The sequence below is a fragment of the Bradyrhizobium sp. USDA 4532 genome (genome assembly GCF_024171315.1).
GTDB classification, from domain to species: domain Bacteria; phylum Pseudomonadota; class Alphaproteobacteria; order Rhizobiales; family Xanthobacteraceae; genus Bradyrhizobium; species Bradyrhizobium australafricanum.
Window position 1 is genome coordinate 2022048 of record NZ_JALJZN010000001.1, and the last position, 228717, is coordinate 2250764.

The 228717-nt window shown below is 63.3% G+C and carries 208 protein-coding genes, 1 tRNA gene and 5 pseudogenes (2 of these 214 running past the window's edge); 77 read left to right on the forward strand and 137 right to left on the reverse strand.

What is annotated here, in order from left to right; translation table 11 throughout:
* Positions 1-816, forward strand: partial view of an ATP-binding protein gene (locus J2R76_RS09845; RefSeq protein WP_076831815.1) — the 3' portion only. 525 nt of this gene lie to the left of the window's left edge; only the last 816 of its 1341 coding nucleotides appear in the window; its start codon lies beyond the left edge, outside the window; its stop codon occupies positions 814-816.
* Positions 817-848: 32 nt separating this feature from the next.
* Here J2R76_RS09845 and J2R76_RS09850 read toward each other — a convergent pair whose 3' ends face one another.
* The gene (locus tag J2R76_RS09850; RefSeq protein WP_371852172.1) at positions 849-1346 is read right to left on the reverse strand and encodes a MarR family winged helix-turn-helix transcriptional regulator; all 498 of its coding nucleotides are present in this window, start codon (positions 1344-1346) and stop codon (positions 849-851) included.
* Positions 1347-1464: 118 nt separating this feature from the next.
* Between J2R76_RS09850 and J2R76_RS09855 the strand changes: the two genes are divergently transcribed.
* Positions 1465-1866 (forward strand): Ohr family peroxiredoxin, encoded by a 402-nt coding sequence (locus J2R76_RS09855; protein WP_076831813.1) that lies wholly within the window; start codon positions 1465-1467, stop codon positions 1864-1866.
* A gap of 97 nt (positions 1867-1963) precedes the next feature.
* Positions 1964-2368: a cupin domain-containing protein gene (locus J2R76_RS09860; protein ID WP_076832193.1), complete on the forward strand. Its 405-nt coding sequence runs from the start codon at positions 1964-1966 to the stop codon at positions 2366-2368.
* A 51-nt stretch (positions 2369-2419) separates the two neighbouring features.
* Here J2R76_RS09860 and J2R76_RS09865 read toward each other — a convergent pair whose 3' ends face one another.
* The gene (locus J2R76_RS09865; protein WP_253623935.1) at positions 2420-3937 is read right to left on the reverse strand and encodes an MFS transporter; all 1518 of its coding nucleotides are present in this window, start codon (positions 3935-3937) and stop codon (positions 2420-2422) included.
* Positions 3938-4151: 214 nt separating this feature from the next.
* Here J2R76_RS09865 and J2R76_RS09870 point away from each other — a divergent pair, with 214 nt between their 5' ends.
* The gene (locus J2R76_RS09870) at positions 4152-5060 is read left to right on the forward strand and encodes a LysR family transcriptional regulator (protein ID WP_375166487.1); all 909 of its coding nucleotides are present in this window, start codon (positions 4152-4154) and stop codon (positions 5058-5060) included.
* 181 nt (positions 5061-5241) lie between these two features.
* On the opposite strand, the gene J2R76_RS09875 is transcribed toward J2R76_RS09870, so the two are convergent.
* Entirely contained in the window at positions 5242-6153 is a 912-nt protein-coding gene (locus tag J2R76_RS09875; RefSeq protein WP_076831805.1) for a LysR family transcriptional regulator, read from the reverse strand.
* A gap of 125 nt (positions 6154-6278) precedes the next feature.
* On the opposite strand from J2R76_RS09875, the gene J2R76_RS09880 reads away from it, so the two are divergent.
* The gene (locus J2R76_RS09880; RefSeq protein ID WP_083715156.1) at positions 6279-7718 is read left to right on the forward strand and encodes an MFS transporter; all 1440 of its coding nucleotides are present in this window, start codon (positions 6279-6281) and stop codon (positions 7716-7718) included.
* Between the two features lie 20 nt (positions 7719-7738).
* Here the strand turns inward: J2R76_RS09880 and J2R76_RS09885 are convergent, their stop codons facing one another.
* The 3 genes and pseudogenes from J2R76_RS09885 to J2R76_RS09895 form a co-directional block, all read right to left on the reverse strand.
* The gene (locus J2R76_RS09885) at positions 7739-8932 is read right to left on the reverse strand and encodes an MFS transporter (protein ID WP_076831802.1); all 1194 of its coding nucleotides are present in this window, start codon (positions 8930-8932) and stop codon (positions 7739-7741) included.
* A complete protein-coding gene (locus J2R76_RS09890; protein WP_244558940.1) occupies positions 8929-9483 on the reverse strand; it encodes a GNAT family N-acetyltransferase in 555 nt (184 codons plus the stop codon). The genes J2R76_RS09885 and J2R76_RS09890 overlap by 4 nt, the downstream gene beginning before the upstream one ends.
* A gap of 120 nt (positions 9484-9603) precedes the next feature.
* Positions 9604-9684 (reverse strand): annotated as a pseudogene (locus J2R76_RS09895) (hypothetical protein); the annotation flags it as partial.
* Positions 9685-9812: 128 nt separating this feature from the next.
* On the opposite strand from J2R76_RS09895, the gene J2R76_RS40790 reads away from it, so the two are divergent.
* Positions 9813-10076 (forward strand): LysR family transcriptional regulator, encoded by a 264-nt coding sequence (locus J2R76_RS40790; RefSeq protein ID WP_307720403.1) that lies wholly within the window; start codon positions 9813-9815, stop codon positions 10074-10076.
* Between the two features lie 18 nt (positions 10077-10094).
* Positions 10095-10712: pseudogene (locus J2R76_RS09900) on the forward strand (LysR family transcriptional regulator substrate-binding protein); the annotation flags it as partial.
* A 129-nt stretch (positions 10713-10841) separates the two neighbouring features.
* On the opposite strand, the gene J2R76_RS09905 reads toward J2R76_RS09900, so the two are convergent.
* Entirely contained in the window at positions 10842-11639 is a 798-nt protein-coding gene (locus tag J2R76_RS09905) for a DUF899 domain-containing protein (RefSeq protein ID WP_076831799.1), read from the reverse strand.
* A 181-nt stretch (positions 11640-11820) separates the two neighbouring features.
* Between J2R76_RS09905 and J2R76_RS09910 the strand changes: the two genes are divergently transcribed.
* The 7 genes from J2R76_RS09910 to J2R76_RS09940 all read left to right on the forward strand — a co-directional run bounded on the left by J2R76_RS09910 (position 11821) and on the right by J2R76_RS09940 (position 18411).
* On the forward strand, positions 11821-12366 hold the full coding sequence (locus J2R76_RS09910; protein ID WP_244558934.1) for a MarR family winged helix-turn-helix transcriptional regulator: 546 nt from the start codon (positions 11821-11823) through the stop codon (positions 12364-12366).
* The gene (locus tag J2R76_RS09915; RefSeq protein ID WP_076831794.1) at positions 12363-13223 is read left to right on the forward strand and encodes a DMT family transporter; all 861 of its coding nucleotides are present in this window, start codon (positions 12363-12365) and stop codon (positions 13221-13223) included. Before J2R76_RS09910 ends, J2R76_RS09915 begins: the two co-directional genes overlap by 4 nt.
* Positions 13224-13385: 162 nt before the next feature.
* On the forward strand, positions 13386-15485 hold the full coding sequence (locus tag J2R76_RS09920) for a YncE family protein (RefSeq protein WP_076831791.1): 2100 nt from the start codon (positions 13386-13388) through the stop codon (positions 15483-15485).
* 91 nt (positions 15486-15576) lie between these two features.
* Positions 15577-16044 (forward strand): carboxymuconolactone decarboxylase family protein, encoded by a 468-nt coding sequence (locus J2R76_RS09925; RefSeq protein WP_057019801.1) that lies wholly within the window; start codon positions 15577-15579, stop codon positions 16042-16044.
* Positions 16045-16103: 59 nt separating this feature from the next.
* On the forward strand, positions 16104-16898 hold the full coding sequence (locus J2R76_RS09930) for a sigma-70 family RNA polymerase sigma factor (RefSeq protein ID WP_143271150.1): 795 nt from the start codon (positions 16104-16106) through the stop codon (positions 16896-16898).
* Positions 16899-16970: 72 nt separating this feature from the next.
* Positions 16971-17843 (forward strand): helix-turn-helix domain-containing GNAT family N-acetyltransferase, encoded by an 873-nt coding sequence (locus J2R76_RS09935; protein ID WP_076831785.1) that lies wholly within the window; start codon positions 16971-16973, stop codon positions 17841-17843.
* A gap of 70 nt (positions 17844-17913) precedes the next feature.
* The gene (locus tag J2R76_RS09940; protein WP_076831783.1) at positions 17914-18411 is read left to right on the forward strand and encodes a peptide deformylase; all 498 of its coding nucleotides are present in this window, start codon (positions 17914-17916) and stop codon (positions 18409-18411) included.
* 125 nt (positions 18412-18536) lie between these two features.
* Here the strand turns inward: J2R76_RS09940 and J2R76_RS09945 are convergent, their stop codons facing one another.
* The 5 genes from J2R76_RS09945 to J2R76_RS09965 form a co-directional block, all read right to left on the reverse strand.
* The gene (locus tag J2R76_RS09945) at positions 18537-19799 is read right to left on the reverse strand and encodes a serine hydrolase (RefSeq protein ID WP_076832188.1); all 1263 of its coding nucleotides are present in this window, start codon (positions 19797-19799) and stop codon (positions 18537-18539) included.
* A 188-nt stretch (positions 19800-19987) separates the two neighbouring features.
* Complete coding sequence (locus J2R76_RS09950; protein WP_057019799.1) at positions 19988-20461, reverse strand: VOC family protein; 474 nt, start codon at positions 20459-20461, stop codon at positions 19988-19990.
* Between the two features lie 114 nt (positions 20462-20575).
* Positions 20576-21700 carry an MFS transporter gene (locus tag J2R76_RS09955; protein ID WP_244558933.1) on the reverse strand — a complete coding sequence of 375 codons (1125 nt, stop codon included), beginning with the start codon at positions 21698-21700 and terminating at the stop codon, positions 20576-20578.
* A gap of 47 nt (positions 21701-21747) precedes the next feature.
* A complete protein-coding gene (locus tag J2R76_RS09960; RefSeq protein ID WP_083715148.1) occupies positions 21748-22776 on the reverse strand; it encodes an adenosine deaminase in 1029 nt (342 codons plus the stop codon).
* 175 nt (positions 22777-22951) lie between these two features.
* On the reverse strand, positions 22952-23488 hold the full coding sequence (locus J2R76_RS09965) for a helix-turn-helix transcriptional regulator (protein ID WP_076831778.1): 537 nt from the start codon (positions 23486-23488) through the stop codon (positions 22952-22954).
* A 424-nt stretch (positions 23489-23912) separates the two neighbouring features.
* Between J2R76_RS09965 and J2R76_RS09970 the strand changes: the two genes are divergently transcribed.
* The gene (locus tag J2R76_RS09970; protein ID WP_076831775.1) at positions 23913-24566 is read left to right on the forward strand and encodes a glutathione S-transferase family protein; all 654 of its coding nucleotides are present in this window, start codon (positions 23913-23915) and stop codon (positions 24564-24566) included.
* An 80-nt stretch (positions 24567-24646) separates the two neighbouring features.
* On the opposite strand, the gene J2R76_RS09975 is transcribed toward J2R76_RS09970, so the two are convergent.
* Together J2R76_RS09975 and J2R76_RS09980 are read right to left on the reverse strand one after the other, a co-directional pair.
* Positions 24647-25834, reverse strand: a complete 1188-nt coding sequence (locus J2R76_RS09975; protein WP_158074227.1) for a serine hydrolase — start codon at positions 25832-25834, stop codon at positions 24647-24649.
* 295 nt (positions 25835-26129) lie between these two features.
* A complete protein-coding gene (locus J2R76_RS09980) occupies positions 26130-26345 on the reverse strand; it encodes a hypothetical protein (RefSeq protein ID WP_206601536.1) in 216 nt (71 codons plus the stop codon).
* Here J2R76_RS09980 and J2R76_RS40940 point away from each other — a divergent pair.
* The 3 genes and pseudogenes from J2R76_RS40940 to J2R76_RS09990 form a co-directional block, all read left to right on the forward strand.
* Positions 26289-26485: pseudogene (locus tag J2R76_RS40940) on the forward strand (FAD-dependent oxidoreductase); the annotation flags it as partial. The gene J2R76_RS09980 and the pseudogene J2R76_RS40940 overlap by 57 nt on opposite strands.
* Before the next feature lie 108 nt (positions 26486-26593).
* Entirely contained in the window at positions 26594-27259 is a 666-nt protein-coding gene (locus tag J2R76_RS40945) for a hypothetical protein (RefSeq protein WP_375162664.1), read from the forward strand.
* A 327-nt stretch (positions 27260-27586) separates the two neighbouring features.
* A complete protein-coding gene (locus J2R76_RS09990; RefSeq protein ID WP_076831769.1) occupies positions 27587-27823 on the forward strand; it encodes a hypothetical protein in 237 nt (78 codons plus the stop codon).
* A gap of 277 nt (positions 27824-28100) precedes the next feature.
* Here the strand turns inward: J2R76_RS09990 and J2R76_RS09995 are convergent, their stop codons facing one another.
* Entirely contained in the window at positions 28101-28997 is an 897-nt protein-coding gene (locus J2R76_RS09995) for a LysR family transcriptional regulator (protein WP_076831767.1), read from the reverse strand.
* A 316-nt stretch (positions 28998-29313) separates the two neighbouring features.
* Between J2R76_RS09995 and J2R76_RS10000 the strand changes: the two genes are divergently transcribed.
* Positions 29314-30048, forward strand: coding sequence for an SDR family NAD(P)-dependent oxidoreductase (locus J2R76_RS10000; protein WP_076831764.1), 735 nt, complete (start codon positions 29314-29316; stop codon positions 30046-30048).
* Between the two features lie 36 nt (positions 30049-30084).
* Complete coding sequence (locus tag J2R76_RS10005) at positions 30085-30684, forward strand: NADPH-dependent F420 reductase (protein ID WP_076831762.1); 600 nt, start codon at positions 30085-30087, stop codon at positions 30682-30684.
* Positions 30685-30855: 171 nt separating this feature from the next.
* Here the strand turns inward: J2R76_RS10005 and J2R76_RS10010 are convergent, their stop codons facing one another.
* Positions 30856-31509 carry a glutathione S-transferase gene (locus J2R76_RS10010; protein ID WP_076831759.1) on the reverse strand — a complete coding sequence of 218 codons (654 nt, stop codon included), beginning with the start codon at positions 31507-31509 and terminating at the stop codon, positions 30856-30858.
* A 109-nt stretch (positions 31510-31618) separates the two neighbouring features.
* Here J2R76_RS10010 and J2R76_RS10015 point away from each other — a divergent pair, with 109 nt between their 5' ends.
* Both J2R76_RS10015 and J2R76_RS10020 read left to right on the forward strand, forming a co-directional pair.
* Positions 31619-32182 carry a TetR/AcrR family transcriptional regulator gene (locus tag J2R76_RS10015; protein ID WP_076831756.1) on the forward strand — a complete coding sequence of 188 codons (564 nt, stop codon included), beginning with the start codon at positions 31619-31621 and terminating at the stop codon, positions 32180-32182.
* 202 nt (positions 32183-32384) lie between these two features.
* A pseudogene (locus J2R76_RS10020) lies at positions 32385-32453 on the forward strand (NADP oxidoreductase coenzyme); the annotation flags it as partial.
* Positions 32454-32544: 91 nt separating this feature from the next.
* Here J2R76_RS10020 and J2R76_RS10025 read toward each other — a convergent pair.
* From J2R76_RS10025 to istA, 4 genes are all read right to left on the reverse strand, one after another.
* Positions 32545-32931 carry a Fic family protein gene (locus J2R76_RS10025; protein WP_141342128.1) on the reverse strand — a complete coding sequence of 129 codons (387 nt, stop codon included), beginning with the start codon at positions 32929-32931 and terminating at the stop codon, positions 32545-32547.
* Positions 32901-33812, reverse strand: a complete 912-nt coding sequence (locus J2R76_RS10030; protein WP_143271136.1) for a hypothetical protein — start codon at positions 33810-33812, stop codon at positions 32901-32903. Before J2R76_RS10030 ends, J2R76_RS10025 begins: the two co-directional genes overlap by 31 nt.
* 422 nt (positions 33813-34234) lie before the next feature.
* The gene (istB, locus tag J2R76_RS10035) at positions 34235-35095 is read right to left on the reverse strand and encodes an IS21-like element helper ATPase IstB (protein WP_141343233.1); all 861 of its coding nucleotides are present in this window, start codon (positions 35093-35095) and stop codon (positions 34235-34237) included.
* Positions 35095-36402, reverse strand: a complete 1308-nt coding sequence (gene istA, locus J2R76_RS10040; RefSeq protein ID WP_253623937.1) for an IS21 family transposase — start codon at positions 36400-36402, stop codon at positions 35095-35097. Before istA ends, istB begins: the two co-directional genes overlap by 1 nt.
* A 1245-nt stretch (positions 36403-37647) precedes the next feature.
* Here istA and J2R76_RS10045 point away from each other — a divergent pair.
* The gene (locus J2R76_RS10045; RefSeq protein WP_141343231.1) at positions 37648-38058 is read left to right on the forward strand and encodes a cupin domain-containing protein; all 411 of its coding nucleotides are present in this window, start codon (positions 37648-37650) and stop codon (positions 38056-38058) included.
* Positions 38059-38132: 74 nt separating this feature from the next.
* The gene (locus tag J2R76_RS10050) at positions 38133-38555 is read left to right on the forward strand and encodes a GFA family protein (RefSeq protein ID WP_141343230.1); all 423 of its coding nucleotides are present in this window, start codon (positions 38133-38135) and stop codon (positions 38553-38555) included.
* Between the two features lie 218 nt (positions 38556-38773).
* Here J2R76_RS10050 and J2R76_RS10055 read toward each other — a convergent pair whose 3' ends face one another.
* The 8 genes from J2R76_RS10055 to J2R76_RS10090 form a co-directional block, all read right to left on the reverse strand.
* Positions 38774-39886, reverse strand: coding sequence for an adenylate/guanylate cyclase domain-containing protein (locus tag J2R76_RS10055; protein ID WP_141343229.1), 1113 nt, complete (start codon positions 39884-39886; stop codon positions 38774-38776).
* Positions 39887-40087: 201 nt separating this feature from the next.
* The gene (locus J2R76_RS10060) at positions 40088-40408 is read right to left on the reverse strand and encodes an SMR family transporter (protein WP_141343228.1); all 321 of its coding nucleotides are present in this window, start codon (positions 40406-40408) and stop codon (positions 40088-40090) included.
* 207 nt (positions 40409-40615) lie between these two features.
* Positions 40616-42037, reverse strand: coding sequence for a PLP-dependent aminotransferase family protein (locus J2R76_RS10065; RefSeq protein ID WP_141343227.1), 1422 nt, complete (start codon positions 42035-42037; stop codon positions 40616-40618).
* A 417-nt stretch (positions 42038-42454) separates the two neighbouring features.
* On the reverse strand, positions 42455-42781 hold the full coding sequence (locus J2R76_RS10070; RefSeq protein ID WP_141343226.1) for a hypothetical protein: 327 nt from the start codon (positions 42779-42781) through the stop codon (positions 42455-42457).
* 61 nt (positions 42782-42842) lie between these two features.
* Positions 42843-43499 carry an FMN-dependent NADH-azoreductase gene (locus J2R76_RS10075; protein ID WP_200844562.1) on the reverse strand — a complete coding sequence of 219 codons (657 nt, stop codon included), beginning with the start codon at positions 43497-43499 and terminating at the stop codon, positions 42843-42845.
* A 976-nt stretch (positions 43500-44475) separates the two neighbouring features.
* A complete protein-coding gene (locus J2R76_RS10080) occupies positions 44476-44967 on the reverse strand; it encodes a carboxymuconolactone decarboxylase family protein (RefSeq protein WP_141342853.1) in 492 nt (163 codons plus the stop codon).
* 63 nt (positions 44968-45030) lie between these two features.
* Positions 45031-45744 carry a sensor histidine kinase gene (locus tag J2R76_RS10085; RefSeq protein WP_141342854.1) on the reverse strand — a complete coding sequence of 238 codons (714 nt, stop codon included), beginning with the start codon at positions 45742-45744 and terminating at the stop codon, positions 45031-45033.
* Between the two features lie 28 nt (positions 45745-45772).
* Positions 45773-47377 carry a GMC family oxidoreductase gene (locus J2R76_RS10090; RefSeq protein WP_253623938.1) on the reverse strand — a complete coding sequence of 535 codons (1605 nt, stop codon included), beginning with the start codon at positions 47375-47377 and terminating at the stop codon, positions 45773-45775.
* Positions 47378-47743: 366 nt separating this feature from the next.
* On the opposite strand from J2R76_RS10090, the gene J2R76_RS10095 reads away from it, so the two are divergent.
* The 3 genes from J2R76_RS10095 to J2R76_RS10105 are packed head-to-tail and all read left to right on the forward strand — an operon-like array spanning position 47744 to position 51613.
* On the forward strand, positions 47744-50542 hold the full coding sequence (locus J2R76_RS10095) for a PAS domain S-box protein (protein ID WP_076832911.1): 2799 nt from the start codon (positions 47744-47746) through the stop codon (positions 50540-50542).
* A complete protein-coding gene (locus J2R76_RS10100) occupies positions 50542-50952 on the forward strand; it encodes a response regulator (RefSeq protein ID WP_076832908.1) in 411 nt (136 codons plus the stop codon). Before J2R76_RS10095 ends, J2R76_RS10100 begins: the two co-directional genes overlap by 1 nt.
* 31 nt (positions 50953-50983) lie before the next feature.
* The gene (locus J2R76_RS10105; protein WP_076832914.1) at positions 50984-51613 is read left to right on the forward strand and encodes a response regulator transcription factor; all 630 of its coding nucleotides are present in this window, start codon (positions 50984-50986) and stop codon (positions 51611-51613) included.
* Positions 51614-51965: 352 nt separating this feature from the next.
* Here J2R76_RS10105 and J2R76_RS10110 read toward each other — a convergent pair whose 3' ends face one another.
* Together J2R76_RS10110 and J2R76_RS10115 are read right to left on the reverse strand one after the other, a co-directional pair.
* Positions 51966-52634: a cysteine hydrolase family protein gene (locus tag J2R76_RS10110; protein WP_141342856.1), complete on the reverse strand. Its 669-nt coding sequence runs from the start codon at positions 52632-52634 to the stop codon at positions 51966-51968.
* A 97-nt stretch (positions 52635-52731) separates the two neighbouring features.
* Positions 52732-53718, reverse strand: coding sequence for a nitrilase-related carbon-nitrogen hydrolase (locus J2R76_RS10115; protein ID WP_141342857.1), 987 nt, complete (start codon positions 53716-53718; stop codon positions 52732-52734).
* Between the two features lie 415 nt (positions 53719-54133).
* Between J2R76_RS10115 and J2R76_RS10120 the strand changes: the two genes are divergently transcribed.
* Positions 54134-55537 carry an aldehyde dehydrogenase family protein gene (locus J2R76_RS10120; protein WP_141342858.1) on the forward strand — a complete coding sequence of 468 codons (1404 nt, stop codon included), beginning with the start codon at positions 54134-54136 and terminating at the stop codon, positions 55535-55537.
* 208 nt (positions 55538-55745) lie between these two features.
* Complete coding sequence (locus J2R76_RS10125; protein WP_253623939.1) at positions 55746-56522, forward strand: NAD(P)-dependent oxidoreductase; 777 nt, start codon at positions 55746-55748, stop codon at positions 56520-56522.
* A gap of 706 nt (positions 56523-57228) precedes the next feature.
* On the opposite strand, the gene J2R76_RS10130 is transcribed toward J2R76_RS10125, so the two are convergent.
* The 9 genes from J2R76_RS10130 to J2R76_RS10170 form a co-directional block, all read right to left on the reverse strand.
* Positions 57229-57720: a heme-binding protein gene (locus J2R76_RS10130; RefSeq protein WP_141342859.1), complete on the reverse strand. Its 492-nt coding sequence runs from the start codon at positions 57718-57720 to the stop codon at positions 57229-57231.
* Complete coding sequence (locus J2R76_RS10135; protein WP_253623940.1) at positions 57717-58916, reverse strand: amidase; 1200 nt, start codon at positions 58914-58916, stop codon at positions 57717-57719. Before J2R76_RS10135 ends, J2R76_RS10130 begins: the two co-directional genes overlap by 4 nt.
* A gap of 55 nt (positions 58917-58971) precedes the next feature.
* On the reverse strand, positions 58972-60585 hold the full coding sequence (locus J2R76_RS10140) for an ABC transporter substrate-binding protein (RefSeq protein WP_141342861.1): 1614 nt from the start codon (positions 60583-60585) through the stop codon (positions 58972-58974).
* Positions 60586-60630: 45 nt separating this feature from the next.
* The gene (locus J2R76_RS10145; RefSeq protein WP_141342862.1) at positions 60631-62085 is read right to left on the reverse strand and encodes an amidase; all 1455 of its coding nucleotides are present in this window, start codon (positions 62083-62085) and stop codon (positions 60631-60633) included.
* The gene (locus J2R76_RS10150; protein WP_375166567.1) at positions 62075-63064 is read right to left on the reverse strand and encodes an ABC transporter ATP-binding protein; all 990 of its coding nucleotides are present in this window, start codon (positions 63062-63064) and stop codon (positions 62075-62077) included. The genes J2R76_RS10145 and J2R76_RS10150 overlap by 11 nt, the downstream gene beginning before the upstream one ends.
* Positions 63064-64026 carry an ABC transporter ATP-binding protein gene (locus J2R76_RS10155; protein ID WP_141342864.1) on the reverse strand — a complete coding sequence of 321 codons (963 nt, stop codon included), beginning with the start codon at positions 64024-64026 and terminating at the stop codon, positions 63064-63066. Before J2R76_RS10155 ends, J2R76_RS10150 begins: the two co-directional genes overlap by 1 nt.
* Complete coding sequence (locus tag J2R76_RS10160) at positions 64026-64877, reverse strand: ABC transporter permease (protein ID WP_141342865.1); 852 nt, start codon at positions 64875-64877, stop codon at positions 64026-64028. Before J2R76_RS10160 ends, J2R76_RS10155 begins: the two co-directional genes overlap by 1 nt.
* Before the next feature lie 3 nt (positions 64878-64880).
* Positions 64881-65897, reverse strand: a complete 1017-nt coding sequence (locus tag J2R76_RS10165) for an ABC transporter permease (RefSeq protein ID WP_253625997.1) — start codon at positions 65895-65897, stop codon at positions 64881-64883.
* Positions 65898-66195: 298 nt separating this feature from the next.
* Positions 66196-66771 carry a cupin domain-containing protein gene (locus tag J2R76_RS10170; protein WP_143270795.1) on the reverse strand — a complete coding sequence of 192 codons (576 nt, stop codon included), beginning with the start codon at positions 66769-66771 and terminating at the stop codon, positions 66196-66198.
* A gap of 676 nt (positions 66772-67447) precedes the next feature.
* Between J2R76_RS10170 and J2R76_RS10175 the strand changes: the two genes are divergently transcribed.
* Entirely contained in the window at positions 67448-68161 is a 714-nt protein-coding gene (locus J2R76_RS10175; protein WP_158074176.1) for a Crp/Fnr family transcriptional regulator, read from the forward strand.
* Positions 68162-68213: 52 nt separating this feature from the next.
* Here J2R76_RS10175 and J2R76_RS10180 read toward each other — a convergent pair whose 3' ends face one another.
* The 6 genes from J2R76_RS10180 to J2R76_RS10205 are packed head-to-tail and all read right to left on the reverse strand — an operon-like array spanning position 68214 to position 74243.
* Positions 68214-68915: an ABC transporter ATP-binding protein gene (locus tag J2R76_RS10180; RefSeq protein ID WP_076826673.1), complete on the reverse strand. Its 702-nt coding sequence runs from the start codon at positions 68913-68915 to the stop codon at positions 68214-68216.
* The gene (locus tag J2R76_RS10185; protein ID WP_253623941.1) at positions 68908-69642 is read right to left on the reverse strand and encodes an ABC transporter ATP-binding protein; all 735 of its coding nucleotides are present in this window, start codon (positions 69640-69642) and stop codon (positions 68908-68910) included. Before J2R76_RS10185 ends, J2R76_RS10180 begins: the two co-directional genes overlap by 8 nt.
* The gene (locus J2R76_RS10190) at positions 69629-70723 is read right to left on the reverse strand and encodes a branched-chain amino acid ABC transporter permease (RefSeq protein WP_244558755.1); all 1095 of its coding nucleotides are present in this window, start codon (positions 70721-70723) and stop codon (positions 69629-69631) included. Before J2R76_RS10190 ends, J2R76_RS10185 begins: the two co-directional genes overlap by 14 nt.
* A gap of 7 nt (positions 70724-70730) precedes the next feature.
* A complete protein-coding gene (locus tag J2R76_RS10195; protein WP_076826670.1) occupies positions 70731-71951 on the reverse strand; it encodes a substrate-binding protein in 1221 nt (406 codons plus the stop codon).
* 5 nt (positions 71952-71956) lie between these two features.
* Positions 71957-72814 carry a branched-chain amino acid ABC transporter permease gene (locus J2R76_RS10200; protein WP_076826668.1) on the reverse strand — a complete coding sequence of 286 codons (858 nt, stop codon included), beginning with the start codon at positions 72812-72814 and terminating at the stop codon, positions 71957-71959.
* A 40-nt stretch (positions 72815-72854) separates the two neighbouring features.
* Positions 72855-74243 (reverse strand): amidase, encoded by a 1389-nt coding sequence (locus J2R76_RS10205; protein ID WP_076826666.1) that lies wholly within the window; start codon positions 74241-74243, stop codon positions 72855-72857.
* A 414-nt stretch (positions 74244-74657) separates the two neighbouring features.
* Between J2R76_RS10205 and J2R76_RS10210 the strand changes: the two genes are divergently transcribed.
* The gene (locus J2R76_RS10210; RefSeq protein WP_076826756.1) at positions 74658-75383 is read left to right on the forward strand and encodes a helix-turn-helix transcriptional regulator; all 726 of its coding nucleotides are present in this window, start codon (positions 74658-74660) and stop codon (positions 75381-75383) included.
* A 63-nt stretch (positions 75384-75446) separates the two neighbouring features.
* Here J2R76_RS10210 and J2R76_RS10215 read toward each other — a convergent pair whose 3' ends face one another.
* On the reverse strand, positions 75447-76622 hold the full coding sequence (locus J2R76_RS10215; protein WP_076826664.1) for an alpha/beta hydrolase: 1176 nt from the start codon (positions 76620-76622) through the stop codon (positions 75447-75449).
* A 380-nt stretch (positions 76623-77002) separates the two neighbouring features.
* Here J2R76_RS10215 and J2R76_RS10220 point away from each other — a divergent pair, with 380 nt between their 5' ends.
* Positions 77003-78574 (forward strand): UxaA family hydrolase, encoded by a 1572-nt coding sequence (locus J2R76_RS10220; protein WP_083714954.1) that lies wholly within the window; start codon positions 77003-77005, stop codon positions 78572-78574.
* Positions 78575-78922: 348 nt separating this feature from the next.
* Here the strand turns inward: J2R76_RS10220 and J2R76_RS10225 are convergent, their stop codons facing one another.
* The 4 genes from J2R76_RS10225 to J2R76_RS10240 form a co-directional block, all read right to left on the reverse strand.
* The gene (locus J2R76_RS10225) at positions 78923-79510 is read right to left on the reverse strand and encodes a DUF6946 family protein (protein WP_141339940.1); all 588 of its coding nucleotides are present in this window, start codon (positions 79508-79510) and stop codon (positions 78923-78925) included.
* Positions 79511-79770: 260 nt separating this feature from the next.
* Complete coding sequence (locus J2R76_RS10230; RefSeq protein WP_076826660.1) at positions 79771-81135, reverse strand: amidase; 1365 nt, start codon at positions 81133-81135, stop codon at positions 79771-79773.
* Positions 81122-81514 (reverse strand): tautomerase family protein, encoded by a 393-nt coding sequence (locus J2R76_RS10235; protein WP_076826658.1) that lies wholly within the window; start codon positions 81512-81514, stop codon positions 81122-81124. Before J2R76_RS10235 ends, J2R76_RS10230 begins: the two co-directional genes overlap by 14 nt.
* Positions 81515-81607: 93 nt before the next feature.
* Positions 81608-82519 (reverse strand): nitrilase family protein, encoded by a 912-nt coding sequence (locus tag J2R76_RS10240; RefSeq protein ID WP_076826657.1) that lies wholly within the window; start codon positions 82517-82519, stop codon positions 81608-81610.
* A 103-nt stretch (positions 82520-82622) separates the two neighbouring features.
* Between J2R76_RS10240 and J2R76_RS10245 the strand changes: the two genes are divergently transcribed.
* Positions 82623-83114, forward strand: coding sequence for a helix-turn-helix domain-containing protein (locus J2R76_RS10245; RefSeq protein WP_083714952.1), 492 nt, complete (start codon positions 82623-82625; stop codon positions 83112-83114).
* 45 nt (positions 83115-83159) lie between these two features.
* Here the strand turns inward: J2R76_RS10245 and J2R76_RS10250 are convergent, their stop codons facing one another.
* The 17 genes and pseudogenes from J2R76_RS10250 to J2R76_RS10330 all read right to left on the reverse strand — a co-directional run bounded on the left by J2R76_RS10250 (position 83160) and on the right by J2R76_RS10330 (position 101628).
* Positions 83160-83759: an ANTAR domain-containing response regulator gene (locus J2R76_RS10250; RefSeq protein ID WP_076826653.1), complete on the reverse strand. Its 600-nt coding sequence runs from the start codon at positions 83757-83759 to the stop codon at positions 83160-83162.
* A 9-nt stretch (positions 83760-83768) separates the two neighbouring features.
* Positions 83769-84890, reverse strand: coding sequence for a transporter substrate-binding domain-containing protein (locus J2R76_RS10255; protein WP_076826753.1), 1122 nt, complete (start codon positions 84888-84890; stop codon positions 83769-83771).
* A gap of 2 nt (positions 84891-84892) precedes the next feature.
* On the reverse strand, positions 84893-86242 hold the full coding sequence (locus tag J2R76_RS10260) for an amidase (protein WP_253623942.1): 1350 nt from the start codon (positions 86240-86242) through the stop codon (positions 84893-84895).
* Complete coding sequence (locus tag J2R76_RS10265; RefSeq protein ID WP_158074175.1) at positions 86239-86403, reverse strand: hypothetical protein; 165 nt, start codon at positions 86401-86403, stop codon at positions 86239-86241. Before J2R76_RS10265 ends, J2R76_RS10260 begins: the two co-directional genes overlap by 4 nt.
* 2 nt (positions 86404-86405) lie before the next feature.
* Entirely contained in the window at positions 86406-87104 is a 699-nt protein-coding gene (locus tag J2R76_RS10270) for an ABC transporter ATP-binding protein (protein WP_076826649.1), read from the reverse strand.
* A complete protein-coding gene (locus J2R76_RS10275; RefSeq protein WP_206601507.1) occupies positions 87097-88938 on the reverse strand; it encodes an ATP-binding cassette domain-containing protein in 1842 nt (613 codons plus the stop codon). The genes J2R76_RS10270 and J2R76_RS10275 overlap by 8 nt, the downstream gene beginning before the upstream one ends.
* Positions 88939-89012: 74 nt before the next feature.
* Entirely contained in the window at positions 89013-89882 is an 870-nt protein-coding gene (locus J2R76_RS10280) for a branched-chain amino acid ABC transporter permease (RefSeq protein ID WP_200844638.1), read from the reverse strand.
* Positions 89883-89937: 55 nt separating this feature from the next.
* The gene (locus tag J2R76_RS10285; RefSeq protein WP_253623943.1) at positions 89938-91092 is read right to left on the reverse strand and encodes an ABC transporter substrate-binding protein; all 1155 of its coding nucleotides are present in this window, start codon (positions 91090-91092) and stop codon (positions 89938-89940) included.
* Positions 91093-91381: 289 nt separating this feature from the next.
* A complete protein-coding gene (locus J2R76_RS10290) occupies positions 91382-92578 on the reverse strand; it encodes an ABC transporter substrate-binding protein (RefSeq protein ID WP_200844640.1) in 1197 nt (398 codons plus the stop codon).
* 756 nt (positions 92579-93334) lie between these two features.
* Complete coding sequence (locus J2R76_RS10295; RefSeq protein ID WP_076826643.1) at positions 93335-95038, reverse strand: amidohydrolase; 1704 nt, start codon at positions 95036-95038, stop codon at positions 93335-93337.
* A gap of 479 nt (positions 95039-95517) precedes the next feature.
* Complete coding sequence (locus J2R76_RS10300) at positions 95518-96486, reverse strand: AraC family transcriptional regulator (RefSeq protein ID WP_076826641.1); 969 nt, start codon at positions 96484-96486, stop codon at positions 95518-95520.
* Between the two features lie 92 nt (positions 96487-96578).
* Positions 96579-97124: a carboxymuconolactone decarboxylase family protein gene (locus tag J2R76_RS10305; protein WP_076826639.1), complete on the reverse strand. Its 546-nt coding sequence runs from the start codon at positions 97122-97124 to the stop codon at positions 96579-96581.
* Positions 97125-97162: 38 nt separating this feature from the next.
* Positions 97163-97837 carry a nitroreductase family protein gene (locus J2R76_RS10310; protein ID WP_076826637.1) on the reverse strand — a complete coding sequence of 225 codons (675 nt, stop codon included), beginning with the start codon at positions 97835-97837 and terminating at the stop codon, positions 97163-97165.
* 285 nt (positions 97838-98122) lie between these two features.
* A pseudogene (locus J2R76_RS10315) lies at positions 98123-98771 on the reverse strand (nitroreductase family protein).
* Between the two features lie 127 nt (positions 98772-98898).
* A complete protein-coding gene (locus J2R76_RS10320; protein WP_076826635.1) occupies positions 98899-99438 on the reverse strand; it encodes a carboxymuconolactone decarboxylase family protein in 540 nt (179 codons plus the stop codon).
* 184 nt (positions 99439-99622) lie between these two features.
* Positions 99623-100609 (reverse strand): AraC family transcriptional regulator, encoded by a 987-nt coding sequence (locus J2R76_RS10325; RefSeq protein WP_076826633.1) that lies wholly within the window; start codon positions 100607-100609, stop codon positions 99623-99625.
* A gap of 74 nt (positions 100610-100683) precedes the next feature.
* A complete protein-coding gene (locus J2R76_RS10330; protein WP_076826631.1) occupies positions 100684-101628 on the reverse strand; it encodes an NADP-dependent oxidoreductase in 945 nt (314 codons plus the stop codon).
* A gap of 260 nt (positions 101629-101888) precedes the next feature.
* On the opposite strand from J2R76_RS10330, the gene J2R76_RS10335 reads away from it, so the two are divergent.
* Entirely contained in the window at positions 101889-102782 is an 894-nt protein-coding gene (locus J2R76_RS10335) for a LysR substrate-binding domain-containing protein (RefSeq protein WP_141339943.1), read from the forward strand.
* A 93-nt stretch (positions 102783-102875) separates the two neighbouring features.
* Here J2R76_RS10335 and J2R76_RS10340 read toward each other — a convergent pair whose 3' ends face one another.
* Entirely contained in the window at positions 102876-103628 is a 753-nt protein-coding gene (locus tag J2R76_RS10340) for a sulfite exporter TauE/SafE family protein (RefSeq protein ID WP_076826628.1), read from the reverse strand.
* A gap of 434 nt (positions 103629-104062) precedes the next feature.
* Here J2R76_RS10340 and J2R76_RS10345 point away from each other — a divergent pair, with 434 nt between their 5' ends.
* Positions 104063-104323, forward strand: coding sequence for an alpha/beta fold hydrolase (locus J2R76_RS10345; RefSeq protein WP_194295337.1), 261 nt, complete (start codon positions 104063-104065; stop codon positions 104321-104323).
* 346 nt (positions 104324-104669) lie between these two features.
* Here the strand turns inward: J2R76_RS10345 and guaA are convergent, their stop codons facing one another.
* Positions 104670-106280, reverse strand: a complete 1611-nt coding sequence (gene guaA, locus J2R76_RS10350; protein ID WP_076826747.1) for a glutamine-hydrolyzing GMP synthase — start codon at positions 106278-106280, stop codon at positions 104670-104672.
* A gap of 137 nt (positions 106281-106417) precedes the next feature.
* Between guaA and J2R76_RS10355 the strand changes: the two genes are divergently transcribed.
* A complete protein-coding gene (locus tag J2R76_RS10355; protein ID WP_076826626.1) occupies positions 106418-106789 on the forward strand; it encodes a nuclear transport factor 2 family protein in 372 nt (123 codons plus the stop codon).
* Positions 106790-106933: 144 nt separating this feature from the next.
* Positions 106934-107266: a DHCW motif cupin fold protein gene (locus J2R76_RS10360; protein WP_076826624.1), complete on the forward strand. Its 333-nt coding sequence runs from the start codon at positions 106934-106936 to the stop codon at positions 107264-107266.
* Between the two features lie 200 nt (positions 107267-107466).
* Here J2R76_RS10360 and J2R76_RS10365 read toward each other — a convergent pair whose 3' ends face one another.
* Positions 107467-107919 (reverse strand): helix-turn-helix domain-containing protein, encoded by a 453-nt coding sequence (locus tag J2R76_RS10365; RefSeq protein WP_076826623.1) that lies wholly within the window; start codon positions 107917-107919, stop codon positions 107467-107469.
* Between the two features lie 114 nt (positions 107920-108033).
* On the opposite strand from J2R76_RS10365, the gene J2R76_RS10370 reads away from it, so the two are divergent.
* Positions 108034-109308 carry an MFS transporter gene (locus J2R76_RS10370; protein WP_076826621.1) on the forward strand — a complete coding sequence of 425 codons (1275 nt, stop codon included), beginning with the start codon at positions 108034-108036 and terminating at the stop codon, positions 109306-109308.
* Between the two features lie 132 nt (positions 109309-109440).
* On the opposite strand, the gene J2R76_RS10375 is transcribed toward J2R76_RS10370, so the two are convergent.
* On the reverse strand, positions 109441-110739 hold the full coding sequence (locus J2R76_RS10375; RefSeq protein WP_076826620.1) for an RsmB/NOP family class I SAM-dependent RNA methyltransferase: 1299 nt from the start codon (positions 110737-110739) through the stop codon (positions 109441-109443).
* A gap of 22 nt (positions 110740-110761) precedes the next feature.
* Positions 110762-111184, reverse strand: coding sequence for an MAPEG family protein (locus J2R76_RS10380; RefSeq protein ID WP_076826618.1), 423 nt, complete (start codon positions 111182-111184; stop codon positions 110762-110764).
* Positions 111185-111575: 391 nt separating this feature from the next.
* On the opposite strand from J2R76_RS10380, the gene J2R76_RS10385 reads away from it, so the two are divergent.
* Positions 111576-112412, forward strand: a complete 837-nt coding sequence (locus J2R76_RS10385; RefSeq protein WP_076826616.1) for a metallophosphoesterase — start codon at positions 111576-111578, stop codon at positions 112410-112412.
* A 6-nt stretch (positions 112413-112418) separates the two neighbouring features.
* On the opposite strand, the gene J2R76_RS10390 is transcribed toward J2R76_RS10385, so the two are convergent.
* Both J2R76_RS10390 and J2R76_RS10395 read right to left on the reverse strand, forming a co-directional pair.
* Entirely contained in the window at positions 112419-112766 is a 348-nt protein-coding gene (locus J2R76_RS10390) for a hypothetical protein (RefSeq protein ID WP_307720386.1), read from the reverse strand.
* 54 nt (positions 112767-112820) lie between these two features.
* On the reverse strand, positions 112821-113843 hold the full coding sequence (locus tag J2R76_RS10395) for an NADP-dependent oxidoreductase (protein ID WP_076826615.1): 1023 nt from the start codon (positions 113841-113843) through the stop codon (positions 112821-112823).
* 703 nt (positions 113844-114546) lie between these two features.
* Here J2R76_RS10395 and J2R76_RS10400 point away from each other — a divergent pair.
* The 6 genes from J2R76_RS10400 to J2R76_RS10425 all read left to right on the forward strand — a co-directional run bounded on the left by J2R76_RS10400 (position 114547) and on the right by J2R76_RS10425 (position 121706).
* A complete protein-coding gene (locus tag J2R76_RS10400) occupies positions 114547-116517 on the forward strand; it encodes an AMP-binding protein (RefSeq protein WP_076826613.1) in 1971 nt (656 codons plus the stop codon).
* The gene (locus J2R76_RS10405; RefSeq protein ID WP_050386723.1) at positions 116514-117299 is read left to right on the forward strand and encodes an ABC transporter ATP-binding protein; all 786 of its coding nucleotides are present in this window, start codon (positions 116514-116516) and stop codon (positions 117297-117299) included. The genes J2R76_RS10400 and J2R76_RS10405 overlap by 4 nt, the downstream gene beginning before the upstream one ends.
* Positions 117300-117308: 9 nt before the next feature.
* Complete coding sequence (locus J2R76_RS10410) at positions 117309-118238, forward strand: branched-chain amino acid ABC transporter permease (RefSeq protein ID WP_080667122.1); 930 nt, start codon at positions 117309-117311, stop codon at positions 118236-118238.
* A gap of 15 nt (positions 118239-118253) precedes the next feature.
* Positions 118254-119381: a branched-chain amino acid ABC transporter permease gene (locus tag J2R76_RS10415; RefSeq protein ID WP_076826611.1), complete on the forward strand. Its 1128-nt coding sequence runs from the start codon at positions 118254-118256 to the stop codon at positions 119379-119381.
* 82 nt (positions 119382-119463) lie between these two features.
* Positions 119464-120789: an ABC transporter substrate-binding protein gene (locus J2R76_RS10420; RefSeq protein ID WP_076826610.1), complete on the forward strand. Its 1326-nt coding sequence runs from the start codon at positions 119464-119466 to the stop codon at positions 120787-120789.
* A 74-nt stretch (positions 120790-120863) separates the two neighbouring features.
* Positions 120864-121706 carry an ABC transporter ATP-binding protein gene (locus J2R76_RS10425; protein ID WP_057019776.1) on the forward strand — a complete coding sequence of 281 codons (843 nt, stop codon included), beginning with the start codon at positions 120864-120866 and terminating at the stop codon, positions 121704-121706.
* A gap of 75 nt (positions 121707-121781) precedes the next feature.
* Here the strand turns inward: J2R76_RS10425 and guaB are convergent, their stop codons facing one another.
* Both guaB and J2R76_RS10435 read right to left on the reverse strand, forming a co-directional pair.
* Entirely contained in the window at positions 121782-123272 is a 1491-nt protein-coding gene (guaB, locus tag J2R76_RS10430; RefSeq protein WP_028344677.1) for an IMP dehydrogenase, read from the reverse strand.
* 183 nt (positions 123273-123455) lie between these two features.
* Entirely contained in the window at positions 123456-123707 is a 252-nt protein-coding gene (locus J2R76_RS10435; RefSeq protein WP_076826608.1) for a hypothetical protein, read from the reverse strand.
* A 139-nt stretch (positions 123708-123846) separates the two neighbouring features.
* Here J2R76_RS10435 and J2R76_RS10440 point away from each other — a divergent pair, with 139 nt between their 5' ends.
* Positions 123847-125334 carry a DHA2 family efflux MFS transporter permease subunit gene (locus J2R76_RS10440; protein WP_028344675.1) on the forward strand — a complete coding sequence of 496 codons (1488 nt, stop codon included), beginning with the start codon at positions 123847-123849 and terminating at the stop codon, positions 125332-125334.
* A 93-nt stretch (positions 125335-125427) separates the two neighbouring features.
* On the opposite strand, the gene J2R76_RS10445 is transcribed toward J2R76_RS10440, so the two are convergent.
* Complete coding sequence (locus J2R76_RS10445) at positions 125428-125694, reverse strand: hypothetical protein (protein WP_253623944.1); 267 nt, start codon at positions 125692-125694, stop codon at positions 125428-125430.
* 423 nt (positions 125695-126117) lie between these two features.
* On the opposite strand from J2R76_RS10445, the gene J2R76_RS10450 reads away from it, so the two are divergent.
* Positions 126118-126609, forward strand: a complete 492-nt coding sequence (locus J2R76_RS10450; RefSeq protein WP_253623945.1) for a phasin — start codon at positions 126118-126120, stop codon at positions 126607-126609.
* 363 nt (positions 126610-126972) lie between these two features.
* On the opposite strand, the gene J2R76_RS10460 is transcribed toward J2R76_RS10450, so the two are convergent.
* The 3 genes from J2R76_RS10460 to J2R76_RS10470 form a co-directional block, all read right to left on the reverse strand.
* Positions 126973-127809, reverse strand: coding sequence for a Crp/Fnr family transcriptional regulator (locus J2R76_RS10460; RefSeq protein ID WP_083714948.1), 837 nt, complete (start codon positions 127807-127809; stop codon positions 126973-126975).
* Between the two features lie 233 nt (positions 127810-128042).
* Positions 128043-128744 (reverse strand): RlmE family RNA methyltransferase, encoded by a 702-nt coding sequence (locus J2R76_RS10465; protein WP_076826602.1) that lies wholly within the window; start codon positions 128742-128744, stop codon positions 128043-128045.
* Between the two features lie 166 nt (positions 128745-128910).
* A complete protein-coding gene (locus tag J2R76_RS10470; protein WP_083714947.1) occupies positions 128911-129954 on the reverse strand; it encodes a Ppx/GppA phosphatase family protein in 1044 nt (347 codons plus the stop codon).
* Positions 129955-130171: 217 nt separating this feature from the next.
* On the opposite strand from J2R76_RS10470, the gene J2R76_RS10475 reads away from it, so the two are divergent.
* Positions 130172-132544, forward strand: coding sequence for a xanthine dehydrogenase family protein molybdopterin-binding subunit (locus J2R76_RS10475; protein ID WP_076826598.1), 2373 nt, complete (start codon positions 130172-130174; stop codon positions 132542-132544).
* Between the two features lie 167 nt (positions 132545-132711).
* Here the strand turns inward: J2R76_RS10475 and J2R76_RS10480 are convergent, their stop codons facing one another.
* A complete protein-coding gene (locus J2R76_RS10480; protein WP_076826597.1) occupies positions 132712-133515 on the reverse strand; it encodes a hypothetical protein in 804 nt (267 codons plus the stop codon).
* Positions 133516-133650: 135 nt separating this feature from the next.
* On the opposite strand from J2R76_RS10480, the gene J2R76_RS10485 reads away from it, so the two are divergent.
* The 3 genes from J2R76_RS10485 (at position 133651) to J2R76_RS10495 (ending at position 137180) form a co-directional block, all read left to right on the forward strand.
* On the forward strand, positions 133651-134151 hold the full coding sequence (locus J2R76_RS10485; protein WP_076826595.1) for a YaiI/YqxD family protein: 501 nt from the start codon (positions 133651-133653) through the stop codon (positions 134149-134151).
* 4 nt (positions 134152-134155) lie between these two features.
* Positions 134156-135973: an ABC-F family ATP-binding cassette domain-containing protein gene (locus J2R76_RS10490; protein ID WP_076826593.1), complete on the forward strand. Its 1818-nt coding sequence runs from the start codon at positions 134156-134158 to the stop codon at positions 135971-135973.
* A 127-nt stretch (positions 135974-136100) separates the two neighbouring features.
* Entirely contained in the window at positions 136101-137180 is a 1080-nt protein-coding gene (locus tag J2R76_RS10495; RefSeq protein ID WP_076826591.1) for a D-TA family PLP-dependent enzyme, read from the forward strand.
* A gap of 111 nt (positions 137181-137291) precedes the next feature.
* On the opposite strand, the gene J2R76_RS10500 is transcribed toward J2R76_RS10495, so the two are convergent.
* Complete coding sequence (locus J2R76_RS10500) at positions 137292-138194, reverse strand: LysR family transcriptional regulator (RefSeq protein WP_076826589.1); 903 nt, start codon at positions 138192-138194, stop codon at positions 137292-137294.
* Between the two features lie 93 nt (positions 138195-138287).
* Here J2R76_RS10500 and J2R76_RS10505 point away from each other — a divergent pair, with 93 nt between their 5' ends.
* Complete coding sequence (locus J2R76_RS10505; protein ID WP_076826587.1) at positions 138288-139505, forward strand: MFS transporter; 1218 nt, start codon at positions 138288-138290, stop codon at positions 139503-139505.
* A gap of 98 nt (positions 139506-139603) precedes the next feature.
* Here the strand turns inward: J2R76_RS10505 and J2R76_RS10510 are convergent, their stop codons facing one another.
* From J2R76_RS10510 to J2R76_RS10550, 9 genes are all read right to left on the reverse strand, one after another.
* A complete protein-coding gene (locus J2R76_RS10510) occupies positions 139604-140824 on the reverse strand; it encodes a TIGR03862 family flavoprotein (protein ID WP_076826585.1) in 1221 nt (406 codons plus the stop codon).
* 2 nt (positions 140825-140826) lie between these two features.
* Positions 140827-141744: an SDR family NAD(P)-dependent oxidoreductase gene (locus J2R76_RS10515; protein WP_076826583.1), complete on the reverse strand. Its 918-nt coding sequence runs from the start codon at positions 141742-141744 to the stop codon at positions 140827-140829.
* A gap of 242 nt (positions 141745-141986) precedes the next feature.
* The gene (locus tag J2R76_RS10520) at positions 141987-142133 is read right to left on the reverse strand and encodes a hypothetical protein (protein WP_225159189.1); all 147 of its coding nucleotides are present in this window, start codon (positions 142131-142133) and stop codon (positions 141987-141989) included.
* A gap of 192 nt (positions 142134-142325) precedes the next feature.
* Positions 142326-142805 carry a MaoC family dehydratase gene (locus J2R76_RS10525; RefSeq protein WP_016846543.1) on the reverse strand — a complete coding sequence of 160 codons (480 nt, stop codon included), beginning with the start codon at positions 142803-142805 and terminating at the stop codon, positions 142326-142328.
* A 13-nt stretch (positions 142806-142818) separates the two neighbouring features.
* A complete protein-coding gene (locus J2R76_RS10530) occupies positions 142819-144543 on the reverse strand; it encodes an AMP-binding protein (protein WP_076826582.1) in 1725 nt (574 codons plus the stop codon).
* Between the two features lie 130 nt (positions 144544-144673).
* Positions 144674-145561, reverse strand: a complete 888-nt coding sequence (gene mmsB, locus J2R76_RS10535) for a 3-hydroxyisobutyrate dehydrogenase (protein WP_076826580.1) — start codon at positions 145559-145561, stop codon at positions 144674-144676.
* Between the two features lie 25 nt (positions 145562-145586).
* On the reverse strand, positions 145587-146669 hold the full coding sequence (locus J2R76_RS10540; RefSeq protein ID WP_057019763.1) for an enoyl-CoA hydratase/isomerase family protein: 1083 nt from the start codon (positions 146667-146669) through the stop codon (positions 145587-145589).
* Complete coding sequence (locus J2R76_RS10545; RefSeq protein ID WP_076826578.1) at positions 146666-147811, reverse strand: isobutyryl-CoA dehydrogenase; 1146 nt, start codon at positions 147809-147811, stop codon at positions 146666-146668. The genes J2R76_RS10540 and J2R76_RS10545 overlap by 4 nt, the downstream gene beginning before the upstream one ends.
* Before the next feature lie 125 nt (positions 147812-147936).
* Positions 147937-149433 (reverse strand): CoA-acylating methylmalonate-semialdehyde dehydrogenase, encoded by a 1497-nt coding sequence (locus J2R76_RS10550; protein WP_057020030.1) that lies wholly within the window; start codon positions 149431-149433, stop codon positions 147937-147939.
* 121 nt (positions 149434-149554) lie between these two features.
* Between J2R76_RS10550 and J2R76_RS10555 the strand changes: the two genes are divergently transcribed.
* Positions 149555-150469 carry a LysR family transcriptional regulator gene (locus J2R76_RS10555; RefSeq protein WP_076826576.1) on the forward strand — a complete coding sequence of 305 codons (915 nt, stop codon included), beginning with the start codon at positions 149555-149557 and terminating at the stop codon, positions 150467-150469.
* 182 nt (positions 150470-150651) lie between these two features.
* Here J2R76_RS10555 and J2R76_RS10560 read toward each other — a convergent pair whose 3' ends face one another.
* Together J2R76_RS10560 and J2R76_RS10565 are read right to left on the reverse strand one after the other, a co-directional pair.
* Entirely contained in the window at positions 150652-151263 is a 612-nt protein-coding gene (locus tag J2R76_RS10560; RefSeq protein ID WP_076826575.1) for a TetR/AcrR family transcriptional regulator, read from the reverse strand.
* A 60-nt stretch (positions 151264-151323) separates the two neighbouring features.
* Positions 151324-151875, reverse strand: a complete 552-nt coding sequence (locus J2R76_RS10565; RefSeq protein ID WP_076826573.1) for a PaaI family thioesterase — start codon at positions 151873-151875, stop codon at positions 151324-151326.
* Positions 151876-152096: 221 nt separating this feature from the next.
* On the opposite strand from J2R76_RS10565, the gene J2R76_RS10570 reads away from it, so the two are divergent.
* Positions 152097-152867, forward strand: a complete 771-nt coding sequence (locus J2R76_RS10570; protein WP_076826571.1) for an enoyl-CoA hydratase — start codon at positions 152097-152099, stop codon at positions 152865-152867.
* A gap of 182 nt (positions 152868-153049) precedes the next feature.
* On the opposite strand, the gene J2R76_RS10575 is transcribed toward J2R76_RS10570, so the two are convergent.
* The 3 genes from J2R76_RS10575 to J2R76_RS10585 form a co-directional block, all read right to left on the reverse strand.
* Positions 153050-154462, reverse strand: coding sequence for a sensor histidine kinase (locus J2R76_RS10575; RefSeq protein ID WP_076826569.1), 1413 nt, complete (start codon positions 154460-154462; stop codon positions 153050-153052).
* 141 nt (positions 154463-154603) lie between these two features.
* Positions 154604-155860 (reverse strand): MFS transporter, encoded by a 1257-nt coding sequence (locus tag J2R76_RS10580; protein ID WP_076826567.1) that lies wholly within the window; start codon positions 155858-155860, stop codon positions 154604-154606.
* Positions 155861-156088: 228 nt separating this feature from the next.
* On the reverse strand, positions 156089-156751 hold the full coding sequence (locus J2R76_RS10585) for a hypothetical protein (RefSeq protein ID WP_233475336.1): 663 nt from the start codon (positions 156749-156751) through the stop codon (positions 156089-156091).
* Positions 156752-156928: 177 nt separating this feature from the next.
* On the opposite strand from J2R76_RS10585, the gene J2R76_RS10590 reads away from it, so the two are divergent.
* The 3 genes from J2R76_RS10590 to J2R76_RS10600 all read left to right on the forward strand — a co-directional run bounded on the left by J2R76_RS10590 (position 156929) and on the right by J2R76_RS10600 (position 160293).
* Entirely contained in the window at positions 156929-157096 is a 168-nt protein-coding gene (locus J2R76_RS10590; protein WP_168855689.1) for a hypothetical protein, read from the forward strand.
* Positions 157097-157550: 454 nt separating this feature from the next.
* Positions 157551-158747, forward strand: a complete 1197-nt coding sequence (locus J2R76_RS10595) for an acetyl-CoA C-acyltransferase (protein WP_076826563.1) — start codon at positions 157551-157553, stop codon at positions 158745-158747.
* Between the two features lie 241 nt (positions 158748-158988).
* Positions 158989-160293 carry an MFS transporter gene (locus J2R76_RS10600; protein WP_076826561.1) on the forward strand — a complete coding sequence of 435 codons (1305 nt, stop codon included), beginning with the start codon at positions 158989-158991 and terminating at the stop codon, positions 160291-160293.
* A 27-nt stretch (positions 160294-160320) separates the two neighbouring features.
* Here J2R76_RS10600 and J2R76_RS10605 read toward each other — a convergent pair whose 3' ends face one another.
* From J2R76_RS10605 to J2R76_RS10615, 3 genes are all read right to left on the reverse strand, one after another.
* On the reverse strand, positions 160321-161661 hold the full coding sequence (locus J2R76_RS10605) for a carbohydrate porin (RefSeq protein WP_253623946.1): 1341 nt from the start codon (positions 161659-161661) through the stop codon (positions 160321-160323).
* A gap of 24 nt (positions 161662-161685) precedes the next feature.
* Positions 161686-162705, reverse strand: coding sequence for a transporter (locus tag J2R76_RS10610; protein WP_092085466.1), 1020 nt, complete (start codon positions 162703-162705; stop codon positions 161686-161688).
* A gap of 142 nt (positions 162706-162847) precedes the next feature.
* Positions 162848-163633, reverse strand: coding sequence for an acetoacetate decarboxylase (locus J2R76_RS10615; RefSeq protein ID WP_076826556.1), 786 nt, complete (start codon positions 163631-163633; stop codon positions 162848-162850).
* 240 nt (positions 163634-163873) lie between these two features.
* Here J2R76_RS10615 and J2R76_RS10620 point away from each other — a divergent pair, with 240 nt between their 5' ends.
* Positions 163874-165037, forward strand: coding sequence for a patatin-like phospholipase family protein (locus tag J2R76_RS10620; protein WP_083714945.1), 1164 nt, complete (start codon positions 163874-163876; stop codon positions 165035-165037).
* Between the two features lie 109 nt (positions 165038-165146).
* Here the strand turns inward: J2R76_RS10620 and J2R76_RS10625 are convergent, their stop codons facing one another.
* Entirely contained in the window at positions 165147-166706 is a 1560-nt protein-coding gene (locus J2R76_RS10625) for an acyl-CoA carboxylase subunit beta (RefSeq protein ID WP_076826554.1), read from the reverse strand.
* Positions 166636-167610 carry an IclR family transcriptional regulator gene (locus J2R76_RS10630; protein ID WP_057019748.1) on the reverse strand — a complete coding sequence of 325 codons (975 nt, stop codon included), beginning with the start codon at positions 167608-167610 and terminating at the stop codon, positions 166636-166638. The genes J2R76_RS10625 and J2R76_RS10630 overlap by 71 nt, the downstream gene beginning before the upstream one ends.
* A gap of 129 nt (positions 167611-167739) precedes the next feature.
* Between J2R76_RS10630 and J2R76_RS10635 the strand changes: the two genes are divergently transcribed.
* The 4 genes from J2R76_RS10635 to glsA all read left to right on the forward strand — a co-directional run bounded on the left by J2R76_RS10635 (position 167740) and on the right by glsA (position 173365).
* A complete protein-coding gene (locus J2R76_RS10635; protein ID WP_076826552.1) occupies positions 167740-167961 on the forward strand; it encodes an acetyl-CoA carboxylase biotin carboxyl carrier protein subunit in 222 nt (73 codons plus the stop codon).
* Between the two features lie 153 nt (positions 167962-168114).
* On the forward strand, positions 168115-169278 hold the full coding sequence (locus J2R76_RS10640) for a TAXI family TRAP transporter solute-binding subunit (RefSeq protein ID WP_076826550.1): 1164 nt from the start codon (positions 168115-168117) through the stop codon (positions 169276-169278).
* A 141-nt stretch (positions 169279-169419) separates the two neighbouring features.
* Complete coding sequence (locus J2R76_RS10645) at positions 169420-171483, forward strand: TRAP transporter permease (protein ID WP_076826548.1); 2064 nt, start codon at positions 169420-169422, stop codon at positions 171481-171483.
* 22 nt (positions 171484-171505) lie between these two features.
* Positions 171506-173365, forward strand: a complete 1860-nt coding sequence (gene glsA / locus J2R76_RS10650) for a glutaminase A (RefSeq protein ID WP_076826546.1) — start codon at positions 171506-171508, stop codon at positions 173363-173365.
* Between the two features lie 189 nt (positions 173366-173554).
* Here glsA and J2R76_RS10655 read toward each other — a convergent pair whose 3' ends face one another.
* From J2R76_RS10655 to J2R76_RS10725, 15 genes are all read right to left on the reverse strand, one after another.
* Positions 173555-174082, reverse strand: coding sequence for a carboxymuconolactone decarboxylase family protein (locus J2R76_RS10655; RefSeq protein ID WP_076826544.1), 528 nt, complete (start codon positions 174080-174082; stop codon positions 173555-173557).
* A 577-nt stretch (positions 174083-174659) separates the two neighbouring features.
* Complete coding sequence (locus J2R76_RS10660; RefSeq protein ID WP_076826541.1) at positions 174660-175019, reverse strand: Zn-ribbon domain-containing OB-fold protein; 360 nt, start codon at positions 175017-175019, stop codon at positions 174660-174662.
* Complete coding sequence (locus J2R76_RS10665; protein ID WP_076826540.1) at positions 175016-176152, reverse strand: thiolase family protein; 1137 nt, start codon at positions 176150-176152, stop codon at positions 175016-175018. The genes J2R76_RS10660 and J2R76_RS10665 overlap by 4 nt, the downstream gene beginning before the upstream one ends.
* Before the next feature lie 125 nt (positions 176153-176277).
* Positions 176278-177444, reverse strand: coding sequence for an acyl-CoA dehydrogenase family protein (locus J2R76_RS10670; RefSeq protein WP_028344637.1), 1167 nt, complete (start codon positions 177442-177444; stop codon positions 176278-176280).
* Positions 177445-177455: 11 nt separating this feature from the next.
* Positions 177456-178655, reverse strand: coding sequence for a CaiB/BaiF CoA-transferase family protein (locus J2R76_RS10675; RefSeq protein WP_057019740.1), 1200 nt, complete (start codon positions 178653-178655; stop codon positions 177456-177458).
* Between the two features lie 163 nt (positions 178656-178818).
* A complete protein-coding gene (locus tag J2R76_RS10680) occupies positions 178819-179028 on the reverse strand; it encodes a hypothetical protein (RefSeq protein ID WP_057019739.1) in 210 nt (69 codons plus the stop codon).
* Between the two features lie 143 nt (positions 179029-179171).
* Positions 179172-180710: a class I adenylate-forming enzyme family protein gene (locus J2R76_RS10685; protein ID WP_141339952.1), complete on the reverse strand. Its 1539-nt coding sequence runs from the start codon at positions 180708-180710 to the stop codon at positions 179172-179174.
* 1 nt (position 180711) lies between these two features.
* Positions 180712-181881, reverse strand: a complete 1170-nt coding sequence (locus tag J2R76_RS10690; RefSeq protein ID WP_028344634.1) for an acetyl-CoA acetyltransferase — start codon at positions 181879-181881, stop codon at positions 180712-180714.
* A 45-nt stretch (positions 181882-181926) separates the two neighbouring features.
* Entirely contained in the window at positions 181927-182577 is a 651-nt protein-coding gene (gene eda, locus J2R76_RS10695) for a bifunctional 4-hydroxy-2-oxoglutarate aldolase/2-dehydro-3-deoxy-phosphogluconate aldolase (RefSeq protein WP_076826536.1), read from the reverse strand.
* Entirely contained in the window at positions 182574-183530 is a 957-nt protein-coding gene (locus tag J2R76_RS10700; protein ID WP_057019736.1) for a sugar kinase, read from the reverse strand. Before J2R76_RS10700 ends, eda begins: the two co-directional genes overlap by 4 nt.
* 156 nt (positions 183531-183686) lie before the next feature.
* Positions 183687-184673 carry a D-erythronate dehydrogenase gene (gene denD / locus J2R76_RS10705; RefSeq protein ID WP_028344631.1) on the reverse strand — a complete coding sequence of 329 codons (987 nt, stop codon included), beginning with the start codon at positions 184671-184673 and terminating at the stop codon, positions 183687-183689.
* 52 nt (positions 184674-184725) lie between these two features.
* Positions 184726-185649 (reverse strand): carbohydrate ABC transporter permease, encoded by a 924-nt coding sequence (locus J2R76_RS10710; protein WP_076826534.1) that lies wholly within the window; start codon positions 185647-185649, stop codon positions 184726-184728.
* The gene (locus J2R76_RS10715; protein WP_057019734.1) at positions 185642-186601 is read right to left on the reverse strand and encodes a carbohydrate ABC transporter permease; all 960 of its coding nucleotides are present in this window, start codon (positions 186599-186601) and stop codon (positions 185642-185644) included. Before J2R76_RS10715 ends, J2R76_RS10710 begins: the two co-directional genes overlap by 8 nt.
* A gap of 109 nt (positions 186602-186710) precedes the next feature.
* On the reverse strand, positions 186711-188030 hold the full coding sequence (locus J2R76_RS10720) for an ABC transporter substrate-binding protein (RefSeq protein WP_057019733.1): 1320 nt from the start codon (positions 188028-188030) through the stop codon (positions 186711-186713).
* A gap of 76 nt (positions 188031-188106) precedes the next feature.
* Positions 188107-189174, reverse strand: coding sequence for an ABC transporter ATP-binding protein (locus J2R76_RS10725; protein ID WP_028334988.1), 1068 nt, complete (start codon positions 189172-189174; stop codon positions 188107-188109).
* A 206-nt stretch (positions 189175-189380) separates the two neighbouring features.
* Here J2R76_RS10725 and J2R76_RS10730 point away from each other — a divergent pair, with 206 nt between their 5' ends.
* The 4 genes from J2R76_RS10730 to J2R76_RS10745 all read left to right on the forward strand — a co-directional run bounded on the left by J2R76_RS10730 (position 189381) and on the right by J2R76_RS10745 (position 194062).
* Entirely contained in the window at positions 189381-190409 is a 1029-nt protein-coding gene (locus J2R76_RS10730; protein WP_076826532.1) for a LacI family DNA-binding transcriptional regulator, read from the forward strand.
* Between the two features lie 209 nt (positions 190410-190618).
* Complete coding sequence (locus J2R76_RS10735; protein WP_076826530.1) at positions 190619-192457, forward strand: IlvD/Edd family dehydratase; 1839 nt, start codon at positions 190619-190621, stop codon at positions 192455-192457.
* 111 nt (positions 192458-192568) lie between these two features.
* A complete protein-coding gene (locus tag J2R76_RS10740; RefSeq protein WP_076826529.1) occupies positions 192569-193303 on the forward strand; it encodes an SDR family oxidoreductase in 735 nt (244 codons plus the stop codon).
* Between the two features lie 12 nt (positions 193304-193315).
* Positions 193316-194062, forward strand: coding sequence for an SDR family NAD(P)-dependent oxidoreductase (locus J2R76_RS10745; RefSeq protein WP_076826527.1), 747 nt, complete (start codon positions 193316-193318; stop codon positions 194060-194062).
* Here the strand turns inward: J2R76_RS10745 and J2R76_RS10750 are convergent.
* Positions 194059-194931 (reverse strand): LysR substrate-binding domain-containing protein, encoded by an 873-nt coding sequence (locus J2R76_RS10750; protein WP_076826525.1) that lies wholly within the window; start codon positions 194929-194931, stop codon positions 194059-194061. The genes J2R76_RS10745 and J2R76_RS10750 overlap by 4 nt on opposite strands.
* A 92-nt stretch (positions 194932-195023) precedes the next feature.
* Here J2R76_RS10750 and J2R76_RS10755 point away from each other — a divergent pair, with 92 nt between their 5' ends.
* The 4 genes from J2R76_RS10755 to J2R76_RS10770 all read left to right on the forward strand — a co-directional run bounded on the left by J2R76_RS10755 (position 195024) and on the right by J2R76_RS10770 (position 198632).
* Positions 195024-195926, forward strand: coding sequence for a DMT family transporter (locus J2R76_RS10755; protein ID WP_076826523.1), 903 nt, complete (start codon positions 195024-195026; stop codon positions 195924-195926).
* Positions 195927-196011: 85 nt separating this feature from the next.
* Positions 196012-196692 (forward strand): site-2 protease family protein, encoded by a 681-nt coding sequence (locus tag J2R76_RS10760; protein WP_038384092.1) that lies wholly within the window; start codon positions 196012-196014, stop codon positions 196690-196692.
* A 102-nt stretch (positions 196693-196794) separates the two neighbouring features.
* Positions 196795-197202 (forward strand): hypothetical protein, encoded by a 408-nt coding sequence (locus J2R76_RS10765; RefSeq protein WP_057020029.1) that lies wholly within the window; start codon positions 196795-196797, stop codon positions 197200-197202.
* 236 nt (positions 197203-197438) lie between these two features.
* Complete coding sequence (locus J2R76_RS10770; RefSeq protein WP_371852120.1) at positions 197439-198632, forward strand: ABC transporter substrate-binding protein; 1194 nt, start codon at positions 197439-197441, stop codon at positions 198630-198632.
* A 139-nt stretch (positions 198633-198771) separates the two neighbouring features.
* On the opposite strand, the gene J2R76_RS10775 is transcribed toward J2R76_RS10770, so the two are convergent.
* The 7 genes from J2R76_RS10775 to J2R76_RS10805 form a co-directional block, all read right to left on the reverse strand.
* Positions 198772-199566 carry a TonB family protein gene (locus tag J2R76_RS10775; RefSeq protein ID WP_076826520.1) on the reverse strand — a complete coding sequence of 265 codons (795 nt, stop codon included), beginning with the start codon at positions 199564-199566 and terminating at the stop codon, positions 198772-198774.
* 11 nt (positions 199567-199577) lie between these two features.
* A complete protein-coding gene (gene exbD, locus J2R76_RS10780) occupies positions 199578-200042 on the reverse strand; it encodes a TonB system transport protein ExbD (RefSeq protein WP_076826519.1) in 465 nt (154 codons plus the stop codon).
* 3 nt (positions 200043-200045) lie between these two features.
* On the reverse strand, positions 200046-201089 hold the full coding sequence (gene exbB, locus J2R76_RS10785) for a tonB-system energizer ExbB (RefSeq protein WP_143270793.1): 1044 nt from the start codon (positions 201087-201089) through the stop codon (positions 200046-200048).
* A 3-nt stretch (positions 201090-201092) separates the two neighbouring features.
* The gene (locus J2R76_RS10790; protein WP_076826517.1) at positions 201093-201782 is read right to left on the reverse strand and encodes a Fe2+-dependent dioxygenase; all 690 of its coding nucleotides are present in this window, start codon (positions 201780-201782) and stop codon (positions 201093-201095) included.
* Between the two features lie 20 nt (positions 201783-201802).
* Positions 201803-204370: a TonB-dependent siderophore receptor gene (locus J2R76_RS10795; protein ID WP_253623947.1), complete on the reverse strand. Its 2568-nt coding sequence runs from the start codon at positions 204368-204370 to the stop codon at positions 201803-201805.
* A 259-nt stretch (positions 204371-204629) separates the two neighbouring features.
* Positions 204630-204869 carry a hypothetical protein gene (locus J2R76_RS10800; protein WP_028344615.1) on the reverse strand — a complete coding sequence of 80 codons (240 nt, stop codon included), beginning with the start codon at positions 204867-204869 and terminating at the stop codon, positions 204630-204632.
* Positions 204870-204996: 127 nt separating this feature from the next.
* Positions 204997-205458: a MarR family winged helix-turn-helix transcriptional regulator gene (locus tag J2R76_RS10805; protein ID WP_016841339.1), complete on the reverse strand. Its 462-nt coding sequence runs from the start codon at positions 205456-205458 to the stop codon at positions 204997-204999.
* A 182-nt stretch (positions 205459-205640) separates the two neighbouring features.
* On the opposite strand from J2R76_RS10805, the gene J2R76_RS10810 reads away from it, so the two are divergent.
* The 3 genes from J2R76_RS10810 to J2R76_RS10820 all read left to right on the forward strand — a co-directional run bounded on the left by J2R76_RS10810 (position 205641) and on the right by J2R76_RS10820 (position 210571).
* Positions 205641-206810 carry an efflux RND transporter periplasmic adaptor subunit gene (locus J2R76_RS10810; RefSeq protein ID WP_076826513.1) on the forward strand — a complete coding sequence of 390 codons (1170 nt, stop codon included), beginning with the start codon at positions 205641-205643 and terminating at the stop codon, positions 206808-206810.
* Positions 206807-209959: an efflux RND transporter permease subunit gene (locus J2R76_RS10815; RefSeq protein ID WP_076826511.1), complete on the forward strand. Its 3153-nt coding sequence runs from the start codon at positions 206807-206809 to the stop codon at positions 209957-209959. Before J2R76_RS10810 ends, J2R76_RS10815 begins: the two co-directional genes overlap by 4 nt.
* A gap of 105 nt (positions 209960-210064) precedes the next feature.
* Positions 210065-210571, forward strand: coding sequence for an invasion associated locus B family protein (locus J2R76_RS10820; protein ID WP_076826741.1), 507 nt, complete (start codon positions 210065-210067; stop codon positions 210569-210571).
* Positions 210572-210593: 22 nt separating this feature from the next.
* Here J2R76_RS10820 and J2R76_RS10825 read toward each other — a convergent pair whose 3' ends face one another.
* From J2R76_RS10825 to J2R76_RS10840, 4 genes are all read right to left on the reverse strand, one after another.
* Entirely contained in the window at positions 210594-211001 is a 408-nt protein-coding gene (locus J2R76_RS10825; RefSeq protein ID WP_018271115.1) for a GNAT family N-acetyltransferase, read from the reverse strand.
* A gap of 171 nt (positions 211002-211172) precedes the next feature.
* Positions 211173-211246, reverse strand: a tRNA-Gln gene (locus J2R76_RS10830).
* Between the two features lie 232 nt (positions 211247-211478).
* Positions 211479-211640: a hypothetical protein gene (locus J2R76_RS10835; RefSeq protein WP_158074173.1), complete on the reverse strand. Its 162-nt coding sequence runs from the start codon at positions 211638-211640 to the stop codon at positions 211479-211481.
* A 300-nt stretch (positions 211641-211940) separates the two neighbouring features.
* Positions 211941-214421, reverse strand: a complete 2481-nt coding sequence (locus J2R76_RS10840) for a penicillin-binding protein 1A (RefSeq protein WP_076826508.1) — start codon at positions 214419-214421, stop codon at positions 211941-211943.
* 464 nt (positions 214422-214885) lie between these two features.
* Between J2R76_RS10840 and J2R76_RS10845 the strand changes: the two genes are divergently transcribed.
* Complete coding sequence (locus J2R76_RS10845; RefSeq protein ID WP_253623948.1) at positions 214886-215314, forward strand: hypothetical protein; 429 nt, start codon at positions 214886-214888, stop codon at positions 215312-215314.
* Between the two features lie 117 nt (positions 215315-215431).
* Here the strand turns inward: J2R76_RS10845 and ggt are convergent, their stop codons facing one another.
* The 8 genes from ggt to J2R76_RS10885 all read right to left on the reverse strand — a co-directional run bounded on the left by ggt (position 215432) and on the right by J2R76_RS10885 (position 225033).
* Positions 215432-217168: a gamma-glutamyltransferase gene (gene ggt / locus J2R76_RS10850; protein ID WP_076826505.1), complete on the reverse strand. Its 1737-nt coding sequence runs from the start codon at positions 217166-217168 to the stop codon at positions 215432-215434.
* A gap of 84 nt (positions 217169-217252) precedes the next feature.
* Positions 217253-218752, reverse strand: coding sequence for an amino acid permease (locus J2R76_RS10855; protein WP_076826739.1), 1500 nt, complete (start codon positions 218750-218752; stop codon positions 217253-217255).
* A gap of 146 nt (positions 218753-218898) precedes the next feature.
* The gene (locus tag J2R76_RS10860; RefSeq protein ID WP_083714943.1) at positions 218899-219207 is read right to left on the reverse strand and encodes a BA14K family protein; all 309 of its coding nucleotides are present in this window, start codon (positions 219205-219207) and stop codon (positions 218899-218901) included.
* 137 nt (positions 219208-219344) lie between these two features.
* On the reverse strand, positions 219345-219842 hold the full coding sequence (locus J2R76_RS10865; RefSeq protein ID WP_076826737.1) for a c-type cytochrome: 498 nt from the start codon (positions 219840-219842) through the stop codon (positions 219345-219347).
* Between the two features lie 34 nt (positions 219843-219876).
* Positions 219877-221154 (reverse strand): sulfite dehydrogenase, encoded by a 1278-nt coding sequence (soxC, locus tag J2R76_RS10870; protein WP_076826503.1) that lies wholly within the window; start codon positions 221152-221154, stop codon positions 219877-219879.
* A gap of 221 nt (positions 221155-221375) precedes the next feature.
* The gene (locus J2R76_RS10875) at positions 221376-221846 is read right to left on the reverse strand and encodes a DUF1801 domain-containing protein (RefSeq protein ID WP_076826501.1); all 471 of its coding nucleotides are present in this window, start codon (positions 221844-221846) and stop codon (positions 221376-221378) included.
* Positions 221847-222003: 157 nt separating this feature from the next.
* A complete protein-coding gene (locus tag J2R76_RS10880; protein WP_076826499.1) occupies positions 222004-222960 on the reverse strand; it encodes a catechol 2,3-dioxygenase in 957 nt (318 codons plus the stop codon).
* 180 nt (positions 222961-223140) lie between these two features.
* On the reverse strand, positions 223141-225033 hold the full coding sequence (locus J2R76_RS10885; protein WP_076826498.1) for a bifunctional diguanylate cyclase/phosphodiesterase: 1893 nt from the start codon (positions 225031-225033) through the stop codon (positions 223141-223143).
* 398 nt (positions 225034-225431) lie between these two features.
* Here J2R76_RS10885 and J2R76_RS10890 point away from each other — a divergent pair, with 398 nt between their 5' ends.
* The 3 genes from J2R76_RS10890 to J2R76_RS10900 all read left to right on the forward strand — a co-directional run bounded on the left by J2R76_RS10890 (position 225432) and on the right by J2R76_RS10900 (position 228378).
* A complete protein-coding gene (locus J2R76_RS10890; RefSeq protein WP_137479616.1) occupies positions 225432-227180 on the forward strand; it encodes an ATP-binding protein in 1749 nt (582 codons plus the stop codon).
* 98 nt (positions 227181-227278) lie between these two features.
* On the forward strand, positions 227279-227857 hold the full coding sequence (locus tag J2R76_RS10895; RefSeq protein ID WP_076826497.1) for a peroxidase-related enzyme: 579 nt from the start codon (positions 227279-227281) through the stop codon (positions 227855-227857).
* Positions 227858-227865: 8 nt separating this feature from the next.
* A complete protein-coding gene (locus J2R76_RS10900; RefSeq protein ID WP_057019712.1) occupies positions 227866-228378 on the forward strand; it encodes an MgtC/SapB family protein in 513 nt (170 codons plus the stop codon).
* Here the strand turns inward: J2R76_RS10900 and J2R76_RS10905 are convergent.
* Positions 228339-228717 carry the 3' portion of a ParB-like protein gene (locus J2R76_RS10905; RefSeq protein ID WP_057019711.1) on the reverse strand. Its footprint extends 248 nt past the window's final position, so only the last 379 of its 627 coding nucleotides appear in the window; its start codon lies beyond the right edge, outside the window — the gene reads right to left on this strand; its stop codon occupies positions 228339-228341. The two genes, J2R76_RS10900 and J2R76_RS10905, sit on opposite strands and share 40 nt — an antisense overlap.

Sequence of the window (228717 nt, forward strand, 5' to 3'; positions counted from 1 at the left end):
GCCCGCGCCGCCGAGAATTTCAGCATCAGCCAGGCGGCCGCGCCGCTGCCGGAGACCGGCCCGGAGGAAATCCGCGCCGCAGCAGTCGCGCTCAATCGCATGCGCGAACGCATCACCACGTTGATGAATGACCGCACGCGCATGCTCGCCGCCATCAGTCACGACCTGCGCACGCCGATCACCCGGTTGCGGCTCAGGTCCGAATATATCGAAAACGATGCCCAGCGCGCGGAGACCCTGCACGACCTCGATCAGATGCAGGCGATGCTGGAATCCGTGCTGTCATTCCTGAGCGGCGGCAGCGCGGCGAAGCCGACGCTTGTGAACGTCGCTGCGCTGCTGCAGACGATCTGCGAGCAATTCTCCGATTGCGGTCACGTCGTGCGCTACCAGGGCCCGAACAGGGCTTCGCTCCTGATCCGCCCGAGCGAGATCAGCCGCACCGTGACCAACCTGGTGGAGAACGCCCTGAGGTTCGGTAGCGAAGTCGATATCCGGCTGACCGCGTCAGCCGATCAGGCCACCATCGATGTCTCGGACGACGGTCCGGGGATTCCAGAGCACCGCCGGGCCGAAATGCTGAAGCCGTTCGTCCGCGGAGACGAGGCCCGCACCATGGACGAGACAAGCGGCTTCGGACTTGGCCTTTCGATCGCGCAGGCCATGGTGTGCGGGCATGGCGGCCAGCTGTCGCTGCACGACAACACGCGGCACGGCCTTCTTGTTCGCATCAAATTGCCGGGGCCCGTGCACCCTGGATCGGATCGAAGTGGGACGAGCGCGTCGCGACCCGCAGTTCCTGAGCTCGTTGGCTAGAGCAAATTCAGGATCGGGTTTGGCCCGCAGGATCATCCCTTCCTCGGATCGGCGCGTGTGTTGCGCAGCAGATTGTCGCGCAGCCTCGCGACGGTCTTCTGCACGACGGGAAATTCGTCTCCGAGCCCGGTGGCTTCGACCAGGGACACATTGATGTCCTTGTCGAGCAGGCGCCGGCCCGCCGCCGTCAGGCTCACGCGAACCTGCCGCTCATCGGCGGGATCTCTGACGCGGCTGATATAGCCGCTCTGCTCCAGCTTCTTGAGGATCGGCGTCAGCGTGTTGGATTCCAGAAACAGCTTTTCGCCGAGCGCGCTGACGGTCTGCTCGTCCGCCTCCGACAGCGCCACCATGGCGATGTATTGGGTGTAGGTCAGGCCGACCGCATCCAGGATCGGCTTGTAGGCGCGGCCGAAGGCCAGATTGGCCGAATAGACCGCAAAGCACAGAAAATTCGAGAGTTTTCGGCCCTTGGTCTCGGCCTTGGAGGTGCGGGTCACGGGCGGCTCCGGAGTTTGTGATGTCGCGATCCATATAAATCGTATCCGATTAAATCGGAAGTGCTTGACACGATCAAGCCTGAAGCCTATTTCGACGCGCACACGATTAGATCGGACACGATCTATATTCATCCCAAAGGAGCTCGCCATGACCGCCAATGCAAAGGTTCTCGTCACTGGAAAGACCCACGTCACCGCCGGCCCGAACGGCGCCGCCCGCTCGCGCGACGGCTTCCTCGACGTCAAGCTGCCGCAGCCGCACCCCGCCGCGGAAAACCTGTTCGCGGCCGCCTGGTCGGCCTGCTACATCGGCGCGATCCAGCTCGCCGCCGGTCAGCGCAAGGTCAAGCTCGCGAGCGAGCCCGAGGTCGACGCCGAGATCGATCTGAACCAGGCCGGCAGCGCCTTCTTCCTGAGCGCCCGCCTCAACGTCCACTTCCCCGGCGTCGAGCGCGAGGTCGCGCAGGAGCTGATCGAAGCCGCGCACGGCATCTGTCCCTACTCCAAGGCGGTCCACGGCAACATCGATGTCACGACCACCCTCGTCTGAAACGAGCACATAGACGATCTCCGACGCGGGCCGGCCGCTTGCCGGCTCGCGGTCGGGCAAGTCCAGAAGACTGGAGTTCAAGATGACCAGCAAGCTGATGAAGGCAACGCGCCTGCTCGCAAGGACGGCCTTGTTCACCGCGAGCCTCCTGACCATACCGAGCGCACACGCGCAGCAACCGGCCGGTTTCACGCGAACCGACCTGCAGCGCCACGACCTCAGCGTCGGCGGACGTGAAGCCGTGCAGGTGCGGGTCGACATCGCGCCGGGCAAGGCCTTCGGCCGCCACACGCATCCGGGCGAAGAAATCATCTACGTGCTCGCCGGCCCCCTCGAATACGACGTCGACGGCAGGCCGCCGGCGAGCCTGAAGGCCGGCGACGTGCTGTTCATTCCCGCCGGCACGGTCCATGCGGCGAGGAATGTCGGCGACGTCACCGCCAGCGAGCTTGCGACTTACATCGTCGAGAAGGACAAGCCGCTGCTGACCCTCGTGAAGTGACCGGTACCGTCTGCCCGCCCCGGCGCCTGGGCAGGCACGGCGACATCGTGTTCACTTCGTGCCGTGAGCCTCGGCCTGCCGCACCGGCCGCGCATTGAAGATCAGGAAGCTGAGCGCGGCCATGATCCACACCCCGATGCCGCCATAGAGCATCACCCAGCCGAAGCCGCTCGCGAGTGCCTGATGCACGACCGGGCCGGTCAGCTCCGGCGCGGCTGCGACGTCGCCGGCCGCGATCCGCTCGCCGATCGCGCGAAGTTGCGCGCCGTCCAGCGCCGGTAGCACCGCCTTCAGATACGCCAACACGCCGCTTGCCAGGATGAAGCCCATCAGCGCGATGTTGACCGAAAGCGAAACCATCCGCGCGCTCATGTCGATGCCCGAGGCCATGCCGGCGCGGTCGCTCGAGACCGAGCCGGTCGTCGTGTTGGTGACCGGCGTGTTGGTGATGCCGAGGCCAATTCCGGCGAGCAGGCAGCCGGGCAGCATCGTCAGCCAGTCCGGCTGCGCGGCGGCGCTGGCGAATTTCATCAGCATGAATCCGGCGCCGATCGTGAACAGCCCCACCGGAATGATCAGTCCGGGCTGATAGCGCAGCGACAGTCGTTCGGCGAACGGTGGCATCACCAGCGTCGGCAGCGTGTAGGCAAGCAAGGCAAGTCCCGCGGACACGCTGTCATAGCCGAGGCCTGCATGAAACCAGATCGGCAGATAGATCATGAAGGGCCAGTAGCTGAGGTTCATCGCCGCCGAGCCGACGATCGAACCGGAGAAAGCCGGGATCCGAAAGACAGAGAAGTCGAACATCGGCCGCCGGCTGATTCTCTCGGCAACCAGGAACGCGGCGAAGCTCGCCGCGGAGACGCCGAGGATCGCAAGCCCCTTCAAGCTGACGAAGCCGAGATCCGGCCCCTGCGTGATGTAGAAGGCGAGGCAGAACACCGCGACCGACATCGTCACGATACCGGCGACGTCGAGGCTGCTGGCCTTTGGGTCCCTCGATTCATGCACACCGCCGATCGTGAGCACGAACGCCGCGGCCGCGAACAGCACGTGGACGAGGAACACCCACTCCCAGCTCAGCACCGCGACAACGGCGCCGCCGATGATCGGGCCGAAGCCGAGGCCGATGCCGAAGATGACGCCCCACCAGCCCCAGGCGACGGCGCGCACCCGGCCGCCCTGGAATTCGTGCGAGAGCACGGCGATCTGGCAGATCAAGAGCGCGCCGCCGCTGAGGCCCTGCAGGAACCGGGCGAAGATCAGCATTTCGACGCTCGAGGCAATGCCGCAGATCAGCGAGGTGATGCCGAACGCCGCGATCGCGACCAGGAAGATGCGCTTGCGTCCATAGCGGTCCGCGACCGTCCCGATCGCCATCAGCACCGTGGTGACCGCGATCGTGTAGGCGTTCATGATCCATTGCAGCGCCTTGAAGTCGGCATGCAGCACTCGCTCCAGCGTCGGCAGGATCGCGGGGATGCTGGAAATCTCCAATCCGAACATCAGGCAGGCAAGGCATACGGCAGACAGCACGACAGCGCCGCGGCGGCTCAGTTCAGTAGACATGATCAGGCCTTTTGTTGTGGCAAGCCAACGGCATACCGCACGCTGTTGCCAGGGTGCTGGCAGCAGCGTCGATCGATCGACTCACGATGTATTGACGCAGCAGCGGCAGGAATCGGGTGGCCACGGCGCTTCACAGCGCAAAGCTAGTCACGCCTTGAGCATTGGTGAATTGGATGACTAGATATTTCAGAGACAACAAATCCGGATGACTGACATGACCACGCTCGACGTCGACGCCGTGAAGACATTCGTGACCATCGCCGATCTCAAGAGCTTTACGCGCGCCGCCGAAACACTCGGCACCACGCAGGGCGCGATCAGCGTCAAGTTGAAGCGGCTGGAAAGCCAGCTCGGCCACAGGCTGATCGAACGGACACCGCGCCTGGTGCGCCTGTCGGCGCAGGGCGCAGCTTTCCTCGCCCCCGCGCAGGAATTGCTCGCCGCGCATGATCGCGCCGTCGCGGCGTTGTCGCCCGTGCGCCCGCGTCGCTTCTCGCTCGGCATTGCCACCCATGTCGGAGGCGCGGAGGTCCCGACCTTGCTGGCGCGACTGCACGCGCACGACCCGGCGCTTACCATCGAAGTCCGGCTCGAGGATTCCCGCGACCTGCTCGACGCCTTCGATCGCGGCGAGATCGATGCCGCCATCATCCGCCGCGAGGACGACCGCCGCGACGGCGAGATGCTGGTGACGGATCACTATGGCTGGTTCGCCACGCCGGACTTCGTCCATCGCGCCGGCGAGCCGCTGCGGCTCGCCGCTTCCTCGCCGTCCTGCGGCGTGCTCAACATCGCGACGCGCGCGCTGGCGGCCGCGAACATCCCGTGGACGGAAAGCTTCCTGGGCTGTGGGTCCTTTGCTGTCGCCGATGCGGTCGCCGCAGGCCTCGCTACGTCGGTGTTCTCCCGCCGGCTCGCCCCGGCCGGGACGATCGAGGTCAGCGGGCGGCTCGGCCTGCCTGCCCTGCCGCCGTCCGAGATCACGCTGCTGTCGGCGCTGTCAGATGCAAAATCACGCGCGGTGCTGAAGACGATCGTTGGTGCCTTTCGCGAGCATCATCGGATGCCTGCCAATCGCGCGGCAGAGGAAATCCATACCGTCACGGAAGTTGTCGGCTCCTGAACGATCTGTGCGCCGGCCGGCTATTGTGCTGAATGCGAACTTCGTGCGATTTCGCGGCAGCCACTTTCACGAACTTCGCATTCACAAAGCACACTAGAATCATAAGTTTGCTAGTGTCCTTATCGAATCCGAAGTTCGCTCCGAAGGTGCGGCAAATGATGCGAACTTCGGATTCGGGACACTAGCGGCGCGCGCTTCCGGCGCGCTTTCCCTCGAACAGCGCACGCTCCGAGGCGAGCGCCCTGGCGAGAAAATCGAGCGTCGCGCGGATGCGCGCGGTGCGCTTGAGATCGTCATGGGTCAATAGCCACAGCGCCGAGCGCGGCTCCGCCAGTGCTTTCGGCGTCAGGCGGCGCAGCGTGGGCACGAGGTCGCCGACATAGCAGGGCAGCAGGGCAAGCCCCAGTCCCGCCGCCGCGGCATCGCGCAGCGCCGGAAGCGCATCGACCCGGCAGACGGTCCGCGCCGAACGCAGGTTCTCGCGCATCCAGCCGGCGATGACGGTCCCCGCCAGCGCATCGTCGAGCCCGATCCAGTCGTGCACCGACAAATCCCCGTCGGCGCGGCGGGCGAGATAGGCGCGCGATCCGTAGACCGCATGGGCAATATCGGCAATGCGCCGTCCGACCAGCAGTTCGGATGGCGCCGGCGTCGGCCGGATCGCGATCTCGGCCTCGCGGCGCGTCAGGTTCGCCATCGCATTCGAGATGATGATTTCCGGCTGGATCTCCGGATGCGCGGCGCGCATCGCCGGCAGATGCCGCATCAGCACCGCGCCGAGCGTGTCCGTCGTCGTGATCCGCACCGGCCCCGACGGCCTGAGGTCCTGCCCCGCCAGCTTGCGCTCGAGCGCAAGCACTTCGTCCTCGAGCCGGGCTGCCGACACCGCCGCGATCTCGCCGGCCGGTGTCGGCGCGTAGCCGTCGCGGAAGCGCTCGAACATGCGCGTTCCGCTCGCATCCTCGATCGTGCCGAGGCGGCGAAACACGGTGGAATGCGTGACGCCGAGTCGGCGCGCCGCCCCCGAGAGGCTGCCTTCCCGCGCGACCGCGAGGACAAGCCGAAGGTCGTTCCAGTCGATGACGCTGTGCATTTTTGCAAACTCACTTCGCAGTGCTGGATAATATCTTATCACAAACGGACAGGCCATCATCCCGGACGTTCAACCGACGGACACCCCTCGTGAGGGCGCCGTCGATTGCCGAGAGGAGCTGGCAGGTGACGAGCGAGACCACCGAGACGTTGCAATTGCACGGCGCGCGGCCGGCGACGATCGACCCGCGGCGATGGCTGGCGCTGCCGGTGCTGCTCACCGGCGCCTTCCTGCCGATCCTCGATTTCAATGTCGTCAACCTCGCACTGCCAGCCATTCGCGACAATCTCGGCGCCAGCTCGAGCGACGTGCAGTTCGTGATCTCGGCCTATGCCGCGACCTACGCCGTGTTCCTGATCACCGGCGGCCGGCTCGGCGATCTCCTGGGGCGGCGGCAGATGTTTTTGATCGGCGTCGCCGGCTTCACGATCGCATCCGTGCTGTGCGGCATCGCGTGGTCACCGGCCATGCTGGTCGCCGGACGGATCTTGCAGGGCCTCACCGCCACCGTGATGGCGCCGCAGGTGCTCGCCTCGATCCGCGTGCTGTTTCCGGCGGCCGAACAGGGCCGCGCGCTCGGCTTCTATGGCGCGACCTTCGGCCTTGCCAATATCTGCGGCCAGCTGCTGGGCGGCGTCCTCGTCTCGGCGCAACCGTTCGGACTGGCCTGGCAGGCGATCTTCCTGATCAACGTGCCGATCGGCCTCGCCGCCTTCGTCGGCGGCCTGCTGTACCTCGCCGACTCGCGCGCCGCGCACGCGCAGCGGCTCGACGTCGGCGGCGTCATCCTGCTGTCGCTCACGCTCGGCCTTCTGGTCTATCCGCTGATCGAGGGCCGGGAATCCGGCTGGCCTATCTGGATCGTCGCGATGCTGCTGGCATCTCCGCTGATGCTCGCCGCCTTCGTCCGCTTCGAGGCGCGGCTCGAAGCCCGTGGCGGCGATCCGCTGGTCGCGCCGCATCTGCTGCGCAACAGCGATTTCGTGATCGGGCTGGTGATGGCGCTCGCCTTCTACATGCTGTCGTCGTTCTATTTGACCTTCGCGGTCTACCTGCAAAATGGCCTGCACCAATCTCCGCTGGAAGCCGGCCTTGCCACCCTGCCCTTTGCCGCCGGCTTCTTCGTCAGCTCGCTGGTATCATCGCTGGTGATGCAATGGCTCGGTGCCCGCACGCTGACGCTGGGCTTTGCGCTCCAGGTTGTCGGCTTCGGTGTCGTGATGCTGTCGGTCGGCGGCGCGCTTCCGCAAAGCCTCGAATTCGGCCTGATCTGCGGCGGGCTCGGCTTCGGCACCGTGATGCCCTCGGTGATCAAGGCCGTGATCGGCAGCATCGATCCGCGCCATGCCGGGCTGGCGTCGGGCATGATGATCTCGACCTTCCAGATCGGCGCGGCACTCGGCGTCGCGATTATCGGCGGCGTCTTCTACAGCCTGCTCGGGCCGCATCCGCTGGCCGATGACTACGCGCACGCCTTCACGATCGCGCTCGGCTGCAATGTCGCGCTGCTGGCGCTCGGCGGCTGGCTGTCGCTGTGGCTGCCGCGCGAGCCGGCGGCGGGTTGAGATCGACACCGCCGACGCGGCTATTGCTTCGCGGCCGCGAGCGGCGGCGGAAACAGCAGCTTGAGCAGGATGGCGGCAAGCAGCGTCACCAGGGCGAGACCGGTGGAGAGATAGAGCGCGCTCGCATCGCCGAACCGGTCGATCACGATTGCATAGATCAGCGGCGCCGCCGCCGGCAGGATGAAGCTCGGGACAATGAGCCGGCCGACCAGCGTGCCATAGCTGCGATGATCGAACAGGATGAGCGGCAGCGTTCCCCTGGTGATGGTCAGAATGCCGTTGCAGGCGCCGTAGAGCAGCGCAAACGCGATCCCCATCTCCCGCGCTGATCCGCTGAACAGGCCGGCGATGAAGGAGAGCGGCATGATCAGGCAGGCCATCAGGTTGAGCGCGAGCGGATCGAGCCGGACGCCGAACAGGACTTCGCAGAGACGCGCGGCGGATTGCCCGATCCCCCGCAGCGTTGCGATCCAGACCGCAACGGTGACGGTGAGCCCGAGGCCGGTGAGCACCGCGATCATGTGCGCGGACATGCCCGCGTTCAGGAAGTTCGCGCCGGTCATGATTACGGCATAGAGCCCGCTCGCCGCTGCAAGCTGCCGCCGCCCCACCGCGCGCGGTTGCCTCGATGCCACCGCAGCAGCGCCCGGCACGCCGGCAAATCGCTGGTTCGGAATCAGCAGATGCAGCGGGATCGTCAATAGCGCAATGCCGGCATAGGCCAGCACCGCGCTGCGCCAGCCGAAATGGTCCGATAGCGTATGGCCGAGCGGCCAGAACACGGTGGCGGCCAAGCCACCAAGCAAGGTGATCCCGGACATCGCACGGCGCGCTTCCGGCCCGCCGATCCGGGCCAGCGCCGCGAAGGCCGCATCGTACAGCGTCAGCCGCATGCCGAGGCCAAGAACGATCCAGGATGCGAAATAGCTGCCGATCTGGTCCGAGAGCGCGAGACCCGCGCAGCCGAGCGCGTTGATCACCGCCCCCGCGACCATGACCTGCCGGCCGCCGCTTTTGTCCACCCACCTGCCCGCAAGGGGCGACGTCACGCCCATCACCAAGAGCGCCGCGGCAAATCCGCCGTAGACGATGTCGCGGCTCCAGCCGAGATCCGCGGCGATCTGCTCGCCGAACCCGCCGATCAGATAGTAGGTCGCGCCCCACGAGATCAGTTGAGCCAGCCCGAGGGCAATCACGACCCGGCGTGCGATCACCGGGCCGTTTCCCTGTCTGACGGAAGCGTGGAAGCGCCGGGCCCCAGCGGCCGCTGCATCAGCACGGTGTCGACCCATTGCCCGAGCTTGAAGCCCACCGACCTCAACGTTCCGACCATCTCGAAGCCCATGCGACGGTGCAGCGCGATCGATCCGGCGTTGCCGCTGTTGCCGATCACGGCGATCATTTGCCGCCAGGGTCCCTCCTCCGATCGTTCGATCAGCGCCCGCAGTAGCGCCGCGCCGACGTGGCGGCCACGCAGGGCTTCCGACACGTAGACCGAGTCTTCAATGGTGTTGCGATAGGCCGGCCGCGGCCGGTACGCTGTCGCGTAGGAGTAGCCGGCCACCCGTCCGTCGATATCGGCCACGAGATACGGCAGCCCCGCGGCCAGCACGGCGGCACGGCGCCCGAGCATCTCGTCGAGTGTCGGCGGCACTTCCTCGAAGGTCGCCAGCCCGTTGAGCACGTGGTGCGCGTAGATGCGCTGCACCTCCGCCATGTCGACCTCTGTGGCGTCGCGGATCACGGTGTCTTCGTTGTCTCTCATCCTTGCCTCGTCTAGCGGCATCATGCCTGTGCTTCGACGGCGCGTTGGTGCACGCTGCGGGCACCACGGGCTCATCTCGACATCGCTGCGCGACAGTCCGACATCCGCCAGCAGGCGATCATCGAGCTCGCGCAGCCTGCCGGCGGCGGATGCGCGAATGCGGCGAGACCGCAAGATAGCGCCCCAGCTCGACGATGACACCGCCAATGGACTTGAGGGCGGACAATGCCTGCTCCCGGTCTGCCGAAGCCGTCGCTTGCCGGACTATGCGCCCCGGCGTTATATAAGTGAAGCTTTGACAGCTTATGCGCGGCATAAGAGATACTTTGATGAAGAACCTCAACCTCGATTATCTCGAAAGCTTCGCAGTCGTGATCGACTGCGGCAGCTTCTCGGCGGCGGCCGAGCGGTTGCAACTCACGCAGCCCGCGGTGAGTCTGCAGGTGCGCCAGCTCGAGCGCAGCCTGAATGCGACCTTGATCGAGCGGGTCGGACGCAAGGCCAGACCGACCGCCGCCGGCGTCGCGCTGCTCTCCCATGCGCATCAGATCAATGCGGCGGTGGCGTCGGCGGTCGACGCCGTTGCACAGTAGACGACGGGAACGGCAGGCCGCGTGCGGCTCGGCACCGGTGCGACCGCCTGCATCTTCCTGCTGCCGCCGATCCTGAAGGAGCTGCGCGCCGCGCTGCCCTCGCTGGAGATCACGGTCACGACCGGCAACACCGCGGAGATCGCAAGGGCGGTCGAGGAAAACACCATCGACATCGCGCTCGTCACGCTGCCGGTGTCGGGACGCAGCTTCGAGATCACGCCGGTCATGAACGACGAGTTCGTGCTGATCGCGCCCCGCGACTTGCAACTGCCGGCGCGGATCACGCCGGAGGTGCTGGCGACCAGGCCGGTGCTGCTGTTCGAGCCGGGCGGCAACACCAGGCGCACCGCGGACGAGTGGCTGGCCCGCGGCGGCGTGTCCTTGAAGCCGTTGATGTCGCTCGGCAGCGTCGAGGCGATCAAGGAGATGGTGCGCGCCGGGCTGGGCTGTGCGGTGCTGCCCGGCATGGCCGTCCCCGCCAGGACCAAGCAGCGCGACCTGGTCGTCCGGTCGCTGTCACCAAAGCTCTACCGCCGGCTCGCGGTGGTGATCCGCCGCGACAAGCGTCTCGATCGCGGGCTGCGGCAGACCTTGTCGGCGCTGAAGGCACTCTCGGCCAAGGACAATGGCCGCTAGAGCGTCGAGCGAGGCGGACGCCGGTCCGCGTCAAGAAAGCAGGCAAGACAAGAAGCGGGAGCTTCGGTTCTGATCCAATCAAAACCGAAGCCCTCGGAAGCACGCCGCGCGTTCTCCCCGTTCTACCCCTTACGTCGCCTTGCGCTCCTGCTCCGCGATCTTGCGGAACGCGGCCTCGCCGGCATCGGTCACCGCCGCCCATTTTGCGTTCGGCGTGGCCTCGGCTTCGTAATTGTCGTGCCAGTTCCACCATTTGTAGGTCGGGCCCTGCGGATAACCCTTCGGCGAGTCCTCCCAGAGTTCCTGGCGGCCGAGCGGCGTGATGTCGAGATAGCTCCACACCGTACCCATCGCCTCGTCGCCGCGGCTGTTGACGAAATAGGTGCGGAAGATCCGCTCGCCGTCGCGGATGAAGACGTTGTGGCCGTGCCACTCGGCAACGCCGAAGTCGGTGTCAAAACTGTCGGTGATCGTGTACCATGGCATGTCCCACTCCATCCGCGCCTTCAGCCGCGCGATGTCCGCCTGCGGCGCGCGCGAGGCGTAAGCCAGCGTGGTGTCGCGCTGGTTCAGATGGGAGAGATGACTGACCTGATCGGCGCCGAGCGAACAGCCGCGGCAGCCATGGTCCGGCCAGCCGAACACGCCGGGCTCGAAGAAGGCGCGGTAGATGATGAGCTGCCGGCGGCCCTCGAACAGGTCTAGCAGGCTCGCCTTGCCGTTCGGTCCTTCGAAGACATACGGCTTCTCGACGGCCATCCAGGGCATCCGCCGCCGCTCCGCCGCAAGCGCGTCGCGTGCCCGCACCTGGGCCTTTTCCTTCACCAGCATCTCCAGGCGCGCCGCCTCCCACGCCTCCCGTGACACCACCGGCGGCGTCTGCATCGCTGCCAGTCCGCCACGATCGTTTTCAGCTGATTTATTCATGATGGTCTCTCCATCTCCGATTTGGACGAACTCCGCTCCCCGAGCGCGGTTCCAGCGCCGGCGACCGTTCGTCATTGGCCATGCCGCAATCTGGCTCGGCAGCGCTAGCGAGCGGGAGTGACAAGTGTGTCGGGATTTTTCGCGCAGGTGGTCAGACCGCATCACCATATTTGTGATATGCTTGCACTTTGCAACTAACTATGCGAACCTCGCCGGCATGAAGCAAAGCGCTGCCCCTGCGTCCGATGATGGCCTCAAGCTAAGCGCCTGGCTGCCTTACCGCCTGTTCCTGGTCACAGCGCAGGTCGCCCGCCCGCTCGAGCGCTTCTACGGCGAGACGTTCGGATTGAGCCAGGCGGGCTGGCGCATCCTCGCCGTCATCGCCGAGCGCGACGCGGCCAACGCCTCCGAGATCGGTCGCGCCTGCGCGCTCGATCCGTTCGCGGTCAGCCGCGGCATCGGCCAGCTCACAGAGCTCGGCTTCGCGGTGCGACGCTCCGGCAAGTCCGACCGGCGCTTCGCCGCCGTCAGCATCACCCGCAGCGGCCGGGCCGCATTCAACCGGATCGCCGCACTCGGCAACGCCATCGAAGCGCGGCTGCTGGCGCGGCTGTCGGAGAGCGAACGCGCCACGCTCGATTCCGCCCTCACCCGGCTTGAGGGAGAAAGCGCGCGGATCGACGCCGACGGCTGGCGCGCACTGCGCGATGGCGCCGGCGCGCCATGACGGCCCTGCTGTTCGCAGTGACCGCGCTGCTCTGGGGCGGCGGCGCGCTGGCAACGGCAATGCAGGCCGGCGTGACGCCCGCGCCGTGGTCGGTCGCGCTGCGCATGGTGCTCGCGGGCGTCATCCTGCTCGGCTACGGCCGGATGCGCGGCGTGACGCTCTCGATCCCGCGCAAGGATCGGCCGGCGGTCGCGTTGCAGGGCCTGCTGTTCTTCGCCATTGCCTTCATCGCCTTCTATGAGGCGACCGCACGCATGCCGAGCGGGCTTGCGGCACTCGTGCTGTCGACATCGTCGCTGTTCGCGGCCGTGATCGCGCGTGCCGTGCTCGGTGTGCCGATCTCTTCCGGATTCGTGTGGGGCGCGCTGTGCGGCATTCTTGGACTGGCGATCATCTTCCTGCCCGGTGCCGCCGCGCAGGGAGTCGCACCGCTTGCGGGATTCGCCTGGGCGCTCACCGCGGCCATCGCAACCGGCGCCGGGACAACGGTCAGCGTGCGCAACCAGCGCGCCGGACTGCCTGTCGCCTCCGTGCTCGGCTGGGGCGCGTTCGTCGGCGCGGCGGCGAGCGCGCTGTGGGCCGTCGCGACGGGCACGCCGTTTGTAGCCGACATTTCGCCCTCCTACGTGACGAGCTTCCTCTATCTCGCGATCGCCGCGTCCTGCATCACCTTCACGCTCTATTTCGAGCTGGTGCGCCGGCTCGGTCCCGGCCGCGCGGCCTATACGCTCGCGCTGGTGCCGCTCGTCGCGCTCGTGCTGTCCGCGCTGTTCGAGCACCTTGCGCTGGGCTGGCCGGTGCTCGCCGGCGCCGCCGCGATCCTTGCCGGCAACGTGCTGGTGCTGGCGCGCGCTTGACCGGCTCGTCGGCGCACAGCAAGAGGCATGCGGCAAGTTGTCCCGCGCCGGCGATCGCCGGCCAGTCAACCTCTTATTTCCCGATCGCATTAATCGGACGTTGTCCGGCTCGCATATAAAGAAGCAACCCGGGACGACGAGGCGGCTTCGCAGGGTTACCCGATGGTGAATTCCATCCGCAGAATCGGCAACACCGAGTACTCCGCAATCCAGGTCGACGGCCAGGATGACTGGATCATGCGTCCTGCCCTCGGCCAGCGGCCCGCGCGGAATGCCGGGCTGCTGCTGGATGGCATCGCCTGGTTCTTCAACACCGACGCGGGATTCATCTTCTATGATCTCGCGCGTCGCCAACTCGTCGATCGGCTGCAAACGCCCTGGGCGCGCGGCCACGACGGAAAGGACGCGCGCGACGATTATCTGAGTTACGGATTTCTCCAGAGCAAGGATGGCCGGTTAGTCTATCTCCTGCTTTATCACGCCGCGAACGCGACTGACCTGCATGTCATCGACCTCGAGCGCAGGGCGATCGTCCGCTCGGTTCTGGACATGCCGAGCGGCAACTCGCTGTGCCCGCCGGTTCTGGACCAGGCTGGCCGGATTCTGGTTTCCGCGTTCCGGCACGACAACGGAATCGTTGCACTGTTGCTGCGCATCGATCCGCAGACGGGCCATCACGAGGTGTCGAGCTGCGAGGGATCGCGGGCGAGGTCGTTCCTGATCCGCTCGAGCCCGTGCGGCCGCTATTGGCTGCGCGCCGACAATTCCCGGCTCCCGATGATTACCGAGGAGAGCTCGCTTGTCTCCCGGTTGCTGGGCAGAGGCACCACGGCGCAGCGGGAGTATTTCAGCTTTGCCGTCGAGATCTGGCAGGCGTTTCCGCTGCGGCGGCTGCACTCCGTCGCGCCGATGTGGATGCAGGCGGAAGGGTTGCCCGACACGACCCAGCTCGACCTCGACAGGCGGAAGCAGGGATTGCCGCCTCGGCGAGGCGAGATCTACCGCAAGGTGTCGCAGTTGCTCGATCGCGAGGCCACGCTGACGACCAACCAGATCAACGCGAAATCGCATCCCGATCTGTGGCCGGATCCGAATAGCCACTACGCCAATGTCAGCAGCAATCTCCGCGACTTCGAACTCTCCGAGCGCGACGTGATCGTCTGGCAAGGCGATAGCCAGGCTTTCTGGTTGAAGCGGCATGACTTCGTCGCCTGCGTCGGTGTGGACGGGACGGTTTCGCCCAAGATCATGCTGGAGCGGTTCGGGATGGACGACCGTCCCTGGCTGGCACGCGCCCGCGGCTGGTCGAAGGCGACGCCCCTGCCCGACCGTCGCCTCGATATGCGGTTCACGGAGGGGATGGTGACGGTCTCCGGCGCGCCAGGCGATCCGGTACACCGCATCCGGGCGGTGCCCGTAACCGAGGATCATTTCAGGCCCGCGCCACCCGAACCGCAAGAAGAGGATAAGGATGCCGCGCTCGCCAAGAAGGCCGAGACGCTCGCCAGGCGGTTCAGCACCTACACCGTCGATCTCGCCTCGATGAGCGAGCCCGATTGTGTCGCAGCCATCGATGCGCTCACGGCGCAGATCGGTCCCGATATCAACGAGCGTCCCTACGACAACCACCTGCAGGCGGTGTTCCGTTGCGACGGCAAGCGGCTCAACGAGAAGAAGTTCTTCTCGCATGTTGCGAAGCACTGCCCCGGCGCCGCACCTGCGATCCGCGGGCTGATCGACGCGGCATGCACGCACATCGGACCGCATGCCAACGCCTGGTACGATCCTTACGGAGACGAGATTCCGACCGCGCTGTTCGGCTACGCCGCGTGGTGCCTCGCGCGCCTGGACAAAACGAGCAACGATGTCCTGCTGCGCTACTACGGGCTGGTCGATACCGACCACGAGAACTTCTTTTTCGAGAAGATCGCTCCGTTGATGCTGGAGAACGCAGGCGACGCGAGTCCTCGCCTGGAGCTCGCGGAGCAATTCTATTTCGGCGACCTCGGCAATGCCATCGATCACGCCGCGCTCTGGCGAATGGCGAAGATGGCCGAGCATGCGGCGAGCCTGATGACGGCGAAGCAGTATGCGGCGCGATTGCTGGCGCGCGCAGCCGCGACCTCCGCCGCGCGATCGAAGTCGGAGTTCGGGTATTATTGTTTCGACAATCTCGCGCGGTTCCTGACGGATCCTTCGCGATGGGAAACAGAGCTGCTGCAAGAACTCCGCCAAGCGGCGAGCGATCTCGCGCCCCAATAGCGCCGCGGCAGATGAAAATATCACGCCGGCATGTCACATTCGCCGTTCCTCGTTCGTCATGATGTCGTCAACCAACCCAGGGAAACCGACCATGACTGTCAGACTTGATCCGCTCGCCGCCGCCCCCAAGATCATGAAGATCTGGTTCGACGCGTCGGTCGCGATCTCCTCCAGCCTCGAGCCGAAGCTCGCCGAGCTCGTGAAGATTCGCGCCTCGGAGATCAACGGCTGCGCCAATTGCATCAATTTGCACACGACATTCGCCCGCGATGAGGGTGAGACCGAGCAGCGCATCTACCTGCTGTCGGCCTGGCGCGAAGCGCCCTGCTACACCGATCGCGAGCGCGCCGCGCTCGGCTGGACCGAGGCCCTGACTCGGATCTGCGAGCAGCACACCCATGTCGCGGCCTACGAGGCGCTGAAGGCGCATTTCACGCCGGAGGAGCAGGTCAAGGTGACCTTGCTGATCAACATCATCAACGGCTGGAACCGGATCGCGGTCGGCTTTGGCGGCTTCGTCGATCCGCACGTGATCAAGGCCAGGATGGCCGCAGCGTGACCGCGGAAACGGCACGAGACGACGCAGCGGCTGACTTCGCGCCGCTGCGTCCCGGGCTGATGCGCGTCGCCTATCGCATGCTCGGCTCGGTGGCCGATGCCGAGGACATGGTGCAGGAGGCGTTCATCCGCTGGATGAAGGCCGACCGCAGCGAGGTGCGCGAGACGGAGGCGTTCCTGCGCCGCACGGTGACGCGGCTCTGCCTCGATCAGCTCAAATCCGCGCGCCGCCAGCGCGAGACCTATGTCGGCCCGTGGCTTCCGGATCCGGTCGTCGAGGAGCAGGACGATGACGTCACCCTGCCGCTGATGCTGGCGCTGGAGCGGCTGTCGCCGCTGGAGCGCGCGGCCTTCCTGCTGCACGACGTGTTCGGACTTGGCTTCGACGAGGTCGCGGCAACCATCCAGCGAACGCCGGCGACCTGCCGTCAGCTCGCCGGCCGCGCGCGCAACCATATCCGCGAGGCGCGCCCGCGCTTCCAGATCGAGAAGCAGCGCGGCATCGCGCTCGCCGAGGCCTTCTTCGCGGCATCGCGCAGCGGCGACATGAAGGCGCTCGGTGCCATGCTGGCGGCCGATGTCAGCGTGCATGCCGACGGCGGCGGCAAGCGTCCGGCAGCGAACAAGCCGATCCTCGGCTTCGATGCCGTGATGCGCTTGCATGAATCGCTGGCGGCGCATTTCCGCAACCACAGCTCGCACCTGGTTCGCACCGGCTTCATCAACGGATTGCCCGGCTTCATCACGCTCGAGACCGACGGCGAGCTGTCGACCACCGCGCTCGACATCGAGGACGGCAAGGTCGTGGCGATCTATCTGGTGAGGAACCCGGACAAGTTGCGGCATCTGCACTAGGCGGCATGGCTTCATTCGGTCTGGATCGCCGGCCGATTGACGCGGCGACGATATCTGACTAAAGTCAGATATATGCTCGACCCCGTGTCCCGCGTCCGTCGCTTCAACCGTGCCGTGACCTCCGCCGTCGGCGCGCTCGACACCTCGTTCCTCGGGCGCGGCCGGCCGCTCGGCGCGGCGCGCGTGCTGAACGCGATCGGACACGGCCGCGCCGATGTCGGCGAGATCAGGGATTATCTCGGGCTCGATTCCGGCCTGATGAGCCGCCTGCTGCGCAGCCTCGAGGACGAAGGCCTGATCGAGACCACGGCGCATGGCGACGATGCGCGCCGCCGCATCGCACGGCTGACGGCGGCGGGTAAGCGCGAGTTCAGCGCCTATGAAGCGATCTCCAATCGGCAGGCCAAGGACTTTCTCGCCCACCACAGCCAGCGCGAGGCGCTGCTGGCGGCGATGGACCTGATCGCCTCGGCGCTTGGCCGCGACGGCACCGCCCTCGATGAGATGGATCCGCGCAGCGACGAGGCGCGCTATTGCCTCGGCGAATATTACGCCGAGCTCGCGCGGCGGTTCGAGAAAGGCTTTGACGTCAGGCTGTCGCGCGACCCCGAGGCCAAGGACATGGTGCGCCCACGCGGCAGCTTCATCGTGGCGATGTCGGACGGGTTGCCGATCGGCTGCGTCGGGCTGAAGGGCAGCGGCGGCGAGTTCGCGGAGATCAAGCGGCTCTGGGTCGCACCTGGCGCGCGCGGCCTCGGCCTTGGCCGCCGCCTGATGGACGCCGCCGAGAAGGCCGCACGCGAGCTCGGCATCGCGGTGTTACGGCTCGACACCAACAGCGCGCTGCCGGAAGCCGGCCAGCTCTATCGCAGGACGGGCTGGACCGAGATCCCGCGCTTCAACGACGACCCCTACCCCGATCTGTTCTTCGAAAAGCATCTCTGAACGGCGCGCCGCACGCGGTGCCCGGGATCAGCATGTTGTCCGGCGCGATGCGCTGGCCTAAGACACGAGCATGACCATTCGCCCCATCGTGCGCTATCCCGATCCGCGCCTTGCGCTGCCGGCCGAGCCGGTGACCATGTTCGACGACGCGCTGCGCGAACTGGCGCAGGACCTGCTCGAGACCATGCATGCGGCGCCGGGCATCGGCATCACCGCGCCGCATATCGGCGTATCCCTGCGCGTCGTGGTGCTCGAGTTCGATGCCAGCGAGGGCGCGCGGACCTATGTCAATCCGGAGATCATCCGGACCTCGCCCGAGATAATCCTGCACAAGGAAGGCAGCGTCTCGATGCCCGGGGTCAACGACGAGGTCGAGCGTCACGCCCGCGTCCGCATCCGCTATCAGGATCTCGACGGAAACATGCAGACCGAAGAGTCCGACGGCCTGCGCGCCGTGTGCCATCAGCACGAGATCGATCAGCTCGACGGCGTGTTCTGGATCAGGCGGCTGTCCCGCATCAAGCGGGAGCGCCTGATCAAGCGCTTCGACAAAATCTCGCGGACGTGATCGTAGCCCCGCATGAGCGAAGCGACATGCGGGACAAGCCGCGATCAGCAGACGGAAAGGCCCCGGATATCGCTGCGCTCATCCGGGCTACGCGTCTTGCGCGAGCGAACCAACCTGCCTTCGTCCTACCCTCCCGCCATCAAATCCTTGGCCAGCGCCATGTAAGCCGGCAGCGTCACAGGGTCGTTGGCGGCGTTGCCGGCGGCCGGGTGCGAGGCGTAGCGCGCGATCACTATCTCGGCCTTCGGATCGATATAGAGACCCTGGCCATAAACGCCGCGCGCCATGAAGGCGCCGTGCGCATTGTGCGTCACCCACCATTGATTGCGGTAGGACGCCCCTGGCAGTGTTGTGTAGCCGGCAGGCTTGAATTTCTCGGGATCGCCGCCGCGCGCGATGTCCTCGACCACTTGAGACGGTACGATCTGGCGGCCGTTGAAGCGGCCGTGGTTGCGGATCGTCTCGCCGAACCGGGCAAGATCGCGCAGCGTCGTCGACAATCCGCCGCCGCCGCTTTCGGTGCCGATGCGGTCGACGTGATAATGCGCATCCTCCTCGGCGCCCATCGGCGCCCAGATCCGCTCGGAGAGCAGGTCGGACAGCGTCATGCCGCTAGCACGGCGGCAGATCCAGGCCAGCACGTCGGTGTTGACGGTCTTGTAGGCGAACGCCTTGCCGTGCTCGCCCTGCTTCTGCTGCGCGCAGAGGAAATCGAAGATATTGGTCGCGCCCTCATAGCCCGGCTCGATCGGCGCCATGCCGTTGGCGCGCCGCAGCCCCCACACGTCGGAATTCTTGTCGGTATAGACCTCGGTGTATTTGAGGCCGGTGGTCATATCCATCGCCTCGTGCACGCGGGCATCGCCGAACGCGCTTGCCTTCAGCTCCGGCACGTAATCGGTGATCGGCGCCTGCGGATCGATCTTGCCCTCGGCGATCAGGATACCGGCAAGCGTGCCGGTGAACGATTTGGTCACCGACATCGCGATGTGCGGCTTGTGCGGCCTCAGGGCGCCGAAATAGCGCTCGTAGATCAGCTTGCCCCGGTGCAGCACGGCGATGCCGTCGGCATAGGTTTCCTCTAGCATGCGCGCGAAGGTCATCGGGCGACCGTCCATCGTCACCGATGCCGACGCGCCGATATCATGGTCTGCGCGCGGCAGCGCCGACGCCGGCCCTGCCCCGCGCCAGACATTCACGGTCGGCACCAGTTGGCGAATGTTGCTCCAGGCCCAGCGCAATTCGGGGAAGCTGCGGAACGAGCCGTTCTGGAAGGTGATGGTCCTGTCCTGCGGCGGCGGAAAGCCCTGCATCCAGCCAAGCGTCTGCGGATCGGATTCGGCGGCGGTGAGATTTTGCTGTTGATTGGCGGCGGCTGCGACGGACATCAGGGCTGGCTCCAGAGCTGCGAATGCGAATTTCGTATCACGCGACAGCACCAGGCACATCCCGCGTTTGCGCCGGGGTGATCGTCGCGGCGAGCGCACGCCGCAACGCGAATGGCCGCGTGCCGCACACGCCAGCTCGATCGGACACCTGACTATCGAGCCCGGGCCAAATCATTCCACCACGCGGATTACCCCGCCGCCGCGCGCTCGATCGCGGCGATGTCGATGTTCTTCATCGTCATCATCGCCTCCATCGCGCGCTTGCCGGCGGCGCGGTCGGCGCTGTTGACGAGCTCGAGCAGCCGCCGCGGCGTGATCTGCCAGGCAAAGCCCCAGCGATCCCGGCACCAGCCGCACGGCAATTCCTTGCCGCCGTTGGAAGTGACCGCATTCCAGTAGCGGTCGGTCTCCTCCTGGCTGTCGGTGAGCACCATGAAACTGACCGCCTCGTTCGGCGTGTAGTTGGAGCCTCCGTTTAACCCCACGAAACGCCGGCCGAGCACGGTGAACTCGACCGTCAGTTCCTCGCCCTGCCCGATGCCCGGTATCGGAGATTGATGGCCCGCGCCGACATGGCTGTCGGGAAACGTCGCGGCATAAAACTCCGCCGCTTCGCGCGCCCGGCCCTGATCGAACCAGAGGCATGTGACGAGATCGGTCATGGCAGTCTCCTTCCAGGGATCGTCGAGCAGAATGGAGAGGGAATAATCCGTGATTATGGTCCTGGTTCGACGCGGCGCAGGCTTTCGTTCCACAACGTGTTTCGCCATCGCGGATCATGTTTCGCCACTTCGGCTCACGCGCATGATCAACAGCGGCACGATGACGATCACTCCCGCCATCAGCATCACTCCGGATAGATCCGAGAGATTCAGCATCCGGGCACCAAGAATGGCTCCGACGCCGATCGCCGAATTGATGACCGCGGAGTGGACCGCGGCCGCGGACATCGCCATGGAACCGGCCGCGCGTAAGATCCAAGTCTGGAGGCCCGCGAACAGCGCCGCGACGGCGGCGCCCCAGACGATGAGCAAGGTAACAACCGCGCCGGCCCCCAGTTGCGGGCCAAACCATCCAAGCCCGACAAGCGCGCCCGCGAGGGCCAGCAGTCCCCACGTGATGACAGATGTCATGAAGCGATCGATCAGAACGCCGGTCAGGATGTTGCCGACAAATCCTGCTCCGCCAAAGCCGAACAGCATCACACCGATCATGAAGGGCGGCACATCCGCGATCTCGCCGAGGAAGGGTTCGATGAACGTATAGGCTGCGAAATTCGCTGCCGCCATGAACGCCGTTACGGAATAGATTCTCCGCAGGTCCTGTCGGCGCACCACCGCTGCCAGCGCTTGCCATCCCGCCGGCGATCCGGCCCGGAGCCGCGGAAGAACGCCGACCATCAGGGCGGACGTGCACAACCCGACCCCGCCGATCACGCCGAAAGCCGCGCGCCATCCGTTGTTCTGTCCGATGAGGTTGACGAGCGGCACGCCGATGACGGTTGCCATCGAGATTCCGCCGAACACGATCGCTGTCGCAACACCCATGCGATGAGACGGCGCGATCTGCGTTGCGATCGCGGCCGCCATCGCCCAGAAGAAGCCGTGAACGACAGCACCGACCGCCCGCGCCAGCAGCAACCCCGTGAAACCGTCGGAGAGCATTGCCGCAAGATTGGTCGCAGACTTCACCAGCATCAGAACAACGAGCAGCGGTTTGCGGGGAAAACGTTGCAGCAGAACGGCGGACAACAGGCCGCTTGCAGCGCCGATCCAGGCATAGAGCGTGACCGTGAGCCCGACCGCGGCCTGGTCTCGACCAAGATCGAGGGCGATTTGGGACAACAGCCCGACCGGCGCGAACTCGCTCGTGACCATCGTGAACGAAGCAACGCCGAGCACGATGACGGCGAGCCAGACGCGGAGCCCGGGACTGGAAGTGTCAGTCGTCATGCAGGTGACCGGTGTGGCGGCCTGATGTCCCTGATGACGCGCCGATAGTCCTGACGTCGCCTTTCATCCACGAACGCAGCCTTGAGGCTGTTGTCGGCGAGGCTCAATTGCTCCTCGGCAGTCAGGCCCAACGCCGCTGCCGCACGGACGAAGTTCTCGTTGACGTGACCTCCGAAATACGCGGGGTCGTCGGAGTTGACCGTGATGCAGAGGCCGGCGTGGAGCAGCCGGCGCAGATTGTGACGTTGGAGATCGGGGAAGATCCGCAGCGCTACATTCGACAGCGGGCATACCGTGAGCGGCGTCCCCTCGTCGGCAAGGCGCCGCATCAGTGCCGGATCTGCCTCGCATTGGACGCCGTGATCGATGCGGTCGACGCGCAGCCTGTCGATCGCTTCGGCCACGTAGTTGGGCGGCCCTTCCTCACCGGCATGCGCGGTCGTCTTCCAGCCAAGCGCGCGGGCGCGGGCGAAGACCTGGTCGAAGGGTCCGGGCGGGTAGCCTTTTTCCGGTCCACCAAGTCCGAGGGCCAGCACGCCGTCGCGCCAGCGGCGCGCTGCCTCGATGGCGGCGAAGGCCTCTTCAACAGGCTTATGCGGGCGAACGCACAGGATCATGCCTTCAGTGATATCGCGTTGTAACCGCGCGTCTGCATAAGCGGCGCTGATGCCGTCCATGACAGCATCGAACGGCACGCCGCGCTCGGTATGGTCGGCAGGGGTGACGTAGATTTCCGCATGAACGACGTTGTCTTCCCGCGCGCGGGTCAGGTACGCGCGTGCCAGCTCATAGAAGTCGCGCTCCGTCCGAAGCACGGTCAGACCGGCCCAGCAGATCTCCAAAAATGACTGGAGATCGGAGAAGCGATACGCCGAGAGGATATCGGTCATCGAGCGGTACCGGATCGCCACGTCGTTCCGGCGGGCAAAATCGAGCAGCATGCCCGGCTCCAGCGTTCCCTCGACATGCACGTGAAGCTCGGCCTTCGGAACGGCCTTGATGTCAAACAAGGGAACGGAATTCATTGAACGCGATCTCTGGCCTCGGCGTGTTCCGCTTCAGAGCTTTTTCCCGCGCGTCCAACCGGATGCGCGTGCCGAAGCTCGTCCGCCGTACGAGCCCGACCTAGCAGCCTTTGTCGAAAGGTCGCCACGCATAAAATATGCGGGCGTTATCCGGCTGAGGCAGCCTCCCCGCGCATTAGGCAATGGTGGTGACCAGCCGCGCGGGGGCACCGTCGGCGAGCATGATGCGCTCCCACAGCATGCGTCCCGGAAGGATCACGAGATCCGCATCGGAGTTCGGACCCGTATTGACCTCGAGCGAGCTGAGCTGCCCGTCATACCAGCCGAGATCATTGAGGGCGATGTCAGCCGCGAGGATTTCCGGAGAGGCATAGACACGTAGCGATTTGCCCAGGAACTCGGATAAGCCGGTTCGCCATTCGGCCTGCCTGGGCGCCGACGCGGCAAGCAGCCGATGCGTCAGGTCGCACACCAGATGGACCTTGCGCGTCGAGGATTCGACGAGACGCTTCAGAGCGGCATCTTGGGCCGGCTCGAACGGACCCATGAGCAATCGGCGCGCTGAGATCCACTGGGTTTCCGACAGATCGAGAATGCCGCGCTCCCAGCGCGACACGGTCGCCTGATCCACACCCATCAATTCAGCGAGGTAGCTTTGCTTCATCTGACGAAGCAATCGCATTCGTCGCAATCCGCGGCCTTGATCACCCATCAACATTCACCCAACTTTGTTCTGCATCTCGTGGCGCTAGGTCAGCGAAGATATACCCCGCGGACACCGCTACCAGGAACGGCTGCGGCGCAAACTCCGCAGCCGTGCGCGCCTGGCGCTGGTCGAACCACTGGCATGTCACGAGCCCGGCCACGGCAGCCTTTCTTTTTTCGCATAGGGTGGTTGGGGAAACCGCACACCGCCATCACGATCGCAAAGCCTGTCCGGATCGGCCAATTCGGCCGCTATCGCGGCGATGACTGCCATTGAGCAGCGAAATCCGGGGTTCTCGCCTTTGGCAGGACCGGCCCCGGATCTCGCTGCGCTACATCCGGGCTACGCTTGGCCAAATTATTCCGGAATCGGCTGTCGGGGCGCGCGCCGCCCGCTCGTCCTCGGGACGCAAAGGACATGGAGAGAAACGATGACGCCCATCATCACCGCCTTCGAACGGTCGCCCGATGGCGGCAAGGGACTGGCGCGCGATACGCGCGTTCGCTGGGCGCTGGAAGAAGCGGGCCAGCCTTACGAGGTTCGCCTTGTTTCGTTCCAGGCGATGAAGGAACCCGCGCATCTGGCGCTGCATCCCTTCGGCCAGATTCCGACCTATGAGGAAGGTGATCTGGCGCTGTTCGAGACAGGCTCGATCGTGCTTTATATCGCCGAGCGTCATGCGGGCCTGCTGCCCGGCGATGCCAATGCCCGCGCCCACGCAATCACCTGGATGTTTGCCGCGGTCAACACGGTGGAACCGCCGATCCTCGAACTCATGACCGCCAGGATTCTGGAGAGCGACAAGCCCTGGACCAAAGAGCGCCTGCCGCTGGTCATGGATCGCATCCGCGACCGGCTGAAGCAACTCTCCACCCGCCTCGGCAAGGCCGACTGGCTCGACGGCGCGTTCAGCGCGGGCGACCTGATGATGGTGTCGGTGCTGCTCAGGCTGAGAGCATCGGGCATTCTCGAAGAATATCCGGGCCTGTCCGCCTATGTCGCCCGCGGCGAAGCGCGGCCGGCTTACCAGCGCGCTTTCGAGGCTCAGCTGGCGGTCAACACGGGTAAGCGACCGACCGGCTGAGGTTGGCGACAACAGGGACAGCGCCCTTGCGCGGACGGCAAAGCCCCCGGACATCGCTGCACTCGTCCGGGCCAGGTTTGCTAGTCGAATGGATCGTGTTCTGGCAGCGGTTCGGTCAGTTCGAATCCTGGATGAAGCTGCGAGATAATCTCCAGTGCGGTGCGGCCGGGTGCGATCCCCGCGGGGTGCACGCCCGACGCATCGAAATACTGGTTGCTCAGCACCGCGACACCGCATTTCAGTTCCGGCACGACGATCACGATCGCTTCGAATCCGCCTCTGCTCGTCGCGCCGTTCTTTGTGAAAACGGTATGGCCCTGCGTGTCCGTGGTGATCTGCCAGGCGAGGCCCATGGTGACGCTGGTCTTCTCCCCGCAGATGGGGAATGTCCCCTGGTTCTGCTGCGTCAGTGCGATCTGCGACCCGAGCGGCCCCTTCGGCGCCGCGATCTGCGCCGCAAGGAACTTGATCATGTCGTCGCCGGTGGTCTTCAGATCAAAGGCCGTGCCGCCGGTCGGCGTGTTGCGGTCGAAGACGATCGGATATGGCGGCTCGGAGTTCTTGCTCCAATGCCCGATACATCCCTGCGCGATCTTCCACGACGAATTGAGCACCGCTCCGGTCTGCTTCATGCCGAGCGGACCGGTGATGTATTCGGCCAAAATTTCGTTGTAGTTATGGCCCTTGTCTTTCGCAAACATCTGCGTAACCGCAAAGCCCAGGGTCACGAAGCCGATGTTGGAATACTGCCAGCAGCCCTGCGGCGGCGTATCATATTGATTCCACCAGTTGATGAGTTCACTGGACGGTGGCTCGTCCGCAAACAGCTGCTCGCTGTAGCCAGTCAAGCCGTCCCCCGGCTGCTCCGGCATGCCGGAGGTATGGGTGGCGAATTGCACGAGCTGGATGGCGTCCAGCACCGGCGTTCCCACCGCGTTCGCGCTGAAGAGGTTCAGATAAGGGCCGATGGTATCGTCAAGAGAAGGCCCACCCGCCTTGACCGCCACCGCCAGCAATGTGCTGGTGAACACCTTGGTCACCGATCCGATCTCGAACACCGTGTCGGTCGTGACACTGAATGGCGCGGGCGAAGAGCCGGCCACGCCTGACAGTCCCTTGGGGTAGGCGTAGCCCTTGGTGCCGAACGACTTTTCGTCATAGACCGCGATGCAGCAGCCAGGGGCGTTGCTGATGCCGAGATATTTTTCGGCCGCCTGTTGAACGATCTGTGCCGGACTTGTCGTCGCCTCGATCATCTGGTCGCTCATTTCGCCCTCCTGCCGGTGAAGATGCACCATGTTGACCCTTGGTTGCATCCTTTCATACAACGTCGTTCAGAGCGAGTGAAATCACCGTGACTATTTGTTTCAAGTTCGCTCGGTGGAACGTTTGCGCGGAAAAACAGCGTCGTCAGACGCCGGCTTGCGCCGACTTCCCGGCAGTCGCGAAGAGTCTCGCGGGAAATCGGCGCCGGGTTAGCCGAACGCGTAACCTGCTGCCTCGCGCCCGGCTTCAAGATGTGGCGGATTACGCTTCGCCGGTCCACCTGCGCGCTCGGCTGGATTATGCTTGCTGCCGGAGCATCGGAAATGACATGGTCGATCTCACACCGCCGATGCAGGCAGAGCGCAGGACTTCTTCGTGAGCAACAATCAAGCGATCAAACTTGCGGTGATCGGACGCGGCCTGATCGGATCGGCAGCTGCGCGGCATCTGAGCAAGATGGGCCACGATGTTGCGCTGATCGGGCCCGATGAGCCGGCGGATTTTTCGCGCCATGGCGGCGTCTTCGGCAGCCACTATGACGAGGGCCGCATCACGCGGAGTTACGATCCAGGGGCGTTCTGGCGGCAAGCGAACCGCGCTGCGATTTCGCGCTACGGCGAGATTTCAGCGGAGAGCGGCGTGGAGTTCTATCGGGAAGCCGGTGCGCTTCACATCGGCCGCAGCGAAACCACTGATGTTGCACGCAGACGATCACGGCGGAGCGCGCCGGCGCCCGGATCATCGACGAACCCGCGCTGGGGATTTCGGAAAGCGGCTCCGGCGTCACGATCCGGACGCGATCGGGGAGCGTCGAGGCCGAGCGCGTTCTGGTTGCGGCGGGCGGGCACACCCAATCGCTGCTCGGCCGCTCCCTGGGCTTTACGGTCTATGGGCGGACCGCGGCGCTGTTCCGGCTTGGTGCGGCGGAGGTTCAACGCCTGGCCGGAATGCCGTCGATGCGTTGTCTCGGGCCCAAGGGCGACAATCCCTACATCCTGCCTCCGATCCGCTATCCGGACGGCCAGACCTGGCTGAAGCTCGGCGGCGATCCGGTCGATCTTCCGCTCGGCAGCGAGGCCGATATCAAGGACTGGTTCCGCTCGGGCGGATCGATTGAAGTCGCCGATCGGCTTCAAGGACAGATCCTTGAACGCATTCGCGACCTCGCTTTCGAGGAACGCCGCGTCGTGCCCTGCATGACCACCTTCGGCGACAGCGGCCTGCCCTGCATCGGACCGCTTCAGAGCGCGTCACGGTCGCGTTCTGCTGCTACGGCAAGAGCGCAAAATGTTCGGACGAACTGGGCCGGCTCGGCGGCATGGCGCTGCTCGGCGAGGTCCGAGCCGAGCTCGCGCCGTGACGGAGTTTTGTGCGGCGTTTGCGTCCGAACGTTCCTGGGCACGCAGGACGGGTTCGCCAGCGGGTAGCCCGCATGAGCGCAGCGATATGCGGAACGCCACGACACGCCCCGGATGTCGCTTCGCTCATCCGGGCTCCGCTTGCTGAACCCGTAGGAGTGCCAACGCGGACGTAACGCACCCTCACGATCATCACCCGAAGACGTGATGGATTACGCTTCGTTCATCCGGACTGTCGGTGATGGTCTGCATCGCGTGACACAACGGCGAGGATCTCGTTGCTCACGCAGCGTTGAGCCGGCGTGAGTGATGATTGCATTCAAGTCCGCCGATGCCGCGCACAAATATCTGACGAGGCCAGACTCCTTGGCCCCATAAACAACACGGAGAAACTCCATGACCAACGTCGAACTCCTGTCGGCTTCCTTGATCGCGGTTGCCATGATCGCGTCGCCGGCAATGGCGCGTGAAACCCACGCGATGTCCCGCCACGTCGCGGAGGCGAGCGCCGCCGCGCCGACTGACCACGTCTATGTCGACGGTCGCGCCTGCATTCCGGCGCCGCGCGTCGGTTCATTCGCCACCGCGCCCTGGACCGGCAACAATGTCCCCTGCGAGCCGGGTCCATATTGATCGCGTGGCGCGCATCGATCGGTCGAGCGGCCTCCTAGCTGCTTGACCGGCGCGATGTGCCATCGCTCCGCTGAAACAGTGAGTAGCCCGCATGAGCGCAGCGATATGCGGGACTCCACGCGACACACGATAGAAGATGCCCTGGATATCGCTTCGCTCATCCGGGTACGCTTGCTACCGTCAGCAGCGCAAGGGATTGACCGCGATTTCGCTTGGTGCAATCGCGGCTCGGCTTCCGATCGGATTGCGGCAAGCGCCATCGGCGACCTGCCGCGCATCAGTCGCGTGATACGGACAGTCCGGCGAGAAGCGGAGCGTATGCGGTGAGCCTGCGGGATACGAACTCGGTGAAGAGCCGCACGCGCTTCGTCTTGCGTGTCTCTCCCTGTGTGAGAAGCCAGAGCGTTCCGTACATGTGCAGGTCGGTGCCCGGCACCCTCACAAGCAGAGGGTCGGCATCTCCGACGAAGCACGGCAGCGTCGTCATGCCGATCCCCTGCTGCACCGCGACGATCTGCGCCGCGGCATCTGTCGCCCTGAACGGAACCTCGGCGGCGCGAACCTCACCCTCGTGGGCCCAGTCCGGGATTCCGTGAATACTTATGACGATCCACCTGACGGGATCAGGCGCGCCCGCGCGCCACGCGGCCAGTCGATCGCGGGATATGTAGATGCCGCCGAACAGCTCCGGTCCCTTCAGGCCGTGAAGATTGAGCGGCAGGGTTTTGCGGTCGTAGACGACGCGGATCGCGACATCGGCCTCCCGGTTGGTCAGATTTGCCAGCTCACCGGACGACAGGATTTCCATCTCGATGTCCGGATGCAGTCGTGCGAAATCGGCGAAGTCCGGCATGAGCAGGTGTGTCGCGAGGGGCGGTGCCAGCGTCACCCGCAGAAGCCCGCGCACGCCTTGGTCGCGGCCGAAGACGCGCGTCTCCAGCTGGTGCGACGACGCTTCCATCTGGTCCGCGAGTTCGAGGACCTCCTCCCCCGCAGCCGTCAGGCGGTAACCCGAAGGCAGCTTCTCGAACATGTGCGCTCCGAGCCGCTCCTCCAGCTGGGCGACGCGTCGCAGCACGGTCGAGTGGTTCACCCCGAGCCGTTCGGCGGCAGCCCGCACCGAGCCTCCGCGCGCGACGGCAAGAAAGTAGCGAACGTCATCCCAGTCGATCATGGTGCAATCCGGCACCGCTGGGGTGCGCCTTCCAAAGCCCGTCTCCAATACATCGAACAGCATCTCGTATGTGGGTAGCACGGACGATCATCATAGCCCAAGCCGAATAGCCACGCCGACAAGCGCGGCCCAATTCCGAACGGCGGACACCGATCGTCGCGGCTGGCGTCAGTCATCCGGCCGGATCGATTTCGCACCACCGATGTGCGCGCTTCCGCACTCAACGCCTGACGCCGGCGGAGCTACGTCGAGGTTCTCGGGGGCCATCTCGCAGATGGGACCAGAGACGCTGTCCGACACGACGAAGGGAGAACTCATGGGAAAGCTTGAGGGTAAGGTTGCAGTCATCACGGGTGGATCGAGCGGCATGGCGCTGGCGAGCGCCAGGCGGTTCGTTGAAGAAGGCGCCTATGTTTTCATCACGGGCCGAAGGCAGGAGGCGCTCGACGAGGCGGTCAGGCTGATCGGCCGGAACGTGACCGGCGTGCGCGGCGACGCGGCCAATCTCGACGACCTCGACCGTCTGTTCGACACGGTCAAGCGGGAAAAGGGCAAGATCGACGTCCTGTACGCGAGCGCCGGCATCGGCGAAGCCATCCCACTGGGCGAGATTACCGAGCGGCATTTCGATGCGACCTTCGACCTGAATACGCGCGGCACGCTGTTTGCGGTTCAGAAGGCGTTGCCGCTGTTCAGCGATGGCGGCTCGATCTTCATGACCGGGTCGGTCGCTTCGGCAAAAGGTTTTCCCGGTTACGGTGTGTATGCGGCGAGCAAGGCGGCGTTGCGCTCATTCGCACGCACCTGGCTCAACGAACTGAAGGGCAGGAATATCCGGGTGAACGTGCTGAGCCCGGGGCCGATCGCCACTCCGATGCAGGACCAGGTCCTCACCGAGGAGGCGAAGCGGATGTTCGAATCCCTGATCCCGCGGGGAAAGATGGGTCGCCCTGAGGAAATTGCGGCGGCCGCGCTGTTTCTTGCCTCAGACGATTCGAGCTTCGTGAATGGGGTGGAGTTGTCTGTCGACGGCGGTTTTTCGGCCATCTGAAATCGAATCAACACCAACACGGATCGGAGAAGCACCATGAGCTACGCGATTGTAGGATTCGGTAAGGTAGGCCAGGCCCTCGCCCACGCCTTCGCCCGTAAGAACATCAACGTGACCGTCGCGAGCCGCCGGCCGCCCGAGGCGTTGGCGCCGCAGGCGCGGGCGATTGGACCCACGGTCGTCGCCAAGTCGTTGCGGGAAGCACTCGAGGCCGACACAATCATCCTGGCGGTCCCGTTCGGGGAGCATCGCGAGGTTGCGAAGGCCCTGCCGAGCTGGAAAGGCAAGATGGTGATCGACGCGATGAACGCGTTTCCAGTCCCTGAAGAGCTGGACGGCCTCCCGTCCTCCGCCTCCGTCGCGAAGGCGTTCACCGGCGCCAGCTTCGTGAAAGGGTTCAATCACCTGGTTGCGGCCAAGCTGGCGGCCGATCCGATCGTCGAGGGTGGCCACCGGGTGGTCTTTCTGTCTGGTGACGACGAGGACGCGACCGCTCCTGTGGCGGCCCTGGCGGAGCAACTAGGGTTCGCACCCGTCAAGCTGGGAAAGCTCAACGAGGGTGGCGCGCTGGTGCACGCACGTGGCCGCACTTGGGGCCCGCTCATCTTCCAGGATTTGTTCAAGAAGGAGCAGTAACGGATTTGCGACCCGTAGCCCGCATGAGCGGAGCGACATGCGGGACAAGACGCGGAGCGCCGATCGGAAAACCCCGGATGTCGCTGCGCTCATCCGGGCTACGCTTGCTATCTTGCCGATCCGCCCTCGCGTAAGACTCGCGAGGGCGGTGTTCGCAAACTACGATCTTAATCAAGATGCCTCGATCGGCTCGGACATCGTTATCCGGTTCTTGACGCTAGGACGCTCCTGCATCGCTGCATACCATGCCAAGAGAGCCTCGCACTCGATCGGCACCGGCACGTTCAACAGTCCCGCGAAGATCAAGCCGCCGATGAGGGTGATATCGGCCATCGTGAACGCCTCGCCGGCGACGAACGGCTGTGCTTTCAGAATGCCGTCAAAGTAGTGCATCCCCCTGACGGCCTTGTCGCGCTGACGGAATCCCCATTCGGGGTTCTGATAGATCTCGACATGAGGCCCGAGACCCGGCGTGGCGTGGTGGAAATAGACGCTGATGGCATCGAGCAGTTCCAGTTCGGCGCGCTTGCTCATCATGTGGATTACGCCCTTTTCGCGCGGCGTCCTGCCGGTCAGCATCGGCGCGCCATCGAGCGCGTCAAGGTACTCGGTGATGGCCGTGCACTCGCCAATGAAGGTCCCGTCGTCGAGTTCGAGCACCGGCAGGGTGCCGGAGTAGTTCTTGGCGAGGAATTCGGGCTTCTTGTGCTCGCCCTTGTAGAGATCGACCAATACGAACTCCACTTGCGGCCGCAGGTTCTTCTCGGCCAAAGCGATGCGAACGCGGGCCGGATATGGGCCAGTTGGCCAATCGTAAATCTTCATCAGGACTCCTGTGTCTACCTGCCACTTGGTAGGCTGAAATTAACCTTCAAATCCGGCCGGTCAACGCCTATCTGTCACTTGGTAGATAACGAAGCGGTGAGGCAACGAAGTGAGTTCGAGCTCTCGGGAAGCCATCCTGGCGACAGCAAAGCGGACCGCGCAGGCACGCGGCTATGGCGGCTTGAATTTCCGTGATCTGGCGGACGAAGTCGGGATCAAGGCCGCCAGCATCTATCACCATTTTCCGAGCAAGGCCGATCTCGGCGTGGCCGTCGCGCGGCGCTACTGGGAAGACACCGCCGCCCAACTCGAGGCGATGCTGGCAGAAACGGCCGATCCTGTCCGCTGCCTGCGTCGATATCCCGATGTGTTTCGCAAAGCGCTCGAGAGCAACAACCGCATGTGCCTCTGCAGCTTCATGTCGGCGGAAGTCGACGACCTGCCGGACGCAGTGAAGAAGGAGGTCCAGACCTTTGCCGACGTCAACGTGGCGTGGCTGAGCAAGCTGTTGGTGGCCGCGGGCCTGGTCAGTTCGAGAAAGAGCGAACAGCGGGCCCGCGCCATCTTCGCCGCCGTCGCCGGCGCGCAGCTCGTCGCCAGAAGCCGCTCCGATATTTCGCTCTACGACTCGATGATCGACAGCTATCGCGCCGCGGGACTTCTGCCGGCATAGATGGCCCGAACGTCAGATCGACGTGAGGCGGCGACGCCCTGCTCCAACTCGATCGTTCTAAGCCATGGTAGCGAGTAGCCCGCATCAGCGAAGCGATATGCGGACACCACGTGACACGCTGACAGGAGGTGCCCCGGATATCGCGGAGCCCGTCATCGGGCGCGCGTTCGCGCGACCCGTTGGCTCATCCGGGCTACGCTCGCTGGTGCACGCACGCGGCCGCGTTTGGGGCCAGCTCATCTTCCAGGATTTGTTCAAGAAAGAGCAGTGATCGGCGCACGGGCGCCGTTCGAAGGGCGGGGAGACGCGCTGGCCGCGCCGGACGGGCAGCGCGCAGTTCGGATCAACGGTTTCAAACAGCGTCAGATATGACACCACGTTCTCGCGACGATAATCGTCCGAGCTTTGCTGTTGGTTTCACCCTCTTCGATCGGAGGGCGCAGGGAAGACCGGGTGCCGATCGCACCCATGGGCCCCGAGCAATGGGTAGGAAGCTCGGGGGTAGGACCACAGGTGTAACCGGAAACATCCGGCCTTCCCTGCGCGATGGTTGTGCGGCTTCCGTCCAAAAACGGGTGGATCCAATTCAACCGCCAAAGCACGTACGACGAAAGCTCAATCGCACTTTTGCTGTCCCAGTTTTGGTTGACGTAGCGGCAAAGGTCTTCGATCGCCTTAACTACTTGGCCTGGGTGAATGGGCTCGAATTCGTTCTGCGTTATACGAACCGTCGCCGTTCGATAGCCGATTGGTGATGCACCCGGATATCCTTGGCGCTAAATATACTATCTACCCATCGGAAAAAATCGCTCTCTCGTCTCATTGTTGGAGAGCCATCCGGGGCCACATATGTCGGCTCCCAGGCATCATTAGCGAAAAATCCAAACGATCGAATTGGTCGACGCGGGTTCGGATGCAACAGGCAAGCATGATGAATCCAGAAGTTCCCAACTGGCTCATCGGTCCCGCTGACATGCATCTCCACTACGAATACGACCGCCGTGACTCGGCGCGTGCGATGGAAAAATCGTTCAGTAAGTTCGCCAAGAGACGGCCCCAAATTTTCTGTTGTGGCCCAGCTTTCCGGCAGCACGCAAAAAATGATGGAAGCATCTGTATCAGGCAGTTGCTTTCGCTTGTGATTCAGCGCATTTTCGATTGTTTGGATGGGAAAACTCTCTGCGGTGAGCGCTGTGACTTCAACGTTCACTGTCTCCCCGTCCGCGATCGCTTGAAAATCAAAATCTTCGCGCCTGATTCCTACCTCGGGCTTAGCTCGTACGTCATAGCCACCCTCAAGAAACATCCGCGCGGCATACATCTGGTAATAAGTGGATCGAAGATCTCGTCCACGCATTCGACGACAAAACTCCGAGAAGCCCGGACATGACCGCATCAGAAAGAGTGTTTCTCCGATAAGCAGCACGCGTCCAACGTAACCATGCCAGATCCCTCCTCTGCTGGTCCGCTGAAGGTCTAGAAAATCGCTTGTTTCTGCCTTTGTTAAATTCTTTCCGAGATAAAATAGGCCGATGTAAGCAGCCGCGAACCAATAGAAGCTCTCCCTATCAAAATCACAAGCAGCATCTCTCAAATAGTCTGCGAGGCGCTTAGGAACGTCATCAAACATCCTCGCCCCCGTCGCACGGCTTAACGCGCTGGAGAACCCCTCACTCCCACTCAATTGTTTAGGAAGATGCCTCCGCGTTGATTTCCAAGCACAAATCCTTAGAGCTGACGGTCTAATTCCGACGGTATACCCGCCCCATTTTTTTGGTCTTGAATTCACAGGAAAATTTCTGTGGCCCTGAGGAATGGTGCCTTCACCAAGTATCGGAATCAATCGAGGCACTAGACGGACTCTAGCTCGGAATGGCCTCCTCTTGAGCTTTCCGCGAGTTTCAGCAAATACCCTCACCGCTCTGCAGGGCGGACCCTTAAGGTCGCGTTTGCGCCGACAGCGGCCACTCCTAACAACTGGGCTCTCCACCCTGTCAAACGCCATCCGGAACTGCCCCCTTTGCGTCATGAAGAACTGCCCCCACCATCGGGTTATGATCTTGGTTGAAGGTTGCTTCCGTCGGTGACGGGACGGAGGGAGGCGGAGCCGACCGGAGGGCCGTCACCGACGGGCGGCGGCTTGATGAGGCCGCTCTTCCGTTTGGCGCGGAGCCGGTAGCTGTCGCCGCGGATAGTCAACACGTAGCTGTGGTGCAGGAGCCGGTCGAGGATCGCGGTGGCGACCACCGGATCGGCGAACACGGTGCCCCATTCGGCAACGCTGCGGTTCGACGTGATCAGCATGGCACCAGTTTCGTAGCGCCGGCTGACCAGTTGGAAGAACAGATGGGCCGCGTCGGGTTCCAGCGGCAGATAGCCGAGCTCGTCGACGATCAGTAGCTTTGGCTTCGACAGCGCGAGTAGTTTCTCGTCCAGGCGCCGATCGCCATGCGCCTTGGCAAGGCCAGCGACCAGCGTCGTCGCCGTGGTGAACTGCACCGTATACCCGGCCAGGATTGCCTCTCGCCCGAGCGCGATCGACAAGTGCGTCTTACCGACGCCCGGCGGGCCGAGCAGCAGCACGTTCTCTCCGTTGGCGATCCAACGTGACGCGGCCAGGTCGCGGATCTGCTTCGGATCGATCGACGGCTGCGCCTCGAAGTCGAAGCCAGCAAGCTCCTTCACGGCCGGGAAGTGTGCAAGCTTCAGCGCCATGTCGATGCGGCGATGATCCTTGCGTGCGATCTCGCGCTCGCACAGCAGGATCAGCGTCTCACGTGCCGACAGGTTCGCGCGCGCTGCCTCGTCGAGCAGGCTATCGAGCTGATCGCGGATGCCGGAGAGCTGCAATCGCGCCAGCATGGCATCAAGGGGATCAGTCGGTACTTCGGTTGCCTTCTTTGCGCGCGTCATCAGAAGCTTCCCCCGATCACGGCTTCATATTCGGCAAGAGGACGCAACAACGAAGGCGGTGGAGACGACCCCGGCACCGCCGCCGCAATCTCCGGCCGGCGGACCGCGCCATTGCGCCCGGCAACACCATCGAGATGGGCGGGATCGGCGATCCGCAGCCGGCGCCCCTCCGATTGCTTGTGGACCGCCACCTGGTGCAATCCATGGCGGATCCGCACCTCGCCGGCCGCGACCGTTATCGCCACGCGCTCGCCAATTAGGCGCCACGGCACTGAGTAACTGTTCGTGTCGATCTCGATGGCGCAATCGTTGCCGACGACCCGGGTTAGTTCGCGCAATGATCCGAACGAGGGCTGCCCGCCGAGCGGTTTCAACCGGTGTGCCTCGTCGCGTACGAAGCGAATCATCGGCGCCTCGCCGGTCGTGCCGTGGATACGCACGTTCGCCACCTCACGCTCCCACTTGGCGAGATGCGCCTCGAATGCCTCCCAACTTACGAAGGAATGCCCCGCGATCGCGTTCTTCTTCACGTAGCCGACGCCATTCTCCGTCTTGCCCTTCGTGCGTGCCCGATATGGCGCGCAGGCGCGTGGACGGAAGCCCCAATGCTTCGCAAACGCGATGAGTTTGTCGTTGAACTGAACCGACCGGCTCACCGCGTCGTGACGCACGACGAGCGCGCGTGGATTGTCCATCAGCACTTCCTCCGGCACGCCGCCGAAGGTCGTAAATGCGCTCTCGAGCCCGGCGAACCAGTGCTCTTGCTTCTCCGCCCGGAACGCACGCACATGCAGCCGTCGCGAATGCCCGAGCGTTGCCACGAACACGAATGCTTTGACCTTCACCCTGCCGATCTCGACCAGACGCTCCCCGAAGTCGATCTGCAGCTGTCGGCCAGGAGGCGTCTCGAACCTCGTCGTCGCCAGCGCCTCCGCCTTCAGCGCCTGGCGATAGGGCTGCACGGCGCGTTGCAGCGTTCGCCGGCTTACCTCCACGCCTTTCTCGGCCAACAGATCCTGGCGAACCACGTCAGCATTGCCGCGATGGCGAATGAACCTCTCGTGCAGCCAACCCTCAAGGCCGTCGAGCAGCTTCGGCCGCTCAGGCGACTTGAACGGCTTCACCCCGCCCGCCGCCACGTAGTCCTTCACCGTGTGATGGCTGCAGCCCAGCTGGCGCCCAATCCGCTTCAGCCCCCATCCGCACGCCCTTAGGCGCAACATCTCCGCCACGTCATCCGGCGTCTTCATCACCTGCCCCCGTGGATCACTCCACGGCGAGCCTCTAGTGATTCGTTCCTCGTTCATTCGCTCTCTCCTCAGCTATCCGAGGAGGGGGCAATTCCTCATGACGCCGAGGGGGCAGTTTTCCATGGCGCGCGACACCACCCTTTGGAGTGGGTGTCGAGCGGAATGCAGGGCTGCTCGGACGGCTGCGCTTTTCCTGCACTTCCAACCTGCAGCAAAGCCGGCGGTCGAAAACGCTAAGAAAGGTGGAGTGCGAGAAAGCGTGACCCTAAGGCGGACGGGCGACGGCGCCCATTCTGGAAGAATATCCTAAAGCCCGCGCTCTTGAGGTCGCAATTCGGGCCGACAAGGTTCACGTGGCGAACAACCTAAAGCGCTGGCAGAGAGCAGAAGGAAGTAGGCCCGTTGAGCCTTGTACCGCGCCTCCGCTCGTCTCGTCTCGAAACCATAGATCACGGCATCTCCAGCCAGCGTAGTGACGCTCCATTTCCATCGGCAGCCACGTTTCGTCAGCAACATCTCAAACGCGGAGAACAATTCACCGCGGCCATCTTTCGCAGGATCCATCCAGCCCAGCATGCCCCTTACGGATTTTGTGTAGGTTAGCGGCTCGGCCCAGCCGGCAAATAGAACTTCCGTCGTCGGCAGCGAATGGAACTTGTTCCCCCTTAAGGCTCGCCACAGCGGAACCGGGAACTCTGCGCTGTGGGTTGGGCGGACCGGGGGCTGCGGCCCATGAGGAAGGCGCCATTGCGGCAAAGGCGTCGTGTCAAGCTGTCGTCGCTATTGCAGGACCGCCTTGCGTCGTTTGCAAATTGGGGCGAGGGAAAAAGCTTTGAAGCTACCGCCCGGACCGGAGCGAGAAAGCCTCTTGGTGAAGGTGCGGCAAGCCGAAACTGCGTAGCACACACACGCCGCTCTCGCTCAGACGACAAAGAAGTCCGCCTAGCGGTCTCCCCCATCCTTCTGGACCCAGTTGGCGCGACGACGCGCAGCAACTTCATTCCTTGGATGACGCCAGAACTCGTCGATAGTCACCCTAGGCACCGAAGTGTGACTGGCATCGAAGTCGCAGCCGCCTTCGGTGCCTCACGGTTGAGGCAATTCCTCAGCGACCCTTTCTCGATTGATCCGGGGCAACGATCCCTGTCGAGACCATGGGTATCCTTCTACGAATAGCTCATCAGGGATGGACGGACTTGGCATAGTTCACGAGTCAGATCATGGAGCTAACCAAATAGTTCAAGAAGCGCGATGCTAGCGACCAACTGACAATTTGGCACAACTAAAAGGAAGGATCGAACAATGAAAAGACTGGCGCTTTTTATTTCCCTCGTGCTTGGCGCGACATCTCCATTTGCCTCCGCCCATGCAGGCACGGGAACGGCAACGACTTTGATGACCAAAGAGCTACCCGACTTTCCAGGGAAGGAAGGTATGGTCGAACTTGTCGACTTCGCCCCCGGCGAGGTCTCGCAACCGCACCGGCATAATGCGGATCTCTTCGTCTACGTTTTGGAGGGGAGCATTGTCACGCAGGTCGGAGGTGAAGCCTCCAAGACCGTCAATGCCGGCGAGGTCTTTTATGAAGGGCCCACGGACGTACACGTTGTGAGCCGCAACGCCAGCGCGACAAAGCCTGCGAAACTCATTGTCTTCTATCTGAAAGGTAGAGGCGTGCCGCCGACCGTACTTGTCGGCCATCAAGATAAATAGCGCCGTTTGACGGACTGGAAGGACCGAGCGTGCGGAGTCCTGACGACTTCATCTGAGGGATTGTGAGGTATCGAATGAACCATACAGGGCACTGCCTTTGCGGCGCCGTTGAACTGCGGACCACGGGAGCACCTGAGGCCATGGGATACTGTCATTGCACCACCTGCCGTACCTGGGCCAGCGGGCCGGTAGTTGCCTTCACTATCTGGAAGGCGGAGGCCGTCACGATCACAGCTGGTGAGGAGCATGTCCAAACTTTTGAGAAAACCGAACGCAGCAAGCGTAAGTTTTGCAGACGGTGCGGGAGCCAATTGATGATTGCTATTCCGACGTTGGATCGGGTAAACGTATTCGCAACGACGCTTCCGACGCTCGTGTTCAAGCCATCGCTGCACGTAAATTACGCTGAGACGGTTCTGCCCATGCGAGACGGCTTGCCGAAATTGAAGGATTTTCCGGGCGAAGTGGGGGGATCGGGCGATTCTTTGCCCGAATAGGCTGGCGCGTACATGTGACCAGGGGCACCATGAGAGCCCAGCTGTTAGCGACTTCAGCCGCGATGACCAAGCGCACACCGGGCGCATCAGAAGGCGTAGGTTCAAAGATCGAACTCGGACATCAACGGTGACAGAAGGCTCGCCACGCTGCTGAGCAAGCCATCTCCCATCGCCGCGACCTTCAACGCTTGCGTACTTCGTCCTGAGTGAAACACCCCTCAGCGTACTTTTAGGCTGTAGAGATGAAGCGGCTTTCGGCAGCCTCTGAGCAGATGTTCTCCTTCACTTGTGAAGGCGTTGGCGACGTCGACGCTGCCTTCCGCAATCAGCGATTGAATGAAATCTCCGGTGACCAGTACTGTCGCGTTGAGTGTTCGGCAGTAAGCTTCCACACGACTTGCGATGTTTACGGTATCGCCAACCACTGTGAACTCAAGCCGCTTATCGGTGCCGATGTCGCCCTGCACAACCTCCCCCCAGTGAATGCCGACGGCAATGCGAATGAGCTTGCCTGGGTCGTTGGGATGTCGGGCATTCCATTGGGCGAGGCAATCACGGATTCGCATGGCACAAAGCGCCGCGTTTGTTGCATCCCGGTCACTGGCAAGTGGTGGGCCGAACACGGCCATGAGACCGTCCCCAAGGAACTTGTCTATCGAACCACCGTGCGCAAATACGGCTTCGCCGAGCATTGCCAGCAACTCGCGCAAAAATCCGATCACTTGGTCAGGTGTCTTTTCAGACGCGAAGGCGGTGAATCCAACAACATCGGCGAACAAGACCGCTGCTTTCTCGCGACGAGCTGCGGAAAAGGGCACATCGATCTGAACGAGCCGTTTCACGATTTCCGGCGAGAAAAAACGCGCCAAGTTCCTACGCTCTCGTTTGACCTCAGCAAGACTCGCATTTGCTGACCGATTTTTCAGCACCAGCGCGGTCGTTATTGCGATTGTCGCGAAGCTGACAATAGACCTCAAGGGAGCCGCGCCGACAAAGGTGATTCCGTGCGTTAGAAGATAGCTGAGCGCGGTTAGCGCGACGCATGAAATTCCACTGAAAATGATGCCCGTGCACTCAAGATCGTGCGCGCCAATCAGAATTGCGGCCACGTACAGGGAGGCCACAGTAAAGTGAAGAGATGAAAGCGTATCGACAAGGAAGATGCATATCGCCAGGACAATCGCGAGGAAGGGGTGTGAGCGCGCTCGGTGGAACATGTTAGTCGCTTTGACACTTGATGCCGCGAGATTATGAGGACCTTCCCGCAAAGGATCGGGATGATGATGGCCCATCGCATCCGCCGTTAGGAGCGACGCTTCGAACAAGCCCACAGCAACCGTCGCAGTCCGACGCCTGCCTCAACCTTGATCGCCAACGATACGTATTCGCGACTTGCATCCAAGGGCCATGAAATTGCTTTGCGACTGGTCCAACAGTCTGTCCTTGACGGCCCCGTTCTGTGAGAAGCCAGACAACTCCGAGCCGCTCCGGCACAGCGGGACATCTGGTCAGCGAGATCGTACCTTTAAGCCTCAGTTCGCTGAGACAAGTTTTAGCCCAATCACGCCTCCCACAATGAAGACGATGCAAAACACGCGCGCGAGCGAGGCTGAATCGCCCAGCAATACCATACCGAAAATTGCGGTACCTGCCGCGCCGATACCGGTCCAGACGGCGTAGCCCGTTCCCACGGGAAGCGTGCGGAGCGCGAGGGATAGAAGAAGGACGCTCGACAAGCCGGCGGCGGCGGCAAACAGCGACGGCGTTAGCCGCGTGAAACCCACTGACCACTTCATGCTCAAGGCGAATCCGATTTCAAGAAGACCGGCGGAGACTAGGATGATCCATGTCATATGCGTTAGATCCATTTGTTATCTGCCGAGCTTCGACCGCATTCGCGGAAACGCGAGATCAACCAGTTGCTGGTCAAGGTCACTTTCTCGGAGGGGTGCTCCAGCTTCAGACCTTCAGTGTCTCGCCTCTTCGCCCCTTCAAAAAGGACCATGACGGAGGTCTATAGATGGGCCATGATTTTGCACCGGCCGGTTCTCAAGCTTGAGTTACATCGAATCCAAGATGCGCCGTCCGAGATTCTCGGCCGTGCGCTGCGAATCGATATTTGTGAAGTTCAAGAGAAGGCCGGATACCCCGTATCGGCCCTTGGTCCAGTCGGTGAGGGCTTCCGCGTACAAGCCCCCTGCCCGCATGCTTGCGACAAGCCGGCGGTCTGAACGGTCGCCTCGCAGACGCAAGATGAGGTGCATACCGCCCGGTTGTCGGTCTATTCGCACGTGCTTTCCCAGCACGCTTTCCAAACCTGCGGCAGTCGCCTCGCGGCGCACGGCGTAGAGCTTCCGCATACGCTGGATATGGCGCGCAAAATGGCCCCCTGAAAGGAATGCAGCAACGATGGTTTGAGTAAGTCCAGGACTGCCCGCGGAAAGACTTTCGATGACTTGCGTAAACCTCTCGACTTGCACCAACGGCACCACGAGATAGGCCAGCCTTATGCCCGGAAAGAGCACCTTGCTAAACGTGCCGGCATAAAGAACTCGCCCATCCCGATCGAGGCTCTTCAGCGCAGGAAGCGGGCGGCTGACATACCGATATTCACCATCGTAGTCGTCTTCAACGATCCATGCCTTGCTTCGCGCGGCCCAGTCCAACAATGCTAGGCGCCGAGGCAACGACAACGACATGCAAAGCGGGCTCTGGTGTGCAGGCGTGACGACCGCCGCGCGAGCGCGGGGCGCCAGTTTGGTTGCATCGGAAACAATTATGCCCTCCTCATCGACCGGAACCGACACGCCTTCGATATTCATGTACTTGAGTATTTCGCGCGTGGGCGGATATCCCGGATCTTCAAGCCAGACGCCATCACCCGCCTTCAGCAAGGCATAACCGATCAATTCCACGCTTTGGCGGTACCCTGAGGTAAGGAACACCTGAGAGGGAGAACAGCTAATCCCGCGTGCAATCTGCAGATACTTGACGATTTCCATGCGCAGCGAAGCCAAGCCGCACACAGGAGGATGGATCATGTCAGATGGCTGCATGGCCCGCACACTGCGCGCGCCGAGACGCGCCCAGATCTTTCGCGGAAAGGCATCTAGGGCAGGCAAACCCATTTGGAACGGCAGGATCGATTCTGGGCGAAAGCTGACGGCGTCCGCGCGGGGAGTCGGTAGCGCTGCTGATCTGGCAATGGGCCCTTGCGGGTCAAGGACCGGGCTGACAATAGTGCCTGCCTGTCTGCGCGCCTCGATATACCCCTCGGCGGCCAACAGAGAATAGGCCGCTTCGATCGTCCCCCTGGCCAGCCCCAACTCGTTAGCCAGCGCCCGTGCCGAGGGAATGCGGTCTCCTGGTTTCAGCACACCATTGGTTATAGCGTCCCGAATGCGATCGTAAATCTGTTGGTAAAGCGGCGCGGCGGCAGCTGGATCAAGAGGCTGAAATTTTTGCAACTTCGCCGCGGGCATCACCTGATCCGATCTGTGAGCGACCAAACGCCCTCGGTGTGTTCCTTTAAAGCTATGAGCCGCCAGTCCCAGCCCGCCGCGGGCGCGCGAAGAGTAATCAAATTGCGCAACTCGCGCGCACAAGTACCCGGCTTCGCTCCTGCTAATGGGGATGCATACGCTGCAGCCCGCGCTGATAGGTCGGCGCCAATAGGCGTGGCATACAGCCGGGATGCGCATTCTCGTATGGCAGCTGACACTTCGAAGAAGCCATCATCCATGGATCAGTGTATCCGGTGGACATATCTACGATTCCTATCAACGAACCGCGGTGCAAGCCTATCTCGACCCTCTGAAGCGCGACCGTCGCTAATGCTCGGCCACATTGGCGATCCGCATCTCATATTGCTTGACTAACCGCACCGGCTCGATTCGAAGTCAGTTCGCGGTCGCTTTCGCCTTGCGAACCACAACGCTGTCGCCTTTCCGAGTAATCTCGACCGCATCCGATTGTCGCGGTGTTGAGAGAACCACGCGCTGGCCAGGTGCGAGTACAGAAATGACACGGATCGGCGTTCCCGCCTCGCCCTGCGCAAGAGTGGCAACGACGCGAAACCCATCGCGTTCGACAGTGTAGTAAGCGATCCCAGATATGCCTCCAAGATCGATGCTCTTGCCTCCGAGTGGACGAAGGCCTTCTGCATTGGCCGCCGTCATCGACGCGATACCGAAAGCAACAGAGAATATGTCGTTGCGGATTGACATACCGACTTCTCCTTTCATGTCTGAGACGTTTGGCCGCTAGAGAGGACGGCCACGCTCCCGATCACGGAAAGACGTCGCCGCTGCAATGCGGCCGTACCGGCAAATGGCGAAAGTACTCTTCCAGCGCCTGATCTGTCTTGATCCTCGCCTCAACGACAGCGTCCCGGCCGAGGGCAGTACCTTCGATGGAGAAGACAGTCAGATCATTCAGTCCTATGACGCCCAGGATGGCTCTTAGATACGGAGTAAGAAAATCCGGCTGACGCGCGCGCTCACCGGAGTATCTCCCGCCCGAAGACACGGCGACAAAGACTGGGCGGTCGCGCAACCTGCCTACATAGCCCTCCGTGGTCGAATCGAACGTTCGGCGGACGCGAACGACGTGATCAATCCACGCCTTTAGTGCAGATGGCACCGTGAAGTTATGCATAGGGGTCCCGATGACAACGTAGTCGGAGCGCTCCAGCTCCTGAATGAGCTCTTCGGATCGGGACATGGAGCCCATTGGGAACGCTTCCGCGAATGACGATTCGGTTGCACCAAGCGCGGATGCATAGCTCGCATCTATATGCGCGATCGCTCCGCCACCGATGACTCGATTTGTGAGCACCGAAGATGGCTCCTTCGCGCGCAACAATTCGATAATCTTCCGAGATATCCTGCAACTCTCGGAGAACTGCCCGCGAGAACTACAGCAAACATGCAGGATTTTCATCATCCACCTATTCTCGCTTCCTTCTCATGCCGGCGCTCATTCCTGCCGCGCCGCGTTGATGGCGAAGGCTCTTGCCTGACGAGCCTAACGGAAGCGCGTCCCGTCCAACCATCGGAGTCGACAAGCAACGCTGAACCTCATTGACTGCGGGTCCTCGGCGCGGCTGCCGTGCTTGGTATGGACTCTTGCCTCTGAGCTGGAGACGAATCTATTGCACCATGGTGTCGTCGACACCTTGTGATCTATCGGTACGCCATCCTGCCCGCGACCGCCAAGACAGCGGTCAATCATGACCCGGTGCCGAGGCTTCATCGCTGAGCCTTCCGCTCACCACGAGGCACCTTTCTCTATACCGGCCTGCCGACAATCGATTTCGCCCACGATGTTCGGTCTCTTTCGTCACGAGCGAATGCTCGTCCCGGAAGTCTGATTGAGACCACGGCACATCTAAACCCACAGATGCAATCCCTGCGACACCTTGGTGCAATGGATTCACTTCCAGATCTGCGCAACCAGAAGTGTGCAGCTGAGACGCTCCATTCGACACACGACGTTTCGTCTCACATCGGAAAGCACAACCCCTCTCACCGGGAGCACTCGATGGTTCATGGTGAATTTGACTACGTTATAGTGGGTGCCGGTTCTGCCGGATGCGTATTGTGACCTGTTCCCCAATTCGCCCCGTTATAAGTAGACTCCGTTCTGGGTTTGGCCCGTTGGGGAGGGTTGCAAACTCGGTTGGTGTGAGCCCCTTGAGACACGCTCATCTGTCACCTCCATCTAAGGGCCGAGTGTCGATGCGATCTAAGAGTTCGGATGTCGGCTCGGCATTTGAGCTCCCGTCTGTTCATAACGCTTGGTCGCCATTGTCTGCCTGTCCGCGAGCATAGGACGATCATTGAAGAAGGAGCCGTCGGTTGTTCCGACGGCTCCAGTTTTCCCTGGCAGCGGGAGGAGGTGCCAGGACTTGGTCGATGCCCTACTCGTCGCGCCGGCCGACGGCCGATGCCGCATTCGCGACTTTGAGCGAGGCCGCGGGCGGCGTGCGGAATGCGATCGACAGGCGATTGAACACATTCATCAAGCTGACCGCATAGGTTAGGTCTGCGAGCTCCGTGCCGTTGAACTCGGCGACAGCAGATTCATAGTCAGCGGCAGGAACGTTGGTCTCGGCTACGCGAGTTACGGTCTCCGCCCAGGCGAGTGCAGCGCGTTCGCGGACGCTGAATAGCGCGCCCGCATCTCGCCAGACCGGTACAAGCACGAGCTTTTCGACCGCGACTCCGAACTTGAGCAGATCGCGTGAATGCATATCAATGCAATACGCGCAACCGTTTATCTGCGATGCCCGCAAATAGACGAGATAGATCAATTCTTGCGCGAGACTGCTCTCCTGAAGGAGCGCGTAAACCTCTGCGAACGCCTTGTAACCCGCCGGCGACGCCTTGATGTAGTCAATACGGCCGTTCATGGAAGATCCTTTCCTGTTGGTGAGGGCTCTTAGAGACAACGATCGGTATGCGCTGCGATTGCTTCATTTCTGACCTGGCTTGGCAGCAACGACGTCGACAAGTCGCGACTTGGCTTCGATCGGAAACGTCAGGGTCGATGTGGCGCCTTCCAATCCAAATTCATGGCTGATCGTGCCGCCCAGTTCCTTTGCTAGAGCAGCTACGATTTTCAGCCCTTGGCCGATCCCGTATGGGCTCTGGGCTGAGCCGTTGTCTTTAACGCAACATTCAACCAGCAAGCCCGAGGTACGCAGGGTGACCTCAAGGGTCCCGCCGCGATTTCCGAAGGCGTGACGTGCGCTGTTTGTGATCAGTTCCGAAAGGATGAGACCAAGCTTCCAACACCGCTCTGAACGCAACTTGAATGGTCGCAAGATGAGTATCAGCTCAATTCCTTGAGGATCAAGCCGAGCGCACGAGAGCGAATTACAGAGCGCGGCAGCGTATTCAGATGCGTCAATTTCGGTGCAATGTACCGGCATCTGTAACGCCCGATGCGCCACCGCATAGCAATGTAACGTATTGCTCACCTTGGCGAGGGCAGACTTAACTTCGTGAGATGTAGAGCGGCGCGCGATCGATACAGCGAGTCCAATCACTGACGTGAGCTCATTTTTTACACGATGGGAAAGCTCTTGGATGAGCAAATGGTCGACCGATGTTGGCTCGAGGCGCAAATCGACGACGTTCTGTGCGTTGCTGCTGGAGTGGTTCGTTTGCATGTGTTCGGCCTCCATCCCTTTAGTCCCTGTGTGAAACGAATGTTCAGACGTCCTCTCGGATTAAATCCGCAGCCTTTTCGGCAATCATGATTGTGGGAGCGTTGGTGTTGCCGCCGACGATGGTTGGCATCACGGACGCGTCAACCACGCGCAACGCGTCAACGCCGCGTACACGCAGCCGGGCGTCCACCACCGCCATCGGATCGTCATCCGGGCCCATCTTGCAGGTGCCAACCGGGTGATACTGCGTATCGGCTCGACTGCGAATATCGCTCTCAAGACCGGCAACATCGTCGGCTCGCGTCGGGTACAGCATTTCCCCGCGGAGTTGATGGAATGGGCGGGATTCGATAATTCCTTGCTGGATCTGGGCTCCCTTGACCAGCAGCCTTAGATCGCGCTCGTCGGAAAGGAAGTTGGGATCGATCCGGGGCGGATCGCGCGGGTCGTTGCTGGTAAGTCCTACGACACCTCGACTATGGGGTCGCAAGACATCAACGTGGCAGGATATGCCATGGCCAAGGTGGAGCTTGCGTGCGTGATCGTCGACGATTGCAATGACAAAGATCAATTGCAAATCGGGGGCCGGGACTTCTGGCGATGATCGAATGAACGCGCCCGCCGTGCCATAGGTCGTTGTCACTAAGCCGGTACGGCTGCAATTCCACTCAAGGATTGCACGCAGCATTCTCCCTGCGCCTCTGAACGAAATGCCAACCGTCCCGACGTTGTCCAGCACGCGCCACGACTGGATGTAATCGATATGATCTTGTAAATTCGCACCAACCCCGCTTAGGTCGTTCAGGATCGGAATGCCAAGCTGCGTCAGCGCCTCGCCAGGTCCTATTCCGGAGAGTAGCAGAAGTTGCGGCGAACCAAAGGCGCCGCCGGAAAGTATCACTTCTCGCCGGGCGTGCGCCTCCTTCACCTCCCCGCCCTGGTAATATGACACGCCGTACGCTCGACGATCCCTCATCAGTATCTTGGCAGAGATGGCGTGTGTCAAAACTGCGAGGTTCTTGCGCGACAGGTTCGGAGTGAGGTAGGCCTTCGCCGTGCTGCACCGCTCGCCATCCTTATGGGTGACCTGATACGCGAAGGCACCTTCTTGCTCCGCTCCATTGTAATCGGGATTTGACCGGATTTGCCGCAGCGCCGCGGCCTCAAGGAACAGCTTGGTGAGCGGGCTCTCGTATCGCTGATAGGTAACGTTCAGAGGTCCGCCCTGACCGTGGTAATCATCCTTGAACTCTTCATTGTGTTCAGCCCGCTTGAACAGCGGCAACACGTCGTCATAGGACCAGCCAGGATTGCCGAGCGCGGCCCGGTGGTCGTAATCCCATTTGTTTCCGCGCACATAGAACATCGCATTGATCGAACTTGAGCCTCCAAGCACCTTGCCACGCGGTTGATATCCACGGCGGCCGTTCAGGCCAGGCTGCGGTACAGTCTGGAACGCGTAGTTGTTGAGCTTTGTCGGTACCATTGCGACGAAGGCAGCGGGGGCCTGTATCAGAACGCTCGTGTCTCGGCCGCCAGCTTCGAGCAGACAGACCGAGACGCTCGGATCCTCCGTGAGGCGCGAGGCGAGCACGCATCCCGCAGAACCTGCCCCGACGATGACGTAGTCGAATTCACGTTTGTCCATGACGCACTCCGGCAGAGAGCTTTACTTCGGCGCCGATTGCGAAAAACAAGGAAGCGACGTTTCATCGGCTGACGTTCGATCTAACGGGTATCGGCAATGAATCCATTGCACGAAGGTGTCGCCAGCCGTCTGACGTTTAAGTGACAAGTCGCGCGATCGTCAGTCGTCGGCCCATGCACGAGCCTTCGCCGATGCCAGTAAATGCCGAAGATCGCGGACAAAATCGATTGTCGATCGAGCAGGCCAGGGAGTAGGCTTCTGGTCAAAGCCGGAGCGGCGATCCTTGAACCGACACCAAGGTATCATCGACCCCGCGTGGCCCCCCGGCGCATTATTCTTTCACGGTGACCGTCAGGAACGAGCCCCATGGAGAACGACCTCAGTCCTGTACTCGATACGCTTCCAGGATTGGTTTGGACGGCGTTACCTGACGGAACTGTAGATCACGTCAGCCGTCGCTGGTGTGAGTACACCGGTCTTGATGCTGGCCAGCTAGTGGGGGCCGGTTGGCGGCGTGCCGTCCATCCGGAAGATCTACCCGGTCTGCTAGAGCGCTGGCGGTCGATTCTGATAGCCGGCGCGGAAAGCGCGATGGAAGCGCGCCTGCGTCGCCGCGATGGAGAATACCACTGGTTCACTATCCGAGTTCGACCATTAGTCGACGGGCCCCAAAAAATCGTCAAATGGATTGGACTGAATATTGATATCGAGGACCGAGGGAGGCTTGGTCGGGCGAGCGAGAGCCTTTATCGCTCCATTTCCGACACCATTCCTGCGATGGTATTCTTCATGACGCCGACGGGGGAACTCGAGAGCGTCAATCAGCATGTCCTCGACTATCTCGGGACGACGCTCGAGGATCTAAAGGGCTGGAGGACAGGAAGTCTGGTTCACCCCGACGATCTCCCTTCGGTAAGAGTGGCTTGGGACCGATCGATAGCCACGGGGGAGCCGTACGATGTCGAGCAGCGTATGCGACGCGCTGACGGCGTTTATCGATGGTTTCACGTGCGTGGGATGCCCCGCAGGGACGCGCGCGGACAAATCGTACGATGGTACATGATCGAGAGCGATATCGATGACCGGAGACGTGCTGAGTCGCTACTCTTGTGCGAAAAGCAACTGCTGGAAATGGCGGCCGCCGGCAGTTCAATGTCGGACATTCTCGTGGCACTGTGCCGCCTCGTTGAGACTACGAGCGAGGGCTGCTATTGCAGCGTGGTGCTGGTCGACCCAACCGGCACGCGGCTTGAACACGGCGCCGCGCCTAGCCTTCCGGCCACCTTCATCAACTCAATCATTGGCCGCCCGGTGAATGTCGATTCAGGCCCCTGCGCGATGGCCGCGCATCTGAACGAGCAGGTGATCGCCGCCGATCTCATGCTGGAAACACGATGGGCGGCCCATGCCTGGTGCCCAATGGCGATGGCGCATGGGCTCCAAGCGTGCTGGTCAACACCGATCACGTCGACGATGGGCAAGGTCGTCGGCGCTTTCGCGATCTACTACGACAAGCCTCGCACGCCCACCCGAGAACAACAGGATCTCATCGCTCAATTTTCGCACGTCGCCAGCATAGCCATCGAACGCGCCCTGAGCGACACCGCGTTGAAGCAAAGTGAAGCGCGCAAGGCCGCGATCTTGGACGCGGCGCTGGATTGTATCATCACGATGGATCACGAAGGGGGCGTAATCGAGTTCAACCCGGCTGCGGAACGCACCTTCGGATATCCCCGTGGCGAGATTGTCGGTAGGGAGTTGGCGGACGCCATCATCCCCCCGGCTCTGCGGAAGAAGCATCGGCAAGGCATGGCTCGATATCTGCGAACGGGTGAAACACGATTGATCGGCAAACGGGTTGAGATGACGGCCGTACGTGCGGACGGCAGCGAATTCCCCGTCGAGCTCGCGATCTCTCGTATTCCTCTGGAGGGACCACCATCGTTTACTTGCTACCTGCGCGACATAACGGAACGCAGGCGGTCGGAGGAGGCATTGCAACGAAGTGGAGCGTTTCTCACCGAAGCCCAGCACCTAAGCAAGACCGGCAGCTTCTCATGGTGCGTCGCGACCGGAGAGATCATTTGGTCAGAGCAGGTTTATCGCATTTTCGAGTTTGACCAAGCGATCCCGGTGACGCTTGAGCTCATCGGATCGCGAGTTCACCCCGACGACATCTCGCTGATGAAGGACATGATCGCCCGGGTGAGCGCGGAGGCAGAGGATTTCGAGTACGAGCACCGGCTGCTTATGCCCGATCAATCGGTCAAATATCTTCATCTGGTCGCGCATGCGACCCGGAACCGTAGAGGTCAGCTCGAATACATCGGCGCCGTACAGGACGTCACCAAGCGCCGGGTCTCGGAAGAGGCACTTGAGGATGTCAGATCAGAGCTTGCCCGGGTATCGAGAATCGCGAGCCTTGGAGCGTTGACGGCCTCGATCGCCCATGAAGTCAACCAGCCCTTGTCGGGCATTCTCACCAATGCCAGCACCTGTATGCGGATGCTGGCCGCGGATCCACCCAACGTTGACGGAGCACGCGAGACCGCGCGGCGCACCATACGGGACGGGAACCGTGCTTCCGACGTGATCGTTCGACTACGGGCGCTCTTCGGCAAACGCCGGTTTTCGATGGAGCGAGTTCACCTCAATGAAGCGACGCAAGAGGTCATCGCGCTGCTGCTGAACGAGCTCAAGAGGGATCGGATCAATATCGAGATGGATTTTGACGATGACCTTCCGACCGTCATGGGCGATCGCGTCCAGCTTCAGCAGGTTATCCTGAACCTGGTTCGCAATGCGTCGGATGCGATGGGCGGTATCGACAATCGCCCCAAGCGGCTCATCGTCAAAACCGAACGCGATACGGATGAGAGCGTGCGCCTTACCGTGAAAGACGAAGGAGTTGGCTTCGCCCCGCATGACCTGCACAGGATCTTTGATGCCTTCTTCACGACAAAGGAAGCCGGCATGGGGATCGGCTTGTGGGTCAGCCGGTCCATTATCGAAAATCATCATGGTCGGCTGTGGGCGCAACCAAATGATACCCATGGCGCTTCTGTTTCCTTTTCCATCCCACTTGGGCTTGCGAGTGCAGAGAACCACGATCTAAGCGTTAATTGGGGCCCTGCCACGCGGGACCAAGTGATGAGGAGCCTTTAATGACGAGCCGTTTGCTCGTTTCGATTGTCGATGACGACGAATCGGTACGTGAATCGCTACCAGACCTGCTGAGGGAATTCGGTTTCGCTGCTGAAGCGTTTTCGTCAGCCGAGGAGTTTCTTGCTTCCGACCATATCGATCTCACGAGCTGCTTGATTTTGGACATGGCCATGCCGGGAATGTCAGGACCGGACCTACAGCGAGAACTCCGGTTACGCCGGCAAGACGTTCCGATCGTCTTCATTACTGGTCACGGTGACGAGACGGTCCGGCCACGCGCAATGGCAGAAGGCGCGGTGGAATGTCTGCTCAAGCCGTTCAGTGACGCCTCGCTGCGCGATGCCATCGATCTTGCGCTTCGTGTGGGCAGAATGCCGCGTAGTACCATCGAATGCGGGAAGGTACGGTAAATTAACAGAGCGCTTGTCCTGGATGTCATTCATGTCGCACACCCTGCCGATCGTGTTTGTTGTCGACGACGATATTTCAGTGCGCGAGTCATTGGAATTGATGATCAGTTCGGCCGGTTGGCGACCGGAGACCTTCTCATCAGCTCAGGGGTTTCTTTCGCATCCACGAGTGCAGGCTCCCAGCTGTCTTATCCTTGATGTGAATTTGCCCGATCTGAATGGTCTCGAACTTCAAGTTCGCCTGGCAGGTGATCGCACGGACATGCCAATCATTTTTATTACCGGATACGGGGACGTGCCGACGTCCGTGCGGGCAATGAAAGCGGGTGCGGTCGAATTCTTGACCAAGCCATTCTCCGACGATGCTCTGCTCGAGGCCATTCGCAACGCCATTGAGCATAGCCGCACCTTACTTGATCGGGAAGTTGAAATTCAGGTCATCGCCGACCGATACCGGATGCTCAGTCGGCGCGAACGAGAGGTCATGTCGTTGGTGACGACTGGCCGGCTGAATAAGCAGGTTGCCTTCGATCTTGGTATCAGCGAAATCACGGTGAAGGCGCATCGAGGTCGGGTCATGAGGAAGATGCAGGCTTGCTCCCTTGTTGATCTAGCAACGATGGCCGCCAAGCTCCGTCTTGGTCAGGACAGGTCTACTTAGTACGGATCTGTGCTTTTCAACGGCGACGAGGCCCTTCTTCAAAGTTCTTCGGTTGCCTCTGGGTCTGTGGCCGCTTCCCAAAAGGCGAGAGCCGACGGCCGTTTGTGATCCGACCCCCCGTGGCCGGCGGTACGTGAACTTGCCTAGTCAGCGGCTACGAGCGCACTTTTCTCCATCGTGCGCTCGGCTTCACCCACAAGAATAGCCTGAGGCGTATCTGCTCGCAGGTGGACCAGTCCCGTTCCGATGGACACGTTGCGTCGCCGTCCTCAATGGGACAGGCGTGGGAAGCGCGGGACGGACGTCAGCGCCACGGGCCTGCGAAATTCCTTACCCAGCGTAGTATGATCGGCTAGAGCGGCTTTGAACTCGCCTGTCCTGCAGACACTTCGCTAGCGGACGCGGAAGCCCGGATAGCGGAAACCAACTCGGCGGTCGTCAGGATCTCGTGAGCAAAGGTCGGACCGTCGATGTCCAGCATAGCATGCAGGGCTTCATGTGAGCGCGCTGCGGTCCCATCACGTACCAACGTAACGTGGAAGCCGAGTTCCATTCCAATGCGGGCCGTCGCTTCGACGCAGGTGTTCGCCAACAAGCCCGTGCAGATGATCTTCTCCTTGCCGTATCGCTTGAGCTGGTGTTCTAGATCCGTGTTGGGAAAGCCGCTCGACGCCCAGTGCTCGGTTGCAACTATATCGCCCACCTCGACCTGGAAGTCTTTGTGAAACGTCCCGCCCCAACTATTCTTCGCAAAGGCTTGCCGTTCCGCCGCGCCGAGCTGATAGGGCGAGGGATACTTCCAATCCACGTAGTCTCCGGGTTCCCAGCGATGATGTGGAACGTGATAGATCGCGATACCTGCCTCACGGGCGGCTCGAACGATCGTGCGAAGGTTTTCCAGCAGGTTGGCCTCCTCGGCGCCTTCCTTAACCCACGGCCAGAGCTTTCCGCCGACGCTCAGGAAGTCGTTGTAGAAGTCGATGCACAGCAGCGCGGTGATCGCGGGTTCGTAAGTAGCCATCGATTTGCTTCCTTGTCTGCACTCAGCGCCAGTATTCGGCCCAGGCTTGCTACCGCCTTCGGATATGCAATCGATTCACGCCGGGCACGACGATCCGTCACTTCGGGGCGGAAGGCCAATCATCGGCGGTCTCAAGAGCAACTGACGACATCTGCGCCTGAACCTCGTGGACGTGCGCAGCCGGTGCGCGATTGATCAGAAGGCTGAGCAATTCCGGGCGACTATAGTGACCACGCGAATCCATCAGGCGCTTGCGTTTGTCGATCAATGAAAAGTCGAGGTCGGCAATCACCGCCCCCTCATCGCAGCGCAACGGCTGTCCCAGGAATTGTCCCTGTGGCGTGACGATTGCCGTGAAGCAACCGCCGGAAATCGGAGCGATCGGACAACCGGTGTCTTGCATGATCCGGGCTTGCTGATCTGCGTCGAGCCAGGCGCACGCATTGACGACGAAGCAAGCAGACTCAAGTGCGTGCTGCCTGATGTTGATTTCGGTCTGTTCGGCGAAAAGGTCGCCGCCGAATGAGCCTGGATACATCGCTGCATGAATCTGCTCGCCGTCCGCCATCAGCGCATATCGAGCCAATGGATTGTAGTGCTCCCAGCATGCCAGCTGCCCCACTCGTCCCACCGCGCTGTCGACGGCCCTGAGTCCCGAAGCGTCGCCCTGCCCCCAGATCATACGTTCGTGATGGGTCGGCGATATCTTGCGACGACGCTGGATAAGGGTGCCATCCGCATCAAAAAGCAGCTGAGTGTTGTATAGCGTTCCACCATCGCGTTCGTTGATGCCGATGGACACCACGATATTGGCTTGCCGGCAAGCCTCACCGATCGCTACGGTCGTGGGTGACGGCACCGTCACAGACTGCTCGAACAGAACGAGGTTCTGACCGATTGCTTCAAATGGACGCTGTACGAACGAGAAATAGGGATAGTAGGGCAGAATGGTTTCAGGAAAGGTCGCGAACTGCACGCCCTCTCGACCGAGCTTGACGATCTTCTGGACAATCTTCGCCGTCGTGTCTTCACGACTGTAGAGAACCGGGCTGATCTGTACAGCTGCTGCTTTGATGATGGTCATGGCTATATCCTCTAAGTGACCGACGTTTATGTGTAGCTAGGAGGACCCGCCGCCTGGCTCAATTGCACCATGGTGTCGTCGGCCATTCTGCGCGGGCACCTCGCGCATGAGCGCCGAGGCAACGAGGCGGCGGCGCGCCCCATCGAAGAGGGCCCAGTGAAACCAAGAAAGCGCCAACAATCGCGATGACTCGATCCCAAGGTATCGGCGACACCTTGGTCTGATTGAGGCGGAGCATGTGTGCGACCAATTGTGGCTGATGAGTTGTGGCCGCTCGATAAGCACCCCGCGGGATCGGAACGACTAACGCGTCGTCCGGATGGTCGCGCGCAGGTGCGATGCGTTGAAGCGCGCAATTCTCCACATACCGCGGTTCAGACCGCGGTCGATCTTGCGATTGGACCGGGAGAGAACGATGAATGAATTCAAACTGCTGATCGACGGCAAGTTGGTGGCTGGTGCAGCAACGCTCGACATCATCAACCCGGCCAACGAGGAACTGCTTGCGGTTGCTCCACGGGCTGATATCGCACAGCTCGAAGCAGCGATTGCTGCTGCGAAAGCGGCGTTCCCCGCATGGTCAGCCAAGCCGGTTCGAGAGCGCGGCGCTCTTCTTGGGAGAGTGGCCGACGCGCTCGAAGCGCGAAAAGACGAGTTCACACGATTGCTGACCCTGGAGCAGGGCAAGCCACTTTCCGAAGCGGCATGGGAGATCACGTTCTCCACAGACATCATTCGCTATCACGCGGAGCTCGATCTGCCGTATGAAGTGCTGAAGGACAATGCGACGCAGAAGGTCGTGCGTCAGCGCATGCCGCTTGGTGTGGTCGCAGCGATCGTGCCATGGAACTTCCCGGTTATTCTGCTGGTCCTCAAGCTGGCGCCGGCGCTGCTCGCCGGCAACACGGTGGTCGCGAAGCCGGCTCCGACCACGCCACTCACGACGCTTCTATTCGGCGAAATCTGCAAACAGATTCTGCCGGCGGGTACCCTCAACATCATCGTGGATAACAATGATCTAGGTGGGGCATTATCGAGCCACCCCGATGTGGCGAAAGTTGCCTTCACTGGCTCGACCTCGACCGGGAAGAAGGTAATGAGCGCCGCAACAAGCACCCTGAAGCGGTTGACCCTGGAGCTGGGTGGCAACGACGCCGCGATCGTGCTTGATGACGTCGACCCGGTCGAAGTAGCTCCCAAATTGTTTGTCGCCGCCATGATGAACGCCGGGCAGCTCTGCCTCGGAGCTAAGCGCATCTACGTTCATGATTCACAGTATGATCGGATCTACGAGGAACTCGCTCGCCTCGCGCGCGAATGGGTAGTCGATGACGGATTGAAGCAGGGGACGCAGATGGGCCCGCTGCAGAACAAGGCGCAGTTTGAGAAGGTGAAGGGCTTCCTGGAAGATGCCGAACGGAACGGCAAGATCGTTGCGGGCGGCGAAGTACTCGGACGCAAGGGCTATTTCATTCAACCGACCATCGTCCGGGACATCGCGGACGATGCGCGACTGGTCACCGAAGAGCAGTTCGGCCCGGTCGTCCCGGTGCTGCGCTACTCTGCAGTTGATGACGCGATCGCTCGTGCCAACAACTCAGAGTATGGGCTCGCCGGAACGGTTTGGGGCAAGGATCTCGATCGGGCGTTCTACGTAGCAGCTAAAATCGAAACCGGGACTGTCTGGATTAACAAGTTTCTCGACGTGTCGCCCGATATTCCCTTTGGTGGCGCCAAGCAATCAGGCGTCGGCGAAGAATTGGGACGAGAAGGCCTCGAGGCGTACACTCAAGCCAAGATCATCAATATGGCGAAGTAGCGTTCGGGAATCCGCCGACGTGCGAAGAGTTGTGCGCGTCTCAAAAGAGGAATGTCCGGCATCGCGGGAACGACTGTTCTGACCTATGGCGGAAATTCACCCCGGATCATAGGAATGGAGCGATTGCGTTCTCATCGCCGAATGCATCGGAGAGAAAGCGCACAGCGGGGTAGTCGCTGTTAAGGCGCATTCTGGTTCAGGAGTAAGAATGATGGGTTATAGGATATTCCTCGCGGGTGCATCAGGGGCCATCGGTAGGCGCCTGACGCCGCTCCTGCGCGGCGCTGGCCACTATGTCTATGGTAGCACCAGGTCAAAAGCGAATGTCGATACGCTGCGGTCGCTCGGGGCGGATCCGATCGTGGTCGACGTCTTCGACGCGTCAGCGCTATCACACGTTGTCGCATTGGCGCGCGCGGATATCGTGATCCATCAGCTCACCGACCTTCCGAAGGATCTTAACCCGCTTGAAATGGGAGCAGCAATCGTTCGTACCGCCCGCATCCGTAGCGAAGGAACGCGCAACATCGTTACGGCAGCAATCGCGGCTGGTGCCCGCCGGTTGGTGGCACAAAGCATCGCGTGGGCCTACGCGCCGGGGATCGAGCCGCACGCGGAGACGGATGCGCTCGATGCTGGGGCCGAGGGAGAGAGCGGTATCAACCTGCAAGGGGTGATTGCGCTGGAGGATCTCACTTTGAAATCGCCGCCGCTCGAGGGCGTCGTCCTTCGCTATGGCCAGCTTTATGGTCCCGGAACCGTTTCGGACCGCCCGTCGAATTCTGCGCCGGTTCATGTGGATGCGGCGGCCTATGCCGCTCTGCTCGCCATCGACCACGGCGATCCGGGTATCTATAACATCGCGCAATCCAACAGGTACGTGGCAACCGAAAAGGCACGCGCGCAACTGAGTTGGACTCCCGACTTTGTCTTCTGGCTTGACGATTTTCGAGCGCGGTTCAGCTTACCAATCGGTGTTGTTTAAGTGCTCCTCGCGCCGCCGTCTGACCAGGAGCACCCTGCCCTTTCGCCGCTGTCCGACATCAACGAGTCCTTCAAGTCCCAGAAGATGTTCACGTCCAAGGAATGCGAGAGACGCACCCAAGACTACGCTGGACTACCCCACAGTGACCTGCACCACTACCCCCACTCTATCATCTCGGAAAACGTATCGCCGTTGATTTGCAAGCACAATTCTTCAAGTCTGACGGACAAATGCCGACGGTATATCCGCCGCAATTTTGTGGTCTTGAATTCACAGAAAAGTTTGGGACGTTCGCGCTGTCGGCGATTTCGCCATCTATCGTAGTCAATCGAGTGATCCGCGGCACAGACGTGGTCAAGACGGCCGTTACGACATGGAGTTGAGCTTAGTTCAAATACCGTCAAGGAGCGCGCCGGTGCGGTCGTTCGATGGTCCGTACCTGCCGTGCCTGCCATAGCGCGACTGGGATGCGACCAGTTTAATGCGTGCTACCTTCAGGTTTCGGCTGAGGACCGCGAACCGCGATTTGCAACGGTCCCCTCCGCACCATCTGAATCGTAGCTTTCAACCGCAATGCTATGCGACACACCACGAGCGATCGCGTAACACCCCGGCGCGTTACACATGGTGCTAGCCGTCTACTTTAACCGCTATTGTGTTTGTGGGCCCTTAGCTGTCTCCAGCCGCTGTAAACTACCTGAAGGATTCAAATCGTCGGCTGAGGCGTCGTACCTCTGATGATCCCGGCATCTTCCGCGCCCATCGGCTTGAAATCGAGGTACATGTCTGCGCGCGGGATCGCAACTGCACCGGCTCGGGCCACGGCGAGATCCTGCATGCCCGACCCGGAGCCTGCCGCCACTGCGTCAAGAATGAATCCGTCGACGCGGATGGGCAAACCACCGATCAGATTGGTCCAACGACTTTCGTGCGCCAAGGTGACCTGAATCTCCACATCTGCGTGAGCGCCGCCGGTCGGCACGCCGGACAGCGCCGACGTCCGCGCCTTGTTGATGGATGACGTAACGCTCAGGCCTTTCGAGCCGTCCATGCGTCCGAACGCCAAGAGATTGCCGCCAGTATCGACCACCGCGATACACATCGGTTGCCCGATGCGGGTGGCTTCCGTGATGGCTGCGTTGAGCACCTTGAGCGCACCGTCGAGCGTGAGCGTCTTCGTGTCCCTGACGTCGGTCATTGCCGCTCCTCGAACAGTCCTACCGAGAATTCGCGAGCCAGGGTCCGTGCCGCGGCAACAAGGGGCGCATCACCGCCGCGCCAGCCGATGAGAGACAGCCCCACTGGAATAGAGCCGGATGTCGCGACGGGAAGATTCACCTGAGGAAGCCCGGTCAGGCCTGCGATGCCGGTCAGGTCGACGATCTCGTGCACCGCAGCGCGGATCTCCGACAGGCGCGCGTCCCGGCTGATCGGCAGAATGGGCGACGTAGGCAGGCACAGCACGCGCCGCCCGTCGAGCAGATCGTCGAGCCGCTTCGACGCGCTCGTGCGAAAAGCCTTGGCCGCAGCGAGGTCGGCCGGTGGCGTGCGGCCGTCGTCGGCAAACGCGCCAGCGACTTCCGAGGAGAACCGCGGGTTCACCCGGTCGACCCAATCGCGAAAGGTCGCCTGGAATTCGCATCTCTGCAGGATGCGCTGATGCCGCGCCCAGTCGCGAAGCTCGCCTTCGGCCAGGGGTGATACGATGGTCGCAGCGGCCTGATGTAGCCGATCAACGACCGGCTGGAGAGCGCCCTGCACTGGCGCGTCGGCGATGGCAAAGCAGTCGGACGCAATGATGATATCAGTCGGCAGGGCGTCGGGCACCTGCTCGCCGAGCAGCACGGCACCGACCCGCGCGAACGTCGTCGCATCGCGGGCGAAATAGCCGACGGTATCGAACGACGGTGCCTGGGTCATCATGCCGGCGACGGAGATCCGACCGTGCGTCGGCCGCAGTCCGTAGAGCCCGCAGAAGCAGGACGGCACGCGCACCGAACCGCCGGAATCCGTCCCCAAGGCAATATCGACCAGGCCGCCGGCGACGGCCGAGGCGGAGCCGCTCGACGAGCCACCCGGAACACGGTCCGGCGCGCGCGGATTGAGCGGCGTGCCGTAAAATTTGTTGATGCCGAGCAGTCCGAGCGAGATTTCATCGGTGATGGTCTTGCCAGTCAACGCGGCGCCCGCCCCCAGCAGATGGTCGACCGCCCAGGCGTCGGCCTCTGCTACCTCATGCGTGGCGGCCCAGTCCGGATTGCCGCAGCCGGTCACGGTGCCTGCGACATCAAACAAGTCCTTGACCGCAAAGGTCAGGCCTGAGAGCGGCCCTGACCGGTTTGGACCGCGCTGGATGATGGGACCTGGAACGAAGGCGCCGAGCGTGTCTTGCACTGTGTTTTCCCGATTGAAAGGCAAGCGCGCCCGATCGAGCGCGCTTGCCGTCGCCTCATTCCTTGTAGAGCTTGCGGAAGTCGGGATGGGTGTGGAACCAGTACTCAAAGCCCTTGACGTTCTTCTGGACCGCGTAGTCCGCAAAGCGGGTGTAGAGCGGAATGCGCGGCAGATCGGTCATAACGATGTCGACCATCTTGTTCAGACTGGTCTTGTAGATCTCGGGGTCGCGCGTGAAGCGCGCCTCGTCGATCACCTTGTCGAGGCTGGGGTTGACGTAATTGGCGGTATTGAAGACCGAGTTGTTGCCGCCATGGAACGTCCAGAAGAAGAAGTAGTCGGGGTAGTCGAGCCAGCCGTAGAATTCGGCGATGACCATCGGCATCGTCTTGCTGGCCATCTGGGCGAACCAGTTCGAGCCCGGCACCTTCTCGATCGTGAGCTCGACACCAATCGTCTTCAGCGCTTCCTGGATCAGGATGGCGGTCGGCTCACGCACGGTCGATTCCGACAGATCGATCGACAGCGTGGTCTTGAAGCCGTTGGGGAAGCCGGCCTCGGTCAGCAATTGCTTAGCCTTCGCGAGATCCTGGCCATGCTTGATCGGAACCGGCCACGTCGCATCCGGATAGGGTTTATCCGGGTCGCCGCCAAACATCGGCTTGGCGCGGTTATAGAGCGCGGAGCTGACGATTTCCTTGTAAGGGATGGCGTAGGAGATCGCTTCGCGCACTTTGGGATTGTCGAACGGGGCGATCTTGACGTTCATGTCGACGAACACGAGGTCGTTTTGCACGGGCACACCGATGATCGCGACCTTCCCCTGCTCTGCCAGTTCGGCATAGTCCTTCGGGGGCAGGCCGACCGACATATCGACGTCGCCCTTTTCCAGCAGCGCACGGCGCGTGCCGGCCGAGGCGATCTGCCGATAGATCACGCGCTTGAGCTGGGGTAGCGGGCCGGACTTCCAGGCGTCGAACCGAGTAAACACGGTCTGCTGACCGGGTGACCAGGACTCGACTTTGTAAGCACCACCGCCGCAATCATTGCGTGATACCCACTCGAACGCCCAGGGGTCCTGTGGCGTTGCATGCTTCTTGGCGAGCTCTGAATTGACGATGACGGGCACGGGAACGACGAGGTCGGGCATCGTCAGCTTGTTGAACTGGTCGAAGGTCGCTTTGAATGTGTGATCGTCGACCACTGTGAACTGTTCGGGCTTGACCAGCGATCCCGCCGCCATTTGCACCGCCGGAAAGCCGCCGGCGGCGATAGCGCGGTCGAACGACCATTTGACGTCCTTGGCCGTGACCGGGCTGCCGTCGTGGAACGTGGCATCCTTGCGCAGGTGGAAGATGTAGGTCTTGCCGTCCTCGGCGGCTTCCCAGCTTTCGGCCAGCTCCGGGGTCATGACCTTGGCATCGTACGACACCGTGCCATCCGCCAGCTTCTTCTCGCCATGGCTGACGAGCCGGTCGTAGGCCTGCCACACCACCATGCGGCTGTGATCGTTGGCGGTCGGCACCATCGTGTCGAGGCCGTTGGGGCCCATCTCGGACACGATGACCATCGTGTCCTTGGCGATTTCGGCCGCAAGTGCGGGTGCGCCGGGCAAGGCAGCGGACGCTGTGAGCAGCGCCGCTGTGAGAAGTCTACGATCGAGCCTCATGTCGTGCATTCTCCTTGATATGTGAGTGGGAACGTGACGGCAGCATCAGAGACCGAGGTCGCCCAGCAGCTTCGGCCATTTGTGAGCCCACGGACGCGCTTGTTCGAACGCACCGGAGGCTGCGAGCACGGTGCGGTCCGCCAAATGGCGGCCGATGATCTGCATGCCGACAGGCAGGCCGGTCTCGGTGAAGCCGGCGGGAACGGTCGCCGCCGGCTGACCGGTCAGATTGCAGATGAAGGTGAAGCAGAGCCAGTCGCCGGTCGTGACCATCTTCTCTTCGATGATCTCGGGGCCCTGCATGTAGAGAGGGAACGCTGGCACTGCAAGCGTCGGCGTGATCAGCAGGTCGTAGTTGGCCATGAACCGCCACATGCGATTGCAGACCATCTGGCGCATCATCTTGGCGTCGGTGAATTCCTCCGCGGTCCACTGTCGCTGCAGCAGCGCGACGAGATGCGGCGACATCTCCTTTTCGTGCCCCTTCATCATGCGGCGCATACCGGTCAGATCAGTGTCGCCGGCAACGATGGTCCAGAATTGCGGGAACGGATCGTCCCATCCGGGACTGGCGCGCTCGACTGTGCAGCCGAGATCAGTCTCGAACACGCGCACCGCCTCGGAGACGACGCGGCGCACCTCCGGGTCAACAGGCGCATAGCCCCAGTCTTCGCTATAGGCGATGCGAAGGCCCTTGATGCTTTCCCTGGTGGCAGCGACATAGTCGAAGTCGGCGGCCGGAATCGAATAGCGATCGCGCGGGTCAGGTCCGGTGATCACCTTGAGCATCAGCGCCGAGTCGGCCACGGTCCGGCTCATGGGACCGACGTGTTCGAGCGATTCCCAGCTTGACACGCCGGGATAGCGCTCATCGCGGCAACCTGGGTAGAGCGGCACCCGGCCCATCGAGGCCTTGATTCCGTACAGTCCGCAGAGTGCAGAGGGAATCCTGATCGATCCGCCGCCATCGGAACCGATCGCAAATGGCGCGACGCCCGCTGCGACCGATGCACCCGAGCCGGCGCTCGATCCGCCGGACGTCATGTCGAGATTCCAGGGATTGCGCGTGGCCGGGAAAACAGGATTGTGACCGACGCCGCTGTAACCGAACTCCGGCACATTGGTCTTGCCGATGATGACGGCGCCAGCGTCCTTCAGCCGTTCAACCACGATGTCATCCTCATCAGGCACGAAGTCCCGATAGAGGGGCGAGCCCATCACGGTCAGGATGTCCTTGGTGGCGACGAGATCCTTGATTCCGATCGGCACGCCCGCCAGCAGGCCCGGATCCTTGCCGGCTGCAATCTTGGCGTCGACCGCGGCGGCGGCGGCGCGTGCCACATCGGGCGTCGGCGTGCAGAAGGCATGGATGTGGGGTTCGAGCTTCTCCATGCGGCGCAGAACGGCTTCCGTGACCTCGGCGGCAGAAAGCGTCTTGTCCCTGACTTTCGCCGCGACGGTCATGGCATCCATACGGCAGATCTCGTTGTCAGCGCTCATCGGTTTCTCCAGGCGGTGAAGGGGCAAAATGGCAGGCAGCGAAGTGGTCCGGACCTACCGCGCGAAGTGGCGGCATAACCCTGGTGCAAATATCGGCCCCCTTGGGACAGCGGCCGTAGAAGCGGCAAACGTTCGGATCCGGATCGATGGGGCTGCTCGGACTGCCGTCGAGCCTGACCCGCGCTCCGCCGCGCCGTGCCGGATCCGGGATCGCCGCAACGAGGGCCTGCGTGTAAGGGTGAAGCGACGCCGTGAAGAGCGTCTCGGCCGGCGCGATCTCGACGATCTTGCCAAGATACATCACGACCACACGCGAGCAGAGAAGCCGCACTACGTTGAGATCGTGCGACACGAACAAATAACTCATCGACAACCGGGCGCGCAGGTCGGCGAGCAACCGCAGGATCACGGCCTGGACCGACACGTCAAGCGCAGAGGTCGGTTCGTCGAGGATCAGCAGCGAAGGTTCGACCGCGACGGCACGCGCGATGCCGACGCGTGCGCGCTGGCCGCCGGACAGCTGATGCGGATAGCGCTGCAGCAGCTCTTCCGGCAATCCGACCAGTGCGGCCGTGGCGCGCACGCGCTTGTCCAGCTCAGCGCCGTTGGTCATCCCGAGCAGCCGCTTCAGCGGATCGGCGATTGCCTGAAAAGCGCGAAACGAGGGATTGAGGCTTTCGGTCGCGTCCTGGAACACGACCTGAATGCGCCGCCGGCTCGGCGAGGCTGCAAATTGGGCTTGCGTCACGGCGGTGAGATCCTCACCACCGATCAGGACCTGGCCGACCGTCGGATCGATCAGCCGGCCAAGCAGGCGAACCATGGTGGATTTGCCGCAGCCGGACTCACCGACCAGGCCGACGCTTTCGCCGGCACCGATGGTCAGATCCACATCGTCGACCGCATGCAGCCGCGCGCCGCGCCCTCTCCGCTTGATCGGGTAAAACTTGGACAGCGATTTGACTTCGAGCAGCGGCATCATGACAGCGGAAACCGGCAGCGCACGAGGTGCGCGGGCGACAATTCGGTCCAGGGCAACTCCGCCTCGTCACAGATCAGCTGCCGCCGCTCACAGCGGCCGCTGAAGCGGCATGGCGGCAACGCACCGCGCAAATCGGGCAGATGACCGGGAATAGAATTGAGGTCGTCCAGACGGGATTCGGGCACGGGCGTGGCAGCCAGCAGCTGGCGCGTATAAGGATGTGCCGGATGCTGCAGGAGCGCCTCAGTCGTCCCGATCTCGACAATGTGCCCGGCGTGCATGACCGCGATCCGATCGCAATACTCGCCGGCTAGGCCGAGGTCGTGCGTAATCAACAGCGTCGACATCCGCGTCGACCGGCTCATCTCCCTGATAAGATCCATGATGACGGCTTGCGTCGTTACATCGAGCCCCGTCGTGGGCTCATCGGCAATCAGCACGGACGGCGTGCAGGCCAGCGCCATCGCGATCATCACGCGCTGGCACATGCCGCCCGAGAGTTCGAACGGATAGGCGTCCGCCCGACGTTCGGGATCGGGGATGCGGACCCGCGCCAGGGCCGCAATCGCCGCTTTCTTGAGATCGCGGCTCGGCAAGCCGGCATGCTCCTGCAGCACGTCCTCAATCTGCTTGCCGATCTTGCGGATCGGATTGAGCGCCGTACGGGGGCTCTGAAAGATCATCGCCATCTCGCGCCCGCGAATCTCGCGCATGGCCTCTGGCCGCGCGGCCAGAAGATCGATTCCGCCCATCGTGATGCTGCCCTTGGTGATCCGCGCGGCTTCATCGTTCAGGCCCATGACGGTGTAGGCGGTAACCGATTTTCCGGACCCGCTTTCACCGACCACGCCGACGATCTCGCCGCGCGTCACGGACAGGCTCACGCTGTCGAGTGCGCGCACCACGCCGTGACGGGTACGAAATTCCAGGGAGAGGTCGTCGATCTCGAGCTGTGCCATCAGACGCGCTTCCTCGGATCGAGCAGGTCGCGCAGTCCGTCGCCCAGCATGTTGAAGGAAAACACCGCGAGCACGAGCGCCGCGCCCGGGAACATGAAGGCCCACCACTCGCCGGAAATGATGTAGCTCGCGCCTTCCGACACCATGATGCCCCACTCCGGCGTCGGCGGCCGCACCCCGAGTCCGATGAAGGACAGGCCGGCGGCGTTGAGGATCGCCCAGCCCATGTTGAGCGAGGCCTGCACCATCATCGGCGGCAGAATGTTCGGCACGATGTGGTTGACGAGAACGCGCAGCGCTCCGTTGCCGCCCATGCGCGCCGCCTCGACATAGCCGAGCTCGCGCCGCACGTTGACCTCGGCGCGCGCGAAGCGGCAATAGAATGGCAGGTTGATGATCATCGTGGCGATGATGATGTTGGCGACGCTGTTGCCGAGCGCCACCACGATGCCCATCGCCAGCACGAACAGCGGGAACGCCATGATGGTGTCCATGGCGCGGCCAATGATGCGGTCGGTCCAGCCGCCGAAATAGCCGGCCATAGAGCCCAGCGCGAGGCCCACTACGAACGACAGCGCTACCGCCGAAACCGCCATGCCGAGGTCGAGGCGTGTCGCCACGATGACGCGGCTGAGGATGTCTCGGCCAAGCGCATCGGTGCCGAACGGATGCAGCGCACTGGGTCGCGCCAGCTTGGTGGTGGCGGAGGTCAGCAGCGGATCATAGGGCGCGATATAAGGGCCAAAGATCGCGAACAGCGCGAGCAGCGCCAAAATGATCACGGCGACCAGCGTCAGGCGATTTTCGCCGAAGGCATAACCGGTGTTGCGGGCGAGCGTGATGATGCTCATCGCTCAGCCCTCGTACCGGACGCGGGGATCGACCAGCGTCGCGAAGATGTCGACAGCGAGATTGAGCAGAACGTAGAGCACCGCCATCATCAGGACGAAGCCCTGCACTGCGGCGTAGTCGGAGGCGATTACGGCCGATACCGCATAGGCGCCGACGCCCTGCCAACCGAACACCTGTTCGATCAGGACGTTGGAGCCAAGCAGGAACGAGAACACCATGCCGAGAACGCTGCTCACGGGTAGCAGCACGTTGCGGAATGCGTAGGTCATCAGGATCTTGCGGACCGGCAGTCCGCTGGCGCGCGCGGTGCGGATGAAATCGCTGCCCAGCGCCTCCAGCATCGCTGCCCGCGTGATGCGCGCGATCGGCGCCAGCGCGAACAGGCCGAGCGATATCGCGGGCAGGATCAATTGGGACAATGCCGCGCGGAGCACCGGCCAGTCACCCGCAATGAGGGCGTCGACGGTGTAGGCTCCGGTGACGTGCGGCGGCGGCGAAAAGGTAATCTCGTTTAGGCGGCCGAGCGGCTGCGGCGCCCAGCCGAGCAGGAAATAGAAGATATATACGAACAGCAGACCGACGAAGAACGTCGGAAAGGCTGCACTCACGGTGACGAGCCCGCGGCAGGCATGATCGACCCCACCGTTGATGCGGGTCGCAGCCCACACGCCCATCGGGATGGCGATGCTGATCGCGAACAGCAGCGCGAAGGACGATAATTCGAGCGACGCCGGCAGCCTTTCGATCAGATCGGTCAACACCGGCTGGCCGGTCGTGAGCGAGCGGCCGAGGTTGCCATGCGCGAGGTCAATCACATAGTGCAGGAACTGCACCGGAAGCGGGCGATCGAGTCCAAGTGTAGCGCGGATGTTCTCGATCGATGCGGCGTTCGCGGCGGGCCCAGCGAAGAAGGCCGCAGGGTCGCCGGGCAGCGCGTGCGAGATGAAGAACGTGAGAACAACAACTCCGATCAGGCTCGGGATGGTGCCCAGCAAACGTTTCCAAACGAAAGCCATCAGCGGTTCGCCTGCCGTTACTCACCGAAGCGACGGCATCGCTGCCGGAGCGCATCAACGTGATCGGGCCCCGTCAACGTCAGACGCAGCCGGGGGCAATCGACATGCATCACAGTCATGCAAAAGGTTAAGCAAGCGCTATGCCAGCTCGGTCATTCCGGTGATCGAGCCGGCAAGTTCTCGAATTGGAGGTTTTTGGGATGCAACGCCGTCGCGCTCGCGCCGAAAAAGAAGCGATGTTGAGCCATCGCTGCTTCAGTTTTCGCCACATGCATCTAATTCATGCACTGGCGCGATCGCCTCAGTGGACCTGCGGCGTGTTGACCCAGACGATCCGCGCTTCGTCCGGCCCGACATTGCGATAACTGTTGGTCAAATAAGCCTTGAAGAAGAAGGAGTCGCCGGCCGTCATCAGATATGTGGTGTCGTCGACGGTGAGTTCGATGGTTCCTGACACGAGGTAGCCGACGGCTTCGCCCTGATGGGTGATGAGGTCGACCTTCTCGCCGCCCGGGGCGACCACATGAATGTTGCCCTCGAGCAAATTGCCCGCGGCGATCGGCACCAATCGCTCATAGGTCACACCGGTGCCGCCGCGCAGTGCGTCCACCAGCACCTTGAGCCGGTCCTCAGGCTTCTGCACCAGCTTGTAGTCGTCGATCTTTAGGCCAAAAAACGAGGCCATGTCTCGGTCGAGCGCGTGGACCATCTTGTCGAGCATGGGCAGCGACGGCATGACCTTGCCGGCCTCGATCTTGGAAATCATGCTCTCGTCACATCCGACGACCTGCGCCAGGTCTCTCATGCGCAGCCCCTTGGACAACCGGGCACGCCGGAGGCGCGGTCCAATATTCAAGGCATTGTTTTCGGACGTCACGTTACGTTCCCAGCAATGCAAGCGGGCTAATACTATGCATATAAATCACATGATTTACCAGCATGTCGTGGCAAATCCAGAGCAAATTTGGGGAAGCCGCCCTCTCGCCCGCTTAAAGGCCGCCTTCGCCGAAAACGAGAGTTTGTTAGGATTTATGCCCCGCGGGACTTCGGGTCTCGCCAGCATCGATGCATGGCCTCGGGTGTACCGGCCGTAAGGTCGAACTCCCGCGCGGCAAGGCCTGAAAGCACGTGCGTGGGAACGTCCATCTCATGGACGATTGATTGAGGCTCACTGCGAATAGTTTCTAGTAGAGAACCGGTCGAGCGAAGGCACCGCCGTTTTCTGCGTTAGACGACCGCGCCAGAATGCCTGCTACTGTCCGTTGCCGACCTGACTCTGAGCGCCACAACGTCTTCTTTGAGAATCGTAGCCCCAGCGACACTCTTGCGATAGCGTCGAAGCGTCACTTCCCGCTCCACACCGTTCGTAGATGCGCTACCATTTTTGGGAACAGCGTCGCTTTGCTCTCGTACAGAGAAGTAGCGCGTTGTAGGACTGCGAACCGCATACAACAGTTCATCGACCAATGCCCTCGACCATGCAATGGCTTTACAGGTTGCGGTCACGCAGGGCAGCGCTAACCGCAAACATAGCGCTGAGCCGGGTATCGCGCATGAAACGAGCGAGTAACATCGTGAGACCGACAGATCGGTGCGAATGGGTCGCCGTGCCCGGCGTACGCAATGACCTGTTACGGTGGCTACCTGAAACCGTGAGACGCAGTTTTCGTGACCAGTCTGCCATTCGAAATATTCCGGCTGGTCAGGTCATTTTCCAGTATGGCGATGAACGTAGGGAGATGTACCGGGTCCTCCGTGGGACCGTCCGAATATCCACGATGCGGGTCGATGGTCTCGAGATGGTCTACGCTTTGCTTGGTCCAGGAGAGTGTTTGGGCGCCAGTAGCCTGATCGACGGAGACCGCATGCCGCAAACCGCTGAGGCGCTTGACGACGTCCGACTTCAGGTCTTAAGTTCCGCGGCATTTTCCAAGCTTCGCGAGAGGCATCGCGTCTTCGACGACGCTTTGCTCAGACTGCTGTCGAGCCGCCTGCGGATGCTGAGCGCCCATATGGCAAATGCTGTACTTGCTGATCCACCGAACCGGGTTGCCTTACGCCTGCTTGAGGTCGCGCATGTCGCGCCGGACGGCGGACTGCATGTTTCAATAACGCAGGCAGCACTTGCACTTCTAACTGGAGCGTCCCGTCAAACAGTTAACAAGGTCCTGAAACAATTGGAGCGCAAGGGCCTCATTCGTTTGACCTACCGTCGCATTGAGCTAAGGAATATCGACAAGCTGAAGCGGATGGCGGAAATCATCTGAGTTTCGCTTCCATTCGCTGCTCCTAGCACGACTCGTCTGGCTCAAGTTTCAGTCATGGCGCCAGATATCGCAGCAATTCCGGATCGCTCCGCACCTTCCCCGCCTCGCCCTGCAGCGCGACGCGGCCGCGGTCCAGCACATAGGCGTAGTCGGCGACGCGCAGCGCGAGATCGAGATGCTGCTCGACGATCACGACCGAGATGCTCTTGGCGAGGTCGATCAGCCGCTCGGTGATCTCCTCGATCACGCCGATCCAGACGCCTTCGGTCGGCTCGTCCAGCAGCAGCAGCTTTGGATTGCCGAGCATGGCGCGGCCGATCGCCAGCATCTTGCGCTCGCCGCCGGACAGCGTGCCGGCCGGCTGGTCGAGGCGCTGGCCGAGTTTCGGGAAGATGGCCAGCACGCGATCGATCGCGCTGGCATCCGGATTGAACAGCGAGCCGACGGCGAGGTTGTCGCGCACCGACAGGCGGGCGAACACCGAATGCTCCTGCGGCACATAGCCGATGCCGGAGCGCACCCGCTCCTCGGTGCGGCGGCGGGTGATGTCGCGGCCGTCGAAGAACAACTCGCCCTGCGAGCTTGCGAGCTCGCCGACGATGGTCTTCATCAGCGTGGTCTTGCCGGCGCCGTTGCGGCCGAGCACGGCGACGCCGCCGCGCCAGGGAATGCCGATGTTGACATCGAACAGGACCTGGCTGCGGCCATAACCGGCGTCGAGATGCCGGATATCGAGGAAGGTTTGCTCAGGCACGGCGAAGATAGATCTCCTGGACGCTTTTGTTGGCCTGGATTTCCGCGACCGTTCCCGAGGCCAGCACCTTGCCCTGGTCGAGCACGGTGAGGCGGTCGCAGATGTCGCGGATGAAATCGAGGTCGTGTTCGACCATGACGAGCGAGCAATGCTGCTTGATCGGCTGCAACAGCTCGCCGGTGACGCGGCGCTCCTCGAGGCTCATGCCGCCGGTCGGCTCGTCCAGCAGCAACAGCCGTGGCTTGCCGGCGAGCGCCATCGCGATCTCGAGCCATTGCTGCTGGCCGTGCGACAGGGCCGCGGCGGCATCATGTGCGCGATCGGCGAGCCGGAACTGGGTCAGCATCGTCATCACCTGATCGTGCAGCTTCTTGCGGGTCCGCGACAGCACGAGGTCGAACAGCGAGCAGTGTGCCTGCAGCGCCAGCAAGATGTTGTCGTACAGCGTCAGCGTCGGCAGCACCGAGGTGATCTGGAACTTCAGGCTCATGCCGGCGCGCGCGCGCTCGGTCGGCGTGAACGCGGTGATGTCGGTGTTGACGAAGGAGACCTTGCCCGTGGTCGGCACCTCGGCGCCGGCGACGCATTTCATCAGCGTGCTCTTGCCCGAGCCGTTGGGGCCGATCAGGCCGTGGAACTCGTTCTCGCCGACGGTCAGCGCTGCACCGTCGAGCGCGGTCAGCTTGCCGAACACTTTGCTGATCCCTTGCGCCTCAAGGAGCGGCATTGCCGGTCTCCTTCGGGGCTTTGCCGAAACTGCCGACCCGCTCGCGCTCGCCGAGCACGAAGGAGATCAGCCCGAGCGGCCGGAACATGATGACGAGCAGCAGCAGCACGCCGAGGATGATCGGCCAGACGTCGCGGTAATTGTCGGACAGCCAGAAGCTGACGCCCTCGATGATCACGGTGCCGATCACGGCGCCGATCAGCGTGCCGGAGCCGCCGAACAAGACGTAGAGCACGACCTGGGTCGAGAACACGACGCCCAGCATGTTGGGCCAGACGAAGCCCTCGTGGAAGGCATAGAGGCTGCCGGCAAGACCGGCGATGGTGCCGCCGACCGCAAAGATGATCGCCTTCAGATGCTGCGCCTTGTAGCCGAAGAAGGCGATGCGCTGCTCGTTCTCGCGCAGGCCGGCGAGCGCGAGGCCGAATTGCGAGCGGACCAGGAAGCGGCAGAGCAGATAGACGACCACGAGGATGCCGAGCACCATGTAGTAGTAGATCGGCCCCTCCTCGAACTCGTAGCTGCCGAGGGTGAGCGGCGGGATCGACGGGATGCCGTTCTGGCCGCCGAGATAGTACCAGCCGCGCGCCAGCCGGTCCGCGGCATAGGAGCCGGTGAGGGTGCCGAGCGAGACGAAGATCACGCTCGAGGGATAACGCCCGAGCAGCAGGAAGCCGCCGAGCAGCAGCGACGCGGTGAGCCCGATCAGCGTTCCGGCAGGCAGGATCAGGAGGATCGAGGTGACGTTGAGATCGCGCGCCAAGAGCGCCACGCCGTAGCCGGCGGCGCCGAAGAACAGCGCCTGGCCGAAGCTCATGATGCCGGCATAGCCCCACACGAGGTCGAACGACAGGGCGAACAACGCGAGGATCACCACGCGGGTGGCGAACACCGTCAGATAGTCCTGCAGCACCCATGGCAGGACCAGTGCGATCAGCAGCACCAGCCCTTCCACGATCGGCAGGACCTTCCATCCTGCCGATACCCGTCCCGCCGGCGCGCTTGCGGCCGGTGTACCCTTGCCCGTCACGACATCCGGTCCCTCGCCGATGCGTGCGACGGCCTCTCTTGCTGCACCCATCGACTGCTCAGCACTCCTTTGGGTCGACGAGACCATTGCTGCACCCGACGATTTCGTAGTTTCCTCCCTTGGCGACCGCGATGTACATGTTCATCTTGCAGTGACGCTTGCCCGGCACCATCTCGGCGGGCCCGCCGGGACCTTCGGCAATCCTGGCATGGTCGAGGGTGGCCGCAACCGACTCGCGATCGACCTTGCCGGCTTCCTTGACCGCCGCCTCCCACAGCTTGAGGCCGCGCCAGGTTCCGGTCGCAGCACTTCCGGCGGCGAACAGGATCTTGCCGGGAAAGCTCCTGTCGTAAGTCGCCTGGATCTTCGCGCTCACGGGATCGCTCGCGGTGACCGCCCTGAAATAGTCAAGGCAGCTGGCCATACCTTCGATCTCGTGGGGCTGACTTATATTCAAGAGGTTCTCATCAGCCCAGACGCAGGCAAGGCGACCTCCGTTCTTCAAAAACCCGGCTTCACTGAGTTGCTTGAATAATGGGCCAACTCCGGGCGGAATGATCGTGTTGAACACGACGTCGACCTTGTTGGAAATGATACGATTGACAGTCGCACTGAAGTCCACTTGATCGAGCGGGTAATATTCGTCGAACACGACTTCGCCGCCATGGGCTTCGATCAACCTTCGGGCGTAGACGTTAATCGTATGCGGATAGATATAGTTGGATCCGGGCAGCGCGAATTTCTTTCCGCCGTTTTTGATCAGCCACGGGATCAGATCGTCGCATTGCTGCGCGGGGGTGGGTCCAGTGCAGAACAGGTAGGGCGTGCACTCCCTGCCCTCGTAAAGCTCTGGATAGATGTAGAGCGTCTTGCCGCGCGCTACGATCGGATCCTTGATCGCGTTACGCATCGAACTCGTGACGCCCCCAAGGACGAGGTCAACCTTATCCCGCTGAATCAGCTTTCTCACGTTTCCGACTGCGATCGATTCGTTCGATGCTGTATCCTCGAAATAGAGTTCAATCGGACGCCCCAGGAGACCTCCGTTGTCGTTAATCTCCTTGATCACCATCTTTGCAACATTGGCGTCGGCCACGCCAGCGAACGCGATCGGTCCTGTTAGATCGGTGGCGATACCAACCTTGATGGGCCCTTCCACAGCGTTCGCCCAATCGGGCCGGACCACCCAGCTTCCGACGCCGGTCGCGATCGCTCCGGTCGCGAAGGCGAAATTGCTCATGAAGCGGCGCCGCGTCAGGTTCGTGCGTTCAATCGACATGGTGATTAGACCCCTTTCCCTGCAATGAGGCCTTGCGGCCGGAACTTGATGAACACAATCGCGAGCACGAAGACGAGGACGTCGGCGACGACGGGCGACATGACCCATGGCAGCGCGGCGCTGAGCGTGCCGATGACGCCGGCGCCGGCGACCGGGCCGATGAAGGATCCGACCCCGCCGACCATCACGGCAACGAAACCCTGGATCAGGAAACGGATGCCGAGATCGGCAAACAGGCTGAACACTGGCACGATCAGCGCGCCGGCAAGCCCGGCCAGCGCCGCGCCGAACGCAAACGTCGCGCCGTAGATCAGGGGCGTCGAGATACCCGAGGCGCGCGCCAGTCCCGGGTTCTCCAGCGTGGCGCGCACGCGCAATCCGAACGAGGTGCGTGCCAGCAGAAGATAGCAGGCGCCCATCACCAGCAGCGTGATCACGATGATGGTGAAGCGCCAGGCCGAGATGTGGATGGCACCAACGTCGATCGAGCCACCGACCGGCTCCGGCACCGTCAGATAGAAACCGCCGATCAGGCCGCGTACGCTTTCGCGGATGATCAGGCCGAGCGCATAGGTACCGAGCATCGCCACGATCGGCGCCGCATAGAAGCGCCGGATGATGAGCGCTTCCAGCACGAAGCCGAACGCGCCGACCACGACGGGCGCCGCAACCATGCCGGCCCAGATAGGCGCCCCGTGGGCGTAAGCCAGATAGGTGACGTAGGCTCCGAGCAGCACGAACTCGCCCTGCGCGAAGTTGAAGATGCCCATCATGCTGGCGATGATGCCGAGCCCCAGCACGAAAAGGACGATGATCGCGCCGAAGCTCGCGATCTCGAACACCGCAACGAACGTACTAGCCATGTGTGGCGATCCAACTCACCCGCTGAAACCTGTCAGGTCACTACGGAAAGTGCCTCGAGTGTCTCGAATGCCAGTCGGTTGCTCGTTGGAACGCTGCACCAGCCTGTAGAACGGCGGCCTCATCAAAGTGCGCTCCGATGAGCTGAATTGCCATCGGTGCACCCCGGTCGTCGAAGCCCCCGGGTAGAGTCAGGGTTGGACTTCCCGTGCTGTCAAAGACACAGGTGAAGCGGAGCAGATCCTCAAGGGGAGAGATCTGAAGAATGTCGGCGGTGGCGGCGGTGGTCGGGGTCGGCCAGATGGTCACGGGGACGAGAATGACGTCGAGGTTACTGAACTTGGCGCGAAGACGGCTCGAAAATTCCAGACGCGCATGCTGCGCGGACGCGAGATCCATTGCCGTGCTGCTCCGTCCCAGATCGATAAGTGCCGATAGCGCTGATCCGTAACTCTCGGATTTCGACGGATATGTCGCCGCATGCGTTAACGCTGTCTCGGACGAACACAGAATCGGCCAGGTCGACGCAGCGTTCCGCCATTCGGGGAATGAAATTTCTTCAACGATCGCGCCAAGGTCCTCGAAAACCTTTGCCGCTGCCTGCCACACCGCCACGATGCCAGGGTCGACGCCTTCGGTCGCGTAGACACGCGGCAGTCCGATCCGCATCCCCGCAACGCTCCGCAAGGCTGCCGCCTGGTAATCTTCTACTGAATCGTGCACAGCGGTCGGATCGGCAGGATCCGCGCCGGCGATGGCTCCGAGCATGATCGCACAATCGACAGCCGACCGCGTCATTGGCCCGACGTGATCAAGGGAAGCAGCCAGTTCGAAGACGCCGTGGCGGCTGACACGCCCCCACGTTGGCTTGAGACCCGTCACGCCGTTGACCGCGCTGGGAAAACGGATCGAACCGCCGGTGTCAGAGCCGAGCGCACCGAAAGTCAGGCCGGCAGCCGTGGCGACGCCCGATCCGCTGGAGGACGCGCCTGCATATAGCTCGGCACCCCAGGGGTTTTTGGGCGCCGCGACGGTCGGATGATGTTCTGTCCACGCCTGCTCCGTCGTTTTCAGTTTTCCGAGCGAAATAGCACCCGCCGCCTCCAGCCGCCGCACCGCGGTCGCGCTGTAGGTCGGCTGAAAGCTCTTGTGTATCGCCGTACCTGCCGTTGTCAGGGCAAAATCCGTGTAGAAAATATCCTTGTAAGCCAGCGGAACACCGTGGAGAGGGCCACGCCACCGTCCAGATCCGATCTCGCGCTCCGCGCGGTCGGCCTGCTCCAGAGCGCGCTGCGCGGTTACCGTCACGTAGGACTCAAGCTGCGGATCAAGGGCATTGATCCGGTTGAGCATGTGTTTGACGAGTTCGACCGGAGAGATGGCTTTCGTCCTGAGCAAAATGGACAGCTCTGAAAGTGCTAGATAGTGCATCTGGTTCTCCGTATCCGGCCAACTAAATCTGTAGCGCTCAATAGCCGCCCCACCCCAAAAAGCTCGCGAAGAGCTTTTGGGAGCCATGTCGCCGTATCCATCCTGAGGGCCTCAGATCATCTCCCGGCAGGAGCGAGGACAGATCTACCCAGATCGAAGCAAGTACTTCGATTGACTGCCAATCGGCCCATGCTACCTTCGAGCGGATCGTCCCCCGGTCCTGTTTGCTGTTGAGCTTGTAGCGATCTGGAATTCGGGGCGGCATCGGCATTATTGCCGATGGTGGTTTGGCTACATGACCCTGCACCGGCGGGGGCCGTGTGAGGTCATTGTCCGCCGGCGAATTGGGTGTCAGCTGCCGAGCTGTACTTGGCGCGCACCTTGCATAAAATTTACACTGGGGAGGATTGGGGTATGACACCGCATATCCGGGACATCACGTCGAGCGAGCTGAAGCTCTTTGCTGACATCGTCCACCGCCTGGAACGGCTGAGTGCGCAGGATGACGTTCGGCGGGCCGCACTCAGTGACCTCGTCAAACTCCTTCGTGCTGACGGCGGCTGCTCTTGTGTCTGGCAGGAGACAAAGCAGCGATTCTGTGAATCGATCTACGTGGGCGCCCCGCCGGAAATCCGATCGCTCTACGATGATTGGTACCAGTTCAATGATCCCATAACCTCGCGTTTGCGAGCGGCGCGGCGCGCCACGATCGTCGATGAGGTCCTGGACCGGCGCGAGCTAATCAAGACCGAATTCTATAACGACTACCTGCAGCGCGATGCGCTCGAATGGGGCATCAATATCTACATGTTCGATCAACGGAATCGCGACTTGGGCGATTTCCGGATCTGGCGGCGGCGCGGAAAGACAAATTTCGACGAACGGGAAAAGGTGCTGCTGGACGTCCTGGAACCGTTCATCCGGTCCGCGTTGTTACGGGGACACACTCATAGCGACGGCCTGACCACCCGGGAACGTGAGATCACCGAACTGGTATCACGTGGGTGTACAGACCGTGACATTGCTCGCGTGTTAGGCATTAGTTTTGGCACCGTACGAACTCATATCAGCCGAGTGCTCGAGAAATTCGGCTGCGCAAATCGAGCGGAACTGGCTGCCAGTTTTACGAAAGCCCGGTGACCAGACCGCAGGTCATCACAAGCCATTATGTCCCAGCGCTTCCGAGCACTCAGAGGTGATGAGCTATCGGCGGTCTCGTCCGTTCCCAAACGTGTCGCGCAGAAATGCCTGTAGCAGGCCGCCGACCTCAGCCGGCCGTTCCTGCTGCACCCAGTGTCCAGCTCCGTCGATCAAGTGGCAGGCAGCCATTCTTGAACAGACCGTGGCCCGCATCGATTCATAGGCTCCGGGGTGTTGATAGATGCCCCAATCCTGCTTGCCAGCAACGAAGAGAGACGGGACGTCAATACTGCGACCCGACCAGATTTGCAGTTCGGAATTGAACCTGCTTGAGAGAGCACAGCGATACCACTGCAGACCCCCCTGAAAGCCAGTACGGGCAAACTCTGCACTGCAGAACGACAGATCGGTATCCGGGAGCCATTGGTTGGCGGCAACTGCAGCTGCTGACGGCATATGCTCTGCCACGGTAGCTGGCATATCCTTGTCCCGCTCCATGATGTAGTAAGTCGGCATGTTTGCGAGCTCGGCCGCCGACCACGACTTTAGCGGATATGGCGCCTCGCCTTTCCAATCAGCGCTCTTGTAGTGATAGTAAGCCCGCAAGAACGCATGCACTCCCTGCGGAGCATGGCGCATGTGTCTGTCAGCTTCCCGCGTCGTATAGTACCATTGATAGTGCTTCCGCGGCCGCGGCAAGGCCGCGAGTTCACGATGAACGAGGTCTTCCGGTGGAGAAACAGCAACTTCATTTACCGAATTGAACGGAAGCCGAGGCGCCCCGGCGAACGGCGCGCTCATCATGACCACGGACCGGAATACATCCGGTCGTATTAGCCCACACCAGGCGGCGACTGCGGAGCCGAAGTCGTGTCCGATGACGGCATCGACGGCATCGTAGCCAAACGCCGCAACAACGCCGATCGCATCGCGAACGAGGTTCGTTAGCCGAAAGGAAGCAAGATCGCCGTCGTAGTCTGGATCCCACCCGCTTGTACGCCCGTAGCCCCGTTGGTCAGGTGCAATCACATGATAACCGGCCTCGGCCAGGGGAATCATCAACTTGCGCCAGCAGAAGGCCAATTCGGGAAAGCCGTGCAACAGCAGCACGCAAGGCCTGTCAGGCAATTTGAATCCAGCTTCCAGGACGTGTACCCGCAGACCGTTGACGTTTTCCACGTACCGCGAACGGATTCCTGAAGCGAGCGGAATCTCAGGTAGTGAGCTTGTTATCGTCATGCATTCGGTCCTCACTGCTTTCGACGAGCCGCGCACACTCAGCAGCTCGACGACATTCCTGAATTCGCCGGCTCAAATGCCAGGAGCGAACCGTCGCTCCAATGCCCTGTCCTGGCCACGCTGCATGAGGAGAACCCGACGGCTCGAGCATTGGAGCCCCTCGTCGCTATCGATATCACAAGAGAACCGGATCGATTGTCGCCAAATTGACAGAGACGGATAGAGCGACCTGATAGCCTGGCGCCTCTATTAAAACGAACGACTCAAACGCTTTCCTGCTGGCGACCGTTTGAGCTCGTTCGCTTCCTCCAGACAACGCCAGATGCTTCGCCGATCAAGCGTAAGCCTGCCGGCAACCCAACAATACAGGAACTGCGCGTATGAGCGACCATCCCGATTCAACCGCAACACAGAACGTTATTTCAGCGGCGCGAGCAACCGACAGACGGACGCAAAACGAAAAACCGTCAACGATCCTCCTGAACAGCTCCGACGATGTATTGATCGCGCTTCGCGCTATCGCCGTTGGTGAGACCGTGTCGGACGGGGTAGTCGCGATAGATCCGATTCCAGCCGGTCACAAGATTGCGCGACGTCGGATCGACGCGGGCACAGCTGTTCGCCGTTACAGCTCAGTAATCGGCGTAGCGTCGGCTACCATCGCTCAAGGCGAACACGTTCACGTCCACAATCTCGGCATGAGCGACTATTCCCAAGACAGCAATACTTTTGGCCAGGATGTTCGACCAACGCCTCTCGCGTCCGTGCAACGTACCTTCAATGGCTATGTCCGTGCAGATGGACGCGTAGCGACGCGCAACTATATCGGCGTATTGACCAGCGTGAACTGTTCGGCGACTGCCGCCCGCATGATCGCAGACCATTTCAAGGGCCGTCTTGCCAACTATCCGAATATCGACGGCGTCGTGGCGCTGACGCACAAGAGCGGATGCGGACTTGATGCCAGGATCGATGGCATCGAAGCGTTGCGACGATGTATCGCCGGCTACGCCGCTCACCCGAATTTCGCGAAAGTGCTCATGATCGGACTGGGCTGTGAGGTCAGCAATCTCGATGGCGTGCTGGGAGGGAGTGCGGGCGACGCGCTTGTTATTCAGCAATCTGGCGGGACCGCAGCCACGGTACGAGCGGGTATTGAACGTCTTGAGGCAAGCCTGGAGCGGGCGAACAACATTCAACGGACGCCGGTACCGGCAAGTGAATTGAAAGTTGCGCTTCAGTGCGGTGGATCAGACGGGTACTCCGGAATCAGCGCGAACGCCGCACTGGGAGCTGCTGTTGATCTGATCGTCGCTCACGGTGGAACTGCAATCCTGTCTGAAACGACAGAGTGCTATGGGGCCGAACATATCCTGACCCGGCGTGCTGTTCGGCGAGAAGTTGGAGAAAAGCTCGCTGCGCGCGTGAAGTGGTGGGACGAATTTGCTGCCAGTCACGGAATGGAGATCAACAATAACCCGTCCCCCGGCAACAAGGCCGGCGGCCTCACGAACATCATTGAAAAATCCCTTGGCGCAATGGCCAAGGGCGGCACCACCAATCTCGTGGAGGTCTACGACTATGCCGAGCGCGTGACGGAAAAGGGTCTGGTTTTCATGGACGCGCCGGCGTTCGACCCTGTCGGGGCGACAGCGCAGGTCGCGGGAGGAGCAAATGTCCTGTGCTTCACGACCGGGCGCGGATCAGCCTTCGGGTGTAAGCCGACTCCTTCGCTGAAGCTGGCGAGCAACACGCCGCTTTACCAGCGCATGCCCGACGACATGGACGTTAACTGCGGCACCATATTGGACGGAACGGAGACAATTGAAGAGGCCGGCACGAGGATATTCGATTTGATCCTGGCGACCGCCTCCGGACAAAAAACTGCCAGCGAACGGCTGGGCTACGGGGAAGAAGAGTTTTCGCCGTGGGACAAAGGTATAATGCTTTGAGACTGGTTCATTCATTGTGCTCCTCCGCTATCTTCACGCAGGTGGACGGCTTTGAAATGACCGCTGGCAGCTCTCCGCGGCTACTCGTCCCCAACAGGGTTGTTCAGCCGGGCGGCGGAAGGATGCCCACCTCGGGTTGCCTAGGTCCCGATCCGGTACACATTGTCGCCCGAGAAGCTGAACAATGAAGTCTCCTGCAATGCGCCTCGAACAGCAACTCCCATTGCAGGGTTTGCTTTAGGACGATCTGCAATCAGTCTGAAATGCTCCCTCGGCGCCATTTTCATCTCAACCAGATAGGTCTGGAGATCCATTGGACGCAGTCGCTTGTGGAGCAACGTCAAAGCATCAACATAGCATTCCGTCGATCGCAGCAGAAACCGGCGTTTCCGGCGAAGTGAATTTGAGGTATGCGAGCATCGGACACTTTTTCGTAGCGAAAGAAGCCGCAGCAGCGTATGCTGATGCTGCCCGATGCAGCATTTGATACTCGCAATCGGCGATTTCTTCGAGCGATTGCGGCGCGCACTCGAGCCTCATCAAGGCCAGCCACCCCTTAGGCACTTTCTCCCGGTTCGGTAAGTCGCCGCCCTTTGAAAGCCAGGTACCGACAGTATCGTAAGAAGGCTCGGTCCACTTAGACTCGATAGCAATGCATACGTCCTCGGAGATCGCCATGAGATCGGTGTGTGACGGCGCCCCTCGCCCCTTCGACTGATGATCGACCTTGAACTCAAAATGAAGGTCCACCGGCATCGACACCCGACAAGCACTCAGTACTTTGCGAAACGTGTTCCGTTCGTCTTTCACGAGCGCCAATAGCGGCACAGTTGATCGATACGGCGAGTTAAATTCGTCAACATTGTATGAATGAAGCAACGCGGCAAGATCATGCACTGGCGTTCGATCAAAATAGAGCCCTGCATCACTCGTCATGCAATATGATCCTCTCGATGAAAATCTATGAGGACCGGGTGACCGTTTCCGTTCTCTTGAGTCAGCTCCACTTCTCACCCGGCCAGGATAGTTTCATTATCGTTCTCCCGGCTGCCATGTCGACAGCCGATTGCCCGCCGGAACCCTGGTCTGCCGCAGCGCAACAGGATGGTCTCGCCGCAGCTGCTGGCAGATGGTTCGCCCGGACCGGGCATTTGGAACGCCCCAGGACTCCGACGGCGTGCACTCGCTCCCGGTGTTCACCTCCCTCTCCCGGTTTCGAGAGCACGAGCTATGGCCAGCAGTTTCCAGTCTTCGTCGCGTTGGCCGACCAACATCAAGCCGACCGGGGCACTTCCCGGCTCATGTATCGGGATGCTTATCGATGGGCGATCGAAGTAGTTGAACGGGGACGTGTTCCTGATGATCCGGGCCCGGACGCTGCCTTCGTCACGCATGCAAGTCGCAATTGACGGAGCGATGATCGGGACAGTCGGCATGATCAGGGCATCGAAGCCCGCGGTAAGGTGATCGAGCTCGTGTGACAATGGTTCTCGACGCATCAGGCAATCGGCGTATGCAGTCGCTGCGATCCGGTCCCCAGCCTCGATGCGCGCTCTCACGTTCGGGTCGTATTCGGCGCCCCTTCGGCCGATCAGATCGCGGTGCCAGGCCATCGACTCAACCGCCTGGATGGTTGCGTTCGGACTCAGGGTCTGGAACACGTCCAGCGTTGGCACATCGATCTCGAGGATTCTGGCGCCCGCACGGGACGCCGTGCTGCATGCACGCGCAAAGGCGCTTGCCACCTCTGGATCGAGCCCCTCCAGCATCCTTCCTTTCGGAATCGCGAACCGCAGACTGGTGAGATCGAAGCCGTCCGTCGGGCGCACCTCTTCGCCAGCAATGACACCGAAGACCAGCGCGCAGTCCTCGACCGACCGCGCCAGCGGGCCAACTGTGTCCAGGGTCGTCGACAACGGAATTGCACCGTCGCGGGGCACCCGACGTTGGGTAGGCTTGAAGCCAACTACTCCACAAAAGGCAGCAGGTACGCGGATAGATCCGACGGTATCGGATCCGATGGATGCAACCGCCATACGATCTGCGACCGAAACTGCTGCCCCCGAAGAGGATCCTCCGGGTGTACGGGAGCGATCCCAGGGATTGCCGGGCGTGCCAAAATGCGGGTTCAGCCCAACCGCCGAATAGGCAAACTGCGTCATATTCGTGCGCCCGATCAGGACAGCGCCCGCCGATTTGAGCCGGCTGATTACAGGAGCGTCGGATGCAGCTGGCGCCGTATCGTCCCGTGCCGGAGCGCCGGCCAGCGTCACCTCGCCCTTGACGTCGAACAGGTCCTTCACCGAGACCGGAAGTCCTGCGACCAGCGAACGAGTCTCACCGATCCTTTCCGGGGTGAAGGCAGCTGCGGCAAGCCGCGCCTCCCGATCCCAGACCTTGATGAATGTTCTGGCGCCCTCGCCCGCCGGGTCCTTGATGCGGTCGAGGCATTCTTCGACGAGGTCGATACTGCTGGCCTGTCCCGCGGACAGTCCGGCTGCCAGAGCCCGAATTTCGGACGCAGCAGATGACAGTCCGTTCAGTTGTTCAGTGTGCTTCATTGGCTGACCAGTCCTCGCTGAGCCCGCCAAGCAGCGGGTGGAACATTTCATCGCCGGAGTGCTGTGTGAACTCGACGTTCACCTGATCTATCCGCAGCTCCAGTATCTCTACGCAGGCATTGACGAGCGCGCGTGCCAGGCGTTCCCGCTGTTCGGGCGGGCGCCCCTTCCGGATGTCACACATCAACAGAGCTGCCTCGTACGGCTCTCCTTCAGTGCAACGCCAGACGCCGCCGTCATGGAGCTCGCGAACAGCCACCGAGATCCGCCGGATGTTTGCTTGCATGATGTCGGCGTAGATCTCGCCAAAGCGCCTGGCCAGGCGCTGTTTTTGCTCGGCCGGGTAACGCCCCGGAACGTCGATTTGCAGGTAGGGCATCTTTCACCTCTTCAGTGCTGGCAAAACGCCATTCATGCGAGCCGCGGGGCGCGCAACATGGTCTGGCCACGCGCCCCGGCGACCATCACATTGTTATCGGGGAAGCGCCGACGCCCCACGGAAGCCGAGCAACTGATCGTAGAGATCGGTACGGCGGTCTCTCACCAGGTCGTTCAACTTGTTCCAGATCGGTGCTGTCCGGGCCTCGACGACGTCGATATCGGCGTACAGGATCGTGTCCTCTTCAGGTCCGGCAATCCGGCCAATTGGCCAGCCATTGGTGCCTGCGATGAGGGAATTCCCCATAAAGCCGGCGCCGCGCTCGGTGCCGATCCGGTCGGCAGTTGCGATGAAGACGTTGTTTGCATGGGCTGCAGTCATGGTCAGGTACGCAGCCATGCAGGTACCGCTCGCATCGTAGAGCGGCGGCGGCGTCCACACCCAGCCGGTCGGGATGCAGATAATGTCGGCACCCAGCTGGCTAACAATACGCGCGGCTTCCGGAAACCAGATGTCCCAGCATACCAGGAGACCGATCCGGCCGATCCGCGTCTCAAATACCGGATAGCCCAGATTGCCTGGCGTGAAGAACAGCTTTTCCTCGTTCCAGAGATGAGTTTTTCGATACTTGCCGATGTAGCCGTCCGGCCCCACCAGAACAGCAGTATCGAACAGCTGGTGCCCTTCCAGCTCAGGCAGGCAGCCGACGATATAAACCTGATGCTGTTTGGCAAAAGCTTCCCAGCCGCGAATCGTCCGTCCCTCGGGCACCGGCTCGGCATGCGCGAACGCCTCCGCACGCGAGTCGAAGCAATAGCCCGTCGTCGCCAACTCAGGCAGCACGATCAGATTGGCCCCTTCCGAGACCGCCTGCTGAAGGCGCTTGCGAACAGCAGCCTCGTTCGTCTCCAGATTTTCCAGGCCGACCTGTGGGTTAAACTGGACCACCGCTACACGAGCGGCACTCTTGCGCTTGGTCGCGGCGCTGGCAGTTGCAGATGTCATATGTTGTTACTCCGATGGATTTGGTTCTATTATCGAACCACTTGCGCAAACGCTTGTCTAGTCCTATTTTAGTACCAGACGCAATTTCGAGTCTGGAGCGATCATGAAAAGAACGAGTCTCGGGGATGTGGAATGTCCGGTGGCCAGGGCTCTGGACGAAATCGGTGACTGGTGGTCCCTGCTGATCATCCGGGACGCTTTCGACGGGATCCGGCGGTTCACCGAATTCCAGAAGAGCCTTGGAATCTCGAAGGGGATTCTGACTGCCCGTCTCAAACATCTGGTCTCGATCGACGTTCTGGAAACGGCCCCGATCTCTGACGAAGGCGGCTACCAGGAGTACGTGCTGACAAGGAAGGGCCGCGACCTCTTTCTGGTAACTGTGAGCCTGCGGCAATGGGCCGAGGACCACTGCTTCGGAAAGGCGGAACGCCATTCGATCCTTACGGAGAAAGCGAGCGGGAAACGCGTCCCGAGGCTTTCTCTGCAGGGACGCGACGGCAAGGAGCTTGACGCATCCATGACCTTTGTCCGCAAGGCCGTTGACCTGGACGCACCGCGGAAAGTCGGCGCGCGCCGTGCTGCGCAGCGCTGACGAACCGGACCAAGAGCAGGAGCTGAGAATCGACCAGCGCCTAAATTAGATGTCGCTTGATGCGATGATCGCCTCTGCCACCGATGCGATCGTTGTGTTCGAGTTCATCGCCTTCTCCCGCAGCCGGCGATAGGCTTCTTCGTGCGGGATATTGCGCGTGGTAGTGAGTATCTCGACGGCCTTCTCGATCTTCCGCCTCGCTTTCAGGGTCTCATCCAGCGACTTGATGCGCTGCTTCAGGCGCGCCTCGTGACTGGCAAGACTGACCGCAGTGGTTAGTGCCGCCAGGATACCGAAGATCCGGATCGGCTTGGAGATTACGCCGTGGACATTCAGGCTATGAAGTTCACTGAGTATCTCCGGCGTCTCGTACGCGATGATGCCGATTCTTGCCACGGCATCGGACATGGTCATCCAGCCCGGGGTCTTCCCGTCGCGGCTCGGATTGACGAGGAACAGGACGACGTCGACGTAGGAAGGCAATGTCTCGGGCGCGGGCCAGACGCCCTCGACCTGGCACCCGATGCGCTTGATGTGCGCGAGAAACAGCGCGCGTTCCTCATCATCAGGATGAATGACGAGGACCCGCATCCGGCGCAAGCGCCGCAGCAGATCCTGGTCTTTAAGCGAAATGCGGTCGCTCATCCTCGAGCCTCACGCGACCAGGGAACGATCGTACGAAATCAGATAGGGATCTGGCCGAACAGCCCCTGCGCTCTTCCACACAATCTCGAAGCTGCCGTTCTCGGAAGCCCTGCCGATCATCGGTCGCATCAGGAAGTGGTTATTGTCGAGATCGATCACCTTGTCCCCCGCAGGCCCCCTGAATACAGCGCCGGACAGGATCGGAAGGATGGACTCGCTATCGGAGTCTCCGGCCTGCCTTACTGCATCTGCAAACATGTGGGCGAGCGCATAGCCGGCTTCTGTGTAGACACCCGGTACCTTGTCGAGGCCATATCGCTTTTGATAGGCGGCGACAAACTCCGGGTTCTGCGGCGTGTCCAGCGAGCCGAAATACGTCAATGCTGAAAGATGGCCGGCACGCGCCTCTGGCGACATGCTGCCCAGCTCCGATTCCGTTGTGGTGAGCGACGCGATCGGAACGTTGCGTCCTTGCCGGACCTTGTTGAAGGCCTCGTACAGGACGACGGTGTCTTCGCCGACGACGGTTGAAATGATCGCTTGCGGTTCCTTCGCAACGAGTTGTTCAAGGAACGGCTCAAAGCGTTCTCTTGTGGTCGCGAAAGGAAGGTAAACCTCCCCGACGACTTTTCCGCCACTCTCGGTGAGAAACTCCTTGACGATGCGGTTGATCTCGCGCGCGTACAGGGTATCGGATCCAATCAGGCCGACATCCTTCCCGAAACTGGCGAATAGATACTCCAGTAGCGGGACAATCACCTGGTTCGGAACGGCCCCTCCGTAAATCACATTGGGAGAATACTCGAAACCCTCATAGACAGATGGATAGAGCAACACGCCGTTATAGCGCTCGACGACGGGCACGACCTTCTTTCGGCTGGTCGACAGACAGCACCCCACAATTGCACGGACGCGCTGACGAAGCAGGAGATCAGTAGCCAATTCCTCATATCGCCGGTCATCGCCAGCCGGATTGGCAATTACCGGCTCGAGGGGCCGGCCATTGATACCGCCGCTAGCGTTGATCTCATCGCAGGCAATGAGAACGCCTTCAATATTCGCATTCTCCGTCACAGCCATCGGCCCGGTCTGCGAGAACAGGACGCCTAATTTGACCGTCGCTCCGTCCATCGTCATGCGTCCATGTTGATCCGTCGATCCACCCAGCGTGCAACGGCCAGAAGACGTTCGTCCTGACCATACCGTCCCATCAACATCATGCCGACGGGCAGTCCTTCGGGCGAACTTCCGCACGGGATCGAAATGCAGGGAAGCCCTGCCAGGTTTCCGATCCAGCAGAACCAGGTCATGCTATCCTGCGTCGTAACCCGCCGGCCGCCAAAGGTCTGCCAGTCATCCCCGATCTTCGGAGCAACGACCGGCAAGGTCGGAAGCACGAGCGCATCCCAGTCACCAAGACCGTTCAGCTGCGTGGTGAGTTGGCCACGAATTCGCTGGGCTTTCAACAGCTCGACGCCGGAGATCCGGGTTCCAGCCTCGAGATGTGCCCTGGTCAGGGCGGTGAACCCTGATGGATTTCGGGCAAGCAGCTCAGCGTGATATGAAGATGCTTCACAATGGAGGATCGCTTCCCACGCTGCGAAGTAGGACGAAACTCCCTCCAGCTCGCGATTGGTAACCTCGGCTCCCGAGCGCCTCAGCGCCGACAAAAAGCTTCCATCAACATCATCGGAGCGCTCCAGCCCCTCGCCAGCAAGATTGATCAGCCGAGGCCTGTAGAGGCGTCCGACAGGTCCGAACGCCAGAGACCGCAAGGTGGCAGGATCGTTGCCGTCCTCACCGCAGATGAACGGCATCAAGTGGATGATATCGTCGAGCGCTGCGGTGATCGGACCCGGGGCGTCGAGGGACCAACTGAGTGGAAGAACGCCATTGCGGGAGGCACGGCCATAGCTCGGCTTGAAGCCATAGATGCCACAGGCTCCGGACGGAATACGAATCGAGCCTCCGGTGTCGCTGCCGAGGGCAGCTGACACGATACCGGCCGCGACCGCGGCACCGGATCCGCCGCTGCTACCCCCGGTAATGTGATCAGGGTTGCGGGGATTGCGGGTGGCGCCAAAGCTGGAGGCCGAGTTTGTCGCTCCATACGCCCATTCATGCATGTTGGTCTTGGCAAAGATAACCGCCCCCGCCTTGCGGAGGTTTGCAACGATGGTGGCGTCCTGCCCCTGGCGCTCGAGCGGCAATGCATTGGAGCATGCGGTCGTCGGATAGTCTGCGGTCAGGTAGTTATCCTTGATGGCGATCGGCACCCCGTCGATCGGGCTCAGGGCCTTGCCTTGCCGCCGCCGCTCGTCCGCCGCCCTTGCCTGCCGCATGACAAGGTCGGGATCGAGGGCAACGAAAGCATTGAGTTTGGCATGGCGTGCCGCCCGATCAAGGGAGCCGGCGGCGAGTTCTGAAGACGAGTTGACGCCGGACGCAAGCGCCTCGATCTGCTGGGTAAGGGTCTGTATCACAGCTGCATAGTTTCCTGGATTCCGGGAGTGAAGTAGTGGGACGGTTCGGATCCAACCAGGCGATCCGCGCAGTCAAGGCCTTCGCGAATTCGCTTCAGCGTCGCAGCAACCTGCCCGAGCTGCTCCTCGCTCAACTCCGATGATTCAGGCTTCTTTTGCATGGTCAGACTCCGAGTAGCTCTTGCTGTAATTTCCTGTCAGTTCGCAAACTGTCGCGATCTGTCTCGAGCCGCACGCTGCCCTTCTCCATGACATAGGCACGTGTAGCGATCGACAGGCAGAAATCGAGATCCTGCTCTGCGACCAGAATGGCGACCCCGCGCTCGCGGTTGATGCGCTTCAGGATACCGGCCATCTCGTCGATGATGGATGGCTGGACACCCTCGGTAGGCTCATCGAGGAGCAGGATCTTCGGCCGGGTCGCCAGGGCGCGGGCAAGAGCCAGCACCTGTTGCTGCCCGCCAGACAGGCCGCCGGCAAGATCATCTGCCTTCGGGCGGAGCATGGGGAATTCCCGCAGGGCAGTTTCCACCGCCACGCGGCCGCTGTGGCCATTGGTTTCAGCCGCGACCGCGATGTTCTCGGTAACGGTCATCCGGGGGAAGACATACCGGCCTTGTGGCACATAACCGATGCCCGCTTTCGCGCGCCTGGCAGGCGACTCCGGCGCGTTATGGCCTTCGATCTCGACATGGCCGGAAAAAGCAGGAATCAAGGCCATGGCGAAACGCATCAGCGTGGATTTCCCAACGCCGTTGCGTCCCAGCAGCGCGACGATCTCGGCCTTGTCCACTGCGATTGACACATCGCGGATGATAACGGTCTTCCCGTATCCGCCGGTCGCGTTGACAATTCTAAACATGCTCGCGCCTCCCGAGATAGATGTCGAGGACCCGATCGTCCGCGCGCAGTTCAGCAATGTCACCTTCGGCAAAGACCTGGCCATGGTGGAGTACCGTCACGTGACCTTCGAGTGTCCTGACGAATTCCATATCGTGCTCCACAACGATCACGGTGGTATGCCGCGCCAGCGTCCGCACGAGAGCCGAGAGCTCCCGCGTTTCCTCATTCGTCATCCCGGCCGCGGGCTCGTCGAGCAGTATGACGCGGGGCGCGAGACAGAGCACCATGCCGATATCCAGCCATTGTTGCTGTCCGTGCGAGAGCGCCGAAGCCTGGACTTTTGCCTGTTGTTCGAAGCCCAGCATGGCAAGTATCCGGCGGCTCACATCAGCCGCTGCCTGCCTGTCGCGAGTCCGGGCGAAGGCAGCAATCGCCAGATTCTCATCCACCGTCAGTTCGCCGAATATCTGTGGCTTCTGGTTCTTCACGCCGACACCCTGGCGAACGCGTTCGAAGATTGGCGCGTTCGTCGCATCCACGTCGCCGACCACCACTGATCCGGCCTCGGGCATGTAGATGCCGACGCAGGCCTTGAGATACGAACTCTTTCCGGCGCCGTTCGGCCCGATCAGCGAATAAGGTCGTCCGGGCTCGAATGCGCGCGTTACCTTGTTGACCGGGATGACGCCACCGAACTGCTTGTAGAGATCGACGGTCGCAAGCCGTTTCGCCGGCCCCGCCTGCTCCGCAGCTTCAACAAGAATGCCTTCCAGCACACCGGGATCAATTGAAACGGCCCCGGCATCGCGCGCTGCCGCATTCGCGTCTGGAAGCGTTCTTCGCCAGAGCTCGCCGATAGCGCCCACCAGACCATTCTTCAGAAAGAGAACGAGCAGGATCAAAACAATGCCAAGGATCAGCGTCGTCTGCCCGCCGACGGCCCCGCCGCCCAGATAATAGGACAGGCCGCCGATCGCGAACGCACCGACAAACGCTCCCGCCAGGGTACCGAGGCCGCCGACCAGGACGTAGATCGGCACAAGGAGCGCCTCCTGAACCGAGAAAATCGACGGGTTAAGGTAGTTGGCCCAAGCCGCGAACATCGCTCCGGCCAGCCCGGCGATCGCCCCTGCGAGAGAAAAACTGGCAACCTGATATTTGCGAATGTCGTAGCCGAGAAGTTCCGTCTTCTGCGGGTCAATCCGAATGCAGTTGATGACACGACCGAACGTGCCGCGCATCAACCACCAGCACAGGAAGTAAACGGCAGCCGACACAATGACGACCGTGACGAATACCTCGACGGGATCGAGTGATTCCGCCCCCCGCCTGAATGCGAGGACTACGCCTGGAATATTCGACAGCCCATTATCGCCGCCGATCTCCGCCTGTCCGACCGAGATCTTCAAGGATTGCGTCAGCGACCACAACAGCAGCGTAAAGGTGTACGAAAGGATCGTCGCCTGCAACGGTCCCATTCGTGCAAAGAAGATAATCGCGCCCAGTGCAGCCGCACTGGCAGCACCGAAGACGGCGCCGGCCGGAAGGCTCCAGACGAGCGTGTTGCCCGTCAGCGGCGCCATGTTGATGGCAAGGATGCTGCCGAAATAGCCGCCGAGGCCGTAGAAGGCCGTTTGTCCGAGGGACAGCAGGCCGCCTCGCCCCCAGACAAGATCGAGGCTGAGACCGAGTAATCCAAAGATCACCCATGACGTTGCGACGTACGCAAGGTAGGGATCGATGAAGCTGGCCGCCGCAAGCGCGGCGCCCGTTGCAAGAACCGGGAAAACCAGGCCAGCGTTCTCGTAGAGCTTCTCAGACAGACCTGTTGCGCGGTTCACGTCTCGGGTCATCTGAAGGTGCTCTTGAGCTGACATTGTCAGTGTCGAAACACGCGGATCCTTTAAAGACAGACTCATGGCTCGTCTCACATCTTGCTGCGCCATTTGGCCGTAATCCCGAGCGGATAAAGCCAGAGGAGAAATGCGGTAATCAGAAAGAAGAAGGCGTCGCCCGCGACCGAAGTCAAAAAGCTCGCCGTTACGGATGCGCCACCGCCGAGACCGATCGCTGTCAGCGCGCTGCCCGTGAGCGTCACCGGCCCTGCGACCACGACGGCAAGAAACGCCTTGATGACGAAAGCGAAGCCCATGGATGGGGTTGCCGGCACGATAGGTAACAGAACAGCCCCGGCAAACCCCGCGAGACCGCATCCGATCGCAAACGTGAGCGTATTGACACGGTACGACTCGATGCCGATTGCCCGCGCCATCTCCGGCATCTGGATCGCGGCACGCGCCTTCATCCCGTACACAGTACGTGTCATGAGGACGTAGACGAAAAGTGTCGCGAGCACGGCGACGCCGATCATCAAAATCGGATAGCCAGCGAGACTGTAATTGCCGATCTTCAGGTTGAACTGCGGCATGCCGATGCCAGGCGTAACCGTACCGAAGATCGTGACCGCGAGCTGATAGAACGCAATACTGAGCCCCCAGGTCGCCAGCATCGTGTCAAACAGGCGGCCGTAGAGACGGCGGATGATCAGAACCTCGACAGCCGCACCAATGGCCATGGTGACAAGAACGGCAATCGGGATTGCGAAGATGAATGGCACACCGTATCGGGTGGCCGTCAGGGCTGCATAGGCCCCGATCATCAAAAACTCACCGTGCGCAAGATTGATAACGCCCATCAGACCGAATACGACCGCAAGGCCAATTGTCGCAATCAACAGGATCGACGCGCTCGACAACGAGGACAGCAACACGGTTGCCAGATAATCCAGTTCCATCATCAACCCTTCCTCCAACGGCGGGGCGCGCGTTGATGGCGCGCGCCCTCCTCGGCGCCTACTTGTTCTCCGGTGCAAAATGCTGGGCGAGCGTGGGGTTTGCGACCAGGTCGCACTTCTCGTTCTCGTAGGCTGGCGCGACGTCCTTGAACGTCTCGACGACCTTGAAGCCATGCCTGTCGTCGCCTTCGACGATGTAGATGTTCTGGCGCAGATGGTGCGACTTCGGCTCGAGCTTCACGGTACCGTTCGGTGCCTCGAAGCTCAGCCCGCTTTCGAGGGCGGCGATAACCGGAGCTGTCTGGGCCACTCCTGCCTTGTTGACCGCCGCCGCCCACAAATGCACGGCATTCCAGATGTCGACCGCTTCCGAGATGATCGGCGTGTCGCTGCCGTACTTCGCAGTCCACAGCTTGACGAACTCGGCATTGACCGGATTGTCGACGACCTGGAAGTAGCCCTGGTCCGCGACGAGCCCCTTGCCGGCCGCCGGTGACACCACGACCTGCTGGTTGCCGGAGCCGTAGTTGGTCGAGACGACGCCGATCCTGTCCTTGAGGCCGGCGGCGGCGAACTGCTCGAGGAAGCCGGTCTGGTTGGCACCGACCGGCAGCGCCACGACGAAGTCCGGCCTGGCAGACTGGATCTTCTGGACGGTCGGCGCGTAGTCGGTGACCGTCAGCGCCAGGAAGTCCTCGCCCACAACCTCCGCACCGGCCTTCTTCGCATATTCCCTGACCCAGTGCGCCGAGATCGTCCCGAAATTGTAGTCGGGCGCCATGATGTAGATCCGCTTGCCGTATTTCTTCACCGCCCAGTCGATGAGTACCGACAATTGCTGCGAGGCGGACGGTCCCGTGACGAAGGTCTGCTTGTCGCAGGCACCGCCTTCGTAGAGCGATCCGTAGAAGTAAGGGATGTTGGCCTTGCGGACGATTGGCCGGATCGCCTCTCGTGACGAGCTGGTGAGACCGGCGAACAGCGCGCTCACACGATCCCGCAGGACCGCCGTATTCGCATACTGGGTGTATTTGCTCAGCTCCGACTGCGCGTCGTAGCCGACAACCTCGATCGGCTTCCCGAGCACGCCGCCCTTTGCATTAATGGTATCAACGGCCAGTTTCAGCGCGTTGTTCTGCTGAATGCCGTAGATGTTCAGGCCGCCGGTCAGGTCGAAAATAGCGCCGATCCTGATGCCGCCTTCGGCGCGCACTGGCTTCCCCGCAAGACAAAACGTGACAGCCACCAATGCGCCAAGGCGCAGTAGCCTTGTCCACGAGCTCCGACTGATGTCCTTGCCCGTTTTGCTGCGCAAAGCACGCCCGTTCGAAACGAAGAGATTGATGCGGGATAACATTTAGCTTCCTCCCTAATATCTTATATGGTTCTATCATCGAACCACATGCCGCAGCCGGTGTCTAGTCTTATTACCGAACTAGTACAAGTCTGTCGTCAGACAGGCCCGTAAGGGCGCGCGTTGATGGGCGCGCCCTCCTCGGCGCCTACTTGTTCTCCGGTGCAAAATGCTGGGCGAGCGTGGGGTTTGCGACCAGGTCGCACTTCTCGTTCTCGTAGGCTGGCGCGACGTCCTTGAACGTCTCGACGACCTTGAAGCCATGCCTGTCGTCGCCTTCGACGATGTAGATGTTCTGGCGCAGATGGTGCGACTTCGGCTCGAGCTTCACGGTACCGTTCGGTGCCTCGAAGCTCAGCCCGCTTTCGAGGGCGGCGATAACCGGAGCTGTCTGGGCCACTCCTGCCTTGTTGACCGCCGCCGCCCACAAATGCACGGCATTCCAGATGTCGACCGCTTCCGAGATGATCGGCGTGTCGCTGCCGTACTTCGCAGTCCACAGCTTGACGAACTCGGCATTGACCGGATTGTCGACGACCTGGAAGTAGCCCTGGTCCGCGACGAGCCCCTTGCCGGCCGCCGGTGACACCACGACCTGCTGGTTGCCGGAGCCGTAGTTGGTCGAGACGACGCCGATCCTGTCCTTGAGGCCGGCGGCGGCGAACTGCTCGAGGAAGCCGGTCTGGTTGGCACCGACCGGCAGCGCCACGACGAAGTCCGGCCTGGCAGACTGGATCTTCTGGACGGTCGGCGCGTAGTCGGTGACCGTCAGCGCCAGGAAGTCCTCGCCCACAACCTCCGCACCGGCGTTCTTCGCATATTCCCTGACCCAGTGCGCCGAGATCGTCCCGAAATTGTAGTCGGGCGCCATGATGTAGATCCGCTTGCCGTATTTCTTCACCGCCCAGTCGATGAGTACCGACAATTGCTGCGAGGCGGACGGTCCCGTGACGAAGGTCTGCTTGTCGCAGGCGCCACCTTCGTAGAGCGATCCGTAGAAGTAAGGGATATTGGCCTTGCGGACGATTGGCCGGATCGCCTCGCGTGACGAGCTGGTGAGACCGGCGAACAGCGCGCTCACACGATCCCGCAGGACCGCCGTATTCGCATACTGGGTGTATTTGCTCAGCTCCGACTGCGCGTCGTAGCCGACAACCTCGATCGGCTTCCCGAGCACACCGCCTTTTGCATTGATGTTATCGACGGCCAGTCTCAGCGCGTTGTTCTGCTGAATGCCGTAGATGTTCAGGCCGCCGGTCAGGTCGAAAATGGCGCCGATCCTGGTCTGGGCCTTTGCCGGCTCACCGGCCAGCAGCACAACCGCTGCAGAAAGATAGATAGCCAAACAAGCGTGTCTCATGGTGTCCCGCTCCGAATCTTCGAGCAGAGCACCAGCTTGGGACTATAGATTGTTCCTAAAAACGCAAAAAACGACGCGCCAAGACCAGATGCCCAGCTACGTCGTTGGAATTTTTCGTGCGCGTCCTCGCACGTCGTCCTGCTTAAACACCGCGCAACGGCTTGTCAATGTGGAAAGAGCCCCCGCCGAGCTCTGTGGCAGCTCAGTGCCTCTCTGGCCCATTTGTACGCTGCGACGCGCAACAACACTCTGGTCATGGATGCGCGATGGAATTGCGGAGCTCGATCGAGTTAGATCAACGTACACAGCTCAGAACGAAAACAGGCAAAAACCGTCTCACAAGAAGCCACGCGACGTTGCGCGATTGCAGCCGATCGCCTGCTCCCACTCTATCATTTTGAACGACGGCACGTCGTTGAGCTGTAAGCACAATTTTCTCGATCTGACGGACAAACGCCGACGGCATACCCGCCGTATTTTTTTGGTCTTGAATCCACAAGAAAAATTGCTCCTCATGGAATGCAGGCAATTCCGCTACCTATCGGAGTCTATCGATTGGATGGCGCGCCGCATGCGCAACCAACACTGACAGTGCCCGCACTGACACAAATCTTAAAATACCGTCAGATGTCAGGAGCATTCCTCCGCTCCCCGGACTGCCGTGCTCCGGCCTAGGCGCCCGGCGTCGACGAACTGGCGACGTCGATAGTGCGCGCTTCGGCGTTAGTCCTCTCCTTCGAGTCAACGTTGAAAGACGATTTTGCCGCCGACAAGCGTGATGTCCGCCTTGATGTCTTTAATTTGCTCTTCCGGAATGGCCATGTAGTCCGCGGAAAGGACCGAGAGGTCGGCAAGCTTGCCCGGCTGGATCGTACCCTTGCGTGCCTCGTCGAACATGTAGCGGGAAGCTGCCGACGTGTAGAGGCGGAGTGCCTGTTCGCGACTGATAGCTTCCGGCGCACCGTAGACGCTTCCGTTCGGATCCTTCCGCGTCACCATGATGTACATGTTGAGGAACGGGTTGATCGGGTTGACCGGGAAGTCGGTTCCGGCACCGAGATTGTCCAGCCCCATCTTCTCGATCAAGGTCTTTGTCGGCACGGCGCGATCGGCTGTTGGCCGCCCCAGGAAGCGCTCGACGGTCGCAGCCTTGTCCCACATGAAGACGTTCTGGAAATCGACCCTGACCCCCAACTTGTGGGCGCGCTCCATCTGCTCAGGTCTGATCAGGCTCGCGTGGATGAGAACAAAACGACGGCCGCTTATGGACCGTTCCTTGTCGGCCGCCTCGAAGGCGTCGAGCACCTGGTCGATGCCGAGATCACCTACGACGTGCACGCCAACACGCCAGCCGTAGCGATTGCAGATTGAGACGAGTTGCGTGAGCCGCTCGGGGGTCTGCTGGGCGATGCCGTGGTAGTTGTCGTGCGAATCCGGATAGACGTCGCGCATCAACGCCGTCTTCAAGGTCATGCCGCCATCGTAGAAGATCTTGATGCCGGCAAACCTGACCCAGTCGTCGCCGAAGCCGGACGAAGCGCCATTAGCCGACATGATCGCTTCCCAGGCGCCTAGATCGGCGGGCGGCTCAGGTCTGTACATCAATCCCGTCCGCAGCGTCGCTTGTCCGGACGCCGCGAGCTTCTGCAGCGTACGGACGTCGCGCGCTTCCGTGGCGCCTTCGACCGCGCTCGTGATCCCAAAACTGTTCAGCGCGCCTTCCGCAAGTGTGAACTGCCTGATTTCATCCTCTTCGGTCCACGGCGGAACGGCCTTCTCGACCCGGTCGATCGCGGTCTCGACGAGGACGCCGGTCAGTTCGCCGGCCGCGTCGCGCTCGAAAAAGCCACCGTCCGGGTTTGCGGTGGTCTTATCGATGCCTGCCTTCTGCAACGCCATCGTGTTCGCCATCGAGAAATGCCCGACGGTGCGCAAGTAGACCGGATTGTTCGGAGCGACGCTGTCGATCTCCTGTCTCGTCAGGTAGCGCTTCTCGGCGAGTTGTGACGGCGGGTGCCACGCTCCCCCAACGATCCACTCGCCCGGCTTCTTCTTGGCGACGAAGGCCTTGATTGCCTCGAGCGCTTCCGCGACCGTCTTCGCCCGGCCCATGACGACGACATAGTCGCCAAGTCCAGCCGCCTTGAAGTGCGCATGCGTATCGATCAATCCGGGAACGACGGTCTTGCCGGATACATCAAGCACCTGCGTGCGCGCTCCGGCGAGCGCCCGCATGGACGCGCTGCTTCCGACCGCGAGAATCTTTCCGTCCCGGACGGCGATCGCTTCGGTCACGCTGGATTGCTCGTCAAGGGTCAGGACCCTTCCGTTGACGAGAACGAGATCGGGCGAATTGACGTCCGCCGGCTGTGCTGTAGCGGGTGCTGCGGCTGCGAACAGAATTCCAGCACCGAGTATCGCGAGCACCGTCGACCTGCGGACCATTCAAACCTCCCGATTATCTTGTTCAATAGGCGAACATCTGGTCTTTCTTCGATGATAGCCGCGCGTATCGAAGCGGTCCAACAATCCGGCAGCCGCTCACGCCGCGACGGTGGCTCCCCCATCGACGACGACGGTCGAACCGGTCGAGAAGGGATTGCATGCGAGAAAGAGGACCGCGTTCGCGATGTTCGGCCAAAGCGGTCGGCGGAGAGGGTCTGGCGGAATACCAGAAAGGGACGCTGCTTCGTAATGCTGGTCGAGAGCTTTCCTATACGAGCGAGGATGTCGGTGAAGTTGCCCATCAGGCACCGAATATTTTCGCCAGCAGGTGGACGATTTCTGCGGTCGACACTTTCATGCCGAGATCCTTGCCGAGATCGACCAAACGAGTGCCCCAGCGCTTCAGCTTCCCAACATCCGACCGCGGGCAATTCATCTTCCCCCGGACGACTGATCCGATTGGCACAGCGAACGCGAACTTATTTGCTCGCTCTCTCGCGGGCCAAACGGCGCCACTGCGCTGGTGTCGTCCCCGTTCGGTCGATGAACACGCGCCGGAACGCCGCCACAGACTGATACCCGACCGATTCGGCCACGACCTCGATGCTGATCGTCGGCTTCTTCAGCTCGTTGGCGGCCAAGCTCATCCGGATATCCGTCAACAGATCGGCGGCCGAACGCCCCAGCTTGTCCTGAAAATGACGCGCGAAGGTAGCCCGCGACATGCCGCACAAGTCAGCGAGATCGATCAGATTCCAGTGTCGCGTCGGATCACCGAACATTCCTGCAATAGCCGGTGCAAGTCGCGAATAACTCGTCAGCGCCAGCAGTCCTTCTGGAGCTGACTCAGATTCGCTCGCTGCACGTAACACCAGCGTGAACAGCACCGAGGAAAGCCCGCGAAGGATGGCATCGCCTCCCGGTTTGTCGCTTGTTGCCTCCATCCGCATCAGCGCCACGAGATTGGCCAGATGGTTCGAAGCTGACCCAGTATCGTCCCCAGCAAGCCCCTCTATGGACCGCACTACCAGCTTCGCGGGGAGGCAGTTACGAATCAGGCGATCATGGGGCGCTCCAATGAAAAATCGCCCGCACAACATGTCTAGACGCTCACCCGGGCCACTATTCTTTTTGAAGGCCCACCCTCCAGAACCTTGCCGAACATCAGTCGGCCCCGCTGGAGCTCCACTGCCATCGTGCAGCACATAGGCCGACCCATGAGGCAACAGGATGATATCACCGCCTACCAGTTCTTTGGCCGTTTCAGTATCCGTCTCAAGAAACTCGATTACAGTCCGGCCATTGAGCACGATATGGTAAGGAATCTCATGTGCCGCACACTGAGACTTGGCCAAACGCCACGGCGCACCATACGAGCAGCAAATCTCTAGCTGCCCGGTGACGGTAATAATTTGCAGAAGCCGGCTCAGCCAATCGGCCTGGGGCACATTTCCTCCGGAAAATTAACTGCTCCCGCCTGGATGCGCTCCTAATGACTTTTCTTGAGGCGCATCCAGACTCGAACATTACGCTCGCTAGCTCAGATCGACCCAGCCGGGCTTACGGGAGGGAAGTCTTTGTCTGGATCGAACACGTTGTTGAAGAAGTTCGTCAGGGAGTACATGGCCACCAGGGCGATGATCTCCATGATGTTCGCATCCGTGTAGCCAGCATCGCGCACGGTCTTCAGGTCGGTGTCGCTGACCTGTCCGCGCGACTGGATGACCTTGCGCGCGAACTGGAGGGCGGCGTCGCGCTTCGGATCGGAGGCATGACCCTGGCGCGCAAGGATGATGTCATTGGCCGGCAACTTGGCCATGTGTTCGGCCGTATAGCTGTGCACGGTCAGGCAGTAGTTGCAGCCATTCACCTCCGAGACCGCGAGACCGATGCTGTCACGGGTCTTCACGTCAAGCGTCTTGCTCAAGGAGCCGATTAGGTCGGCCCACGCGTTGAACGCAACCGGGCTCTGCGCGAAGCACGCCAGCATGTTGGGGGTGAATCCAATAGTCTTGGTGAACGCATCGAGCGTCGTTTTCGAATCCGCCGGGACGTGTTCCGGCTTAGGGGTTGTAATTCTGGACATCGATAGCTCCGTATGTGTTGGTGCGCCCCGCTATGGGTTCAACGGAAGCTCAGGACGTCGAGCACGGGCCGGCGTGGCTTCGACGGCCAATTCCCATCACGCATCGGCCCGACCGCGAGAAGCATCACGGGGATCTCGTTGTTGGCGAGGTTGTATTCCTTTCTCGCCGCGGCGGGGTCAAAACCGATCATCGGGGTCGAGCCCCAGCCCATCGACCGGGCAGCGTAAATGATCGCGGCCGCGCCGAAAGTTGCGCTGCGCATCGCCTCGTCTCGTTGCTGCTGCGGGTTATCGTCGTAAATACCGCGGGCACCCTTTTCCGCTTCAGGAAGCTGGTCCGCCGGCATGTAGCCCGCTTTCACCATCGGGCCAAAGACCGCGGGTACGGTGCTCGCATCAGCGAGCTGGCCGATGATGATGAATGTCACCGCCGCTTCGTAGCTAATCGCCTGGTTCCAGGCGATCGGGCGTAGCCGCTCCTTCGCCTCGGGTGAACGCACGGCAACGAAACGCCAGTTCTGGAAGTTGAACGAGGTCGGCGCCGAGGTCCCGATCTCCACTAGGGCGGTGATCTGTTCGTCAGTCAGAACAGCCTCAGGATCATAATACTTCGTAGCACTGCGGCTCAGCATGGTTTCGATGACTTCATTGGTTATGACGAGATCTACGTTAACACTGCGAGTTTGAGCGTTTTCGGCGATGGCGGTGGTCATAGCGGTCCTTTGATCGACATGTTGGAGAGGTATAGATACGGCCACGCACTAAGTGGTTCGAGACGAACTCGGCTCAATTAAAGGCTCGATACGCTCATCTTTCTCCGAACCGACGATGCGCTCTCTCCCCCGTGTTGCATGGCGCAGTTGCAGACACACTGTTCGCACCTCTGCCGTTACAGTGATCAACCTGATTTTCGTAAATGGAGCAGGACGGTGCGAGGCGCTGCCTGCTGGAACAGCATTGGCGTGCCTGGCGACATTCGGAATTGTTTTTAAAAATGGTTAGAGAAGATCAAGCACATCGGCCACCGACATACGCGGCTTCTGCGGCCAGTTCCCAGCTCGCTCCGGTCCAACGGTCAACAACATGGCGGGCACTTCGTTTTCGCCGAGACCAAACTCGGCGGTGCACCGCGTCGGCGTCAAAACCGATCATCGGTGTGGATCCCAGGCCAAAGGAGTGAGCGGCATAGATCATCGCCGCTGCGCCAAAGGTTGCGGTCCGCATGGCTTCGTCACGCTGGCGCTGCGGTTGGTCGTCATAAAGACTGCGTGCGCGGCGTTCGCTCTCCGGCACCATATGTGCCGGCATGATCCCGGCTTCCACGACAGGTGCCAGGCGCTGTGGGAGAGTGTTCGCATCCGCCAACCTGTCAATGACGATGAAGGTGACTGCTGCATCCATGATCGCCGGCTGGCTCCAAGCGATCGGACTGAGGCGTGCCTTGGCTTCAGGCGTACGTAGGGCGATGAAACGCCAATTCTGCAAGTTGAAGGACGTGGGCGCGGTCGTACCGATGCGCACTAGCTCGCGAATCTGATCGTCGCTCAGAGTGGCGGCTGGATCGTAGACTTTGCTAGAGCGGCGACTCAAGATACATTCGATGACGGCATTGATCTTGGTGGTTGCGTTGGGCACGATTATCTCTATGGATGACGGGATAGATTGAGGTACACGAGTGCTTTCGCTCTATGCGGAATTGCTCTCACTCACCGCCCGTATAAGCAGCCAGAAGACACTTGAATGAACGATGCCTGATCCGCCCTGCGAGGCGGTTTTACTCGACGGACGGAAAGTCGACGTCGGTGCCGTTGATACGGTTGAAGGTATTGGTGAAGATGCCGAGTGCAATGGTCAGCGAGATTTCCGCCAATTGGGTGTCGGTGTAGCCGGCCTCACGGATGGCATTGAACTCGTCGTCGCTGATCGTGCCGCTCGTGGCATGCAGGTGGGATACGAAGCGCACCAAGGCATCACGCTTGGCATCACCCGTGGGCTGCCCTGCGCGAATGGCATGCAGCGCGTCGACCGGTAGACCCGCCAGTTTGCCGACGAAGCTGTGCGCAGCCACGCAAACGTCGCAACCGGTCTTCTCACTGATTAGCAGTTTGATGGTTTCGTGCTCTTGCCTGCTCAGGTTGCCCGCGTTCAATGTACCTTGGGCGTCGAGCACGGCGGCCAAAGACGCCGGTATAAGGTGGCCCAATGCGGCGTACGTATTGGGAACGCGACCACCGGAAAGTTTTTTCACGCGCGCATAAATATCGGCAGTGGCGCCGGTCGCGGACTCGACGGCGGGGATAGCGATGCGGCTCATGGTTTGGCTCTCTCGTTAGGCAGTTAAGACCTGCCGCTTTAAGCTCAGCCGATACCGATTTCGAGACTAGGTTTGCTCAATAAAAGACCTAAAAGTATCAAGACAACGAGACGATCGATTCGCCCGATTGCGGCGCGGGACGGCGGACGTTTTCTCGCCGAGTTGAGCTCGATATTCGGGTATTTTATCCAGGATGTACACCGAGAGCGAACGCGTCCTCGCCCTCGCGTGCCAAGCGACGCCATTGCCCCGGCCCCATCCCCACCTTGTCGGTGAAAACACGCCGGAATGCCGACACGGATTGATACCCGACTGCATCGGCCACGAACTCGGTCGACATTCCCGGCTTCTTCAGTTCGTTGGCGGCCATGCTCATGCGGATGTCTGTCAGGAGTTCGATAGGAGAACGGCCCAGCCCGTCTTGAAAGTGCCGCACGAGGGTTGCGCGAGACATGTTGCACAAGTCAGCCAGATCTTGAAGATTCCAGGGGCGCGCCGGACTGTCGAACATGGCTGAAATGGCTGGTGCCAATCGTGAATGGCCGGCAAGTGCCAATAGGCCTGCAGGCGCCTGTTCAGACTCACTTGCCGCGCGCAGTGCAAGTGTGAACAGCGTTAGCGTCAGTCCGTTGAGGATTGCATGCCCTCCTGGTCTTTCGCCAGCGGACTCTATGCGCATCATGCTCACCAGACTGGCCAAGTGGTTCGAAGCTGCCCCGATGCCCGCTTCACCACGACCGGCCATGGCGCGTACCATTAGAGTCCTGGGTAGATAATCGCGGATCAGCCGATCATGGGGCGGTTCGATGAAAAATCGCCCGCACAACATGTCCAGATGCTCTCCTCCGCCATCGTTCTCCCTGAGCATCCATCCTGCGGAAACTTGGCGTTCGTAGGTTCGACCCGGCATACGTCCGCTGCCATCGTGCAAGGCGTGTGCCGACCCGTGAGGAAACAACACAATATCCCCGGCCAGCAATTCCCTCGCCGTCCCCGTTTCCGGATCCTCAATAATGGCACTGCCTTTTAGCACAACGTGGTAGGGAATTTCGTGTGCCGCGGAGTGAGCGAAATCCACACGCCATGGTGAGCCATAAACGCAGCGGGCCTCCACCTGGCCAGTGACCGTCATCATTTGCAGGAGATGGCTTAGCCAGTCGATTTGGGACATACGAGAAGTACCTTCACTAATCTCCACGTGCGAAAAGGCGGGAAGGTGAAGAATCGCCCTCCCTTCCCGAGTCCTCACGGACGAACGCGAATGATCGTCTTCCCCGGCCGTCGCTCGGTCGGGTTGAAGGCAGCGACAGCATCGTCGAGGGTTGCGACAGTGCCAATGTTCGTTCGCAGTCGTCCGTCCCGCACTCGCTGGACGATCTCGCTCAGTTGGGCGCGGTTGGCCTCGACAACGAAGTCAATCGTCCGGCCATCAGCGGGGCGCGCCTCTGTCGGGCCTGCGATTGTCACCAGCGTTCCCCCGGCTCGAACCGCGCTTGCAGACCGCTTCGCGATGTCGCCGCCGAGGACATCGAAAACCAGATGGACTCCGCCAACATCTTCCAGAGCGTCGTTATCGAGGTCGACGAACTCCTGCGCGCCGAAGTCGAGAGCCGTCTGGCGGCCGGCAGCGCGTCCGGTGCCGATCACATATGCCCCGGCCTCACGCGCGAGCTGGGTTGCCATCGAACCGACCACGCCAGCCGCACCGTGCACAAGGACGCTCTGCCCCGCACAAAGGCGGCCGTGCTCGAACAGCCCCTGCCACGCGGTCAGGCCCGGCATCACGAGGGCCGCGCCCACCGTGAAGTCAACGTCCCCCGGTAGCGCGGCGAGGTTGCGGGCCTCGACGACCACATACTCCGCCAGCGTGCCGTCGCGAGTCCAGTCCGTGAGGCCGAACACCCGCTGTCCCACCGATAGCCCCGTTGTTCCATAACTGAGGGCGGTGACCACTCCGGCCAGCTCGTGGCCGGGGATCGAAGGCGTCCGGTCACGGCCGAGACGATCGATCCAGGTCGAGGGCCATGCCAGTTCATCTCCGGTGAATCCCGACGCATGGACCTGAACAACGACATCGCCGTAATTAGCGCCCGATAGGCTGGCGAGCGCTGCCCCCTGCGGCTCCGGCCGTTCCACCAGCTTCATCCCGGCCGTTCCCGCAGCTTGGTCCGTCACAATGATCGCCTTCATCGTGAATCTCCTTGTTTTGACTCACTCGGACTGGCAATGGCATTTGAAAGCTTCGCGCAAGCCGATGGCATCCACGCGCATATGGCGTGATGTCGCGGCCGGCAACCTAGCTTTCACCAAGACGCCACACCTTCAACCAATTGTATTAACAGAGAAATTTGGCGAGTATGGGCTCCTATGGGGTAAGATAAGCAAGCCAACCAGATGCTACAATTGGCCATTTCCGATGGATTGGTTCGGCCAAGCCGAAGGATGAGAAATTGCGCTTCGATCTGACGGATATGCGGTTGTTCTTAACCGTGGTGGAGCGGGGCAGCCTCACCAAGGGAGCCGAGAGCATGAATCTGGCTCTCGCTTCCGTGAGCGAACGCATTTCCGGGATGGAGTCTTCGCTTGGCGCCCAGCTCCTGGAGCGAAATAGGCGGGGTGTCACTACGACGCCGGCCGGTGACGCTCTGGTTCGCCATGCACGGTTGATACTGGATCAGGTAGAGCAGATGCGCGGTGAGTTGCGCAGCTACGGCACTGGCCTGAGAGGACGCATCAGGCTCTTGTCCAACACGGCCGGGTTGGCCGCATTTCTTCCTCCTCGGCTCGGCCGTTTCTTGGTCGCTTATCCAGATCTTTCAATAGATCTCTATGAACGACCGAGCGCCGAGATTGCGCGGGCCATCCTGGAAGGTCGTGCTGACCTGGGAATTGTAGCTTACCACACTGGTCTGGCGGCGTTGCAGACTCACGTTATCGCGCAAGACCAACTCGTCGCTGTTGTGAGCGAAACGCACCGCATCAGCGATCACCAATCGATAGCTTTCGCAGATGTCGTTGATGAGCCGTTCGTTGGCGTGGCCGACGCTGCATTGGAAGCATATTTAGGAGAACGTGCCGCACGCCTGGGTCGGCAAATTTACTACCGCATTCAACTCAGGCGCATTGAGAACATCGCAATGATGATTGAGTCCGGCGTTGGGATCGCCATTTTGCCCGAAGCCTCCGCCAAAGATGTAAGCCACCTCGGTTTGACAATCGTGCCCCTTCGAGACTCCTGGGCGCTAAGGCAGCTTCATCTTTGTGCGCGTGACTTCTCTGCGCTCACACCGCACGCCGGCTTGCTTGCGCAGCAGCTTATGGAGCCGAAGGTCGCGATCTCTTAAGCGCTATGGCCGCCGCAACCCCTCGTGTGAGCTGGCATCGAGCGGTAATAGGCGTGGCTGTCTATGTCATACGCTCGCACATCGTCATCTGCTTCAGAAGAGGAATGGGTGAGCAGCGAGTTCAAGACCGAGAATACCGATAAGGATCAGGAACCAACGTCGAAAGGTTGCCGCGCTTATGCGCCCACGGACCATTGTTCCGACGTGCATCCCCAGCAACGCAGGAATGATCGCAAGGACTGACAGGGTAATACTTCCAAGATGGAAAGCTCCGCCACGGGCGAGGCCTGCCGCCAATGCAATTGTTGAGACCGTGAACGACAGCCCGAGCGCCTGGATGAGATCGTTTTTGGAAAGACCGAGAGCCTGAAGATAAGGAACGGCGGGAAGCGTGAAAACTCCGGTTGCTCCGTTGATTAGTCCGGTTGCCAACCCGATGACAGGCGACAATGAACGTTCGAAGCGCGTGGGAACCGACAGTGGCTTCGCAAATAGGCCGTGCACTGCAAAGATAATCAGGGCGGCACCCAATCCAACACTTGCGTATACGGTATTGGCGCTCGTCAAAAGCCACGAGCCGGCAAGGGTGCCAACCAGTATGCCGAGCATCATCACCCAAAGTCTTTTAATCAGGCCCAGAAAATTCGGCCCTGTAAACAACTGCCAAAAGTTTGTGACGAAGGATGGAATGACCAGCAGAGAAGCTGCACTGACTGGCGGCATGATCGCGCTGAGGACGCCCATAGAGACGGTCGGCAAACCCATTCCCGCCACGCCCTTGACGAATCCGGCGACGAAAAACGTCAGCGCGACAAATAGAACATGCGGCGAAAGATAACCACTCATCCCGACTCCTCGGACCAGGCCGTGTCCCCATTTTTGACTTCGCGTAGGCCCATGGCATCCGCGTGCATATAGCGTGATAGCTCCGAAAAAATGTCGCTCTCACTAAGGCGCCATTCTCCAATCTCTTGTTTTATAGTCAAAATCGGCAAGCATGGCGTCGCACTTAGCAAGCTACGCTCACATTACCGATCGCCACAATTGGTCATTTCCGATAGGAAACTTCGGCGACGCCGAAGATTAAGAATTGTGCTTCGATTTGACGGATATGCGGTTGCTCATGACCGCGGTGGAGCGAGGTAGGTCCGCGCCAACCTGAACAGAATCGCGACGAGATCCTTGAGAACACCTTCACAAGAGGCTTGCCCCAAGGAAGCGCAATTCGAAGTGTCGCGAGAATTCAAGGACGACATGTCCCGCGCAGGAGCCAGGGCGCGATGACGACAGCAGACGCTTTCTCCCACTACTACTCGCACTTTACGCGAGACCAGGATCACTTCGAATCGCGACTGGCCAGGCTCAAGACTCCGGTGAAGGTGGTTCGGGGCGAGAAGGACCTCTACATCAAGAAAGAGATGGGCCTTGAGTTCGCCGAAAGTATCCACGCAGAACTCACGCTCCTCCCCGGCATTGGGCACTTTCCTCATCTGCAGAACCCAAAGCTGACTATCGATGAGGTTCGTGCTTCATTTCGATGAGTGCGCAATGGCCCAATCGCTGCACCTCGAGCCGAAGTAGAAGCGCCGGTCCGTGATTGACACCAGACTGATGACCGACATGCTTCTGGCCCGTTGCTGCCGTCGGCCCGGATGTCCGCTTCGCTCCAACTGCTGCCGATCCCTCAAACTGAGGCTTCGCCTCGCAGGCTCCGGCCACTCTGCACGCTATAGTGCGCCACAATACTCTGTTCGTGGAAACGCGGTGGAATTCAGACACCGAGCGGGGTTAAGTAGAGGCCACAACTCGGACCAGCGCTCGTATATGAGAGGAGTGAGAACAGCTTCACCAAAACTACGCCAAACTGCGCGATAGCAGCCGGCCGCCCTACTCCCACTCAATCGTCCCCGGCGGCTTAGACGTCACGTCGTACACCACCCGATTCACACCCTTCACCTCGTTGATGATGCGCGTCGCGGTCTCGGCCAGGAATTTCATGTCGAACTGGTAGAAGTCGGCGGTCATGCCGTCGGTCGAGGTGACGGCGCGCAGGCCGACGACGTATTCGTAGGTGCGGCCGTCGCCCATCACGCCGACGGTCTTGACCGGCAGCAGCACCGCAAAGGCCTGCCAGATCGCATCATAGAGGCCGTGCTTGCGGATCTGGTCGATATAGACCGCATCGGCGTTGCGCAGGATGTCGAGCTTTTCCCGGGTGATGTCGCCGGGGCAGCGGATGGCGAGGCCGGGGCCCGGGAACGGGTGGCGGCCGACGAACACTTCGGGCAGGCCGAGCTCGCGGCCGAGCACGCGCACCTCGTCCTTGAACAATTCGCGCAGCGGCTCGACCAGCTTCATGTTCATGCGCGCCGGAAGGCCGCCGACATTGTGGTGCGACTTGATGGTCACCGACGGGCCGCCGGTGAAGGAGACGCTCTCGATCACATCAGGATAGAGCGTGCCCTGGGCCAGGAATTCGGCGCCGCCGATCTTCTTGGCTTCGGCCTCGAACACGTCGATGAACAGGCGCCCGATGGTCTTGCGCTTCACCTCAGGGTCGGTGACGCCTTCGAGCTCGCCCAGAAACTGCTTCGACGCGTCCACATGGACCAACGGGATGTTGTAGTGGTTGCGGAACAGGTCGACGACGGTCTTGGCCTCGTCGAGCCGCAGCAGGCCGTGATCGACGAACACGCAGGTGAGCTGGTCGCCGATCGCCTCGTGGATCAAGACCGCCGCCACGGCGGAATCGACGCCGCCGGACAGGCCGCAGATCACCTTGCCCGTGCCGACCTGGGCGCGAATCTTCTCGATCGCCTCCTCGCGGAAGGCGCGCATGGTCCAGTCGCCGGTCAGCCCCGCGACCTTGCGCACGAAGTTGCGCAGCAGCTTGGCGCCGTCGGGCGTGTGCACCACCTCGGGATGGAACATCAGGCCGTAATATTTACGCGTCTCATCCTGGATGATCGCGAACGGCGCATTCGGCGAGGTGCCGGCGACGGAGAAGCCCGGAGGCATCTTGGTGATGCGGTCGCCATGGCTCATCCACACCTGGTGCTTCTCGCCATGGCCCCAGATGCCGTCGAACAGCTGGCTGTCGGTCTTCACCTCGACATCGGCGCGGCCGAACTCGCGGTGGTGCCCGCCCTCGACCTCGCCGCCGAGCTGGGCCGCCAAGGTCATCTGGCCGTAGCAGATGCCGAGCACTGGAACGCCCGACTCGAAGATCAGCTGCGGCGCGCGCGGCGAGCCGGTCTCATGCACCGATTCCGGACCGCCAGAGAGGATCACCGCCTTCGGCTTCATCTCCTTGAAGGCGGCCTCCGCCTTCTGGAACGGCACGATCTCGGAATAGACGCCCATCTCGCGGACGCGGCGGGCAATCAGTTGCGTCACCTGGCTGCCGAAATCGACAATCAGAATCTTGTCATGCGCCGAGGCCACGGAGGGCGTCGACGGCGCTTGAACTGTGTCTTGGGCTGTGTGCTGGGCTGTCATGGCAAGCAGATACGCGACGGCGCCCGCCCCCGCAACCGCGCTCGAAGGGGCGCCCACATTCTTCTTTGGGCATGGACAAATCCGTATAGGTCAGTATTATTGACCTAATTTGGCCATAAGCCACATGGAGGAAACCAATGCCGGATTTTCACGACCCGCCCCGCCTTGCCGCGCTCGGCCGCGACTGGATCGCCGCCTGGAACGCGCGCGACCTCGAGCGTGTGCTGGCGATGTATGCCGAGGATGCCGAGATGACCTCGGACCGGATCCCGCCGCTCGGCTTCGGCGCGTCAGGCACCGTGCGCGGCAAGGTGAGCTTGCGGGCCTATTGGAGCACGGCGCTGGCGAAATTGCCCGAGCTGCATTTCGAGCTGATCGACCTCTATGTCTCGCCCGACAGCGTCGTCGTGTTCTACCAGAACGAAAGCGGCAAGAAGATCTGCGAGTATTTGCGGCTCGACGCCGAGGGGAAGATCCGGCAGGGCTCGGCGAACCATCTGGTGGGGTGAGGCTGCTTCTCAGCCGTCATTGCGAGCGAAGCGAAGCAATCCATTTTGTCCGCATATGCGGAACGATGGATTGCTTCGTCGCTTCGCTCCTCGCAATGACAGCAGAGGACTCGTAGGTTGAACAGAACGTCAGGAACCACGCGCATGAAAATCCCGACCCTGCCCTTCACCGTCACCGACTGGAACAAGCTCGAGCCTTCAGTGCATCCCGGCGAGACCGGACAGGCGCTGTGGCGCACGCTCAACATCGGCGAGCTGCGGGTCCGGATGGTCGAATATTCGCCCGGCTACCTCGCCGATCACTGGTGCGATCGCGGCCATGTGCTCTACGTCGTCACGGGCGAGCTCGACACCGAGCTGCGCGACGGCCGCAGATTCACGCTGAAGCCGGGCATGAGCTACCAGGTCTCCGACTTCGGCGACGCCGCACATCGTTCGTCGACGAAGACGGGTGCGACGCTGTTTATTGTGGATTGAACACACGTCGTCCGTCACCCCCGCGCAAAGGCTTCGCCTTTGTCGCTGGAGGAGCGCGTAGCGCGTCTCGAAGGGCGACGGCCCGGCTCCATCCCCGTCATTGCGAGCGTAGCGAAGCAATCCATCGCGCCGCTTGCCGAGACATGGATTGCTTCGTCGCTTCGCTCCTCGCAATGACGTGGAGAGAGTTCGCCCTTCGCTCACCGCCTCCGCGCAGCGACCTTCCTCACCTTCGTGTCCGCCCAGCCCAGCGGCTTGCCGCTCTTCGACGGCAGCACGAGCTGCCCGACCGCCTGGCCTGCCTGGTCGAGCAGCACCGAATGCGGCTCGCCGCGCGCAAAGAGATGCGCCTCGCCCCATTGCCGCAAGCCGACCACGATCGGGAACAGGTCGTGGCCCCGCTTCGTCAGCACATATTCCTGATAGGCGCTGCCGTCGGAGGCTGCGACCTGCTCGAGCACGCCGAGCTCGATCAGCGTGCGCAGCCGCGTTGTCAGCATGCCCTTGGCGATGCCGAGATTCTTCTGGAAGTCGCCGAACCGGCGCAGGCCGTCGAACGCGTCGCGCACGATCAGGAGCGACCACCAGTCGCCGATCGCATCCAGCGCGCGCGCCACCGGGCATTCCGCTTTGGCGAATCCGGTCCGCTTCATCGCGGCCAACCTTTCTCGATCACGATTCCGAACTGGTCCTAAAATAGGACTAGACAGCGCCCGGCGCAACTGGTCTCATTATGAGACCAGCTTGCGAATTGCAGCGGAGGCAAGATGACGAACCAGACCATGGCTGAGGCCCGGCCGGCCGAGGACCATCACAAGACAAACGACAAGCCCGGCGACACCATGGCTCGCGCTCTGTCGCCCGCCGTCGTGCTGCTGTTCGCCGTCGCCTGCGGGCTGAGCGTCGCCAACATCTATTTCGCGCAGCCGCTGCTGGACACCATGGCGCAGGATCTCTCCATCACGCCGGCGGTGATCGGCGGCGTCGTGACGCTGACCCAGATCGGCTATGCCTTCGGCTTGATGCTGATCGTGCCGCTCGGCGATCTCTGGGACCGCCGCAGGCTGATCGTCGGCCAGACCGTGCTGTCGGCGATCGCGCTCACCATCGTCGGCACCGCGCCGAACGCCGCGGTGCTGCTGGCCGGCATGGTGCTGGTCGGGCTGCTCGCCGTCGTGATCCAGGTGCTGGTCGCCTACGCCGCGACGCTGGCCGCGCCGGCCGACCGCGGCCGCACCATCGGCACCGTCACCAGCGGCGTGGTTTCGGGCATTCTGCTCGCACGGTTTGCCGCCGGCGCGCTGGCCGATCTCGGCGGCTGGCGCGTGGTCTACCTCACCTCGGCCGCACTGACGCTGGTGCTGGCGGCGCTGTTGGCACGCGCGCTGCCGCGGCATGCGCCGCAGCCGATGGCCGGATCGTCCTACGCCAAGCTGTTGCGCTCGACGCTCGCGCTGTTCGTCGAGGAGCAGGTCTTGCGCGAACGCGCGGTGTTCGCGCTCTTGATCTTCGCGAGCTTCAGCGTGTTCTGGAGCTCGGTCGTGCTGCTGCTCGCGGCACCCCCGCTCTCGTTGTCGCATACCACGATCGGGATGCTCGGGATCGCAGGCCTCGCCGGCGCGCTGGCGGCACGCAATTCCGGTCAGTTCGCCGACCGCGGCTGGGGGCAGCGCACCACCGGCTTGTCGCTGCTGCTGATGCTCGCCGGCTGGGTGCCGATCGCCTGCCTCAACACCTCGCTATGGCTGGTCGTGGCCGGCGTCCTGATGATCGACTTCGCGGTGCAGGCGATCCATGTCACCAACCAGAGCCTGATCGTCGCCGCGCGCCCCGACGCGGCGAGCCGGCTGGTCGGCGGCTACATGGTGTTCTACTCGATCGGAACGGGTTTTGGCGCGATCAGCTCGACAATGGCCTATGCCGCCGCCGGCTGGTCCGGCGTCTGCGTGCTGGGTGCCGCGATCAGCGCCTGCGCGCTGCTGTACTGGGTCATCGTGGTGAGCCGGACGCCGGTGCCGATTGGTGCGTGCTCCGAAGCGTAGTGGACACGCCCGTCGTTGCGAGCGAAGCGAAGCAATCCATCGTGCCGCAAGCGGAGAAATGGATTGCTTCGTCGCTTCAGCGCAAAATTGCTCTGCAATTTTGTCGCGAGCTCCTCGACGGCGGGGGAAGCGTTACGCCTTCCTCAGCACCGAGACGAAGAACCCATCCGTGCCGGTGCGGCGTGGCGTCATCAGCAGGCCTTCCGCTGACTGCAGCGCAGCCTCGGCAAAGGCTTCGGCCTTGTCCCACAGCACCGCTGCGGTCTGCTCCGGCGGCTGCACGGAGAACTCCGGATGCCGCGCGATGAAGGCCCTGACCTGCTCGCCGTTCTCCTCCGAGAGCACCGAGCAGGTGATGTAGGCGATCCGGCCGCCGCCCTTCACCAGCGGCGCGGCGCGCTCCAGGACCTCGGCCTGATCCTTCAGCCGCACCTCGAGCGCGCCGGGGCGCATGCGCCATTTGGCGTCGGGATTGCGGCGCCAGGTCCCGGTGCCGGTGCAGGGCGCGTCGATCAGCACGAGGTCGGCGGACGCCTTGATGTCGGACAGCACCTCCTCCTCGCCGCGCGGCGTGCGCACATCGCAATTGTGCACGCCGGCGCGCGACAGCCGCTCATGGATCGGCGCAAGCTGGCGCTTGTCGCTGTCGGTCGCCATCAGCCGGCCCTTGCCCTGCATCATCGCCGCCACCGCCAGCGTCTTGCCACCGGCGCCGGCGCAGAGGTCGATCACCTGCTCGCCGGGCTTGGCCGCCGAGAACAGCGCGGCGAGCTGTGAGCCCTCGTCCTGGATCTCGATGGCGCCCTTGATGAAATCCTCCTCGGCATGGATGCCCGGATTGCGCGCGTCGGCGCCGAGCTCGATGCGCAGGCCGAGCGGCGACCACGGCGTTTCCCTGGCGCCGAGATGCGACAGCCGCGACAGCACCTTCTCGCGCTTGCCGCGCAGCGTGTTGACGCGCAGATCGAGCGGCGCGCGGCTCGCCATCGCGGTCGCTTCCGCGGCGCGGTCGTCGCCGAACACCCTTGCCAGATGCGGGTCGAGCCAGTCCGGATAATCGCCCGCGACATGCGCCGGCGCATCCTCGAGCGAGCGCGAGGCCAATGCGGCCTCCTCGGTCGCGGTCAGCGGATCCGGCGCGAACCGGCCGCCGTCGCACAGCGCCTGGATCGTGGCGATGTCCATGCCGCGTTCGAGCTTCAGCATGCCGAGCACGCGCGACCGGGCGCTGGCGTCGTCCATCAAATAGGCCGCGGAGGATTGCCGGCGCAGCACGTCCCAGATCAGGCCGGAGATCGCGGCGCGATCGCCGGAGCCGGCATAACGGTGCGCGGTGCCCCATTCCTTCAGCGCTTTCGCCGCGGGAATGCGCTGTGCGTCGATGGTGGCGATCAGCTCGATCGCGGCGGAAAGCCGGGCAGCGGGGGTCATTGGTCTCTTTCGGTTGGGCGCATCAGATCAGCAGCAGCAGTCTGAGCGCGAAATACAGCCACATGGCCGCCAGCACCAGCGCGCCGGCGAACCAGGCGAGCGAGCGCGGCCGCACGTCGTTGGAGGTGACGAACACGCCGGCATGGGCAAATCGTGTCACCACGAACACCCAGGACATCAGCACGATGAACAGATCGGCACGGCGCAGCGGCAGCGCAATAGCGATCAGGACATAGAACAGGATCGGCAGCTCGAACTGGTTGGCGAAGCAGTTGCCGAACTTGGTGGCCTGGGCCGGCCAGTTCGGCTCGCGCAGCGCGATGTCGGCGATCTTGGTCTCGCCGCTCGTCAGAGCCCTCGTACGCGTCGTCGCCATGGCGAACAACAGCGCGAAGGTGATCCCGATCTGGATGAAGACCGGTAACAGAACCATTTGAACCGACATCAAAAATCTCCCTCAGCCGCGGGCGCCCGGCCGCCCTCTTAGCCGCGACTCGCCCCCAACACAATGAAGCGTGCGCGGTAACCCGTTGAACCGTAATCCGAGCCCGGGTGACCAACTCCCAGGACCAATGGCGGTTTCAGCCCCTCACGGTTGGCCCGATCAGCATCATCACCCTGATCCTCGACAGCGCGGCCCGGGCAGCGGCGTGCCCGGCATGGTGACGGCAGGACTCGCCGGCGTCGGTGCGGCAACTGGCGATCGAGCGACCGCCCAAGGCGCAAAACCAAACAACACATCAAACAGGGCTTCAAACGAGGCATCGAACAAGACGGCAAAATCGTCATCGTTCCGACTTCGCGCCGACCTATGCTCCGGCCGAAAGGAGCGATGCATGCCCCAATTTCGCCTGACACAGATCTCCGACACCCATCTCGCGCGCCGCTTCAAGCCGCTGATCGACAACTTTCATCGCGTCAGCGAGCACATCGACGCGACGCGTCCCGATCTCGTGCTCAACTCCGGCGACGTCTCGTTCGACGGGCCGACCAGCCGCGACGACCTCGCATTCGCCAAGGAGCTGCACAACGCGCTGCCGGTCGATTGCCTCTATCTGCCGGGCAATCACGACATCGGCGACAATCCGACCGCGGTCGGCCCCACGCCTTCACAATTGCCGACCGAGGAGACGCGCGGCGCCTTCACCTCGGTGCTCGGCGAGGACCGCTGGCATTTCGACGCTGCCGGCTGGTGCTTCATCGGGCTGAATTCGCTGATCATGAACACCGGCCTCGACAGCGAGGCCGAGCAGTTCGACTGGCTCGCAGGCGCGCTCGACAAGGCGGTCGGCAGGCCGGTCGCGCTGTTCCTGCACAAGCCGATCTATCTCGACCTGCCCTACGATGCCGAGCACGCCGAGACCGCGATCCGCTTCGTGCCGCAGCCGGCGCGCCGCCGCCTGATCGAGATGCTCGGCAAGGTCGATTGGCGTCTGGTCGGCAGCGGCCATGTGCACCAGCGTCGCGACTATACGTTCGAGCATGTGAGACACATCTGGGCGCCCTCGGCCGGCTTCGTCATCTCCGACGCGCGGCAGGAGGTGATCGGCATCAAGGAAACCGGTCTCGTCGAATACCGCTTCCAGCCCGACAGTTTCGAGGTCCGCCACCTCAGGGCGAAGGGCCAGGTCGATGTCGACCTGGACATGCTGCTCGGCAAGGAGCCGGCCTGAGCCGCGTCAGCTCCGCGCCGCGTCGTGCAGGTCCTGCTTGATCACGGTGAGCAGCGCCTGCAGCGTGTCCTTGTCGGGCTGTGGTGCCGCCTGCGCGGGCCGTACGCAAGCTACGTGCGGCATGAAGCGGACCGGCGTCGTGTCCGGCTGCTCCTCGACGAATTTTCCATGCAAGACGTCGTCGCGGCGGCCCATGACGAACATCGTCGCCCAATAGCCGACGGCGAGGAGAATGACCCCGAAAACAATAGCTTCAAAAATCATGGCTACACCTGAAATATAGCCATATTGAATCAACTGCTGCGGGTCTCCGTCAAGCAAATGGGGGCCAAAAGGCCCCCAAATCCCCGCCATTGTCGCGCTTTTGATACTTTGTTGCGCGGAATGGGAGCTTCCGGAGCCTGTAACTTAGGCCTTGTCCGGCCCGACCCGGACCAGTTGCTTGCCGAAATTGGCGCCCTTGAGCAGGCCCATGAAGGCCTCCGGCGCGCTGTCCAGGCCCTCGGTCACGAACTCCTTGTACTTGACCTTGCCCTCGCGCACCCACTGCGACATGTCGCGGAGGAAGTCGCCATGCATGGCGGCGAAGTCGCTGACGATGAAGCCGCGGAAGGTCAGCCGCTTGGTCAGGATGTTGCGCATCATCGCGCCGGCCCATTTCGGGGCATGCGCTTCGGTGTCGTTGTAATGCGCGATCAGGCCGCAGACCGGGATGCGCGCGAACGCGTTGAGCAGCGGAAACACCGCGTCAAACACCGCACCGCCGACATTCTCGAAATAGACGTCGATGCCCTTCGGGCAGGCTTCCTTCAGCTTGGCCGCGAGATTGGGATCGCGGTGGTCGAGACACTCGTCGAAGCCAAGCTCGTTCTTGACGTAGGCGCACTTGTCCTTGCCACCGGCGATGCCGATCGCCCGCGCGCCCTTGATCTTGGCGATCTGGCCGACCGCCGAGCCGACCGCGCCGGACGCCGCCGCGACCACCACCGTCTCGCCCGCCTGCGGCTTGCCGATCTCGAGCAGGCCGGTGTAGGCGGTCATGCCGGGCATCCCGAGTACACCGACCGCGGTCGAGATCGGCGCGATCTTCGGATCGATCTTGGCAAGGCCCTTGCCGTCGGACAGCACATGCGTCTGCCAGCCCGCGCGCGATAGTACGATATCGCCCTTGGCAAAGCCGGGATTGTTGGAGGCGATCACCTCGCTCACCGTGCCGCCTTCCATCACGCCTCCGACCGGCACCGGTGCGGCATAGGACGGACCGTCGGCCATGCGGCCGCGCATATAGGGATCGAGCGACAGCCAGATGGTGCGGAGCAGCACCTCGCCCGCACCCGGTGCCGGCGGCGTGTAGTCCTCGAGCCTGAAATTGGCCGACGTGGGCTCGCCGTGCGGGCGCGAAGCCAGAACGATGCGCTTTCCTTGGGACATGATTTCCTCTTGGGATGATTGGTTCGTGGCGCACACGTAGTCATGCAATCCACCTCCCCGCAAGGGAAATGGATTTGCTGTCTTCGCGTTGCGTTGTTTGAAATGTTGTTTGAAATGACAGCCATCATGCCAGGCACATTGGCGCCAACGCGATACCGTCACGTCGCGGCGGTTCGCAGGGCCCCCTGGTGGCGGCAGTTTGTCACGGCGCGCCACCGGCAGACGAAGCAGCCGTAGTCAAGTCGCCTGACCCGACCTCGCGATCCGGCACGGCGGAGCCAGGCGGTCAGGCGGCCCTCCATTGTCGCAACGAGGGCGGCCGCGCAGCTGATCGGCAACCGGTTTCCGGTCGCCCTCGAAACCTGAGTGGCGCAGGACTCCGGTCAGCTTCGCGGGACCGTCCGATGGACGTGAGGCTCTCCGAAGCATTGGGGTTACCTCTTGAGAGCCGATCAGCGTCTTCGCGCCGCAATGTCCGTTTGGTGGCGGCCGGATTCACCTTCGGCGAATTGGCAGCCGGTAGACCTATCTCTGCCGCGCGCGCCCGCGGCAAAAACGCGACCTATCAATCTGGCACTTGTCGGACTTTCGATTCGCTGTAATCTCGGACCATGCGGCACTCGCATGTCTGTTACCCAAAAATGGGGCAGGCATCACCATAACAGGAGCGAACCAACGCTTCGGTTTTTGGATCGAGACCGACATGGCCGGCGACGGATCGTATGATACGTTTCCCAAATTGCTGCTGCGAAACACGGCACAATTTGGCACGCGGCCAGCGTTCCGGCATAAGGATCTCGGCATCTGGCAGAGCTGGACCTGGGCTGAGGTTGCCGAGATCATACGTAGCTACGCCGCCGGCTTGCATCGCCTTGGCTTGCGGCCAGGCGAGACAATCGCGGTCGTCGGCTCCAATCGGCCCAAGCTTTACTGGACCATGATGGCAGCGCAGACGCTGCGCGCAATCCCCGTTCCAGTCTACTCCGATGCAGTGGCTGATGAGCTTGCTTTTGTTCTCGCTCACGCCGAGGTGACGCTGGTCGCAGCGCAGGACCAGGAGCAGGTCGACAAGGTCCTGTCGGTGTCCGACCGACTGCCGCAACTCAACAGGATTATCTACGACGAACCGCGCGGAATCGACGGCTACGACCACGGTCGACTGATCGCAATCGGCGATATCATCAATGACGGCCGCGCCGCGCTTGCAGCCGACCCGGCGCTTGGCGAACGGATCGATGAATCCATTCGGGCCGGCAACGGTTCGGACATCGCGATCATCCTCTACACCTCGGGAACGACCGGCGCGCCCAAGGGCGTCATGCTGTCGGCGCGAGGCTGCATCGATGCTGCAACCGACACCACGCGGTTCGACAAGTTGACCGACAAGGACGTGGTGCTGGCCTATCTGCCGCTGGCTTGGGCGGGCGATCATTACGTCAGCTATGCGCAAGGCCTGGTGGCCGGATTCTGCATGGCGTGCCCCGAGAGCAGCAACACAATCGAGCAGGATCGGCATGAGATAGGACCAACCTTCTACCTGGCCCCGCCACGCGGTTACGAGGCCATGCTGACGCGGCTGATGGTCCGGATGGAGGACGCGGCGCCGATCAAGCGGCGATTGTTCAGCTACTTTCTGGACGTCGCGCGGCGGTATGGCGAGCAAGTCTTGACGGGACGTCCGGTGCCGCTGTCAGGCCGATTGCTCTATGCGCTCGGACGCTGGCTGGTCTACGAACCTCTCAAGAACGTTCTTGGCCTGTCTCAGGTGCGCGTCGCATACACTGGAGGCGAAGCTATCGGTCCGGATCTGTTCGCGTTCTACCGCGCGATCGGACTGAACCTGAAACAGCTCTACGGCCAGACCGAGGCGTTCCTCTATGTAACGTGTCAGCCCGATGGCGAGATCTATCCGGATACGGTTGGTCCGCCGGCGCCCAACGTCGACATCCGCATCGCGGACTCGGGCGAAGTGCAGTTTCGCTCGCCCGGCATGTTCCTCGGATATTTCAAGGATCAGGCAAAGACCGCGGAAGCGATGACGTCCGACGGATATGTCAGGACCGGCGATGCGGGCTTTTTCGACGAGAAAACCGGGCATCTGAAGATCATCGATCGTGCGAAGGACGTCGGTCGATTGGCTGACGGCACGATGTTTGCTCCCAAGTACCTTGAGAACAAGCTGAAGTTCTATCCCAATATCAAGGAAGCGATCACCTTCGGTGACTCCAGAGAGTTCGTATGCGCCATGCTCAACATCGACCCGGTCGCGGTCGCGAATTGGGCGGAACGCAACAACGTCGCCTACGGGTCCTATCAGGAGCTTGCCGGGCATCCGCTGGTCTACGACATGGTCGCCAAAGACGTTGCCGCGGTGAACCGCTCCCTGGCCGGGGAACCGGTGCTTGCGGGCGCCCAGATTCGCCGCTTCCTCATTCTGCACAAGGAGCTCGACGCGGATGACGGCGAGCTGACCCGCACGCAGAAAGTGCGCCGCCGCTTCATTGCCGAACGCTATGCGTCGTTGGTCACGGCACTCTACAACGGAGCGCATGACGCCGACATTTCCACGGAAGTCACGTTTGAGGATGGCCGGAAGGGCACGATCGCTGCACGAGTCGAGATTCGCGACATGCAAATCATCGGTCCGGCAGAATCGCTCGGAAGAGCAGCATGAGAGCGCCAAACGCCAACGAAATCCTGCTGCAGGTCGAGGGCGTGGCACTGGCCTTCGGCGGCGTCAAGGCGCTGCGGGACGTCTCGTTCAACGTCAAGAAAGGCGAAATTCGCGCCATCATCGGCCCCAATGGCGCCGGCAAAACCTCAATGCTGAACGTCGTCAACGGGTTCTATCACCCCAACCATGGCGCCATCACCTTCAAGGGAAGCACCCGGTCCAAAATGCAGCCGTTCGAGGCGGCGCGCGGCGGCATCGCGCGCACCTTTCAGAATGTCGCCCTGTTCAAGGGCATGAGCGCGCTCGACAACATCATGGCAGGCCGCACCTTGAAGGTGCGCCGGGGGCTGTTGTGGCAGCTGCTGCGTTATGGCCCTGCCCTCGCAGAGGAGATCGAGCATCGGCGCAAGGTCGAGGAGATCATCGACTTTCTCGAGATCGAGACAATCCGCAAGGTACCCGTCGGGCGTCTGCCATACGGCTTGCAGAAGCGTGTCGAACTCGGTCGCGCCCTGGCGATGGAGCCCGACCTTCTGCTCCTGGACGAGCCGATGGCAGGCATGAACCTCGAGGAGAAGGAGGACATGTCGCGGTTCATCATTGATGTGAACAACCATTACGGCACGACCATTGCCCTGATCGAGCACGACATGGCCGTGGTCATGGATCTGTCAGATCGCGTAGCGGTGCTTGATCACGGCGTGAAGATCGCCGACGGCACGCCTGATGAAGTGAAGAGAAGCCAAGCCGTCATCGACGCATATCTTGGCGTCGCGCATTGAGGTGCGTCCATGATCGCACTGGGTCAGTTTCTCGAGGTCCTGATCGGCGGATTGATGTCCGGCGTGCTCTATTCGCTGGTCGCGCTCGGCTTCGTGCTGATCTTCAAGGCATCCGGCGTATTCAACTATGCGCAGGGAGCAATGGTGTTGCTCGCGGGATTGGCGCTGGTTCGCGCCCTCGACCTCCTGGTCGCCAACGGCCTTCCGCTTTGGGTCGCGGTCATCCTCGCTATCGGCTTTGCCGCCGTGATCATGGCAGCAACCGCCTGGCTCATCGAGCGGTTCGTGATCGGACCTCTCGTCAATCAGGATGGCTTGACGCTGTTCATGTCGACGATCGGCGTGACATTCGTTATCGAGGGCGCCGCGGAGATGATCTTCGGATCGGATGTCTACCCGTTGCGGCTGTTCCCGACCGACGCCTGGTTCTTGTTCGAAGGCCTGTTCCCGGGCGGGATTCTGGTCAACAAGCTGGACGTCTGGGGCGCATTGATCGCGGGCGTCCTGGTCGCCGGCCTCGCGGTCTTCTTTCAGCGCACCAAGACCGGTCGCGCGCTCAGAGCCGTGGCCGACGACCATTTGGCCGCGCACTCGATCGGGATTCCAATCAGCTGGATTTGGTTCGTGGTCTGGCTCGTTGCCGGCCTCGTTGCGCTCGTCGCGGCGACCGTGTGGGGAACCAAGCTTGGCGTGCAGTTCTCCATCACGTTTCTCGCGCTGAAGGCTTTGCCGGTCCTGATCATCGGCGGCCTCACCTCCATTCCCGGGGCCATCGTCGGCGGGCTCATTGTCGGGGCCGGCGAGAAGCTCGCAGAGGTATATCTCGGTCCATCCATCGGCGGCGGCATCGAATATTGGTTTGCCTACGTGCTGGCGTTGGCGGTGCTGCTCTTGCGGCCGCAGGGCCTGTTCGGCGAACGCATCATCGAACGTGTCTGAGGCAGGGAGGTCGTTGTGCTCTATCGCGAAGCTGGCCAGTTCAAGGCGACCTATGCGGAGGATATGGCGATCTTCCCGATCCGGCAGGATCGTATCGCCCTCGCCGTCTTGCTCGCGATTGCTTTCATTGGCGTGCCGCTGTTGGCCACCTTCCGGATCTGGCCGTTCGGCACCGACTATCTGTTGTGGGCCATCCTGCTGCCCTTCCTCATCCTGGCGCTCGCCGCCATCGGGACGAACATTCTCGTCGGCTATTGCGGCCAGATTTCGCTCGGCAGCGGCGCGTTCATGGCCATCGGCGCCTATTCCGCCTACAAGCTGGCGACCGGCGTTCATATCCCGCTTGCCTGGCTTGGCTTCGCGATCGCGATCCCACCGTTGCCCGTGCTGGCATCCATTCTGCTTGGCGGGTTCATGGCGGCGGGTGTCGGAATCCTGTTCGGCATTCCCAGTCTCCGGATCAAGGGTCTCTACCTGGCGGTCGCAACGCTCGCCGCGCAGTTCTTCTTCGATTGGGCCTTCCTGCGGATCCCGTGGTTCACCAACTACGCCCCGTCGGGATCAGTGAATGCGCCGGAACTGGATTTCTTCGGCATGGTCGTTCGCTCGCCGGTCGAGCGCTACCTGCTGTGCCTGCTCTTCGTGACCGTGATGGCGGTGTTGGCGAAAAATCTCGTGCGCGGCAATCTCGGCAGGCAGTGGATGGCGATCCGCGACATGGATATTGCCGCCGAGCTGATCGGCATCAGGCCGCTTTATGCAAAACTGACGGCTTTCGCGGTCTCTTCGTTCATCATCGGGGTGGCGGGTGCGCTCTGGGCGTTCGTCTACCTCGGTTCATGGGAGCCGCTCGCGTTCTCGATCGACCGCTCGCTTGAGCTTCTGTTCATGGTCATCATCGGCGGGCTCGGCTCGATCATGGGTTCGTTCATCGGAGCAGCGTTTATCCTCATCGTGCCGATCATGCTGAATGTGATTCCGACCAAGCTCGGCCTGCCACTGTCGACGCAAACGATCACTCACCTCCAGTTCATCATCTTCGGATCCTTGATCTGCTATCTGCTCATCAAGGAACCCCATGGCTTCGCCCGGCTGATCTCGATCGGCAAGGAGAAGCTCAGGCTTTGGCCGTTTCCCTATTGAGGCAGTGATCGTGCCTTGATCGCAATCGGGTGACGGCCGCCGACAACGGAGAGGAAGGAAGTACCGCAAGGAGGATATCAATATGGCAAGTATTGCACACAGGTTACTGATACTCGCGACCGCCTTGGCCGGCGCGGCGCTTGGCGCACCGGCCGCAGCGCAAAACGAACAATTCATCCCAATTCTGTCTTACCGGACCGGACCGTACGCTGTGAACGGCGCGCCCTACGCAAACGGCGTGGTAGACTACTACAACCTGATCAATGAACGTGACGGCGGCATCAACGGCGTCAGGATTCTGATCGAGGAATGCGAGACGGGTTACGCGACCGACAAGGGAGTGGAGTGCTACGAGCGTCTCAAGAGCAAAGGACCAACCGGCGCGGCCTTCATCAATCCGCTGTCGACCGGGATCACCTTCGCACTCACCGAAAAGACCGCGGCTGACAAGATCCCGATCATTACGATGGGGTATGGCCGTGCCGATTCCAAGAACGGCGCGGTGTTCGCATATAATTTTCCATTGCTCGGCACGTATTGGTCCGCGGCCGACATCGCGATCCAGCACGTCGCCAAGGAACTCGGCGGCTTCGACAAGCTGAAAGGCAGGAAGATTTCGCTGCTGTACCATGACAGCCCCTACGGCAAAGAGCCAATTCCGATGCTGCAAGTGCTGGCGCAGAAGTACGGCTTTGAGTTCACGCCGATTCCCGTCACGCATCCCGGCGTCGAGCAGAAGTCGCAATGGCTGGCGATCCGCCAGCACCGGCCGGACTATGTCCTGGTCTGGGGCTGGGGCGTCATGAACAGCACGGCAATCAAGGAAGCGGCCGCCGTCGCCTATCCGCGCGACAAGATGATCGGTGTTTGGTGGTCAGGCGCGGAGCCGGATGTGACGCCGGCGGGCGATCAGGCCAGCGGCTACAAATCGTTGATGCTTCAGCATGGCGCAGGAAAATTCCCCGCGCACGCCGACATAGAGAAGTACGTCTACGCCAAGGGAAAGGGTTCGACAGAACCTGGCAAGATCGGCGAAGTTCTCTACAACCGCGGCATCACGAATGCCATGCTCGGCGTAGAGGCGATCCGCAAGGCGCAAGAAAAATTCGGCAAGCAACCGCTGACGGGCGAGCAGGTCCGTTGGGGGCTTGAGAACCTGATACTCACCGAAGCACGAATCAAGGAGCTCGGCTTTGAGGGAATGTTGAAGCCGGTCAGCATTTCCTGCTCCGACCACGAAGGCGCGCGCTACGGGCGCGTCCAGCAATGGGATGGCAAGGGTTGGAAAGTGATCTCCGACTGGTACACGGCTGACGAATCGCTCATCGAACCGCTCGTCGCCGACGTGTCCGCGAAGTATGCCGCGGAGAAGAAGATCAAGCCGCGCGACTGCGCGAAAGAAACCTGACCCGTGCGAGTGATCCGGGAGGCAGGATTGCCTGCTCCCGGATCGCAGCCCCTGCTCGGTTTGGAGGTCCGCGCATGTCAATCGCCAAGGTCGTCACCGCTGCGACGGAAGCGGCAGCGCTGATTTTATCGGTGAACAATATCGAGGTTGTCTACGATCACGTCATTCTCGTGTTGAAGGGCGTCTCGCTGGAGGTCCCGCGAGGCGGCATTGTTGCGCTTCTCGGCGCCAACGGCGCCGGCAAGACGACGACGCTGAAGGCGGTCTCCAATCTGCTGCACGCAGAGCGCGGCGAGGTCACCAAGGGCTCGATCCTGTTCAACGGCGTCGAGGTGAAGTCCCTGTCGCCAAACGAGGTGGTGCGACGCGGCTGCATCCAGGTGATGGAGGGGCGGCGCGCCTTCCCTCATCTGACGGTCGAGGAGAACATCCTGACCGGCGCCTTTACACGGACGGACGGCAAGCTCGCGATCGCGCAGGACCTTGAACGTGTCTACGCTTATTTCCCCCGCCTCAAAGAGCGACGCAGTTCCACCGCCGGCTATACGTCGGGCGGCGAACAGCAGATGTGCGTGATTGGCCGCGCGCTGATGTCACGCCCGAAGATGATCCTGCTCGACGAACCATCGATGGGCCTCGCGCCGCAGATCGTCGAAGAGATCTTCGAGATCGTGAAGGATCTCAACGCCAGGGAAGGTGTGTCGTTTCTTCTCGCCGAGCAGAACACCAATATGGCGCTCAGATATGCAAGCCACGGCTACATCCTCGAAAACGGCCGCGTGGTGATGGACGGCGAAGCGCACGCCCTTGCCGCGAACGAGGACGTCAAGGAGTTCTATCTTGGCGTCGCCGGAGAGAAGCGAAAATCATACCGCGATGTGAAGCACTACAAGCGACGCAAGCGCTGGCTCGCCTAGCGGATGACGGCATCCCGGGCTCCCGGGACTCCGGGTTCGGCCCTTCGGACCCCCCCGGAATGACGGTGCTGGGGCTTACACCCCGCCCGGATAGTTCGGGGCTTCGCGCGTGATGGTCACGTCGTGGACGTGGCTCTCGCGCAGGCCGGCGCCGGTGATGCGGACGAATTCGGCCTTGTCGTGGAAATCCTTGATGTCCTTGGCGCCGACATAGCCCATCGCCGCTCTGAGGCCGCCGGCGAGCTGGTGCATCACATTGCCGACCGGGCCCTTGTAGGGCACCTGGCCCTCGATGCCTTCGGGGACGAGCTTCAGCGTGTCCTTGATGTCCTGCTGGAAGTAGCGGTCGGCCGAGCCGCGCGCCATCGCGCCGACCGAGCCCATGCCGCGATAGGCCTTGTAGGAGCGGCCCTGCCACAGGAAGACTTCGCCCGGCGTCTCGTCGGTGCCGGCGAGCAGCGAGCCGACCATGGCGATGTCGGCACCGGCGGCGAGCGCCTTGGCGAGGTCGCCGGAATATTTGATGCCGCCGTCGGCGATCACGGGCACGTCGGCCTTCTTCGCCGCGGCCACCGCGTCCATGATCGCGGTAAGCTGCGGCACGCCGACGCCGGCGACGATGCGTGTGGTGCAGATCGAGCCCGGGCCGATGCCGACCTTGATGCAGTCCGCGCCGGCATCGATCAGCGCCTGCGCGCCGCCCTCGGTCGCGACGTTGCCGGCCACCACCTGCACCGCGTTGGAGAGCCGCTTGATGCGGTTGACGGCATTGAGCACGTGGCGCGAATGGCCGTGCGCGGTGTCGACCACGACGACGTCGACGCCGGCATCGATCAGCCGCTCGGTGCGTTCATAGCCGGTCTCGCCGACCGTGGTGGCGGCGGCGACGCGCAGGCGGCCGTGCTCGTCCTTGCAGGCGAGCGGATGGGCGACCGCCTTCTCGATGTCCTTGACGGTGATCAGGCCGACGCAGCGATACTGGTCGTCGACGACGAGCAGCTTCTCGATGCGATGCTTGTGCAGCATCCGCTTCGCCTCGTCCTGGCCGACGCCCTCGCGCACCGTGACGAGGTTCTCGTGCGTCATCAGCTCCGAGACCTTCTGCCGGGGATCGCTGGCGAAACGCACGTCGCGGTTGGTCAGGATGCCGACCAGCTTGCCCGGCACGTTCTTGGCGGCACCGGTGACGACCGGAATGCCCGAGATGCCGTTCTCCTTCATCAGGGTCAGCGCATCGGCCAGCGTGGCGTCGGGGCCGATGGTCAGCGGATTGACCACCATGCCGGACTCAAACTTCTTGACCTGCCGCACCTGCGCGGCCTGCCCTTCCGGATCGAAGTTGCGGTGGATGACGCCGAGACCGCCGGCCTGCGCCATCGCGATCGCCATGCGCGCCTCGGTGACGGTGTCCATCGCGGACGCCATGATCGGAATGTTGAGCGAGATTGCGCGGGTGACGCGCGAGCGAATATCGACTTCCGAGGGAAGCACGTCGGACAAACCGGGCTTCAGCAGCACATCGTCGAACGTGAAGGCTTCGCGGATAGCCGGAAATCCCGTGGCCATTGCCAACTCCTTTATCTGCGGCCCAGCCGCGATGGTCTTACGGATGAACGCCGCCTGCGGCGACGCTCGCTGCGTCACCGTCGAATCGGCGCCCATCGGTGGGGTTGACGCTGGTCGATAGCATGGCGGCATGACGAATCAAAGTGTTTGCCAGCCATGCACAGGCCTTTTTAGGGAGCCGGTTCAGGGCGCCCGGTAACCCGGCGGCGGCCCATGGCGGCGGATCGCCTCGACCATTTCGCGATGGCGCCGGTCCTCGCGCTTCATGTGGACCGCGATCAGGGCATGGGCCGACGGCACCAGCAGCAACACGTGGAAAAACAGCCCGAAAACCGCGCAAAACACGATCAGGACCAGATTAAAGATGGCCGAAAACGGCTGTCCGTTCAGGAGCAGTCCGATCGGCGGCAGGAGAGCGGCAAGGACGTAGATCACGGCGAACCTTTGGACACGGGCGGATGCATACCAGCGTCACGCAGGATTTAGGGCGTTTGGCCGGTTCCGCAATAGCGTGGCCGAGGGCAGGATGATATGGCCCGCTCGCCCGCCTTTTCAGCACAGCTGTCCTGTTTTGATGAACAAGCAACGCCTGATCCCGCTCATCGTGGCCACCGCCCTGTTCATGGAGAACATGGACTCCACGGTGATCGCGACCTCGCTGCCGGCGATCGCCGCCGATATCGGCACCAGCCCGCTGACGCTGAAATTGGCCATCACCTCCTACCTGCTGTCGCTCGCGGTGTTCATCCCGGCGAGCGGCTGGACCGCGGACCGCTTCGGCGCCCGCATCGTGTTTGCCGGCGCCGTCGGCGTGTTCATGCTGGGCTCGATCGGCTGCGCACTGTCGTCCTCGGTGACCGATTTCGTGTTCGCCCGCATCCTGCAGGGCCTCGGCGGGGCGATGATGACCCCGGTCGGTAGGCTGGTGCTGCTGCGCTCGGTCGACAAGAGTGCGCTGGTCAACGCGATGGCCTGGGTGACGGTCCCGGCGCTGATCGGCCCGGTGATCGGGCCGCCGCTCGGCGGCTTCATCACCACCTATTTCTCCTGGCACTGGATCTTCCTGATCAACATCCCGATCGGGCTGCTCGGCATCTTTCTGGCGCTGAAATACATCGATCCGATCAAGAGCGAGGATCCCGAGCGCTTCGATCTCGTGGGACTGGTGCTGGCCGGGATCGGCCTCGCCGGCATCGCCTTCGGGCTGTCGGTGGCCGGGCTCAATCTGCTGCCGTGGCCGATCGTCGCCGCGCTGGTCGGTGTCGGCACGGTCTCGATGACGCTTTACGTCATCCACGCACGGCGGACCGGTTCGCCGGTGCTCGATTTCGGCTTGCTGCGGCTGCCGACCATGCGCGCGTCGATCGTCGGCGGCTTCATGTTCCGGCTCGGCATCGGCGCGCTGCCGTTCCTGCTGCCGCTGTTGATGCAGGTCGGCTTCGGCCTGTCGCCGTTCCAGTCCGGTCTCGTCACCTTTGCCTCGGCGGTCGGCGCCATGGGCATGAAGACGCTGGCGGCGCGCATCATCCGCGCCTTCGGTTTCCGCAACATGATGACCGTCAACGCGGTGGTCAGTTCGGCTTTCCTGGCCGCCTGCGCCCTGTTCACGATCTCGACGCCGCTGATGCTGATCTTCACCATCCTGGTGGTCGGCGGCTTCTTCCGCTCGCTGCAGTTCACCGCGATCAACACGGTGGCCTATGCCGAGGTCGAAGCGCCGCAGATGAGCCGGGCCACCACCCTCGTCAGCGTCAATCAGCAGCTCGCAGTGTCCGCGGGCGTCGCGGTCGGCGCGTTCTCGGTTGAAACCACGCTGGCGCTGCACCACCAGACCGAGCTCTCCGCCGACGTGTTCGCGCCGGCCTTCATCGTGGTCTCGTTGATCTCGGCGGCCTCGGCCTGGTTCTTCTGGCAGATGCCGGCTGAGGCCGGCAACGAGATCGCCGGCCGCAAGGCGATCGACATCTCGAGCCGCAAGGGCGCCGAGAAGCGCGCCGCGACCGAAGCCGTCAAGGTCGCGACCGAGGACACCCAGAACGCGCGCGATCAGCGGCTCGGCTAGTCGATCGAACTAGCCGTTTCCGAGGCACGGACACCGCGAGTCGCCGTCAGGTCACGACCAGGCCCATCAGGGGTGGCCGGTCATTCCGCCTGGCTATCCTCGATCCGGACGTTCGATTAGTTCGTATGTGGGAACGTGGGTCGCTTCCAGCCACGATTCCAGCGCAGCTCCGCAGACCGTGCAGATCGCATCACCCGTATGCGGCACCAAGAACTTCTCTTCGGTGCGTCTGTACTCGGCGCCGCAATTGCAGTGAACAATGGTCGCCATCTGGGAAATATGCGCTTGCGTCGCCCGATTTTCCAGTCCTGCAAGAAACGGCCCCAGTGCGCGAAACTGACGCTGCACCAAGGCCGCCAACCCGTGGGGGTTTTCTCCCGGTGGGCTTGGGGGGCATTGGCCGGGAGCAAAAGAGTCGACTCCAGCTACGCACCGAGGTTCCAAGCAGTCGCGCCTAAATGTCGTGCTGCGCGCCTTCAGATCGGGATGACACCCGACTACCCACCCTCCTAAGGCAAGCGGTCGGAATGTCCAGCTGCGCCGGCTGCGCCACCGCCGCGATCGGTGGCTTAACTCCCCACGATGCCACGATACGACGGCCGCTTCGTTCCGGAAAAAAATCTCCGCGAGAGTCAGAAAGCGAACGGAAGCTGCACCTCCGATCCTGCATAGTCCTGCTCAAGCGGGCACGCGGTGACCCGGCATCAGCAAAAAAACCAAATGGAAGGGAGCACTCCAGCTGCGCTTCCCCAGCGTCCGTGCACCGCGAGGCGCGGATTTTCCTTGATTTTGTTTCCCTTGAAAGGATCAGAGCCAGTGAGTGACGTCCAGACGAATGAAGTGAGCGACAATCCGAAAGCCGGCGGCTTCAGCGTGCCCCTGTTCGCGCTGCCCCAGGCCTTTCAGGGCATCGCCGAACAAAATGCGACACGCGCCCGGGAACAGTTCGAGAAGGTCAAGGAAGCCTCGGAGGAAATCTCCGTCTTGCTCAAGGAGGCATATGCGGTCAACGCCAAGGGCGCTGCGGATTACGCAGCCAAGGTGATCGAGATCTCGCATTCCAACGCCAGTTCGGCCCTCGCTTTCATATCCGAACTCGCCGGCACCAGGTCGCTGTCGGAAGTCATCCAGCTTTCGGCCGATCACGGCCGCAAAAATTTCGAAGCGACGACCGCGCAGAACAGGGAGCTCTGGGAGATCGCGAAGAAAGTCGCGACCGAGACCTCCGAGCCGATCAAGAAGAGCTTTGCCAAGGCCTTGAAAACACCTTCCTGAGGAGCCGCCCCCCCCCCCCCGCTCCCAGGCCGGCTGGACCAAGCGTCTCCGTCAGAAGAGGCACGGTCCAGCCGACGGTGCGCGGGACCAGCAATTCCTGACATTGGAGGAGGACCAAGGTGGGCGTCATCATGATCAAATGCCCGCGGACGGGACGTGCGATCAATACCGGCATGAAATCCGACCGTGAGACGTTCCGGTGCAGCACCGTGTTCTTTTCGCGCAGCTATTGCACGAGCTGTCGGACCAATCACGAATGGTTCGCCAGGGACGCGTGGGTGCACGAACCCGAGCACGAATTGCGCAAGGCGTCCTGACATCCGCGCTTGCGTAATCCTTATTCAATCCTTATTCAATCCTTATTCAATGGCTTCGTGATCGCTCAGCACCCGCGCCGCGCGTATGTGCATGAACCTTGTCGCCATTGGTCCACGGTCCGGCGTGCGAACGCCGAGGTCCATGTGGCGGCGCGCCGTGACCGGACGACCTCATCCCTTCCGCAGATATGATGCGGTCGATCCTGCCGCGCATGATCTCGTAGCATTCACAGGCCGCGGTTTCGAGCCGCGGCCTGTCGACCTCGATCGAGCTCCGCCGGTTGGAGCGGATTGCGCCCGAGGCGCGAAGCTTGTGCACGACGTGGGTCACGGTCGTTCGTCGCACGCCCAGCAATTCCGACAGCGTCTCCTGCGTCAGCGGCAGCGTGTCGTCGCCGATCTGATCGTGAACCTGCAACAACCACCGGGCCAGGCGGGCCTCCACGGAATGGAGCGCATTGCACGCCGCGATATGCTGGAACTGAACCAGCAGCGACCGCATATGGAGCTGCACCGCGCTGCCAAGTGCGTGACTGTGCGCGAGCGCGGCGTGAAATCGTGCCGGCGAAATCTGCCACGTCGTGCCCGCGACGCGAACCACCGCGGTCATCGGCGAGCGTATCGACCTGAGTGTCGACAGGATGCCGGCGGCGCCCTCATTGCCGATCATTGTCGTCGCAACGGCCTGTCCGTTCGGCATGTCCATAACGAACGCGATCAATGCCGTGCAGGGAAAATAGATCTGTTCGACGAGGTCGCCCGACCGCACCAGCACGGCGTCGCGTTCGAGCGATATCTTGCGGAGATGAGGCGCAAGCAAATCAAGGTCGGCGGGCGGCAAGGCCGCCAGAAGGCGATTACCTATGCTCGACCTGCGTTCCATCACGGAAGAGCTCCGCAAGACGGAGGCGCGGCTCGCTGCACAAACCTGCCGTGGCGCCAGGCCGAAATACGCAACGAACTGACCGCGCCGGGAAGATAGAATACGCCGTAACGGGAAGAGTTCCAATGGATTCAGGTCAGCTCGCGACGCGCTCGCGTACCGGGCAGCGCTCCGGCCGGGCCCTATGAGGGATCTGGATTGCCTTCGCGGAGGCTTCGGCGAACGCGTCGTCGCTACGTCCCGCGCGATGACGGCTGTTGCTGCCCGCGAAATCCCGTCGCCAGCACATAGCGCTCCGACGAATCCTGCCGGCTGGCGGACGGCTTGACGTGGCGGACGGTGGCGAAATCGCGCTTCAGCTGCGCCACCAGCTCGGCGTCGGCGCCGCTCTGGAACACCTTTGCCAGGAACGTGCCGCCGGGATTGAGCACTTCGCCGGCGAAATGCGCGGCGGTCTCGACCAGGCCGATGATGCGGAGCTGATCGGTCTTGCGATGGCCGGTGGTGTTGGCGGCCATGTCGGACATCACAATGTCAGCGCGGCCGCCCATCATCGCGATCAGTTTTTCCGGCGCGTCGTGGTCGAGGAAGTCGAGCTGCGCGAAGGTGACGCCGGGAATCTCGCCCATCTCCAGCAGATCGATCGCGACCACCTTGCCCTTGCCGTCGACAGCACCGGTCCGCTTGGCCGCAATCTGGCTCCAGCCGCCGGGCGCCGCGCCGAGGTCGACCACGGTCATGCCCGGCTTGAGCAGACGGTATTTGTCGTCGATCTCGAGCAGCTTGAAAGCTGCGCGGGAGCGGTAGCCCATCGCCTTGGCCTTGGCGACATAGGGATCGTTGAGCTGGCGCTCGAGCCAGAGTTTTGACGAAAGCTTGCGCTTGCCGCCGCTCTTGACCGTGACGTGCAGCCGCCCGGTGGTGTCTTTCGCCATACTGCTTCTCTACTCCCTCGCCCCGCTCTTGCGGGGAGAGGGTTTGGGTGAGGGAATGTTTCCGCAATGAAGATGAGAGATGCGCTCGTGGAGAGTTCCCCTCACCCGGATTGCATTAACATGCAATCCGGCCTCTCCCCGCAAGCGGGGCGAGGCAAGGGAAGCTTTAGCACGCCCGCAGCGCGCCGTCCTCGCGCATCATCTCGACCAGCATGCCTTCGCGCAGGCCGCGATCGGCAACGCGGAGCCGCGGCATCGGGAACGCGTTGCGGATCGCATCGAGGATCGCGCAGCCGGCGAGCACCAGATCGGCGCGCTCGACGCTGATGCAGTTGTTGTTGACGCGCGCCTCATAGCTCATGCCGAGCAGCTTCTGGATCGTCGCGGTGACGTCGCAATCGTTCATCCAGATGCCGTCGATGCGGCGGCGGTCGTAGCGCGACAGATTGAGGAACACGCCGGCGAGCGTGGTCACGGTGCCTGAGGTGCCGAGCATGTGCATGTCGCGCAGATCCTTGCCGTGCTCGGCCGCGAACGGCGCGACGTGCCGCGCGACCTCATCGATCATTCGCGCATACAGATCCCTGGTGACGTTCTTGCCGCCGAAATGTTCGGCCAGCGTGACGACGCCGAGCGGGATCGACATCCACGCCTTGATGCGTGGCGCTACGTCGGGCGCGTTGGGGTCGCGCTCGATCCGCACCAGCTCGGTCGAGCCGCCGCCGATATCGAACAGGATGGCGCCCCGCCCCTTCGGATCGAGCAGCGGCGAGCAGCCGATCACCGCGAGCGTCGCCTCGGTCTCACGATCGATCACCTCGAGCTTGATGCCGGTCTCGGCCGCCACCCGCGCGCGGAAGCTCTCGGCATTGCCGGCGGCGCGGCAGGCCTCGGTGGCGATCAGGCGGAGCCGGCGCGCCTTGCGATAGCGAATCTTGTCGCTGCAGATGGCCAGTGCGGCAATCGCCCGCTCAATCGCGGCCTCGCTGATCGAGCCCGTGGCGGCGATGCCCTCGCCGAGCCTGATGATCCGCGAGAATGAATCGACCACGCGGAACCCGTCGCCGGTGGGACAGGCGATCAACAGCCGGCAATTGTTGGTGCCAAGGTCAAGCGCGGCGTAGACGCCACTTTCCGCCGCTGCCGCAACCAACCCTGGCGGGGCTTCGCTGGCCGGAGGGCCGTCGCAAAGCCGCACATGGTCGTTCATCAAAACTGTCTTTCCACGGGACCCCAGGGGATCCGTAGGATCCTTTAGGCCCGCCGAATAATTATCGTTCACGGAAACTTTAGCAGCGTCAAAGCCCTACGCAAACTCCGTTCACATTGGGTCCATGCCCAATCGGGCGTTGTCGTTAAGGGGGGTGTGCGTTATCTCCTCAGCGCCCCCAAACTCCAGCAAATCCGGGCATTTCAGGTCATTTTCGATGCAAGATCACACGCCGCCTGCCTCCCTCGAAAACGCTATCGCACTGCAAAAATACGGTGTCGGACAGCCTGTTCGACGAAAGGAGGACGACACCCTGGTGCGCGGCAAGGGCAAATACACCGACGATTTCTCGCTGCCCGGCCAGGCCTATTGCTGGATGGTTCGCTCCTCGCATGCCCATGGAATCATCAAGGGCATCGAGACGGCGGCCGCCAAGGCGATGCCGGGCGTGCTCGGGGTCTGGACCGGCGCCGACCTTGCGGCCGCCGGCTACAACCCCTTCACCTGCGGCCTGCCGCTGAAGAACCGTGACGGCTCCCCGCTCAAGCAGACCAACCGTCCCGCGCTGGTGACCGACAAGGTGCGCTTCGTCGGCGATCCCGTCGCCTTCGTGGTGGCGGAGACCGCGGCGCAGGCGCGCGATGCCGCCGAGGCCGTCGAGGTCGATATCGAGCCGCTGCCCGCGGTGACCGACGCAGCTGAAGCCGCCAGGCCCGGCGCGCCGCAGCTCTACGACGACATCCCCGATAACGTCGCGCTCGACTATCACTATGGCGACACCGCCAAGATCGAGGCGGCGTTCGCCGGCGCGGCGCACGTCACCAAGCTCGAGATCGTCAACACCCGCGTCGCCGTGGTCTCGATGGAGCCGCGCGTCGCCCTCGCGCATTACGACAAGAAAACCGAACGCTTTACGCTGCAGGTGCCGACCCAGGGCGTCTCCGGCAACAAGGCGATCCTGGCGCGCCTGCTCAACGTGCCCGCCGACAAGGTCCGCATCCTCACCGGCAATGTCGGCGGCTCGTTCGGGATGAAGAATCTCAACTATCCCGAATACACCTGCATCGCGCATGCGGCGCGTGAGCTCGGCCGCCCGGTGAAGTGGCTGGATGAGCGCTCGACCAGCTTCCTCTCCGACAGCCAGGGCCGTGCGCAGCTGATCCACGCCGAGCTCGCGCTCGATGCCGACGGCAAGTTCCTCGCGGTGCGGCTGTCCGGCTACGGCAATCTCGGCGCCTACATCACCGGCGTCGCGCCGGGCCCGCTGTCGCTCAACACCGGCAAGAACCTCGCCAGCGTCTATCGCACGCCGCTGCTCGGCGTCGACATCAAGACGGTCCTGACCAACACCACGCTGATGGGCGCCTATCGCGGCGCCGGCCGGCCCGAGGCCAATTACTACATGGAGCGGCTGATCGATGCGGCCGCCGACGAGATGGGCATCAACCGCTTCACGCTGCGCAAGCGCAACTTCATCAAGCCGTCGCAGCTGCCGTTCCCGGCGGCGTCCGGCGTCACCTACGACAGCGGCGATTTCGCCGGCGTGTTCCAGAAGGCGCTGGAGATCTCCGACTACGACAACTTCGCCAAGCGCAAGAAGGAAAGCAAGAAGAGCGGCAAGCTGCGCGGCATCGCCGTCGGCTCCTATCTCGAGGTCACCGCGCCGCCGAGCGGCGAGCTCGGCAAGATCAGCTTCGAGCCCGATGGCTCGGTGAAGCTCACCACCGGCACGCTGGATTACGGCCAGGGCCACGCCACGCCGTTCGCGCAGGTACTGTCCGACCAGCTCGGGGTGCCCTTCGAGAAGATCACCCTCGAACAGGGTGACAGCGATCTGGTGCGCTTCGGCAACGGCACCGGCGGCTCGCGCTCGATCACCGCAACGGGGCAAGCGATCGTCGAGGCCTCGGCGCTCGTCGTCGAGAAGGGCAAGAAGGCGGCCGCGCACATGCTGGAGGCCTCCGAGGCCGACATCGAATTCGGCGCCGGCCGCTTCACCATCGCCGGCACCGACCGCTCGATCGGCATCATGGAGCTCGCCGAGCGGATGCGCGCCGGCAAGATGCCGGAAGGCACGCCGGACACGCTCGACGTCGATCACGCCACCAAGGAGACGGCGTCGACGTTCCCGAACGGCTGCCACGTCGCCGAGGTCGAGATCGATCCCGACACCGGCGTGACGCGGATCGTGCGCTACTCGGCGGTCAACGATTTCGGCGTCGTGGTCAATCCGATGATCGTCGCGGGCCAGCTGCACGGCGGCGTCGCGCAGGGCATCGGCCAGGCGCTGATGGAGGAAGTCAGCTACGACGCATCAGGCCAGCCGATCACCGGCTCGTTCATGGACTACGCGCTGCCGCGCGCCGGCGACGTGCCGTCGATGCTGGTCGGCGATCATCCCTCGCCGGCGAAATCCAACCCGCTCGGCACCAAGGGCTGCGGCGAGGCCGGCTGCGCCGGCAGCCTCGTCTGCATCGTCAACGCCGTGGTCGACGCGCTGTCGGAGTACGGCATCAAGCACATCAACATGCCGCTGACGCCCGAACGCGTCTGGCGCGCGATCCAGGACGCCAAGGCGAGCGCGGCATAAGGGCTCTCCTGCTCCCTCGCCCCGCTCTTGCGGGGAGAGGGCTGGGGTGAGGGACTCCATCCGGCGAGCAAGGTCGTTGTAACTGGAATTGTGCCTTGCCCCTCACCCGGATCGCATCTGCGATGCGATCCGACCTCTCCCCGTGAAGAACGGGGAGAGGTGGAAAGTTACGCCGCGGCCTGCTCGCGCGGCTGGGTGATCGCGATATGCCAGCAATGCGCGAGCGGGGTGCCATTGCCGAGCACCAGCGCGTCGAGCTCGACGAAGCGGTGGCCCTTCTTGTCGTAATTGCCCGTCACCTTGGCGCGCGCGGTCAGCTCGTCGCCGATCTTGCCCGCCGACAGCAACTGCATGCGGGTGCCGACATGGATCCAGGGCCCGAGGATCGCATTGTCGACCAGGACCTTGTTCATCACCCGCGGCAGCAGGCCGGGATGGCCGAGACCTTCGCGCAGGTAGATCGGGTCGGTCTCCCTGATATCGGCGAGATACTCCTTCGCGGCATCGCCCGACCAGTCGCGCGGGATGGTGCCGAGCCACTTGCCCTCTTCATAGGACGAGGCGCTGACCGGCTTGCGCTCGGAGACCGCGGCGACCTGCTTGTAGTCATCGAGCACGAATTTCGGCGCGGAGGCCGGCAGCGACGCGGTGCCGGTGGCGCAGAGCTCGCCGCGGCTGTGGAGCTCGATCGTCAGCCCATTGCCGGTCTCCTGTCCGGTCAATTCCGCGATCTCGCCGTCATAGACCGGCTTGACGAAGCGCGCCTCGATCAGGCCGCGCGCGAGGAAGTCGCGGCCCCATTTCTCGACCGGCAGGTGCATCATGTAGGCCATCACGTCGACGCCGGGCACCAGCCCGCCGGAAAAGCCGAACTTTCGCGCCACCGTGTCGTCGTGGATCTTGTTCTCCGACAGTTTCGAGGTGTTGTACGCCGAGACGCAGTAGGTCAGCGAAGCCGTCTTCGAATCCATGGGGTTTCCCCTTATTTCCGTTGTTTTTCTCAGGCAATCGTAGTCGAACCGGGCAGCGTGACAAGCCTCTCGTTTTGCTCGCTATTTTCCGCCCGATGGAGTACACGCAGGCCGCGCCTGCCAACCCTGGAATCGATGACTGAAACCCCTGCTCCCACCCGCATCTATGTCGACGCCGACGCCTGCCCGGTGAAGGACGAGATCTATCGCGTCGCGATCCGGCACGGCGTGCCCGTCAGCGTGGTCGCGGGCAATTTCATCCGCGTGCCGCAGGATCCGCTGATCGAGCGCATCGCTGCCGGTTCCGGCATGGATGCGGCCGACGACTGGATCGCGGAACGCGCGCGTGAGAGCGACATCGTGATCACGGCGGACATCCCGCTGGCGAGCCGCTGCGTCAAGGCCGGCGCCGACGTGATCGCGCCGAACGGCAAGCCGTTCACGGAGCAGTCAATCGGCATGACGCTCGCGGTGCGCAACCTGATGACCGATCTGCGCTCGTCGGGCGAGATCACCGGCGGGCCGAAATCATATTCGCCGCGCGACCGCTCGACCTTCCTGTCGACGCTCGACCAGACCATCCGCCGTATCCAGCGCCGCCGCGCCGAGCAGGCGCAGGCGAGCCAGCAGGGTTAGCGCGATGGCTCCTCCCCCTCTCATCCAGCTCAAGGACATCAGCCTGACCTTCGGCGGCACGCCGCTGCTCACCGGCGTCGAGCTGTCGGTCTCCGCGGGCGAGCGCGTCTGCCTGATCGGCCGCAACGGCTCCGGCAAGTCGACGCTGCTGCGCATCGCCGCCGGCCTGGTCGAGCCGGACGCGGGCAGCCGTTTCGTGCAGCCGGGCGCCACCATCCGCTATCTGCCGCAAGAGCCGGACTTCGGCGACCACAAGACGACGCTCGCCTATGTCGAGGCCGGCCTCGGCCCCGGCGACGACCACTACCAGGCGCGCTATCTGCTCGAACAGCTCGGCCTCAGCGGCGAGGAAGATCCGGCGCATGTCTCCGGCGGTGAGGCGCGCCGTGCGGCGCTGGCCCGGGTGCTGGCGCCCTCGCCCGATATCCTGCTGCTTGACGAGCCGACCAACCATCTCGACCTGCCGACCATCGAATGGCTCGAGGGCGAACTGGATAGCCGGCGCTGCGCGCTGGTGCTGATCAGCCATGACCGCCGCTTCCTCACCAATTTGTCGCGCACCACGGCCTGGCTCGACCGCGGCCAGATCCGGCAGATCGAGCGCGGCTTCGGCGCCTTCGAGGCGTGGCGCGACGAGGTGCTGGCCGAGGAAGAGCGCGAGCAGCACAAGCTCGACCGCAAGATCGTCAACGAGGAGCACTGGCTGCGCTACGGCGTCTCCGGCCGCCGCAAGCGCAACGTCAAGCGGCTCGGCAATCTCTTTGCGCTGCGAGACCAGCGCCGCAACTATCGCGGCGCCACCGGCAATGCAACGCTCGCCGCCGCCGAAGCCGAAAAGTCCGGCCGCCTGGTGATCGAAGCCAAGAACATCGCGAAAGCGTTCGGCGAGCGCAGGATCGTCGACGGCTTCTCGACTCGGATCCAGCGCGGCGACCGGCTCGGTATCGTCGGCCCGAACGGCGCCGGCAAGACCACATTGGTGCATTTGTTGATCGGCAACGATCCGCCCGAGTCCGGTTCGGTGCGACTCGGGGCCAATATCGAGATGGCAACCCTCGACCAGCACCGCGAGAGCCTCGACCCGAAGCTGACGCTGGCCGAGGCGCTCACCGGCGGCCGCGGCGATCACGTCATGGTCGGCGACAAGTCGAAGCACGTCATCGGCTACATGAAGGACTTCCTGTTCGCGCAGGAGCAGCGCGGCACGCCGCTGGAAGCGCTCTCCGGCGGCGAGCGCGGCCGCCTGATGCTGGCGCGCGCGCTGGCCAAGCCGTCGAACCTTTTGATCCTGGACGAGCCGACCAACGACCTCGATCTCGAAACCCTCGACGTGCTCGAGGACATGCTCGGCGATTACGAAGGCACGGTGATCCTGATCAGCCACGACCGCGACTTCCTCGACCGCGTCGTGACCTCGGTGATCGTGCCCGAGGGCCAGGGCCGCTGGATCGAATATGCCGGCGGCTATTCCGACATGCTGACGCAGCGCGGCGCCGACGTGAAGCGCGAGACGGTGAAGGCGGATACCGCGACCGAAGAGAAGAAGGAAGCCAGGGCCGCGGCGCCCGAGGCAGCACCGCGGCGCCGGCTGAGCTTCAACGAGAAACACGCGCTGGAAACCTTGCCGAAGACCATCGACAAGCTGCACAACGAGATCGCCAAGCAGCAGAAGCTGCTCGACGATCCCGATCTCTATACGAAGGATCGCAAGACATTCGACGCCGCCTCGGCCGCGATCGCAAAGGCGCAGCAAGAGCTCGCTGCCGCCGAGGACCGCTGGCTCGAGTTAGAGGTGCTGCGCGAAGAGATCGAGCAGGCATGAACACAATGATTCTTGCCGTCATTGCGAGGAGCGGAGCGACGAAGCAATCCATGCATCTGCAAACGCGGACAGATGGATTGCTTCGCTCCACTCGCAATGACGGAAACTCTGCAATGGAGCCACCCCGATGACGACGCCCCTCGCCGCCAAGATCGCCAAGGAATACGGCACGCCCTGCGCCGTGATCGACATGGACCGGGTGGAGCGCAACATCGCGCGCATCCAGAAGGCCTGCGACGAGGCCGGCGTCGCCAACCGTCCGCACATCAAGACGCACAAGAACCCGATGCTGGCGCAGCTGCAGATCAAGGCCGGCGCCAAAGGCATCACCTGCCAGAAGCTCGGCGAGGCCGAGATCATGGCGGACGCCGGCATCGACAACATCCTGATCAGCTACAATCTGCTCGGCGACGAGAAGATGGCGCGGCTCGGCGCGCTGCAAGCAAAGGCCAACGTCACCGTCGCAGCCGACAATTCCGTCGTCGTCGGCGACCTGCCGAAGGCCGCCGCCGCCTCCGGCCGCCCGCTCTCGGTCGTGGTCGAATGCGACACCGGCCGCAAGCGCGCCGGCGTCGAGACCCCGGCCGAGGCGATCGCGCTGGCGCGCGAGATCGCAGCCTCCAAGGGCCTCAGCTTCGCGGGCTTCATGCTGTATCCGACCGAGACCGGCTGGGCCGATGCGCAGAAATTCTATGACGAGGCGCTAGCCGGCGTGCGCGCCCATGGCCTCGACGCGACCATCGTCTCCACCGGCGGCACGCCGAACCTGAAGAATCTCGGCAAGCTGAAGGGCGGCACCGAGCATCGCTTCGGTACCTACATCTACAACGACCGCATGCAGGTCGCGGCCGGCGTCGCGACCTGGGACGATTGCGCGCTGCACATCTATTCCACCGTCGTCAGCCGCGCCGGCCCCGAGCGCGGCATCCTCGATGCCGGCTCCAAGACGCTGACCTCGGACACCGGCGGCCTCGAAGGCCACGGCCTGATCCTCGAACATCCCGAGGCCAGGATCGCGCGCTTCGCCGAGGAGCACGGCTTCCTCGATCTCTCCCGCAGCAACACCCGTCCCAATGTCGGCGACGTGGTGCGGATCGTGCCCAATCACGTCTGCGTCGTCGTCAACATGATGGACGAGGTCGTGATGGTGCGCGGTGACGAGATCATCGGTGCGCTGCCGGTGACGGCGCGGGGCAAGCTGCGGTAGCCGCATACACAGACCTTGTAGGATGGCTAGAGCGTAGCGAAACCCATCATGTCACTGCGGATCGAAGTTGATGGGTTTCGCTTCGCTCTACCCATCCTACGAACTCCGCATTTATTCCCGCATCAGCGCCTGCAGCTCGCGGTCCAGCGCCGCGCGAAACACCTCGATCGGCCGCGCCAGGCGGCCGGCCGGCGGGCGATGCACGATCCAGGCGCGGACTGCGGGATTGAAATCCGCGATCTTCACGGCCTTGAGCCGGCTACGGATCGGGCTTCGTTTCAGCGCCACCGGCGTCACGAGGCCGATGCCGAGCCCGCGCGCCACCAGCGACAGCCGCAGCTCGCTGTCGAGCGCCTCGACCGCGATGTTGAACGGCAGATGCGCCGCATCGAATTGACGCTTCAGCGTCTGGCGAAAGCCGCAGCCGTCCTGGTTGATCACCCATCCGGTCCGCGACAGCCATTCGAGATCGACCGACTTCGGCGTCTTCGTGTCGCGCGCGACGACGAACACCACCGGCTGCGCGCCGAGATCGTCGGCCACGAGATCGTCGGGCGGCGCGGTGCCGTCAGGCAAACAGATTGCAGCGGCATCGAGCTCGTTGCGGCTGACCCGCTCCATGTGGTTGGGCGACCAGCCGGAGACGACGCGCACCGCCAGCGCCGGAAATTCGCCGCGCACCGCATCGAGCGGTCCGGTCAGCCCGGCCTCCGACAAAAACGGTGTCAGGCCGAGCCTGAACTCGCCGCGCACCACGCCGTCATTGGCGACGCCTGACTTGAGGTCGTCGAGCATGCGCAGCAGCCGGCGGCCCTGCTCATAGGCTTCGATTCCCGCCGCCGTCGGCTTCAGCGGCTTCGATAGCCGGTCGAGCAGCTGCGCGCCGAGCATCTCCTCGAGATTCTGGATCCGCCGCGTCACGCCGGGCTGGGTCAGGTTCAGCCGCGCCGAGGCCGCGACGATCGATCCGGTCTCGACCACGGCGACGAACGCCACGAGGTCATGGGTGTTCATAATAATCTCGCATATTCTTCATCATCTTATTTGAATTGTAGCATATTATCCCGATCCCCTAAAGGGGGCCTCGCCACTCCATCGCGAGGTCCCATGACCATCTCCGAAGCTACCAAACTCTCCCCGGCGCGCACCGTCGCCGTGCGTCCGCTGATCTGGATCGGCGCCATCACGACCGGCACCGTCGTCACCAATCTCTTTGCGCCGCAGATCCTCGTCGGTCTGATGGGCCGCTCGCTCGGCATGACCACGCTAGAGGCCGGCCTGATCTCGACGTTGACCCTGCTGGGCTACGCGCTCGGGCTGCTGCTGCTGGTGCCGCTGGTCGACCTCGTCGAGAACAAGCGGCTGATCCTGCGGACGCTGGCCTGCGCTATCGTCGCGGCGATCGGCACCGCGATGGCGCCGACGCCGCTGATCCTGCTGGCCGCCACCTTCATCCTCGGCGCGTCGTGCGCCGCGATCCAGATGGTGGTGCCGCTGGTTGCGTCGATGGTGCCGCCGGAGCGCCGGGGACAGGCGATCGGCGATGTGATGAGCGGCCTGATGATCGGCATCCTGCTGTCGCGGCCGATGGCGAGCCTGATCGCGGACAGCTGGAACTGGCGCGGCTACTATGTCACCTCGGCCGTGCTGATGACGGTGCTCGCCGCAGCACTGGCGCGCACCCTGCCGACGCTACAGCCGGCGGCGAAGGTCAGCTACGGCGCGCTGCTGCGTTCGTTCCCGACACTGCTGCGCGAGGAGCCGGTGCTGCGCGTCCGGTCCTGGACCGCGGCGCTGGTGATGGCCTCGTTCACCGCGTTCTGGGCCGCCGTGGCGCTACGCCTGCCGGACGCGCCGTTCAAGCTCGACGCCAAGGGCATCGCACTGTTCGCACTGATCGGCGTTGCCGGCGCCGTCGCGACGCCGCTGGCCGGCCGCTGGGGCGACCGTGGCCTGGCACGGCCGATGCTGATCGGCTCGCATCTGCTGATATCCGCATCGCTCGCGCTGTGCGCTTGGGCCGGCGTACTGGAGTCGCGGATTGCAGCACTCGTCGCGCTGAGCCTCGGCACCATCCTGCTCGATCTCGGCATCACCACCGACCAGACGCTAGGCCGCCGCGCCGTCAACCTGCTGCGCCCCGAAGCGCGCGGCCGCATCAACGGCCTGTTCGTGGCGCTGTTCTTCATCGGCGGCGCGGTGGGCGCGGCAGCGGCATCCGCGGCGTGGAACTTTGGTGGTTGGACCGCGGTGTGTGCGGTGGCTGCGGCGTTCGGTGTGCTTGGATTCATCACCGACCTCGCCACGAAGACCGGCTCGGAATGAGCCTATCCCGTAGGATGGGTAGAGCGCAGCGAAACCCATCATGCTTCCGCTGGGAAAAAAGTTGATGGGTTTCGCTTCGCTCTACCCATCCTACAGAGCTACGATTTCTGCACGAGCCATCGTAACACGCCCTTCCCAGCGGCGACGCCTGTTGCAAACGACGCCTGCAACAGATAGCCGCCGGTCGGCGCCTCCCAATCGAGCATCTCGCCGGCCGCGAAAACGCCGGGCAGCCGCCGCAGCATGAAATGCGCGTCGAGTTCGTCGAACCTGATGCCGCCAGCGCTCGAGATCGCGCGTGCGATCGGTGCCACGCCGGTGATCCGGATCGGCACCGCATTGATCAGTTCGGCCAATTCGGCCGGCGGCAGCGCGGCCAGCGAACGGCCGACGGCGACGGCCGCCTCCTGCAACAGCCCGATGCCGACCGGCGAGAGCTGCGCGGCCTTGCGCAGGAAATTGGAAAGGGATTGCTTGCCCTTCGGCGCCGACAGACGCGCGACCAGTTCGTGGCGCGCGGCATCGGGCCGCAACGCCACCGTCAGTGTCGCCGTTCCCTTCGCGAGCACCGCCTCGCGCAATTCCGCCGACAGCGCATAGATGGCGCCGCCCTCGATGCCGGCGCGGGTGACGATCGCTTCGCCGCGCACCGTATGCGGACCAATCGTGAGCGCGACGCCCTTGAGCGGCTGGCCCTCGAACCGGTCGCAGAAGATATTCGACCAGGCAACCGTGAAGCCGGAATTGGCTGGCTTGATCGGCGCCATGGCAACGCCCTTTGCGGCGAGGATCTCCGCCCAGGTGCCGTCCGAGCCGAGCCGCGGCCAGCTCGCGCCGCCGAGTGCCAGCACGGTCGCATCGGCCTTGACTGTGCGCTGGCCGTCCGGCGTCTCGAACAGCAATCCCCCGCGCGCGTCCCATCCGATCCAGCGATGCCGGAATGCGAACGCAACGCCGGCGGCATCGAGCCGCCGCAGCCAGGCACGCAGCAGGGGCGACGCCTTGAACGCCTCAGGGAATACGCGGCCGCTGCTGCCGACGAATGTCGGCTGCCCCAGCGCCTCGCTCCAGACGCGCAGTGCTTCAGGCGGAAAAGCCTCGACCGCAGCCTTCAGATGCGGCATCGCCTCGCGATAGCGCGCAAGGAAATCCGGCAGCGGCTCGGAGTGGGTGAGATTGAGCCCGCCACGGCCGGCCATCAGAAACTTGCGGCCGGCCGACGGCATCGCGTCGTAGACGGTGACCTGTGCGCCACCTTGCGCGAACACCTCCGCCGCCATCAGGCCGGCAGGTCCGGCTCCGATGACGGCGACGCTCATGCTCAGAGCTTGATCCCGGCCCGCGCGGCGGCCTGGGCGACATACTTCTGCGTCTGCTCGAACGCGCCCTGCAGCGCCTTCGCGGTCGACATGTCGCTGATCGCGTTGAAGTGCGCGGCGACGCCGTCCGGCGTCCATTCCGACTGCGGCAGGTTGACGCCTTCGGTCTCCAGCACGCGGATCACGGCAAACGAGCCGGCGCCGGCGCCCATGATGGTGCGGGTCGGTGCGTCCTCCGAGAGCAGGAATTCGACCGCGGGCGTGATCGCTTCCGGCTTCATCAGCGCCAGCGCCTGCGGCGGCAGCAGTTCCTCGGTCATGCGGGTCGCAGCCGTCGGCGAGATGGTGTTGACCTTGATGTTGTTCTTGCGGCCCTCTTCGGCGAGCACGTTCATCAGGCCGACCATCCCGGCCTTCGCCGCGCCGTAATTGGCCTGGCCGAAATTGCCGAACAGGCCGGACGACGAGGTCGTCAGCACGATGCGGCCGTAGTTGCGCTCGCGCATGCCGGCCCACACCGCCTTGCAGCAGTAGTAGGTGCCGGTGAGATGCACGTCGAGCACCTTGGCCCAGTCGGCGACCTCGAGCTTGGCGAACGACTTGTCGCGCAGGATGCCGGCATTGGCGCACAACAGATCGACGCTGCCCCACTCCTTGGTGGCGCGCTCGACCATCGCGGTGACCTGCTCGAAGTTCGAGACGTCGGCGCCGTCGGCCATCGCGGTGCCGCCGGCTTTCCGGATCTCCTCGACCACGGTCTCGGCCGGCGACAGCGACCCACCGGTGCCGTCGCGCGCGCCGCCGAAATCGTTGACCACCACCTTGGCGCCGCGGCTGGCGAGCCCCAGCGCATGCGCCCGTCCGAGACCATTGCCCGCGCCGGTGACGATAGCGACGCGTCCGTCAAACCTGATTGCCATGCTTGTCATTCCTGCTCTGACTTCCCTGCTCCCCTTGTGGGAGAAGGTGGCGCGCGCGAGCGCGCCGGATGAGGGGTTCTCTCCACGGATGAGCACGCGGAGAGAGACCCCTCACCCGGCTTCATCTCGCTCCGCTCGATTTCGCCGCCCTCTCCCACAAGGGGAGAGGGTTAGTGCCCGAGCGGCATGAAAAGGTTGGAGACTTTTGAGCAGCGATGGATGGCCGGGTCAAGCCCGGCGCGCTAGACCGAAGGGGTCATCGACCCGCAGGGTTTCAGGCTTTTGAGCAGATGCCCGCTCCAGCACTCGTGATGCTCTTGAGCGTAGCTAATCGCACCGATCACAATCAAAGCGACTACGACAATTCCGGCGACGATGTTTTGCACCATGGCTGCCACTCCCGGGACCGCACCGCCTAAAGCGGGCATCATGGACACCGGGGAACACAGCCGTCAATGCGCTACATGGGCCAGAGCAGCGCACCGCCTGAAAAACAGATTGAGGTGGCTCGCTGCACCTCCCCGCTTGCGGGAGAGGTGCACAACCCTTCGCGGTTGCAACACAACCGTGTCTTGTGATCCTCAGCTGAAATAGATCAGGCCGAGCCAGTCGGCGACCAGCGCGGGCTTTTCCTCGCCCTCGATCTCGACCGTGACGTTGGTGCGCGACAACAACTCCTTCGGCTTGCGCAGCGTGGCTTCGGCCAGCACGAAGCGGCCGCGGACGCGTTTTCCGGAGCGCACCGGCGAGATGAAGCGCAGCTTGTCGAAGCCGTAATTGACGCCCATCGCGGTGCCCTCGAGCACCGGCATCACCTCGTAGGACATGATCGACATCAGCGACATCGTCAGGAAGCCATGCGCGATCGTGGTGCCGAAGGCGGTCTCCTTCCTGGCGCGCTCGGGATCGACATGGATGAACTGGTGATCCTCGATCACGTCGGCATAGGTGTCGATGCGGCCCTGATCGAGCAGGTGCCACGAGGACACGCCGATCTCCTTGCCGACCATGCCCTGGTAGGTTTCCAGCGACACCGGCGGCTTCTTCCAGACTTCGTTCATTGGCTAACCTCTGCTAACCGGAGGTCCGCACCTTCTGCAGCTCCGGAAATTCTTCCTCGCGGAACTCGACCCCGCGCAACGCATCGCTTCTGACATCGTCGTGTTCGAGCCGGCGCAACTGCACGCGACGGATTTTTCCAGAAATCGTCTTCGGCAGTTCGGTGACCAGCTCGATCTTGCGAATGCGTTTAAACGGTGCGAGCCGCGTGTGCAAATGTTTGAAGATCGACAGCGCGGTCTCCGGCGTTCGTTCGACGCCTGATACCAGCAGCACATAGGCCTTCGGGACCGCCAGCCGGATCGGGTCCGGGCTCGGCACCACGGCGGCTTCGGCCACCGCGTCATGCTCCAGCAGCACGCTCTCCAGCTCGAACGGCGAGATCCGGTAGTCGGAGGATTTGAACACGTCGTCGGTGCGGCCAACGAAGGTCAGATAACCCTCGTCATCGGTGAACACGACGTCGCCGCTGCGATAGATCTCGCCGTCGGTGCCGATCAGCTTGCCGTCGTCGCCCTGATAGCCCTGCATCAGGCCCGCCGGCCGGTCTGCGCCGAGCAGCAAGGTCACCTCGCCTTCCTTCGCGGCGTGGCCGTCATTGTCGGTCACCTGCACGCGATAGCCCGGTAGCGGCCGGCCCATCGAGCCGACCTTCACCTTCTGCCCCGGCGAGTTGCCGGCCAGCGCCGTGGTCTCGGTCTGGCCGTAGCCGTCGCGGATGGTCAGCCCCCAGGCCGATTTGACCTGGTCGATGATCTCCGGATTGAGCGGTTCGCCAGCGCCGCAGACCTCGCGCAGCGAGACCTTGAAGCTCGCGAGCTCTTCCTGGATGAACAACCGCCACACCGTGGGCGGCGCGCACAGCGTGGTCACGCCGCAGCGGCCGATGATCGAGAGCAGTCCCTTCGCCTCGAAGCGTGGCTGATTCGCAATAAAGATCGTCGCTCCCGCGTTCCACGGCGCGAAGAAGCAGCTCCAGGCATGCTTGGCCCAGCCGGGCGAGGAGATATTGAGATGGATGTCGCCGGGCTGCAGACCGATCCAGTACATGGTCGAGAGATGGCCGACCGGGTAGCTGCGCTGGCTGTGCCGCACCAGCTTCGGCTTTGCCGTGGTGCCCGAGGTGAAATAAAGCAGCATCGGGTCGTCGGCCTTGGTAGGGCCATCGGGCGCGAATGCATCGGACTGCTTGGCAGAATCCTCGAACGGCAGCCAGCCGTCCTGCGCCTGCGTCGCGCCGACCACGATGCGGGCGAGCTTGTCGCTGCCGAGGCCCGCGAACTTCGCGACCTGATCCTGCGTGGCGACCACCGCCCTCGCCTTGCCGCGGTCGAGCCGGTCGCGCAATTCATCCGCGGTCAAGAGCGTGGTGGCGGGGATCACGACGACGCCGAGCTTCATCGCCGCCAGCATGGTCTCCCACAGCGGCACGACATTGCCGAGCAGCAGCAACAGATGATCGCCGCGCTTCAGCCCCTGCGCGCGCAGGAAATTTACAACCTGGTTTGAGCGGCGCGACAGCTCGGCGAAGGACAGCTTGGTCTCGTTGCCGCTGGCGGCATCGACGATCCACAGCGCCGGCCGGTCGCGGCTGTCAAGATTTCGCGCCAGTTCGGCATCGAACCAATCGAGCGCCCAGTTGAACGGCACCGGATCGGGCCAGCGAAATCCCTTCACCGCGGCGTCGTAGTCGGTGCGGTGCTTGAGCAGAAAGGCGCGAGCGTCCTGAAATGTGGTCATCCGGCTTCACCACGTATTCTGACGTCATCCTGAGGAGCCGCGCGAAGCACGGCGTCTCGAAGGATGGCTACAGGCACCGTTTTCGCATCCTTCGAGGCTCGCTCCGCTCGCACCTCAGGATGACGGCGATTTACTTCGGGGCAAGGGCCCTAACGTGCTGGATAATTCCGGAAAAGTCGACCCCGCCGTGGCCCGACGCGTCGAAGGTCTTATAGATCTCCTGCGCGTGCTTGCCGAGCGGCGTGACCGCGCCGGCGGCATTGGCGGCGTCCTGCGCCAGGGTCAGGTCCTTGACCATCAGGTTCGAAGCAAAACCCGGCTTGTAATCGTTGTTGGCCGGCGACGTCGGCACCGGGCCGGGAACCGGGCAATAGGTCGTCAGCGACCAGCACTGTCCCGACGAGGTCGAGGCGACGTCGAACAGCGCCTGGTGCGACAGGCCGAGCTTTTCGGCGAGCACGAAAGCCTCGCCGACCGCGATCATGGAAATACCGAGGATCATATTATTGCAGATCTTGGCTGCCTGCCCTGCACCGCCCGCGCCGCAATGCACGATCTTCTTGCCCATGTTTGCCAACATCGGCTGGGCCGCCGCGAATGCCTTCGGCTCGCCGCCGCACATGAAGGTCAGCGTCGCGCCCTTGGCGCCACCGGTGCCGCCGGAGACCGGCGCGTCGACCGAGGCCATGCCGTGCTTGGCAGCCAGCACATGCGCCTGCTTTGCGCTTTCGACGTCGATGGTCGAGCAGTCGATGATCAGCGCGCCGTTGGCCATCGCGGGCAGCACCTCGTTCCAGACACCGAGCACGTGCTTGCCGGCCGGCAGCATGGTGATGACGACATCGGCGCCCTTCACCGCAGCAACGCTGCTCTCGGCGATCGCGGCGCCATCACTCCTGGCCTGATCGCGAGACGCTGCGACCAGATCGAACGCGGTCACCTTGTGGCCGGCCTTGACCAGATTGGCGGCCATCGGCCCGCCCATATTGCCGAGCCCGATGAATGCGACGTTTGCCATGGGAAGTCCTCCGCTTGCGACGTTTCTATTTGCTGTCGGGAAATTTCAATTCGTCAGCGCCGATCTCGGCGAAGTAAGGCGTGAGCATCTCCGGCGTCACCTGTTCGATCCCGGCCGGCGACCATGTCGGATTGCGATCCTTGTCGATGACGGCTGCGCGCACGCCCTCGCGGAAATCGTCGCTGGCGAACACCTCGAGCGCGGCGCGATATTCGCGCTTCAGGCACTCTTCCAGCGTCGCGGTCGCGCGCGCCAGCCGCAGCAGTTTCAGCGTCACCACCATGCCGCGCGGCGACTTCTCACTGAGCGTCTTTAGCGTGGCATGCGCCATATCCGATCCGTCGGCCGTCAGCGCGGCGACGACGTCCTCCATCCGGCCGTGTGCGAACCAGCCGTCGATTTTGGCCTGCATCGCGGCGACAGGGCCAGCCCTCTCGCTAGTGGCGAAGCCTCCGATCAGCCGATCAATCTCGGCCGAACTCGTACCTGGCGTAACCTTGGTCAGCGCCTCGCGCAGCGCCGGCAGCTTTGCGCTCGGCACCACGGCGTCGGCGAATTTGGCGTAGATCGCATCGGGTCCGTTCATGGTGGTGCCGGTGAGCCCGAAATAGGTACCGATCTCACCCGGCGAGCGCGACAGCAGATAGGTGCCGCCGACATCGGGGAAGAAACCGAGGCCGACCTCGGGCATCGCGAGCTTGGTCCGCTCCGTCACCACGCGGTGGCGGCTATGCGCCGACAGCCCGACGCCGCCGCCCATCACGATGCCGTCCATGAAGGCGACATAGGGCTTTGGGAACTTCTTGATCCGCGCGTTGAGGATGTATTCGTCGCGCCACAGGATCTTGCCGAGATCGCCCTTGACCTTGGAGCTCTCCCAGAGCGCGCGGATGTCGCCGCCGGCGCACAGGCCACGCTCGCCCGCGCCCTCCAGCACGATGACAGCGACATCGGGATCGGCCTCGAACGCATCGAGCGCCCTGTCGATGTCGTGGAACATCTCCAGCGTCACGGCATTGATCGCCTTCGGCCGGTTGAGCCGGATAATGCCGGCAGAACCTTCCTTGCGCGCGATCAGGTCGCCCTCGGCTGCTGCCGCATCATTCATCGCGCGCCCTCGATCAACTTGCGCGACACGATCAGCCGCATGATTTCATTGGTGCCTTCGAGGATCTGGTGCACGCGCAGATCGCGCACGATCTTCTCGACGCCGTATTCGCTGAGGTAGCCGTAGCCACCATGCAGCTGCAGCGCATGGTTGGCGACCTCGAAGCCGACATCGGTGCCAAACCGTTTTGCCATCGCGCACAGCATGGAAGCGTCCGGATCCTTGCGGTCGAGCGCGGCGGCCGCCCGCCACAGGAAGGTGCGTGCGGCTTCCAGCTCGGTCGCCATGTCGGCGATCTTGAATTGCAGCGCCTGGAATTCGTCGAGGCGCTTGCCGAATGCCTTGCGGTCCTTCATGTAGGCCAACGCCTTGTCGAGCGCCGCCTGCGCGCCGCCGAGCGAGCACGCCGCGATGTTGAGCCGGCCGCCGTCGAGCCCGGCCATCGCGATCTTGAAGCCGATGCCCTCCTCGCCGAGCCGGTTCGCGACCGGCACGCGCGCGTTCTCGAACATGACAGCGCGGGTCGGCTGCGCATTCCAGCCCATCTTGCGCTCGTTATTGCCGAACGACACGCCCGGCGTCTTGCCGTCGATCACCAGCGTCGAGACGCCGCCCGGACCCTCGCCGCCGGTGCGCACCATCGCCACCAGCAGGTCGGTGCTGCCGGCGCCGGAGATGAACTGCTTCTGGCCGTTGAGCACGTAATGATCGCCGTCGCGCACCGCGCGGGTGCGCAGCGCGGCCGCGTCGGAGCCGGCGCCCGGCTCGGTCAGGCAGTAGCTCGCGATCAGCTCCATGGTGCAGAGCTTCGGCAGCCATGTGTGGCGCTGGATGTCGTTGCCGTAGGCATCGATCATCCAGGACGCCATGTTGTGGATCGAGATGAAGGCCGACGTGGTCGGGCACCCCGTCGCCAGCGCCTCGAAGATCAGCGCCGCGTCGAACCGCGTCATCGCCGAGCCGCCGACATCGTCCTTGATATAGATGCCGCCGATGCCGAGGCCTGCCGCCTCGCGCATCACGTCGACTGGAAAGTGCTTTGTCTCGTCCCATTCGAGCGCGTGCGGCGCGATGTTCTCCGCCGCAAACGCCCGCGCCATGTCGCGAACCGCGATCTGGTCCTCGTTGAGAGCGAACTGCATCTCGCCGCCTAGCCCTGAAGGTTACCCCACCGTCATTGCGAGGAGCGAAGCGACGAAGCAATCCATTCTTCCACGCGGGGGATAGATGGATTGCTTCGCTGCGCTCGCAATGACGTTCCCGGAAATCACTTCATCGTCGGGATCGAGAACTCCGCGCCTTCCTTGACGCCGGACGGCCAGCGCGAGGTCACCGTCTTGGTCTTGGTGTAGAAGCGGATCGAGTCCGGACCGTGCTGGTTGAGGTCGCCGAAGCCGGACTTCTTCCAGCCGCCGAAGGTGTAATAGGCGATCGGCACCGGGATCGGCACGTTGATGCCGACCATGCCGACATTGACCTTGGCGGCGAAGTCGCGCGCGGCGTCGCCGTCGCGGGTGAAGATCGCGACACCGTTGCCGTAGTCATGGTCGGACGGCAGCGCCAGCGCCTCGTGATAGTCGTGGGCGCGCACTACCGAGAGCACCGGGCCGAAGATCTCTTCCTTGTAGATCCGCATGTCCTTGGTGACGTTGTCGAACAGCGAACCGCCGAGATAGAAGCCCTTCTCGTAGCCCTGCATCTTGAAGCCGCGGCCGTCGACCGCGAGCGTCGCGCCTTCCTTGATGCCGATGTCGATGTAGCTCTTGACCTTCTCGACCGCCTCGCGGGTCACCAGCGGGCCGTAATCGGCCGACGGATCGACCGAGGTGCCGATCTTGAGCGACTCGACGCGCGGGATCAGCTTCTCCATCAGGCGGTCGGCGGTGGTCTTGCCGACCGGCACCGCGACCGAGACGGCCATGCAGCGCTCACCGGCGGAGCCGTAGCCGGCGCCGATTAGCGCATCGACCGTCTGGTCCATGTCGGCATCCGGCATCACGATGGCGTGGTTCTTGGCGCCGCCGAAGCACTGGCAGCGCTTGCCGGTCTGCGCGGCGCGCTCGTAGATGTACTGCGCGATCGGAGTCGAGCCGACGAAGCCGATCGCCTTGATATCGGGATCGTCGAGGATGGCGTCGACCGCCTCCTTGTCGCCGTTGACGACGTTGAGGATGCCGGCCGGCAGGCCCGCCTCGATCATCAGTTCGGCGAGCATCATCGGCACGCCGGGATCGCGCTCCGACGGCTTGAGGATGAAGGCGTTGCCGCAGGCGATCGCCGGCGCGAACTTCCACATCGGGATCATCGCCGGGAAGTTGAACGGCGTGATGCCGGCGACCACGCCGAGCGGCTGGCGCATCGAATAGATGTCGATGCCGGGGCCGGCGCCCTCGGTGTACTCGCCCTTCATCAGATGCGGGATGCCGCAGGCAAACTCGGCGACCTCGAGGCCGCGCTGGATGTCGCCCTTGGCGTCGGGAACGGTCTTGCCGTGCTCGCGCGCCAGCAGCTCGGCGAGCTTGTCGTAGTCGCGCTGCACCAGCTCGAGGAACCGCATCATGACGCGGGCGCGGCGCTGCGGGTTGGTGGCGGCCCATTCCGGCTGCGCGGCCTTGGCGTTCTCGACCGCGGCGCGGAGCTCGGCCTTGGAGGCCAGCGCCACCTTGGCCTGGACCTCGCCGGTCATCGGCTCGAAGACGTCAGCCGTGCGGCCCGACGTGCCCTTGACCTCCTTGCCACCGATGAAATGTCCGATTGAGCGCATGGAAAAACCTCCCTGAAGCACCTGAATCGCCGCTCCTCGCGGCGGGATCGCTTTACAATCCCTATTGACCCTGCATTTTATGGGATTCAAGTCCGATAAATTGCACCATAGATGTGCGGAAATGCTGGATCAAGGCGGCGGCACAATCGACTGGGACGACTTCCGTTTCGTGCTTGCCATCGTGCGCGGCGGGTCGGTTTCGGCTGCCGCCAAGCAGCTCGGCGTCGATCATGCCACAGTGATCCGCCGTGTCGACCGGCTGGAGCGCCACCTCTCCGCAAAACTGTTTGATCGGCGCAAGACCGGCTATCTGCTGACCGAGGCCGGCCAGCGCGTCGCCGACAGCGCGGAGGCGATGGAATCCACCATCGTCGCCAACCAGGAGGCGGTCGGCGGCTCGCGCGCCCACCTCACCGGCACGGTGCGGATCGGCGCGCCCGACGGCTTCGGCAGCCACTTTTTGGCCTCGCGGCTGGTCAAGTTCACCAAGCGGTATCCCGATCTCGATCTGCAGCTCGTCGCCACCGCGCGGCTGTTCTCGCTCTCCAAGCGCGAGGCCGACATCGCGATCAGCCTGACCATGCCGAACGAAGGTCGCATCGTCGGCCGCAAGCTCCTGGACTACACGCTCGGGCTTTATGCCGCACCCGCCTATCTCGCCCAGGCGCCGGCAATTGCTGCGCGCGCCGACCTGCCGCGGCACCGCTTCGTCGGCTACATCGAGGAGCTCCTGTTCACGCCGGAGCTCGACTATCTGCCGCAGGTCTCGCCGAAGATCTCGGCGAAATTCCGCAGCGCCAATCTGATCGCGCAGCTCAACGCCACCATCGCCGGCTTCGGCATCGCCGTGCTGCCGCACTTCATGGCAACGGCCCACCCCGAGTTGCAGCCGGTGCTGCCAGACGAGGTGCGGATCTCCCGCACCTTCTGGCTGCTGATGCACGCCGACAGCAAGGACCTCGCCCGCATCCGCGCGGTGGCGGACTACATCTACGAGACCGTGGAAGCCGAGCGCGCGCTTTTTAGCGGGGTGTGAGGCGGACACCGTGTTATTCCCGTCATCCTGAGGAGCGCGTAGCGCGTCTCGAAGGATGCACGGCCCCGGTCTGACGGCTCGGAAAGCTCCGGGCCGTCGACCCTTCGAGACGCGCGCGATGCGCGCTCCTCAGGGTGACGGATCGAATATTAGGCGCGCTGCACCAGTTGGCGCTCTAAGCGCTAATTCACCTTCTTCTTCGCCGGTGCCTTGGCCGCGGCGGCACGTCCCAGCACCGCCTCGCGGCCCGCGCTCAGGATCTCGTCGGACGTTTCGCCGCTGCCGGCGATGCGCGACATCACTATGGTGCCCATCATGGTCGCCAGCGTCGCCGTCGCCTGCTTGCGGGCGGCCTTGCGCGGCACGTCCAGGATCTGGTCGGCCATCATGTCGATCATCTGGTCGAGCTTGAGGGCAAACGCCTTGCGGGTCTTCGGGCTCTCGCGGGCGATCTCGGCGCCGAGCGCCGGGATCGCGCAGCCCTGGCCGGGATCGTCGCGGTGCACCGCCGAAAGATAGCCGTCGATGATGGTCGAAAGTCGCTTCTCCGGCGGCGTGTCCGCGGCGACCTTGCGCCAGCGCTCGATGGCGCGGTCCATCGCGTAGCTGAAGGCCTCGATCACCAGCGCCTCGCGCGAGTCGAAATGCGCGTAGAAGCCGCCATGCGTCAGGCCGGCGTCCTTCATCAGGTCGGCGACACCGATGCCGTGGGCGCCCCGCTCGCGCAGCCGCGCCGCGGCCTTCTTGACGATCCGCGCGTGGGTCTCCTGCTTGTGTTCTTTCGAATAGCGCATGCCGGTCTCATGGAATGTTTCTAATCATATAATAGCAGATTTGCGGCCGGAATGCTGCAGTTATTTCGCCTTGTCGGCCACTTTCGGTTCCCCGCCGAGCATCGAAAACGTCGCGGTCGCGTGCACCGCAAGATTGCCCTTGCCGTCGCGGACGAAGCCCTCGGTGTAGCTGGTCTGGCGCCCGAGCTTGATCACCTTGCCTTCGGCGCTGATGGTGCCCGACCGTGCCGACAGCGGCCGCAGATAGGTCAGCTTGAGGTCGAGCGTCACCGAAGTCTGCCCCGCCGGCAGCATGGTCGAGATCGCACAGCCCATCGCGGTATCGAGCAGCGCCGCGGCGGTGGCGCCGTGCAGCAGGCCGATGGTGTTTTCCAGGCTCTCATGCGGCTCGAGTTCCATCACGATGCGCCCCTGCTCGACCACGGCCATGCGGAAGCCGATCATCTTGGCCATCGGCGGCGGCGGCAACCGGCCGTCGCGGATCGCGCGCATCGCCTCGATCCCGGACATCGGCAGCGCCGCTTTCGCCACCGGTCCGGGCGCCTGCCATTCCACCACGCGGGTGCGCGTTAGATCGGGCGAACGAAGATCGATGCTTTCGGCGGCGGTCATGACGGCTCCATTTATATGACGCATATAATTCTATAGATCCGCATCCCTCGGCGCAACCGCCGCACCCGGTCCCTTGACAGAGCCATGCTTTGTCCGGGACATGGCGCAAGTCATTCCGGGGCGACGCGAGCACCAGACCCGGAATCTCGAGATTCCGGGTCTGGTGCTTGCGCACCATCCCGAAATGACTTGTCGATCCATTCCTGCGCCGGGGCTTTTCCATGGACATGCTCAATCCCCACTGCGGCATCGCCCGCGACGACAGAGGCGTCGTCCGCCTCACCATCTGCAACGCCGGCAAGCTGAACATCGTGAGTTCCGCGGTCACCAACGGCGTGCGCGAGGGTTTTGAGCATCTGGCCGCCGATCCGAGCATCCGCGCGGTGATCCTGGCCGGCGAAAGCGAGCGCAGCATGATCGGCGGCGCCGACATCAAGGAAATGGCGACGCTCGACCAGACATCCGCCGAAGCATTCATCAGCCGGCTGCGCGACCTCTGCGAGGCCGTGCGCAAATTCCCGGCGCCGGTGATCGCCCGCCTGCCCGGCTGGTGCCTCGGCGGCGGCCTCGAGGTCGCGGCCGCCTGCGACGTCCGCGTTGCCGCACATGACGCGATGTTCGGCATGCCCGAGGTGCGCGTCGGCATCCCCTCGGTGATCCACGCCGCGCTGCTGCCGCGCCTGATCGGCTGGGGCCGCGCCCGCTGGCTGATCATGACCGCGGAGAACATCGACGCCCAAACCGCGCTCGCCTGGGGCCTGGTCGACACCGTGGCAAAACTCGGCGGCCTCGACGACGCCGTCGAGCACACCGTCAAGGCGCTGCTGGAATGCGGCCCCGAAGCGCTGCGCATCCAGAAGGACCTGCTGCGGCAGTGGGAAGAGCTGCCGCTGACCGAGTCGGTCAACCTCAGCGTCGGCGTGTTCGGAAAGTCGTTCCAGACCGGCGAGCCGCAGCGCCTGCTGCAGGGATTTTTAGATCGCAAGCGGTAGCGGTTCAGCACCCGTGGCCCGCGTGAGCGCCGCAACATGTCATCTGTAGCCCGCATGAGCGAAGCGACATGCGGGGCCGGATGCCCCGGATATCGTTTCGCTCATCCGGGCGACGCTTGCTGCGCCCTCGCCACACATTCGCCGATGCGTCGATCGGCCAGAGGCCGGGCTACCACCAGCGGCTAGCTCGATACCGGGATCTCGATCAGCACCAGCGTGCCGCGGCCTGGTTCGCTTTCCAGCGCGATCCGGCCGCTGAGCGACGACACGACGGTGTTGAAGGCGATGTGCAGGCCGAGGCCGATATTGCCCCGCTCCCGCCCGGTGGTGAAAAACGGATCGAACACGCGGGCCTGCAAATCCTCGCGGATGCCGACGCCTTGGTCGGCGCAGGCGATCCGGGCGAGCGCCTGATCCGGCTGCGTCACCGTCATGGTGAAGCGTCCGCCGCGGCCGTCGGGATAAGCGTGCGCCGCGGCGTTGAACGCCAGGTTGCTGATCACCTGCGCCAGTGCGCCGGGATAGCTGCTCAGAACGATGCCTTGCGGGCAGTCGAGTTCGACGATCAATCCCTGCCGGGACAGCAGCGGCCCGAGCTTTGCGATCAGCTCGGAGAGCCATCCGCCGAGCTCGAATGTATGGCGCTCCTCGTCGGCGTGATGGATGGCGACCTGCTTGAAGCTGTGCACCATTTCAGATGCCCGATGCAGGTTTTCCGAGGTCAGTCGAAGGCCGTTCTCGATTCGTGCAATGCCCCTTGTCAGGTCGGAGCGCCGGACGGCGGTGCCGCTCAGCGCCTCGCCCATCGCGCGAAGGTCCGCCTCCATGGTGGTTGACGTGGTCAGCGCCAGGCCAAGCGGCGTGCTGACCTCGTGTGCGACACCGGCGACGAGCTGCCCGAGCGAGGCCAGCTTCTCGGCCTGCACGAGCTGCGATTGCGTCGCGTGCAGATCGCGCAACGAGGCTTCCGAACGCTCCTTTTCCTGCTTCAGCGCCTGCGCCGTTCGAAACTGCTGGCGCGCGCGGAACTCGCGGGCGGCGACGGCGTAAAGCGACAGCGCAAAGGCGTTGAGGACCAGGGAATGATTGATGAAGCGCAGCCCCGGCGGCAAAGCCGGCCCGAGCGATTCAGCGATGCATAGCGCAATCCATGTCGTGAGACAGAACACCGCCAGTGGCCCGATCCGCAGCGGCAGCATGGTCGAGACGAACAGGATCACCATCATCACGCCGGGTGCCGCATAGGTGAATCCCGAGGGCAGCACGAGGTAGACGCTCGGCAGCACGCAGCCTGGAACGACGCAATAGACGAGGAAGATCGTCTCGGCCCACGGCTTCATCGCCGGCACCGAGAGCAAGGCGGTGAGCGGCAGCAGGACCAGCACGGCGACCCCGCCGCGGATCGCCAGCGTGGTCGCCACGACGTCGGGATAGAGCACCCAATCCCAGAACGCATATCCGGCATAGGTGAAGGCGCCGAGCAGCATCGCGACCTGCGTCCAGCCGATATTGCCCCGTACGTACTGGTCTACAAATCGGCGCTCCTCGACGATGTCGTCGAAGCGCAGTCCAAGGCGGGTCAAAAGACGGAGCATTACAATATCAAACGAAAAAGGCCTGGCACTGGAACTTGGCACTGGAAATGGGAGCGTCGAAAATGGTCTACGACAGCTTGCCCGCGCTGTCGCGTCCTTTTGGCGCATCGGCGACCGCGGCGCGGCATCGCGCCGCGCCCCTCACCGGGCGTTGGCCGGGGCGTGGGTCGGCCAGAGGTCGGCGCGCCAGTGCAGCGCGATCGCCAGCATGGCGACGAAGCCGGCGGCGGCGAGCAGCGTGCCGGTCGCGGTGTAGCCGATCAGGTCGATCAGGCTGCCGGCGGCGAGCAGCCCGAGCGGCAGGCCGTAGATCACCATCATGCGCACGCCCATGACGCGGCCGCGCAGATGCGCGCTGGCATTGCGCATCAGCATCACGGCGGCCGAGATCATCGACATGCTCTGCGCGATGCCGGCGAGCAGCAGGCAGGCCATCGCGACCGGCATGGTCCTGAGCTCGACGAACACCAGCAGCATGGCGTACCAGGCGAGCGTCGCGCCGATCAGGAGCCGCGCGATGCGTACCCCGCCGGCCATGCTGAGCGTGATCGAGCCGATCAGCGAGCCCACCGCAAAGCTTGCCGAGAGATAGCCGAGCCCGGTCTGGTCGGTATGGAAGATGTCGCGCGCGACATAGGGCAACAGACCGTTGGTGAGCGGAAACGCGGTGAGGTTGGCGAGGAACGCGACGCAGAGCGCGGCGCGCATGCCCGGACCGCTCCAGGCATAGACGATGCCCTCCTTGAGGTCGCGCAGCAGCTTTGAGCCCGGCGCGGCGGCCGCAAGATCGGTCGTGCCATGCGACTTCGGGCGGCTCATGCAGAGCATCAGGATGGCGGCGACGAAATAGAAGCCGGCAATCCCGACATAGACGTAGCCGATGCCGAGCGCCGCGAACAATCCGGCCCCGGTCAGGGCTCCTGCGATACGCGCCGAGTCCTGCGTGGTGCGCGCCAGGCTGATGGCGCCGACCAGCTGCTCCGGCGGCATGATGTCGGCGAGCAGCGCGCCGCGCACGCCGAGATCCGACGGGCGGATCACACCCATGATCGCGACGATGATCATGACGTTCAGCGGGGCGAGATGCCCGGTCAGCGCCAGCGTCATGATGGTGCCGGCGAGCACCGTATAGGCAAAGCGCATCACGGCGAGCAGATCGCGGTGCCCTATGCGGTCGCCGATCATGCCGACGACCGGCGCGACCAGGGTGCCGACATATTGCAGCGACGCCAGCACGGTCAGCAGCAGCACCGAGCCGGTCTCGACCATGATGTACCAGCCGAGCACCAGCGTCTCGACCTCGAACGCCCAGGAGGTGAGCAGATCGGACGGCCATTGAAAGCGATAGCTGCGGATGCGAAATGGCGCGAGCGCGGAGGTCCGCGTGGTCCCGCTCAAGACGCGATGACGCGTGTCACGGCGTGTCCTGCCCTTTTCCTTGTTCTTCTGGGTCTTGCTTCTTGGTCGTGCTTGCGGCGCTTTGAATTCGTCTCGAGTCGCTTGGGAAAACGCTCTGTTCCGGCAGCGTAGCGCCGAGTCGATTGGTGTCAATCGAGGCTGCCGCATGCGGCCATGCACGATGGTATCCGCAGCGACGTGATGGCGTAGCCTCGCGAATCGCAGGCCCTACATCGGCGGCGCGGCGCGCCGCAGCATGAAATGGGTGGGTATGAAGGCGAGCAGTGGCAGGCCGATCATCAGGCCGGCCAGCCACACCAGCGGCGGCACGAAGCCTTGCGCCGCCCTGTCGCTGGTGCCGAAGACGTAGTTGATGTTGACCGGGGTCATGCCCGGGTCCGGCCGCGGTCCCGGCATCACAAAGTAGCAGATCAGCAGCAGCGCCCATGCCAGCACGCCCCAGGCGATCAGCGCGCGCTGGTCATAGCCGAGCCGCCAGACCAGGAACAGCAGCAGGAACGGCAGCCAGCCGTGGAAGCCCGACAGGAACCGCAGGAACAGCGACAGGTTCTGGTCGAACATGTAGTCGGTCATTCCGGTGAGCGAGCAGCCGGCGACATGGGCGAGAAAGTCGATCACCCAAAATGTTTGCGGCACAAGGAGTCCGACGGCGCACATCGAAATCAACAGTGCGCTCTCGGTCCAGACCCCGATCAAGGTGAGGATCAGGCAGACATCGCAGAAATACAGAAAGTTGGTCGGCCCGTAGCAGTAGGTGTACACCGGCACCAGGACAGCCATGAAGGCGCTGAAGCCGATCTTGACGGAGAGCGGAATGCGGGCGGACGGCTGCTCGACGGCGATCACGGACATTGCGGTGGGACTTTCCATTGCACAATCCGCCAGCCCTAGCGCCGGATCGGTAAACAGACCCGTATTCCGCAACCTTGAATTGATCGGCGTCCGGGAATTCGGTTAACGCCAACTCAGCGGCGCCGGTACAGTTTTAGCCGCCCGCGCGCGCGATGATCGTACTAGCATGTCTGTTCCGAAGCCGCGGAGGACGACATGAACGCCTTCGAAGTTTTCGCGATCTACCTGGCGCCCTTTGTAATCATCGCGATCGCAATCCGCCTGCTGATGCAGCGCCATGCCGTCGACCTGCCGGACGTGCAGAAACAAGCGGGCTCCGCGCCGAAGCGACGATTTCTGCTCGGCGCCTGGCGGTCGGATTAGGTCAGGTCGCAGACAAGCTCGGATGCGCCGCCGCCCAGCGAAAATTCTCAATCACTGATTTGCCCGACGGCGCAAGCGACGACCAAGCGAGTGTATGGTTTGTCTGTCTCACCCGATCGAGGGACGAATCGCGATCGTCACGAACGGTCGAGATGCGGACACCTATTCGGTGTCGTCCCTGCCTAGTGCGCAATTGCGCACGGGAGCAGGGACCCATAACCACAGGCCGTCATTGTTGAGCGGCGCCCGAACGACGAGTCCCATTCACAATATCCGCTGCGGAGTATGGGTCCCCTGGCTTTCGCAAGGACGACATTGGTGATGGCGGAACGATCCCGTCCCCAACTCATGCGAACACGACATTTTGTCATGAGAGCCGCAGTTGCATTTTTTGCATTGCATCATATGATGACAATAATTCAATCAAATCCCCGGCATTGAAGGGACTCCTGCCATGGCAACCAGCACCGATCCCGTCGTCATCCTCTCCGCCGCCCGCACCCCGCTCGGCCGCTTCATGGGCGAGCTCGCGCCGCTGCCGGCGCACAAGCTCGGCTCGCATGTGATCGGGGCTGCGCTCGAACGCGCAAAACTTGCGCCCGAGCGCATCGACGAGGTGTTCATGGGCAACGTGCTGCCCGCCGGCCAAGGCCAGGCCCCTGCTCGCCAGGCCGCGCGCGGCGCCGGACTGCCGGATGCCACCGGCGCCACCACCGTCAACAAGGTCTGCGGTTCCGGCATGAAGGCGACCATGCTGGCCCACGACATCATCAAGGCCGGCTCGGCCGAGATCGTGCTGTCCGGCGGCATGGAGAGCATGAGCAATGCGCCGTATCTGTTGCAGAAGGCGCGCGGCGGGTATCGCGCCGGCCACGACCGCATCATCGATCACATGATGATGGACGGGCTCGAGGACGCCTATGAGACCGGCCGCTCGATGGGCGATTTCGGCGAGGCGACCGCGGAGGCCTATCAGTTCACCCGCGCCGACCAGGACGCGTTCGCGATGGAGACGCTGAGCCGTGCCCGCAAGGCGGTCGAGGGCGGCGCCTTCAAGGCCGAGATCGCGCCGATCACGCTCGCCGAGAAGGCCGGCCCGCGCATCGTTGCCAATGACGAGCACCCGCTGAAGGTCGATCCGGCAAAAATCCCCGGCCTGAAGCCGGCGTTCCGCGCGGGCGGCACCATCACGCCTGCCGCCTCCTCCGCCAATGCCGACGGCGCCGCAGCGCTGATCCTCAGCCGCCGCTCGCTCGCCGATCGCGATGGACTGCCTGTGCTGGCCGAGATCAAGGGCCACGCCACCCACAGCCAGGAGCCACAGTGGTTCACGACAGCGCCGATCCCGGCGATCAGAAAACTGCTCGACAAGGTCGGCTGGAGCGTCGGCGATGTCGACCTGTTCGAGATCAACGAGGCGTTTGCGGTGGTCGCGATGGCGGCGCAGCGCGATCTCGGCATTCCCAGGGACAGGCTGAACATCAACGGCGGCGCCTGCGCGCTCGGCCATCCGATCGGCGCCACCGGCGCGCGGCTGATCGTGACGCTGCTGCACGCGCTGGAGGCGCAGAACCTGAAGCGCGGCGTTGCCGCGCTGTGCATCGGCGGCGGCGAAGCCACCGCGATCGCCGTCGAGCGGGTCGCGCACTGATCCGGTATACCGTCATTGCGAGCGAAGCGAAGCAATCCATCTCTTTTCACAAACCGAACGATGGATTGCTTCGTCGCTTCGCTCCTCGCAATGACAGTTAGTTATGAAAGGCGTCCGTGAGGCAGTACGACGGCCTGGCGCCTAAGTCCGAAAACGAGGGAACTATGGCATTTTAGCCATGGCTCCTCTGTGCCATATTGCGCATCACGCAAAGCTTTCACCGCAATCGATCCGGAACACAATGATCTCGAACTGGCTTGCTTCCGCCCTCGCCCGCCGCAACATCCACTACGGCTGGGTGATGGTGGCCGTGACTTTCCTTGCCGCCCTGATCTCCGCCGGCACCGTCGGCGCGCCCGGCGTGTTCATCGTGCCCCTGCAGAAGGAGTTCGGCTGGTCCACCGCCGAGATTTCCTCCGCGCTGTCGATCCGCTTCATCCTGTTCGGGCTGATGGCGCCGTTCGCCGCCGCGCTGATGAACCGCTACGGCCTGCGCAACGTGACGCTGGCGGCGCAGTTGATCGTGGTCTCCGGTCTATTGGCCTCGCTCGCCATGACCCAGGTCTGGCAGCTCATCCTGCTGTGGGGTGTCGTGATCGGAATTGGCACCGGGATGACGGCGCTGGTGCTCGGCGCGACCATCGCTGCGCGCTGGTTCGTGGCGCGGCGCGGCCTCGTGGTCGGGATCCTCACCGCAAGCGTCGCGACGGGACAGCTCGCCTTCCTGCCCCTCCTCGCGACACTGACCGAGCGCTACGGCTGGCGCGTCGCCCTTGGGCTGGTCTGCGTCATGCTCGGCGTCGCCGCCTTCGCCGTGCTGATGGTGGTGCGCGACCGGCCGAGCGACGTCGGCCTGCGTCCGTTCGGCGACGAGGGCACCGCGCCGCTTCCCGCGCCGCCGCCGGCCAATGCGCCGATCGTGGCCGCCGCGCTCGGCACGCTGCGCGATTCCGCGAAATCCTCGGTGTTCTGGATCCTGTTCGCGACCTTCTTCGTCTGCGGCGCTTCCACGAACGGCCTGGTCCAGGTTCACCTGATCCCGATGTGCCTCGACTACGGTATCCCGCAGGTGCAGGCGGCAAGCCTGCTCGCCGCGATGGGGATCTTCGATTTCTTCGGCACCATCGTCTCGGGCTGGCTGTCGGACCGCTACGACAACCGCTATCTGCTGTTCTGGTATTACGGCCTGCGCGGCCTGTCGCTGCTGTTCCTGCCGTTCTCCGACTTCACGTTCTACGGGCTGTCGCTGTTCGCGATGTTCTATGGCCTCGACTGGATCGCGACGGTGCCGCCGACCGTGCGCCTCACCGCGCAGCGCTTCGGCGCCGAGCGTGCCAACCTGGTGTTCGGCTGGATCTTCGCCGGCCATCAGCTCGGCGCTGGCGCCGCCGCGTTCGGCGCCGGACTGTCGCGCACGATCTATCAGAGCTACCTGCCGGCGTTCTTCATTGCCGGCGCGCTGTGCATCTTTGCCGCGCTGATCGCTCTGGCGATCGCGCGGCCGCAGCCGAAATCGGTGGCGGAGCCGAAGCCGGTCGCGGCCTGAGGCCGCTTCCCGCGCGACGTGCGCCGGTCAGTACGACAGAATGGTGCGCATCCCGAACACCACGCTGTCCTTGATCCGATGCGTTTGCGTCGGATCGTTGGGATCGACGGCGCCGCCGCCGGGATGGGCGATGTATTGAAACATCGGCTGCATGGTGAAATTCGGGTTCACCACGTGCTGGTAGGTGATCTCGAGAATCGCCTCGTAGTCGCGGATCGGATACGGCGTGCCCGTGAAGATCTGGGTGTCGCGGTCGAGCGCACGCGCGGCGTCCGAAATCCTGGCATAGATCGCGGCGATGCCGAACCGATCGTCCGGATATGTCTCGCTGAAGCCGGTGAACAGGAAGCCGCCGTCGACATAGGTGCTGATCAGATTGCGGTCCGATGGGCTGACCGAGGCGCGCATGAAGAACGCCACGCCCTTGTCAGCGTCCGGCCTGGCGCGCGCAAGCAGCTGCTCGTAGACCATGAAGATGCCGTTGTCCCGCCGCAGCCATCGCGTGTCGCCGGAGCTGTCGGGATCAGCGAGCGACAGCCCGTCGGCCGAGAAGCGCTGGTCAGCAAACGAGCCCACGTGATACCAGGCGCCGCCGGTGATGGTCGCCGGCAGCCTGCTCTCGCCGATCTCGAACTTGTATTTGAGCTGGCCGATCCACCATGGCGGATCGTTGACCCGGAAATTCAGCCCGTGGGCGTTCAATATCTGCGGATCGTCCGTCCCCTGCGGCGGCGAAGCCGAGCCGTCGAACAGTGCCAGATAGGCGGTGATGCGATCGGACAGATTGGCCTTGAACCGGATGCCGGGCACGGCAAGTGGCGGCGACGGTCCGCCGGCCGGCAGAATGGTGCCGACAATGCCGGGCCAGCCGAGCGCCGAATTGATGAAGATGTCGTCGTACTGGCTGTCGATGAACTCGACGTCCGAGCCCTGCTGGCCGCCGCGCACCGAGAGTTTGCCGCCGAGCAGCTTCTGCTCGATCCAGAATTCATAGAGCCGCATCGCCGGCAGCGACTCGACGCCGGACACCAGGAACAGGTTGCCGACATAGCTCCGCGACAGCCCGTCGCCGTGGATCTGGTACATGTTGGCGTGGAAGGTCGCGCCGGTCCAGCCCATCGCCTTCTCGAGGTCGATGGTGGTGCCGAGATCGAGACGGCCGGTATAGGCCGCGCCGTTGCTGACGCCGCCGGAGACGTTGGAAAACCCCTCACCGATATAGGTCAGGCTGAACTGGTAGCCGGCTTCCTCGAGCGCAGCCCGCGTATCCGCAATCCGGTCGGCGAAGGGCTGGTCCTCCGCATGCGCCGGCGCGCCGAGTGCGAGGCCCGCGGCCACCAACATCGCGGGGGAGAGAACTCTGTACATGGGAAATGCCGCGGTGCGATCGCGCTATTTGACGATGCCGAGCCGCCGCATCAGCAGATAGGCCAGCAGCGCCGACCCGGCCAACAGGCCTGCGGCCACCAGAAATCCGCTGTCGACGTCGGTCAGCGGCAATCCCTTGGTGTTCATGCCGAAGATGCCTGTGACGAGCGTCGGCGGCAGCAGCATCATGGTGACGACGGACAAGGCGTGGAGGTGCTTGTTGCTCTCCTCCTCGAGCTTGAAGCGCAGCTCTTCCTCGAGCAGGCGGCTGCGCTCGTGCAGTTCGACGATGTCGTGGTCGAGGCCGTCGAGCCGCTGCGCGAGCTTGCCGGCCTGCAGCCGCAGCGCCGGGCTGAGATTGTCGGTGTTCTTCTGCTCGAGCCGGTGAAACAGCACGCGCAGGCCGGCGAGCTGGCGATGCAGTCGCACACAGGTGCGGCGCATCCGGCTCAGATTCTTGCGCAGCTCCGATCCGGTATCCTCGGCGAGCACCCGCTCCTCGATCGCATCGATATCGGTGCCGATCTTGTCCGCCATGCGGTCCATGGTATCGGCGATCTCGTCGACGATCTTCTCCAGCAGCGCCGCGACGCTGCCGACGCGATGGCCACCTTCGAGCACGCGGCGCGTCGCATCAGCGGAGCACAGCGCCTGATGGCGGCCGCTGACCAGGAGGCGTTCGGTCATCGCAAAGCGGAGAAAGCCGGTCTCCCGGGTCGCGGCGTCGATATCCCGCACCAGATCGGAAAACACGCCGTAGACGCAATTGTCGACGACGTGGATCTGCTGGAAATTGTCATTCGACAGCAAGAGGTCCCGCGCGAGCTGCGGGATGTGCATGTTGGCGAGCCATGCCCGGGTGCGGACGTCGGTCAGGTTGAAGTGCAGCCACAGCCTTCCGTCATGGCTCGGCTCGATCGGCGCATCGATCGGAAGCGCCTCGGCACGGCCGTCGTGATGCAGGCGGAACGCCCAGACCAGACCGGGGACCGCCTCACGGGTCAGCAGCGACCCGACCGGAGCGGGAGGTGGATCAGCCAGCATGGCCGCCCTCCAAGGCAATCGACAACGCAACCGCGCGAAATGACATGTTCAAAGCCTCGCCCACGCGCAACGCTGAGCAAGCGCGTCCCTTCGACGGAACATAGGAGGACGCGCCTGTTACAGTGTTATGTCAGCGACCGCCCTACTCCGCCGCAAGACCGGTCGGCGCCGCCGCCTCCGCGGCCTCCTTGTTGTAGTCATGCACGACGCGGCCGAACGGCAGCGTCAGATCGGCGAGGAAGTGGTGCGCGCCGACGACACGCTTGACCGGGAAATCGGCGACCGGTGCATTGACATGCGGCACCAAATGCAGCCGGCCCGGTCCGATCCAGGAGCCCTTGACGACGATGTCGGTCAGGTTGATCGCGACCAGCTGGCAGACCTCGAGATGCCCGTCGACGCCGGGGATCATCTTCAGATTAACTTGCGTCTTCGACAGCGTGGCGCGGGTGACGTCGCCATTGCCCGCCATGCTCTCGTGCTTGTAGCCCATCGTGCCCATCGCAACGAGCTGGCCGGCATATTCCAGCGTGCCGGTCAGCGTGTCCTTGACGATCTCGAGCTTGGGATGAGCGTACTTCTTCGGAAAGCCCCAGATCTCACGGCCGGCCGCGATCGGCGGATCATCGTCGAGATACATCTGGCAGACGAAGTTGACCTCTTCGCCATGCAGGCGCGCGGGGATCACGAGGCCGGACTCGGTGTAGCTGCCGAAGCCGGAGCTGTCGGGCATCTTGATCCATTCGTAATGCACGAACGCCTGCTCGATCGGCTCCAGCGGCTCGGGCAGGCCGGCGCGGATCAACTCCGGATCGGTCTCATAGGTGATGACGAGGAATTCGCGATCGATGAAGCGATACGGACCGGCGGGATAGCTCGGGCCGGCGGCCGGCATCGACGGACGCTTGAGCAGATCTTCCCTGCGCATCGCAATAACCCCCTGTTTGAAAAATTTTCCCGGAAGCTAACGGCCGAGATTGACAGCGATGTGAGGAATTTCCGTCAGGCGCATGACCGCGGTTGCGCGTCGCGACCCGCGTCGCGTTGCCGAGGCCAATGCTAACCATGCAGGCAGGCATGCCGGATGCGCCGAGTGTGGGCGCCGCAATTGTCATCACGGCGTCATCGGCGCGCTGAATTCTCGCCGCGAATTTCTGGAGTGTCTGATATGGACGCGCGAACCCCGCATTTCGACGACATCGATCACGCGACGCCGGGCTGGCGTCCGGAAGGCTGCGATCGCGTGGCCCTGGTCCTGCAGGGCGGCGGCGCACTCGGCGCCTATCAGGCTGGCGTCTATCAGGCGCTGCATGAATCCAACATCGAGCCCGACTGGGTGTGCGGCGTCTCGATCGGCGCGATCAACTCGGCGATCATCGCCGGCAATCCGCCCGAAAAGCGGCTGGAGCGGCTGCACACATTCTGGGATCGCATCACCAGCCGCAAGATCTGGCACTACACTCCGGACGGCGACGTCTTCCGCAAGGCGCGCAATTTCACCAGCTCATGGCTGACGACCACGCTCGGACAACCCGGCTTCTTCACCCCGCACCAGGCCAATCCGTGGTTCAGCGCGGCCGGCGCGCGCACCGCCACCAGCTACTACGACACCACGCCGCTGCGCGAGTCCTTGCTCGAGCTGGTTGATTTCGACCGCATCAATTCCAAGAAGATACGCTTCGCGGTCGGCGCAGTGAACGTGCTGTCCGGCAACTTCATCTATTTCGACAATGCCCATGACGAGATCATTCCCGAGCACATCATGGCGAGCGGCGCGCTGCCGCCGGCGCTGCCGATGGTGAAGGTCGGCACCGACCATTTCTGGGACGGCGGCATCGTGTCCAACACGCCGCTGCAGCATCTGCTCGACCAGGAAGACAACATGAACTCGCTGGTGTTCCAGGTCGACCTGTTCTCGGCGCGCGGCGCGCTGCCGCGCGACATCCAGGACGTGATGGCCCGGCACAAGGACATCATGTATTCGTCGCGTACCCGCTACAACACCGACGTCTATCGCAAGACCTACAATCTGCGCACCGCCCTGCACAATGCGCTGGGGAAGATCCCCGACGATCAGCTGTCGGACGAGGAGCGCCAGCTCAAGAAGGCAAACGCCCGGCTGCCGGGCATCACGCTGTTGCAGCTGATCTATCAGCAAAAGGCCTATGAGGGCGACGCCAAGGACCACGAATTCTCCGGCACCTCTATGCGCGAGCACTGGGTGAGCGGGCACGAGGACACCAAGCGCTCGCTGAAGCGGCGCGAATGGATCAAGATGCCCGAGAACGGCATGGGCATCGTGATCCACGACGTGCATCGGGAGGCGGAGTAAATAAGGCCGTCATTGCCGGGCTTGACCCGGCAATCCATCCCGCTTCGGATGACTCATTCGATGGATGCGCGGGTCAAGCCCGCGCATGACGCGTTGAGTCTGAGGGCCCTTACGGCCGCGTCGACATGTTGCTCGGCGGACCAGCCTTGCGGATCGGTTCGGCGAGGCGCGCGAACTCGCAGAGCAGCGAGCGCGTCTTGCGCGGGTCGATCACCTCCTCGACCCAGAACTTCTCGGCCGAGCGGAACGGCGAGCGCAGCTTGTTGAGGCGATCCTCGATCTCGCGCAGCTTGGCGGCGGGATCGGCGGCCGCATCGATCTCGGCGCGATAGGCCGCCTCGATACCGCCTTCGAGCGGCAGCGAGCCCCAATAGGCCGACGGCCACGCATAGCGCATCGAGAAGCGGTTGGCCGGCTGATGCACCACGCCGGCGACGCCGAAGGCGTTGCGGATGATGATGGTGCACCACGGCACCGTGCTCTGGTTGACCGCCGCCATCGCCCGCACGCCGTGGCGGATGGTCGCCGTCTTCTCCGCCTCGAGCCCGATCATGAAGCCCGGGCAGTCCATCAGATAGACCACCGGCAGATGGAAGGTCTCGGCGAAGTCGACCCAGCGCACCACCTTCTGGCAGGCGTCAGCGGTCCACGAGCCGCCATAGTGGAACGGATCGCTGGCGAGCAGCAGCACCGCCCTGCCCTCGATCCGCGCCAATCCGGTGATGATCGGGCGGCCGAAATTGGTGCCGACCTCGAAGAACGAGCCCTTGTCGACGACGGCATCGATGATCGGCCGCATCTTGTAGACCTGCCGGCGGTTGCGCGGCACGGCGGTGAGCAGCGATTCCTCTGCACGTTCCGGATCGTCGGTGCAGGGAATGGTCGGCGGCAGGTCGTAGACCGACGACGGCAGATAGGACAGGAAACGCCGCGCATAGTCGAACGCCTCCTCTTCGGTCTCGACGGCCTGGTCGATCGCGCCGGCGCGGGTCTGGATGTCGGCGCCGCCGAGCTCTTGCTTGGTCAGATCCTGACCGAGGCGCTTCACCACCGGCGGGCCGGCGACGAACATCGCGGAGCTCTTGGTCATGACCGAGTAGTGGGTGGCGGCAAGCCGCGCGGCACCGAGGCCCGCGACCGAGCCGAGCCCGAGACCGACCACCGGCACGCGGGCCAAATTGGCGGTCGTGTACCAGTACCAGCGCGTACCGCCGACGCCGCCGGGCAGATTGGCCGCGCCCCTGGTCTCGATCGTCTTCACCGAGCCGCCGCCGCCGGAGCCCTCGATCACGCGAACGATCGGCAGGCGGAAGTCGTGCGCCATCTCCTCCGCCATCAACGGCTTGGCGGAAATCGATGCATCCGCCGAGCCGCCGCGCACGGTGAAGTCGTCGCCGACCACGACGACGGTGCGGCCGTCGACCCTGGCGCGGCCGAACACGCAGTTCGCCGGCGTCAGGTGCTTGAGTTCGTTGCTCTCGTCATATTCGGCAATGCCGGAGATGGCACCGACCTCATGGAAACTGTTCTGGTCGACGAGCTTGTCGATACGCTCACGAACCGTGAGCCGGCCCTGGTCGCGTTGCCGCTTGACCTTGTCAACGCCTCCCATCTCCCGCGCGAACGCTTCGCGGCGGGCGAGGTCGTCGAGTTCCGGCTTCCAGTTCATTCACTGCTCCCGTCTTGAGGATTTTGTTGTTGTTATGGGCGGTCACCGGAAGCGACTTGCGCTCGATCCGATTGCTGAAGATGTCGCCGTCGGCGCCTTCGAGCAGGCTGCCGAGCGCGGCCGCGAGCTCGACCATTTGCGGCGCGACCTCGCGATGCAGCCGCGCCTCGTCATACATCGCCGAGAGCAGGCCGATCGTGGTGACCACATAGGTCTGATACTGCGGCGACCACAGCGGCACCGCGACGCCGTTGATGTGCGGGCTCCACAGTCCGCAGGCGACGACGTAGCCGTGCTCCTGCAAATGCCGGCGGTTGGCCTCGATGCGCGGCGTCAGCATCTTGGCGCTGTCGGGCAACTCGCCTTCCATCTCGGCGATCAGCGCGTCGCCGACCGCGGGATCGAGCGCGGCCGTGTAGGCGTGGCCGGCCGCGGTGGTCGCCATCGAAATCCGGCTGCCGGTGGCCTCATGCAGGCCGAGCGCGTTCGCCGCGCGGGCGAACTCCAGATAGACCAGGTGAAAGCGGTCGGGGATGACGAAGCCCACCGTGCCGGGCAACTGATCGGCGACATCCTGCAGGCGCAGCCGGATCAGATTGCGCAGCTGCAGCCCCTTCATCATCGTGGTGCTCATCGCGACCGCGCTCGGGCCGATGCGATATTTCTGGTCGCGCGGCAGATAGACCAGCTGACCCATCCGCGTCAGCGTGTGCGTCAGCCGTGACACCGTCGAACGCGGCAGGCCGCAGCGGTTCGAGATCTCGAGATTGCCGAGCCGGGCCTCGTGTCCCTCGAAGCACCGCAACACATCGAAGGCGCGCGACACCACCTGGATGACATCGCCATCGCCTGTCTCGCTGGCGAGCATTCCCTGCCTGCTAAGCCGTTCCGAGCGCCTTCCCATCTGTTTGGCTCCATTCCGTCCTGCGGAATAAAATTCCACTTGCAGAAGAAGCTACCTCAGGCAATCTGCCGCCACAACAAAAAGCCGTTCGCCGGATGAAATTTCCGCAAGACGGTATCGGAGAGTGGAATGCCAGAGATCAAGGTTGTGACCGAAGTTGCCGGGCGCGTTTGCGCGCTTCCTGTCGAGACCGGCAGCAGCATCGGCAATGGCGACGAGATTGCGTTCGTCGAAGCGATGAAGATGGAAATACCGGTCACGTCGACGACAGCAGGCAAAATCAAGTCGATTCTGGTCAAGATCGACGATGTCATCGCCGAAGGCCAGGCGGTCGCGATCGTCGAGACCTGAGATCCCACCCCTGCCATCCGGCCGCGACAATCTGTCCGGTGATGCAGCGGCCGAAATCGCCGGCTTGCGCCGGAGGTAGCGTTGCCATCGCCGGATCACGATGCAATCATTCCGCCCGGAAAAGTTTCGCACAGCGAAACAAAGGGAGGAATTATGATCCATCGGCTGATGGCGCTCGCGCCTGCCGCTCTTGCCGGCATTTCGATCTTCGCTGCCCTGCCCGCCTCGGCCGACGACATCAAGCTGCCGCCGACCATGGCGGTGACCGCCTACGACACCGGCACCGCCGGCTTCAACATCGCGGTCGGCGTCGGCAAGATGATGAAGGACAAATACGGCACCGACGTCCGCGTGCTGCCGGCCGGCAACGACGTCGCGCGGCTCGCGCCGCTGCGCGCCAAGCGCGCGGTCTCCTCGGCGATGGGATCGGGGACCTATTTCGCGCAGGAAGGCGTGTTCGAGTTCGGCGCCAAGGAGTGGGGCCCGCAGCCGCTGCAGCTCATGCTGTCGTCGGTCGACTGCAATTGCGGCGCGCTCGGCGTGGCAGCCGATGCCGGCGTCAAGGAAATGAAAGACCTTCGCGGCAAGCGCGTCGGCTTCGTGGTCGGCTCGCCGGCGCTGAACCAGAACTCGCTCGCGATGCTCGCGTTCGGCGGCCTCACCCAGAAGGACGTCAAGATCGTCGAGTTCGCAAGCTATGGGGCGATGTGGAAAGGCCTGATCAACAACGACACCGATGCCGCCTTCGGCACCACGATCACCGGCCCCGCCAAGGAAGCCGAGACCTCGCCGCGCGGCCTGATGTGGCCGCCGCTGCCCGCCGACGACAAGGAAGGCTGGGCACGGGTGAAAAAGGTCGGCTCGTTCTTCTTCCCGCAAACCGCAACCTGCGGCGCCGGCATCTCGCCGGACAAGCCGATCCAGCTCGGCAATTACCCCTACCCGATCTTCGTCGCCTATGCGGCGCAGCCGGTCGACCAGATCTACGCGATCACCAAGGCGATGATCGTCAACTACGACGCCTACAAGGATTCGGCGCCCGGCGCCGCCGGGCTCGGCGCCGACCGGCAGACCAAGAACTGGGTCGTCCCCGTGCATCCCGGCGCGGTGAAGGCGCTCAAGGAAACCGGCCACTGGAGCGACGAGCAGGACGCGCACAACAACACGCTTTACAAGCGCCAGGAGGTGCTGGCCGCCGCCTGGACGGATTACGGCAAGTCGAGCCCGCCGTCGGACGACAAGGCCTTCCTCGATGGCTGGATGAAGGCGCGCGCTGCCGCGCTTGCGAAAGCCAATATGCCCAATGGCTTTGAGTGAGACCCGCCAACGCGCGATGAGATCGGGTTAGTCGTCATCGCGCTTGCGCCCGTTCGAGCATGGTGCTTCCGGAAAACCGCTTCGCACTTTTCCGGATCATGCTCTAGGCTACGGGCAAAACGGACAACATTGGGGGATGCAATGCCCGAGAACGCCGCGGCTGCGCCTGCGAAAAGAATCGAGTTTGAAGATCCGCATGCCGGTCTCGACAATCTGCAGGAGGCCGAGGTCACGCGCGTGCGCACCCTGCGCGGGGTGTGGCGCTGGGCGCTGGTGGTCGCAACCGCCGCAACCATCCTGCTCTGCATCAACCAGCAATTCTCGCTGCGCTTCTTCATCGACTACACCCAGCTCAACACCGAATATTTCTATCTCTTGATCGCGCTGATGCTGCCCTTCACGTTCCTGATCTTCCCCGGATCGGAGCGCGCGCCGCTGAACCGCATTCCCTGGTATGACCTCGCGCTCGCCGTCGCGACCTTCGCCGCCTCGATCTGGCTGATGCTGAACGTGCGCAAGGCGGCGCAATATGGCTGGGAGTCCGACGGCGCCCCGAGGAACGTCGTCATCGCCGGCCTCGTGATGTGGGTGATGCTGATGGAGGCGCTGCGCCGGACCGGCGGCTGGAGCCTCCTGCTCAGCGTGCTGCCCTTCACCGTCTATCCGCTGTTCGCCGAGGCCAGCTGGCTCGGGCCGTTCCGCGGCTCGCAGCTGACGCTCGACCAGACCACCGCCTATCACGTGTTGTCCGGCGAGAGCCTGCTCGGCATTCCGATCCAGGCCTTCGCCGATACCGTGATCGGCTTCCTGGTGTTCGGCACCGCGCTGATGATGACCGGCGCCGGAAAATTCTTCATCAACCTCGCCTTCGCGCTGTGCGGCACGTTCCGCGGCGGTGCCGCCAAGGTCTGCATCTTCGCGTCCGGCCTGCTCGGCATGATGTCGGGCTCGATCGTTTCCAACGTGCTGACCGCCGGCACCATGACGATCCCGGTCATGAAGAAGAGCGGCTTCCGCGCCTCCTATGCCGGCGCGATCGAGGCCTGCGCCTCCACCGGCGCCGTGCTGGCGCCGCCGGTGATGGGCGCCACCGCGTTCGTGATCGCGCAGTTCCTCAATATCAGCTACGCGGAGGTCGCGGTGGCCGCGATCATTCCTGCGGCGCTCTACTATGTCGGCCTGTTCATGCAGGTCGACTCCTACGCCGCACGCCACGGGCTGAAGGGCATTCCGCGCGCCGAGCTGCCGCGCGTGATGGATACGATCAAGAACGGCTGGTATTACGTCTTCGTCATTGCGCTCCTGATCGTGATGCTGCTGTATTTCAAGCGCGAAAGCCACGCGCCGTTCTACGCCACCGCGCTGCTGCTGGTGCTGAACCAGATCTTCTCCAAGGAGAGCCGCTGGACGCTCGGGACGATCGGAAAATTCCTCGAGGTCAATGGCCGCACCTTCGTCGAGCTGGTCGGCATCCTCGCCGGTTGCGGTCTGCTGATCGGGGCGTTCTCGATGACCGGCGTGGTCTCGAGCCTGGCCAACGATCTTTTGACGCTTGCGGGCGACAACGCGTTCCTGCTGCTCGTGATGTGCGCCTTCACCAGCCTGATCCTCGGCCTCGGGCTGACCACCACCGCCTGCTACATCTTCCTCGCCATCCTGGTCGCGCCCGCGCTGGAGAAGCTCGGGCTGAACCGGATGGCGGTGCACATGTTCATCTTCTATTGGGGCATGCTGTCGTCGATCACCCCGCCGGTGGCGATCGCCTCCTTCGCTGCGGCCGGCATCGCCGGCTCGCCCGCGATGAAGACCGGATGGGAATCGATGTGGGTCGGCAGCATCATCTATTTCATCCCGTTCTTCTTCGTGCTGAACCCGGCGCTGGTGATGCAGGGACCGAGCCCCTATCTCGCCGGCCTCGGCCTGATGGCGCTCGCGGCCTGCGGCACGCTGTTCATCTGCGGCGGCATCCAGGGCTACCAGGCCTTCGTCGGCGACCTCCGCGGCGCCGGTGCCCTGGAATGGCCGCTCCGGGTGCTGCTGGTGATCGGCGGCTTCGTGCTCGCGACGCCAGGCGGCGGCATCAACCCGCTGTCGCAACTGCAGGTGTCGCTGCTGGGGCTTGCGATCCTCGCCCCGACGGTGTTGATCGCCTTGCTGCTGGTCCGCCGTCAGGCGCTGGTTCCGAACCAGTTGCGCGCGCCTTGATTGCGTTGCACAACAGGAGGCGATGAAACGATCGCCTCCTCCCGTCACCGCCACCACCACGGCTTGGTCCAGCTCGAAGCCGCCGCTGCTGCGGTTTCTGCACACTTGTTACGCAGACTTCCTGCCGGAGGCCGCGGGCGCGGTTGCCGACTACATCCCCGAGCTCGGCAAGGCCGACCCTGCCCATTTCGGCATCAGCCTGGCGACGCTCGACGGCCACGTCTACGAGGTCGGCGACACCAGGGTGCCGTTCACCATCCAGTCGATGTCGAAGCCGTTCGTGTTCGCGCTGGCGCTGGACACGCTGGGCGCCGAACGGGTGGAAAGCGTGATCGGCGTCGAGCCGTCCGGCGACCCCTTCAACTCGATCCGGCTCAATGCCGAGAACCATCCGTTCAATGCGATGGTCAATGCCGGCGCGATCGCCTGCTCCGGCCTGCTCCACGCCGACAAGGGCGACGGCGCGTTCGACTACATCCGCCAGGCGCTCGGCCGCTTCGCCGGACGTGAGCTCGATATCGACGAGGCGGTCTATGCCTCCGAGAGCGCCACCGGCGACCGCAACCGGGCGATCGGTTATCTGCTGCGCACCAACAGCGTGATCACCGAGAACGTGCCTGCGGTGCTCGACGTCTATTTCCGGCAATGCTCCATCCTGGTCACCGCACGCGACACCGCCGTGATGGCGGCGACGCTCGCCAATCGCGGCATCAACCCGCTGACAGAGGAGCAGGTGGTGACGCCCTACGCCATCGCGCGCACGCTATCGGTGATGACCTCGTCGGGCATGTACGACTATGCCGGCGAATGGATCTACCGCGTCGGCATTCCCGCCAAGAGCGGCGTCGGCGGCGGCATTCTGGCGGCACTGCCGGCGCGGCTGGGGCTCGGCAGCTATTCGCCAAAACTCGACAAGCACGGCAACAGCGTGCGCGGCATCAAGGTGTGCGAGACGCTGTCGGCGCATTACGACCTGCATATGCTCAACCGCAGCGACGACGCACGCCACAGCATCATCGCCGACTACAATATCGGCAAGAACCCGTCGCGGCGGGTGCGCCGGCCGCAGGAGCAGGAGATCCTGGCAAGGCACTTCCAGGAGGTCCGAGTGATCGAGCTGGTCGGCACCCTGTCGCTCTCCAATGTCGACTATGTCTCGCGCCGCCTCGCCGGCAGCCCGCGGCCCGAATTCGTGATCTTCGATCTGCGCCGCGTCACCGCGACGACCCGCGCCGGCGCAAGGCTGGTGGCCGAAGCTTTCCAGGAGCTCGCCGAGCTCGGCGTCACCGTGATCCTGTCCGGCATCAAGCGGACCTCGCGCGAATGGGCCACGATCAGCGAGTGGACCAGGCGGCTCGGCAATATCAGGGATTTCTATCTGCTCGACACCGCGATCGAGTGGGCCGAGGACCAGATCGTCTACCGCTATGGCGGCTCGATCGACTTCCTCGAGACCACGGAGCTTTCCGAGCAGCCGCTGCTCGCCGGATTGAGCGAAGCCGAGATCGCCGATCTCACCTCGATTTGCACGGTCCGGACCTACCAGCAGAATGAAAAGGTCATCGCCGCGGGCAGCGAGGCCACCTCGCTGTTCTTCCTCCGCAGCGGCGTGGTCCACGTCACCCTGCCGGACGGCATCCGGCTCGCGACGCTGACTGCCGGCATGGCGTTCGGCGAGATGGCGCTGCTGGAGCCGAAGCGGGTCGCGGACGTGGTCGCCGACATGTCGGCGACCACCTACGAAGTGACGATCGAGGATTTCGAGCGCTTCCGCGAGCGACATCCGCGCGCCGGCGAGCGGATCATGCGCAACCTCGCGCAGATCCTCGCCGAACGGCTGATCCTGGCGAATGCAAAGGTGGATCTGCTGACGTCGGGGTAGGTCTCTCTGTTCTCCCTCTCCCCGCCCTTCGCGGGGAGAGGGTCGGGGTGAGGGGCTGCATCCGCAAAATAACTTCGAGTTAGACTCGCGGAGATTCCCCCTCACCCGGACCGCATTCCGCTTCGCTGCATGCGCTCCGGCCTCTCCCCGCAGGCGGGGCGAGGCGAAGGACTCCGCGACGCGATCCGCTCAGCTCACTACTTCCGTCACCGGCTGCATGTCGATCTCGAAGGTCTCGAGAAATTTCGACGTCATGATGTAGAAGCCGACCGAGAGTTGCAGCTCGATCAGCGCGGCCGGCGTCAGCTTCACTGCGATCGCCCTGAAGGTCGCGTCGGTCGGCTTCTTGAGCTTGACGATCTCGTCGGTGAAGGCGAGCGCCGCGCGCTGCACATCGTTGAAGCAGGTCGCGGACCGCCAATCCTCGAGCGCGGCGTTCTGCTCGTCGGTGACGCCGACATTCTTGCCGATCCGCTTGTGCGCGACGATCTCGTAGGGCGCCTCGCAGAGAATGCCGGTGCGCGTGATCGCAAGCTCGCGGACGACGGGATCGAGCTCGCCCTTGTGGCGGATCGCGCCGCCGAGCCGGCAATACTGTTCAAAGTAGCTTGGCGAATGCGCCATCATGCGAAAGATATTGGCGTTGCGGTTCTTGTCGAGGATCTCGCGGGTCCGCGGGCTTGCCTTCGCGGGATCGGAGTAGTCGATACGGGCCATTTCCTAACCTTGATCTTGCCGTCGTTTCTGTCGGGTTCCGAAACACTAGAGCTTTTTCCGTTCCGATGAAATCGGAACGGGGCCCTAGATCCTTGTTTCGACGCGTTTTCTTCACGCGAACCGATATCCACTTCGCTCGAAAACGCTCTGTACGGGCTGCTGTCGCAGGAGCGACACGCGCGAGTCAAATTGCCGCCGCATTCCCAGACAACGCTGTCACAGTCGATATTCGCTGAGTGGGGACTCGTCAAAAGCGAATACTCGACGCGGGGTGTTCCGAGTAAAAAATCCGGCCGTCTTGCGCGCAATTTGCGCAACGATGAGTCACGCCCAAGTCTAGGGGAAACGCATGAAGGAAGCCACCAAGAGGGCGGCCTCGGAAGCGCTTGCGCAAATGCTGGCGGTGACGGCAATGCTCGTCATCGCCAGCGTGATCTTTTATTGGCACTGAGGCATGATCCCGAAAAGTGTGTAGCGGTTTTCGGAAAGATCATGCCCAAAATGATCCGCAAACTATGAGGGGCAAGAGCGAACCTGTTCAGCCTGGTCTTGCGTTCTGACTGGATCGTTCAGCCCCTCATTTCGCCTTTGCGAAATATGGAACCAGCCTCCCCGCGAATTGCGTGAAGCGCGCCGCGACCTTGTCGCCGATGGCAAGGTCGTTGTCGCCATGGGCCATCATGCGAAAGCCTTCGTCGGCATCGACAAGCACGATGTTGTAGGGCACATGCGCCCGCGCCTCCGGCGTCGCGGCGCGGCAGACCAGCGAGGTCGCATACACCGTCCCTGCCCCACTCGCGCGATGCTCGGCAAGATCTGGCGAACCGCATGCGGCGCAAAAGCTGCGGCGGAAATATTGCCGCGCGCCGCAGCCGTTGCAGGTCTGGTAGACGATGGCTTCAGTGCCCTTGGTCCAGTCCACGATCGGTCCGCTCATCGCACGCGCTCCAGGAACATGCTGACATGCGACGACAGCACGCCGCCATCGCCGTGCAGAAGCGCCACCGAGGCGTCGCGCACCTGACGATTTTCGGCGCGGCCGGTCATCTGCAGATGGGTCTCGATCAGATGCGCCATCGCGCCGCCGACGCCGCAATGGCCGTAGCTGAGCAGGCCGCCATGGGTGTTGAGCGGCATCTCGCCATCCTGATTGAAATAGCCGGCGCGCACCCGCGCCGCCGCCTCGCCGCGTCCGGCAAGGCCGAGATCCTCCAGCAGCATCGCGAGCGTGATCGTGAAGCTGTCATAGACCGCGGCGTAGCGCACGTCCGGGATCGCGACGCCCGCCGCCTGCTTCGCTTTCGCGATCGAAATCTCGGCGCCGAGTTCGCTCAGCGCAGGCGCTGCGGTGACGTGCTGATGGGTGTGTGCCTGGGCGCAGCCGCGGACGCGGACCTGCCGCTCGCCGGTCGGCTCGCGGCTGATCACACAGGCCGCACCGCCGTCCGACACCGGGCAGCAGTCGAGCAGCTTGAGCGGCATCGCCACGGGCTTGGAGGCCATCACGTCGGCAACCGTGATCGGCTCGTGGAATTGCGCGCCGGGATGCGTCAGCGCGTGCTTGCGCATCAGCACCGCGAACTCGGCGAGGTCTACCTGCGTGAGGCCGTATTCATGCATGTAGCGCGTTGCGACCAGGCCGTAATAGGCCGGGATCGTCGGCCCCAGCGTCACCTCGTAGTCGGGATGGCCGACCTGGGCCAGCGCCTGGATCGAGGCGTCCCGGCTCTGCCCGGTTAGCCGGTTCTCGCCGCCGACCACCAGCACGTGTTTTGCAACACCGGCGTCGACCAGGTGATGCGCCAGCATGGTCATCGCAAGCCCGGTGGCGCCGCCGACCTGCACGGCGTGCGCGTAAGCCGGGCGAATGCCGAAGTGCTCGGCGAAGACCGTGGCCAGCATGATGTGCGGCGAGACCGTGGAGTAGCCGCAGAGGATGCCGTCGATCTCGGAGCGCTTCAGCCCGGCATCCGAGATCGCAAGCTCGGCCGCCTTGCTCATCAGGTCGAGCGAGGACAAGCCCTCATGCTTGCCGTAGGACGTGAGGCCGACGCCGGTCACGAAGCTCATTTCAGCGCACCTATCTCAGAGCGTCATTCCGGGGCGATGCGAAGCATCGAACCCGGAATCTCGAGATTCCGGGTCTGGTCCTTCGGACCATCCCGGAATGACAACCTACAATGACTTGCGTCATCTCAATACGACTTCGGAAGGCCGAGCACCTTCTCGCCGATGAAGCTGAGGATCAGCTGTGGACTGATCGGCGCGATGCGCGGGATCAGCGATTCCCGCAAGTAGCGCTCGACGTGGTACTCCTTGGCGTAGCCGAAGCCGCCATGGGTCATCACCGCTTGCTCGCAGGCATGGAAGCCGGCTTCCGCCGCGAGATATTTTGCGGAGTTCGCCGCGGGGCCGCAGGGCAGGTTCTGGTCATACTGCCAGCCGGCGCGCAGCACCATCAGCCAGGCTGCCTCCAGTTCCATCCAGCACTTCGCCAGCGGATGCTGGATCGCCTGGTTCATGCCGATCGGCCGGTTGAACACGATGCGGCCCTTGGCATATTCCGACGCCCGCTTCAGCGCGATCTGGCCGAGGCCGACGGCTTCAGCCGCGATCAGGATGCGCTCGGGATTCATGCCGTGCAGGATGTATTCGAAGCCGCGGCCCTCCTCGCCGATACGGTCTTCGACCGGGATCTCGAAATTCTCGAAGAACAGCTCGTTGGAATCGACTGGCTTGCGGCCCATCTTCTCGATCTCGTGCACGGTGACGCGCTTGCGGTCGAAATCGGTGTAGAACAGGCTGAGGCCATGGGTCGGGCTGCGCACCTCCTCCAGCGGCGTGGTGCGCGCGAGCAGCAGGATCTTGTTGGCGACCTGGGCGGTCGAGATCCACACCTTCTGGCCGTTGACGATGTATTTGTCGCCCTGGCGCACCGCGCGGGTCTTGAGCTGCGTGGTGTTGAGGCCGGTGTTCGGCTCGGTCACCGCGAAGCAGGACTTGTCGCGGCCGTCGATGATCGGCGGCAGCATGCGCTGGCACTGCTCCTTGGTGCCGAACACCACCACCGGATTGAGCCCGAACACGTTCATATGCACCGCGGACGCGCCGGACATGCCGGCACCGGATTCGGAGATCGTGCGCATCATGATCGCGGCATCGGTGATGCCGAGCCCGGAGCCGCCATATTCCTCGGGGATGCAGATGCCGAGCCAGCCGGCATCGGCCAGCGCGCGGTGGAAGTCGGCCGGATAGCCGCCCTCCTTGTCCTTCTTCAGCCAGTAGGCTTCGTCAAAGCGCGAGCAGATCTTGGCGACGGCATCGCGGATCGATTCCTGGTTGGCGGAGAGTGCGAAATCCATCTGTCGTGCTCCTATGCCTGCACCGCTTTGGCCGCGCCGTCGCGCACCATCGCCGCGATCTCCTCGGTGGAGAAGCCTGCCTCCCGCAAAATCTCCGCACTGTGCTCGCCGAGCCGTGGCGCCAGCCGGCTCGGCTCGACCTTGGTCTCCGACCACCGCGCCGACGGCGTCATGCTGCGGATCCGCCCCTCGGTCGGATGATCGACCACGGGGAAGACGCCGGTCGCGACCATATGCGGGTCCTCCAGCAGGCTCTCGAGATCGTGCATCGGCATTACCGGCACGTCGGCCTTTTCGAGGATCCCGTTCCACTCGGCGGTCGTCTTGGTCTGCAGGATGCGCGCGAGCTCGGCGTAGACGACATCGATATTGGTGGCGCGGCCGGCGAAGGTCGCGAATTTCGGATCGCTGCGCAGATCGTCGCGGCCGGTCGCCTTGAAGAAGTTCTCCCACTGCTTGTCGTTGTAGACGATCACGCAGATATAGCCGTCGAGCGTCTTGTATGGCCGCCGGTCCGGCGACAGATGGCGCGCATAGCCGCCCTTGTCGAGCGGCGGATCGTAGGTCAACCCGCCCATGTGATCGCCCATGACGAAGCCGGCCATGGTCTCGAACATCGGAATATCGACGCGTTGGCCCTGCCCGGTGCGATCGCGATGCACAAGGCTCGCACAGATCGCGCCGACCGCGGTGAGGCCGACGATGCGATCCACCAGCGCGTTCGGCACATAGCGCGGCACGCCGTCCGAGGTTTGCGCCATCAGCGCCGGCAGCGCGGTCGCGCCCTGGATCAGATCGTCATAGGCGGGCTTGGCGGCATAAGGTCCCTCCTGGCCGAAGCCGAACACGCCGGCATAGATCAGCCGCGGGTTGACCTTGGAAACGACGTCATAGCCGAGCTGCAGCCGCGCCATCGCCTGCGGGCGCACATTGTAGACCAGCACGTCGGCCTTCGCGATCAGCCGCAGCACCGCCTCGCGCCCCGCCGGCTTCTTCAGATCGAGGCAGACCGAGCGCTTGCTGCGATTGGTGTTGAGGAACACCGGTCCCATGCCGGGATGCCGCGTCGGACCGATCTGCCGCGTCACGTCGCCGTCGGGGGATTCCACCTTGATGACGTCGGCGCCGTAATCGCCCAGCATCTGCGTGGCGTAGGGTCCCATCAGCACGGTCGTCATGTCGACGACCTTGATACCCTGCAGTGGTCCCATCGTCTTGTTCGCTCCCGGATGTCGTGGTTATAGAGCTAGTAACGGGAGCTATTCCAAGAGATCAAGCTGCGCCGGGCGTATGGGCGTATGCATGGCTGCGGCCGGGCCGCTTCCGTGCGGCGGAACGCAGGCTGGGCAAAACGAAGCGTATTCACCGCCGCCCTTATGCCGGCGACTGCCCCGTCATCACCTCGCGCGCCTTCAGGAGCTTTTCCAGTTCCGCATTCTGCTGCTCGAGCCGCTCGGCGATGCGCTCCTCGACTTCGGCGCCGGCTGCGCCTGCGGCCTGCTCGATCAGCTGCCTGATATTGTCCCGGAGGATCGCGATGCGATCGTTCACTTCCGACAGCGACAGAGACGTCTCGATTCCCATGGTCCGTTCTCCCGGTGACAAGCACAGGCAGCTTAGCGCGGCGGGAGGTCCGGGCATATCCCTTAACCGCCTTAGTGACCCCAATCCCTACAGTGCATGGGGTTGTCTTCGATGTTTTCGATTCAACCCAGGCTCGCCCCGCTTTAGCCCATGCCTTTGGCCAGCATCTCCCGCAGCGCGGTCTTCAGCACCTTGCCGTAATTGTTCTTCGGCAGGGCATCGAGATAGACATAGCGCTTCGGCCGCTTGAAGCGGGCGATCGAGGCAAGGCAATGCGCGTCGAGCTTGCCGTCGTCGGCGGCGGCGCCGTCCGCGAGCACGACGCAGGCGACGACGATCTCGCCCCATTCCGGATCCGGCACACCGACGGCCGAGACCTCGCTGACATCGGGATGGGTCAGCAGGGCTTCCTCGACCTCGCGCGGATAGATGTTGGTGCCGCCGGAGATGATCACGTCCTTGGAGCGGTCCGACAGCGTGAGGAAGCCGTCGGCGTCGAGCCGGCCGACATCGCCGGTGCGCAGCCAGCCGTCCTTCAATGTCTCGGCATTGGCCTTCGGATTGTTCCAGTAGCCGAGCATCACGGTCGCGCCCTTGACCTCGATCTCGCCGGTCTCCCCGGGAGGCAGCGGCGTGCCGTCCTTGTCGGTGATGCGCACGGTGACGACGCTCTGCGCCAGCCCGACTGAAGCCAGCCGTTCGAGATAGCGCGGATGATCGCTCCGGGCGTGCCAGCCGCGCGACAGCGCCGTGATGGTCATCGGCGACTCGCCCTGGCCATAGATCTGCACGAAGCGCTGGCCCATCGTCGTCATCGCATCGGTGATGTCGGCCGTGTACATCGGACCACCGCCATAGATGATGGTGCGCAGCCCCTCGCCGTTCTCGCCGCGCTTCTTCGCGGCATCGACCAGGCGGCGCACCATCGTGGGGGCCGCGAACATCACGACATTGTCAAGCTGGCGGCCGAGGTTGAGCACCTCGTCAGGATCGAAGCCGCCGGACTCCGGCACGACGTGGCGGCCGCCCATCCGGACGTGCGGGAAATTGTAGAGGCCGGCGCCATGCGAGATCGGCGCGGCATAGAGCGAGGCATCGTGCGGCGTCGCCGGATCGACGTCGGCGAGATAGCACAGCGACATCGCGACCAGATTGCCGTGGCTGAGCATCACGCCCTTGGGACGGCCCGTGGTGCCCGATGTGTAGAACAGCCAGGCGAGATCGTTGTTTTCGCGCGGCAGCGGTGCAGGTGGCCCCTCGCCGCTTCGCATCGTCTTGTAAGCGTCGCTGTCGACCGACAGCGTGGTCATGCCGGCGGGGCAGTCGTCCTTCGCCTTGTTCAACGCACCGATCGTGTCATCGGAGACGAAGGCGAGCTCGGCACCGCCATTGCCGCAGATCCACGCCGCCTCGCGGCCGTGCAGCTTGGCGTTGATCGGGATCGCGGCGGCGCCGATCCACCAGATGCCGTAGAGGCATTCGAGATATTGCGTGCAGTTCGACGCAAACAGCGCGATGCGGTCGCCGGCGGCAATGCCGTGATCGCGCGCCAGCGCCGCCCCGATCGAGGCGGCGCGGCGGGCAAAGGTGGCGTAGTCGGCGTCGAGATCGAAACCGGTCAGCAGCGCCGGCGCGTCGGGACGCGCCCGTGCCGTCGCCGCCAGCCATTCGGCAATGTTCAAGCTACTTCGCCGGCTCGAGGATCGAGACGTAGTTGGCGACCGCGGCGCCGCCCATGTTGAAGATGCCGCCGATCTGCGGGTTCTTGAGCTGCATGCCCTCGGGCGCTTGCCCCGTGAGCTGCATCGCGCTCATCACATGCATGGAGACGCCGGTGGCGCCGATCGGGTGGCCCTTGGCCTTGAGGCCGCCGGACGGATTGACCGGCAGCTTGCCGTCCTTCTGGGTCCAGCCTTCCATGATCGCGCGCGCGCCCTGTCCCTTCGGCGTCAGGCCCATCGCTTCATATTCGATCAGCTCGGCGACGGTGAAGCAGTCATGGGTCTCGACGAAGGACAGGTCGGAGAGCTGCAGGCCGGCCTTCTGCAGCGCGCGCTGCCAGGCGGTGGTGCAGCCTTCGAACTGCAGGATGTCACGCTTGGACATCGGCAGGAAATCCTGCGCATGCGCGGTGGCACGGATGTTCACCGCCTTGCCCATGGTCTTGGCGGTCTCGGCATCGGTCAGCACCAGTGCCGCGGCGCCGTCCGAGACCAGCGAGCAGTCGGTGCGCTTCAAGGGACCGGCGACGAACGGGTTCTTGTCGCTCTCGGCGCGGCAGAACTCGAAGCCGAAATCCTTGCGCATCTGCGCATAGGGATTGGCGACGCCGTTCTTGTGGTTCTTGGCGGCGATCATCGCCAGCGCATCCGACTGGTCGCCGTATTTCTGGAAATAGGCCTGCGCGATCTTGCCGAACACGCCGGCAAAGCCGCCGACCGTGTCGCCGTCCTCGGGCAGATACGACGCCTTGAGCAGGTTCTTGCCGATCTCCGGGCCCGGCGTCTTCGTCATCTGCTCGACGCCGACCACCAGCACGATCTTCGCGGCGCCGGCTTCGATGGCGCGAATGCCCTGATGCACGGCGGCCGATCCGGTGGCGCAGGCATTCTCGACCCGGGTGGTCGGCTTGAAGCGCAGCGCCGGATTGGCCTGCAGTACCAGCGAGGCCGTAAAATCCTGCGGCGAGAAGCCGGCGTTGAAATGACCGAGCATAATTTCGTCGACATCGGACGCGGCGATGCCGGCGTCAGCCAGCGCCTCGTTGGCGACCTTGACCACGAGACCCTCGACGGTCTCCGCGTCGAACTTTCCGAATGGCGTGTGCGCCCAACCCACGATGCTGGCGGTCATGGCTGTATCTCCCTGTTCCTGTTCGGAGAGTTATGTAGCGTATCTTCAGGCGGCTTTCAGCGTTTTCATCGCCGTCGCGCACATGGCGGTTATGCCCGCCCAATTGGCGGCGCGGATATCGGCCGCGGGGCACAGCCAGGAACCGCCGACCGCCAGCACATTCGGTTCGGCGAGCCAGGTCACCGCATTGGCCTCGCTGACCCCGCCGGTCGGGCACACCCTGACCTGCGGAAATGGCCCGGCCAGAGCCCGCAGTGCCTTGATACCGCCCGCCTGCTCGGCCGGGAAGAATTTGACGACGTCGAAGCCGTGGGCCAGCGCCTGCATCAACTCGGAGGCGGTCGCGATCCCCGGCGCGAAGGGCAGCTGGCTGGAGGCTGCCGCCGCCAACAGCTCGGGCGTCGCACCCGGGCTGATGCCGAATTTGGCGCCCAGCGCCTCGGCGCGCATCAGGTCGTCACCATTGAGGATCGTGCCGATCCCGACGATTGCCTCCGGCACACCGGCGATGATGGCCCTGGCCGCGTCGACCGCGACCGCCGTCCGCAGCGTCACCTCGAGCGTCCGCACGCCGCCGGCGACCAGCGCCTTTGCAAGCGGCACCGCGTCCTCGAGCCGCTCGATGGTCAGCACCGGGATCACGGTGGCCTGACGGATCAGCTCGGCGATCCGGTCCTGCTTCGATGTCGTTGTCATTGCGAGGCCTTACGGGATGGTGGGAGACGAAGCGCCTTTTTCGGCGGCATGGCGTAGCGCGGAATGATCGCGCCGGGATAGCACACCACGACACCGGCCAGCCGATGGCCGGCGCGCGCCGCCTCCTCTGGCTCGGCGCCGCCGAGCCGCGCGGCGAGATAGGCGGCGGCAAAGCTGTCGCCGGCCGCGGTGGTATCGACCACCGGCTTGGTAAGCTGCTCCGCCTTCACCTCGCGCGTTCCGCCGGCCGAGCGCACGATGCAGGCCGGCTCGGCGAGCTTCAGCACCACCTCGGGGCTCGAGATGCCGGCCAGCAGCGCCGTGTTGCTCTCGCCGGGATAAAGCGGCGCCAGATCCTCGGTCGAGGCAAGCACGATATCGGCCGTCTCGAACGCGCTGCTGAAGACCTTCCGCGCGACGTTCAGGTCCGGCCAGCCGCGGGCGCGGAAATTGGTGTCGAACGCAAACCGCGTCCCCAACAGCCGCGCACGCTTCAGCGCCGCCAGCAATCGCTCCTGCCCGTCCTCGCGCAGGATCGAGAGCGTGATCGCCGAGAGATAGACGACGTCATAGGTCGCGAGTGAGTTCAGGATGTCTTCCGTTTCGGGCAGATCCATCAGGTCGCGGGCGGCGGCGCTGTCACGCCAGTGGAAGAAGCGCCGCTCGCCCTTGTCGTCGGTCTGGATCAGATAGAGGCCGGGCAGCTTGCCCGCCGATCGCGCGACATGCTTGGTGCCGATGCCTTCGCTCGCCCAGCCCGCGATCATCTCATCGCTCAGCGCATCATCGCCGAGCGCCGTGAAGTAATCGACGTGGATGCCGAGCCGGGACAGATAGACCGCGGTGTTGAGCGTGTCGCCGCCATAGGAGCGCGAATACAGCCCGCCGAGCTGGCCGCCAGGAGCCTGGCGCAGCTCGATCATGCATTCGCCGATGCTGGCAACTCTGGTCATCTCAAGCGCCGCGCTAAAGCGCGATGAAGCCTGGTTGAATCATCATCGCGCCTTAGCCCCTTGTCTGAGCATGATCTTCGCGCAAACGCGTTCCGCGTTTGTCGCGAGGGAAACCGCTTCGCACTTGTCCGGATCATGCTTTAGCTCGGACGTTGCTCAGGCGGCGAACTTGCCGCCGAGTTCGTCCTCGATATGGATCCGGATGATGTCGTCGAACGTCTTCTCGGCCGTGGTGAAGCCGAGCTTCAGCGCGCGGTCGGTGGCGAAATCGCGCGGCCAGCCCGAGACGATGCTGATGATGGTCGGATCGGGCACCCGCTTGATCCGCGCGGTGACGTTCTTGCCGGCGACGCGCTCCAGCGACGCGATCTGCTCGCCGACGGTGACGGACATCCCGGGCATGCTGAGATTGCGCCGCGGCCCCATCGCATTGAGATCCATCGTGCCGGCGTGAACCAGAAAGCCGACCGCCGATTTCGGCGAGGCGTGCCAGTGCCGGACGTCCTCGGAGACCGGCAGCACTGCCTCCTCGCCCGCCAGCGGCTCGCGGATGATATTCGAGAAGAAGCCGGACGCCGCCTTGTTCGGCTTGCCCGGACGCACGCAGATTGTCGGCAGGCGGATCGAGATCCCGTCGAGCAGACCCTTGCGGGTGTAGTCGTTGATCAGGAGCTCGCAGATCGACTTCTGCGTGCCATAGCTCGTCAGCGGCGTATGGAAGAACTCGTCGCCGATCTTCTCGGGGAACGGCGCGCCAAACACCGCGATCGAGGACGTGAACACCAGCCGCGGCTTGTAGCCGCCGCCGACGGCACGGATGGCGTCGATCAGATAGCGGGTGCCGTCGAGGTTGATCCGGTAGCCCTTGTCGAACTCGGCCTCGGCCTCGCCCGAGACGATCGCGGCGAGATGGAAGATCACCTCGGGACGCTCGGCGATCAGGGGCGCCGCGGCGCCGGCATCGGCGAAATCGGATGCGACCACATTGACCGGGATCGAGGCATTGGCGGGCTTGGCCGGCGCGACCACGTCCTGCAGCGTCATCCGGGTGATCTCTTGCTTGCCGAGGCGGCCCTCGCGCAAGAGACGCTCGGTCAGCTTGCGGCCGACCATGCCGGCGGCGCCCAGAATCAGAATGTGCACGACCCTGCTCCTTTTCTTGTCTTGTTCGAATTCAGCTGCGGGCCTTGCGCGCTCATTCCTTCACGGCACCCGTCATCGCCGAGACATAATGCTCTACGAAGAACGCGTAAAGAATAACCAGCGGTAGCGAGCCGCATAGCGCCCCTGCCATCAGGGACCCCCAGCGATAGATGTCACCGTCAACGAATTCGTTGACGATGGCGACCGGCACGGTCTTGTTCGGGGTCGATTGCAGGAACGTCAGCGCATAGATGAATTCGTTCCAGCACAGCGTGAAGCAGAAGATGAAGGCCGAGATCAGGCCGGGGACGGCGAGCGGCAGCACGATCTTGATCAGTATCTGCCAGCGGCTGGCGCCGTCGATCAGCGCGCATTCCTCGAGCTCGAACGGGATGGTCTTGAAATATCCCATCAACAGCCAGGTCGAGAACGGAATCAGGATCGTCGGATAGGTCAGGATCAGCGCCAGGGGCGAGTCGAACAGGCCGTACTGAAACACGACGGTCGCGAGCGGAATGAACAGGATCGACGGCGGCACCAGATAGGCCAGGAAGATCAGGCCGCCGACGACGTTGGCGCCCTTGTAGCGCAGCCGCACGATCGCATAGGCCGCGAGCACGCTCGCGATGATCGACAGCAAGGTGGCGCCCACCGCCACATACATCGTGTTCCAGAGCCAATGCGGATAGTAGCTCTCGAACAGCAGCTTGTGGACGTGCTTGAAGGTCGGATTCCAGGTCCAGAACGGATTGTACTTGTCGAGATCGAGCAGTTGCTCGTCCGGCTTGATCGCCGTCAGCCCCATCCAATAGAACGGGAACAGCAGGATGATCACGATGATCGACAGCGGGATGTAGAGCGTCACGATCCGCCGCGGCACCGACTGCAGGTAGCTCATGCCCTCGCTGTTGTCGACGCGCGACGGCGTCGACAGGATGCTCTTGAGGTCGACCTTGGAGGCGGGAAGATCAGTCATTGCTCTCTCCCTGCTGCCACTTCCTGCGTTGCAGGCCGAACCATGACACCATGATCGCGGCGAGCAGGAACGGGATCATCGCGCTCGAGATCGCAGCGCCCTCGCCCAGCTGCCCCGCGATGATCGCGCGCTGATACGACAGCGTCGCCATCAAATGAGTGGCGTTGACCGGGCCGCCGCGCGTCATCGCCCAGATCAGCTGGAAGTCGGTGAAGGTGAACAGCACCGAGAACGTCATCACGACGGCGATGATCGGCGTCAGCAAGGGATAGGTGATGTAGCGGAACATCTGCCAGCGCGAGGCGCCATCCAACGTCGCCGCCTCATACAGCGACGGCTGCACGGTCTGCAGGCCCGCCAGCAGCGTGATCGCCACGAACGGTACGCCGCGCCAGATATTGGCGAAGATCACGCAGATCCGGGCCCAGGTGGTGTCGCCGAGGAAATTGATGTTCTGGGTGATCAGGCCGAGATGCTTGAGCGACCAGGAGATGATCGAGAACTGGGAATCGAAGATCCACCAGAACGCCAGCGCCGACAGCACGGTCGGCACGATGAAGGGGATCAGCACCGCGGCCCGCAACAGCGCCTTGAACGGCATGCGCTCGTTGAGCAGCAGCGCCAAATAGAGTCCGACCGCGAACTTCACGGCGCTCGCGATGAAGGTGTAGAGCAGCGTGTTGAAGACCGACAGCCAGAAGATGGCATCGTCCCACAACCATTCATAGTTCTCAGTGCCGATGAAATGACCGACGCGGCCGATGCGGGTGTCGGTGAAGGACAGCCAGATGCCGAGCCCGAGCGGATAGGCCAGGAAGAAGATCAGGAACGCCATCGCCGGCAACATGAACCAGAAGCCGAGCCAGTTCTTGTTGTGGCGGAGCTGATCCCAGGTGGTCGCTTCGCGGATTTCGGTTTTCGCACGTCGCGGCGCAAGGGCGATGTCAGCCATAGGCGATGTCCCGATTGCTCAACGGATTGAGCATGACTACGCAATATTCCAATGATGGCATTCCAATGATGACGCGGGCGGCGGCTCTCCGCCGCCCGCGGCCATCACATCAGCGATAGATGCGCTTCAGCTGCCGTTCGGCTTCCGCCATCGCGGCCTTGCCGTCCTTGGCACCGGTGCAGTAGTTCGCGAACATGTCGACCACAATGAAGTCGGCGATCGCGGTCGCGGCCTTCTCGCCGGGCGTACCGATGCCGGAGGCCGGCAGCGCGCGCTTCGAGGCCTGGCCGAACACCGCGTTCTTCGGATCGGCGGTCCACACCGGAGCCGAGTCGTAGGCATTGAGCGTGTGGGTGAGATAACCCCGCGCGCCCGACAGCCACTTCTCGAAATTCTCCTTCTCCAGCATGAAGGCGATGAACGCCTTTGCCGCGTTCGGATATTTGCAGAAGTTGAAGGCGAGGATCGGAACCGCGAGTTGCAATTCGGTCGGCTTGCCGATCGAGCCGACCGGCCACAATGCGTGGTCGATGTCCTCGGCGAGCTCCTTCTTGCTCGGATCGTCCTTGGCCGCGACGTAGATCGAGATGCCGTTCGAGGTCAGGAACAGCTCGCCGGACAGGAAGGCCTTGTTGTTGGAGGAGTCGTTCCAGGACGCGACACCCGGAATGAAGGTCTCCGACAGCGCCTTGGCATATTCCAGCGCCTTCATCGTCTCCGGCGAGTTTATGATGACCTTGTCGTCCTTGTCGACAGTCCAGGCGTTGTGGCCCCAGAGGATGTTGTGCACCCAGGCATTGGCGTCGCCGGTGGCGTGGCCGAGCGCGAAGCCGGCCGGCGTGTTGTTCTTCTTCAGCGCCTTGCACAGTTCGAGATAGGCCGGGAAATCGGACGGCACCTGCTTGAAGCCGGCCTTCTCGACCGCCGACTTGCGATAGGTCAAATAGCCGCCGATGGTCGCGACGGGAATGCCGAGCCAGTCATTGCCCTGCTTGCAGGTTTTGGCCGCGGCTTCGGTCCAGCCGCCATACTTGTTGCCGAGATAATCGGCAACGTCGTTCATCTTGAGAACCTTGGTCGGGAACAGCTGCGGCAGCGTGTGCAGGCCCCAGGCGAGGTCGAGACCCGAGCCGGTGTTGGCGGCGACCGAGGCCTTCGGCTGCACGTCCTCGAAGGACTCGCTGAACACGTTCATCTCGGTGCCGGTTGCCGACTTGAAGGCCGCGACCATGGCGTTGAATGCATCGTCTTCCGCGGGCACGAAGCGCTTCCAGCGCATCACGGTGAGCTTGGCGCCGGGCTCCGCCTTCCAGGGCGCGCTCTGCGCCCAGGCCTTGGCGAAGTCAAACAGCGCCGGCCCGGTGAGCATGCCGGTTGCAGCCAGCGCCGTGCCGCCCTGAAGTAGCGAGCGGCGAGTAAAATCGTGCATCGTCCTTCTCCCTATGATTGTGTTTTTGTTGTTTTTGATCTGGCCTGTTGGTCGGCCATTAAGATCGATCGGTCCGTCAGCTGTTCAGTCGCTTCCCCGTCGAATCGTCGAACAGATGGACCAGCGACGGATCCGGCTTGAGCCGAACCTTGTCGCCCGGGTTGAACAGATGGCGCTCGCGGAACACGGCGACGACCTGCTCGCCGCCGAGCTTGGCGAACACCTGGGTCTCCGACCCGGTCGGCTCGACCACCACGATCTCGGCCTCGGCGCCGTCATCGGCGATGGTGAAATGCTCGGGCCGCACGCCGTAGACCGCGGGCTGGCCGTCGGAATTGGCCGGCGCCGATTTCAGCGGCAGCTTGACGCCGTTCGGTCCCTCGAAATAGGCGGCGCCGTTCACCTTCACATTGCCCTTGAGGAAATTCATCGCCGGCGAACCGATGAAACCGGCCACGAACTGGTTCGCCGGCGTGTCATAGAGTTCGAGCGGCGAGCCCATCTGCTCGACGATGCCGTCATGCATCACGACGATCTTGTCGGCCATCGTCATGGCCTCGATCTGGTCGTGGGTGACGTAGACGGTCGTGGTCTTCAGCCGCTGGTGCAGCTCCTTGATCTCGGTGCGCATTGCAACACGCAGCTTGGCGTCGAGGTTCGACAGCGGCTCGTCGAACAGGAACACCTGGGGATCGCGCACGATGGCGCGGCCCATCGCGACGCGCTGGCGCTGGCCGCCCGAAAGCTGGCGGGGATAGCGCTCGAGCAGCGGCGTAAGCGCAAGGATTTCCGCGGCGCGCTTGACGCCGGTCGAGATCTCCTCGGGCTTGGCGCCGCGCAGCTTGAGCGAGAAGCCCATATTGTCGGCGACCGTCATGTGCGGGTAGAGCGCGTAGTTCTGGAACACCATTGCAATGTCGCGCTCTTTGGGCTGGACATTGTTGACGACGCGGTCGCCGATCGAGATCGTGCCGGAGGTGATGTTCTCGAGCCCCGCCAGCATGCGCAGCAGGGTCGACTTGCCGCAGCCGGAGGGGCCGACCAGAACGACGAACTCGCCGTCCTCGATCGGGATCGACACGCCGTGCAGGACCTCAAAATTGCCGAACGATTTCCGCACGTCGCGAATCTGGACCGACGACATCCACTTCCCTCCCTCAAGTTCCCGACGACGTACGACGAGTGCCGCCACCGCTCTGTTTTGTTCCGGCCGCGCTGGGTGCGCGGCGCTGTTGGACTGACGTTATTGTCCGCAGTTTATCCGGTTTTGGCAATCGTTCGATTAGCAATCGCTTGGTAGCGCTGTCAATATCAGTTTGTCTGCGACGAACGTCGTGATATGAGCGGCAAATGGCCCGAAAGCGCATCACGCCAGGCAAGATCCGGCTCGCCGAAGTCGCGAAGCTCGCCGGTGTCAGTCCGATTACGGCCTCACGGTTCTTCAGGAATCCGGAAGCACTTTCGGCCGGCAAGCGCGCGCGGGTCGATAGTGCGGCAAAAGAACTCGGTTACGTGCCCAATCTCGCGGCACGCGCGCTTGCGTCGCAGCGCACCGAGGTGATCGGTGTCCTGATCCCGTCGCTGACCAACAACGTGTTCTCCGACGTGCTGCGCGGCATCTATGACGCGCTCGACGGCAGCCGCTACAGCATTCAGCTCGCCAACACCCGCTACAGCATCCTGCAGGAAGAGCGCCTGCTGCGTCTGTTTCTGGCACAGAAGCCGGCCGGGCTGATCATTACCGGCATCAACCAGACCGCCGATTCCCGCCGCATCATGGAGACGGTCGATTGTCCGATCGTCCAGATCATGGAGGTCGGTCCCTCCCCGATCGACATGATGATCGGATTCTCGCATTTTGACGCCGCAAAAGCCGCCATCGCCCACCTGCTGGCGCAGAGCTACCGGCGGATCGGATTCCTCGGCGCGCGGATGGATCCGCGGGTGCAGCGCCGGCTCGACGGCTATCGCTCCGCGATGACCGACGCTGGGCTGTTCGATCCACAGCTTATTGTGACAACGGCGATCCCGACCTCGGTCACGCTCGGCGGCACGCTGTTTGCCGACCTGCTCGCCAAGGCGCCCGACATCGACGCCGTGTTCTGCGTCAATGACGACCTTGCGCTCGGCGCGCTGTTCGAATGCAAGCGGCGGCACATGGCAGTGCCGGAGCAGATGGCGATCGTCGGCTTCAATGACCTCGAATTCATGGCGTCGAGCGAGCCGACCTTGAGCAGCGTGCGTACCAACCGCTACGAAATGGGCAGAAACGCTGCCGTGATGGTGATCGAGACGCTGGAAGGGCGCCGGCCGACCGAACCCGTCGTCGATCTCGGCTTCAGTGTCATGGAACGGCAAAGCTCGGCGCGACGCAATTGACGTCGCCCGGCAGCTGCCTGTCATAAGGGACGCGAAAATGATAAAATGATAGCGCAACCAAGACCCTTCAACTAAGGTCCAATCCATCACACGAAACACCTGTGCGTGATCGGTCGGGTTTGTAATGCATGACGATTTGCGCAAGGTAGAAACGACCTTGAACCAGAGCCCTTGAATGGGCCCACAAGTTTGCATTGCGGGAGAAACCAATGACAAAACCCCCCACCAACGGGCACGACGCCGCAGGCGCGACCAGCAAGGGCAAGGGCCGCAGGCTCCGCTCCCAGGAATGGTTCGACAACCCGCACAATCCGGGCATGACCGCGCTCTATCTCGAGCGCTATCTCAATTACGGCCTGACGCGAGAGGAATTGCAGTCGGGTAAGCCGATCATCGGCATCGCGCAGACCGGCAACGACCTCTCGCCCTGCAATCGGCATCACCTCGAGCTCGCACACCGCGTCCGCGAGGGCATCCGCGCCGCCGGCGGCATCGCGATGGAGTTTCCGACCCATCCGATCCAGGAGACCGGCAAGCGCCCGACTGCGGCGCTCGACCGCAACCTCGCCTATCTCGGCCTGGTCGAGGTGCTGTTCGGCTATCCGCTCGACGGCGTGGTGCTGACCACCGGCTGCGACAAGACCACGCCGGCCTGCATGATGGCGGCGGCGACCGTCAACCTGCCGGCGATCGTGCTGTCGGGCGGCCCGATGCTGAACGGCTGGCACGAGGGCCAGCGCACCGGCTCCGGCACCGTGGTGTGGAAGGCGCGCGAACGGCTCGCCGCCGGCGAGATCGACTATGAGCAATTCATCGAGATCGTGGCCTCTTCGGCCCCCTCGGTCGGCCACTGCAACACGATGGGCACCGCCTCCACCATGAACTCGCTCGCGGAAGCGCTCGGCTTCTCGCTGCCGGGCTGCGCGGCGATCCCGGCGCCGTATCGCGAGCGCGGCCAGATCGCCTACGAGACCGGCAAGCGCATCGTCGACATGGTCTGGGAGGATTTGAAGCCGTCGGACTTCCTGACGCGCGAGGCGTTCGAGAACTGCATCGTGGTCAACTCCGCGATCGGCGGCTCGACCAATGCGCCGATCCATATCAATGCGTTGGCGCGCCATGTCGGCGTCGAGCTGTCGATCGACGACTGGCAGAAATACGGCCATGACGTCCCGCTGCTGGTGAACATGCAGCCGGCCGGCTTCTATCTCGGCGAGGAATATCACCGCGCCGGCGGCGTGCCCTCGGTGGTGCGCGAGCTGATCAAGCACAAGCGCATCCACGAAGGCGCCCTCACCGTCAACGGCCGCACCATGGGCGAGAATTGCAAGGAAGCACCTGCGCCCGACGGCGACGTGATCTGGGGCTACGACAAGCCGCTGGTGAAGGACGCCGGCTTCATCGTGCTGCGCGGCAATCTCTTTGATTCCGCGATCATGAAGACCAGCGTGATCTCGAAGGAATTCCGCGACCGCTATCTGTCCAACCCGAGGGACCTCAATGCCTTCGAGGGCCGCGCCATCGTGTTCGAGGGGCCGGAGGATTATCACAACCGTATCGAGGATCCCGCGCTCGACATTGATGAGCACTGCGTCCTGTTCGTCCGCGGCACCGGCCCGATCGGCTATCCCGGCGGCGCCGAGGTGGTGAACATGCAGCCGCCCGCCGCGCTGATCAAACGCGGCATCCTGTCCCTGCCCTGCATCGGCGACGGAAGGCAGTCCGGCACCTCGGGCTCGCCCTCGATCCTCAACGCCTCGCCCGAGGCCGCCGCCGATGGCGGGCTCGCAATCCTGAGGACTGGCGACAAGGTGCGCATCGACCTCAACAAGGGCAGCGCCAACATCATGATCTCGGAGGATGAGCTGCGCACCCGCCGCGCCGAGCTGAAGGCCAAGGGCGGCTTCCCGCATCCGGCCAACCAGACGCCGTGGCAGGAGCTCTACCGCAAGACCGTCGGCCAGCACGCGACCGGCGCCTGTCTCGAGCTCGCGACGCGCTACCACGACATCGCCGGCAAGGTCGGCGTGGCGCGCGACAATCATTAGGACGCAAACCGTCATTGCCGGGCGCGGCCCGGCAATCCATCGTTCTTCGAAAGATGGATGCGCGGGTCAAGCCCGCGCATGACTGCCAATCGCCAAAGAAGGAAGAAACGCATGTCAGACCGCCTGAAGGGCAAACGCGCATTCGTAACCGCAGCGGCCGTCGGCATCGGCCGCGCCTGCGCGCTGGCCTTTGCCCGCGAGGGCGCGAGCGTGTTCGCGACCGATATCGACGAAGGCAAGCTTGCGCTGCTCAGGCAGGAAGGCGCCGCCGAGGTTGCGAAGCTCGACGTGCGCGACACCGCAGCGGTCGAGGCAATCGCAAAGCGCGCCGGCAAGACCGACATCCTGCTCAATGCCGCGGGCTTCGTGCATCACGGCACGGTGCTGGAGTGTTCGGACGACGACTGGGACTTCTCCTTCGACCTCAACGTCAAGTCGATGCACCGCACCACGCGCGCTTTCCTGCCGGGCATGCTGGCGCAGGGCGGCGGTGCCATCGTCAACATCGCCTCCGCCGCCGGCGCGGTGAAGGCGGCGCCGAACCGCTACGTCTATAGCGCCACCAAGGCCGCGGTCGCGGCACTGACGCGCTCGGTCGCGGCCGACTTCATCACCAAGGGCATCCGCTGCAACTGCATCTGCCCCGGCACCATCGAGACACCTTCGATGCTTGAGCGTGCGGCGGCTGCCGGCCCGCAGGGACGCGAGATGTTCGTTGCGCGCCAGCCGATGGGCCGGCTCGGCACCGCCGAGGAAATCGCCGCGCTCGCCGTCTATCTCGCCAGCGACGAAAGCTCGTTCACCACAGGCGTCGCCCATGTCATCGACGGCGGCTGGACGCTTTAATCGGGAGGCAGCATGAACAAGATCGATCTCAACGGCCGCTGTGCCGTCGTCACCGGCGGCGCGCAGGGATTTGGCCGCGCCATCACCGAGCGCTTTGTCGCGTCGGGCGCCAAGGTCGCGATCTGGGATTTCGACCAGCCGCTGGCCGAGAAGACCGCGCGGGCGATCGGCGAGAACGTGATCGCGATCAAGACCGACGTCACCAATCCCGACGCGGTCGACGCCGCGCGCGATCAAACGCTGCGGGCGTTCGGCAAGATCGACATTCTCGTCAACAACGCCGGCATCACCGGAGCCAACAAGCCGGTATGGGAAACCGATCTCGAGGATTGGCGCCGGGTGATGCGCATCAATCTCGAGGGGCCCTTCATCTGCTGCAAGGCGATCGTGCCGACCATGATCGGCCGGAAGTACGGCCGCATCGTCAACATCGCCTCGATCGCCGGCAAGGAGGGCAATCCAAACGCCGCGCATTATTCGTCGTCGAAGGCGGGCCTGATCGCGCTCACCAAATCGCTCGGCAAGGAGCTCGCGCAGCACGACATCCTGGTCAATGCGGTGACGCCGGCCGCGGCGAAGACCGCGATCTTCGACCAGATGACCCAGCAGCACATCGATTTCATGCTGTCGAAGATCCCGAAGGCCCGCTTCGTCCAGGTCGAGGAGCTCGCCTCGATGGTGGCATGGCTGGCGTCGGAGGATTGCGCCTTCTCCACCGGCGCGGTGTTCGACATCTCCGGCGGCCGCGCGACCTATTAAACCGCCGCTCGCCTCGCCGGCTGCCGAAGCGCCGCGACGAGATGATCGGCCAGGAGTGACGCCGCGTGCGGCAGGTTTTGCGCGCGATGCAGCCGTATCTCGGCCCGCGGCAGCAGGGGCATGCCGTCGCGCGCGGTCAGCCGACGCAGCGTCGGCGGAAACGTCCCCGACTTGACCACGGTCACGGCGAGGCCCTGCGCCGCGATCGCCTCGACCGCGGACAGGCTGTGGCTGACAAAGGCGAGCCGCCACGGCCGGTTCGCCTCGTCCAGCGCCTGCATCGCCCAGCTCCGGAACAGGCAGCCCTGCGGATAGAGCGCGACGGGCAGCGGATCGAGCTCCTCGACGCGATGCGCAGCGCTCGCGGCCCACACCGCCTGCTCGGTGCGCAGCAACTCGCCCTCGCCGCGTCCCTCGGGGTGCATCGCGATCACGAGGTCATAGGCTTCGCCGAGCCGATCGGTCATCGTCGACGTCAACCCGGTCTCCATCTCGAGATGGATCAGCGGATAGCTGGCGATGAAGTCCTTGAGCAGCGGCGGGACGATCATCGTCCCATAGTCGTCCATCACGCCAAGGCGAACCCGTCCATCCGTGCCATGCTCGCGCACCCGGCCGACCGCCTCCGCGTTGAGGCTCAGGATGCGGCGGGCATAACCGAGCAATCCCTCGCCGGCTGCACTCAGGTCGACACTGGACGTGCTGCGGTGAAACAGTTCGGCCTGCAGTCGCTCTTCCAGCCGCTTCACCTGCATGCTGACGGCGGATTGGGTCCGGTTCAGCGCTGAGGCCGCGCGGGTGAAGGAGCGATGCTCCGCCACCGCGACAAAGGCCTGCAGAAGATCCGGGTCCAGGATGGGCGCGCTCATAACGATCCGTGATTTAGTCGATCAAATCTATTCCATTTCCTGATTATGTCCCCGTCCCTAGATTGCGCAAGCAAAACCAAGGGACGGACGGAATGGGCGAGATCTGGGGGGTGTTGGCGGCGGTGGCATCGAGCGCGCTCGGCGGCACCTCGATCGGGGCGACGCGGTTTCTGGTCGGCGCCATCGACCCGCTGGCGATCGGCGCGTTCCGCTTCGGTATCGGCGTCCTGCTGCTGCTGCCGCTGGCACTGCTGCAACGCCGGAACTGGCCGACGCGGCACGATTGGCTCGGCGTTGCCGGCCTCGGCCTGCTGTTCTTTGCGGGGTTTCCGGTCCTGTTCAATGCCTCATTGATCTTCACCACCGCCGCGCGCGGCGCGCTCGCGCTGTCGACGCTGCCGCTTCTGACCATGCTGGTCGGCGCGGCGCTCGGCGCCGAAGCGCTCACCGCGCGCAAGACCGCAGGCGTCCTGGTCACCATCCTCGGCGTCTCGATGGCGCTGCTCTCCGGCCTCGCCACGGCGCCGCTTGGTGCCTGGCGCGGCGACCTCTTGATGATCGCAGCCGCGCTGTGCATGGCGCTCTACAGCATCTGGTCAAAACCCTATATCCGCCGCGCCGGCCCGATCCCCTTCACCACGCTCGCGATGGCCGCCGGGGCGGTGGTGCTCATTGTCGCCTCGCTGCTGCGCGGCAGTTTTGCGCCGGTTGCCGATTTCGGCGCGCCGCAATGGTCCGGCGCGATCTATCTCGGCGCCTTCGGCGCTGCGCTCACCTTCTATCTCTGGGCCTTCGCGCTGGAGCGGACGACGCCGACCCGGGTGGCGATCTCGGTCACCGTCAATCCGATCGCGGCATCGCTGGTTGGCGCAGCGCTGCTCGGCGAGCCGCTGAGCTGGAATCTTTTGGCCGGCATCGTCACCGTGTTCGCCGGCATCTGGATCGCGACCACCCAGCCGCCTCTGGCGCACGCGGTCGCCCCCGACATGCGCTGACCTGCGGCAACGCTCGCCAGCAAGGCCTTCCGCGAATCCGTGCTAGCCTGAGGTCCGGTCCCAGCGAACCCGAGGCGGCATGCCATTGAACATCTCCCTCTATGACATCTCCGTCTGGGTATTGCCGGTGGTCATTGCGATCACGTTTCACGAAGCCGCGCACGGCTTCGTCGCTCATCGGCTCGGCGACGACACCGCCTGGCAGCTCGGCCGCGTCAGCTTCAACCCGCTGAAGCACATCGATCCGTTCGGCACGCTGATCCTGCCTGCAGTGCTGCTGTTCGCGCATTCGCCGTTCCTGTTCGGCTACGCCAAGCCGGTGCCGGTGAACTTCCGCAAGCTCAATCATCCCAAGCTCGATATGGTGTGGGTGGCGCTGGCCGGCCCGGCCACCAACATCATCCTGGCGATCGCCGCGGCGCTGGCATTCCACGCGCTGCCATTGGTGCCGGCCGATGCCGCAAAATGGACCGCGGACAATCTGAAAAACGCCTTCCTGATCAATATCGTGCTCGCGATCTTCAACATGATGCCGATCCCGCCGCTGGACGGCGGCCGGGTCGCGGTCGGGCTGTTGCCAAGGCCGCTGGCGATCCCGCTCGCCCGGCTGGAGCCCTACGGCATGCTGATCCTGATCGGGCTGTTGATCCTGCTGCCGGTGATTGGCCAGCAAGTCGGCCTAAATCTTGATGTTATTTCAACGATACTGCGAACTCTGACCGGCTATGTAATCAACGCCCTTCTCCTCATTACCGGAAACACATAGCCTTGATCTGCGCACGACCCGACCGAAAACCGGTAGCCATTTTTCCGGGTCGCGCGTTGAGGACAGGAACGCTTCGAGGCCATGGTGATCAAAGCTGCCGATATGCTGATTGCACGACGCGCCGACACCCGAGCGCGGGCCGACTTTGCGACCTGGAAGATGATGGCCAAGCTGAACGGCGCCTCCGCCTTGCCGCCTGAGGCGCAGAATTTCCTGGCCATTTACAACAAGCTGCTGGGACAGATGAGCGAAGCCGACGCCGGCGAGGCGACCATCCAGGAGATGTACCGCACCTACTATGTCGAGATGGGCGGCGCCGGCAAAGCGCCGGAGGTTCCGGCGCGCGCGCGCGAGCCGGTCGCCGACAATGGCAACGTCACGACGTTCCGCCGCCTGCCCCCCAAGAAGACGAGCACCTCCGACCCGAACGCCAAGCGTTCGATGCCGGTGGCACTGATCTTCGCCTGCCTCGTCGTGGTCTACGTCGCGATCCGGTACTACTGGAAATAGCGCCGTCCGCGCTTCACCCTATCCGCGTCTGATGATCGAACTCCGCGCACCGCGGCATCCCGTCGCGCGTCACCGGCTGCGCAATCGCCGCGGCGCGGAATATAGCGCACGATCAAACGCGCCGGCGCTCTAGGCGATGCACCCGATGCCGGGCATAATCCGGAACTCAAAAGCAAAATCATACTGGAGGGAAGATGAAGCGTTCCATTGCAGCCTCGGTCACGACGGCCTTGGTCATGGCCACGAGTCTTGCGTTCTGCGGCGGTGCGTCGGCGCAGACGATGGACAAGGTCGCCAAGGTCGGCGCGCTCGGCGATCAGTCCGGCCTCTATCAGGATATCGGCGGTCCCGGCTCGACGGTGGCGGCGCAGATGGCGATCGAGGATTCCGGGCTGCTGGCGAAGGGCTGGAAGATTGATCTGATCTCGGCCGATCACCAGAACAAGCCCGATGTCGCAGTCAACATCGGCAAGCAATGGATCGATGTCGAGAAGGTCGACGTGTTCGTCGACCTCGCGGCCTCCAATGTCGGACTCGCGATCGCCAACCTCTCGAAGGAGAAGAACGTCGTCAACCTGAACTCGGGCTCCGCCTCGTCCGACCTCACGGGCGCTCAGTGTTCGCCGAACACGGTGCACTGGGTCTATGACACCTACATGCTCGCCAACGGCACCGGCAAGGCGCTGGTCAAATCCGGCGGCGACACCTGGTTCTTCCTCACCGCGGACTATGCGTTCGGCCAGGCGCTCGAGCGCGACACCTCGGCGGTGGTCACCGCGAATGGCGGCAAGGTGCTCGGCAGCGTCAAGCATCCGCTCAACAACGCGGACTTCTCCTCCTTCCTGCTGCAAGCACAAAGCTCGAAGGCCAAGATCGTCGGGCTCGCTAACGCCGGCGGCGACACCACCAACGCGATCAAGCAGGCCGCGGAATTCGGCATCGTCTCGGGCGGCCAGCGGCTTGCCGGCATGCTGCTGTTCATCACCGACATCAACGCGCTCGGCCTCAACGTCGCGCAGGGGCTGAACTTCACCGAGACGTTCTACTGGGACATGAACGACCAGACCCGCGCCTTCTCCAAGCGCTTCATGGAACGCTTCAAGAAGAACCCACCGACCATGGTGCAGGCCGGCGTCTATTCCTCGCTGATCCACTATTTCAAGGCGCTGGAAGCGCTCGGCGGCAATCCGCATGACGGTCGCGCCGTGGTCGCCAAGATGAAGGAGATGCCGACCGACGATCCCCTGTTCGGCAAGGGCTCGATCCGCGTCGACGGCCGCAAGATCCACCCCGCCTATCTGTTCGAGGTGAAGAAGCCGTCGGACTCGAAATATCCGTGGGACTATTACAAGCTGGTCGCCACCATCCCCGCGGACGAGGCCTTCCTCCCGCTCGAGAAGAGCGTCTGCCCGCTGGTGAAGAAGAGCTGAGGCAACGTCGTTCCGGCCCGCGTGAAACGGCGAACCAGGAATCGACCAGCGGCACATTCAATGGAGAAATGGATTCCGGGTTCGCGACTTGTCGCGCCCCGCAATGACGCCGGGTCTGATCGCAGCCAGCCGCGGCGCGCTACTTCTTCGGCTTGTTGTAATTGACGTCGAGGCTGAACGAGAACTGATCGTCGGTCAGGTCGGCCGGCGGCGCCGGGACCGGATCGGACCGGTGGACCATCGAGATCGCCGCGTCGTCAAAGGCGGCATCTCCGGACGATTCCAGCACGGCAACCGACAGCACCTTGCCCAGACGATTCAGCACCAGGGCGACCTTCACCTTGGCCTCCTTGGCCTTGCCCTTCTCTGGGAATTTCTTGTGCAGGTCGAGATAGGCGCTGATCTTCTTGCCCCACTTGGCGGTCAGCAGCAGCTTGTCCTTGCCGATGCCTGGGTTGGGTGCCTTGGTGGTTTCCGACTGACGCGCGTCCTCCAATTTGGTCGGCGCGGCCGCCTCCGAGGCCTGCTGCGCTTCCTGCGCGTTGGCCTCGACCTTGGCGACCTTGGCCTCCTCCTCCTTCTGCTTCTTGGCAGTGTCTTCCGTCACGATGCGATCGGGGTCGTCGGACTCCACCGGCTTTTCCTGAGGCAGGTCGGTGTCCTTCACCTCGGCCTTCTGCTGCGCCATTTCCTGCACAGCCTGCTGCTCGTCAGCCAGCGGTCCAGGCGGTAGGGCCTCTTCAGTCGCATCCGCGGAAGCCAGCTCGACGGCGTACTCCGCGCCGGCAGCGCCGAGCCCCTCGTCGCCGTCGTCGCCGCGCAAATTGGTCAGTGCCAGCGCGGCACCGCCCAGATGCAGCCCGACTGCCGTCACGGCGGCGATCACCCAGAGCCGCTTCGAGGTCCGCAGATCGAGATCGGGGTTGGTGGACATCGCGTTCGCCGTCAGGGTTTGGCAGGATCGGCCTGCGCCGCCGCGGGCGCTCCCGGAACGCCCTCGAGCGCGACCAGCTTCACGTGCGTGTAGCCGCCGGCGCGCAGCAGCTCCATCACGCCCATCAGCTCGCCATAGGGTACCATCCGATCGGCCCGCAGGAACACGTATTTGTCCCGGGTCATGTCGGGCACAGCATCCAGCGAATTGACCAGGTCGACGCGCTTCACCGCGTTCTCCCCGATCGCCAGCGTCAGATCCGGCTTGATGCTGAGATAGGTCGGCTTGTCCGGCTTCTTCTGCGGCGTCGCGCTGGAGGTCGGCAGATCGATCGGCAAATCGACGGTCGAGAGCGGTGCCGCCACCATGAAGATGATCAGCAGCACCAGCATGACATCGATGAACGGCGTGACGTTGATCTCGTGGGATTCCGCGAAATCGTCGTCGCCATCGTTCTCGGAGATCGAGACTGCCATCGCCTACTCCGCCGCTGCGGCGCGCGCATGCGCGTTGCGCGGAACGTCGCCATGGGTGCGATCGAGATCGCGCGACAGCAGCCGTCCGGCGGCGCCCGAGGCTCGGTTGACGAGCTCGAGATAGACCTTCGTGACGCGCGAGAAGTGGTTGTAGATGATCACGGCCGGGATCGCCGCGACGAGGCCGATCGCGGTCGCGAGCAGCGCTTCCGCAATGCCCGGCGCCACCACGGCAAGGTTGGTCGTCTGCGACTTCGAAATGCCGATGAAGCTGTTCATGATGCCCCAGACGGTGCCGAACAGGCCGACGAAGGGCGACGTCGCGCCGATGGTCGCGAGCAGGCCCATGCCGATGCGGATCTTGCGGGCTTCGGCGCGCACGATCTCGGCGAAGCTCGACGCCGCGCGCTCCTTGATGCCGCTGTCGCTCGAGATGCCCGCCGACAGGCGCCCCTCCCGCATCGCAGCAGCGATGAACGACGACAGCACGCTACCCTTGGCACCGAGCGCGAACTGCGCTTCGGCCAGCGAGCGGGATTCAGCGATCTTGGCCAGCGCGCCACGCAGCTTGCGCTGCGCTACCGTCAGCTCGACCATCTTGGCGATGAACACCGTCCACGTGACGAGCGACGCGAATGCCAGACCGAGCATCACCGCCTTCACAATGATGTCGGCGTTTAAGAACATGTTCCACGGCGACAATTCGTGCAGGCCGGTCGAGGTCGACTTCAGCGACTTGCTGTCGCCGCTCGCGGGCGCAGCCAGGGACGCCTCGTTCGCCGTCGGTGCCGGAGCCGCCGCGGCAGGGGCCGGCGCGGCCTGAGCCTGCGGCGCCGCTTGTGCCGGCTGGGCGGCCACCGGCGCGGCCTGGGCAGCCGCCGCAGGCTGGGCCGCCGCCGGCTGGGCGGGTGCGGCCTGAGGCCGGGTCACGGGTGCGGGCTGCGCTACAGGCGCCGTTTGCTGCTGCGCCGAAGACGGCGCGGCCAGCATCAGCATCGCCAGCGAGGCGATCATGGCGGATGCAGCGGGGAACTTGAATGTCATCATCAGTTACACTTCAGCCCAGTGACGGATCAGGTTGTGATAAATCCCGGTCAATTTGACCGTTTCGGGGTCATCGCGCCCCAGCCGCTCCACCAGAGCCTGGATCGCGGTATCGAGATCAAAGATCAGGCTGCGCCCGTGTGCATCCCGTATCATGCTCTGCAGCCAGAAAAAAGACGCTACCCGGGTCCCCCGCGTGACCGGCGTGACCAGATGCAAGCTGGAAGCAGGATAAACTACGAGATCGCCCGCCGGCAGCTTGATTTCATGGGATCCGTAGAGGTCTTCGATGACGAGCTCGCCGCCATCGTAGTCCTCCGGCTCCGATAAAAACAGCGTGACCGAGAGGTCGGTGCGGATCCTCATGCCCGTCAGCCTGTCGCCGCGCACCGCATTGTCGACGTGCAGGCCGAAATGGTGCCCGTCGCTGGCGGCATAGCGGTTGAACAAGGGTGGAAAGATTCTAAGCGGGATCGCCGCCGAGATGAAGCGCGGGCTCGCCGACAGCGCCGACAGGATGCGGTTGCCGAGCTGCCGCGCGACCTCGCTGTCGGGCGGCAGCTGCTCGTTGCGCTTGACCATCGCGGAAGCGGCGCCGGCGGTCGAGCGGCCGTCCTCCCATTCGGCTTGCGCCATGATGCGGCGGAAGTCCGCCACATCAGCCTTGCTCAATACGTTGGGAACACAGACCAGCATCTCGTGCCGCGAAGCCTCCGTCAGTAACGCGCAGAAACAACCAGATACGCGGCGCGTCCCGGCGCTTCGAGCACGAACGGCGCCGCGCTCTGGTACAGCGCGTCGTAGTAGCGCTTGTCGAAGATGTTGTTGACGAACAGCTTCATGGTCCAGTGCTTGTCGATCTTAGCTTCGGCAAAGGCGTCGAAGCGCCAATAGCTCGGGATCGAGGTGCCCTGGTTGGCCGCGAGCAGCGTGCCGCCATAGACCTTCGAGCGATACACCGCCTGCCCGCCTAGCTCCCACATGTCGGTGAGCTGGTACTTGGTCAGCATGCTGAACGACTGGTGCGCGACGTTGGCGAGCGGCAGTCCGACATTGCTGGAGTACAGGATGGTGTTGGCCGGCGGCGCCAGCGACCTCGTCACTGCCGACTGCATCAGCACGAGACCGCCGAACACGCTCCATTTGTCGGTGATCTTGCCGCCGACGCCGAGATCGATGCCGCGGATGCGGTAGGCCGCGCCCGCGGTGATGCAGGAGATATTGCCGGTCGTCCCGGTCGGATAGGAGCAGCCGAGCGCTGCCGCCGCGGTGGCGTTGTTCACGTTCTGCGATTCGCGCGCATTTTCCTTCTCGGTCTGGAACAGCGCCGCCGTCACCAGCAGATGACGATCGAACAATTCCCACTTGGTGCCGACTTCGATCGCCTTGTTCTTTTCCGGCCCGAAGATCTGGGTATTGCCGCCGTTCAGCACGGGAGACAGGCCGCCATACGCCGTGCTGGTGCCGTCGAATTCGGCGCCGACCGGGTTGGATGAGGTCGCATAGGCCGCATAGACGCTGCCGTTCGGCAACGGCTTCAAGGTGAGGCCGAGGTTGAAGTTCGGCATCCCGAAGTCGGCCGACTGACTGCCGAATGTGGTCCTGCCGCCCGAAGTCAGATAGCCTGACGTGTTGATCTTGTAGTCGTCGTAGCGGATGCCGCCATTGAGGATCACGAAGTCATTGTAGTTCGCGGTATCCATGATGTAGCCGCTGGTGGTGTCGATCCCGATCTTGGTCGGCAGCCCGGACAGCCCCGACGGAATCGGGAACGGAATGTTGGTGTATTGCGGATTGAACACGCTGACGCCGGAGAGCGATCCGCTTCCCGTGAATGCCGATGTGCCGGTCGTTATTTCCGAGCTCAGGCCGAGATATCTGTCGATCGACGACCGCTCGTTGTCGTATTCGACGCCGGCCGTCGTCGTGTGCTTGAAGCCGAGGCCGTCGACCGACTTGTAGGTCGCCTCGGTCTGGTTGGCGAACACGTCGGTGACCTGGTAGCGGCTTTGCGGATTGGCGCTCAACGTATACGCCGTGAACGGAGCGCCGGCGGCAAGCGTCGGCGCTTCCGGCAGCGTGCCGATGTAGTTCTGGGTCGAACGCGATTCCCGGATCTTGTTGCTGACCACGAGGTCCGGCGTGATCTGCACCTCGGCATTGATCGTGCCGATGTCCTGCCCGGTCCTGAAGAAGTCGCGGTTGACGAAGCCGTAGAAATTGTTGCGGTTGACGCCGAAATCCGGGAACGGACCGCCGGCCGTGCTCGCGGTGCTCGGCCGATAGTACGGCACGCCGAAATCCGGGAGTCCGGTCAGTTCGGTGTGGATGTAGTTGCCGGTGATCTTCACCGCATCGACCGGCTTCCACGAGCCGGCGACGAACGCGCCGTTGCGGTCGTCGGTGACGTAGCTGCGGCCGGCGACGCCGGCATCCTGGAACAGGCCGCCGGCGCGGATCGCCAGTGTCGGGCTGATCACCTGGTTGACGTCGAGCGTCACGCGCTTGGTGCGATCGGTGCCGAACGTGGTGTCCATGTTGTAGAAGCTGTTCTGCGTCGTCGCCTGCTTGGTGACGATGTTGATCGCGCCGCCGGTGGTGCCGCGGCCGGCAAAGGACGAGCCCGGGCCGCGCAGGATCTCGACCTGCTCGGTGAAGAAGTTCTCGCGGACGCTGACGCCGGAGTCGCGCACGCCGTCGATGAAGATGTCGTTGCGCGCATCGAAACCGCGGATGAAGAAGCGGTCGCCGAAGGCATTGCCGCCCTCGCCCGTGCCGAGCGTGACGCCGGCGGTCGACAGGATCGCCGACTTCAGCGATGTGGCGTTCTTGTCTTCGAGCACGTCCTTGGTCAGCACCGTGACCGATTTCGGCGTGTTCAGGATCGGCTCGGGATATTTCCCGGACGACTGCAAACGGTCGCCCTTGTACGGCGCGGCCGGATCCGCGTACGGATCGCGGTCGGCGGGAAGACCGCCGGCGTTGGGAAACGGCACCGGCGCCTGCTGTGCCTGCTGGTTGTTAGGTCGCGCGGCGCGACGCAGCGCGTTGCGGGCGCGGACCTGGTCCGCAGTGGGCCTTGACGTCACGGGCCGCGGGCGAGCGACCGGGGCATCGACATTCACCGGCGGCAGGTTGGATTGCTGCGCTTCAGCCCCCGAAAACGACGCCACCGCGATCAGGCTCGCGACTGCGGAGACCTTCGTGACGGAATAACCGGTGTCATCAGCCGAACCGATCGCTGCATCAAAGCGCAGCGATCTCGGCGCCTTCACATTGCTCATGTCTTGCTCGCCCCAGAAAAATCAGCTCGTTCGCGAAATGAAGCTGCGACGAACTGTCTCCATCGGTTATCGAGCGTGACCTTTTTTATCAATGCGACGAGCGCAACAGTCGGCTTGAATCGCCCCAATTCAAAGCGATTCTAATCTACGGTTTGAAATCGTTCTAAACTGTAGTTTTTAAGTGTTCTAATAATCGTTCTAAATCGATGCCGCCCGTCATTGGCTGCCGCGTGCGGGCGCTGTCCATGCGACCACGCGATTACTCGGCGCTTGGCGGCTTCATCAGCGAAAACAGTTCGTCGATCGTCCGCTGCGCGACCTGCCGCACGCGGTCGCTGTTCTCAAGGCCGGCGATGTTGACGCCGTTGACGACCGCTTTGATCTCGTCGCGGAAGTCGGTGAGAAAGCGCAGCGGGTCGCGCTGCTCGTTGGCGACGCGCGCGATCAATCCTGTAACCAGGATCTGGCATGCCATCATGCGCCCGTTCAACTCATCCATCGCAGCCCTCGTCCTCTCGCATCGTCGCTGCGCGATATGGACGACATCCCGCGACGATTCAACCGGCTCGCGCACGCTGCAACGGGTGAATGGATGGAGCGAAGGAATCTGCGCACGATGAGATGCGCTATTTCGCAGCGATGCGCTCCGCCTCCTCGCCGAGCGCCTTGATGCGATCCTTGACCTCGCGCAGCGTGGCGAGGCCGCTTTCGACATGCTTGTCCGAGACGTCGCGCAGCACATCGCCGGCGATCGCGTCGCGCAGGCTGTCGAGATCGTCGACGAGGCGGCGCCCGCTCCTGGTCAGGAACAGGCGATTGGCACGGCGATCCCTGGGATCGGGACGGCGTTCGAGCAGGCCATGCTCGACGAGGCGGTCGAGCAGCCGCACCAGCGAGATCGGCTGCAATTCGAGGACGTCGGCGAGATCGACCTGGGACAGTCCCTCCTGCTCGCGCAGGCGGAACAGCACGATCCATTGCGCACGCGTGGTGCCTCGCGCCTTGGCGCGATGATCGATATAATTGCGCAGCAGCCGGGAACTCTCGACGAGCTGCGCGATAAACTGGCGTTTGAGATCGAGCGACATAGGGGTCCTCGGTGCGTTTCCCAGGCGAATTGTTTCTGCTCGTTTCTGACCTAAACCTTTCCAAATGTTTAGGATTCTCAAGCCTTGGTGTGTTTACACATTAAGTGCACGCATATTATATCCGCAAGCTCTGTGAACCGTTTCGATCAGCCTTTATTGTTACGTCGAACCCAAGAGTCCGCATGTCAAAGTCACGCACCATCGGTTGGGTTTTAGTGATCGCTGCGGTCGGCGCCGCCGGTTATTTCGGCTGGCAGAAACACACTAGCAACCAGCAGGCGATCGAAGCCGCGCAGAAGCGATCCGCCCAACGCCCGGCCGTTCCGGTCAAGATCTCGCCGGTCGAGAAAGCCGACTTCCCTGTCTATCTCACCGGCCTCGGCACCGTGCAGGCGTTCAACACGGTCCAGGTCCGCACCCGGGTCGACGGTCAGATCACCAGGATCGCTTTCAAGGAAGGCCAGTTCGTCAAGGCCGGTGACACGCTGGTCGAGATCGATCCGCGGCCCTATCAGGCGACGCTCGACCAGGCCAAGGCCAAGAAGGCCCAGGACGAAGCCAATCTCGCCAACGCCAATCTCGACCTGCAGCGCACCACCAGGCTCGGCGAGTTCGCGACACGCCAGCAGCTCGACACCCAGCGCTCCACGGTGGCGCAGCTGACCGCCCAGATATCGGCTGACGAGGCCGCCATCTTCAACGCCCAGACCCAGGTGGACTACACGACCGTCAAATCCCCGATAGACGGGATTGTCGGCCTGCGACTGGTCGATATCGGCAACATCGTCAATGCCTCGGCCCAGACCGGCATTGTCACGATCACCCAGATCGAGCCGATCACGGTGATCTTCACCGCGCCGGAAGACCAGCTGCCGGACATCAAGGCGGCGCTGGCCGTGGCGCCGCCCAAGACCATTGCCCTGACCACCGACGGCAAGCGGGTGCTATCCACGGGAACCCTGGCGCTGATCAACAATCAGGTCGACACGTCAAGCGGGACTGTCCGGCTGAAGGCGGTGTTTGATAACAAGGACCACGCGCTGTGGCCGGGCCAGTCGGTCTCGACCCGCCTTCTGGTCAGGACCTTGAAGGATGCCACCGTCGTCCCGGATGACGCGGTGCAGCATGGCACCGATGGCCTCTACGCGTATTCAGTCAATCAGGAGAACAAGGCCGAGCTTCGCAAGATCAAGGTCAGCCAGTCGATCGACGGCAAGTCGGTGATCGACGAGGGCCTGTCGCCCGGACAGCAGGTGATCACCGCGGGGCAGTACAAGGTCTCGCCGGGAACCCCGGTGACAACGGCAGTGGCGAGCTCGGATCCGTCCCAGTCGAAGGTTGCGCAGGAATGAGCGTCGGCGCCGGAATTTCCGCACCATTCATTCGTTTCCCCATCGGCACCTCGCTGCTGATGGCGGGCATCCTGTTCGTCGGTCTCGTCGCCTATCCCCTGCTGCCGGTCGCGCCGCTGCCGCAGGTCGACTTCCCCACCATCCAGATCACTGCGACCCTGCCCGGCGCCAGCCCGGAAACGATGGCGACATCGGTCGCCCAGCCGCTGGAACGCCAGTTCGCGCAGATCCCCGGCATCGCGCAGATGACCTCGACCAGCTATCTCGGCACGGCGGCGGTCACCATCCAGTTCGACCTCAACCGCAGCATCGACGGCGCCGCCAACGACGTGCAGGCCGCCATCAACGCGGCCAGCGGCCAGTTGCCGAAAACCCTTCCCTCGCCGCCGACCTACCGCAAGGTCAACCCGGCGGACTCGCCGATCATGCTGCTGTCGGCGACATCGGACACGCTGCCGCTGACGACGGTCAGCGATGCCGTCGACGCCCAGCTGGCGCAGCAGATCAGCCAGATCTCGGGCGTTGCGCAGGTCATCATCGGCGGCCAGCAGAAGCCGTCGGTTCGCGTCCAGATCGACCCCGCCAAGCTCGTCGCCAAGGGCCTGTCGCTGGAGGACGTCCGCGCTGCGATCAACATCGCCACCGTCGACAGTCCGAAGGGCAACATCGACGGCGCCACCCGCGCCTATACCATCTACGCCAACGACCAGCTGCTCACGGCGAGCCCGTGGAACGACGTCATCATCGCCTACCGCAACGGCGGGCCGCTGCGGATCCGTGATATCGGCCAGGCCGTCACCGGGCCCGAGGACGCCAAGCAGGCCGCCTGGGCCAACGGCAAGCGCGGCGTATTCCTGGTCATCTTCAAGCAGCCCGGCGCCAACGTCATCGACACCGTCGACAAGATCAAGGCGGCGCTGCCCCGACTGGTCGCCGCGATCCCGCCGGCGATCAAGATCGACGTGATCAGCGACCGCACCACCACGATCCGCGCGGCGGTCGAGGACGTCCAGTTCACCCTGCTGCTGACCATCTTCCTGGTCGTGATGGTGATCTTCGTCTTCCTGCGCAGTTTCTGGGCGACCGTGATCCCGACGGTCACGGTGCCATTGGCGCTGCTCGGCGCCTGCGCGCTGATGTGGGTGTTCGGCTACACGCTCGACAATCTGTCGCTGATGGCGCTGACGATCGCGGTCGGCTTCGTGGTCGACGACGCCATCGTGATGCTGGAGAACATCAGCCGCTACATCGAAGAGGGCGAGAAGCCGATGGCTGCCGCCTTCAAGGGCTCGCAGGAAATCGGCTTCACCATCGTTTCGATCAGCATCTCACTGGTCGCGGTGCTGATCCCGCTGCTCCTGATGGGCGGCATCATCGGCCGCCTGTTCCGCGAATTCGCGGTCGTGCTCGCGATGACCATCTTCGTCTCGATGTTCGTGTCGCTGACGCTGACCCCGATGATGGCCTCGCGCTTCCTGCGCGCCCACAATGACGAGAAGCACGGTCGGTTCTACCAGCTCAGCGAGCGCGGCTTCGACGCCATGCTGCGCGGCTATCAGAGCGTGCTCGACCTCGCATTGCGCTGGAAGTTCACGACGCTGATGATCTTCTTCGGGACGCTGGCGCTGTCAGTCTACCTGTTCGTCGTCATCCCGAAGGGCTTCTTCCCGCAGCAGGACGTCGGCCTGATCACCGCGACCTCGGAAGCCAACCAGGACATCTCCTTCGCCGACATGAAGCGGAAGCAGGAGGAACTCGGCAAGATCGTGCAGCAGGATCCCGCGGTGGCGACGGTGGCGATGGCGATCGGCGGCAGCGGCCGCGCCGGCAACAACGGCGCGATGTACATCACGCTGAAGCCGCTGAAGGATCGCGACGCCAACGCGCAGCAGGTCATCGCCCGGCTGCGGCCGAAGCTGGAGAAGGTCGAGGGTGCCCGGCTGTTCATGCAGGCGGCGCAGGACGTCCGCCTCGGCGGCCGCCCGACCCGCACCCAGTTCGAATTCACGCTGCAGGATGCCAACCTCGCCGAATTGAACGAATGGGCGCCGAAGATTCTCGGCAAGATGCAAACGCTGCCGCAGCTGCGCGACGTCGCCACCGACCAGCAGACCAACGGCACCACGCTCGAATTGAAGATCAACCGCGACACCGCCTCGCGCTATGGCATCCAGCCGCAGCTGATCGACGACACGCTCTATGACGCGTTCGGCCAGCGCCAGGTGACGCAGTACTTCACCCAGCTCAACAGCTACCACGTCATCCTCGAGGTGTTGCCGGAGCTCCAGGGCGCGATCGACACGCTGAACAAGATCTACATCAAGTCGCCGCTGACCGGCGAACAGGTGCCGATCTCGACCTTCGCGACCTGGACCAGCGTGCCGGTACGGCCGCTCTCGATCAGCCATCAGGGCCAGTTCCCGGCGATCACCATCTCGTTCAACTTGGCGCAGGGTGTTGCGCTCGGCCAGGCGACGGAAGCGGTGCAGAAGGCGATGGTCGACCTCGGCGCGCCGCCGACACTGAGCTCGAGCTTCCAAGGCACCGCGCAGGCGTTCCAGCAATCGTTGTCGACCGTGCCGCTGTTGATCCTCGCGGCGCTCGTGGTCGTCTACCTGATCCTCGGCATTCTCTACGAGAGCTACATCCACCCGATCACGATTCTGTCGACGCTGCCGTCGGCCGGCGTCGGCGCGCTCGCGATCCTGATGGCGGCCGGCTTCGACTTCTCGCTGATCGCGCTGATCGGCATCATCCTTTTGATCGGCATCGTGAAGAAGAACGGCATCATGATGGTCGACTTCGCGATCGCGGCCGAGCGCGACCAGCACATGGAGCCTGTCGCGGCGATCCGCCAAGCCGCCCTGCTCCGCTTCCGCCCGATCATGATGACGACGATGGCCGCCTTGCTCGGCGGCGTGCCGCTGATGTTAGGGACCGGCACCGGTTCGGAAATCCGCCAGCCGCTCGGCTACGCCATGGTCGGCGGCCTGATCGTCAGCCAGGCGCTGACGCTGTTCACGACGCCGGTCGTCTACCTCTATCTCGACAGGCTCTCGAATGCGTTTGCGACCTGGGGCCGCTCGCCGCGCACCGACCACGATGCTGACGACGACGAGCATGGATCGGTCAAGGAGGCCGCCGAGTGACTTGACTTTGCTGGCATCCCGGCACATCCGAAAGATGTTCATTTCGGAGCCGGTACCGTGAAGATTGTCGCCAAGTCGCTCTTCGTCCTGCTGACCGCGTTCGGCATGGCCCACTCTGGCCACGCCCAGACGGCCAAGAGCAAGAACGCGCCCGCTCCGGCAGCTGCGCCCGCGGCTCCTCAGGGTGATACAGCAGCCCCCAACAATTCCGGCTGGATTGCGCGCTGCACCAGTGCGAGCCGCGACGCTTCGCTCGAATGCGCGATGGAACAGACCGCGGTGCTCACCAAGACCGGCCAGCTCATCGTGCTGGTCAATATCCGCGTTCCCGGCGACACCCGCACGCCGGTGGCGCTGATCCAGCTTCCACTCGGATTGAACCTGCCGGTCGGCGCCAAGCTGCAGGTCGACGACGGCAAGGCCGTCGACGTGCCGATCCAGACGTGCGAGGCGCGCGGCTGCTACATCAATACGCCGATCGCCGCCGATGTCCTGACCCAGCTGAAATCGGGTAAGCAGCTCAAAGTGTCGTTCCAGAATCTCGGCAAGGAAACCATCTCTATCCCGATGCCGCTTGCCGACTTCGCGACGGTCTACGACAAGATCAAATAGCGCCGCGCAGCGTAGCCGTCCGCTATCGCTCCCGCTTGTAGAGGAACGCGTTGTCCGGCTGCGGCATGCCGATGGTCTTGTAGAACCCGATCGAGTCAGGCGCCGACAACAGCAGGCACATCGATTCAGGTCCGGCGAGGCGCCGCGTTTCCGCGATCAGACGCTTGCCGATGCCATGTCCCTGGTATCCGCGATCGACCGCAAGGTCCGACAAATAGCAGCAATAGGCGAAATCGGTCAGCGCGCGCGACACGCCGACCAGCTTGCCCGCCTTCCGCGCCGTCACGATCAGATTCGCATTGGCGATCATGCGCTCCATCCGGTCGGTATCCGCCAGCGGTCGCCGCTCGCCGAGGCCCGACTGCCGCAGCACCTCGATGAACTCATCGACGCCGATCGACGCTTCGCGGGCATAGAGAATTTCGTCCATCAGCCTAAACCTCTGTTGCAACGAGCCGGACCACACGCGCGAGACCATGGTGGATTACGCCGGACCAATCCACCCTGCCGTGATGGCACACATACGACTGGTCCTCCGTCGGCAGCTGCAGCCGGCTATCTCGTCGGGATTTGAGAGGATGATCACGCCACCGAGGCGGATTGGCTGGGGAACCTGGATTCGAACCAAGACAAACAGAGTCAGAGTCTGTTGTGCTACCGTTACACCATTCCCCAAGAATCGTCCGTGGTATCAATAGCTTAGCTGGATGACTGGACATCTCGGTGCAGCGGGTTCGCCTGCCAAATCAGCGCCCGCGCGAGAGCGACCTTCTACCCGCTTGGTCCCACGCTTGGCAAGCATTGTTGGCGGAGCGGGCGCGAAAATCGCAAGTCGGGACGCCACCGACCCGACCGGTGCGAGCCACACGAGTCACATTCCGGCGAGCAATTCCAGCAGCAGTTCGGGTCAGGCCGCCAACACGGCTCCAACACCAAATCCGGCGGTGCCGAACCCAATCGCGCCGATCCAGCCGTGGCACCCAAATCCCAGCACGCCGATCACGGTTGCCATTCCAACCACCGAAACCGTCCAGGTTACCTGAACCACGACAACGAGCGTCTTGATCATTGGTCTCACGCACAATCGCTTGTTGGAGTAACCGCCCTAACGACGGCACCCGCGGCGCCTTCGCGCGGACGTCGCGACCGTTCTCTCTGGTTGGTGCGGCTCACCGGCGGGCCGTTCACACACCTCCCTCGAAGTTGATCGCCCACAGACCGCCGAACATCAGCGCCAAGCGTGGGGACGCAGGCCTTAGCGCGGGACATCGGCGCAAGGCATGTCATCTGACGTGTCATGCTTACGCATGCACCGCCCGTTCGTGGAAAAGGTCGAGCCGCGTCTCGTGAACGCCTTGCCGGCCCGACCTCAGTACAGCCCGCCCGTCCCTGACCGCATCACGGCCCGATCGGCGTCCGGCGAAATGCCCTGCTGGGTGCCGTCGATCACGTCGGTGCCGGCGACCATCCCGGGATCATTGAACGGCGGCGCCTGGCCCGGCTTGAAGGCCTCGAGCACCACGCCCCGGTTCTGGCCGGGCACAGCGCGCTGGCCAGTCTTGGCATCGACCAGGACCAGCCGGATGCCGACCGGCTGCTTGAACGGGGTGGCGGGCTTGTCGGCCAGCGCGAGCTTCAGGAAGTCGCGCGCGATCGGCGCCGCGGTATGGCCGGCCTGCGCGTTGCGGCCGAGCGAGCGCGGCTTGTCGTAGCCGACATAGAGACCGACCACGAGGTCCGGCGAAAAGCCGACGAACCAGAGATCCTTGGCCTCGTTCGAGGTGCCGGTCTTGCCGGCGAGCGGCTTGCCGACGTCCTTCAGCGCGGTGCCGGTACCGGCCTGAATCACGCCCTCCATCAGCGAGGTGATCTGGTAGGCGGACATCGCGTCAAGCACCCGCTCGCGGCGGTCGACGAGCTGCGGCTCCGGCTGGTTCTTCCAGCCCTCCGGTGCGTCGCAGCCGCGGCATTCGCGCTGATCGTGCTTGAAGATGGTGTGGCCGTAGCGGTCCTGGATGCGGTCGATCAAGGTCGGCTTCACGCGGACGCCGCCATTGGCGATCATCGAATAGGCCGTGGCCATCCGCATCACCGTGGTTTCGCCGGCGCCGAGCGCGTAGGCGAGATAGTTCGGCAACTCGTCATAGACGCCGAAGCGCTTTGCATATTCGCCGATCAGCGGCATGCCGATTTCCTGCGCCAGCCGCACGGTCACCGTGTTGAGCGAGAGCCGCAGCGCGTTGCGCAGCGTCACCTGGCCCTGATACTTGCCGGTGGAGAAGTTTTCGGGCCGCCAGATGTTGCCCTGCCCCTGGTCGATCTCGATCGGCGCGTCGATCATCATGGTCGATCCGGTGTAGCCGTTGTCGAGCGCCGACGAATAGACGATCGGCTTGAAGGTCGAGCCGGGCTGCCGATAGGCCTGCGTCGCGCGGTTGAACTGGCTCTGGTCGAACGAGAAGCCGCCGACCATCGCCAGCACGCGGCCGGTGTGCGGATCCATCGCCACCATCGCACCCGACAGCTCAGGGATCTGTCGCAGCCGGTACTGGCCTTCGACGCGCTGGCCGTCCTTGCTGAAGAGCGGGTCGGCGTAGATCACGTCGCCTGGCTGCAGCACCTGCGCCACCGATGTCGGCGTCTTGCCCTTGCTCTTGGCCCAGCGCGCGCCGTCCATCGTGATGATGCCGGTCTCGCGCTGCTTGCTGATGGCGCCGCCGAGCTCGCGGCCCGGCTGGAAGCCGATCCGTGCCGACTGGTCGTTGCTCTCCAGCACCACCGCCATTCGCCACGGCGAGATGTCGGACAGCGATTTGATCTCGGCGAGCGGCACGCCCCAGTCACTGGTCAGGTCGAGCCTTTGGATCGCACCGCGATAGCCCTGCTGCTCGTCATAGTTCACGAGCCCAGCCACCATGGCCTTGCGCGCCATCACCTGGACCTTGGGGTCGAGCGTGGTGCGCACCGACAGGCCGCCCTCATAGAGCTTCTTCTCGCCATAGCGCTCGAAGATGTCGCGGCGGACTTCTTCCGAGAAATATTCGCCGGCGAAGGTGTGCGCGCCATTGCTGCGGTTGGTGACGGTCAGCGGCTCCTTGCGCGCCTTGTCGGCGTCGGCCGCGGTGATCCAGCCGTTCTCCTGCAGGCGGTCGATCACGTAGTTGCGGCGCTCGACGGCGCGCGCGCGGTTGCGCACCGGATGCAGGCTGGCCGGCATTTTCGGCAGCGCCGCCAGATAGGCCGCTTCCGCGACCGTCAGCTCATTGACGGACTTGTCGAAATACACCAGCGAGGCCGCCGCGATGCCGTAGGCGCCAAGGCCGAGATAGATTTCGTTGAGATAGAGCTCGAGGATCTTGTCCTTGGAGTAAGCCCGCTCGATTCGCATCGCCAGCAAGGCTTCCTTGATCTTGCGGGTGAACGACACCTCGTTGGTCAAAAGGAAGTTCTTGGCGACCTGCTGGGTGATCGTCGAGGCGCCCTGCGGCCGCCGGTTGGAACCGAAGTTCTGGATGTAGGCGACACCGGCGCGCGCCATGCCGGTGTAGTCGACGCCGCCATGCTCGTAGAAATTCTTGTCCTCGGCGGCGAGGAACGCGTTGATCACGAGCTTCGGCACCGCCTGGATCGGCAGATAAAGCCTGCGCTCCTTGGCGTATTCGCCGAGCAGCGAGCCGTCGGCCGCGTGCACGCGGGTCATCACCGGCGGCTCGTAGTTCTGGAGCTGCGAATACTCGGGCAGGTCCTTGGAGAAATGCCAGAACAGCCCTGCGACCGCGGCCAGACCAGCCAGGAACAGGATGGTGCCTGCGGTGAACAGGAACCCGAAGAACCGCAACAGAAATTTCATCGACCAGATTTCCGTGGCGAATACGTCGCTCGTTCTGAGCGCGCTGCGTGCCACTTAGGCCGCCCGGTATATCGGTCGCTCCATGGACCTGCAATTCAACACCGGAGAATTAAAGCAAGCCAGGCGTCAAACTTATGCCATAGAGCCCGGCTCGCGCCCGCAGCCAAATCGGCAGACCTCGCCGACTGGCGGTGCCCGCGGGGCTGCATCGATCTCCGCTGCAGCGCTGCGCGGTTCGCGCGCCGCGCCTGATAGCGCTGCGGTCCCGATACGCTTGCGCGGAGAGCACGTTACGAAAGAAAAGCGCGGGCCGGACGGATCGATTCCCCGATCCGGCCAACGATTTGGGTGCTGCGACATCAGAAACCGGTGGACAGCGCCGGCGCGCCAATCACATTAAGGATTTGTTAACTATAACTACCGCAAGTTGTTGGTATACACCGACTCGCGACGGGCTGATTTGGATGGCACTGCGCGGATTTAAACGGCCATTTACGGCCGACCCTAACGTTCTTGGATTTCCAAGACCACCCGCATCGGCCATGGGCACAGAAGCCTTGGACCTCGTCTATCAGGCGGCGGATTTGTTCCGCAGCATCGAGGACAGGGCCCGCGCCGGCGAAGCGCGCGCCGAGGCCGCCGAACAGGCGCAGCTCGAAATCATTGCCGCAACCGAGCGCAAATTGAGGGATGCGTCGCGGGCGCTTGAGGAAGCCCGACGGCGCATCGAGTCCCAACAGGAGCAACTCGATGCGGCCGAATTCCGCGCCCAGGCCGCCGAAGCCGAGGCGCGCGAAGCCAAGCAATCCCTGGCTCTGATCGAAGACGCGATCCGCCAGCGCTTGCTGCTGACCGGCGGGCAAAAGGACGGCAGGTCGACCGCCGTCGCCTGACCGCAGCGCGGTTCAATTGGAGCGGCAGCCCGCACGAGCGGAGCGACATGCGGAGCTCAACAAGACCCGGATATCGCTTCGCTCATCCGGGCTACGGATTGTCGCTAGCCGTCACGATCAATAGCCCGCGGCGAGCCCCGAATTGCGCCGCGGGTCGTTCGCGCCATAGAAGCGGTTGTTGCCGACCGGCTTGCCGCCCAGCGACGGCGCGCCGATGATGATCACCGCGAGGTGGTTGGCCGGATGCGGCGGGCCGAATTTGTGGCCCATGCCCTCCAGGATCTTCCGCGTATCCGGCGACAGCGTGTAGTCCTCGAGGTTGGTCACCTCGGGAAGCCACTGCTGGTGGAAGCGCGGCATGTCCACGGCCTCCTGCGCGTTCATGCCATAGTCGATCGCGTTGATCATCGTCAGCAGCACGGCGGTGATGATGCGGCTGCCGCCCGGGGTGCCCATCACGATGACCGGCTTGCCGTCCCTGGAGACGATGGTCGGACTCATTGAGGACAGCGGACGCTTGCCGGGGACGATCGCGTTGGCCTCCCCCTGCACCAGCCCATACAGGTTCGGCACGCCGATCTTGGCGGTGAAGTCGTCCATCTCGTCATTGAGCAGCACGCCGGTCCTGGCCGCCGTCACCTTGGCACCGAACCAGTCGTTCAGCGTGTAGGTGACCGACACCGCATTGCCGTCCTTGTCGGCAATCGAATAGTGCGTGGTGTTGCTGCCCTCATGCGGCGGAACGCCGGGCTTGATGTCCCTGGACACACCGGCCTTGGCCGGGTCGATCGCGGCACGGATCTTCGCGGCGTAGGTCTTGTCGAGCAGGCGCTCGAGCGGATTTTTCACGAAGTCCGGATCGCCGAGATAGCTGTTGCGATCGACGTAAGCGTGGCGCATCGCCTCGATCTGGTAGTGCACCGCCTGCGCCGAGTGGTAGCCGAGCTCCTGCAGCGGATAGCCCTCGAGGATGTTGAGCATCTCGCAGATCACCACACCGCCCGAACTGGGCGGCGGCGCCGAGACCACGTGGTAACCGCGATAGTCACATTCGACCGGCGCCAGCTCGCGAACCCTGTAGTTGTCCAGATCCTCCTGCGTCAGCAGTCCCTTGCCGGCCTGGCTCGCGGCGACGATCGCAGCACCAACCCAGCCCTTGTAGAAGCCATCACTGCCGCGCTTGCTGATCTCGCGCAGCGTCTCGGCGAGCTCATGCTGCGTCAGGCGTTCGCCGACCTGGAACGGCTTGCCGTTGTTGAGGAAGATCGCGGCCGAGGCCGGATCGTCCTGAAAGTCCTTGGTCGAGGTCTGCAGCATGCTGACGTCGCCCTGGTCGAGCACGAAACCATCCTCCGCCAGTTGCAGCGCCGGCGCGATGACGTCAGCGCGCTTCATTGTGCCGTATTTCTCGCGCGCATACTCCATCCCGGCCACCGAGCCCGGTACGCCGACAGCGAGATGCCCCTTGGTCGAAAGGCCGGGGATAACGTTGCCGTCCTTGTCGAGATACATGTCGGCTGTGGCGCCTTTCGGCGCGGTCTCGCGGAAATCCAGGAAGGTCTTGCGGCCGTCGGCGAACTGGATGGTCATGAACCCGCCGCCACCGAGATTGCCGGCGGCGGGATAGGCCACCGCAAGCGCGTAACCAACGGCGACCGCCGCATCGACCGCATTGCCGCCCCGCTTCAACACCTCAACGCCGACCTGGGTCGCGAGATGCTGCGCGGAGACCACCATGCCGTTCTCGGCGGCGGCCGGCGCAACCGAGGCTGCGCGACCGGGCGCAGCCGACGCGATGCTGATCGAGACGAGCGCGGCGACCATCCATCGCGCGCGTGCCGTTGGATTTTGCATAAAAGTCTCCCCGGAGAATGCCGGCCTGTCGCGGCTTGCGGTGCTATCTCAACGCGTACATCTAGCAGGCCGCACGCGCGCACACTATAGGCCCGCGCGGTCCCCGCCGCCTGCCCGCAGCCGGCTGTGCCGTCTGCCATAGGCCGCATAGATCACAAGCCCGATCACGAGCCACACTGCGAGCCTGATCCAGGTGTCGAGCGGCAGGCCGAACATCAGGAACAGCGAGGTTGCAGCGGCGGCGGGGGCCACCAGCCAGATCGCCGGCGCCTTGAACGGACGCGGCAATTCCGGGTCGCGCACGCGCAGCACCAGCGTGCCGATCGAGACCACCGTGAACGCGAACAGCGTGCCGATCGAGACCAGTTCGCCGACCAGCCCGATCGGCAACAGCCCACCGAGAAGAGCGGCCACGGTGCCGGCGAAGATGGTCGAGACATAGGGGGTCTGGAAGCGCGGATGGATCTTAGCGGCAAAGCCCGGCAGCAATCCGTCATGCGCCATGGCGCGAAAGATCCGCGGTTGCGCCAGCAGCATAATGAGGATCACCGATGTCAATCCGAACAGGATGCCGAGCTTGATGAACGGACCGAGCCAGCCGATACCGATCGCATCGATGCCGACCGCGATCGGATCGGGCACGCTGAGCCGGTCATAGGGCACGATGCCGGTCAGCACGAATCCGACCGCGACATAGAGCGCGGCGCAGATCACGAGCGAGCCGAGAATGCCGATCGGCATGTCGCGCTCCGGCGCCTTCGCCTCCTGCGCCGCGGTCGAGATCGCGTCGAAGCCGATATAGGCGAAGAACACCACTGCCGCGCCGCGGACCACGCCGGACCAGCCGAACACGCCAGGACCGGCATTCGGCGGGATCAGCGCGCCCTCCGGGTTGCTCGCCGTTACCCAGTTCGCCAGGGTCACCGAGGAAGCCGCGGTAGCGAGGAACAGCGCGATCACAACGAGCTTGACCACGACGACGAAGCTGGTGAAGCGCGCGGACTCGCGAATGCCGACCACCAGCAGCGTGGTCACGAAGGCGATGATCGCCATCGCCGGGATGTTGATGACCGCACCGGTCGATGACCACGCGCCGGTGTTGACGTCGTAAGCGAGCGGCGCCGAGGTGAATTGCGGCGGCAGGTTGATGCCGATATCGCGCATCAGACTAACGAAATAGCCGGACCACCCGACCGAGACCGCGATCGCGCCGACCGCGTATTCGAGGATCAGGTCCCAGCCGATGATCCAGGCGATCAGCTCGCCGAGCGTGGCATAGGCATAGGTGTAGGCGCTGCCGCAGATCGGCACCGTCGACGACATCTCGGCGTAGCACAGGCCGGCGAAGGCGCAGGCCACCGCACCAAGCATGAAAGAGAGCGTGACCGCGGGACCGGCATTGGCGGCGGCCGCGTGGCCCGTCAGCACGAAGATGCCGGCGCCGATGATGCCGCCGATGCCGAGCGTGACCAGTTGCAACGCCGACAGCGACCGCCTGAAGATCGGCGTCTCCGCGTCGCCATCGGCCCGCGCCGCCTCCCGCAACAGGTCCGAGGTCGACTTTCGGTCCCAGAAACCGGCCAGAGCGTCTGTCACGCCGGGTGTCCTCCGCTGCTCGGGTCCGGCGGGACCCGACACGATCGGCGGACTATAACGCGCCTAACGTCCAGTCGTTCGCGCGCCGGGCGAATGCCGGCGCCCTTATCCACCGCCAAGCGCGGTGCAGGGCCTTATCGGCAGGGATGGCGGCGGCCGTCGCGGCCAAGGAAGGTGCCGGACGCCGGATCGAATGAACGGTAACGCGCGCAGGCGGAAGATGGCTCCACCGCAGGCATGGCGGCGTAGGCGTTCGCCGGATTGCCGCGGCGCTGCACGGCCTCCTGCGCCTCACCCCATGGCGTCAACGCGCCGCCGTTGATCGCGCTGCGCCCGGGATTTTGCGCGTCGAAATATGCCGGCTCCGACATCTGGGCCGCGACCGGCGTGAACGTCATTCCCACGAGCAGCACAACGGCTGCGGCTGCCCACGACCTGGTCATGCGGCCTCTCCTATCGATCAATAAACATGTGCCGGAAGACGGCCGAGCCGCCCCCAAACGGACATAGGGACGGCAATCCTCCGGGCACAGGGGCCACGACGTCACGATGCTGCGAGCCACCCGGCCGTGCCTGCCGCTCAGTGGTTGTGCACGTCGGGCCGCGGGTCGAAGACGAAGCCGTCGCGGTTCGGCATCTTGATGGCGGCCAGCGACTTGGCGTCGAGCACCGCATTGGCCGGCACGATGCCGTTCAGACTGAGGATGTAGGCGGACACCGCGTAGACGTCCTCATTGCTCAGCGACTGCGGCGCGTTCTGCGGCATCGCGCGGCGGATGTAGTCGAACAGCGTCGGGGCATAGGGCCAATAGGTGCCGACGGTGCGGATCGGTTTTGGGCTCGCCAGCGTGCCCTGTCCGCCGACCAGGCGGTCGCCGACGCCGCCCTGCCCGTTGTCGCCGTGGCACGCCGCGCATTGCTCGCTGAACACCGTGCGGCCGCGCTCGACGCTGCCGTTGCCTGGCGGCAGGTTGGAGCCGTCACGGCCGATATCGATGTTCCAGCCGGCGATCTCGGCAGGCGTCGCCGCACGCCCGATGCCAAAGCGATCCTCGGCCTGCCCGGCAGTCGCGAGCATCGCGACCGCACTCGCAAGGAACGCCGCCTTGAGCTTACGCCTGGCCATTGGTCACCTCACCATTCGCATCGATGCGCCAGGGCCAGATCGCGTTGTTGTGGTAGAACGAGTTGAGACCGCGCACCTTGACCAATTCCGCCAGCGTCGGCTGCACGTATCCGGTCTCGTCGATGGCGCGGCTCTGGATCACGGCAGGTTTGCCGTCCCAATGCCAGGGCAAGCGAAAGCGCGTGAGCGCGCGCGTCAACACCGGCTCCTGCAATTCGGCCTGCTGCCAGCTTTTGCCCTCGTCGAGCGAGACCTCGACGCTCTTGATCTTGCCGTGACCGCTCCACGCGATGCCGGTAATCTCGTGAAAGCCCTGCGCGGTCAGCTTCTGCCCGCCGGACGGCCGCGTGATGATCGACTTGGCTTCCATGTAGAAGGTGAATTCGCGCGACGTGCCGTCAGGCATCGGGTCGGTGTATTTCGAGGTCTCCTCGCGCGAATAGGCCGGCTCGGCGACGACCTTGAGCCGGCGCAGCCACTTCACGTTCATGTTGCCCTCGAAGCCGGGCAGCAACAGGCGCAGCGGGTAGCCCTGCTGCGGGCGCAGCCGCTCGCCATTCTGGCTGTAGACCAGCATGGCGTCGTCGAGGCATTTCTCGATCGGGATCGAGCGCGTCAACGCCGCGGCGTCGGCGCCTTCGGCCACGATCCATTTGGCGCCGGTCTGCAGGCCCGCTTCGTCCAACACCGTCTTGAGCGGCACGCCGGTCCATTCCGCACAGCTCAGCAGGCCGACGAGGTCGGAGGCCGTCTTGCCGTACGGCTTGGTGTAGACCGGATTGCCGGAGCACTCGAGGAAGTGGATGCGCGACTGCGACGGAAAGCGGCGGATGTCCTCCATCGTGAACACCAGCGGGCGATCGACCATGCCATGCAGCACCAGCCGGTGCTCGGCCGGGTCGATGGTCGGCACGCCGCCATGATGGCGTTCGTAGAACAAACCGTTCGGCGTGATGATGCCGTCGAGCTGCTGCAACGGCGTGCGGCCCGAAGCGGAGATGTATTGCGGCAGCGTCTTCGAGATGTTCTTGACGACAGCCTTCTCGTGAACCGACGGCGTGCCATAGGGCTGGCTTCCCATCGGGTCGCCGGGCGCTTTCATCCATTCCGGCACATTGGGCGGAAGATTATTCCCCTGTTCGGCAAGCGCGGTAGAACCGGCAACTCCCGATATGGCGGAGCCACCGGCCAGTGCTGCGCCGGCCTGAAGGAATCGCCTGCGAGACGCCTCTCGCACGCGCTTGTCCGTCGTGTGTTCGCTCATCGACGTTTTCCTCTGACGTTACCAGAGCATGATCCGGAAAAGTGCGAAGCGGTTTTCCGAAAAGATCATGCCAGGACAACAATCCAAAGCGCGATGGCGATTCATCGGGCTTTGGTGCAGCCTAACACCAAAGGGCTGAGGCGAGGCAATGCTCTATCGCGCAGAGCTGCATCGACAGCGCGTCGTGGCCGCTGCTTACCGGTCCTGACCTGCGTTGCCACTCACATCCGTTCGCCGGGCAATTGACTGGCTTGCTTCACCCACGCGGTGAACTGGGCTTCGTCGAGCTCGTCGTTCTCGTGAATGTCGAGATAGCGCGTGTGCTGCTGCTTGGACTCGCCCGGCGGCACCGGATGCAGCGACGCACCGCGAAAGAAAGCCACCTTGACGTAGCGCGTGAAGACATGGATGCCGAGGAACCAGCCGTCGCCTTCCATGCCGTAGAGCGGCGAGTTCCACTTCACCGCCTTGTGCACGCCGGGGACGGCACGCACGATGAGCGCGTCAAGCTTGCGCCCGACCTCGCGCTTCCACCCGGGCATCGCGGCGATATAGGCTTGCACCGGAGCATCGCCATAGCCTTTTGCGATCTGCGGATTGCCGCCCGCGAGCAGGCGCGGCTTTGCAGAGACACGCTTCGCGGCGCTCTTTTTCGCCCCCTTCGCCGACGTCTTTCGCGTCTTGCCAGCCATTGTGCCCGCTCTCACCGGTTCAAATTTCGCGCGGCGGAGCGTCCGCCGCCGCGAACCGGATCATATCGGTTGCGCGTCGGCGCTGTCGTCAGCGACCGCGGGTGTTCGCGGCGGCGTATCGACGCGCTCGGGCGGCCTTCGTGCGGCGGTCTCGCATCTAGTCGATCACGGGCGGGGTGCCGTGGGTGTGAAACGACTCGATCGTCTTCAACCCCCACGCCTGTCCCTTCCTGCGCTCTTCCTCGGTCCACACGATCGGCTTCCAGTCCGGCGCAAGGATCAGGCGTGCGCCGGCGTTGGCGACCTCGACGCGGTTGCCGCCGGGTTCATAGACATAGAGGAAGAAGGTCTGCTGGATCGCGTGCTTGTGCGGCCCGGTCTCGATATGCACCCCGTGCTCGAGAAAAATATCCGCAGCACGCAGGATCTCCTCGCGGCTGTCGAGCGCGTAGGTAACATGGTGAAGCCGGCCGCGCTTGCCGTAATGGTCGCGCGTATAGGCGAAGTCGTAGCTCTTGTTCGACATCGTCATCCACATCGCGGCTTCCGTGCCGTCGTTGAGCACGATCTGCTCGGTGGTGCGGCAGCCGAGGTAGTTTTCGAAGAACAGACGGTTGGCCTTGATATCGACCGCGAGGCAATTGAGATGGTCGAGCCGCCGCACATTGACGCCGCGCGCCGGAAAGCGCTGCGCCTGGTTTTTCAGCGCGGGCTTCAGCTCGGCCGGCGCCTCGTACCACTCGGTCTCGTAATAGAGCTCGATGACATGGCCGTCGGGATCGCGGCAGCGGAATGCCGGCCCCTGCCCCATGTCACCGTCGATCCAGCCGATATCGAAGCTCGAGCCCTTCAGCGCGGCAACGCGGCGTTCGAGCGCCTGCGGGCTGCGCGCCCGCAGCGCCATGTGCTCCATCCCCGAAGTCTTCGACGCCGTCAGCTTCAGCGAATAGCGCTCGTAATCGTCCCAGCCGCGCAGATAGACCGACTTGCCCTTGCGGCCGCTGACGGTCATGCCCATGACGTCGACAAAGAATTTCAGGCTCTCGTCCGGCTTCGGCGTCAAAAGCTCCATGTGCCCGAGATGCGCGAGATCGAAGATCGGTTCCGGCTGCATGGACGGTCTCCCTCCGCGACGACGCCGGATCGACGACTTGCGGTTGGACAGGTGAGCGGCGCGCCGATTTGTACTAGTGTACAAATGATTAGGTCCCGTCAACAAATTACTGGCGACGGCAATTGCGCTCGCAGGGCATTCCATGGCCGGAATCACCTCGTGAAAGCGGTCAAAGATGCGTCAGGCGACCGAGACAGCCTTCTCGTGATCCGACGACAGGAGCTTGCGGATTTCAGCCGATGACACAGGCCGGCTGAACAGATAGCCCTGCATCTCGGTGCAGCCGAGGATGCGCAGCAGGTTGCGCTGCTGCTCGGTCTCGACGCCCTCCGCGGTCGTGGTCATGTCGCTGGCAGCGGCGATGTTGACGACGGCCTGGACGATCGTGGACGACGCGCCGGTCCCGGCGAGATCCTTGATGAAGGCGCGATCGATCTTGATCTTGTCGAAGGGGAAGCGCTGCAGATAGCTCAGCGAGGAATAGCCGGTGCCGAAATCGTCGAGCGCGATACGGACGCCGAGTTCGCGCAGCTGATGCAGGATATCGAGCGCAGCCTCGTCGTCGCGGATCAGCACCGCCTCGGTGATCTCGAGCTCGAGCCGCGAAGGTGCCAGACCTGTCGCGGCGAGCGCGGCGGCGACGTTGAGTGCCAGCGTCTGGCTCTTGAACTGGATCGGAGACACGTTGACCGCGACATGAACATGCTCCGGCCAGTTCATCGCCTCGCGGCACGCGGTGTTGAGCACCCAGTGACCGAGATCGTTGATCAGGCCGGTGTCCTCGGCGATCGGGATGAAATCCGCCGGCGAGATGGTGCCGCGTTCGGGATGACGCCAGCGCACCAGCGCCTCGCAGCAACTGACCTGCCCCTCCTCGAGATGGAGCAGCGGCTGATAGTGCAGCTCGAAGCTGCCGTCGGCGATCGCCTGGCGCAGCTCGAGCTCGAGGCTGCGCCGCGCCTTGGCGCGTGCATCCATGCCGGTCTCGAAGAACCGGTAGGTGCGGCGGCCGTCGCTCTTGGCCCCGTAGAGCGCGAGGTCGGCATTGCGCAGCAATTGATCGATGTCGAGGCCGTCGGCGGGCGCAACGGCGATGCCGATGCTGGCATCGGTGGTGATCAGATGCCCGCTGCAGTCGATCGGCCGGCGGATCGACTGATAGATCGCAGCGAGGAGCTGCATGGTCTCGGTCTGATCGCGGACGGTGGTCTGGATCACGGCAAACTCGTCGCCGCCGAGCCGCGCCGCGACGTCGGTGTCCCCAACGCAGCCGCGCAGGCGGTCGGCGATCGCCCTGAGCAATTCGTCGCCGATCTGATGGCCGAGCGCGTCGTTGACGGCCTTGAACTCGTCGATGTCGATATACATGACCGCGAGCTGCTGATCCGGCCGGATCGCCTTCAGCGCCCGCTCCAGGCGTTCGCGGAACAGCACGCGGTTCGGCAGGTCGGTCAGCGCATCATAATGCGCCATGTGGGCGATCTTGTTCTCGGTGCGCGCACGCTCGGTGACATCCTGGATGGTCGCCACCCAGCCGCCTTCCGGCAGCGGCTTGTTGACGATCTCGATCGCGCGCCCGCCCGGCGCCTGCGTCAGCTGACGCGTGGCGCGGCCAAGCTTCACGTTGCCGATGATGGCGTCGCAGAAGTCGTCGACATCGCCGTCGAACGAGCCCGTCTCCTGTCTATGCGCAATCAGCCGGTGCATCGTGCAGCCGGGCTTGGCGACGTCGGGCGAAAGCCCGAACATCTCGATGTAGGGGCGGTTGCAGATGATGATGCGCGCCGATGCATCGTAGAGCACGAGGCCCTGCGGAATGTTGTTCACGGCGGTCATGAGATTGCGACGTTCGCTGGCGAGCCGCTCGTCGGAGATTTCGTGCCGCTTGAGCAACAGGAAGACGATCACGGCCATGATCGCGAATGCCGCCATCAGCAGGCCTTCGCGCTCACTCCATTGCGCGGTCGCGCTTCCGAGCAGGCTGCCGACCAACAGGCCGGCACAGAACGCCAGCCCCTTGGTCGAGCCAGCATCGGCATTTCCTGACGATGAATTGCGGTGTTCGATGCGCACGCTGATCTCTCCCAGGGCGCGGCATCGTTACGCAGCACAAATGGAAAGGTCGTTACAACTCGCAGTTAGCAATCGGTTACGCGATACCGGGCGACAGGGTATGACAAATCACGCCCAATGCCCCGTAAACCTACGGAGCTGCCGATGCACTCCTCAGAGATGGTGAATCCCGCCTTAACGGAAAAACCGAGAAACAAACGCGGCTGTGCCGGAAAGCGACGATTCCGCCGCCGATGCGCGCGACAGCGCGTAATCTCCCGGTACGATAGAAACAAATCGTCACCGGGAAGGTGTAGATTTAGCCGATGCGGAACCCCGGCGATTTAACGGTTTTTCCAATCCCGGGCGGGCATATTGGTCCGGACATTTAGATTTTGAGAACGAGCCAGGCTGGAACTGTGACACCCTTCGGACGTGTGATCTCTGTGCGCGGCTCGCAGGCCCGGGTTGGGCTGCTGGCGGGCGGCCAGATGCAACTTTCGGAAATGCGAGCGACCGTCGGCCGGTTCGTCAGTATCCGCTGCGCGAGCTCGGTCATTGTCGCTATGATCACCGAAGTGACGTGCGAGAACCTGCCGGCGTCCGACGAATACATGGCGACCGCCTCGGTCGACCTGCTGGGCGAGATCCTGGGCGGCGACCGCCCGAAATTCCAGCGCGGTGTCACCCACTATCCGACCATCGGCGACAGCACCGATCTGATCACGAACCAGGAGCTGCGCACGGTCTATGCGCCGAGCGGCTCGGACCAGATCAATGTCGGCACGCTGCAGCAGGATCGTTCTGTCATCGCCTATGTCGACGTCGAGGAGATGCTGTCCAAGCACTTCGCGGTGCTCGGCTCGACCGGCGTCGGCAAGTCGACCGGCGTGTCGCTGCTGCTCAACGAGATCCTGAAGTCGCGGCCGAACCTGCGCATCTTCCTGCTCGACGTGCACAACGAATATGGCCGCTGCTTCGGCGAGCGCGCCCAGGTGCTCAACCCGCGGAACCTGAAGCTGCCGTTCTGGCTGTTCAACTTCGAAGAGATCGTCGACGTGCTGTTCGGCGGCCGGCCCGGCGTGCCCGAGGAGCTCGACATTCTCGCCGAAGTGATCCCGATGGCGAAGGGCATCTACACCCAGTACCAGAACTCCGACCGGGTCGGTCTCGGGCTGAAGCGCATCGACCCCAAGCAGGTCGGCTACACCGTCGATACGCCGGTGCCCTATCGCCTCGTCGACCTGATCTCGCTGATCGACGAGCGCATGGGCAAGCTGGAGAACCGCTCTTCGCGCATCATCTATCACAAGCTGATCTCGCGCATCGACGCGGTGCGCAACGATCCGCGCTACGCCTTCATGTTCGACAATGCCAATGTCGGCGGCGATACAATGGCCGAGGTGATCAGCCATCTGTTCCGCCTGCCCGCCAACGGCAAGCCGATGACGATCATGCAGCTCGCCGGCTTCCCCGCCGAAGTCGTCGATTCCGTGGTGTCGGTGCTGTGCCGCATGGCGTTCGATTTCGGGCTGTGGAGCGACGGCGTCTCGCCGATGCTGTTCGTCTGCGAGGAAGCGCACCGCTACGCCTCGGCCGACCGCAATATCGGCTTCGGGCCGACCCGCAAGGCGGTGTCGCGCATCGCCAAGGAAGGCCGCAAATACGGCGTCTATCTCGGCCTGATCACCCAGCGTCCGGCCGAGCTCGACGCGACCATCATCTCTCAGTGCAACACGCTGTTCACGATGCGCCTCGCCAACGACCGCGACCAGGCGCTGCTACGCTCCGCGGTCTCGGATGCCGCCGCCAACCTGCTGTCCTTCGTGCCCTCGCTCGGCACCCGCGAGGTGCTGGCGTTCGGCGAAGGCGTGGCGCTGCCGACCCGGCTGCGCTTCAAGGAGGTGCCGCCGCACCAGCTGCCGCGCGGCGAGGCCACCATCGCCACGGTACCGTCGGTCACCGCCGGCCATGACATGCATTTCGTCAGCGCCGTGCTGGAGCGCTGGCGCGGCGCCACCTCGCATCGCGATAGCCCGAGCGGCGACGCCAACTTCAACTCTCCGGCGCCGGCGCGCACCATGGCGCCAGCCGAGGCGCCGATGCTGCAGCCCTCGCTCGGCCTCGATCCGGACCGCTTCTCGCTGCTGAAGAAGCCGCTGCGTTAGCCGAATTCCGCCAAGGCGCCGATGCGCCTTGCGCCCAAGGCGTCATCCACTATGGTCTCGCGTGACGCCGCATCCAGGCGGCACGCCGGAACCATCTCATGACGCAGCCGACCGCAAAACGCTTCCCGACGCCCGCTCTCGACAAGCTCCCCGAGGACATCCGCGCCCGCATCCTGGCGGTGCAGGAGAAATCCGGCTTCGTGCCGAACGTCTTCCTCACCTTGGCCTATCGCCCCGACGAGTTTCGCGCCTTCTTCGCCTATCACGACGCGCTGATGGAAAAGGACTCCGGCCTCTCGAAGGCCGAGCGCGAGATGATCGTGGTGGCGACCAGCGCCGCCAACCAGTGCCAGTATTGCGTGATCGCCCACGGCGCGATCCTGCGCATCCGCGCCAAGAATCCGGAGATCGCCGACCAGATCGCGGTCAACTACCGCAAGGCCGACATCACGCCGCGGCAGCGCGCGATGCTCGACTTCGCCATGAAGGTGAGCCGCGCCGCTGAGGAAGTCTCGGAGGCGGACTTCGCCACGCTTGCGGCCCACGGCTTCAGCGACGACGACGTCTGGGACATCGCCGCGGTTGCGGCATTCTTCGCGCTGTCGAACCGGCTCGCCAACGTCACCGGCATGCGGCCGAACAGCGAGTTCTACATGCTCGGCCGGCAGCCGAAATAGAGGACGCCTTGGCGGACTGGAGCGAGATCGTCCTGCGTCTCGGCGCGGCCACCCTTGCCGGTTGCGCGATCGGGCTCGACCGTGACCTGCGCGGCAAGCCGATCGGCCTGAAGACGCTGGGTCTCGTCAGCCTTTCGACGGCCATGGTCGTGCTGTTGGCATTGCAGGCCGTCGAGCCCGGCAAATTCACCGACGCGGTGAGCCGCGTGATCCAGGGCGTGCTGACCGGCATCGGATTCCTCGGCGCCGGCGTGATCGTGCGGCAGGGCGACCGCTTCCAGGTCCGCGGCCTGACCAGCGCCGCATGCGCTTTCTTCGCCGCTTGCGTCGGCATCGTCTGCGGCGCCGGACATTGGCCGATCGTCGTCACCGCCGTCGCGCTGGCGTTCCTGCTGTTGACCTTCGGCAAGCGGACCGAGCGGTGGCTGCACCACTTGCTCGGCGGCAGGGAGGATCAACACGGGCCGGCGGTCGCGGCAGATCAGTCGTCAGATGCCGGCCCGCACCAGCCGGGCAAATAGACCGCGTCCTTGCTGCGGCCGAGCGCCAGTCCCTTCTCCAGCGCCTTGGCGAAATTGTTCTCCACCGTCTTGCGCGGGATGTGGCGGCGCAGGAAATCGGCCCACAGGAATTCGCTGAACGGCGTCGTGTCCTTGGCAAAGCCGCCCGCCCGGCGCATCTCGCCGGCGAGGCTGCGGAACGGATCGTCCCTGAGGTCCTTGATCGATTTCGGAATGTCTTTGAAGTGGCGGCGCTCGCCCTTGGAATCGTAGGGATAGACCCAGCGCTTGTTGTCCATCACGCCCCAGAACACGTCACGCTCGACCATCGTGAGATCGCCGATCACCGTGACCAGGATG

Bases quoted from the DNA above. Each gene is read 5' to 3' on its own strand.
- J2R76_RS10840 (WP_076826508.1), bottom strand. From the start codon at position 214,421: ATGAAATTTCTGTTGCGGTTCTTCGGGTTCCTGTTCACCGCAGGCACC.
- J2R76_RS10310 (WP_076826637.1), bottom strand. From the start codon at position 97,837: ATGACCACCGCCATCGCCGAAAACGCTCAAACTCGCAGTGTTAACGTA.
- J2R76_RS10895 (WP_076826497.1), top strand. From the start codon at position 227,279: ATGACGCAGCCGACCGCAAAACGCTTCCCGACGCCCGCTCTCGACAAG.
- exbB (WP_143270793.1), bottom strand. From the start codon at position 201,089: ATGATGACATTCAAGTTCCCCGCTGCATCCGCCATGATCGCCTCGCTG.
- J2R76_RS10675 (WP_057019740.1), bottom strand. From the start codon at position 178,655: ATGGGACCACTGCAGGGTATCAAGGTCGTCGACATGACGACCGTGCTG.
- J2R76_RS10470 (WP_083714947.1), bottom strand. From the start codon at position 129,954: ATGAACGACCATGTGCGGCTTTGCGACGGCCCTCCGGCCAGCGAAGCC.
- J2R76_RS10625 (WP_076826554.1), bottom strand. From the start codon at position 166,706: ATGAACTGGAAGCCGGAACTCGACGACCTCGCCCGCCGCGAAGCGTTC.
- J2R76_RS10510 (WP_076826585.1), bottom strand. From the start codon at position 140,824: ATGAGCGTCGCCGTCATCGGAGCCGGACCTGCCGGCCTGATGGCGGCG.
- J2R76_RS09990 (WP_076831769.1), top strand. From the start codon at position 27,587: ATGACCAACGTCGAACTCCTGTCGGCTTCCTTGATCGCGGTTGCCATG.
- J2R76_RS10665 (WP_076826540.1), bottom strand. From the start codon at position 176,152: ATGAGCTTCGTGACCGGCGTCGGCCTCACGTCCTACGGCAAGCATGAG.
- J2R76_RS10440 (WP_028344675.1), top strand. From the start codon at position 123,847: ATGAACAAGCAACGCCTGATCCCGCTCATCGTGGCCACCGCCCTGTTC.
- J2R76_RS10250 (WP_076826653.1), bottom strand. From the start codon at position 83,759: ATGAGCGACCGCATTTCGCTTAAAGACCAGGATCTGCTGCGGCGCTTG.
- J2R76_RS10190 (WP_244558755.1), bottom strand. From the start codon at position 70,723: ATGGGTGCAGCAAGAGAGGCCGTCGCACGCATCGGCGAGGGACCGGAT.
- J2R76_RS10380 (WP_076826618.1), bottom strand. From the start codon at position 111,184: ATGTCGGTTCAAATGGTTCTGTTACCGGTCTTCATCCAGATCGGGATC.
- J2R76_RS10590 (WP_168855689.1), top strand. From the start codon at position 156,929: ATGAACGCCTTCGAAGTTTTCGCGATCTACCTGGCGCCCTTTGTAATC.
- J2R76_RS10775 (WP_076826520.1), bottom strand. From the start codon at position 199,566: ATGTCCACCAACCCCGATCTCGATCTGCGGACCTCGAAGCGGCTCTGG.
- J2R76_RS10810 (WP_076826513.1), top strand. From the start codon at position 205,641: ATGTCAAAGTCACGCACCATCGGTTGGGTTTTAGTGATCGCTGCGGTC.
- J2R76_RS10265 (WP_158074175.1), bottom strand. From the start codon at position 86,403: ATGCAAAAGAAGCCTGAATCATCGGAGTTGAGCGAGGAGCAGCTCGGG.
- J2R76_RS10795 (WP_253623947.1), bottom strand. From the start codon at position 204,370: ATGAGCAATGTGAAGGCGCCGAGATCGCTGCGCTTTGATGCAGCGATC.
- J2R76_RS10425 (WP_057019776.1), top strand. From the start codon at position 120,864: ATGTCAATCGCCAAGGTCGTCACCGCTGCGACGGAAGCGGCAGCGCTG.
- J2R76_RS10745 (WP_076826527.1), top strand. From the start codon at position 193,316: ATGAACAAGATCGATCTCAACGGCCGCTGTGCCGTCGTCACCGGCGGC.
- J2R76_RS10255 (WP_076826753.1), bottom strand. From the start codon at position 84,890: ATGGACGGAGCGACGGTCAAATTAGGCGTCCTGTTCTCGCAGACCGGG.
- J2R76_RS10845 (WP_253623948.1), top strand. From the start codon at position 214,886: ATGGCACTGCGCGGATTTAAACGGCCATTTACGGCCGACCCTAACGTT.
- J2R76_RS10235 (WP_076826658.1), bottom strand. From the start codon at position 81,514: ATGCCCTACCTGCAAATCGACGTTCCGGGGCGTTACCCGGCCGAGCAA.
- J2R76_RS09940 (WP_076831783.1), top strand. From the start codon at position 17,914: ATGACCATTCGCCCCATCGTGCGCTATCCCGATCCGCGCCTTGCGCTG.
- J2R76_RS10080 (WP_141342853.1), bottom strand. From the start codon at position 44,967: ATGAACGGCCGTATTGACTACATCAAGGCGTCGCCGGCGGGTTACAAG.
- J2R76_RS40790 (WP_307720403.1), top strand. From the start codon at position 9,813: ATGAAGAACCTCAACCTCGATTATCTCGAAAGCTTCGCAGTCGTGATC.
- J2R76_RS10860 (WP_083714943.1), bottom strand. From the start codon at position 219,207: ATGACCAGGTCGTGGGCAGCCGCAGCCGTTGTGCTGCTCGTGGGAATG.
- J2R76_RS10275 (WP_206601507.1), bottom strand. From the start codon at position 88,938: ATGACCCGAGACGTGAACCGCGCAACAGGTCTGTCTGAGAAGCTCTAC.
- glsA (WP_076826546.1), top strand. From the start codon at position 171,506: ATGAAACGATCGCCTCCTCCCGTCACCGCCACCACCACGGCTTGGTCC.
- J2R76_RS10230 (WP_076826660.1), bottom strand. From the start codon at position 81,135: ATGAAGCACACTGAACAACTGAACGGACTGTCATCTGCTGCGTCCGAA.
- J2R76_RS09915 (WP_076831794.1), top strand. From the start codon at position 12,363: ATGACGGCCCTGCTGTTCGCAGTGACCGCGCTGCTCTGGGGCGGCGGC.
- J2R76_RS10050 (WP_141343230.1), top strand. From the start codon at position 38,133: ATGAACCATACAGGGCACTGCCTTTGCGGCGCCGTTGAACTGCGGACC.
- J2R76_RS10280 (WP_200844638.1), bottom strand. From the start codon at position 89,882: ATGATGGAACTGGATTATCTGGCAACCGTGTTGCTGTCCTCGTTGTCG.
- J2R76_RS10680 (WP_057019739.1), bottom strand. From the start codon at position 179,028: ATGGGAATCGAGACGTCTCTGTCGCTGTCGGAAGTGAACGATCGCATC.
- J2R76_RS10405 (WP_050386723.1), top strand. From the start codon at position 116,514: ATGAGAGCGCCAAACGCCAACGAAATCCTGCTGCAGGTCGAGGGCGTG.
- J2R76_RS09890 (WP_244558940.1), bottom strand. From the start codon at position 9,483: ATGAGAGACAACGAAGACACCGTGATCCGCGACGCCACAGAGGTCGAC.
- istB (WP_141343233.1), bottom strand. From the start codon at position 35,095: ATGACGCGCGCAAAGAAGGCAACCGAAGTACCGACTGATCCCCTTGAT.
- J2R76_RS10730 (WP_076826532.1), top strand. From the start codon at position 189,381: ATGGCCCGAAAGCGCATCACGCCAGGCAAGATCCGGCTCGCCGAAGTC.
- J2R76_RS09935 (WP_076831785.1), top strand. From the start codon at position 16,971: ATGCTCGACCCCGTGTCCCGCGTCCGTCGCTTCAACCGTGCCGTGACC.
- J2R76_RS10770 (WP_371852120.1), top strand. From the start codon at position 197,439: ATGGCCACGAGTCTTGCGTTCTGCGGCGGTGCGTCGGCGCAGACGATG.
- J2R76_RS09970 (WP_076831775.1), top strand. From the start codon at position 23,913: ATGACGCCCATCATCACCGCCTTCGAACGGTCGCCCGATGGCGGCAAG.
- J2R76_RS09875 (WP_076831805.1), bottom strand. From the start codon at position 6,153: ATGCACAGCGTCATCGACTGGAACGACCTTCGGCTTGTCCTCGCGGTC.
- J2R76_RS10710 (WP_076826534.1), bottom strand. From the start codon at position 185,649: ATGACTGATCTTCCCGCCTCCAAGGTCGACCTCAAGAGCATCCTGTCG.
- J2R76_RS10880 (WP_076826499.1), bottom strand. From the start codon at position 222,960: ATGCAGCCGGAACCGATCTTCGATCTCGCGCATCTCGGGCACATGGAG.
- J2R76_RS09975 (WP_158074227.1), bottom strand. From the start codon at position 25,834: ATGAGCGACCAGATGATCGAGGCGACGACAAGTCCGGCACAGATCGTT.
- J2R76_RS10195 (WP_076826670.1), bottom strand. From the start codon at position 71,951: ATGTCGATTGAACGCACGAACCTGACGCGGCGCCGCTTCATGAGCAAT.
- J2R76_RS10530 (WP_076826582.1), bottom strand. From the start codon at position 144,543: ATGACCACATTTCAGGACGCTCGCGCCTTTCTGCTCAAGCACCGCACC.
- J2R76_RS10240 (WP_076826657.1), bottom strand. From the start codon at position 82,519: ATGACATCTGCAACTGCCAGCGCCGCGACCAAGCGCAAGAGTGCCGCT.
- J2R76_RS10640 (WP_076826550.1), top strand. From the start codon at position 168,115: ATGATCCATCGGCTGATGGCGCTCGCGCCTGCCGCTCTTGCCGGCATT.
- J2R76_RS10160 (WP_141342865.1), bottom strand. From the start codon at position 64,877: ATGAGCATCATCACGCTCGCCCGCAACACCGGTTATGCCTTCGGCGAA.
- J2R76_RS10495 (WP_076826591.1), top strand. From the start codon at position 136,101: ATGACGACGCCCCTCGCCGCCAAGATCGCCAAGGAATACGGCACGCCC.
- J2R76_RS10865 (WP_076826737.1), bottom strand. From the start codon at position 219,842: ATGCTCGCGACTGCCGGGCAGGCCGAGGATCGCTTTGGCATCGGGCGT.
- J2R76_RS10075 (WP_200844562.1), bottom strand. From the start codon at position 43,499: ATGATGAAAATCCTGCATGTTTGCTGTAGTTCTCGCGGGCAGTTCTCC.
- J2R76_RS10765 (WP_057020029.1), top strand. From the start codon at position 196,795: ATGCTGATTGCACGACGCGCCGACACCCGAGCGCGGGCCGACTTTGCG.
- J2R76_RS10790 (WP_076826517.1), bottom strand. From the start codon at position 201,782: ATGCTGGTCTGTGTTCCCAACGTATTGAGCAAGGCTGATGTGGCGGAC.
- soxC (WP_076826503.1), bottom strand. From the start codon at position 221,154: ATGAGCGAACACACGACGGACAAGCGCGTGCGAGAGGCGTCTCGCAGG.
- J2R76_RS10375 (WP_076826620.1), bottom strand. From the start codon at position 110,739: ATGACCCCCGCTGCCCGGCTTTCCGCCGCGATCGAGCTGATCGCCACC.
- J2R76_RS10110 (WP_141342856.1), bottom strand. From the start codon at position 52,634: ATGGCTACTTACGAACCCGCGATCACCGCGCTGCTGTGCATCGACTTC.
- J2R76_RS10005 (WP_076831762.1), top strand. From the start codon at position 30,085: ATGAGCTACGCGATTGTAGGATTCGGTAAGGTAGGCCAGGCCCTCGCC.
- J2R76_RS10365 (WP_076826623.1), bottom strand. From the start codon at position 107,919: ATGAAGCGGACCGGATTCGCCAAAGCGGAATGCCCGGTGGCGCGCGCG.
- J2R76_RS10735 (WP_076826530.1), top strand. From the start codon at position 190,619: ATGACAAAACCCCCCACCAACGGGCACGACGCCGCAGGCGCGACCAGC.
- J2R76_RS10800 (WP_028344615.1), bottom strand. From the start codon at position 204,869: ATGGATGAGTTGAACGGGCGCATGATGGCATGCCAGATCCTGGTTACA.
- J2R76_RS10095 (WP_076832911.1), top strand. From the start codon at position 47,744: ATGGAGAACGACCTCAGTCCTGTACTCGATACGCTTCCAGGATTGGTT.
- J2R76_RS10820 (WP_076826741.1), top strand. From the start codon at position 210,065: ATGGCCCACTCTGGCCACGCCCAGACGGCCAAGAGCAAGAACGCGCCC.
- J2R76_RS10215 (WP_076826664.1), bottom strand. From the start codon at position 76,622: ATGACGATAACAAGCTCACTACCTGAGATTCCGCTCGCTTCAGGAATC.
- J2R76_RS10515 (WP_076826583.1), bottom strand. From the start codon at position 141,744: ATGGCAATCAGGTTTGACGGACGCGTCGCTATCGTCACCGGCGCGGGC.
- J2R76_RS10615 (WP_076826556.1), bottom strand. From the start codon at position 163,633: ATGCGCAGGGAAGATCTGCTCAAGCGTCCGTCGATGCCGGCCGCCGGC.
- J2R76_RS10120 (WP_141342858.1), top strand. From the start codon at position 54,134: ATGAATGAATTCAAACTGCTGATCGACGGCAAGTTGGTGGCTGGTGCA.
- J2R76_RS10325 (WP_076826633.1), bottom strand. From the start codon at position 100,609: ATGTCCCAAATCGACTGGCTAAGCCATCTCCTGCAAATGATGACGGTC.
- J2R76_RS09960 (WP_083715148.1), bottom strand. From the start codon at position 22,776: ATGAATTCCGTTCCCTTGTTTGACATCAAGGCCGTTCCGAAGGCCGAG.
- J2R76_RS10875 (WP_076826501.1), bottom strand. From the start codon at position 221,846: ATGGCTGGCAAGACGCGAAAGACGTCGGCGAAGGGGGCGAAAAAGAGC.
- J2R76_RS10395 (WP_076826615.1), bottom strand. From the start codon at position 113,843: ATGTCCCAAGGAAAGCGCATCGTTCTGGCTTCGCGCCCGCACGGCGAG.
- J2R76_RS10475 (WP_076826598.1), top strand. From the start codon at position 130,172: ATGCAAGATCACACGCCGCCTGCCTCCCTCGAAAACGCTATCGCACTG.
- J2R76_RS10065 (WP_141343227.1), bottom strand. From the start codon at position 42,037: ATGCCCGCGGCGAAGTTGCAAAAATTTCAGCCTCTTGATCCAGCTGCC.
- J2R76_RS09945 (WP_076832188.1), bottom strand. From the start codon at position 19,799: ATGTCCGTCGCAGCCGCCGCCAATCAACAGCAAAATCTCACCGCCGCC.
- J2R76_RS10815 (WP_076826511.1), top strand. From the start codon at position 206,807: ATGAGCGTCGGCGCCGGAATTTCCGCACCATTCATTCGTTTCCCCATC.
- J2R76_RS09950 (WP_057019799.1), bottom strand. From the start codon at position 20,461: ATGACCGATCTCGTCACATGCCTCTGGTTCGATCAGGGCCGGGCGCGC.
- J2R76_RS09995 (WP_076831767.1), bottom strand. From the start codon at position 28,997: ATGATCGACTGGGATGACGTTCGCTACTTTCTTGCCGTCGCGCGCGGA.
- J2R76_RS10125 (WP_253623939.1), top strand. From the start codon at position 55,746: ATGATGGGTTATAGGATATTCCTCGCGGGTGCATCAGGGGCCATCGGT.
- J2R76_RS10155 (WP_141342864.1), bottom strand. From the start codon at position 64,026: ATGGCACAGCTCGAGATCGACGACCTCTCCCTGGAATTTCGTACCCGT.
- guaB (WP_028344677.1), bottom strand. From the start codon at position 123,272: ATGGCCACGGGATTTCCGGCTATCCGCGAAGCCTTCACGTTCGACGAT.
- J2R76_RS10575 (WP_076826569.1), bottom strand. From the start codon at position 154,462: ATGCTCCGTCTTTTGACCCGCCTTGGACTGCGCTTCGACGACATCGTC.
- J2R76_RS10610 (WP_092085466.1), bottom strand. From the start codon at position 162,705: ATGCTGGCTGATCCACCTCCCGCTCCGGTCGGGTCGCTGCTGACCCGT.
- J2R76_RS10490 (WP_076826593.1), top strand. From the start codon at position 134,156: ATGGCTCCTCCCCCTCTCATCCAGCTCAAGGACATCAGCCTGACCTTC.
- J2R76_RS10090 (WP_253623938.1), bottom strand. From the start codon at position 47,377: ATGGACAAACGTGAATTCGACTACGTCATCGTCGGGGCAGGTTCTGCG.
- istA (WP_253623937.1), bottom strand. From the start codon at position 36,402: ATGAACGAGGAACGAATCACTAGAGGCTCGCCGTGGAGTGATCCACGG.
- J2R76_RS10205 (WP_076826666.1), bottom strand. From the start codon at position 74,243: ATGCACTATCTAGCACTTTCAGAGCTGTCCATTTTGCTCAGGACGAAA.
- J2R76_RS10595 (WP_076826563.1), top strand. From the start codon at position 157,551: ATGGCAACCAGCACCGATCCCGTCGTCATCCTCTCCGCCGCCCGCACC.
- J2R76_RS10570 (WP_076826571.1), top strand. From the start codon at position 152,097: ATGGACATGCTCAATCCCCACTGCGGCATCGCCCGCGACGACAGAGGC.
- J2R76_RS10635 (WP_076826552.1), top strand. From the start codon at position 167,740: ATGCCAGAGATCAAGGTTGTGACCGAAGTTGCCGGGCGCGTTTGCGCG.
- J2R76_RS10345 (WP_194295337.1), top strand. From the start codon at position 104,063: ATGACGACAGCAGACGCTTTCTCCCACTACTACTCGCACTTTACGCGA.
- J2R76_RS10220 (WP_083714954.1), top strand. From the start codon at position 77,003: ATGAGCGACCATCCCGATTCAACCGCAACACAGAACGTTATTTCAGCG.
- J2R76_RS10560 (WP_076826575.1), bottom strand. From the start codon at position 151,263: ATGCGCTATTCGAAAGAACACAAGCAGGAGACCCACGCGCGGATCGTC.
- guaA (WP_076826747.1), bottom strand. From the start codon at position 106,280: ATGACAGCCCAGCACACAGCCCAAGACACAGTTCAAGCGCCGTCGACG.
- J2R76_RS09870 (WP_375166487.1), top strand. From the start codon at position 4,152: ATGACCACGCTCGACGTCGACGCCGTGAAGACATTCGTGACCATCGCC.
- J2R76_RS10185 (WP_253623941.1), bottom strand. From the start codon at position 69,642: ATGCCGCTCCTTGAGGCGCAAGGGATCAGCAAAGTGTTCGGCAAGCTG.
- J2R76_RS10210 (WP_076826756.1), top strand. From the start codon at position 74,658: ATGACACCGCATATCCGGGACATCACGTCGAGCGAGCTGAAGCTCTTT.
- J2R76_RS10485 (WP_076826595.1), top strand. From the start codon at position 133,651: ATGACTGAAACCCCTGCTCCCACCCGCATCTATGTCGACGCCGACGCC.
- J2R76_RS10140 (WP_141342861.1), bottom strand. From the start codon at position 60,585: ATGAGGCTCGATCGTAGACTTCTCACAGCGGCGCTGCTCACAGCGTCC.
- J2R76_RS10835 (WP_158074173.1), bottom strand. From the start codon at position 211,640: ATGATCAAGACGCTCGTTGTCGTGGTTCAGGTAACCTGGACGGTTTCG.
- J2R76_RS10555 (WP_076826576.1), top strand. From the start codon at position 149,555: ATGCTGGATCAAGGCGGCGGCACAATCGACTGGGACGACTTCCGTTTC.
- J2R76_RS10145 (WP_141342862.1), bottom strand. From the start codon at position 62,085: ATGAGCGCTGACAACGAGATCTGCCGTATGGATGCCATGACCGTCGCG.
- J2R76_RS10540 (WP_057019763.1), bottom strand. From the start codon at position 146,669: ATGAATGATGCGGCAGCAGCCGAGGGCGACCTGATCGCGCGCAAGGAA.
- J2R76_RS10670 (WP_028344637.1), bottom strand. From the start codon at position 177,444: ATGGATTTCGCACTCTCCGCCAACCAGGAATCGATCCGCGATGCCGTC.
- J2R76_RS10330 (WP_076826631.1), bottom strand. From the start codon at position 101,628: ATGAAGGCGATCATTGTGACGGACCAAGCTGCGGGAACGGCCGGGATG.
- J2R76_RS10245 (WP_083714952.1), top strand. From the start codon at position 82,623: ATGAAAAGAACGAGTCTCGGGGATGTGGAATGTCCGGTGGCCAGGGCT.
- J2R76_RS10370 (WP_076826621.1), top strand. From the start codon at position 108,034: ATGACGAACCAGACCATGGCTGAGGCCCGGCCGGCCGAGGACCATCAC.
- J2R76_RS10605 (WP_253623946.1), bottom strand. From the start codon at position 161,661: ATGTACAGAGTTCTCTCCCCCGCGATGTTGGTGGCCGCGGGCCTCGCA.
- J2R76_RS10085 (WP_141342854.1), bottom strand. From the start codon at position 45,744: ATGGAGGCCGAACACATGCAAACGAACCACTCCAGCAGCAACGCACAG.
- J2R76_RS10000 (WP_076831764.1), top strand. From the start codon at position 29,314: ATGGGAAAGCTTGAGGGTAAGGTTGCAGTCATCACGGGTGGATCGAGC.
- ggt (WP_076826505.1), bottom strand. From the start codon at position 217,168: ATGCAAAATCCAACGGCACGCGCGCGATGGATGGTCGCCGCGCTCGTC.
- J2R76_RS10720 (WP_057019733.1), bottom strand. From the start codon at position 188,030: ATGCACGATTTTACTCGCCGCTCGCTACTTCAGGGCGGCACGGCGCTG.
- J2R76_RS10225 (WP_141339940.1), bottom strand. From the start codon at position 79,510: ATGACGAGTGATGCAGGGCTCTATTTTGATCGAACGCCAGTGCATGAT.
- J2R76_RS09865 (WP_253623935.1), bottom strand. From the start codon at position 3,937: ATGTCTACTGAACTGAGCCGCCGCGGCGCTGTCGTGCTGTCTGCCGTA.
- J2R76_RS10150 (WP_375166567.1), bottom strand. From the start codon at position 63,064: ATGCCGCTGCTCGAAGTCAAATCGCTGTCCAAGTTTTACCCGATCAAG.
- J2R76_RS10550 (WP_057020030.1), bottom strand. From the start codon at position 149,433: ATGCGCTCAATCGGACATTTCATCGGTGGCAAGGAGGTCAAGGGCACG.
- J2R76_RS10200 (WP_076826668.1), bottom strand. From the start codon at position 72,814: ATGGCTAGTACGTTCGTTGCGGTGTTCGAGATCGCGAGCTTCGGCGCG.
- J2R76_RS10700 (WP_057019736.1), bottom strand. From the start codon at position 183,530: ATGACCAGAGTTGCCAGCATCGGCGAATGCATGATCGAGCTGCGCCAG.
- J2R76_RS10060 (WP_141343228.1), bottom strand. From the start codon at position 40,408: ATGACATGGATCATCCTAGTCTCCGCCGGTCTTCTTGAAATCGGATTC.
- J2R76_RS10420 (WP_076826610.1), top strand. From the start codon at position 119,464: ATGGCAAGTATTGCACACAGGTTACTGATACTCGCGACCGCCTTGGCC.
- J2R76_RS10010 (WP_076831759.1), bottom strand. From the start codon at position 31,509: ATGAAGATTTACGATTGGCCAACTGGCCCATATCCGGCCCGCGTTCGC.
- J2R76_RS10360 (WP_076826624.1), top strand. From the start codon at position 106,934: ATGAAAATCCCGACCCTGCCCTTCACCGTCACCGACTGGAACAAGCTC.
- J2R76_RS10320 (WP_076826635.1), bottom strand. From the start codon at position 99,438: ATGAGCCGCATCGCTATCCCCGCCGTCGAGTCCGCGACCGGCGCCACT.
- exbD (WP_076826519.1), bottom strand. From the start codon at position 200,042: ATGGCAGTCTCGATCTCCGAGAACGATGGCGACGACGATTTCGCGGAA.
- J2R76_RS09965 (WP_076831778.1), bottom strand. From the start codon at position 23,488: ATGGGTGATCAAGGCCGCGGATTGCGACGAATGCGATTGCTTCGTCAG.
- J2R76_RS10460 (WP_083714948.1), bottom strand. From the start codon at position 127,809: ATGGAACGCAGGTCGAGCATAGGTAATCGCCTTCTGGCGGCCTTGCCG.
- J2R76_RS10340 (WP_076826628.1), bottom strand. From the start codon at position 103,628: ATGAGTGGTTATCTTTCGCCGCATGTTCTATTTGTCGCGCTGACGTTT.
- J2R76_RS10045 (WP_141343231.1), top strand. From the start codon at position 37,648: ATGAAAAGACTGGCGCTTTTTATTTCCCTCGTGCTTGGCGCGACATCT.
- J2R76_RS10505 (WP_076826587.1), top strand. From the start codon at position 138,288: ATGACCATCTCCGAAGCTACCAAACTCTCCCCGGCGCGCACCGTCGCC.
- J2R76_RS10525 (WP_016846543.1), bottom strand. From the start codon at position 142,805: ATGAACGAAGTCTGGAAGAAGCCGCCGGTGTCGCTGGAAACCTACCAG.
- eda (WP_076826536.1), bottom strand. From the start codon at position 182,577: ATGACAACGACATCGAAGCAGGACCGGATCGCCGAGCTGATCCGTCAG.
- J2R76_RS10305 (WP_076826639.1), bottom strand. From the start codon at position 97,124: ATGTCCAGAATTACAACCCCTAAGCCGGAACACGTCCCGGCGGATTCG.
- J2R76_RS10295 (WP_076826643.1), bottom strand. From the start codon at position 95,038: ATGGTCCGCAGGTCGACGGTGCTCGCGATACTCGGTGCTGGAATTCTG.
- J2R76_RS10715 (WP_057019734.1), bottom strand. From the start codon at position 186,601: ATGGCTGACATCGCCCTTGCGCCGCGACGTGCGAAAACCGAAATCCGC.
- mmsB (WP_076826580.1), bottom strand. From the start codon at position 145,561: ATGGCAAACGTCGCATTCATCGGGCTCGGCAATATGGGCGGGCCGATG.
- J2R76_RS10480 (WP_076826597.1), bottom strand. From the start codon at position 133,515: ATGGATTCGAAGACGGCTTCGCTGACCTACTGCGTCTCGGCGTACAAC.
- J2R76_RS10655 (WP_076826544.1), bottom strand. From the start codon at position 174,082: ATGGCCCGTATCGACTACTCCGATCCCGCGAAGGCAAGCCCGCGGACC.
- J2R76_RS10030 (WP_143271136.1), bottom strand. From the start codon at position 33,812: ATGTTTGATGACGTTCCTAAGCGCCTCGCAGACTATTTGAGAGATGCT.
- J2R76_RS09905 (WP_076831799.1), bottom strand. From the start codon at position 11,639: ATGAATAAATCAGCTGAAAACGATCGTGGCGGACTGGCAGCGATGCAG.
- J2R76_RS10400 (WP_076826613.1), top strand. From the start codon at position 114,547: ATGGCCGGCGACGGATCGTATGATACGTTTCCCAAATTGCTGCTGCGA.
- J2R76_RS10805 (WP_016841339.1), bottom strand. From the start codon at position 205,458: ATGTCGCTCGATCTCAAACGCCAGTTTATCGCGCAGCTCGTCGAGAGT.
- J2R76_RS10600 (WP_076826561.1), top strand. From the start codon at position 158,989: ATGATCTCGAACTGGCTTGCTTCCGCCCTCGCCCGCCGCAACATCCAC.
- J2R76_RS10130 (WP_141342859.1), bottom strand. From the start codon at position 57,720: ATGACCGACGTCAGGGACACGAAGACGCTCACGCTCGACGGTGCGCTC.
- J2R76_RS10585 (WP_233475336.1), bottom strand. From the start codon at position 156,751: ATGGAAAGTCCCACCGCAATGTCCGTGATCGCCGTCGAGCAGCCGTCC.
- J2R76_RS10690 (WP_028344634.1), bottom strand. From the start codon at position 181,881: ATGACCGCCAGCATCGTGGGTTGGGCGCACACGCCATTCGGAAAGTTC.
- J2R76_RS10645 (WP_076826548.1), top strand. From the start codon at position 169,420: ATGCCCGAGAACGCCGCGGCTGCGCCTGCGAAAAGAATCGAGTTTGAA.
- J2R76_RS10410 (WP_080667122.1), top strand. From the start codon at position 117,309: ATGATCGCACTGGGTCAGTTTCTCGAGGTCCTGATCGGCGGATTGATG.
- J2R76_RS09925 (WP_057019801.1), top strand. From the start codon at position 15,577: ATGACTGTCAGACTTGATCCGCTCGCCGCCGCCCCCAAGATCATGAAG.
- J2R76_RS10825 (WP_018271115.1), bottom strand. From the start codon at position 211,001: ATGGACGAAATTCTCTATGCCCGCGAAGCGTCGATCGGCGTCGATGAG.
- J2R76_RS09855 (WP_076831813.1), top strand. From the start codon at position 1,465: ATGACCGCCAATGCAAAGGTTCTCGTCACTGGAAAGACCCACGTCACC.
- J2R76_RS10750 (WP_076826525.1), bottom strand. From the start codon at position 194,931: ATGAGCGCGCCCATCCTGGACCCGGATCTTCTGCAGGCCTTTGTCGCG.
- J2R76_RS10105 (WP_076832914.1), top strand. From the start codon at position 50,984: ATGTCGCACACCCTGCCGATCGTGTTTGTTGTCGACGACGATATTTCA.
- J2R76_RS10740 (WP_076826529.1), top strand. From the start codon at position 192,569: ATGTCAGACCGCCTGAAGGGCAAACGCGCATTCGTAACCGCAGCGGCC.
- J2R76_RS09930 (WP_143271150.1), top strand. From the start codon at position 16,104: ATGCGCGTCGCCTATCGCATGCTCGGCTCGGTGGCCGATGCCGAGGAC.
- J2R76_RS10620 (WP_083714945.1), top strand. From the start codon at position 163,874: ATGGACGCGCGAACCCCGCATTTCGACGACATCGATCACGCGACGCCG.
- J2R76_RS10070 (WP_141343226.1), bottom strand. From the start codon at position 42,781: ATGTCAATCCGCAACGACATATTCTCTGTTGCTTTCGGTATCGCGTCG.
- J2R76_RS10660 (WP_076826541.1), bottom strand. From the start codon at position 175,019: ATGAGCGGACCGATCGTGGACTGGACCAAGGGCACTGAAGCCATCGTC.
- J2R76_RS10465 (WP_076826602.1), bottom strand. From the start codon at position 128,744: ATGGCGAAAGACACCACCGGGCGGCTGCACGTCACGGTCAAGAGCGGC.
- J2R76_RS10500 (WP_076826589.1), bottom strand. From the start codon at position 138,194: ATGAACACCCATGACCTCGTGGCGTTCGTCGCCGTGGTCGAGACCGGA.
- J2R76_RS10115 (WP_141342857.1), bottom strand. From the start codon at position 53,718: ATGACCATCATCAAAGCAGCAGCTGTACAGATCAGCCCGGTTCTCTAC.
- J2R76_RS10390 (WP_307720386.1), bottom strand. From the start codon at position 112,766: ATGGCGGGGATTTGGGGGCCTTTTGGCCCCCATTTGCTTGACGGAGAC.
- J2R76_RS10520 (WP_225159189.1), bottom strand. From the start codon at position 142,133: ATGGTGCAAAACATCGTCGCCGGAATTGTCGTAGTCGCTTTGATTGTG.
- J2R76_RS10385 (WP_076826616.1), top strand. From the start codon at position 111,576: ATGCCCCAATTTCGCCTGACACAGATCTCCGACACCCATCTCGCGCGC.
- J2R76_RS10175 (WP_158074176.1), top strand. From the start codon at position 67,448: ATGAAACGAGCGAGTAACATCGTGAGACCGACAGATCGGTGCGAATGG.
- J2R76_RS10545 (WP_076826578.1), bottom strand. From the start codon at position 147,811: ATGCAGTTCGCTCTCAACGAGGACCAGATCGCGGTTCGCGACATGGCG.
- J2R76_RS10355 (WP_076826626.1), top strand. From the start codon at position 106,418: ATGCCGGATTTTCACGACCCGCCCCGCCTTGCCGCGCTCGGCCGCGAC.
- J2R76_RS10100 (WP_076832908.1), top strand. From the start codon at position 50,542: ATGACGAGCCGTTTGCTCGTTTCGATTGTCGATGACGACGAATCGGTA.
- J2R76_RS09920 (WP_076831791.1), top strand. From the start codon at position 13,386: ATGGTGAATTCCATCCGCAGAATCGGCAACACCGAGTACTCCGCAATC.
- J2R76_RS10755 (WP_076826523.1), top strand. From the start codon at position 195,024: ATGGGCGAGATCTGGGGGGTGTTGGCGGCGGTGGCATCGAGCGCGCTC.
- J2R76_RS10725 (WP_028334988.1), bottom strand. From the start codon at position 189,174: ATGTCGTCGGTCCAGATTCGCGACGTGCGGAAATCGTTCGGCAATTTT.
- J2R76_RS09860 (WP_076832193.1), top strand. From the start codon at position 1,964: ATGAAGGCAACGCGCCTGCTCGCAAGGACGGCCTTGTTCACCGCGAGC.
- J2R76_RS09980 (WP_206601536.1), bottom strand. From the start codon at position 26,345: ATGGCGCGAAAAATCCGCCGGCTCATCGGGCCCGATCAGCGCAACATC.
- J2R76_RS10565 (WP_076826573.1), bottom strand. From the start codon at position 151,875: ATGACCGCCGCCGAAAGCATCGATCTTCGTTCGCCCGATCTAACGCGC.
- J2R76_RS10270 (WP_076826649.1), bottom strand. From the start codon at position 87,104: ATGTTTAGAATTGTCAACGCGACCGGCGGATACGGGAAGACCGTTATC.
- J2R76_RS10630 (WP_057019748.1), bottom strand. From the start codon at position 167,610: ATGGGAAGGCGCTCGGAACGGCTTAGCAGGCAGGGAATGCTCGCCAGC.